Source organism: Burkholderia sp. AU33803 (assembly GCF_002223095.1).
GTDB lineage: Bacteria > Pseudomonadota > Gammaproteobacteria > Burkholderiales > Burkholderiaceae > Burkholderia.
In genome coordinates, this window is sequence record NZ_NKFJ01000006.1 from 2,454,788 (window position 1) to 2,685,473 (window position 230,686).

At 66.4% G+C, this 230,686-nt stretch carries 198 protein-coding genes and 4 pseudogenes; 95 read left to right on the forward strand and 107 right to left on the reverse strand.

Annotated features, from left to right (window positions below; genetic code table 11):
* Positions 1–30: 30 nt before the first annotated feature.
* A complete protein-coding gene (betC, locus tag CFB41_RS28355) occupies positions 31–1,566 on the reverse strand; it encodes a choline-sulfatase (RefSeq protein WP_089458743.1) in 1,536 nt (511 codons plus the stop codon).
* A 275-nt stretch (positions 1,567–1,841) separates the two neighbouring features.
* Here betC and CFB41_RS28365 point away from each other — a divergent pair, with 275 nt between their 5' ends.
* Positions 1,842–2,747 (forward strand): LysR family transcriptional regulator, encoded by a 906-nt coding sequence (locus CFB41_RS28365; RefSeq protein WP_089458744.1) that lies wholly within the window; start codon positions 1,842–1,844, stop codon positions 2,745–2,747.
* A 169-nt stretch (positions 2,748–2,916) separates the two neighbouring features.
* Positions 2,917–3,801 carry a formyltetrahydrofolate deformylase gene (purU, locus tag CFB41_RS28370; RefSeq protein WP_089441781.1) on the forward strand — a complete coding sequence of 295 codons (885 nt, stop codon included), beginning with the start codon at positions 2,917–2,919 and terminating at the stop codon, positions 3,799–3,801.
* A 161-nt stretch (positions 3,802–3,962) separates the two neighbouring features.
* Here the strand turns inward: purU and CFB41_RS28375 are convergent, their stop codons facing one another.
* The 11 genes from CFB41_RS28375 to CFB41_RS28425 form a co-directional block, all read right to left on the reverse strand.
* Complete coding sequence (locus tag CFB41_RS28375) at positions 3,963–5,618, reverse strand: APC family permease (RefSeq protein ID WP_089458745.1); 1,656 nt, start codon at positions 5,616–5,618, stop codon at positions 3,963–3,965.
* A 179-nt stretch (positions 5,619–5,797) separates the two neighbouring features.
* Positions 5,798–6,661 carry a glycine betaine ABC transporter substrate-binding protein gene (locus CFB41_RS28380; RefSeq protein WP_089426843.1) on the reverse strand — a complete coding sequence of 288 codons (864 nt, stop codon included), beginning with the start codon at positions 6,659–6,661 and terminating at the stop codon, positions 5,798–5,800.
* Positions 6,662–6,795: 134 nt separating this feature from the next.
* Positions 6,796–7,950, reverse strand: a complete 1,155-nt coding sequence (locus CFB41_RS28385) for a hybrid-cluster NAD(P)-dependent oxidoreductase (RefSeq protein ID WP_089458746.1) — start codon at positions 7,948–7,950, stop codon at positions 6,796–6,798.
* A 29-nt stretch (positions 7,951–7,979) separates the two neighbouring features.
* Entirely contained in the window at positions 7,980–9,221 is a 1,242-nt protein-coding gene (locus tag CFB41_RS28390) for an aromatic ring-hydroxylating dioxygenase subunit alpha (protein WP_089441772.1), read from the reverse strand.
* A gap of 52 nt (positions 9,222–9,273) precedes the next feature.
* On the reverse strand, positions 9,274–10,059 hold the full coding sequence (locus CFB41_RS28395) for an electron transfer flavoprotein subunit beta/FixA family protein (RefSeq protein WP_089458747.1): 786 nt from the start codon (positions 10,057–10,059) through the stop codon (positions 9,274–9,276).
* On the reverse strand, positions 10,056–11,225 hold the full coding sequence (locus CFB41_RS28400) for an electron transfer flavoprotein subunit alpha/FixB family protein (protein WP_089458748.1): 1,170 nt from the start codon (positions 11,223–11,225) through the stop codon (positions 10,056–10,058). Before CFB41_RS28400 ends, CFB41_RS28395 begins: the two co-directional genes overlap by 4 nt.
* 4 nt (positions 11,226–11,229) lie before the next feature.
* Positions 11,230–13,155: a (Fe-S)-binding protein gene (locus CFB41_RS28405; protein WP_089458749.1), complete on the reverse strand. Its 1,926-nt coding sequence runs from the start codon at positions 13,153–13,155 to the stop codon at positions 11,230–11,232.
* A gap of 3 nt (positions 13,156–13,158) precedes the next feature.
* A complete protein-coding gene (locus CFB41_RS28410) occupies positions 13,159–15,222 on the reverse strand; it encodes an NADH:flavin oxidoreductase (protein ID WP_089458750.1) in 2,064 nt (687 codons plus the stop codon).
* Positions 15,223–15,298: 76 nt separating this feature from the next.
* The gene (locus CFB41_RS28415; protein WP_006488993.1) at positions 15,299–15,832 is read right to left on the reverse strand and encodes a DUF5943 domain-containing protein; all 534 of its coding nucleotides are present in this window, start codon (positions 15,830–15,832) and stop codon (positions 15,299–15,301) included.
* A 140-nt stretch (positions 15,833–15,972) separates the two neighbouring features.
* Positions 15,973–16,944 carry a dipeptidase gene (locus CFB41_RS28420; protein ID WP_042588480.1) on the reverse strand — a complete coding sequence of 324 codons (972 nt, stop codon included), beginning with the start codon at positions 16,942–16,944 and terminating at the stop codon, positions 15,973–15,975.
* A gap of 31 nt (positions 16,945–16,975) precedes the next feature.
* Positions 16,976–18,250, reverse strand: a complete 1,275-nt coding sequence (locus CFB41_RS28425) for a serine hydroxymethyltransferase (RefSeq protein WP_069260596.1) — start codon at positions 18,248–18,250, stop codon at positions 16,976–16,978.
* A 447-nt stretch (positions 18,251–18,697) separates the two neighbouring features.
* Between CFB41_RS28425 and CFB41_RS28430 the strand changes: the two genes are divergently transcribed.
* Positions 18,698–19,735, forward strand: coding sequence for a GlxA family transcriptional regulator (locus tag CFB41_RS28430; protein ID WP_089458751.1), 1,038 nt, complete (start codon positions 18,698–18,700; stop codon positions 19,733–19,735).
* A gap of 44 nt (positions 19,736–19,779) precedes the next feature.
* On the opposite strand, the gene CFB41_RS28435 is transcribed toward CFB41_RS28430, so the two are convergent.
* Positions 19,780–21,900, reverse strand: a complete 2,121-nt coding sequence (locus CFB41_RS28435) for a M60 family metallopeptidase (protein WP_089458752.1) — start codon at positions 21,898–21,900, stop codon at positions 19,780–19,782.
* A 569-nt stretch (positions 21,901–22,469) separates the two neighbouring features.
* Here CFB41_RS28435 and CFB41_RS28440 point away from each other — a divergent pair.
* The 11 genes and pseudogenes from CFB41_RS28440 to CFB41_RS28485 all read left to right on the forward strand — a co-directional run bounded on the left by CFB41_RS28440 (position 22,470) and on the right by CFB41_RS28485 (position 34,507).
* A complete protein-coding gene (locus tag CFB41_RS28440) occupies positions 22,470–23,405 on the forward strand; it encodes a helix-turn-helix domain-containing protein (protein WP_089458753.1) in 936 nt (311 codons plus the stop codon).
* 199 nt (positions 23,406–23,604) lie between these two features.
* Positions 23,605–24,666 carry a sugar transferase gene (locus tag CFB41_RS28445; protein ID WP_256941236.1) on the forward strand — a complete coding sequence of 354 codons (1,062 nt, stop codon included), beginning with the start codon at positions 23,605–23,607 and terminating at the stop codon, positions 24,664–24,666.
* A 161-nt stretch (positions 24,667–24,827) separates the two neighbouring features.
* Positions 24,828–25,985 (forward strand): polysaccharide biosynthesis/export family protein, encoded by a 1,158-nt coding sequence (locus tag CFB41_RS28450; RefSeq protein WP_256941237.1) that lies wholly within the window; start codon positions 24,828–24,830, stop codon positions 25,983–25,985.
* Positions 25,986–26,070: 85 nt separating this feature from the next.
* A pseudogene (locus tag CFB41_RS39000) lies at positions 26,071–26,337 on the forward strand (Wzz/FepE/Etk N-terminal domain-containing protein); the annotation flags it as partial.
* Positions 26,338–26,727: 390 nt separating this feature from the next.
* Positions 26,728–28,257: a GNVR domain-containing protein gene (locus CFB41_RS28455; protein ID WP_256941239.1), complete on the forward strand. Its 1,530-nt coding sequence runs from the start codon at positions 26,728–26,730 to the stop codon at positions 28,255–28,257.
* An 80-nt stretch (positions 28,258–28,337) separates the two neighbouring features.
* Positions 28,338–29,543, forward strand: a complete 1,206-nt coding sequence (locus CFB41_RS28460) for a translocase (protein WP_256941240.1) — start codon at positions 28,338–28,340, stop codon at positions 29,541–29,543.
* Positions 29,540–30,733 (forward strand): capsular biosynthesis protein, encoded by a 1,194-nt coding sequence (locus CFB41_RS28465; RefSeq protein WP_089458757.1) that lies wholly within the window; start codon positions 29,540–29,542, stop codon positions 30,731–30,733. The genes CFB41_RS28460 and CFB41_RS28465 overlap by 4 nt, the downstream gene beginning before the upstream one ends.
* Positions 30,734–30,737: 4 nt before the next feature.
* Complete coding sequence (locus tag CFB41_RS28470) at positions 30,738–31,253, forward strand: serine O-acetyltransferase (protein WP_089458758.1); 516 nt, start codon at positions 30,738–30,740, stop codon at positions 31,251–31,253.
* Positions 31,254–31,263: 10 nt separating this feature from the next.
* Entirely contained in the window at positions 31,264–32,205 is a 942-nt protein-coding gene (locus tag CFB41_RS28475) for a glycosyltransferase (protein ID WP_089458759.1), read from the forward strand.
* A gap of 110 nt (positions 32,206–32,315) precedes the next feature.
* On the forward strand, positions 32,316–33,434 hold the full coding sequence (locus CFB41_RS28480; protein ID WP_144029969.1) for a hypothetical protein: 1,119 nt from the start codon (positions 32,316–32,318) through the stop codon (positions 33,432–33,434).
* Between the two features lie 44 nt (positions 33,435–33,478).
* Complete coding sequence (locus CFB41_RS28485; protein WP_373558632.1) at positions 33,479–34,507, forward strand: glycosyltransferase family 4 protein; 1,029 nt, start codon at positions 33,479–33,481, stop codon at positions 34,505–34,507.
* A gap of 107 nt (positions 34,508–34,614) precedes the next feature.
* On the opposite strand, the gene CFB41_RS28490 is transcribed toward CFB41_RS28485, so the two are convergent.
* Entirely contained in the window at positions 34,615–36,027 is a 1,413-nt protein-coding gene (locus CFB41_RS28490) for a discoidin domain-containing protein (protein ID WP_089441766.1), read from the reverse strand.
* Positions 36,028–36,299: 272 nt separating this feature from the next.
* Here CFB41_RS28490 and CFB41_RS28495 point away from each other — a divergent pair, with 272 nt between their 5' ends.
* From CFB41_RS28495 to CFB41_RS28510, 4 genes and pseudogenes are all read left to right on the forward strand, one after another.
* Positions 36,300–37,721 (forward strand): PLP-dependent aminotransferase family protein, encoded by a 1,422-nt coding sequence (locus CFB41_RS28495; protein WP_089441765.1) that lies wholly within the window; start codon positions 36,300–36,302, stop codon positions 37,719–37,721.
* A 262-nt stretch (positions 37,722–37,983) separates the two neighbouring features.
* On the forward strand, positions 37,984–38,742 hold the full coding sequence (locus CFB41_RS28500) for a hypothetical protein (RefSeq protein WP_089458762.1): 759 nt from the start codon (positions 37,984–37,986) through the stop codon (positions 38,740–38,742).
* A gap of 184 nt (positions 38,743–38,926) precedes the next feature.
* Positions 38,927–39,037: pseudogene (locus tag CFB41_RS37790) on the forward strand (EamA/RhaT family transporter); the annotation flags it as partial.
* Between the two features lie 184 nt (positions 39,038–39,221).
* Complete coding sequence (locus CFB41_RS28510; RefSeq protein WP_089458764.1) at positions 39,222–40,244, forward strand: class I fructose-bisphosphate aldolase; 1,023 nt, start codon at positions 39,222–39,224, stop codon at positions 40,242–40,244.
* Positions 40,245–40,396: 152 nt separating this feature from the next.
* Here the strand turns inward: CFB41_RS28510 and fdhA are convergent, their stop codons facing one another.
* Positions 40,397–41,593, reverse strand: coding sequence for a formaldehyde dehydrogenase, glutathione-independent (gene fdhA, locus CFB41_RS28515; RefSeq protein WP_027789739.1), 1,197 nt, complete (start codon positions 41,591–41,593; stop codon positions 40,397–40,399).
* Positions 41,594–41,717: 124 nt separating this feature from the next.
* Here fdhA and CFB41_RS38350 point away from each other — a divergent pair, with 124 nt between their 5' ends.
* On the forward strand, positions 41,718–42,005 hold the full coding sequence (locus tag CFB41_RS38350) for a hypothetical protein (protein WP_179250188.1): 288 nt from the start codon (positions 41,718–41,720) through the stop codon (positions 42,003–42,005).
* Here the strand turns inward: CFB41_RS38350 and CFB41_RS28525 are convergent.
* From CFB41_RS28525 to CFB41_RS28555, 7 genes are all read right to left on the reverse strand, one after another.
* Positions 41,993–43,183, reverse strand: a complete 1,191-nt coding sequence (locus CFB41_RS28525; protein WP_089458766.1) for an efflux RND transporter periplasmic adaptor subunit — start codon at positions 43,181–43,183, stop codon at positions 41,993–41,995. The two genes, CFB41_RS38350 and CFB41_RS28525, sit on opposite strands and share 13 nt — an antisense overlap.
* Positions 43,183–45,102 carry an efflux transporter outer membrane subunit gene (locus CFB41_RS28530; protein WP_089458767.1) on the reverse strand — a complete coding sequence of 640 codons (1,920 nt, stop codon included), beginning with the start codon at positions 45,100–45,102 and terminating at the stop codon, positions 43,183–43,185. The genes CFB41_RS28525 and CFB41_RS28530 overlap by 1 nt, the downstream gene beginning before the upstream one ends.
* Positions 45,103–45,110: 8 nt before the next feature.
* The gene (locus CFB41_RS28535; protein WP_089458768.1) at positions 45,111–46,049 is read right to left on the reverse strand and encodes a glycosyltransferase family 2 protein; all 939 of its coding nucleotides are present in this window, start codon (positions 46,047–46,049) and stop codon (positions 45,111–45,113) included.
* 10 nt (positions 46,050–46,059) lie between these two features.
* Positions 46,060–47,661: a DHA2 family efflux MFS transporter permease subunit gene (locus CFB41_RS28540; RefSeq protein ID WP_089458769.1), complete on the reverse strand. Its 1,602-nt coding sequence runs from the start codon at positions 47,659–47,661 to the stop codon at positions 46,060–46,062.
* A complete protein-coding gene (locus tag CFB41_RS28545; protein WP_089458770.1) occupies positions 47,658–48,941 on the reverse strand; it encodes a glycosyltransferase in 1,284 nt (427 codons plus the stop codon). Before CFB41_RS28545 ends, CFB41_RS28540 begins: the two co-directional genes overlap by 4 nt.
* A gap of 17 nt (positions 48,942–48,958) precedes the next feature.
* Positions 48,959–49,528 (reverse strand): isoprenylcysteine carboxylmethyltransferase family protein, encoded by a 570-nt coding sequence (locus CFB41_RS28550; RefSeq protein WP_046549619.1) that lies wholly within the window; start codon positions 49,526–49,528, stop codon positions 48,959–48,961.
* Positions 49,529–49,595: 67 nt separating this feature from the next.
* A complete protein-coding gene (locus tag CFB41_RS28555) occupies positions 49,596–50,498 on the reverse strand; it encodes an alpha/beta fold hydrolase (RefSeq protein ID WP_089441755.1) in 903 nt (300 codons plus the stop codon).
* Between the two features lie 732 nt (positions 50,499–51,230).
* Here CFB41_RS28555 and betI point away from each other — a divergent pair.
* From betI to betA, 3 genes are read left to right on the forward strand one after another with little or no spacing between them, the layout of a single operon-like run.
* On the forward strand, positions 51,231–51,815 hold the full coding sequence (betI, locus tag CFB41_RS28565) for a transcriptional regulator BetI (RefSeq protein WP_046549621.1): 585 nt from the start codon (positions 51,231–51,233) through the stop codon (positions 51,813–51,815).
* Between the two features lie 32 nt (positions 51,816–51,847).
* Entirely contained in the window at positions 51,848–53,317 is a 1,470-nt protein-coding gene (gene betB, locus CFB41_RS28570) for a betaine-aldehyde dehydrogenase (protein WP_089458771.1), read from the forward strand.
* A 25-nt stretch (positions 53,318–53,342) separates the two neighbouring features.
* Positions 53,343–55,043: a choline dehydrogenase gene (gene betA / locus CFB41_RS28575; protein ID WP_089458772.1), complete on the forward strand. Its 1,701-nt coding sequence runs from the start codon at positions 53,343–53,345 to the stop codon at positions 55,041–55,043.
* Between the two features lie 84 nt (positions 55,044–55,127).
* Here the strand turns inward: betA and CFB41_RS28580 are convergent, their stop codons facing one another.
* The 18 genes from CFB41_RS28580 to CFB41_RS28665 all read right to left on the reverse strand — a co-directional run bounded on the left by CFB41_RS28580 (position 55,128) and on the right by CFB41_RS28665 (position 74,415).
* Positions 55,128–55,712 (reverse strand): dual specificity protein phosphatase family protein, encoded by a 585-nt coding sequence (locus tag CFB41_RS28580; RefSeq protein WP_089458773.1) that lies wholly within the window; start codon positions 55,710–55,712, stop codon positions 55,128–55,130.
* Between the two features lie 13 nt (positions 55,713–55,725).
* Complete coding sequence (locus CFB41_RS28585; protein ID WP_089458774.1) at positions 55,726–56,220, reverse strand: hypothetical protein; 495 nt, start codon at positions 56,218–56,220, stop codon at positions 55,726–55,728.
* On the reverse strand, positions 56,217–57,359 hold the full coding sequence (locus CFB41_RS28590) for a glycosyltransferase (RefSeq protein WP_089458775.1): 1,143 nt from the start codon (positions 57,357–57,359) through the stop codon (positions 56,217–56,219). Before CFB41_RS28590 ends, CFB41_RS28585 begins: the two co-directional genes overlap by 4 nt.
* 282 nt (positions 57,360–57,641) lie before the next feature.
* On the reverse strand, positions 57,642–58,064 hold the full coding sequence (locus CFB41_RS28595) for a hypothetical protein (RefSeq protein ID WP_089458776.1): 423 nt from the start codon (positions 58,062–58,064) through the stop codon (positions 57,642–57,644).
* Positions 58,065–58,129: 65 nt separating this feature from the next.
* Positions 58,130–59,539: a hypothetical protein gene (locus tag CFB41_RS28600; RefSeq protein WP_089458777.1), complete on the reverse strand. Its 1,410-nt coding sequence runs from the start codon at positions 59,537–59,539 to the stop codon at positions 58,130–58,132.
* Positions 59,536–59,793 (reverse strand): PAAR domain-containing protein, encoded by a 258-nt coding sequence (locus CFB41_RS28605; protein WP_089458778.1) that lies wholly within the window; start codon positions 59,791–59,793, stop codon positions 59,536–59,538. Before CFB41_RS28605 ends, CFB41_RS28600 begins: the two co-directional genes overlap by 4 nt.
* A gap of 233 nt (positions 59,794–60,026) precedes the next feature.
* Positions 60,027–60,752: a hypothetical protein gene (locus tag CFB41_RS28610; protein WP_256941242.1), complete on the reverse strand. Its 726-nt coding sequence runs from the start codon at positions 60,750–60,752 to the stop codon at positions 60,027–60,029.
* A gap of 50 nt (positions 60,753–60,802) precedes the next feature.
* Positions 60,803–61,552: a hypothetical protein gene (locus tag CFB41_RS28615; RefSeq protein WP_256941244.1), complete on the reverse strand. Its 750-nt coding sequence runs from the start codon at positions 61,550–61,552 to the stop codon at positions 60,803–60,805.
* A 5-nt stretch (positions 61,553–61,557) separates the two neighbouring features.
* Positions 61,558–62,325: a hypothetical protein gene (locus tag CFB41_RS28620; protein WP_256941245.1), complete on the reverse strand. Its 768-nt coding sequence runs from the start codon at positions 62,323–62,325 to the stop codon at positions 61,558–61,560.
* 5 nt (positions 62,326–62,330) lie between these two features.
* Positions 62,331–63,065, reverse strand: coding sequence for a hypothetical protein (locus CFB41_RS28625; RefSeq protein WP_089458779.1), 735 nt, complete (start codon positions 63,063–63,065; stop codon positions 62,331–62,333).
* Positions 63,062–65,038, reverse strand: coding sequence for an alpha/beta hydrolase (locus tag CFB41_RS28630; protein WP_089458780.1), 1,977 nt, complete (start codon positions 65,036–65,038; stop codon positions 63,062–63,064). The genes CFB41_RS28625 and CFB41_RS28630 overlap by 4 nt, the downstream gene beginning before the upstream one ends.
* Complete coding sequence (locus tag CFB41_RS28635) at positions 65,035–67,551, reverse strand: type VI secretion system Vgr family protein (RefSeq protein ID WP_256941246.1); 2,517 nt, start codon at positions 67,549–67,551, stop codon at positions 65,035–65,037. The genes CFB41_RS28630 and CFB41_RS28635 overlap by 4 nt, the downstream gene beginning before the upstream one ends.
* 132 nt (positions 67,552–67,683) lie before the next feature.
* Positions 67,684–68,805: a hypothetical protein gene (locus CFB41_RS28640; protein WP_089458781.1), complete on the reverse strand. Its 1,122-nt coding sequence runs from the start codon at positions 68,803–68,805 to the stop codon at positions 67,684–67,686.
* A gap of 235 nt (positions 68,806–69,040) precedes the next feature.
* Entirely contained in the window at positions 69,041–69,544 is a 504-nt protein-coding gene (locus tag CFB41_RS28645) for a hypothetical protein (protein ID WP_039369510.1), read from the reverse strand.
* Positions 69,545–69,665: 121 nt separating this feature from the next.
* Positions 69,666–70,490 carry an OmpW family protein gene (locus tag CFB41_RS28650; protein ID WP_071332061.1) on the reverse strand — a complete coding sequence of 275 codons (825 nt, stop codon included), beginning with the start codon at positions 70,488–70,490 and terminating at the stop codon, positions 69,666–69,668.
* Positions 70,491–70,563: 73 nt separating this feature from the next.
* The gene (locus CFB41_RS28655) at positions 70,564–71,817 is read right to left on the reverse strand and encodes a DUF2957 domain-containing protein (protein ID WP_089458782.1); all 1,254 of its coding nucleotides are present in this window, start codon (positions 71,815–71,817) and stop codon (positions 70,564–70,566) included.
* 71 nt (positions 71,818–71,888) lie between these two features.
* Positions 71,889–73,502 (reverse strand): DUF2957 domain-containing protein, encoded by a 1,614-nt coding sequence (locus CFB41_RS28660; protein WP_089458783.1) that lies wholly within the window; start codon positions 73,500–73,502, stop codon positions 71,889–71,891.
* A gap of 616 nt (positions 73,503–74,118) precedes the next feature.
* Positions 74,119–74,415 carry a cupin domain-containing protein gene (locus tag CFB41_RS28665; RefSeq protein ID WP_089458784.1) on the reverse strand — a complete coding sequence of 99 codons (297 nt, stop codon included), beginning with the start codon at positions 74,413–74,415 and terminating at the stop codon, positions 74,119–74,121.
* Positions 74,416–74,849: 434 nt separating this feature from the next.
* Between CFB41_RS28665 and CFB41_RS28675 the strand changes: the two genes are divergently transcribed.
* The 4 genes from CFB41_RS28675 to CFB41_RS28690 all read left to right on the forward strand — a co-directional run bounded on the left by CFB41_RS28675 (position 74,850) and on the right by CFB41_RS28690 (position 78,654).
* A complete protein-coding gene (locus tag CFB41_RS28675; RefSeq protein WP_089441744.1) occupies positions 74,850–75,794 on the forward strand; it encodes an ABC transporter ATP-binding protein in 945 nt (314 codons plus the stop codon).
* Positions 75,795–75,797: 3 nt separating this feature from the next.
* Positions 75,798–76,559, forward strand: coding sequence for an ABC transporter permease (locus CFB41_RS28680; RefSeq protein ID WP_083266168.1), 762 nt, complete (start codon positions 75,798–75,800; stop codon positions 76,557–76,559).
* A gap of 173 nt (positions 76,560–76,732) precedes the next feature.
* Positions 76,733–78,145 (forward strand): MFS transporter, encoded by a 1,413-nt coding sequence (locus CFB41_RS28685; protein WP_089458785.1) that lies wholly within the window; start codon positions 76,733–76,735, stop codon positions 78,143–78,145.
* Positions 78,146–78,309: 164 nt separating this feature from the next.
* Positions 78,310–78,654, forward strand: coding sequence for a hypothetical protein (locus tag CFB41_RS28690; RefSeq protein WP_179250190.1), 345 nt, complete (start codon positions 78,310–78,312; stop codon positions 78,652–78,654).
* Positions 78,655–78,696: 42 nt separating this feature from the next.
* Here the strand turns inward: CFB41_RS28690 and CFB41_RS28695 are convergent, their stop codons facing one another.
* Entirely contained in the window at positions 78,697–78,927 is a 231-nt protein-coding gene (locus CFB41_RS28695) for a hypothetical protein (RefSeq protein WP_039369487.1), read from the reverse strand.
* Positions 78,928–79,088: 161 nt separating this feature from the next.
* Between CFB41_RS28695 and CFB41_RS28700 the strand changes: the two genes are divergently transcribed.
* Positions 79,089–80,852: an ATP-binding protein gene (locus tag CFB41_RS28700; RefSeq protein WP_089458786.1), complete on the forward strand. Its 1,764-nt coding sequence runs from the start codon at positions 79,089–79,091 to the stop codon at positions 80,850–80,852.
* A 159-nt stretch (positions 80,853–81,011) separates the two neighbouring features.
* Positions 81,012–81,443 carry a YciI family protein gene (locus CFB41_RS28705; protein ID WP_089458787.1) on the forward strand — a complete coding sequence of 144 codons (432 nt, stop codon included), beginning with the start codon at positions 81,012–81,014 and terminating at the stop codon, positions 81,441–81,443.
* A 69-nt stretch (positions 81,444–81,512) separates the two neighbouring features.
* Here CFB41_RS28705 and CFB41_RS28710 read toward each other — a convergent pair whose 3' ends face one another.
* Positions 81,513–82,109, reverse strand: coding sequence for a TetR/AcrR family transcriptional regulator (locus CFB41_RS28710; protein WP_089458788.1), 597 nt, complete (start codon positions 82,107–82,109; stop codon positions 81,513–81,515).
* 182 nt (positions 82,110–82,291) lie between these two features.
* Between CFB41_RS28710 and CFB41_RS28715 the strand changes: the two genes are divergently transcribed.
* The 7 genes from CFB41_RS28715 (at position 82,292) to CFB41_RS28745 (ending at position 88,175) form a co-directional block, all read left to right on the forward strand.
* A complete protein-coding gene (locus CFB41_RS28715) occupies positions 82,292–83,062 on the forward strand; it encodes an alpha/beta hydrolase (protein ID WP_089459026.1) in 771 nt (256 codons plus the stop codon).
* 88 nt (positions 83,063–83,150) lie between these two features.
* A complete protein-coding gene (locus CFB41_RS28720) occupies positions 83,151–83,957 on the forward strand; it encodes a DinB family protein (protein WP_089458789.1) in 807 nt (268 codons plus the stop codon).
* Complete coding sequence (locus CFB41_RS28725; RefSeq protein ID WP_089458790.1) at positions 83,954–84,694, forward strand: alpha/beta fold hydrolase; 741 nt, start codon at positions 83,954–83,956, stop codon at positions 84,692–84,694. Before CFB41_RS28720 ends, CFB41_RS28725 begins: the two co-directional genes overlap by 4 nt.
* A 110-nt stretch (positions 84,695–84,804) precedes the next feature.
* The gene (locus CFB41_RS28730) at positions 84,805–85,683 is read left to right on the forward strand and encodes an alpha/beta hydrolase family protein (protein ID WP_179243756.1); all 879 of its coding nucleotides are present in this window, start codon (positions 84,805–84,807) and stop codon (positions 85,681–85,683) included.
* Positions 85,684–85,765: 82 nt separating this feature from the next.
* Positions 85,766–86,659 carry a LysR family transcriptional regulator gene (locus CFB41_RS28735; protein WP_089458791.1) on the forward strand — a complete coding sequence of 298 codons (894 nt, stop codon included), beginning with the start codon at positions 85,766–85,768 and terminating at the stop codon, positions 86,657–86,659.
* A 131-nt stretch (positions 86,660–86,790) separates the two neighbouring features.
* Positions 86,791–87,117 (forward strand): carboxymuconolactone decarboxylase family protein, encoded by a 327-nt coding sequence (locus tag CFB41_RS28740; protein ID WP_039369463.1) that lies wholly within the window; start codon positions 86,791–86,793, stop codon positions 87,115–87,117.
* Between the two features lie 50 nt (positions 87,118–87,167).
* The gene (locus tag CFB41_RS28745) at positions 87,168–88,175 is read left to right on the forward strand and encodes an aldo/keto reductase (protein ID WP_089458792.1); all 1,008 of its coding nucleotides are present in this window, start codon (positions 87,168–87,170) and stop codon (positions 88,173–88,175) included.
* Between the two features lie 97 nt (positions 88,176–88,272).
* Here CFB41_RS28745 and CFB41_RS28750 read toward each other — a convergent pair whose 3' ends face one another.
* A complete protein-coding gene (locus CFB41_RS28750) occupies positions 88,273–88,503 on the reverse strand; it encodes a hypothetical protein (RefSeq protein WP_089441800.1) in 231 nt (76 codons plus the stop codon).
* 207 nt (positions 88,504–88,710) lie between these two features.
* Positions 88,711–89,610, reverse strand: a complete 900-nt coding sequence (locus CFB41_RS28755; protein WP_089441733.1) for a hypothetical protein — start codon at positions 89,608–89,610, stop codon at positions 88,711–88,713.
* Between the two features lie 79 nt (positions 89,611–89,689).
* On the opposite strand from CFB41_RS28755, the gene CFB41_RS28760 reads away from it, so the two are divergent.
* Both CFB41_RS28760 and CFB41_RS37800 read left to right on the forward strand, forming a co-directional pair.
* Positions 89,690–90,028: a helix-turn-helix transcriptional regulator gene (locus CFB41_RS28760; RefSeq protein ID WP_011354126.1), complete on the forward strand. Its 339-nt coding sequence runs from the start codon at positions 89,690–89,692 to the stop codon at positions 90,026–90,028.
* Positions 90,029–90,225: 197 nt separating this feature from the next.
* Positions 90,226–90,768, forward strand: coding sequence for a hypothetical protein (locus CFB41_RS37800; RefSeq protein ID WP_105749933.1), 543 nt, complete (start codon positions 90,226–90,228; stop codon positions 90,766–90,768).
* Here CFB41_RS37800 and CFB41_RS28765 read toward each other — a convergent pair.
* Positions 90,765–91,448, reverse strand: coding sequence for an alpha/beta fold hydrolase (locus CFB41_RS28765; RefSeq protein WP_256941248.1), 684 nt, complete (start codon positions 91,446–91,448; stop codon positions 90,765–90,767). The two genes, CFB41_RS37800 and CFB41_RS28765, sit on opposite strands and share 4 nt — an antisense overlap.
* Before the next feature lie 336 nt (positions 91,449–91,784).
* Here CFB41_RS28765 and CFB41_RS28770 point away from each other — a divergent pair, with 336 nt between their 5' ends.
* Entirely contained in the window at positions 91,785–92,999 is a 1,215-nt protein-coding gene (locus CFB41_RS28770) for an MFS transporter (RefSeq protein ID WP_089458794.1), read from the forward strand.
* A gap of 34 nt (positions 93,000–93,033) precedes the next feature.
* On the opposite strand, the gene pbpC is transcribed toward CFB41_RS28770, so the two are convergent.
* From pbpC to CFB41_RS37805, 3 genes are read right to left on the reverse strand one after another with little or no spacing between them, the layout of a single operon-like run.
* Positions 93,034–95,448, reverse strand: a complete 2,415-nt coding sequence (gene pbpC / locus CFB41_RS28775; RefSeq protein ID WP_089458795.1) for a penicillin-binding protein 1C — start codon at positions 95,446–95,448, stop codon at positions 93,034–93,036.
* Positions 95,449–95,502: 54 nt separating this feature from the next.
* Positions 95,503–101,502, reverse strand: a complete 6,000-nt coding sequence (locus CFB41_RS28780) for an MG2 domain-containing protein (protein WP_089458796.1) — start codon at positions 101,500–101,502, stop codon at positions 95,503–95,505.
* Positions 101,503–101,504: 2 nt separating this feature from the next.
* Complete coding sequence (locus CFB41_RS37805; RefSeq protein ID WP_144029970.1) at positions 101,505–101,720, reverse strand: hypothetical protein; 216 nt, start codon at positions 101,718–101,720, stop codon at positions 101,505–101,507.
* Positions 101,721–101,788: 68 nt separating this feature from the next.
* Between CFB41_RS37805 and CFB41_RS28785 the strand changes: the two genes are divergently transcribed.
* The gene (locus CFB41_RS28785) at positions 101,789–103,057 is read left to right on the forward strand and encodes a lipoprotein-releasing ABC transporter permease subunit (protein ID WP_089458797.1); all 1,269 of its coding nucleotides are present in this window, start codon (positions 101,789–101,791) and stop codon (positions 103,055–103,057) included.
* Between the two features lie 32 nt (positions 103,058–103,089).
* On the opposite strand, the gene CFB41_RS28790 is transcribed toward CFB41_RS28785, so the two are convergent.
* Positions 103,090–103,902, reverse strand: a complete 813-nt coding sequence (locus CFB41_RS28790; protein WP_089458798.1) for a hypothetical protein — start codon at positions 103,900–103,902, stop codon at positions 103,090–103,092.
* Between the two features lie 591 nt (positions 103,903–104,493).
* On the opposite strand from CFB41_RS28790, the gene CFB41_RS28795 reads away from it, so the two are divergent.
* The 4 genes and pseudogenes from CFB41_RS28795 to CFB41_RS28810 all read left to right on the forward strand — a co-directional run.
* Positions 104,494–106,446: a Xaa-Pro dipeptidyl-peptidase gene (locus CFB41_RS28795; RefSeq protein WP_089458799.1), complete on the forward strand. Its 1,953-nt coding sequence runs from the start codon at positions 104,494–104,496 to the stop codon at positions 106,444–106,446.
* Between the two features lie 267 nt (positions 106,447–106,713).
* A complete protein-coding gene (locus CFB41_RS28800) occupies positions 106,714–107,676 on the forward strand; it encodes a cyclopropane-fatty-acyl-phospholipid synthase family protein (protein WP_089459027.1) in 963 nt (320 codons plus the stop codon).
* A 45-nt stretch (positions 107,677–107,721) separates the two neighbouring features.
* Positions 107,722–108,825 (forward strand): methyltransferase type 12, encoded by a 1,104-nt coding sequence (locus CFB41_RS28805; protein ID WP_144029971.1) that lies wholly within the window; start codon positions 107,722–107,724, stop codon positions 108,823–108,825.
* 271 nt (positions 108,826–109,096) lie between these two features.
* Positions 109,097–109,234 (forward strand): annotated as a pseudogene (locus tag CFB41_RS28810) (CocE/NonD family hydrolase C-terminal non-catalytic domain-containing protein); the annotation flags it as partial.
* 136 nt (positions 109,235–109,370) lie between these two features.
* Here CFB41_RS28810 and CFB41_RS28815 read toward each other — a convergent pair.
* The gene (locus CFB41_RS28815; RefSeq protein WP_089458802.1) at positions 109,371–110,279 is read right to left on the reverse strand and encodes a LysR family transcriptional regulator; all 909 of its coding nucleotides are present in this window, start codon (positions 110,277–110,279) and stop codon (positions 109,371–109,373) included.
* 143 nt (positions 110,280–110,422) lie between these two features.
* On the opposite strand from CFB41_RS28815, the gene CFB41_RS28820 reads away from it, so the two are divergent.
* The 3 genes from CFB41_RS28820 (at position 110,423) to CFB41_RS28830 (ending at position 113,142) form a co-directional block, all read left to right on the forward strand.
* Positions 110,423–111,544, forward strand: a complete 1,122-nt coding sequence (locus tag CFB41_RS28820) for an alkene reductase (protein ID WP_089458803.1) — start codon at positions 110,423–110,425, stop codon at positions 111,542–111,544.
* Between the two features lie 74 nt (positions 111,545–111,618).
* A complete protein-coding gene (locus CFB41_RS28825; protein ID WP_089441722.1) occupies positions 111,619–112,059 on the forward strand; it encodes a DoxX family protein in 441 nt (146 codons plus the stop codon).
* Between the two features lie 75 nt (positions 112,060–112,134).
* Complete coding sequence (locus tag CFB41_RS28830) at positions 112,135–113,142, forward strand: zinc-binding dehydrogenase (RefSeq protein ID WP_089458804.1); 1,008 nt, start codon at positions 112,135–112,137, stop codon at positions 113,140–113,142.
* Positions 113,143–113,238: 96 nt separating this feature from the next.
* On the opposite strand, the gene CFB41_RS28835 is transcribed toward CFB41_RS28830, so the two are convergent.
* Positions 113,239–114,168, reverse strand: a complete 930-nt coding sequence (locus CFB41_RS28835) for a 2-hydroxyacid dehydrogenase (protein ID WP_089458805.1) — start codon at positions 114,166–114,168, stop codon at positions 113,239–113,241.
* Between the two features lie 167 nt (positions 114,169–114,335).
* Between CFB41_RS28835 and CFB41_RS28840 the strand changes: the two genes are divergently transcribed.
* The 6 genes from CFB41_RS28840 to CFB41_RS28865 all read left to right on the forward strand — a co-directional run bounded on the left by CFB41_RS28840 (position 114,336) and on the right by CFB41_RS28865 (position 119,403).
* Positions 114,336–115,259 (forward strand): ABC transporter substrate-binding protein, encoded by a 924-nt coding sequence (locus tag CFB41_RS28840; protein WP_089458806.1) that lies wholly within the window; start codon positions 114,336–114,338, stop codon positions 115,257–115,259.
* Positions 115,256–116,434, forward strand: a complete 1,179-nt coding sequence (locus CFB41_RS28845) for an ABC transporter permease (protein ID WP_089458807.1) — start codon at positions 115,256–115,258, stop codon at positions 116,432–116,434. Before CFB41_RS28840 ends, CFB41_RS28845 begins: the two co-directional genes overlap by 4 nt.
* Positions 116,431–117,369 carry an ABC transporter ATP-binding protein gene (locus tag CFB41_RS28850; protein WP_089458808.1) on the forward strand — a complete coding sequence of 313 codons (939 nt, stop codon included), beginning with the start codon at positions 116,431–116,433 and terminating at the stop codon, positions 117,367–117,369. Before CFB41_RS28845 ends, CFB41_RS28850 begins: the two co-directional genes overlap by 4 nt.
* Positions 117,366–118,133, forward strand: coding sequence for an ABC transporter permease (locus CFB41_RS28855; RefSeq protein WP_089458809.1), 768 nt, complete (start codon positions 117,366–117,368; stop codon positions 118,131–118,133). The genes CFB41_RS28850 and CFB41_RS28855 overlap by 4 nt, the downstream gene beginning before the upstream one ends.
* 32 nt (positions 118,134–118,165) lie before the next feature.
* Entirely contained in the window at positions 118,166–118,561 is a 396-nt protein-coding gene (gene arr / locus CFB41_RS28860) for an NAD(+)--rifampin ADP-ribosyltransferase (protein WP_089458810.1), read from the forward strand.
* A 158-nt stretch (positions 118,562–118,719) separates the two neighbouring features.
* Positions 118,720–119,403, forward strand: coding sequence for a lytic transglycosylase domain-containing protein (locus CFB41_RS28865; protein ID WP_089458811.1), 684 nt, complete (start codon positions 118,720–118,722; stop codon positions 119,401–119,403).
* A 27-nt stretch (positions 119,404–119,430) separates the two neighbouring features.
* On the opposite strand, the gene CFB41_RS28870 is transcribed toward CFB41_RS28865, so the two are convergent.
* Positions 119,431–120,306 (reverse strand): LysR family transcriptional regulator, encoded by an 876-nt coding sequence (locus CFB41_RS28870; RefSeq protein ID WP_089458812.1) that lies wholly within the window; start codon positions 120,304–120,306, stop codon positions 119,431–119,433.
* Between the two features lie 172 nt (positions 120,307–120,478).
* On the opposite strand from CFB41_RS28870, the gene CFB41_RS28875 reads away from it, so the two are divergent.
* Positions 120,479–121,552, forward strand: a complete 1,074-nt coding sequence (locus CFB41_RS28875; protein ID WP_089458813.1) for an alkene reductase — start codon at positions 120,479–120,481, stop codon at positions 121,550–121,552.
* A gap of 26 nt (positions 121,553–121,578) precedes the next feature.
* On the opposite strand, the gene CFB41_RS28880 is transcribed toward CFB41_RS28875, so the two are convergent.
* From CFB41_RS28880 to CFB41_RS28910, 7 genes are all read right to left on the reverse strand, one after another.
* Positions 121,579–121,755 (reverse strand): hypothetical protein, encoded by a 177-nt coding sequence (locus CFB41_RS28880; protein WP_373558630.1) that lies wholly within the window; start codon positions 121,753–121,755, stop codon positions 121,579–121,581.
* Between the two features lie 191 nt (positions 121,756–121,946).
* A complete protein-coding gene (locus CFB41_RS28885) occupies positions 121,947–122,387 on the reverse strand; it encodes a dihydroneopterin aldolase (RefSeq protein ID WP_011354099.1) in 441 nt (146 codons plus the stop codon).
* Positions 122,384–123,016 carry a sarcosine oxidase subunit gamma gene (locus CFB41_RS28890; protein ID WP_089458814.1) on the reverse strand — a complete coding sequence of 211 codons (633 nt, stop codon included), beginning with the start codon at positions 123,014–123,016 and terminating at the stop codon, positions 122,384–122,386. Before CFB41_RS28890 ends, CFB41_RS28885 begins: the two co-directional genes overlap by 4 nt.
* Entirely contained in the window at positions 123,006–126,017 is a 3,012-nt protein-coding gene (locus CFB41_RS28895) for a sarcosine oxidase subunit alpha family protein (RefSeq protein ID WP_089441708.1), read from the reverse strand. The genes CFB41_RS28890 and CFB41_RS28895 overlap by 11 nt, the downstream gene beginning before the upstream one ends.
* Positions 126,014–126,313, reverse strand: coding sequence for a sarcosine oxidase subunit delta (locus CFB41_RS28900; RefSeq protein ID WP_089458815.1), 300 nt, complete (start codon positions 126,311–126,313; stop codon positions 126,014–126,016). Before CFB41_RS28900 ends, CFB41_RS28895 begins: the two co-directional genes overlap by 4 nt.
* A 22-nt stretch (positions 126,314–126,335) precedes the next feature.
* Entirely contained in the window at positions 126,336–127,580 is a 1,245-nt protein-coding gene (locus tag CFB41_RS28905; RefSeq protein WP_006480591.1) for a sarcosine oxidase subunit beta family protein, read from the reverse strand.
* A 16-nt stretch (positions 127,581–127,596) separates the two neighbouring features.
* Positions 127,597–128,982 (reverse strand): L-serine ammonia-lyase, encoded by a 1,386-nt coding sequence (locus tag CFB41_RS28910; RefSeq protein WP_089426777.1) that lies wholly within the window; start codon positions 128,980–128,982, stop codon positions 127,597–127,599.
* A gap of 289 nt (positions 128,983–129,271) precedes the next feature.
* Here CFB41_RS28910 and CFB41_RS28915 point away from each other — a divergent pair, with 289 nt between their 5' ends.
* The 8 genes from CFB41_RS28915 (at position 129,272) to denD (ending at position 137,420) form a co-directional block, all read left to right on the forward strand.
* A complete protein-coding gene (locus CFB41_RS28915; protein WP_089459028.1) occupies positions 129,272–130,339 on the forward strand; it encodes a GlxA family transcriptional regulator in 1,068 nt (355 codons plus the stop codon).
* 189 nt (positions 130,340–130,528) lie between these two features.
* Positions 130,529–131,233: a FadR/GntR family transcriptional regulator gene (locus CFB41_RS28920; protein WP_011354089.1), complete on the forward strand. Its 705-nt coding sequence runs from the start codon at positions 130,529–130,531 to the stop codon at positions 131,231–131,233.
* A gap of 49 nt (positions 131,234–131,282) precedes the next feature.
* Positions 131,283–132,173 (forward strand): L-threonate dehydrogenase, encoded by an 891-nt coding sequence (gene ltnD, locus CFB41_RS28925; protein ID WP_089441705.1) that lies wholly within the window; start codon positions 131,283–131,285, stop codon positions 132,171–132,173.
* 19 nt (positions 132,174–132,192) lie between these two features.
* Positions 132,193–133,491 carry a 3-oxo-tetronate kinase gene (gene otnK, locus CFB41_RS28930; RefSeq protein WP_089458816.1) on the forward strand — a complete coding sequence of 433 codons (1,299 nt, stop codon included), beginning with the start codon at positions 132,193–132,195 and terminating at the stop codon, positions 133,489–133,491.
* The gene (locus CFB41_RS28935; protein ID WP_089458817.1) at positions 133,488–134,126 is read left to right on the forward strand and encodes an aldolase; all 639 of its coding nucleotides are present in this window, start codon (positions 133,488–133,490) and stop codon (positions 134,124–134,126) included. Before otnK ends, CFB41_RS28935 begins: the two co-directional genes overlap by 4 nt.
* A gap of 111 nt (positions 134,127–134,237) precedes the next feature.
* The gene (locus CFB41_RS28940; protein WP_089458818.1) at positions 134,238–135,563 is read left to right on the forward strand and encodes an MFS transporter; all 1,326 of its coding nucleotides are present in this window, start codon (positions 134,238–134,240) and stop codon (positions 135,561–135,563) included.
* 80 nt (positions 135,564–135,643) lie between these two features.
* Positions 135,644–136,420, forward strand: coding sequence for a 2-oxo-tetronate isomerase (gene otnI / locus CFB41_RS28945; RefSeq protein ID WP_089458819.1), 777 nt, complete (start codon positions 135,644–135,646; stop codon positions 136,418–136,420).
* A 28-nt stretch (positions 136,421–136,448) separates the two neighbouring features.
* Positions 136,449–137,420: a D-erythronate dehydrogenase gene (gene denD, locus CFB41_RS28950; protein WP_089458820.1), complete on the forward strand. Its 972-nt coding sequence runs from the start codon at positions 136,449–136,451 to the stop codon at positions 137,418–137,420.
* 48 nt (positions 137,421–137,468) lie between these two features.
* Here the strand turns inward: denD and CFB41_RS28955 are convergent, their stop codons facing one another.
* From CFB41_RS28955 to CFB41_RS28965, 3 genes are all read right to left on the reverse strand, one after another.
* A complete protein-coding gene (locus tag CFB41_RS28955) occupies positions 137,469–138,557 on the reverse strand; it encodes a lysylphosphatidylglycerol synthase domain-containing protein (RefSeq protein WP_089458821.1) in 1,089 nt (362 codons plus the stop codon).
* On the reverse strand, positions 138,554–139,723 hold the full coding sequence (gene hpnI / locus CFB41_RS28960) for a bacteriohopanetetrol glucosamine biosynthesis glycosyltransferase HpnI (RefSeq protein ID WP_089458822.1): 1,170 nt from the start codon (positions 139,721–139,723) through the stop codon (positions 138,554–138,556). The genes CFB41_RS28955 and hpnI overlap by 4 nt, the downstream gene beginning before the upstream one ends.
* 62 nt (positions 139,724–139,785) lie before the next feature.
* Positions 139,786–140,136, reverse strand: a complete 351-nt coding sequence (locus CFB41_RS28965) for a hypothetical protein (protein ID WP_089441697.1) — start codon at positions 140,134–140,136, stop codon at positions 139,786–139,788.
* Positions 140,137–140,323: 187 nt separating this feature from the next.
* On the opposite strand from CFB41_RS28965, the gene CFB41_RS28970 reads away from it, so the two are divergent.
* Positions 140,324–140,851: a cytochrome b gene (locus tag CFB41_RS28970; RefSeq protein ID WP_089458823.1), complete on the forward strand. Its 528-nt coding sequence runs from the start codon at positions 140,324–140,326 to the stop codon at positions 140,849–140,851.
* Here the strand turns inward: CFB41_RS28970 and CFB41_RS28975 are convergent.
* The 3 genes from CFB41_RS28975 to CFB41_RS28985 form a co-directional block, all read right to left on the reverse strand.
* Positions 140,821–141,051, reverse strand: a complete 231-nt coding sequence (locus CFB41_RS28975) for a hypothetical protein (protein WP_089458824.1) — start codon at positions 141,049–141,051, stop codon at positions 140,821–140,823. The two genes, CFB41_RS28970 and CFB41_RS28975, sit on opposite strands and share 31 nt — an antisense overlap.
* 66 nt (positions 141,052–141,117) lie before the next feature.
* Positions 141,118–141,393, reverse strand: coding sequence for a DUF4148 domain-containing protein (locus CFB41_RS28980; RefSeq protein ID WP_089459029.1), 276 nt, complete (start codon positions 141,391–141,393; stop codon positions 141,118–141,120).
* A gap of 80 nt (positions 141,394–141,473) precedes the next feature.
* Positions 141,474–141,818 (reverse strand): DUF4148 domain-containing protein, encoded by a 345-nt coding sequence (locus tag CFB41_RS28985; protein WP_089458825.1) that lies wholly within the window; start codon positions 141,816–141,818, stop codon positions 141,474–141,476.
* A gap of 243 nt (positions 141,819–142,061) precedes the next feature.
* Here CFB41_RS28985 and CFB41_RS28990 point away from each other — a divergent pair, with 243 nt between their 5' ends.
* The gene (locus CFB41_RS28990; RefSeq protein ID WP_089458826.1) at positions 142,062–142,751 is read left to right on the forward strand and encodes an aspartyl/asparaginyl beta-hydroxylase domain-containing protein; all 690 of its coding nucleotides are present in this window, start codon (positions 142,062–142,064) and stop codon (positions 142,749–142,751) included.
* 98 nt (positions 142,752–142,849) lie between these two features.
* Here CFB41_RS28990 and CFB41_RS28995 read toward each other — a convergent pair whose 3' ends face one another.
* Positions 142,850–143,152, reverse strand: coding sequence for an ASCH domain-containing protein (locus CFB41_RS28995; RefSeq protein ID WP_256941252.1), 303 nt, complete (start codon positions 143,150–143,152; stop codon positions 142,850–142,852).
* Between the two features lie 88 nt (positions 143,153–143,240).
* Between CFB41_RS28995 and CFB41_RS29000 the strand changes: the two genes are divergently transcribed.
* Complete coding sequence (locus tag CFB41_RS29000; protein ID WP_089441691.1) at positions 143,241–143,510, forward strand: MoaD/ThiS family protein; 270 nt, start codon at positions 143,241–143,243, stop codon at positions 143,508–143,510.
* 67 nt (positions 143,511–143,577) lie between these two features.
* Positions 143,578–144,726: a sialidase gene (locus CFB41_RS29005; RefSeq protein ID WP_089458827.1), complete on the forward strand. Its 1,149-nt coding sequence runs from the start codon at positions 143,578–143,580 to the stop codon at positions 144,724–144,726.
* Positions 144,727–144,771: 45 nt separating this feature from the next.
* Here the strand turns inward: CFB41_RS29005 and CFB41_RS29010 are convergent, their stop codons facing one another.
* Entirely contained in the window at positions 144,772–145,701 is a 930-nt protein-coding gene (locus CFB41_RS29010; protein WP_089458828.1) for a LysR substrate-binding domain-containing protein, read from the reverse strand.
* Between the two features lie 147 nt (positions 145,702–145,848).
* On the opposite strand from CFB41_RS29010, the gene CFB41_RS29015 reads away from it, so the two are divergent.
* Positions 145,849–146,274, forward strand: a complete 426-nt coding sequence (locus CFB41_RS29015; protein ID WP_089441796.1) for a PACE efflux transporter — start codon at positions 145,849–145,851, stop codon at positions 146,272–146,274.
* 38 nt (positions 146,275–146,312) lie between these two features.
* Here the strand turns inward: CFB41_RS29015 and CFB41_RS29020 are convergent, their stop codons facing one another.
* The 7 genes and pseudogenes from CFB41_RS29020 to CFB41_RS29050 form a co-directional block, all read right to left on the reverse strand.
* The gene (locus CFB41_RS29020; RefSeq protein WP_089458829.1) at positions 146,313–147,071 is read right to left on the reverse strand and encodes a hypothetical protein; all 759 of its coding nucleotides are present in this window, start codon (positions 147,069–147,071) and stop codon (positions 146,313–146,315) included.
* A gap of 132 nt (positions 147,072–147,203) precedes the next feature.
* On the reverse strand, positions 147,204–147,830 hold the full coding sequence (locus CFB41_RS29025) for a trimeric intracellular cation channel family protein (RefSeq protein ID WP_089459030.1): 627 nt from the start codon (positions 147,828–147,830) through the stop codon (positions 147,204–147,206).
* A gap of 302 nt (positions 147,831–148,132) precedes the next feature.
* On the reverse strand, positions 148,133–149,080 hold the full coding sequence (locus CFB41_RS29030) for a choline ABC transporter substrate-binding protein (protein WP_089441687.1): 948 nt from the start codon (positions 149,078–149,080) through the stop codon (positions 148,133–148,135).
* Positions 149,081–149,178: 98 nt separating this feature from the next.
* Positions 149,179–150,177, reverse strand: coding sequence for a GlxA family transcriptional regulator (locus CFB41_RS29035; protein WP_011354068.1), 999 nt, complete (start codon positions 150,175–150,177; stop codon positions 149,179–149,181).
* A 108-nt stretch (positions 150,178–150,285) separates the two neighbouring features.
* Complete coding sequence (choW, locus tag CFB41_RS29040) at positions 150,286–151,182, reverse strand: choline ABC transporter permease subunit (protein WP_089441685.1); 897 nt, start codon at positions 151,180–151,182, stop codon at positions 150,286–150,288.
* Positions 151,175–152,463, reverse strand: a pseudogene (locus CFB41_RS29045) (glycine betaine/L-proline ABC transporter ATP-binding protein); the annotation flags it as partial. The gene choW and the pseudogene CFB41_RS29045, both read right to left, overlap by 8 nt.
* Positions 152,432–152,653, reverse strand: coding sequence for a hypothetical protein (locus CFB41_RS29050; protein ID WP_179250192.1), 222 nt, complete (start codon positions 152,651–152,653; stop codon positions 152,432–152,434). The pseudogene CFB41_RS29045 and the gene CFB41_RS29050, both read right to left, overlap by 32 nt.
* Positions 152,654–152,949: 296 nt before the next feature.
* Between CFB41_RS29050 and CFB41_RS29055 the strand changes: the two genes are divergently transcribed.
* The 3 genes from CFB41_RS29055 (at position 152,950) to CFB41_RS29065 (ending at position 158,492) form a co-directional block, all read left to right on the forward strand.
* The gene (locus tag CFB41_RS29055) at positions 152,950–156,369 is read left to right on the forward strand and encodes a DUF2339 domain-containing protein (protein ID WP_089458831.1); all 3,420 of its coding nucleotides are present in this window, start codon (positions 152,950–152,952) and stop codon (positions 156,367–156,369) included.
* The gene (locus CFB41_RS29060) at positions 156,366–157,709 is read left to right on the forward strand and encodes a DUF3999 domain-containing protein (protein WP_089458832.1); all 1,344 of its coding nucleotides are present in this window, start codon (positions 156,366–156,368) and stop codon (positions 157,707–157,709) included. Before CFB41_RS29055 ends, CFB41_RS29060 begins: the two co-directional genes overlap by 4 nt.
* Positions 157,710–157,838: 129 nt before the next feature.
* The gene (locus tag CFB41_RS29065) at positions 157,839–158,492 is read left to right on the forward strand and encodes a lytic transglycosylase domain-containing protein (protein ID WP_089458833.1); all 654 of its coding nucleotides are present in this window, start codon (positions 157,839–157,841) and stop codon (positions 158,490–158,492) included.
* Positions 158,493–158,500: 8 nt separating this feature from the next.
* Here the strand turns inward: CFB41_RS29065 and CFB41_RS29070 are convergent, their stop codons facing one another.
* The 3 genes from CFB41_RS29070 to CFB41_RS29080 form a co-directional block, all read right to left on the reverse strand.
* The gene (locus tag CFB41_RS29070) at positions 158,501–159,199 is read right to left on the reverse strand and encodes a response regulator (RefSeq protein WP_089458834.1); all 699 of its coding nucleotides are present in this window, start codon (positions 159,197–159,199) and stop codon (positions 158,501–158,503) included.
* Positions 159,200–159,239: 40 nt separating this feature from the next.
* Positions 159,240–161,324, reverse strand: a complete 2,085-nt coding sequence (gene kdpB / locus CFB41_RS29075; RefSeq protein WP_089441794.1) for a potassium-transporting ATPase subunit KdpB — start codon at positions 161,322–161,324, stop codon at positions 159,240–159,242.
* Between the two features lie 359 nt (positions 161,325–161,683).
* The gene (locus tag CFB41_RS29080) at positions 161,684–162,472 is read right to left on the reverse strand and encodes a GNAT family N-acetyltransferase (protein WP_089458835.1); all 789 of its coding nucleotides are present in this window, start codon (positions 162,470–162,472) and stop codon (positions 161,684–161,686) included.
* A gap of 279 nt (positions 162,473–162,751) precedes the next feature.
* Between CFB41_RS29080 and CFB41_RS29085 the strand changes: the two genes are divergently transcribed.
* The 3 genes from CFB41_RS29085 to CFB41_RS29095 all read left to right on the forward strand — a co-directional run bounded on the left by CFB41_RS29085 (position 162,752) and on the right by CFB41_RS29095 (position 164,480).
* The gene (locus CFB41_RS29085; RefSeq protein ID WP_089458836.1) at positions 162,752–163,057 is read left to right on the forward strand and encodes an NIPSNAP family protein; all 306 of its coding nucleotides are present in this window, start codon (positions 162,752–162,754) and stop codon (positions 163,055–163,057) included.
* Between the two features lie 325 nt (positions 163,058–163,382).
* Positions 163,383–164,033 carry an NADPH-dependent FMN reductase gene (locus CFB41_RS29090; RefSeq protein ID WP_089458837.1) on the forward strand — a complete coding sequence of 217 codons (651 nt, stop codon included), beginning with the start codon at positions 163,383–163,385 and terminating at the stop codon, positions 164,031–164,033.
* A gap of 228 nt (positions 164,034–164,261) precedes the next feature.
* Positions 164,262–164,480, forward strand: a complete 219-nt coding sequence (locus tag CFB41_RS29095) for a hypothetical protein (protein ID WP_011354057.1) — start codon at positions 164,262–164,264, stop codon at positions 164,478–164,480.
* 96 nt (positions 164,481–164,576) lie between these two features.
* Here the strand turns inward: CFB41_RS29095 and CFB41_RS38795 are convergent, their stop codons facing one another.
* The 11 genes from CFB41_RS38795 to CFB41_RS29145 all read right to left on the reverse strand — a co-directional run bounded on the left by CFB41_RS38795 (position 164,577) and on the right by CFB41_RS29145 (position 173,984).
* Positions 164,577–164,711: a hypothetical protein gene (locus CFB41_RS38795; protein ID WP_256941257.1), complete on the reverse strand. Its 135-nt coding sequence runs from the start codon at positions 164,709–164,711 to the stop codon at positions 164,577–164,579.
* Positions 164,708–165,658, reverse strand: a complete 951-nt coding sequence (locus CFB41_RS29100) for an NAD-dependent epimerase/dehydratase family protein (RefSeq protein WP_089458838.1) — start codon at positions 165,656–165,658, stop codon at positions 164,708–164,710. The genes CFB41_RS38795 and CFB41_RS29100 overlap by 4 nt, the downstream gene beginning before the upstream one ends.
* Positions 165,655–166,662 carry a fumarylacetoacetate hydrolase family protein gene (locus tag CFB41_RS29105; RefSeq protein ID WP_089458839.1) on the reverse strand — a complete coding sequence of 336 codons (1,008 nt, stop codon included), beginning with the start codon at positions 166,660–166,662 and terminating at the stop codon, positions 165,655–165,657. Before CFB41_RS29105 ends, CFB41_RS29100 begins: the two co-directional genes overlap by 4 nt.
* Positions 166,659–167,255, reverse strand: coding sequence for a cupin domain-containing protein (locus tag CFB41_RS29110; RefSeq protein ID WP_089458840.1), 597 nt, complete (start codon positions 167,253–167,255; stop codon positions 166,659–166,661). The genes CFB41_RS29105 and CFB41_RS29110 overlap by 4 nt, the downstream gene beginning before the upstream one ends.
* Positions 167,252–168,067, reverse strand: coding sequence for a cyclase family protein (locus CFB41_RS29115; RefSeq protein WP_089458841.1), 816 nt, complete (start codon positions 168,065–168,067; stop codon positions 167,252–167,254). Before CFB41_RS29115 ends, CFB41_RS29110 begins: the two co-directional genes overlap by 4 nt.
* 2 nt (positions 168,068–168,069) lie before the next feature.
* Complete coding sequence (locus CFB41_RS29120) at positions 168,070–169,272, reverse strand: MFS transporter (protein WP_089458842.1); 1,203 nt, start codon at positions 169,270–169,272, stop codon at positions 168,070–168,072.
* 16 nt (positions 169,273–169,288) lie between these two features.
* Positions 169,289–170,419, reverse strand: coding sequence for an FAD-dependent oxidoreductase (locus CFB41_RS29125; protein ID WP_179250194.1), 1,131 nt, complete (start codon positions 170,417–170,419; stop codon positions 169,289–169,291).
* 35 nt (positions 170,420–170,454) lie between these two features.
* The gene (locus tag CFB41_RS29130) at positions 170,455–170,814 is read right to left on the reverse strand and encodes a Rieske 2Fe-2S domain-containing protein (RefSeq protein ID WP_089458844.1); all 360 of its coding nucleotides are present in this window, start codon (positions 170,812–170,814) and stop codon (positions 170,455–170,457) included.
* 19 nt (positions 170,815–170,833) lie between these two features.
* Positions 170,834–171,790 (reverse strand): VOC family protein, encoded by a 957-nt coding sequence (locus tag CFB41_RS29135; protein ID WP_089458845.1) that lies wholly within the window; start codon positions 171,788–171,790, stop codon positions 170,834–170,836.
* A gap of 31 nt (positions 171,791–171,821) precedes the next feature.
* The gene (locus CFB41_RS29140; RefSeq protein ID WP_089458846.1) at positions 171,822–172,982 is read right to left on the reverse strand and encodes a S9 family peptidase; all 1,161 of its coding nucleotides are present in this window, start codon (positions 172,980–172,982) and stop codon (positions 171,822–171,824) included.
* An 87-nt stretch (positions 172,983–173,069) separates the two neighbouring features.
* Complete coding sequence (locus CFB41_RS29145) at positions 173,070–173,984, reverse strand: transporter (protein WP_089458847.1); 915 nt, start codon at positions 173,982–173,984, stop codon at positions 173,070–173,072.
* Between the two features lie 305 nt (positions 173,985–174,289).
* Here CFB41_RS29145 and CFB41_RS29150 point away from each other — a divergent pair, with 305 nt between their 5' ends.
* From CFB41_RS29150 to CFB41_RS29210, 8 genes are all read left to right on the forward strand, one after another.
* Positions 174,290–175,216, forward strand: a complete 927-nt coding sequence (locus tag CFB41_RS29150; RefSeq protein ID WP_089441667.1) for a LysR family transcriptional regulator — start codon at positions 174,290–174,292, stop codon at positions 175,214–175,216.
* A gap of 316 nt (positions 175,217–175,532) precedes the next feature.
* Entirely contained in the window at positions 175,533–176,435 is a 903-nt protein-coding gene (locus CFB41_RS29155; RefSeq protein ID WP_089458848.1) for an aminomethyltransferase, read from the forward strand.
* A 1,062-nt stretch (positions 176,436–177,497) separates the two neighbouring features.
* The gene (locus tag CFB41_RS37810) at positions 177,498–185,933 is read left to right on the forward strand and encodes a YadA-like family protein (protein WP_144029972.1); all 8,436 of its coding nucleotides are present in this window, start codon (positions 177,498–177,500) and stop codon (positions 185,931–185,933) included.
* A 124-nt stretch (positions 185,934–186,057) separates the two neighbouring features.
* Complete coding sequence (locus CFB41_RS29190) at positions 186,058–186,726, forward strand: OmpA family protein (protein ID WP_089458850.1); 669 nt, start codon at positions 186,058–186,060, stop codon at positions 186,724–186,726.
* 402 nt (positions 186,727–187,128) lie between these two features.
* Entirely contained in the window at positions 187,129–188,274 is a 1,146-nt protein-coding gene (locus CFB41_RS29195; RefSeq protein ID WP_089458851.1) for a DUF2827 domain-containing protein, read from the forward strand.
* A gap of 14 nt (positions 188,275–188,288) precedes the next feature.
* Positions 188,289–189,443: a DUF2827 domain-containing protein gene (locus CFB41_RS29200; protein ID WP_089458852.1), complete on the forward strand. Its 1,155-nt coding sequence runs from the start codon at positions 188,289–188,291 to the stop codon at positions 189,441–189,443.
* Positions 189,444–189,468: 25 nt separating this feature from the next.
* Positions 189,469–189,936, forward strand: a complete 468-nt coding sequence (locus CFB41_RS29205; protein WP_089458853.1) for a DUF4019 domain-containing protein — start codon at positions 189,469–189,471, stop codon at positions 189,934–189,936.
* A 26-nt stretch (positions 189,937–189,962) separates the two neighbouring features.
* Positions 189,963–191,099, forward strand: a complete 1,137-nt coding sequence (locus CFB41_RS29210) for a DUF2827 family protein (RefSeq protein WP_089441661.1) — start codon at positions 189,963–189,965, stop codon at positions 191,097–191,099.
* A 282-nt stretch (positions 191,100–191,381) separates the two neighbouring features.
* Here the strand turns inward: CFB41_RS29210 and CFB41_RS29215 are convergent, their stop codons facing one another.
* From CFB41_RS29215 to CFB41_RS29225, 3 genes are all read right to left on the reverse strand, one after another.
* On the reverse strand, positions 191,382–191,798 hold the full coding sequence (locus tag CFB41_RS29215) for a hypothetical protein (protein ID WP_089459033.1): 417 nt from the start codon (positions 191,796–191,798) through the stop codon (positions 191,382–191,384).
* Between the two features lie 92 nt (positions 191,799–191,890).
* Positions 191,891–192,694 (reverse strand): EAL domain-containing protein, encoded by an 804-nt coding sequence (locus tag CFB41_RS29220; protein WP_089458854.1) that lies wholly within the window; start codon positions 192,692–192,694, stop codon positions 191,891–191,893.
* 773 nt (positions 192,695–193,467) lie between these two features.
* Entirely contained in the window at positions 193,468–194,610 is a 1,143-nt protein-coding gene (locus CFB41_RS29225) for a DUF2827 domain-containing protein (protein ID WP_089458855.1), read from the reverse strand.
* A 444-nt stretch (positions 194,611–195,054) separates the two neighbouring features.
* On the opposite strand from CFB41_RS29225, the gene CFB41_RS29230 reads away from it, so the two are divergent.
* Positions 195,055–196,377, forward strand: coding sequence for a galactosyl transferase GMA12/MNN10 domain protein (locus tag CFB41_RS29230; protein WP_089458856.1), 1,323 nt, complete (start codon positions 195,055–195,057; stop codon positions 196,375–196,377).
* Positions 196,378–196,481: 104 nt separating this feature from the next.
* On the opposite strand, the gene CFB41_RS29235 is transcribed toward CFB41_RS29230, so the two are convergent.
* The 6 genes from CFB41_RS29235 to CFB41_RS29260 all read right to left on the reverse strand — a co-directional run bounded on the left by CFB41_RS29235 (position 196,482) and on the right by CFB41_RS29260 (position 204,838).
* Positions 196,482–198,596, reverse strand: a complete 2,115-nt coding sequence (locus CFB41_RS29235; RefSeq protein ID WP_089441658.1) for a phosphocholine-specific phospholipase C — start codon at positions 198,594–198,596, stop codon at positions 196,482–196,484.
* Positions 198,597–198,638: 42 nt separating this feature from the next.
* A complete protein-coding gene (locus CFB41_RS29240) occupies positions 198,639–198,842 on the reverse strand; it encodes a hypothetical protein (RefSeq protein WP_039339629.1) in 204 nt (67 codons plus the stop codon).
* A gap of 327 nt (positions 198,843–199,169) precedes the next feature.
* On the reverse strand, positions 199,170–201,167 hold the full coding sequence (locus CFB41_RS29245) for an acetyl/propionyl/methylcrotonyl-CoA carboxylase subunit alpha (RefSeq protein WP_089458857.1): 1,998 nt from the start codon (positions 201,165–201,167) through the stop codon (positions 199,170–199,172).
* 45 nt (positions 201,168–201,212) lie between these two features.
* Entirely contained in the window at positions 201,213–201,998 is a 786-nt protein-coding gene (locus CFB41_RS29250) for an enoyl-CoA hydratase/isomerase family protein (protein ID WP_089441656.1), read from the reverse strand.
* Between the two features lie 19 nt (positions 201,999–202,017).
* Positions 202,018–203,625 carry a carboxyl transferase domain-containing protein gene (locus CFB41_RS29255; RefSeq protein WP_039339637.1) on the reverse strand — a complete coding sequence of 536 codons (1,608 nt, stop codon included), beginning with the start codon at positions 203,623–203,625 and terminating at the stop codon, positions 202,018–202,020.
* Between the two features lie 31 nt (positions 203,626–203,656).
* Positions 203,657–204,838, reverse strand: a complete 1,182-nt coding sequence (locus tag CFB41_RS29260) for an isovaleryl-CoA dehydrogenase (RefSeq protein ID WP_089458858.1) — start codon at positions 204,836–204,838, stop codon at positions 203,657–203,659.
* Positions 204,839–205,008: 170 nt separating this feature from the next.
* Here CFB41_RS29260 and CFB41_RS29265 point away from each other — a divergent pair, with 170 nt between their 5' ends.
* Positions 205,009–205,755 (forward strand): TetR/AcrR family transcriptional regulator, encoded by a 747-nt coding sequence (locus CFB41_RS29265; protein WP_089458859.1) that lies wholly within the window; start codon positions 205,009–205,011, stop codon positions 205,753–205,755.
* Between the two features lie 56 nt (positions 205,756–205,811).
* Here the strand turns inward: CFB41_RS29265 and CFB41_RS29270 are convergent, their stop codons facing one another.
* Positions 205,812–206,300 (reverse strand): MarR family winged helix-turn-helix transcriptional regulator, encoded by a 489-nt coding sequence (locus tag CFB41_RS29270; protein ID WP_089426730.1) that lies wholly within the window; start codon positions 206,298–206,300, stop codon positions 205,812–205,814.
* Between the two features lie 199 nt (positions 206,301–206,499).
* Between CFB41_RS29270 and CFB41_RS29275 the strand changes: the two genes are divergently transcribed.
* The 5 genes from CFB41_RS29275 to CFB41_RS29295 all read left to right on the forward strand — a co-directional run bounded on the left by CFB41_RS29275 (position 206,500) and on the right by CFB41_RS29295 (position 212,349).
* The gene (locus CFB41_RS29275) at positions 206,500–207,579 is read left to right on the forward strand and encodes an aromatic ring-hydroxylating dioxygenase subunit alpha (RefSeq protein WP_089459034.1); all 1,080 of its coding nucleotides are present in this window, start codon (positions 206,500–206,502) and stop codon (positions 207,577–207,579) included.
* Complete coding sequence (locus CFB41_RS29280; RefSeq protein WP_089458860.1) at positions 207,576–208,541, forward strand: PDR/VanB family oxidoreductase; 966 nt, start codon at positions 207,576–207,578, stop codon at positions 208,539–208,541. Before CFB41_RS29275 ends, CFB41_RS29280 begins: the two co-directional genes overlap by 4 nt.
* A 49-nt stretch (positions 208,542–208,590) precedes the next feature.
* A complete protein-coding gene (locus CFB41_RS29285; protein WP_089458861.1) occupies positions 208,591–209,652 on the forward strand; it encodes a Rieske 2Fe-2S domain-containing protein in 1,062 nt (353 codons plus the stop codon).
* A gap of 156 nt (positions 209,653–209,808) precedes the next feature.
* Complete coding sequence (locus tag CFB41_RS29290; protein WP_089458862.1) at positions 209,809–211,152, forward strand: MFS transporter; 1,344 nt, start codon at positions 209,809–209,811, stop codon at positions 211,150–211,152.
* A 102-nt stretch (positions 211,153–211,254) separates the two neighbouring features.
* Positions 211,255–212,349 (forward strand): porin, encoded by a 1,095-nt coding sequence (locus CFB41_RS29295; RefSeq protein WP_089458863.1) that lies wholly within the window; start codon positions 211,255–211,257, stop codon positions 212,347–212,349.
* A gap of 26 nt (positions 212,350–212,375) precedes the next feature.
* Here CFB41_RS29295 and CFB41_RS29300 read toward each other — a convergent pair whose 3' ends face one another.
* Positions 212,376–212,822 carry a hypothetical protein gene (locus tag CFB41_RS29300; protein ID WP_089458864.1) on the reverse strand — a complete coding sequence of 149 codons (447 nt, stop codon included), beginning with the start codon at positions 212,820–212,822 and terminating at the stop codon, positions 212,376–212,378.
* 398 nt (positions 212,823–213,220) lie between these two features.
* Between CFB41_RS29300 and CFB41_RS29305 the strand changes: the two genes are divergently transcribed.
* Positions 213,221–215,404, forward strand: a complete 2,184-nt coding sequence (locus CFB41_RS29305) for a TonB-dependent siderophore receptor (protein ID WP_089458865.1) — start codon at positions 213,221–213,223, stop codon at positions 215,402–215,404.
* A gap of 110 nt (positions 215,405–215,514) precedes the next feature.
* Here CFB41_RS29305 and CFB41_RS37815 read toward each other — a convergent pair whose 3' ends face one another.
* Positions 215,515–215,712 carry a hypothetical protein gene (locus CFB41_RS37815; RefSeq protein WP_143329482.1) on the reverse strand — a complete coding sequence of 66 codons (198 nt, stop codon included), beginning with the start codon at positions 215,710–215,712 and terminating at the stop codon, positions 215,515–215,517.
* Between the two features lie 183 nt (positions 215,713–215,895).
* Between CFB41_RS37815 and CFB41_RS29310 the strand changes: the two genes are divergently transcribed.
* Positions 215,896–217,098 carry a multidrug effflux MFS transporter gene (locus CFB41_RS29310; protein ID WP_089458866.1) on the forward strand — a complete coding sequence of 401 codons (1,203 nt, stop codon included), beginning with the start codon at positions 215,896–215,898 and terminating at the stop codon, positions 217,096–217,098.
* 32 nt (positions 217,099–217,130) lie between these two features.
* Here CFB41_RS29310 and CFB41_RS29315 read toward each other — a convergent pair whose 3' ends face one another.
* The 4 genes from CFB41_RS29315 to CFB41_RS29330 all read right to left on the reverse strand — a co-directional run bounded on the left by CFB41_RS29315 (position 217,131) and on the right by CFB41_RS29330 (position 222,277).
* Positions 217,131–218,006, reverse strand: coding sequence for a LysR family transcriptional regulator (locus CFB41_RS29315; RefSeq protein WP_089458867.1), 876 nt, complete (start codon positions 218,004–218,006; stop codon positions 217,131–217,133).
* A 167-nt stretch (positions 218,007–218,173) separates the two neighbouring features.
* Positions 218,174–220,096 carry an SMP-30/gluconolactonase/LRE family protein gene (locus CFB41_RS29320; protein ID WP_089458868.1) on the reverse strand — a complete coding sequence of 641 codons (1,923 nt, stop codon included), beginning with the start codon at positions 220,094–220,096 and terminating at the stop codon, positions 218,174–218,176.
* Between the two features lie 455 nt (positions 220,097–220,551).
* Positions 220,552–220,983 carry a GFA family protein gene (locus tag CFB41_RS29325; RefSeq protein WP_089458869.1) on the reverse strand — a complete coding sequence of 144 codons (432 nt, stop codon included), beginning with the start codon at positions 220,981–220,983 and terminating at the stop codon, positions 220,552–220,554.
* A gap of 100 nt (positions 220,984–221,083) precedes the next feature.
* Positions 221,084–222,277, reverse strand: a complete 1,194-nt coding sequence (locus tag CFB41_RS29330; RefSeq protein ID WP_089458870.1) for a porin — start codon at positions 222,275–222,277, stop codon at positions 221,084–221,086.
* 305 nt (positions 222,278–222,582) lie between these two features.
* On the opposite strand from CFB41_RS29330, the gene CFB41_RS29340 reads away from it, so the two are divergent.
* The 4 genes from CFB41_RS29340 to CFB41_RS29355 all read left to right on the forward strand — a co-directional run bounded on the left by CFB41_RS29340 (position 222,583) and on the right by CFB41_RS29355 (position 225,281).
* Positions 222,583–223,215 carry a LysE family translocator gene (locus CFB41_RS29340; protein WP_089458871.1) on the forward strand — a complete coding sequence of 211 codons (633 nt, stop codon included), beginning with the start codon at positions 222,583–222,585 and terminating at the stop codon, positions 223,213–223,215.
* Positions 223,216–223,227: 12 nt separating this feature from the next.
* The gene (locus CFB41_RS29345; RefSeq protein WP_089459035.1) at positions 223,228–223,761 is read left to right on the forward strand and encodes a GNAT family N-acetyltransferase; all 534 of its coding nucleotides are present in this window, start codon (positions 223,228–223,230) and stop codon (positions 223,759–223,761) included.
* Between the two features lie 111 nt (positions 223,762–223,872).
* Positions 223,873–224,607, forward strand: a complete 735-nt coding sequence (locus tag CFB41_RS29350; protein ID WP_089458872.1) for a metallophosphoesterase — start codon at positions 223,873–223,875, stop codon at positions 224,605–224,607.
* Between the two features lie 62 nt (positions 224,608–224,669).
* Positions 224,670–225,281 (forward strand): alpha/beta fold hydrolase, encoded by a 612-nt coding sequence (locus CFB41_RS29355; RefSeq protein ID WP_089458873.1) that lies wholly within the window; start codon positions 224,670–224,672, stop codon positions 225,279–225,281.
* A 60-nt stretch (positions 225,282–225,341) separates the two neighbouring features.
* On the opposite strand, the gene CFB41_RS29360 is transcribed toward CFB41_RS29355, so the two are convergent.
* On the reverse strand, positions 225,342–226,664 hold the full coding sequence (locus tag CFB41_RS29360; RefSeq protein WP_089458874.1) for an ATP-binding protein: 1,323 nt from the start codon (positions 226,662–226,664) through the stop codon (positions 225,342–225,344).
* Positions 226,661–227,401 (reverse strand): response regulator, encoded by a 741-nt coding sequence (locus CFB41_RS29365; protein ID WP_089458875.1) that lies wholly within the window; start codon positions 227,399–227,401, stop codon positions 226,661–226,663. Before CFB41_RS29365 ends, CFB41_RS29360 begins: the two co-directional genes overlap by 4 nt.
* Positions 227,402–227,628: 227 nt before the next feature.
* On the opposite strand from CFB41_RS29365, the gene CFB41_RS29375 reads away from it, so the two are divergent.
* A complete protein-coding gene (locus tag CFB41_RS29375; protein WP_089458876.1) occupies positions 227,629–228,210 on the forward strand; it encodes a thioredoxin family protein in 582 nt (193 codons plus the stop codon).
* A 55-nt stretch (positions 228,211–228,265) separates the two neighbouring features.
* On the opposite strand, the gene CFB41_RS29380 is transcribed toward CFB41_RS29375, so the two are convergent.
* Positions 228,266–228,904 (reverse strand): FMN-binding negative transcriptional regulator, encoded by a 639-nt coding sequence (locus CFB41_RS29380; RefSeq protein WP_089458877.1) that lies wholly within the window; start codon positions 228,902–228,904, stop codon positions 228,266–228,268.
* Between the two features lie 122 nt (positions 228,905–229,026).
* Between CFB41_RS29380 and CFB41_RS29385 the strand changes: the two genes are divergently transcribed.
* Positions 229,027–230,553, forward strand: a complete 1,527-nt coding sequence (locus CFB41_RS29385; protein WP_089458878.1) for a PLP-dependent aminotransferase family protein — start codon at positions 229,027–229,029, stop codon at positions 230,551–230,553.
* Positions 230,554–230,686 lie beyond the last annotated feature (133 nt).

The window sequence follows — 230,686 nt, forward strand, 5'->3', positions numbered from 1 at the left end:
TCGTTCTTCAATGATCGCGATGCGGTACGCTCAGCGCCCGACTCGCGGAAACCGCGCCATTGCCTCGAGCGTGTCGAGTTCGATGTGATTGCGCATGTAGCGCTGGCTCGCGTCGGTGAACGGCTGCCAGTCCCACGCCTGGATGCGGCCCTGCGTCGTGGCCGCGTAATGGAAGCGCCGGCGCCGCTGGCTCGCGCGCACCTGACGGTCCAGCTCCGGCAGGTTCCAGCGCCGCGCGGCTTGCGCGCGGAACGCGGCGAGCACGTCGGCCGCTTCCGGCGCGCCGGCCAGGTTCGTCAGCTCGCGCGGATCGTCCGACAGGTTGTATAGCTGGTCGGGATCGAGCGGGCAATGCACGTACTTCCAGTCGCCGCTGCGGATCATCACGACCGGTGCGACCGCGCCTTCCGCCAGGTATTCGCCGAGCGCGACGTCGTGCGTCGGCGTGCCGTGCAGGTGCGGCACGAGGCTCGCGCCGTCGACCGGATCGGGCCAGCCGCCGGCCGGCGCGACGCCGGCGAGGTCGACGAGCGTCGGCAGCAGGTCGACGTGCGACACGGGCCCGCGCACGCGCGCGGCGTCGAAACGGCCCGGCGCATGCACGATCAGCGGCACGCGGCAGCCGCCTTCGAAGAACGTCATCTTGTACCAGAGCCCGCGTTCGCCAAGCATGTCGCCGTGGTCGGACGTGACGATCACGATCGTATCGTCGGCGAATCCGCACTGTTCGAGCGCGGTCAGCACGCTGCCGAACTGCGTGTCGACATAGGATGTCGCGCCGTAGTAAGCGCGGCGCGCGGCGCGGATCTGCGCATCGGTGGGCGGCGTGCGGTCGTTCTCGCAGACGAAGCGCAGCCGCTGCGAATGCGGATCGCTTTCCGCTGCATCGAGCCGCACGGCCGGCATGTCGATTTCATCGTCGCTGTACAGATCCCAGTAGTCGCGCGTAATCGCATACGGGTCGTGCGGATGGGTCAGCGACACGACCATGCAGAACGGCCGCGCATCGTGCCCGGCCGCGCGCTCGCGCGCGACGTCGTACAGCTTCTGCTTCGCCGCGAACGTGACTTCGTCGTCGAAATCGAGCTGGTTCGTGCGCACGCACGGGCCGGCCTCCAGCACCGAACTCATGTTGTGATACCAGCTCGGCCGCTCGGTCGGGCTGTCCCAGTCGGGCACCCAGCCGAAATCGGCCGGATAGATGTCGGTCGTGAGGCGCTCCTCGAAGCCGTGCAGCTGGTCGGGCCCGCAGAAATGCATCTTGCCGGACAGCATCGTCCGGTAGCCGCCCGCGCGCAGGTAGTGCGCAAAGGTCAGCGTTTGCGCCGGCAATTCGGCGGCGTTATCGTAGGCGCCGATCCCCGACGGCAGCTTGCCCGTCAGCAGCGAGAAACGCGACGGCGCGCACAGCGGGCTCGCGCAGTACGCGGCGTCGAACACCACGCCTTGCGCGGCGAGTCGGTCCAGCGTCGGCGTGCGCGCGACGCGATTGCCGTAGGCCGGCAGCGCGAACGGCGTGAGCTGGTCGGCCATCAGGATCAGGATGTTGGGAGTCGGGTTCGTCATCGGCTGTCGTGGGGAAAACGGTGTTCGAATGGAGCGGCGCGCCGCTCGCGCAGCGGGACGTCCGGCATGACGGAAGCAGCTCGGCGAAAGTGCCGCACGGGCGGGCCGCGCTGGCTAGAATCGCGGAATGCGTGGCGCGGTGCCCGTGAAGCAGGCTTAGAAGCGGGCTTTGAAGCAGGCCGCGAAGCGCAGGTACCGCACCGTCCGAAGCACTATCCCCTACCCGAATTCGCGCGGGTAGGTGTCCGGCCCTTATGGGGCCATTAGAGAGACTTATGTCGAAATCCGAACCGTTACCGTCGATGCAGGCGCTGCGCGCGTTCGAATCGGCCGCCCGGCTCGCGAGCTTCACGGCCGCCGCGCGCGAGCTCGGCTCCACCCAGCCGGCCGTGAGCCAGCAGGTGTTCCAGCTCGAAGCCGAACTGGGCGTGCCGCTGTTCGAGCGCAGCCCGCGCGGCGTCACGCTGACGGCCGACGGCGAGTGCCTGTACGAAGCCGTGCGGATGAGCCTCGACACGCTGCGCGGCGCGACCGCGACCCTGCGTGCGCGCCGCGAGCACGGTGCGCTCACGATCGTTACCGACTTCGGCTTCGCGACCTACTGGCTGATGCCGCGCCTGGCCGGGCTGAAGCGCGTGATGCCGGATGTCGACGTGCGCGTCGTCACGTCACAGGATTACGACGCGCAGCGCGACCATGGCGACATCGCGATCCTGTTCGGCGACGGCCACTGGCCGTCGTGCACCGCCGCACGGCTCTTTCCGGAATCGGTCACGCCCGTCTGCTCGCCCGCGTTCCGCGACGCGCACCCGCACGTCGCGCGGGCCGAGCACTTGCTGGCCCTGCCGCTGCTGCACGTGCAGCCGACGCGCCCCGAGCGCTGGCTGTCGTGGTCCGGCTGGTTCGACGCGCACGGCCTCGATACGGCCGCCGCCGCGCGCGGCGTGACCTTCAACAGCTACGCGCTCGTGATCCATGCGGCGCTGCTCGGCGAAGGCGTCGCGCTCGGCTGGTCGCCGCTCGTCGACGAACTCGTCGCGTCGGGGCAGCTCGTGAAGCCCGTCGACACGCCGGTCGTCACGTCGCGCGGCTACTTCCTGGTGCGGCCGCCGCAACGGCCCGAGCCGGACGCGACCCACGTGTTCCGGCGCTGGCTGCTCGACGCGTGCGCGAGCGCGTGACGGGCGCAGCGCGCCCCCGCGCGCTGGCGCGCCGATACCAGCCACACGGCGCGTTGGTTCTATCCGCCCCGAAATCGTCCTGATTTACTTGAGCCTCCCGCTACCCGTGCGGCGCGGCGCCTTCGTGCGCCGCCGCACGGCCATGCGCCCATGCCATCCGAGGAGTCTCATGACCGCCGAGCACCGCCCCGATCAATTCGTCCTGACACTGTCGTGCCCGAGCGCGGCCGGCCAGGTCGCCGCCGTCGTCGGCTTTCTCGATCGCCATCGCTGTTATGTCGATGCGCTGAACGTGTTCGACGACGATCTCAGCAACCGCTTCTTCGTGCGCTGCGTCTTTCATCCGACGGATGAAACGCTGCAGATCGATGCGCTGCGCCACGAATTCGCACCGATCGCAGCCAGCCTCGGTGGCGAGCAGGGCGACATGCAGTGGGCGATCCACGACGTGAACGCGCGGCCCAAGGTGCTGATCATGGTGTCGAAGCTCGAGCACTGCCTCGCGGACCTGCTGTTCCGCTGGCGGATGGGCGAGCTGAAGATGGACATCGTCGGCATCGTGTCGAACCATCCCGACTTCGAGCCGCTCGCCGCGCAGCACGGGCTGCCGTTCCGCCACTTCCCGATCACGGCCGAGACGAAGGCGCAGCAGGAGGCGCAGTGGCTCGACTTCTTCGAATCGAGCGGCGCCGAACTCGTGATCCTCGCGCGCTACATGCAGGTGCTGTCGCAGGAGACGAGCGCGAAGCTCGCGAACCGCGCGATCAACATCCATCATTCGTTCCTGCCCGGCTTCAAGGGCGCTAAGCCGTATCACCAGGCGCATGCGCGCGGCGTGAAGCTGATCGGCGCGACCGCGCACTTTGTCACCGACGATCTCGACGAAGGCCCGATCATCGAGCAGGTCGTCGAGCGCGTCGATCATGCGCTGCGGCCGGAGCAGTTGCTTGCGGTGGGGCGTGATGTCGAATCGCTGACGCTTGCGCGCGCGGTGAAGGCGTTCATCGAGCGGCGCGTGTTCCTGAACGGGGATCGGACGGTGGTGTTTTCGTAAGCGAAAAGGCGTCGCGTTCGACACGCGGCAGAAACGAGAAAGGCTCGACGGGTAGGTACCGGCCGAGCCTTTTTTGTTCTCGCGTTGCGCGCGATGCGCCACGCGACGCTCCGTGTGCGGTTTTCGGAGCCGCCGCGCGCCGCAACGCGTGCGTTACCGCATCACTTCACCCAAGCAAAGTAATACGACAACCAGATCGTGAGCCCCGCGCCAATCAGCGCAACGTAAGGCATCAGATTCAGCCACATCGCACGCTTCGGCACTTCGAGTTCCATGTCGCGCTGCATCTGCGCGGGGAACCGGCCGCGATCCTGCCAGTAGTGGCGGAACAGGAACACCGGCACGATCAGCAGCATCGCGATCAGCCCATTGCGCAGCGTGCCCTCGCCCTGCAGGTTCGCGCCTGCACCGACATACACCAGGTTCGCGTAACCGCAGATCGCACCGCCGACGAGCAGCCACGTCGGACAGCGGAACGGCCGATCCCAGTTGCCGCGATCCATCCGGTGGATCCAGCCCGACTGAAGATTCAGGAATACGAACAGCATGTAGCAGACGTTCGAGATCGACAGCACCGTCATGTAGTCCGACATCATCAGCAACACGAGGTTGAAGCCGAGATCGGTCCACATCGCGCGCGTGGGCGAGCCGTGCTCGTTCACGTGCGACAGGTACTTCGGCAGCCAGCCGTCGACCGATGCCTGGTACAGCGTGCGCGACGAGCCCATCATCGACGTCATCACGATCAGCAGGATCGACAGCATCAGCATCACGACCACCGCATTCGCAACCCATGCACCGCCGCCGACGATCTTCGCCATCGCAGCCGCGACGCCGGTGCCGTCGCCGATCGACGGATCGAGCATCGCCTGCGTGCCGAGCGCGCCCTGGAACGCCATCGGCACGAGCGTCATCACGACGAGGCACAGTGCGCCCGACCAGAAGATCGCCTTGGCGGTATCGCGACGCGGGTCACGGAATTCACGCGTGTAGCAGACGGCCGTCTCGAAGCCGTACGACGCCCAGCCGGCCATGAACATCGCACCGAGCGCCATCGTGACCCCTTGCCCGTTCCACGAGCCGAACGTCGCGGCCGTGAGATTGCCGTGCGCGTCGTGACCGAGCGGCAGCAGCGGGAGCAGGTTCGACATCGGCACGTCGCCCGTGATGAACGGCACGATGCCGACGATCAACAGCGGCGTGAGCGATGCGATGCCGAGAATGCGCTGCGTACGCGCAGCCTTCGACGCACCGCTGTGTTGAAGCTTGAACGTGATGAGAAGCAGGATCGTCGCGATGATGAACGTCGCATTGATCCGCAGGGACAGACCGGGCTTGATGAACCCGAGATCCGCAACCTTGAGCTGCCAGTGCAGCACCGCCGCGTCGGCGGGAAAGAGACTCGTGAGCGCATAGCTCGCCGCGAGGCCGCAGCCGAGCGCAAGCATCGGCGACCACGCGAGCCAGTTGCACCACACGGAAACCGGGGCAATCAGCTTGCTGTAACGGACCCAGCCGATCGCGCCATACACGGACGCGCCGCCCGATTTATGGGGAAATAGCCCCGATATTTCCGCATAAGTCGCGCTTTGAACCAGCCCCATCGTGATCGCGGCGATCCAGATCGCCCACGCGGGCTGGCCGATCGTCGCGCATACGCCGCCGATCGTGAACAGCACGCCTGCCGGCACGCCGCTCGTTACCCAAAAAGCGTCTTTCCAAGTCAGGCCACGATGCAGCGTGTGGCCCGGCGAATCATGTGAGATGGTTGCCTCAACATCACTGGTGCGATTCGCACGCAGTCCTGCTTGACTCATCCAATTCCTCCTGTGATGACTCCGCACAAGGGCGCTAGTGTAACAACTTACGCTCTTTTCTGCAGAATCAAAAAAATAATTCCGGGATAAGGTCGCGTCGCAGTGCGATTATTTCGCATTACTACCGACCCTTCCCGGACTGTCTCTTCATCTATTTATCGAGGCGATTCACTGCCGGCTTACTGCACGCCTTCCGTCCACGCATTCACACGATCCGCGTGCGCGGCGATCCACGCATCGGCTGCCGCTTCCGGCTTCGAGCCGTTCTGGATCGCCAGCATCACGCTGTCGATTTCACCCGGCTTCCACTGGAATTTCTTCAGGAACGCGACCACCGGCTTCGCCTTCGTTTCGAGCCCCGGATTCACGACGCTGTCGACGTGCTCCGCGCCGCCGAACACCTTCTTCGGATCCTCGAGGAAGCGCAGCTTCCACTTCGCGAACATCCAGTGCGGCGCCCAGCCCGTCACGATGACCGGCTTGCTCGCATTGACCGAACGCGACAGCTCGGCCGTCATCGCGCTGCCCGAACTCGGCATCAGCGTGTAGTTCAGCCCGTAGCTCTTGATCGCGTCGTCGGTCTTGCGCATCACGCCGGCACCGGCATCGATGCCGACGATCCGGCCGCCGAAGCTGCCCTTCTCCGCGTTCAGGTCGTCGATGCTCTTCGCCTTCACGTACGCAGGCACGATCAGGCCGATCTTTGCATCCGGGAAATTCGCGCCGAGGTCGACGACCTTGGCCTTGTATTCATCCCAGTACGAGCCGTGCGTGACCGGCAGCCACGCGGACAGCGTCGCATCGAGATCGCCGCGCGCGACGCCCTGCCACATGATCCCGGCCGCGACCGGCACGAGCTTCACTTCGTAGCCGAGCTTCTTCTCGATCACGCGCGCCGCGACGTTCGACGTCGCCACGCTGTCGTCCCAGCCTTCGACGTAGCCGATCTTCAGCGTGGGCTTCGTATCGGCAAGTGCGGACGCGCTCAGCGCCACCATGGCCGACAGTGCGCCGGTCCACAACAGTTTTCCGAACAGCTTCATGGTCGATCTCCTTGATATGCGCACCGTGCGCGTTGCCTCTCTAGGTTCTTCAACCACAAATCCGCGGTATCGTTGTTTTCCGACGGATGCTTGTCCGGACGCGACGCGCCCGGACAGCCGATGGCGGGTTGCGACTACTTGTCGATCACGAGATCCGACAGCGGCTTGCTGCAGCACAGCAGCACCATCCCCTGGTCGATCTCGCGCTGGCGGATACCGCCGTTGTGCTTCATTTCGACCTGCCCCGACACGAGCTTCACCTTGCAGGTGCCGCACATGCCCTGCGTGCACGAGGCCGGCAGCCGCACACCCGACTGGCGCGCCGCATCCAGCACGTGCTGCTCCGAGCCGCACGAAATCTCGCGGTTGCTCTTCGCGAAGCTGACCGTGTACTGCTTCGTTTCGGTGCCGGTGTCGGCGCCGTCGGCCAGTGGCGCGAGATCGGCGAGCAGTTCGTCGCTTGCGGTTTCGGCAAGCGTTTCGAACGAGAAGCTTTCCTCGTGATACTGCTTGCGATCGAAGCCGGCTTCGTCGAGCAGGTCGCGCACGGCCTTCATGTACGGCGCGGGGCCGCACGTGAAGATTTCGCGCTCCATGAAATCCGGTGCGATCAGCTTCAGCAGCGGCAGCGTCAGGAAGCCCGTGACGCCCGGCCAGTTGGTGCGTGCACCGACGCGCTCGACGACGAACGACGTGCGGAAGTTCGTGTGGTTCGATGCGATCAGGTCGAGCTCGCGCGCGAAGATGATGTCGTCCGGCGTACGTGCGCTGTGCACGAACAGGATGTCGCGATCCTCGGCGAGATCATGGTGCGCGCGGCTCATCGACATCAGCGGCGTGACGCCCGAGCCGGCCGACAGGAACAGGTACTTGCGCGCCGGATGCCGGGCGCACGTGAATTCGCCGGCCGGGCCGAGCACGCGCACCGCGGCGCCCGGCTGCAGGTTGTCGTGCAGCCAGTTCGACACCTTGCCGCCCGGCACGCGCTTCACCGTGATCGACACCGTGTGCGGCCGCGCGGGCGACGACGAGATCGTGTAGCAGCGGTTGATCGTTTCGCCGTCGATCTCGAGCTCGAGCGTGAGGAACTGCCCGGGCTCGAACGAGAACGAGCGGCCCTGCGGCGAACGGAAGAAGAAACTCTTCACGTCGTGCGTTTCCTGCCGCACGTGGCAGCACACCAGCGTTTCCTCGACGTCGCTCGTCCAGCGCTCGGGAAGGGCGTTCCAGAACGCCGGGCGCGTGACCCGGCTGTCCGTCGGCTCGAAGTTGGCCGCATCTCGCATCATGTCTTGCTCCGCTTGTCCGCTTCTGGCTACTACGCGCCGGTTTTTTCGGCGAGCCGGCCGATGTACCAGGCCGAGAATTTTTCGACGAGACCTTCCGTGAACGGCGAATACGGACCCGGCTCGTACGCGCTGCTGGTCGCGCCGCGCTGCGAGAATTCGACGAGCGCGCGATCCTGGTCGTTGGTCGCGTTCCACACGGCCGTGAGGTTCTTCACGTCGTAGTCGATGCCTTCCTTCGCGTCCTTGTGCACGAGCCACTTCGTGCGCACCAGCGTCTTGCCGGCCGACAGCGGGATCACCGAGAACGTCACGATGTGATCGCTCATGAAGTGGTGCCACGAGTTCGGCTGCGTCCAGAACGACAGCCCGCCGAGGTCGGCCTTGTCGAAGCCGCCGAGCAGCTTCTTCGATGCGACCTTCGCATCGAGCGTCTGCGATTCGCCGTGGCGATCGAGCGGCAGGCGCTGCGTGCGGAAGCCCGTCACGTCGAGCAGCTTCTCGATCTCTTCGGACGGCAGGCCCATCTCGGCCCACTCCTTGCCGCGCCGCACGCAGGTTTCCGCGAACGCGTCCATGCCTTCGGCGTTCGCGTCGGAGCGCTGGTAGCCGAAGCCGTATTCGTACAGCGAGATGGTGAGCTCCGGATGGTTCGCGACGCAGTGATAGCACTCGCGGTTGTTCTCCATCGTGAGCTTCCAGTTACCTTCCTCGATGATGTCGACCTGCGCGGCGATCTTCGTGTTCGGCAGATCGTGCGGCAGCAGGTACGGCTCCATCTCGGCGCGCAGCTGCGCGAAGTCGGCGGGCGGCTCGTCGGCGAGGCAGACGAAGATCAGGCCCGCGAGGTTCTCGACGTGCACCGACTTCAGGCTGTGCTTGCAGCGGTCGAACTTCTCGCCCATGTGCTCGGCGAACATCAGCTGGCCCGTCAGGTTGTAGGTCCAGCTGTGGTACGGGCACACGATGTTGCCGACCGAGCCCTTGTCCTCGTTGCACAGGCGCGCACCGCGGTGACGGCACACGTTGTGGAACGCGCGGATCGCCATGTCGTCGTCGCGCACGATCAGGATCGAATCGCTCCCCAGTTCCACGGTCACGTAGTCGCCCGGCTCCGGAATGTCCGGCTCGACCGCCACCTGGATCCAGTGCTGGCGGAAAATCGCCTCCATGTCGAGCGCGAAGATGTCCTCGCTCGTGTAGAACGGTGCCTCGAGGCTGTAGCCTTCCTTGCGCCGCTCGATCAATGCACGAATGTCTGCCGATACTTTCATCGTTTGCTCCGGATTCCTTGCATCCCTGGGTTCTTGCCGACAGGCATCAAAATCAGTAGTCGATGAGCTGATGCTCGCGCAAATACGCGAGGATCACTTGTGCTTTTTCGACCGAACTCCCTTCATTTACGACGTTGCCGCCACGGCTTTCGGTCGTCGTCGCGGACAGCATCCGGGCATGCCCGGAGCGCTTTTCGGCGGCGACCAGCTTTACGGGTTTACGCTCGATCGGGCCGACCTTCCACGCGGCCGCGTCGGCGTCCGCGCCGGGCGCCGCGAGCGCCGGCCGGATCGCGCCGGCGCGCAGCCGCGCATACGCGTAGCGCGGCTCGGCATTGGCGAGCGGATGGACGGCGACGACGGCCGGCAGCGCCGCGTCGACGCGCCGCCGCAGCCCTTTCGGCAAAAATTGCCGGACGGCCACGCGGCCGCCGCCGACCGTCACGTCGACGGCCGAACCGACCAGCGGATAGCCGAGCGTCGCGGCGACGCGATACGGCAGCATGCCGGTGTCGTACGCGCCCTCGGCGCGCGTGCCGGTCAGCACGAGGTCGTAGTCCTCGACACGCGCGGCGAGCGCATGCACGGCGTCGTCGCCGACGCGGCAGGCCAGCACCTCGACCTCCCGTGCGCCGAGCGCGAGATATTCGGCAAGCGCCGCATTGGCGGGGTCGCCCGCATGGATCACGTCGAGCTTCGCGCGATGCCGCTCCGCGAGCTGGCGGCCGGTTTCGAGCGCGGCCGCGTCGTTGCGGCTGTAGCGCGCGACGCCGCTGACCGGATGACGGCCGACGGACACGAGCACCGCGATGCGTTGCAGCTGGCGGGGGGCGTTCATGCAGCGACTCCTTCCGGTTCACGGGTGCCGACCGCGGCCGGCGATTCGCCACGCGCGGCGCGCGCGGCCTGCACCTGTTCGATCAGCGCGGCGATCGTGCCCTGCGCGTCGCCGACCACCGTCAGGTTCGCGCGCTTCGCGATCGGCGCGCTGCCGTCGAGGTTCACCGCGATCACGTGGCGGCAGTCCTTGATCCCCTGCAGGTGCTGCACCGCGCCCGAGATGCCGAACGCGATGTACACGCTCGCCTCGACCGTCTTGCCGGTCGCACCGACCTGCTTGTCGCGCGTGAAGTGACCGTTGTCGACCGCGACGCGGCTTGCGCCGATCGCCGCGCCGAACGCACCGGCCAGCCGCTCGAACGCGCCGATGTCGGACACGCCGTTGCCGGCCGATACGATGAAGTCGGCTTCCTCGAGCGCGACCTGGGCCGCGTCGATTTCGTCGAGGCCGAGATCGCGGTACGGTTGCGCGGCGTCGTGTGCCGGGCGGATGAAGTCGGCAGCCACGCGTTCGCCCGCACCGACGAACGGCAACTTCGCGTCGACCGCGTTCTGCGCGAGCAGGATCACGTCGGGCAGCGCGCGGGTGGCAAACGCGCGCCCCGCGTGCGCATACGCGCCGACATGCTTCGCGTCGATCTCGACGACATGCGTCGCGACGCTCGCGCCGGCAGCCGCCGCGTAGCGCCGGCCGAGATCGCCGTCGCCCGTCGCGTTGTCGGGCACGAACACGTATTTCGGCGCAAGCGCCGCCACGCACGCCTGCAGCGCTTGCAATTCGCTTTCAGGGTCGAACGCGCGCCGATCGAAGCCGGCGAGTTCAAGCAGCTTGTCGACGCCCAGTTCGGCCACGTCGTCCTTCAGTTCGCCGAACGCCAGCAGCGCGACTTCGGTCTGCGCATCGGCGAGCAATGCGGCGGCGGCAATCGCCTGCCGCGAATGATCGTCGAGCGCGCCACGTTCGCCGTGCGCGACCACCAGCATCACGTGCTTCGGATCCTGCACCGCGCGGCGCGGCTTCGCAGCCGCCGCGCCATGACCGTGCGCGATCCCGTGCACGGCGTTCGCATCGGCGCTGCCTTCCTCGCCGAGCGTGATGCGCTTCAGGCCGGCGGCCGTGATGATGAACGGGCGGCGCGGATCGATTCGTTTGATCGTGTTCATCGATTCACTCCAGCGAGGCGGCAACGAGTTCGGCCACGTCGAGCACGTCGGGGCGCGGGCCCACGACGCCTTCGAGCATCGCCGTGCAGTTCGGGCAGGCAACCGCGACCACGTCCGCGCCGATCGTGCGGGCATCGGCGATGCGGATGTCGGGAATGCGCTGCTTGCCGGGGATGTCGGTCAGCGGCGCCCCGCCGCCACCGCCGCAGCAGCGGCCGCGCATGCCGTTGCGCTCCATCTCGACGACCTGGATGCCGATCGTCTTCAGCAGCTTGCGCGGCGCTTCCGTCTCGCCGTTGTAGCGGCCGAGGTAGCACGGATCGTGATACGTGGTGCGCTTGTCCTGCAGCGCTTCGACGGCCTTCGGCGCGATCTTGCCGCTGTCGGCCAGCTCCGCGAGGAAGGTCGTGTGATGCTTGACCGTCACGCGCAGCCCGAGCGCACGGTATTCGTTGTGCAGGCTGTGCATCACGTGCGGGTCGGCCGTCACGATCTGCTTGTACGACAGCGTGTCGAGCGTGCCGATCAGGCGCTTCGCCATCTGCTGGAACGTCGCTTCGTCGCCGAGCCGGCGGGCGACGTCGCCCGTGTCGGTCTCGGTCGCGCCGAGCACCGCATAGTCGACGCCCGCCTTGTTCAGCACCGTGACGAATGCACGCAGCGTGCGCTGGTAGCGCATGTCGAACGCGCCTTCACCCGCGACGAACAGCACGTCGACCGGCTTGCCCGGTTGCGCGACGGGTGCGTTCAGGTCGACCGACCAGTCGTAGCGCGCAGCCGTGTCGTAGCCGCCCATCGTGCCCGTCTCGCGCAGGTTCGCGAGCACTTCCTGGCCCTTGCCCGGCACCGTGCCGTGCACGAGCGTGCGGTTGCGGCGCATGTCGACGATCGCGTCGACGTGTTCGATCAGCATCGGGCATTCCTGCACGCATGCGCGGCAGGTGGTGCACGACCACAGCGTCTGCTCTTCGATCAGGCCAGACACGATCGGGCCGTTCGGCTCGCCGCGATGCTGGCCGACCGGAATGCCCGGCGACGGGCTGCCCGCGTAAGCCGCATCGGTGCCGCCCGCCATCCCGACCACGAGATCCTGGATCAGCTTCTTCGGATTCAGCGGCTGGCCCGACGCGAACGCGGGGCACGCGGCTTCGCACTTGCCGCACTGCACGCACGCGTCGAAGCTCAGCAACTGGTTCCAGCGGAATTCGACCGGCTTCGCGACGCCGTACTCCTGATGCTCGATGTCCGGCAGCTTCAGCGCGGTCGGCGGCGTGGCCGTGCCGTTGCCGGTGAACGAGTCGCGGGTGGCCGCGAAACGCTCCTGGCGCGGGTGGAAGGCCAGGTGCAGGAGACCTGCGATCGCATGCTTCATCGGGCCGCCCTTCGCGGCGCCGACCGTCATCGTGAAGGCGCCGACACCGATCAGCACCGCGCAGAGCACCGCGAACGCGCCCGACATCGCGCCGGTCGGCACCAGCATGAACAGCACGAGGCCGAGCGCGAACGAGCCGAGCAGCCATGGCAGCGTATTCCACGGGCCGCGCGACAGGCGCGCCGGCACGTCCTTGGCCGCGCGCCGGCGCCACACGAACACCGCGCCGACCAGCATCGCGAGCGCCGCGAGGAAGATCAGCTTGTCGAGCCACGGCGAGTAGATCGCGAGGCCGTAGTTGACGAACACCAGCGCGAGCGCACCGATCGCGCCGCCGGCCGTCGCGACGTGCGTCTTCGCGATGTACGGATCACGGGCGACCACATGGTGCAGGTCGACGAAGTAGCGCTTCGGGATCGCGAACAGGTTCGCGACGCCGAACGAACCGGGCGCGGTGGCCCGGCCCAGACGCCAGTAGGACGAGCGCTTCGCGACCGCGAACGCGAGCCCCGCCACCGACAGCCACAACAGGGCGGTAATGAGGAAGGACGGGTTCATCGTTTAGAAATCCTTCGCGAGACGCAGCGAGTCGTAGATCGCCCCGTGGACGTTGTGCATCGAGATGCAGTCACCGACACGGAACAGCAGGAAACGGCCGTTGCCGAGCTCTTCCGACAGGCACGGTTGCGGCTCGGCCGCGAACAGCGTGTGCGGATCGATCTGGCCACGGTTCACCGATTCCGGCTTGAGCTTCCAGTACAGCTCGTCGTTCGGCGACGAGCCGTTCTCGATCACCACCTGGTCGACCGCGCGCTCTTCCAGCTCTTCCGTGTACTCGTTGCGCAGCACGGCGATCAGCTTGCCGTCCTCTTCGTAGACGCGATCGAGCATCGTGTTCGGCGTCGGGATCACGCCGAATGCATACAGGCGGCGATAGAAGATCGGGAACGTCGTGCCGCCGCAATCGTCGGCGACCTTCACGTCCGGCGTGACGACCTCGACCTTCGAGCCGCGGCTCGCCATGAAGTCGGCCACGCCGGCGCCCGCATGCGTGCTCACGCCGTCGAACAGCAGCACGTTCTGCTTCGGCTCGACCTTGCCGGTCAGGATGTCCCACGAGCTGACGGCCAGCCCTTCGGCCACGCCCCAGCCCGGCACCTGCCACGTGAAGCTCGACCCGCCCGTCGCGAGCACGACGATGTCCGGCTTCTCGGCCATGATCATCTTCTCGTCGGCGGCCACGCCGAGGCGGCGATCGACGCCCAGGCGTTTCGTTTCCATGTCGAACCAGCGGATGATCCCCGACATCTGTTCGCGCTGCGGTGCCTTCGCGGCGATCATCACCTGGCCGCCCACTTCGGCATTCTTCTCGAACAGCACGACGTCGTGGCCGCGCAGCTTCGCGACACGTGCGGCCTCGAGCCCTGCGGGGCCCGCGCCGACCACCACGACCTTGCGCTTCGGGCCGCGCGACTTCTCGATGATGTGCGGCATCGTCGCTTCGCGCGAGGTCGCCGCGTTCTGGATGCACAGCACGTCGAGGCCGTTGTACTGGCGGTCGATACAGTAGTTCGCGCCGACGCACTGCTTGATTTCGTCCTCGCGGCCGTCGCGGATCTTGATCACCATGTGCGGATCGGCGATCTGCGCGCGCGTCATGCCGACCAGGTCGATCATGCCGGTCGCGAGCAGGCGCTCGGCCTGGCCCGCGTCGCGGATGCTCTGCGCGTGCATCACCGGAATCTTCACGACCGACTTGATGCCGGCCGCGAGGTGCACGAACGGCTCCGGCGGTAGCGCCATCGGCGGCATGCAGTTGGCGATCGTGTTGTGCGTGTCGCCGCCCGAGCCGACCACGCTCAGGTAGTCGATCAGGCCCGTCTCCGACATCGCCTGCGCGATTTCCTTCAGCGCTTCGTGATCGAGGCCGTCCTCGTGGAATTCGTCGCCGCACATGCGCAGGCCGACGCAGAAATCCTTGCCCACCGCCTCGCGCACGGCCGTCAGCACCTCGATGCCGAAGCGCAAGCGGTTTTCCAGGCTGCCGCCCCATTCGTCGGTGCGATGGTTCGAACGCCTGCTCCAGAACTGGTCGATCAGGTGCTGGTGGGCGGCCGAGATTTCGATGCCGTCCATGCCGGCCGCCTTCACGCGCTTCGCGGCGGCCGCGAAGTCGCCGATGATGCGGCGGATTTCCTCGATCTCGATGATCTTCGCGTTGCCGCGGTGCACGGGTTCGCGCACGCCCGACGGTGACATCAGGTGCGGCCAGTGCTCGCCGTGGAACGACGAGCGGCGGCCCATGTGCGTCGCCTGGATCATGATCTTCGCGCCGTGCTTGTGCATCGTGTCGGCGAGGCGCGTGAGCGGATCGATGATCTTGTCGGTCGATAGGTTCACCGATTTCCACCAGCCCTGCGGGCTGTCGATCGACACCGGGCTCGACCCGCCGCAGATCGCGAGGCCCACGCCGCCCTTCGCCTTTTCTTCGTAGTAGCGGATATAGCGGTCGCCCGGCAGGCCGCCCGGCTCGGCATACACCTCCGCATGCGCGGTGCTGACGATCCGGTTGCGCAGCGTCAGCTGGTTCAGCTGCATGGGTTTGAACAGGTGGGGATAACGCATCGCTGGCGACCTCTGGCGTTCGAATGTCTCGTGTTGCGGGTGTTGTTGTGTTTCGGTGAATCCGTGCGTCAGGGCTTCAGTGCGCGATCGGCGACACTTCGAAGACGCAGTGGTCGTGATGCTCGGCCGCGCACTGCACTTCCTTCGACTGCGCACGCGGCGCGCCCTTGCCTTCCGGCGTCGTGTCGTTGACCCAGTCCATCGCGCCGGCGAACCAGCCCGCGAACATGTAGCAAAGCTTGCCTTCCTTGCCCGGCTGCTGGAGTACGAACGACGAGTGGCGCAGCTCGATCTTCGCGCGCGCGCTCGCCGGGTCGGCTTCGATGATCGAGAACAGGCCCCAGCCGCGCTGCGACAGGCGCTTCAGGTAGTGCTCGAACACGGCCATGCCGGTCAGGCCGTGCAACTTCGCTTCCTTGTCGCACCAGTGGTAGGCGGACTTGTAGCCGGCCTTGTAGAGGATCTCGGCATACGCTTCGACACCGAGCGCTTCCTCGACGGCGACGTGGTTGTTCGTGAAGAAGTGGCGCGGCACGTACAGCATCGGCAGCGCGTCGGTGGTCCAGACGCCGGTATCGGGATCGACGTTGATCGGCAGTTGCGGTTGCATCGTGGTGACTCCGTGAGGAAAGTGGCCGCGCGGCTCAGTGCACCGGCGCGACATCGTCCGCGCGCCCGTGCGGCTTGCACGGGCACGTCCCGATTTCTTTTAATGTTGAATCGCTGAAAGGGGTTCGGCGTTCGCGGCGCTTATGCGCCCCACACGTCCTTGAACACGCGCACCCAGTTCTCGCCCATGATCTTGCGGATACGCGACTCCTTCCAGCCGTGGCGTTCCATCGCGGCCGTCAGGTTCGGGAATTCGCCGATCGTGCGGATGCCGTCCGGGTTGATCACCTTGCCGAAGTTCGTCAGCTGGCGATAGCGGCCCTTGTCATGCGTCAGCATGTCGAAGAATTCCTTCGCGTAATCCTGCGTGAAGTCCGTGCCGATGCCGACCGCATCCTCGCCGATCAGGTTCACGACGTAGTCGATCGCCTCGATGTAGTCGTCGATGTTCGCTTCGATCCCGCGCTTGAGGAACGGCGCGAACATCGTCACGCCGACGAAGCCGCCCGCATCGGCGATCTCCTTCAGCTGCTCGTCGCTCTTGTTGCGCGGATGCTCCTTCAGGCCCGACGGCAGGCAGTGCGAGTAGCACACCGGCTTCTTCGAGAACGCGATCGCTTCCGACGACGTATTGCCGCCCACGTGCGACAGGTCGACCATGATGCCGACGCGGTTCATCTCGGTGATCACTTCGCGGCCGAAGTCCGACAGGCCGCCGTCACGTTCATAGCAGCCGGTGCCCACCAGGTTCTGCGTGTTGTAGCAGAGCTGCACGACGCGCACGCCCATGTCGGCGAACGCTTCGATGTAGCCGATGTTGTCCTCGAACGCATGCGCGTTCTGGAACCCGAGGATCACGCCGGTCTTGTCTTCCTTCTTCGCGCGGAAGATGTCTTCCGTCGTGCGCACCAGCGTCAGCAGCTCGCTGTTGTCGCGGATCTTCTTCTTCATCACGCCGATGTTGTCGACGGTCTTGGTGAAGTTCTCCCATACCGACACCGTGCAGTTCGCGGCCGTGATGCCACCCTTGCGCATGTCTTCGAACACCGGCTTCTCGAACTTCGAGATGTTCAGCCCGTCGATGATGATGCTGTCTTGATGCAGCGTGCTCATGTGTTGCTCCAGTATTGTCGGGTCGGTGGGATCAATAGATCGGGAAGCGTTCGCACAACGCGAAGATCTCGCGGCGCACGCGCTGTTCGGTCGCGTGGTCGCCTTCCGGGTTCGCGCGCAGTGCATCGAACACTTCCAGGATCAGGCGGCCCACCTCGCGGAATTCCGCGACGCCGAAGCCGCGCGTCGTGCCGGCCGGCGTGCCGAGGCGGATGCCCGACGTGACGGTCGGCTTCTCGGTGTCGAACGGAATGCCGTTCTTGTTGCAGGTGATGCCCGCACGCTCCAGCGCCTGCTCGACCGGCGCGCCCTTCAGGCCCTTCGGACGCAGGTCGACCAGCAGCAGGTGGTTGTCGGTGCCGCCCGTGACGAGATCGACGCCGCCCGCCTTCAGCACTTCGCCGAGCGCCTGCGCGTTCGCGAGCACGTTGTCGATGTAGGTCTTGAAGTCCGCGTGCAGCACTTCGCCGAACGCGACGGCCTTGCCGGCGATCACGTGCATCAGCGGGCCGCCCTGCAGGCCGGGGAACACGGCCGAGTTGATCTTCTTCGCGATGTCTTCATCGTTGGTCAGCACGAAGCCGCCGCGCGGGCCGCGCAGCGTCTTGTGGGTGGTCGACGTGACGACGTGCGCATGCTCGACCGGGTTCGCGTGGCGGCCCGCGGCGATCACGCCGGCGATGTGCGCCATGTCGACCATCAGCTTCGCGCCGACGCTGTCGGCGATCGCACGGAAGCGCGCGAAGTCGAGCGCACGCGGGTAGGCCGAGAAGCCGGCGATGATCAGGTTCGGCTTGTGCTCGTGCGCGAGCGCCTCGACCTGGTCGTAGTCGATCCGCATCGTGTCGCGGTTCACGCCGTACTGCACGGCGTTGAACCACTTGCCCGACAGCGCCGGCTTCGCGCCGTGCGTCAGGTGGCCGCCGGCGTCGAGCGACATGCCGAGCACCGTGTCGCCCGGCTTGGCCAGCGCGAGCATCACCGAGCCGTTCGCCTGCGCGCCCGAGTGCGGCTGCACGTTCGCATAGCCGGCATTGAAGATCTGCTTGACGCGCTCGATTGCCAGCGCCTCGACTTCATCCGCGAATTCGCAGCCGCCGTAATAGCGCTTGCCCGGATAGCCTTCCGCGTACTTGTTGGTCAGCACCGAGCCCTGCGCCTCGAGCACGGCGCGAGACACGATGTTTTCCGACGCGATCAGCTCGACCTGCGACTGCTGACGCTCGAGTTCCTTCAGGATGGCGCTGCGCACCGGCGCGTCGCGCTCGGCGAGGGACTGCGAGAAGAAAGGCTGGGTGTTCGACATAGTGCGTCCGTGACGAAGAATAAGGGGCTGAAACCGAAGCTCAAGGCCCGCCCTGCCTGGGTTTCCCGCTCGTCCCGTACAAGGCTGCCGACGGCTCTATTCTTGTCGTTCGGATTTTCGGCGGATTGATGAATTTAGACGCGTTCTTTGCCTTTTCCGCCATCCGCGTCCGTTTTATACAAGTGACCGGTCGTGCTTTTTCGGATGACCAACAAAAGTGGTCGAGCCAGTTCACCTATGAACAGGCACGCCGGCGGTGCGATTGCCGCCCGGTCGGGGTGCAACCCGTCACGGATACGGTGCAGTGCAGCATGCCGCTTTCAGCCAGACAACGTATGGATCTAGGGTTTAGCCGTATGGCACGCTTGTTGCGCTGGCTCACACAATATCGCAGCCCGATCGGTGCCCCCGGGCGTAAAGCTATTAGAGATTCTAGGAACGCTCCCCATGTCGCCCGACCGCACAGCGTCGCTGTCCCACTTCGCGTTCATGCCGTTACCGAACTTCACGATGATCGCGTTCACCAATGCGATCGAGGTGCTTCGGATGGCGAACTACCTGAGCGGCCAGCCGCTCTACCGCTGGTCGGTCATCAGCCCGGATGGCGGCCCGGTCACCGCGAGCAACGGCCTGACGGTCGACACCGGCCCGGCCGAATGCGTGGGGCAGCCCGACATCGTGTTCGTGTGCGGCGGCGTCGACGTGCAGCGCGCGACCACGCCCGCCCATCTGTCGACGCTGCGCCGCTTCGCGCGCGCGGGCATCCCGCTCGGCAGCCTGTGCACGGGCACCTATGCACTCGCGAAGTCGGGGCTGCTCGCGGGCTATGCGTGCGCGATCCACTGGGAGAACATGTCGGCGCTGAAGGAAGAGTTTCCGGACACGCGCTTCCTGAAGGAACTGTTCGTGATCGACCGCGACCGCATCACGTGCACGGGCGGCGTCGCGCCGCTCGACATGATGCTGAACCTGATCGCCGCGCGCGTGGGCACCGCGCGCGTCACGCAGATCGCCGAGCAGTTCATCGTCGAACACGTGCGCGACACGAGCGCGCAGCAACGCATGCCGCTCGTCGCGCGCCTCGGCTCCGCGAACAAGTCGCTGTTCGAAGTGATCTCGTTGATGGAGAACAACATCGAGGAGCCGCTGTCACGCGAGGAACTCGCGCGGCTCGCGAACATGTCGCAGCGGCAACTGCAGCGCCTGTTCCGCGAACACCTCGGCATGACGCCGACGCACTACTACCTGACGCTACGGTTGCGCCGCGCACGCGAACTGCTGCTGCAGACCGACATGTCGATCATGCACATCACGATGGCGTGCGGCTTCCAGTCGGCGTGCCATTTCAGCAAGAGCTATCGCGACGCGTTCGGCGTCGCGCCGACCCGCGAGCGCCGCAAGCAGGTGGCGCCGCTTGCGCAGGGTGCGGAGCCAGCGTTTGCGGCGCGAGCGACGCCGATCGCCCCCGCCCATGCGCCGGCCTGAACGGTCGACTCACCCGGAACATCACACGCGCACTCGCATACGGCCTATCGGGCGAACTGCTCGCCGTCGTAGCTGCCCAGGTACTGCCAGTCAGCGTTGCTCGACCAGTCGGTCGGGAAGTAGCCGTAGTTTGCGTTGATCAACCTGAAGTAGTCGCGAGTACTGCGATACGGATTGTCGTAGCCGTAGATGTCGCCGCTCACGCCCACCTTCGCGCCGTCCCACGCGCGCATCGCCGGCTTGCGGTATTCCGCGAGCATCTTCAGATCGTACGCCTGCGACGCCGAGTAAGTCTCGCCGCCATAGCTTCCGAGATATCGCCAGGATGCATTGCTCGTGCCCGACGTGGGAAAGAAATCGTACTGTGCCGTGAGTAGCCGGAAATAGTCGCGGGACATTCGATAGGGATTCGAATAGACGTAAAGATCACCGACCGTACCGCGCCGCTCGCTGTTCCACTGCCGCAGCGTTCCGTTGCCGTACACGCGTTGCATCATCGCGTCGTGAAGCGCCGCGCCATCGCCGAGAAGCTGAATCGAACCGCCGAGCGTCGTCGCAACGCCGCCACCTGCCACGGTTACGGTTACGGTTACGCGAATCGGGGCGAATGCGCCAGGCAACGCCGTTGCGGGCGCGATCAGCGTAATGCTCGCCCCCTCTCGTCCTCCTGACGTATGGAAGCCGGCCGGTATCGTCCACGCGTATTGCGGCGAGCGGCCCGTCGCGTTCGCGACTTCCGCCTGCACGGTGAATCCTTGCCCCGGTATCACGGATTTCGGCATCACGATCCTGCCGGCCGGCGCCTGCTCGAGAGGGCCGTATGTATGGGTCACCGCATCGTCCGTGTTATCCCAGATCGGCTTGTCGAGCGCAGGCAGCCCCGACGCCGCGAGGATGGCGCGTGTCTGAGCGTTAGCTCGCAGCCCCCATTTATCGAAGAACGGCAGGAGGTTCCGCCCCGCAACCCGGCTGGTCTCGATAATGAAGGCTTGACGCTTGCGATCGTCGGCAACCGGCAGCTCCGCGACCGGCAACGTTCGATAACGCTGGCCGAGTCGTGCATGGAAGTCCCGTCCGAATGCAAGATCGAGTTGCCAGAGCATCGCCGCGCGAACGAGTGGATCGCCGAGCGTGTCGTAACTGCCGCCCGGCCGGTCCAGATGAGCACGGACTTTGTCCCAGACGCGATCGGTGACGAGCCGTGACGGTTGCGCGAGCGCGCGCTGCACGTACAGTGCGGTCAGATGGCTCATCGCGGCCTGCTGGGTATCCCATGTCATCGCCGGGATTCGGTAATGATGGCCCAGTTGCGTCCAGGCTACCCAGCCGTGGCTCACCAGTTCGGCCGCGTTCAGGACGGGCCTCGCCCGATCCACACGCGTGCCGAGCCAATAATCCGATGCCGACATATCGCCCGGCATCGCATCCGGCTGCGTCACGAAATGATGACGAAACGGTGTCGCCATGCTCGGATACGCGGCGTCACGACCCAACCCGTATTGCTGCTCCGCCAGCGTGACGATTTCGTCCCACCGACTCAGCACTTGCTCGGGATTGTCGACATGCTCGCGCACAACGGCAAGCGGCATCGTCAACATCATCCGGCGGCCGACCAGTTCCGCGTACGGCTCGCCCGAACCGCGGTTCAGTATCGCGCTCCAGTCGCTCGCGCGATCCTTTCCGAGCACGAAACGCGGGAATGCCCGGCCGCCGCTCACCAATCTCGCCGAAACCTGTCCGCGGCCGCGCTCGCTTCGCATGACGAAATAAATGACACCATCATTCTTGACCGGAACGACATTTTGCCCCTCGCGAAGAACATGCCGCTGTCGAGCGAACGCCGGATCGCCGGCGCGCGCGATCGATTCGATCCACACTTCCGTTGCGCGATTCGGCGGCGGACCGCAGTACGTCACGTTGATCGTCAGCGCCGTATCGCGCGCCGCCCAGAATCCGGTCGACTGCACCGGGCTGGCCAGAAGCGCGCGCCGATGCGCGCGCTTCACATCCAGCGGATCGCCGGCTTCCCGAAGCGACGAACCGCATACGTCCGGGACATGCGCCGGCACGGGTGCGGCGCCGCCGGTAGTCGCCGCCGACGACGTCGCTATGGCGACTATGACGATGTTCGCACGGAACTTGCGGTGGCTTCGATGCTGTTTCATGATCGTTTTTTCGTATCGAAATGGGAATCGCTTCCCAATAAATAGATTAAATAATCCTGAAACGGACTATTCCAAGTCGACACGCGCGTTCATACCATACCCGATCCACTCGTGCGTCGTCACGTGGTTTTTATGAAGAATCGCTGAAAATAATTTCAACATGCCGGAGCCGATCCGCTCCAGGCATTTCGAGAATCCGGCTCGGCTGCCCGTTTTTCGATCGACCGTAAGCGATCCGGAACAATACTCTCCGTCCATTCGACGATACGCCAGCCTGTTCTCCCCCGAGGTCGCCCCACCACGAAGCAGCCAGGATACGAATACTGTCCGCCCCCGCCCATTGAACCCGGTTCGGGTTTGATTTATTTCGAGATATTAATGTCTCGAATTTGCCGCCCCGGATCCCGAAACAAAGTACGCATTCTTAATTTATCTTTTTGCCCACCCCTGCCAATACTTCATCCGAAACTGCCAATACACCGAATTCGCCATTGCTTTCTGCAGTATTACAAATATTATCCTCAGAGACACGACGCAAACTACGTGATTGAGATCCGAGGCTTGGCGACATGAAAAACGATGCCGTTCCCGATTGCGGGAGCAGCCGCGATTTGTTTCGATGCGCAATGCAATTCCCGCGCCGCCGGCTCACGGTGGCTGCCGTGCTGTTCGACGGATTTTCTCTCAGGCAGGCAGAACGCTTTTCCAAAGCCCTCTGCCGCGTCAACGCACCCGGCGGTGCGGCGGCGGAAATCGCCGCGGAGTATGAACTGCTGCTGCTGTCGACTCAGGGCGGCATCGTGCGTTCGTCTTCCGGGATACCCGTGTGGACGCAGTCGCTCGCCGAGCACGAGACGACGCGCCTCGCATGCGTCGTCGCATTTCGTGCGGCGAGCAGCGCCGATACACCTCTGCCTCGACGCCACGTTCTCCAGCGACAGACGACGAAACACGACGGCCGCGCCACGAAGCTTTCCGGCCTGTCCGGGCACGCCGTCGAGGGCGCGAACGGCGCGTGCCGGTCAATGCGACCGGCCGACGCAGTGGGCCACGGCACGATGGACGCGTACATCGCACCGCTCGGCGAGACGAGTACTCGTTCGCATCACGTCAGAATCAGCGACCGCATCCGCGCGTCGGCCGACTGGCTGCGCGAGCACTACACCCAACGCATTTCCATCGCGGAAGTCGCGACCGTGGCGCGGATGAGCGAGCGCAACTTCCTGCGACGCTTCAAGCAGGAACTCGGCCAGCGCCCGTCGGAGTTCGTGCGGCGCATACGTCTCGAAGCGGCGGGCCGGTTGCTGGCCCACACCGATCTCCCCGCGGACAAGATAGCCCGACGCACGGGAATCGGCCGAGGGAACCAGTTGGCCAGGATGTTCAGACAGCATCTCGGCCTTTCGCCGACCGAGTACCGAACCGCCGTGCGTCTGAGCAGCGCATACGCGGACGCGGATCCGGTACCTCACCCGCCTCGCCAGGAACCGGACGGCACTGCATGACCGCGGTTTGATGGTGTCGCCATGCAGCCGTGCGGCGACACGATCATCCTCGCTTGACCTCGCCGACTCGATGCGGCATCGCAACCGTCGGCGCGGGCCCGGTATCCACGCGTGCTGCGACGTCCGGCTTCCCTTCATTGCACGGGTTGGCGGATTCGGCCCCGCCCTCGAGCCCGATCACAGTCCAGGAGCACACCCCATGGCCGATGCCAATTTCACGACTCCCGTCCTTCCGAGGGTCGTCGATCTCTCGATGATCGTATCGGGCGCCATCGCGCCGACCGTCGTCGGCATCGAAGGCGAGATCGCGCCGCTGGCCGGCGGCATGCCGATCGCATTCGCGACGGCGTTCTCGCTGTCGGTCTTTCCGGCATGCGGGCTGTACGTCACGCGCGCGCGCGATTCGGTCGGCAGCATCCTGAGCCGGACGATCCTGGCGTGGGGGGCGGTCCAGTCCTGCTGCGCCGCGCTGCTGTTCGCCATCGACGGCAACCTCCTGGCGTCGGCAACGTGGTTCCTGTGCTGGACGATGACGACATGCATCGGGCTGCTGGCGTTTCGGGCCGTGTTGCCTACCCTCTTCGGGTTCCGTGGGGCGGCATGGCCGGCGGACGCCGCGCCCGGCGCGATTCGCAGCGGCGCCGAGCGTGTCGCCCAAAGCAGGCTCAAGCGCGCGCTCGACGTGACGTTGGCGCTCGGCCTCATTGCCGTTTTTTCCCCGCTGCTTGCCCTGATCGCGGTGGCCGTCAAGCTCGATGGCGGCGCTTGCCTGTATGCGCAGACCCGCGTCGGCCGTGGCGGTCGTCCGTTCCGCTGCCTGAAGTTCCGTACGATGGAGCCAGATGCGGACCGCCGGCTGCAGACGCTGCTCGAAAGCAACCCGCAGGCACGCGCCGAATGGCAGCGCGAGTTCAAGCTGAAAGACGATGTCCGCATTACCCCGATGGGGCGCATCCTGCGCCGCACGAGCCTCGACGAACTGCCGCAATTGTTCAACGTCGTGCGCGCAGACATGAGCCTCGTGGGCCCACGCCCCATCGTCGAAGCGGAATTGCCGCGTTACGGCGCCGACCTCGCGTACTACCTCGCCGTTCGTCCCGGCATGACCGGACTTTGGCAAGTCAGCGGGCGCAACGACACGAGCTACGCGACGCGAGTCTCGCTCGACGTGCGCTATGTGCGTACCTGGTCGCTCGGCCAGGACTTGCGCATCCTCCTGAAAACCATTGGCGTGGTCGTGCGCGGCGCCGGAGCCTATTGATGCGCCGATGCGCGAACGCGACTCTCGCACGCCCCTTCACACCAACACCCCGAGACATGCATCGCCCGAATCCATCCCGCGTAGCCGGTCAGCCTGCATCGAATCCCCGCCCTGCTTCGAGCGATCGCACGACCACCCGCTCGAGCGTGCCGCCGGCTCGCGTGCCACGGCGCCGGAGCGACGGGCCGTGGCGCCGCCTGCTGACGCTGTCGATCGCGAGCTTCGCGCTGGCCGGATGCGCGAACGCGCCCGGCATGCGTATGCAGTTGCCGTCGCCCCCCGTGAGCGCGGCCGCGCCGTCGTCGGGTGTCGCAACGGAGTCGACGCCCGACGAATCGTCCGTGCGGGTCTACGATATCGGCACGGATGCCGTGCCGATGTCGGCGCGCGGCGCGCCCGCCACGGCCGATGCATCGCGCCTGTTGACCGCCGACGGCGACGGGTATCGCGTGGGAACCGGAGACGTGCTGCAAATCATCGTCTGGGATCATCCCGAGCTCGCGCAGGCGACCGGCACCCTCGTCCCGACCGTGGCGCGCCCCGCGGATGCGCCTGCCGGGTTCGTCGTCGATTCGGACGGCATGCTGCAGTTTCCGTATGCGGGCGTGCTGCCGGTCGCGGGCCTGACGGTGGGCGAAATCCGGACGCGGCTCACGGCACGGCTCGCGCGGACGTTTCGAGACCCGCAGCTCACCGTGCGCGTTGCCTCGTTCCGCTCGCAGCGCATCTACATTGAAGGCGAGGTACGCGAACCCGGCTCGTATGCGCTGAACGACACGCTCATGACCCTTCCCGACGCGATCGGCCACGCGGGCGGGTTTTCGGCCCACGCGGACCAAAGCCGTATCGGCTTTACGCGCGGCGACCTTGAAGTCCGACTCGACTTGTCAGGCGCGTCGTCTTCCGCCCTCGATCCCGCACGCATCGTTCTGCGCAACGGCGACAGGATCCGTATCGCGTCGCGCGAGGACAGCGGCGTATTCGTCATGGGCGAAGTCAACAAGCCCATTCGCGCGATTCCGTCCCGAAACGGCCGGCTCACGTTGAGCGACGCGCTCGCGCAGGCCGGCAGCGTCAACCAGGCGACGGCGGACGCGGCGCAGTTGTACGTCATCCGGGCCTCGCGCGGCGCGACGCCGGACGTCTACAGGCTGGATGCGACTTCACCGGTCGCGATGATCCTCGCGAATCAGTTCGAGCTCGAACCGCAGGACATCGTCTATATCGACGGCAGCGGGCTCGTCCGGCTTCATCGCTTGTTGAGCTTGCTGATGCCCGCCATGAATGCCGGCCTGACAGCGGCGATCGCGGCAAAATGAGCGAACGGCTCGACTCGCGCGGCTCGCCGGCGCTGCCCATCGTGGCGCCGGCCACCCGCACTGCAAAAGCACCGCGGAGCTTGCGATGAACGCGTCATACACGCACCGGGAAGCGCGGGCGCGGCGCGACGAGGATGCCAGTTTCCTTGCGCTGGTCGGCACGCTGCGCGACGGCAAATGGTCGATTGCGACCGCCACGTGCGGCGCGTTGCTGGCGGGAGTGATCTATAGCATCGTCGCGCCGCCGGTCTATCAGGCCGAGATTCTCGTACAAGTGATCGAAAGCGGCGACACGGCAACCGCGCGGAGTCTGCTGGGCGAAATTTACACGCTGTTCGACGCCAAATCGACCGCGGGCGCGGAAACGCAGATCCTGGCGTCCCGCCTCGTCGTGTCGCGCGCGGTTGACGCATTGCACCTGTTCATCGACGCGCGCCCCGATCGTTTCCCGATCGTCGGCGACTGGATCGCTCGCCGGTCGGACGGTTTGTCCCCACCGGCGGCGACACCCAAAGGCCGCTTCGCGTGGGGACAAGAGCGCATCGACGTCCCGACGTTCGACATCCCGGACACCTACCTCGACCAGCGCTTCACGTTGGCCAACCTCGGCTCAGGCCGTTACCGACTGACGGGGCCCGCACTGCACTTGCCGGTCGACGGCACGGTCGGCCGGCTCGAACGCATCGCGGTACCCGGCGGCGTCATCGCATTGCAGGTCGATTCGATCGACGCGCAGGCCGGCGTGCACTTCACGCTCGTTCGCCATTCGCGTGCGGCCACCATCGAACGCTTGCGCAAGAACCTGCGCGTGATGGAAAAGGTCAAGCAATCCGACGTCATCGTCGCGACTTTGCGCAACCCCGATCCCGACGTCGCGAGCCGCGTACTGAACGAGATCGGTCGGCAGTACCTCGCGCAAAACGTCGAACAGCGATCGCTCGAAGCCGCCCGCTCGCTCGCCTTTCTCGAGTTGCAGGAACCGCTTCTGAAAGCGCGATTGACCGAATCCGAAGCAAGGCTGACGGCCTTGCGCAACGAACAGGGAAGCATCGATCTCGTCGAGGAGGCAAAGCTCGCGCTCGCGCACTCGGCCAATGCAAGCACACATCTCGTCGAATTGCGGCAGCGGCGCGAAGCGTTGCTGGCCCGCTACACCCCATCGCATCCCGACGTGCTCGCAACGGAGCGGCAGATCGCGTTGTTCGAGCAAGAGCGCGCGCTTGCGGACAACAAGGTACGCGGCCTGCCCGATCTTCAGCAGCAGGTGTTGCGCCGCATGCTCGACGTCAAGGTCAATACCGATCTCTACACCGCGCTGCTCAACAACATGCAGCAGTTGCAGCTCATCCGTGCGGGGAGAATCGGCAATGTGCGCGTCGTCGACAGTGCAACGCCGCCGGAAGAGCCGGTCGGGCCGAGGAACACGCTGATCGTTATCGCGTCGCTGGTGTTCGGCGTCGTATTCGGGAGCGGATATGTGATGGTCCGCTCGATGCTGTCCCGCCGCATCGTCGATCCGCGCGAGATCGAGCGCCATCTCGGCATGCGCGTGCTGATCGGCATTCCGTTCGACCCGGTCACTCGAGACCGCCCTCGCCCGCGCGCCGAAAGCGCAGCCATTGGGCCATCGCCCGAAACCGACGACACGCCCGCGATCGAACAGCTGCGCACCCTGCGCATCCTGCTCGACCATGCCAGACGTGACGCGGCGAACGACATCGTCGTGATCACCTCGGCATCGGCGTCCGCCGGTACGTCGTTCGTCGCCGGCGAGCTCGCGCGCGTCTACGGCGCGGCGGGCAGCCGGGTCCTGCTCATCGACGGCGATACGCGCGAGGGTCGCTTGAGCCGCAAGTACGGACAGGCTCACGCGCCCGGCCTGATGGAGATCCTCGCCGCCGGCCGCGCGCCCGACGAAATCGCAATACGCGACATCACGCCCGGCGTCGACTTTCTCGCGGCCGGCACGACCCAGGGCTATGCGGCCGATCGCCTGACGAGCCCACCGGTGTGGGACGGCATCGGAACGTACGCAACACGCTACGACGCGGTATTCGTCGCGACGTGCCCGGTGCTCTCCGGGCCCGACGCCGCCGCCTTCGCACGCGTCGCGGGAACGACGCTGCTCGTCGTACGGGCTGCCCGGACGACGCTCGAGCAGGCCGGCGAGGCGCTCGATCGGCTGACGGCCAGCGGCGCACGCGTCGACGGCATCGTCGTCAACGGTGTCGGCCCGCGCGCCGCATCACGACGCGCCAGGAGACAGCCTTGACGCTCCCGTTTCGGCCTCGCGCGGGCCCCGCGGCACCCATGCATACGAACCCGGCCACACCGCGGCTTCGAGATTCGGCGATGACCGTCGCCGGGATCGCCGGCGCGCAGTGCGTGCTGTTTGCCTGCATCGCCTGTCTTGCCCGCGCCGCCGGTCCGGCCATTCTCGGTGCGTTCCACTATCAGGTCGCGATCGGCACGCTGGGCGGCACCCTGCTTGCCCTTCGCTACGAACTCGCCTGCACGAGCGATAACCCCCGCGCGGCGTTTTCGGCACTGGTCAACGTACTCGCGCTTGCCACGTGCATCGCCTGCGCCGGCCTCGTCCTCGCACCGGCCGTCGGCCTTCCCTCGGTCGGCCTGTTCGCCGCGTTCGCGTTCGCGACCATTGTCCAGCAGGCGGCCAACGGCTTCCTGACCAGCATGCGCCGCTATGCGTGGATATCCGCATCGAGAATCGCGACGAATGCAGGATTTCTTGCCATGCTGCTTGCAGCGACGGATTCCGTTTCCGGCGGATCGATCGACCCGTTCATGCTCTATACCGTCTCTTCCATCCTGGTCGCACTGGTCACGCTGATGGCCATCGTGCGATATGGCGTCACGCAAGGGTATGCGATCCGGATCGCACGCACGTTCTTCATCGAGCACGTCCGCTTTCCTGTCTACATACTGCCGGCGACGCTGTGTGGCGCCGTGCTCACCCATGCACTCACGCTCGCGATTCCGAACTGGTTCGGCGATCGCGACGCCGGGCAATTCGCCGCCGCTTATCGGCTCGGCTTCTTTCCGGTTGCATTGATCGGCCTCGGCGTCGGCGCCGTCTTCCGGCGCGACGCGCTCGCCGCAATCGCGGCGCCCGACGCGAGGCGCGCCCTTTCCGGCATGTACGCGAGTTACGCCCGCATGCTGCTGGCGCTCTCATTACTGTACGCGCTCGTGTCGGCGTGGGCGTTCCGCCCGCTTGTCATGCTGTTTTTCGGCGCCGTCTGGCAGCCTTCGGCGGATCTCCATCTTCGCCTCCTTCCGCTCTTCGCACTCCAGATGAGCTATATCCCGTTATCGCAAATCTTCCTTGCGCGACGCGCGCAACGCATCGATTTTCTGTTTCAGCTCGTGTCGGGAGCAGTGCTGCTTGCAGCACTGCTGATCGCCCGCCGACTCGGACTGTCCCTTCTGTCCAGCGTCACCGCGTTCTCCCTCGCCGGCTCCGCGATGATGACGGCCGGACTGGCGCTGACGTATCGATGCGCGCAACACACTCACCCCTGCGGAGAAGGAAAATGATGCTCATGGTCGTAGACTCGATGGAGCGCTACCGCTTCCTGGTCCGGCTAGCAAACGCGGTTCGCGGCGAATATTCGTTTCTGTTCGTCACGAGCGAGCCGCTCGCCCATCGGCTGCTGAAACGCGCCGGCTTCCGGTCCGTTTATTTGCGCGTCGATCGCGATGCGCCATACGACCCGTCGCGCAGTTCGGTCTTGACATGCCAGGATGCGATCGAGGTGCTGAACGGAACGATCTCGCCTGAGCGGGCCCATCGGGAGGGCGCGTCGATCGTACGCGCGGTCTCCCGCGTGATCGCGGCCGAACGCCTGTCGCGATGCGTGATGTGGAACGGTCATCAACTTGTCTGCCGCGCCGTCGCGCATGCGTGCGCGGCGCAGGAACTGCCGACGACCTTCGTCGAAATATCGAATCTTCCGGACAAGCTGTTCGTCGATCCGCTTGGCGTCAATGCACTGTCGTCCATCGCTCGAACGCCGTCGGTCATCGACCGGTTACCGTTGCCGGATGAACGCGTGCATCGCGCGTGGCTCGAGCGATATGAAGCCTACAAGGCACGCCCGTTGCCGCAAGCAACGACATCGCTGACGCACATGCTCTCGTCCGCCGTCAATTACGCGCTGAAGGTCGCGACCAGCGGCGTGGCGCGCAATGGCGTCCGGTTCATCGCGAAGCGCCCGGTTTCGATCGACGCGACGATCGCCACGTCGCTGTCCGCCGACGAGCTTGCCCGGCGGCGCTACGTCTTTCTCCCGTTACAGGTCTCCGACGATACGCAGTTGAGGCTGCATTCCGACGTCGGCAACCTCGAGGCACTCGAGATCGCGCTTCGCTACGCGAGCCACGAACAGGCGGACCTGATCGTCAAGATTCATCCGGCCGAGCGCGACGTGTCCCTGGTCGACGCGTTGCTGCGGCTGCAACGATGGCATCGCTTCGCGATCTCGACGTCGAACACCGTCGACCTGATCCGGCACGCCTGCCTGGTCGTCACGATCAATTCGACGGTCGGGCTCGAAGCGATGCTGTACGACAAACGGGTTGCGCCGCTCGGACGATGCTTCTACCGATCGTTCGACGCGAAACGGCTGCGCAAATATATCCATTCGTTCCTCGTCGATGGCGTCGACTACTTCGGCACGGGCGCCATTCCGGCCTGTGCCGCTCACCGGATCCTCTCTGCCGATTGATGCCATGCAGACGACGCTTCACGCGACCTTCGCCGCGATCGTCGACGAGTACCGTCGCAATCGCTTCATCAAGACCCGCTGCATCGTCCTGCTGTTCCGGGTGGCGAACTATCTCGCCTGCCGCAGCATCGCGACGCGCGTCGCCGGCGCGCCGCTCATCGTCCTCTACATCGTGCTCTGCGACTGGCTGATGGGCGTCGAAATACCCGTCAAGACACGCATCGGCAAAGGACTGACGCTCTTTCACGGCACCGGCCTCGTCGTCAACGGATTCTGCACGATCGGCGAACGCTGCATCCTCAGGCAAGGCGTCACGATCGGCAACACGATGCACGCGGACGGTTCGGCAAGCGGCGTGCCGAGCGTCGGAAACGACGTCGAGTTCGGCGCCAACAGCATCGCGCTCGGCGACATTCGCATTGGCAGCGGCGCGCGCATCGGCGCGGGCGCGGTCGTCCTGCGCGACGTACCCGACGGCGGCGTCGCCGTCGGCGTTCCGGCACGAATCATTCGACATTAGGAGCACGACGGTGAAAATCTTCATCATGCATCCCGGCAAGGCCCACTATCCGGAAATCGACGCGTATACGGCCTATTTCTCGGAACGAGGCTTCGAGGTCGCGTCCGGTGGCCCCGACGATCATGCGAGGCTGGCGGCGCCGCGCGAATGGATACTCTGGTGCATCATGGGCTTTTATCCGTCGCCGCGCCCGGCCCGCCGCGTCATCCACGACTATCGATCGCTGTCGATCGGCCGGCTTGCGCGCGTGAAGGACCGCATCAAACGAATATGCCAGCCGGTGCCCGACCTGCGCATTTTCCAGAACGAACGCATGCGCACGGAACTGGCCTTCCGCGACGCCGCACCGTCTCTGCTGTTGCCGATGGGTGTGCCCGACTGGATCTTCACGCTCGCGCGCGAACCGATCGATCCCGGGCCGGCGGATCGCTTCTGCTATATCGGCGAGATGAGCATCGAGCGTGGCTTCGACAAGGTACTGCACGCCTATCGCCGCTATCGCCGTACGGCCGGCGGTACGCTCGCCCTCGTGGGCGAGCCGGATCCGTGCATTCGCTCCCGCTTTGCGGGCGAGCCGGGCATGACGTTCGTCGGCCGCCTGCCGCAACGCGACGCGCTGCGCGTCGTTGCCCGGGCCGACTATGCGATCTGCTACTTTCCGACCCATCGGCCGCATTGCTATCAGACCCCGACCAAGCTGCTCGAGTACGCCGCGCTCGGCAAGCGCATTATTTGCAACGGCGCGGCAACCAGTCTCGCGCTGTCCCGCGCACTCGGCATCCACTGCCACGTTGGCGGCCGTGCGATTTTCGACGATTTGGCCACAGTGCCGGCCGATGCGCTCCCGAACGACCCCGAGCGGCTCAGGCACGTGCGCTGGAGTCACGTGATCGATGCGTCCGGCGTGACCGCGTGGCTCCTGTCGTCGGTCGCCCGATACCCGCGCCGGTGATGCTCGCCCAACCGTGCCGCGATCGCACGAAGCCGGCCGTCGCGCTTGTCTGCGCGGCCGGCATCGGTGTCGCCGTCTTGCGCTTTCCATTTGCCGCGTTCTACTGCTATTTGCTGACGCTGACGCTCGCCGGCTGCGACCGGCGCCCCGGCCCGGTCGCACTCGGCGCGCTGTGCGTCGCCGCGCTAATCGTGCTCGGACCGCTCGTCGCGCTCAAGCTGCCCATCCAGGACGGCGGCAACGACAAACCGCAGTATCTGGCCTTCATGGCCGAGATGCGCGCGTTCGGCATCACGCACTTCGTCCGTAAGCAACCCGAACTGATCTCGTTCGCGTCGCTCTACGCCGCCGCGGCGCTGTTCGGCACGAACGACGTCGCGTTCCTCGCGCTGTTCGATACCTACTTCGCGTTGCTGCTCGTGGGCGCCTGGCGCGCGCAACCTCAGGCGATTCCGCTGTTTCTCGTGTTGTTTCTTGCGGCTTCGTCGTTCTTCGGTACCTACGGCAACCTGCTGCGGCAATCGATGGCCTTCCCGTTCCTGTTCATGATGATCAACGCCCGCAGCCGCTTCGGCGCAGCATCGCATATGGCGCTGTCGGGTCTCGCGCACCTGCCGGCGCTCGTCATCGCATTGCCGTATGTGCTGCTGCGTTGCGCCGGCCGCTGGGCGACGCCCGTCGGCATCGGCATGGCGGCGCTGTCCATCGTCGCCTCCCGAACGGATTGGATATCGCTCGCGCCTTCCGGAAATCCCGAATCCTATTTGACTGGAAAGATCGATATTTATACGTCGTGGGACAACGCCAGTACCGCCGGCGTGACGTTGTTCGCCTTCGCGCTCTACGCGCTGTGCCTGGCGCTCTGGCGATACGGCAGCGCCTGGCGCACCGCGTGCGACCCACGCTCGCTCGAGCTGATCCGCAGGTACCTATTCGCACTGACGATTGCCGCCGTCGCGCTCGTCGGCACACAGAGCATGACGAAGGTCTATGAACGGATCTACATCAATTTCTTCGTGACGGCCCTGATGACGCTGGCACTCATGATCTCGCGGCTCCAGCGGGGGCTGTTCAAAGCCGTCGTTCTGCACGCGGCGGTCGGATACGGCATCTACGGTTTCGAAAAAAACCTCGGCCGCCATCCTCTGCTGTTCAACGGGGATGGATACGCCTATCTCGTCGCGAGCCTCGTCGAGATCTATCGCGAATTCCTGATGACAATCGAATGAGAATCGTCCAGGTCGTCGAGTCGAGCGCAACCGGCACCTTGTCGATGGTCCGGATGATCGCCAACCACTTTGCCGGGCAAGGGCATGACGTGCACGTCATCTACTCGATTCGTGCCGACACGCCGGCTGCGATTCAAACGCTGTTCGATCGGCAAGTCGTGCTGCATCACGTGCAGATGACGCTCGGTCGTGCCATCGTCTCGACCGTGACGCTGCGTCGCCTGCTCACACGCCTGCGCCCCGACGTCGTCCATCTTCATTCGTCGCTCGCGGGCTTTCTCGGCCGCATCGCGGCCGTCGCGGCGTTGCCGCATGCCACGTTCGTCTACAGTCCGCACTGCATCTCGTTCATGCGGCAGGATCTGTCGTTTGCGCGGCGCAATCTGTTCATCGCGCTGGAACGTCTCGCCAGCCTCAGGCGCTGCCGTTATCTGGCATGCTCGGAAAGCGAGCGCCGCGCGATCCACACGTGCCTGGGTCAACCCGTCGATATCATCGAGAACGCCATCGGCCCGGTAGCGGCTTTCGGTCCCCGAGGCCGACGCGGCACGACGGCGCGATGCGAAATCGTCACGGTCGGCGGCATACGGCCCCAGAAGGATCCCATGCTGTTCGCGGCCATTGCCCGCCGGGCCGCCCCCGCACGCCTGCGCTTCACCTGGGTCGGTGACGGCGACGCTGCGCTACGCCAGGTGCTGATCGAGGCCGGCGTGCGCGTGACCGGATGGATTGCGCCGGCCGCCGTCGCGATGCACCTCGCCGACGCGGACATCTACCTGTCGACTTCGGCGTGGGAAGGCATGCCCGTCTCGATTCTTGAAGCCATGTCGCACGCGCTGCCGGTCGTCGCGACACGCTGCGCGGGCAACGTCGACGTCGTTGACGCTCCATGCACGGGCGTGCTGTTCGACGACGCGGATGCGGCGACCGCCGCACTCGGGCAGCTCGCGAACGATCCGGCCGCGCGCGCCCGCCTGGGCGACGCCGCTCGCGTCGCGGTAAGGACCCGCTTCAACGACACGCGCTTCTTTCGGCAACTGCAACGGTTCTACGATTGCCGCGGCTCGTCTTAGGGACTGTTCACGCTGGCCGGCGTGCAGTTCCCGCGGCGGAAATGCACGCGTGAGGTCACGCCCGCCCGCACGGTACATGCGACGTGGCGGGCGGCCTTTGCCGGCGCTTACGATCCCCACACCTGCATTTCGTCGAGCGAATACCCCCACGGCGTCGCGCGCTTCGTGCCATACATCCGCACGTAGCGGCCATGCCCGTTCAGGTTCGGCAGCGTCACATGGCCATACGACACGCCGTTGTTCGTCGAGTAGATCGTCGTCCAGTTCGCATTGTCGTTCGACGTCTGGATCTGGTAGACGAGCGCGCCCGCATCCCAGTAGAGATCGATGCTGCTGATCGTCTTCGTCGCGCCGAGATCGACGGAGATCCATTGCGGATCGACGCCCGCGCCTTCCGGCGAATCCCAGCGCGTGCTCGTGGTGTTGCCGTCGAACGCCTTGTCGGGCGTGAGCGATGCGTTGTAGCTCGCCGAGGCGGCAGCCGGACGCCCCTGCGACAGCAGCGTCGGCTGCGCGGCGGCCGGGCCGCCGTAGTAGCTCGACCCGAGCTTGGCCTTCGTCGTGTCGGCGTTCACGCCGAACGGCGACAGGCTCCAGCGCTGGCCGGTCGTCACGTCACCGACGTAGAGCTGGTAGCCGCCCGCCGTCGTCGACGAGAAGAACACGTAGTTGGTGCCGCTCACCGGCGCCGGATCCGAGTTGTTGCTCACGCAGTCGTTGATCGGCAACGCGTTCGGCGTCGATGCCGGGTCCGCCGTCTTCGTATAGATCTGGTCGGCCTGGCCGCTGTCTTTCCAGCGCGCGTAGAACACCATGCCGTCCCCACGCACGATCGGGTAGTACGTCTGCAGTCCGGCCGGGGCGTCGAACACCGCAGTCGCGCCGGTCGCGAGCGTGCGCTTCATCAGCCCCATGTTCGCGCCCGTGCCGGTCGCGTAGTACACGGCGCTCGCGTCGGGCGCGAGGAACGGCATCGAGTATTCGGCGCCGGAGGGGGCGTTCGTCAGGCTCACCACCGACGTGAACACCGGGCCCGCGCTCGTGTACGACAGCGTCGCCTGCTTGACGTCGCCGTTCTGCTTGAACACGAGCGTCTTGCCGTCCGTGCTGAATTTCGGATCCTCGTTGCGCGTGGCGCCCGTGCTGTTGGTGAGGTTGACGGGCGGCGTGCCGGCGCCGAGCTGCAGCATGAACACGTTCCATGCGCCGTTGCTGATGCCCATGAACGCGAGCCACTTGCCGTCGGGGCTGAACACGCCGTTCATCGGATCGGTGATGCCCCATGCGCTCTTGCTCAGTTGCGTCAGCGTATGGGCCGAGAAGTCGTACAGGAACAGCTGGCTCGTGCCGTCGCCGTACTTGACGTAGCTGTGATAGACGAGCTTGCCGGTCAGAGCGGCGGGGAACGTCGCGTTGGATTGCGTCGGGGGATTGCTGATGCAGGCGGCCTGCGCGGCGCCGCCGAGGAGGTTGAGGGCAACGCCGGCCACGAGGCCCGCGACGAGAGTGTTCAATTTCACGCTGTAGGTTTCCGGTTAGGGTCATGACACCGCTGACTAGACCTCGCACGCACAGGCGCACGGGGCACGGATCAGCCGGCGGACAGCGTGAACTCCGTATCGGTCAATGTCGGGAACAAGGATTGCTCGAGGGGCGAAAGCATGCCAGCGCATCGCGCCGAAAAACAGGATCAGTGCGCGTGAAAAACGAGCGGATCACGGATAACGACCTGTGGCGCAGCGCGCGCCGTGCTACTCTTTTTCGGCACAAAGTTGCTCGACTTGAGGCAGGCATGAAGCGTTATGCGATGCTCGCCCGGACGATTTCCGAGTCGATCCGGCGGGGAGATCTGGCCCCCGGTACGCGCATCCCCACCGTGCGCGCCGCGTGCCGCGCATATGGCGTGAGTCCTTCCACCGTGTTTCGCGCGTACTACGCGCTCGAAAGCGAGGGCCTGATCGTCGCGCGTGCACGATCCGGCTATTTCGTTGCGAACCTCGAAGACAAGCACGTGCGGTTCGGCCACGAACCGCCGCGCAAGCCGGCCGCCCCGCCCGCGGGCAACGGCGATACGTTGTTCCGGCTGCTCGACTCGCTCAGATGCGAGGACATCGTCCCGCTCGGCTCGGCCTTCGCCAGCTATTCGCTGTTCCCGATGAGCAGCCTGTGGCGCGCGATGGCGTCGGCGGCCCGCAACATGGATCGCACGGCCCTGCTGTCCGGCGCGCCGCCCGGCCACGACGGGCTGCGCCGCCAGATCGCGCTGCGCTACCTGATTGCGGGCGCGGCGTTGCCGATGGACGAGATCGTCATCACGACCGGCGCGCTCGAAGCGCTGACGCTCAGCCTGCAGGCGCTGACACGCCCCGGCGATATCGTCGCGATCGAGCGACCGGCATTTCATGCGGTCCTGGAGGCCGTGCAGCGCCTGCACCTGAAGGCCGTCGAGATTCCGGTCGACCCGCGCACCGGCCTCGATCTCGACGCGCTCGCGAAAGCGCTCGACACGCATCCGGTGCGCGCGTGCTGGTTCATGACGTCGTTCCACAACCCGACCGGCGCGACGCTGACCGACGAGCGCAAGCGCGCACTGATCGACTTGCTCGCGGCACGCAACGTGCCGCTGATCGAGGACGACGTCTACGGCGAGCTGCATTTCGGCACCGCGCCCACGCGCCCCGCCAAGCTGTACGACGACAGCGGTCTCGTCCTGCATTGCGGCTCGTTCTCGAAATGCCTCGCGCCCGGGTTTCGGATCGGCTGGGTCGCGGCCGGGCGCTACGTGCGGCAAATTCGTCAGGCCAAGGGCGCCAGCGCGCCAGCAGCTGACGTGCCTGCGCAGATGGCGATTTCGAGCTACCTGCGCGACGGCGCGTACGACCGCTTCCTGCGCAAGCTGCGCCGCAATCTTGCCGCGCACCAGGCACAGATGCTGGCGGCCGTGCGCGCGTATTTTCCGGCCGGCACCGAAGTGTTCGCGCCGCGCGGCGGGTATTTCCTGTGGATCGAACTGCCGCCGCGCGTGGATGCGATGCACCTGTTCGGCGATGCGATGGAAAGCGGCGTCAGCATCGCGCCGGGGCCGATCTTTTCCGCGACCGGCGGATTTCGCCGCTTTCTTCGGCTCAACTACGGCCGGCCGTGGACGCCGGCCGTCGAACACGCGATGGAGACCATCGGGACGCTCGCGACCCGGCAGCGGCGGGACGGTTAGCGCGGAACCGACGCCTCACGACAGCCTGTTTGTGCCTTGCGTTTCACGCGCCAGCGACCAAAAATGAATCGGTAGGCCATCACGGACGAACGTGTTCCGCGCACCCGATGTCACGGAGAATCCATGAACACCGCATGCGAACGACAGTCGACGAGGTACGCTCCACTGCATTCCGGCACGGGCCGATCGGCCGCCGTGCCGGAACGGATCATGACGCCCGGCGCACGTTCGCGTCGTTGACGGCGCCCACCCGCTTCCCGCGATGCGAGTCCTGCTCAACCGTACAATTCGCTCACGCGACGACTGGCGCGCGATCCTGAACGCGCGAGCGCACGCGCGGCGCACCGCCAGCTTCCGCTGCAGGGCATGCGGCTTCATGGCCTTCCGTGCGCTCGAGCACTGCCCCGACTGCGGACGGCGGAACTGGCCGTTCGATTCGATCCCCCGCGCCCCGGACGCCACGCCTGCCCCGCACGCCGCTCACACGTGGTCGTCGCGCATCACGCGCGCGCTTCGCAACGCGGCGCTCCAGCAACCTCGCGCATCGACCGCGCCGATCCTGAGCATCCTGACACTCGTGCTGCTGGTCGGCGGCTATGTGGTGGTCGACCGGACCTGCAAGGCCGATCCGGCCTGTCGCGGTTCGAATGATTCGCGCGCGATGGCGAGCGATGCCGCCCCGTACGCATCGAACGACCCCGTGCTGCCGGTCTTGCCCGCCCCCGTCTATCCGTTTCATTCGACTGACGGAACACAGGCGGCGGTCGCCCGACCGGGCAGCCCGGGCCCGGAAGCCGCCCGTGCACCGGCGGGACGGACGGCAGTCGCGCGAGCGGCGCCGGCCATGCGCGCACCCGACCGGTCGCACTCCGCCGCCACGGTTCGCCTCGCGGGCTGGAACGGCAATCACGGTGCCGCGCATCGTCCACACACCATCCACCGCGTGAGCACGCACACCGCGCGCACGCGACGCGCCGCCAGCAATACGCAGCAAATCGCGCAGCTCTATCGCGGCCACTGAGCGCGCAAGCGTAGTGCACGCAGGCGCGTTCGTCGATTCATTTTTCTAAACCGCCCCTCACAAAACCTCGTTTGCGTCGCGACTCACGCGTGACGTTCAATGGGTCATTCGCCCGCGCCGGCGCATCTCGCATCTCGTGTATTGCGTTCCGGCCGGCCGCCTGATCCACCGAACGGAGTCGTCGATGAATGCACTACAGCTCGTGACCCTTGCCGCCATCTGGGGCGCGTCCTTCCTGTTCATGCGCATGGGCGCGCCGGAATTCGGCGTCGTCCCGCTGATCGCGCTGCGCGTCACACGTGTCGAACGCCGGCCCATCACGCACCAGCCCCCGGGCACGAACGATGCGCCCGAGCACGCGCCTTGCGTTCCGGCCGATGCGCGACAAAGAATGAAGTCGGAAGACGGCGTGACGACCGCGACGAAATGAACAGAGGGCGGTCGCCCCGGCCGCGTGGCGGTTTCAGCGGAGGAATTCCATGAGCACCGAGAGCACACTCCAGGCGACGATCCAGGCACTCGTTCAGGATGGCAAAGGCTTGCTGGCGGCCGACGAAAGCGGGCCGACCATCGCGAAGCGCTTCAAGACGATCGCGGTCGAATCGACCGAAGCGAACCGCCGCGCATGGCGCACCCTGTTGCTGTCGACGCCGGGCCTCGGTGAATTCATCAGTGGCGTGATCCTGTATGAAGAGACACTCGGGCAGTGTGCGGACGATGGCACGCCGTTGCCCGAACTCGCCGCTCGCCAGCAGATCGTGCCGGGCATCAAGGTCGACGCGGGCAAGATTCCGCTCGCGCTCGCGCCCGGCGACGAAATCACGCAAGGGCTCGACGGGCTTGCCGCGCGCCTCGACGGCTACCAGCGGCAAGGCGCGCGGTTCGCGAAATGGCGCGCGGTGTACAACGTGTCCGCCACGCTGCCGGGCCATGCGGCGATCGAAGCCAACGCCGAAGCGCTGGCGCGCTATGCGGCGATCTGCCAGGAGGCCGGCGTCGTGCCGATCGTCGAGCCGGAAGTGCTGATGGACGGCGATCATTCGATCGGCCGCTGCGCGCAAGTGACCGACGCCGTGCTGCACGCCGTGTTCAACGCGCTGCACCGGCACCGGGTCGCGCTGGCGTACATGTTGCTCAAACCGAGCATGGTCGTCGCGGGCAGCACGCACGCCGAACAGCCGGCCCCCGCCGAAGTCGCCGAAGCCACGGTGCGCCTGTTGCGCAGCATCGTGCCGGCCGAAGTGCCCGGCATCTTCTTCCTGTCCGGCGGACAGACGCCCGAGGAAGCGACCGCGCATCTCGACGCGATGAATCGCGTTGACGGGCGGCCGTGGGTGCTGAGCTTTTCCTATGGACGCGCGCTGCAGGAGCCGCCGCTGGCCGCTTGGAAGGGACAGGCGGCCAACGTACGCGCCGCGCAGGAGGCGCTGCTGCTGCGTGCACGCCTGAACAGTGCGGCCTGTTGCGGTCAGTACGATGCCGCGATGGAGCGCACCGCGTGAACGGCACCCGATCGATCGTTCACGCGTGAGCATCTCGCCCGGCGCCATCGCGGGCACTGAGCGGGCACTGAGCGCGCGAGGCCCGAACGGACAAAGGGCCGGGGCGCTTGCACGCCCCGGCCCCTTCTACTGCCGCGCGGTGTTCGGTCGCGTTACGCCGCCAGCAACCCGTGCGGGTCGATGACGAATTTACGCGGCGCGCCGCCGTCGAACTTCTTGTAGCCTTCCGGCGCCTGGTCGAGCGAAATCACTTCGACGTTGACGATCTTCGCGATCGGCAGCCGGTCGAACAGGATCGCCTGCATCAGGTTGCGGTTGTACTTCAGCACCGGCGTCTGACCCGTGAAGAACGAGTGCGACTTCGCCCAGCCGAGGCCGAAGCGGATGCTCAGGCTGCCGTGCTGCGCGGCCTTGTCCTTCGCGCCCGGATCGTCCGTCACGTACAGGCCCGGGATGCCGATCGCGCCGGCCGGGCGCGTGATTTCCATCAGCGAGTTCAGCACCGTCGCGGGCGCTTCCTCCGCATGGCCCGACGAACCGTGGCCGTGCGCCTCGAAGCCGACGCAGTCCACCGCACAGTCGATCTCGGGCACGCCGAGGATCTGCTCGATCTGCTCGCCGAGCGAGGCGTCCTTCGACAGGTCGACCGTCTCGAAGCCCATCGCCTTCGCGTGCGCGAGACGTTCCGCGTTCATGTCGCCGACGATCGTCACGGCCGCGCCGAGCAGGCGCGCCGAGGCGGCCGCCGCCATCCCGACCGGGCCCGCGCCCGCGATGTAGACCGTCGAACCCGGCTTCACGCCCGCGCTCACCGCACCGTGATAACCGGTGGGCAGAATGTCGGACAGGCAGGTCAGATCGCGGATCTTCGCCATCGCCTGATCGCGATCGGGGAATTTCAGCAGGTTGAAATCGGCATACGGCACGAGCACGTACTCGGCCTGGCCGCCGATCCAGCCGCCCATGTCGACGTAGCCGTAGGCGCCGCCGGCACGCGACGGGTTCACGTTCAGGCACACGCCCGTATGCGTGTCCTTGCACATCGCACAGCGGCCGCAAGCCACGTTGAACGGCACCGACACGAGATCGCCCAGTTTCAGCGTCTCGACGTCGCGGCCGATCTCGACCACCTCGCCCGTGATCTCGTGACCGAGCACGAGGCCTACCGGCGCGGTCGTGCGGCCGCGCACCATGTGCTGGTCGGAACCGCAGATGTTCGTGCTCACCACTTTCAGGATCACGCCGTGGCCGATCGCGCGGCCGCTCGGGTCGACCATCTTCGGATAATCGATTTTCTGGACTTCGACCTGGCCCGGTCCAAGATAGACGACACCTCGATTGCTGCTCATCGTATTGTCTCCATGTCTCGTTGGATGGCGCCGCGGCGCGCCGGCTCATGCGGCGCACGCGCAACGTGCTGTTCGAGAGTAGTCCCGGAGGCAGGGGCGCCGATGTCTCAAACGCGACACGCGTTTGAACGGCGCCGACATCGATGGCGGAAATGCGAAAGTCGGGTGGAAACGACGGGAAGGTTTGGCGCGCGGGGTGACGTGCTGGATGGTGATGGTGCTGGAGGTGCTGGAGGTGCTGGAGGTGCTGGAGGTGCTGGAGGTGCTGGAGGTGCTGGAGGTGCTGGAGGTCCTTGAGGTGCTGGAGGTCCTTGAGGTGCTGGACGCGCCGGCGAGCGCCGCAACGCGCCGGGCGGCGGGCCGTTCGCAGCGACCGGCCGCCCCACTGTCGAACTGGCGTTACCCGCCCTGATTTTCGCGGATGATCGCGGCGGCGGCGCTTTCCGCGTCGCTCGCGACGCCGTCATGCACGCGCGTGCTGACGGCCGGCGTCGGCGGCTCGCTGTCGAGCGCGTGGCCGTTGCGATCGTGCGTGTCGACCGTCGCGCGCATCGACAGCCCGACACGCAGCGGATGCGCGGCCAGATCGCGCGCATCGAGCGCGATCACGACCGGCACGCGCTGCACGACCTTGATCCAGTTGCCGGCCGCATTCTGCGACGGCAGCATCGAGAACGCGCTGCCCGTGCCCGCCGAGAAGCCCTGCACGCGGCCACGATAGGTCACGCGCGAGCCGTACAGGTCCGACACGACCTCGACCGGCTGCCCGATGCGCATGTGGCGAATCTGCCCTTCCTTGAAATTCGCCTCGATCCACAGCTGGTTGAGCTGCACGATCGACATCAGCGGCACGCCGGGCCCGACCTGCTGGCCGACCTGCACCGAACGCTGCCCGATCGTGCCGTCGACCGGTGCGACGATCGTCGCGCGCTTCAGGTTCCGGTACGCGAGCTTGAACTGCGCGGCCGCCTGCACGACCGCCGGGTTTTCTTCGACCGGCAACTTGGTGCCGAGCGCACGTGCCGCATCGAGCTGCGCCTGCGCGGCCGCGAGATTCGCCTGCGCACCGGCAACCGCCGCGCGCGCACGCGCGAGTTCCTCGGGCGCGACGATCTCGACCGACGCGCCCGAGCGTGCGGCGAACGCGCGCTGCGCGAGCGCCAGGTCGGCGCGCCGCGCATTCACGGCCTCGACGTACATCGTGTTCGAGATCTTCGCGTTCGCGACCTGCCGCACCGCCTGTGCAAGCTGCGCCTTCGCCTGCGCGAACGCGACGGACGCCTCGGTGTCGTCGAGCTTCACGAGGGTCTGGCCGGCGCGCACGGCCTGCGTATCGGCCACCACGACGTCGGTCACCGATCCGGGGATCTGCGCGGCGACCTGGACGATGCTGCCCGCGACGTACGCGTCGTCGGTGTCTTCGTAATAGCGATCGCTCAGCAGCCAGTACGCGATCCATGCGAGCGCGGCCACCAGCACGACCGCGAAGAACGCGATGAAGCGCTTGCGGCGCGTCGCGCGGCGCGCGTCGAGTGCCGGGTCGTTCAGTGCGGCCGGCGGCGCGGCGGTATGGAGGTTGTCGTGGTGCATCAGTCGCTTTGCGTAACGATCAGACGATCGTGCTGGAACAAGGGGATCGGCGGCATGACCGACGGGCTCGGCGCCGGATTCGCCGCGGCCGTGTGCGCGAGAACGGCGGTGCTGCGCGGTGTTGCGGCGTCGGCCGGCGTGCGTGCCGCGTCGTCGCGTCGTGTGGAACCCGCATTCGATGCAGCGACGATCGGCGGTACGGCCACGCTCGCCGCACGCACATCGGCGGACGGTGCCGCCGCCGGTCGGCTTGGGGTCGGTGTGGTCGACGCGGTCGATGACGTCGATGCGGTCGATGCAGTCGATGCGGTCGGTGACGTCGGTGACGTCGGTCCGGTCACGGCGGTCGCCGCGGGCGCAGCAGTCGAAGCGCCCCGCTTCGCCGCCCCGCCACGCGCCCGATGCGCGGCCGGCGCCTGCGCAACCGTCGCCCCCGCATCGAACCCGCCGCCCAGCGCGCCGATGAGCCCGATGCGCAGCGCCCGTTGCCGGCCGAGCAACGCGATCATCTGCGCGCGCTCGTCGATCAGCGTGAGATCCGCGACGTCCACGTCCTTCTGCATCAGCACGCCGCGCCGGTGCCGGTCGGTTGCGATCTCAACGATCTTCTGCGCGGCCGCGACCGCGTCCTGCTGCTGCGCGACGAGCGTCTGCGACGTCTGCAGCGACGTGACGAACTGCGCGACCTGCCCGAGCGCGTCGTCGACGGTCTTGTTGTACAGCCCGATCGCGACGTCGGCCTGCGCGACATCCGCACCGAGCTTCGCCTTCAGCCGGCCGCGATCGAAGATGGGCAGCGAGATCGCCGGGCCGACGGACCCGGCGAGCGCATCGCGCGAGAACAGCGACGCGGGCGTGAGCGCAAACACGCCGCCGAGCGCGACGAGGTTCACGTCCGGATAGAACTGGGCGCGCGTCGAATCGGCGTTCGCGAACGCGGCTTCGACACGCAAGCGCGCGGCGACGATGTCGGGCCGGCGCCCCAGCAGATCGGCCGGCAGCCGCGCGGGCAGCGCGCCGCCCGCCAATGCGCCGACCCGCGGCCGCTGCAGCGCGAGCCCGCGTTCCGGGCCACGGCCCGACAGCACGCCGAGCTGCAGCTGCGCGAGCTTGATCTGCTCGTCGTTCATCGCGATCTGCGCGAGCAGCTTGCTGCGCTTGATCGATGCGTCGCTCGCGTCGTACGCATTGTCGAGCCCGCGCGCGGTGCGCTCGCGCAGCACCGTCGTCACGCGCTGGCTGACCTTCAGTTTCTGCTGCAGCAGGTCCTGCGTCGCATACGCCTGGTCGAGCTGGCAGTAGACGGTGACGATCGCGACCGCCAGCGTGAGCCGCACCTGCTCGGCCTCGACCCGCGCCGCTTCGCGCAGCGACATCAGGCTCTTCGTCGCGGCGCGGTTCTTGCCCCACAGGTCGAGCTGGTAGGTCAGCCCGACGAACACCGACGACGGCGACGTGTTCGGATCGCCGAAGATCTCCACCGGCACGCGATAGCCGCTGACCGACACGTTGGCGACATCGTCGCCCGGCTTCGGCATCCGCGCGCGGCTGACCGTCGCGCCGGCCGTGCCCGTCAGCCCCGTCAACGCATCGAACTGCTGAAGCTGCGCCTGCGCGATCCGCAGCCGCGCCTGCGCGACCTGCAGGTCGGGGTTGTTTTGCGCAGCCTCGGCCACCAGCGCGTCGAGCTGCGGATCATTCAACTGCTTCACCCAGTCGGGCGCGGGCCATGCACCGTTCACGCCGGGGCCGGCCGTGTGCACGAGCGCATCGTCGGCCGGCGCGCGCAACGACAGCGACGGCAGGAAGCCTGACGGCACGCATCCGCTCAACGCCAGCGACGCGGCCGCGGCGACGATCATCATCGAGCCGCCCTTCACGCCACGCGCCACATTCGCCGCTTGATTCACACGCCGCATCGCGCCCCTCATCCCTGCTGCACGCGTTGCGCACGCGCGGCCAGACGCGGCCGCGTGCGTTCGAGCGGGCCGAGCCGGCCGAACAGGCCGTCCGCGACGCCGAACAGGATGCCGGCGAGCTTCGCGCGCTTGTCGCGTTCGACGAGCGCGATCTGCACGACCTGCCATAGCGTCAACAGGTTCGGCACGATCGCTACCGGAAAGCGCAACCCGTACTGCATCCCGAGCTGCACCGCATTGCGCGCGCTGTAGTAGCGCCGTTGCCACGAGTGATTCATCGACGTCATTTCAAAAGGGCCAAGCGCATGACGCTGCTTTGCGCCGATCCGGTGCGGCAGCACCAGCGACGGCACGACATAGAGCGGCACGTTGCGCGACAACGCGCGGAAACTGTATTCGGTATCGACGTGATCGATGAACAGCGTCTCGTCGAAGCGGCCGAGCACGTCGAACGCGTCGCGCGACACGACGCAGCCCGACGAAATCAGGAACGCGCAGCGCTGCAACGGCGCGCCCGGCTCGATGCGCAGGCGGCGCAGCCCGATCCCGTTGGTCGACAGTTCGGGCAGGAAGCTGCGCGCGTTTTCGTCGAAGATGCGCGGGCCGGCCAGGAACGCGCGCCTGCCAAGCCCCGCGCAGACTTCGCGCATCGCGGGAAAATATGCGGCCGGCACCGACGAATCCTGGTCGAACAGCGCGACGGCATCGACGCGATCGCGAAACAGCGCCGCGAGCCCCGCGTTGTACGCGCCCGCGATCCCGCCGCGATTGCCGTGATGCAGCAGCGCGATGCCTTCGCGCGCGCACAGCTCGCGGGCCCGCGTATCGGGCTGCGGCGTGTTGTCGACGACGAGCAGCGCGTCGCACGCGTGCCGCCATGCGCGGAGCGCGTCGAGCTGGGCATCGCTCGGGTGATACAGGATCACGAGTGCGCCGAGTGTCGTCATGTTCCTCTCCTCAATGCCCGAACGACGCCGCCGCGCCGCGCTTCGGCCGCGTCAGCCACATCATGGCCGCGAGGGCGAGACACGTCATGCTCGCCATCCAGAACATGTCGTTGGTCGCCATCATGTACGCCTGCTGCATCACGACCTGGTGCAGCGTGGACAGCTCGCGCACGCCGTCCACGCCCATCGCGTTCAGCGTGTGCACGAAGCGCTGCGTGTTCGCCGACGCGTGCGTGACGGATTGCGACACGACGTCGTAGTGATAGGTCGCGCGGTTGTCCCACAGCGTCACGCTCATTGCGGTGCCGAACGCGGCGGACAGCGTACGCAGGAAGTTCGACAGGCTCGACGCGGCCGCGAGCCGGTCGTCCGGGATGCGCGACAGCGTCGCGGCGGTCAGCGGAATGAAGAAGCACGGCAGCCCGATCCCCTGGATCAGCCCCGGCGCGGCGATCTGCGCGAACGTCATCTTCAGCGTGAAATGCGCGTCCCACGCGAGCACGGCCGCGAACACGAGGAAGCCGAAGGTCGCGAGCACGCGCGCGTCGAAGCGATGCGCATGCAGCCCGACGAGGATCGAGAACACCAGCGCGAGCACGCCGAGCGACGCCGTGGCGAGCCCCGCGTGAAACGCGTTGTAGCCCATCACGGCCTGCATCCACAGCGGAAACACGACGCCGACCACCGAGAAGCTCATCATCCCGAGCGAGATGATCAGCACACAGAACGAGAACGTGCGATCGCGGAACAGGCTGAGATCGACGACGGGATGCGCTTCGCCTGCCTCCCAGATCAGCAGCGACACGATCGAGAGCGCCGCGACCACTGCGAGCGTGACGATCAGCGGCGAGCCGAACCAGCCGCGATCGTGGCCGAGATCGAGCATCGCCTGCAGCGAGCCGACGCCGATCACGAGCAGCACGATGCCCGGCACGTCGATCGGGCCGGCCTCGCCACGTTGCGCGTCGGGGCGCAGCATCGCGGTGCAGACCGCGAACGAGAACAGCCCGATCGGCAAATTGATCAGGAAGATCCACGGCCACGAGAAGTTGTCGACGATCCAGCCGCCGACCACCGGCCCGAAGATCGGCGCGAGCAGCACCGTCATCGCCCACAGCGCGAGTGCGATCGTGCGCTTGTCCGGCGGGAACGTGCGCAGCAGGATCGTCTGCGACAGCGGCACCATCGGCCCGGAAAACAGCCCCTGCAGCGCGCGGCAGACCACCAGCACGTGCAGGTCGCGCGCGAGCCCGCACAGCAGCGACGTCAGCGTGAACAGCAGGATCGCGCCGACAAACAGCCGCAACTCGCCGACGCGGCGCGCGAGCCAGCCCGTCAGCGGCACCGCGATCGCGGCCGCGACCGAATACGAGCTGATCACCCACGTGCCCTGGCTGTTCGATACGCCGAGACTGCCGGAGATCGCCGGCACCGCGACGTTCGTCACGGTCGAGTCGAGCACCTCGATGAAGGTCGCGAGCGACAGCGCGAACGTCAGCAGCGCGAGCCGGATGCCGCGCACCGGCCGCGCGGCCGGCGCAGGCGCCGGCGCCGGCGCGTCGAACGCGGACGGCGCGACCGGCCCGTCGTGAAGCGGCGACGCGGTGCTCATGCGCCGGCCACCGCGACATCGGCCCGCGCGCGCGCCCGCCCGCGCTTCGGCACGAACCGTTCGATGAAATCGGCGGCCGCGTTGCAGCCGTCCGGCGCGGCCGCGAGCAGCGCACGCGTACGCGCCGCATGCACCGCGAACGCGGGTTCGTCGAGCACGCGCGCGAGCGCCGCGCCGAGCCGCGCGCCGTCGATCGGGCCGTCGACGCGCACGCCGCAGCCGTTCGCGACGACGCGTTGCGCGTTGTCGAACTGATCGTGCGCGAACGGCGTGACGACTTGCACGATGCCGGCTTCGCACGCGAGCGCCGCCGTGCCGATCCCGCCGTGATGCACGAGCGCGCGGCAGCGCGGCAGCAGCGTGCGCATCGGCACGAAGCGCCGCACGAGCAAGCGGTCACTGTCCGGCGCCGCATCGTGCGGCGTCAGCAGGATCCCGCGCGCGCCGGTCGTGCGCAGCGCGTCCGCCACCGCGCGCGCGTATGCCGCGTGATCGACGCGTGTCGAACCGGCCGTGAACACGACCGGGGGTTCACCGGCCGCGAGATACGCATCGAGTGCCACATCGTCTTCGGAGGTCGCAATATCGTTGAACAACGGGAAACCGCTTTGCAGATGATTCGACGGCCAGTCCGGCTGCGGTGGCGCGAACCAGCCGGGAAACAGGCACAGCACGCCGTCGGTCGAATGCAGCCAGCGGCCCAGCACGCGCTGCGCGGGCGCAAGCCCGAGCGCGCGGCGCACCGCGTTGAGCGCGGGGCCGCACGTGCGATCGAGCACCTGCCGCTCGATCAGCGTCATCAGCGCCGCCTTCACGGGCAGCGGCCAGCGCGCGGGAATCGTCAGGCGCGGGTGCGTCGGCGGCGCATGCGCGGACAGCAGCGTCGACGGCGACACCTGCACCGACACGTACGGCGTGCCGTGCAGCTCCTGCATGAAGCGCGCGGAGAACGCCCACAGCGTGCCGACGAGCACCGTATCGTCGTCGGTCAGCGCACGCAGCGCGTCGTAATGCGGGCGCAGCGTGGGCGCGATGACCGCCCACAGCGTGCGAAACGACGTGCGCGAATCCCACAGCGCGGGGTTCGCCATCGCGGCCTCGTAGTCGGCCGCGGTGCCGATCGGCACGAAGGCGAACCCGCAACGGCGCACGACCGCCTCGAACGGCACATGCGTGCAGAACACGACGTCGTGACCGCGCGCGGCGAGCGTGCGTGCGACGCCGAGCAGCGGATGCACGTCGCCCGCCGAGCCGATCGCGGTCACGATCATCTTCGCCATCGCGTGCCTCGCGGGGTTCAGTAGAAGCCGGGAATCAGCGCCGCGACTTCGCGACGGTACTGCGTGTACGCCGGCCCGAAATACCCGGTCAGCCAGCTTTCCTCGACGCGCACCTTGTACGCGAGCGACGCGAACACGAGCAGCACGCCGATCGCACCGCGCCATTCGCCGCCGATCAGCGCCGCGCCGACGAGCGCGATCAGGCAGCCCGTATAGATCGGGTGACGCACGAGCCCATACGGCCCCGTGCGGACGAGCTCATGGTCTTCCTTCAGTGTGACCGACACGCTCCAGTTCGTGCCGAGGTGCAGCCGCGCCCACACCGAGAACAGCAGGCCGGCCACCAGCACCGCGAGCCCGCACTGCGCCTGCAGGCCGAAGCGCTGCCAGTCCGGCACGAGCGCCTGCCACGACGGATCGGGCAGGATGATCAGCGCGCCGCCGACGATCAGCGGAATCGACTGCAACGTGCGCGAGCGCGACGCTTCCTTGCGCACGGTCGTCTTCACGCCTTGCGAAGTGGCGATCCAGTAGGCGAGCCACACGGCCCACGGAACGACGATGGCGATGGTCTGAACGATATTCACGGCGGGCCTGCCTCGTTGGGATGGGAATTCGGGAGCGCCGCGCGTACCGGACGCACGGCGTGCGGCGTCACGACGACAACGCGTGCATCGGTGCGGGCACGCACGACTGCGCGGCGGCGAGCGCCATGCCGGCGGCGAGCGACGCCCCGCCGCAGAAAAAGTCGAGCAACGCCGAACGCGTGTATTCGCGCTGCGCGCGGCCTTCGATGTCGAGGAAGTGGCCGGCGTCCGGCACCGTCGCGAACCGGGCGCGCGGCACGTGCGCGCCGAGCTGGCGCACGTCGGCGGGCGTCGTGTATTCGTCGCGCTCGCCGTTCAGGAACAGCAGCTCGCAGCCGATGTTCGAGAACTCGCTGAGGTAGCGCTCCGGCTGCAGCGACAGGATCTGGTCGACGTGGAACGCGACCTGGTCCTGCTCGTCGCGCGGCAGGCGCGTGAGATACCGGTAGTTGTACAGCTTCATGATGCGCGGCAGGTAGCGGCCGACGGTGTCGTTCAGCAGCTGCGCGGCCTTCAGGTTCTCGCCGGCCGCGATGTGGTCGCGGGCGCGCGTCACGTAGTCGACCATCGCGTCGTTCAGGAACGGCGAGAACGAGCAGATCGCCGCGCGCCGCACGCTCGGGCAGCCGCGTGCAAGCGCGAACAGCGACGCGACGCCGCCCCACGACACCGACACGAGGTACGCCGGCGCGAAGCGCTCGACCAGGTGCTGCAGGATCGCGGCTTCGTCGTCCTTCGTCAGGATGAAGCAGCCCGGGTTGTGCTGGCGCGACTGCCCCGCATACGGCAGGTCGAAGCAGATCGTGTTCATCCGCTCGCCGAGATACTGGACGGTCTGCCCGAACGACGCGGTCGTCGCGAGCGCGCCGTTGACGAGCATCGCCGTGTCGAACGCCGGGTCGAACACGTTCCGTTCGACATAGACCTTCAGACCATTCGGCAATGGGACCACGTGTTTTTCGGTCAGCATCGTCGTTCTCCGGTGGATGCGGCGTCTCGACGTCGCGGCATGCTGCAGGTGCGCAATGACTGCGCCGGTGTGTCACGCGCGATCCGAATCGCGCGATTGGCCAATGCACCGCGGCAATACCGGCGGCATCGATTCATTCCTCGTAGTGCGGCGCCATACTAATACGGACAATATTACTGACTCAAGTCATTCCAACGATAACCTCTACTCCGTTAGGAAATGCGGCAGATTCAAATTATTCCCACATTTTTTATGGTAAGCGGAATTCGGTCGAGGGCGGCCGCAATCGTTTGCGGAGCGGCAGTCGATCCCCGTTTATTTGACGAACTTTCATTTATAATCAATACGTTATTTCTTTTCATTCGCCCATTTCAAACGGACTTTCATGAATGAATCGTGACGCCGTCTCGCGCATCGACTTCCGCGTTTAAACAAATATCACACAGCTCATTACTCTTTCATTCCGTAATCGATTCGACACCTGCAACGATTAACCGGATTGAGTGCTCGCTTCAGGAAGCGTTTTAAACAAACTCCACCTTTTTTAAACATCTTTCAATTATTTTTCCGCACCTGCACAACGCGCGATCGGAGGTCCCATTCACCTGCCGCTCACCTGCCCGGTACCCGCCGTCGCCGTCAGACCCCGATTTTTTGTTGATTGAACGATCAATAAAAAACCGCTAAGCTCTCGACTTCCATGGACGGCCCGTCCGGGCGAAAGGAGTCGCGATGCCGAAAGTCGGAATGCGGGAGATTCGCCGCGCACAGTTGATCGACGCCACGCTGCGCTCGATCGACGAGGCGGGCCTGCCCGGCACGACGCTCGCATCGGTCGCGCAACGCGCGAACATCTCGACGGGCATCGTCAGCCACTACTTCGGCGACAAGGACGGCCTGCTCGAAGCGACGATGCGGCACGTGCTGCGCGACCTCTGGTCGGCCACCACGCGCCGCCGCGTGGCGGCACGCAAGGATCCGCGCGCCCGGCTGCGCGCGATCGTCGCCGCGAACTTCGACGACACGCAGGTCAGCGCGCCCGTGATGAAGACCTGGCTCGCGTTCTGGTCGCAGAGCATGCACGACCCGATGCTCAAGCGCCTGCAGCACGTCAACACGCGGCGCCTCCACTCGAACCTGTGCGCCGAATTCGCGAAGGCGTTGCCGCGCACGCAAGCGCGCGAAGCCGCCAGCGGCCTCGCCGCGCTGATCGACGGCCTGTGGCTGCGCGGTGCACTCGCCGGCGGCCCGATCGACACCCGGGCTGCATTGAAGCTCGCCCACGATTACATCGACCTGCTGCTCGCGTCCGACTGACGCGCGACGCAGTCGCCCTCAAGGAGATCCTCATGTCCGTATTCGGTTTGCAGCGCCTCTACATCGGCGGCGGTTACGTCGACGCCACGAGCGGCAAGACTTTCGACACCTTCGATCCCGCCACCGGCGAACTGCTCGCGCAGGTCCAGCAGGCCAGCGCGGCCGACGTCGACCGCGCGGTGGCGTCCGCGCAGGAAGGCCAGCGTGAATGGGCCGCGCTGACCGCGATGCAGCGCTCGCGCATCCTGCGCCGCGCGGTCGACCTGCTGCGCGAGCGCAACGACGAACTCGCGGCGCTGGAAACGCGCGACACGGGCAAGCCGATCGGCGAGACGCTCGCGGTCGACATCGTCACCGGCGCGGACGTGATCGAGTACTACGCGGGCCTCGCGACCGCGATCGAAGGGCTGCAGGTGCCGCTGCGCGCCGAGTCGTTCGTCTACACGCGCCGCGAGCCGCTCGGCGTGTGCGCGGGCATCGGCGCGTGGAACTACCCGATCCAGATCGCGTGCTGGAAGACGGCCCCCGCGCTCGCGGCCGGCAACGCGATGGTGTTCAAGCCGAGCGAAGTCACGCCGCTCACCGCGTTGAAGCTCGCGGAAATCTATACGGAAGCCGGCGTGCCGGCCGGCGTGTTCAACGTCGTGCAGGGCGACGGCTCGGTCGGCGCACTGCTGACGGGCCACCCGGACATCGCGAAGGTGTCGTTCACCGGCGGCGTCGAAACCGGCAAGAAGGTGATGTCGCTGGCCGGCGCATCGTCGCTGAAGGAAGTGACGATGGAGCTCGGCGGCAAGTCGCCGCTGATCGTGTTCGACGATGCGGACCTCGACCGAGCCGCCGACATCGCGGTGACCGCCAACTTCTTCAGCTCGGGCCAGGTCTGCACGAACGGCACGCGCGTGTTCGTGCACCGTTCGGTCAAGGACGCGTTCACGCAAAAGGTGCTCGAACGCGTGAAGCGCATCCGTGTCGGCAAGCCGACCGATGCCGAGACCAACTTCGGCCCGCTCGTGTCGGCCGCGCAGCTCGACAAGGTGCTCGGCTTCATCGAAAGCGGCAAGGCCGAAGGCGCGAAGCTGCTCGCGGGCGGCACGCGCCTGACCGACGGCCACTTCGGCAGCGGCCAGTACGTCGCGCCGACCGTGTTCGGCGATTGCCGCGACGACATGAAGATCGTCCGCGAGGAAATCTTCGGGCCGGTGATGAGCATCCTCGATTTCGAATCGGAGGACGAAGTGATCGCCCGCGCGAACGACACGCACTACGGGCTCGCGGCCGGCGTCGTGACCGAGAACCTGTCGCGCGCGCACCGCACGATCCATCGCCTCGAAGCCGGCATCTGCTGGATCAACACGTGGGGCGAATCGCCGGCGGAGATGCCGGTTGGCGGATACAAGCAATCCGGTGTCGGACGCGAGAACGGCATCACGACGCTCGAGCACTACACTCGAATCAAGTCGGTGCAGGTCGAGCTCGGCCGCTACAACCCGGTGTTTTAAGGATCACGAAAGGAGACTGACCGTCATGACGACACGCGAATACGACTACATCATCTGCGGCGCGGGTTCCGCGGGCAACGTGCTCGCAACGCGCCTGACGGAAGATCCGGACGTGACGGTGCTGCTGCTCGAAGCGGGTGGCCCCGACTACCGCTTCGACTTCCGCACGCAGATGCCGGCCGCCCTCGCCTATCCGCTGCAGGGCCGCCGCTACAACTGGGCCTACGAAACCGACCCCGAGCCGCACATGGACAACCGCCGGATGGAATGCGGCCGCGGCAAGGGGCTCGGCGGCTCGTCGCTGATCAACGGCATGTGCTACATCCGCGGCAACGCGCTCGACTACGACAACTGGTCGACGCACAAGGGCCTCGAGAACTGGACGTATCTCGACTGCCTGCCGTACTTCAAGAAAGCCGAAACGCGCGACGTCGGCCCGAACGACTATCACGGCGGCAGCGGCCCCGTGTCGGTCACGACCAGCAAGCCGGGCGTGAACCCGCTGTTCGAGGCGATGGTCGATGCAGGCGTGCAGGCCGGCTATCCGCGCACCGACGACCTGAACGGCTATCAGCAGGAAGGTTTCGGCCCGATGGATCGCACCGTCACGCCGAAGGGCCGCCGCGCCAGCACCGCGCGCGGCTACCTCGACCAGGCGAAGGTGCGCTCGAACCTCGAGATCGTCACGCACGCGCTCGCCGATCGCATCCTGTTCGACGGCAAGCGCGCGTCGGGCGTCACGTACCTGCGCGGCAGCGAACGCGCGACCGCGCATGCGCGCCGCGAAGTGCTCGTGTGCAGCGGCGCGATCGCGTCGCCGCAGCTGCTGCAACGCTCGGGCGTCGGCCCCGGTGCATGGCTGAAGGAACTCGACATTCCCGTCGTGCTCGACCTGCCCGGCGTCGGCCAGAACCTGCAGGATCACCTGGAGATGTACATCCAGTACGAGTGCAAGGAGCCGGTCTCGCTGTACCCGGCGCTCAAGTGGTGGAACCAGCCGAAGATCGGCCTCGAATGGATGCTGAACGGCACCGGCCTCGGCGCGAGCAACCACTTCGAGGCGGGCGGTTTCATCCGCACGCGCGACGACGATCTGTGGCCGAACATCCAGTATCACTTCCTGCCTGTCGCGATCAACTACAACGGCTCGAACGCGATCGAGATGCACGGCTTCCAGGCGCACGTCGGCTCGATGCGCTCGCCGAGCCGCGGCCGCGTGAAGCTGCGCTCGCGCGATCCGAACGACCATCCGAGCATCCTGTTCAACTACATGGCCGAAGCGCTCGACTGGCGCGAGTTCCGCGACGCGATCCGTGCGACACGCGAGATCATGCGGCAGCCCGCGCTCGATCGATATCGCGGCCGCGAACTGAATCCGGGTGCGGACTGCAAGTCCGACAAGGAACTCGACGCGTTCGTGCGGGCTCGCGCGGAGACCGCGTTCCATCCGTCGTGCTCGTGCAAGATGGGTTACGACGACATGGCCGTGGTCGATGAAGAAGGCCGCGTGCACGGGCTCGAAGGGCTGCGCGTCGTCGATGCGTCGATCATGCCGATCATCACGACCGGCAACCTCAATGCGCCGACGATCATGATCGCCGAGAAAATCGCGGACAAGATTCGCGGGCGCAAGCCGCTTGCGCGCGTGGACGTGCCTTACTTCGTCGCGAATGGCGCAATGGCCCGCAATATCGCGAAGGCGGTGCGGCAGCCGGAGACGGTCTGACGGCGGCGGGCGTGGTGCCCGCGTATCGACGTACTGACGAAACGCCGCCGACAGCCATTGTCGGCGGCGTTTTGCATGGGATCGTCAGCCGCTGTTCACTTCCCGCTTCAAGCGCTCGACGTCGACGTTTTTCAAGTAGTTCGTAATGTTCTGCCAGATCGGATGGAACCCGTAGCCGCCGTGCTGCAGTTCATCGAGCGCCTGCTCGCGCGTCCAGCCCTGATACACCATCCGGTACAACGCCGACACGAGGCCGGTGCGATCGGCGCCGTGCTGGCAGTGGATCAGCACCGGGCCGTCCTGGTCGGCCGTGCGCAGCGCCTTCAGCGCGGTCACCATGTCCTCGTCGCGGATGTCCCACGTGTTGATCCGGATGCGCTGCATCCTGATCTGCGTGCCGGCCAGGATGGCGTCGTCCGCGTGAAACGAACGGAAGCTGATGACCTTGCGGATGCCGAGCTTCTGCAGTTCCGGCACGTCCGAGCGCGACAGCTGGGCGCTGCGATACAGCGTCGGCGTGATGCGGTGCAGGTTGTTCACATGCGCATCGGTCACGCTCTGTGCCCATTTGATCGGCCGGGCGGACACCTCGGAGGCCGGGTCCGCGTGGGCCGGCTGTACGCGCCCGGCAAACGCGACGGCGATCGCGGCAATGATGGCGATTTTCATGTCGGGTCGGAGATCAATAGAAGGCGCGCTTGCGCTCGCGGGAAACGACGAACAGCACGATCGCGGCGGCGCTCATCGTCCAGTAGTCGGTCGGGGCCACGCCCAGCCAGTGGATATGCCACGGCACGTTCGCCGGATTGAAGCGGGCCAGGCCATACGCCGGATTCAGCACGAACCACAGGAAATCCTCGGTCAGCCAGAACACCATGATGCACGCGATGATCCGCGCTTCGATGCGCCACGACCACCGTCCGTTGAATACGGCCGGCAGGTGAAAGAACAGCGCGACGAACGGGAACACCCATGCGTGGTAGCCGGTCATCGGCCGCCCGCCCCAGAAGAGGTCGAGCAGCCAGTGATGCTCGATGCGCCACGTCGGCAGGTTGGCGGCCCAGCCCGCGCTGCCTTCGATCTGGATCTCGACGTGCGCGAAGAAGTACGCGAGCAGCACGACCCATGCAACGACGAACACCGTATGACGCGTCGGCACAAAGCGTGCGCCGCTCATGCGGCCGGCTCCAGGCCCAGCACGCGATCGAGCACGAAGCGGCCGGCGAGCGGCCGCCCGAGCGGCGCGAGACGGCGGCGCATGTCGGCGAGACGCTCGGGCGTCTGCAGTAACGCGCGGATCCGGTAGACGAGCGCATCGTCGTCGATCGCCTTCAGCGCGACGCCCTGTTCGAGCAGGAAATCCGCGTTGCGCTCTTCCTGGCCCGGAATCGGCGAGTTGACGATCATCGGCAGTTGCATCGCCAGACACTCGGACGTCGTCAGGCCGCCCGGCTTCGTGATCACGAGATCGGCGCAGGCCATCAGGCGCTCGACCTGCTGCGTGAAGCCCTGCGGAAACAGCCGGCCCGGGTGTTGCGCGGCGAGTTCCTGCAACGACGCCAGCATCGCCTTGTTCTTGCCGGCCAGCGCGATCAGCTGGAAGTCGGCCTCCATCTCCAGCAGGCGTGCGGCCAGCACGTCGAGCCCGCCGAGACCCGCGCCGCCGGACATCATCAGGAAAGTCCGGCGCGCGGGATCGAGGCCGAATTCGGCCGCGCAGGCCGCGCGATCGAGCGGCTGGCCGAACGCCGGCATGATCGGGATGCCGCTGACGTGTACCGTGTCGGGCGCCATGCCGCGCGCATGCATGCGCCACGCGATCTCGTCGTTGGCCGCGAAATAGCCGCGCATGTTCGGCACGACCCACATGCTGTGCAGGTCGAAATCGGTGACCTGCACCCACACCGGCGTGTCGACGCGCCCCTTGCGGATCTCACGCGACAGCAGCTCGGCGGGCAGGAAATGCGTGCAGATGATCGCGTCCGGGCGCTGTCGTTCGATCTCCGCGAGCAGTGCCCGGCAATTGAGCCGCTCGATCGCGCGCCGGATCTTCTGCGACGGCGCGGCGGGATCGACTTCGTCGGTCTTCTGGTACAGGTAGCCCCACAGCGCGGGCTGGCTGCTGACGAGCTTGATGTAGAGATCGGTGTACAGCTTGCGGAAACCGGTGGATACGAAATCCATCACGTCCAGGTGGGTGGCTTCGATGCCGGCGGGATGATGCTCGGCAAACGCGCGGATCGCTTCGGCCGCCCGGGTATGGCCGGCGCCGGCGCTGACGCTCAGGAGGAGGATCTTCTTGTTTTGCTTTGACATCTGACTGACCGTTTCGAAAGGTTTGATCCGGATGCTGAGTCTGCGTGAGCGATTGCGAGGTTCAGCGACATCGAATGACGTGAATCGCCATTGCCGACCGCTTCCGGATCATACTTCGTCCGGATTCCGGCGTGCGGTCCCGCTCGGTCGTCCGAGTTTAGACGGTCGTCAGTCTGACATGTCCGCGTGCGAGTGAAGACGCCGATCGAACGATTCGGGACGGCAGACGAATCGCCACGAAACCCGTGCGGAGCCGACACGATCTCTGCCGACAATCCTTCGTCAGCGGAGATCGCACTTGTCCCTCTGCGCGTTGCGAGGAGGCGGGTTGCGGCCCTCCAGGCGCGCGATCGCGTCGGCCGGATGCGTGTCAGGCCGCGCGCGCTTCGAACTGATCCACCACGGCGAGCGTTGCCGCCGATACCATTTCCAGGCATTCGCAGACGTCATTTGCATCCCGCGATCGGGGCACACGCCGTCGGCGATGTCTTCGCAGTAGAGCCGCGCGGCAAGATGAAGCTGCCACTCGTGGAAAGCTTCCGCGACGATCCAGCCGACCGTGGCGCCCCACAGCATGAGCGCCCATTGAAGCGGGACGGAACTGCCGAGATCCAATGCGGCAAGCCATCCGACGACGGTCGTATAGAGCGCGCATGCCACGATTCCGCTCCAGCAGGAGACGAGCAGCAGATACGGCTTGAGCATGGGTCGGCGTCGAGCGTTGCCGTTGTATGCTGGGCCTGCATCGTCGTTGCGTGATCGGCGCCTGCTCACGCCTGCTCCGTCGAACATCGCAACCTGTCGTCAAAGTCGTCTTCCACCACACGGCGCCGTACCCAGCACCCGACGATCGTCAGCAAAGCGCTCAGTCCATACACCACACTGGCCCCCAGGAACCAGGTGTCGGAGGCACCCGCCGCATAGAACAGAAACAGGGACATGGCCAGGCCGCAGGTCAGGCCGATGAAAACGGACACATCGAGGACACGAACGCTTGCCTCGCTAACGCGTGGAACAGGCGTGCTCCGGGTCCCGACCAGATTCAGCGTCACGTCCTGACCTTGCGGCGACGCGACCAGTTGAGCGCCCTGCCCGTGTTCCACCATTTGCGCCGCGAGCGCCAGGAGTAGCCATGCACTCACCGGGCCGGGTTCACCGATCGCACCGTCCAGATCGTGTTCGGCCAGGTTGAGACCGGCGTCCTTGATCGCACCGCTCGTCGCGTGGCGGCTCTGTCGCGACAACCCGCTGGACCAGCCGTGCCGGATGCGTGCACGGGCTGTCTGTTCGACCGACAGCAGTCTTTCCAGCGCGTCCGCGACGGAGTCGGATGGTGTCGAAATCGGGCGAAACACGCGAGCCTGCGGCTTGAGTTTCCCCTTGAACGCCGCGACGACCTTAGGAGGAGCAAGCAGCATCGCAGTGGCTATCTCCGAGCAGGACGGCTCCTTTCCCTCGATGTGCAACTGGCAACCGAGTACCAACCGGACACTCGACCCCAGGCCCGGATCGAACCACTGCTCCGGCTGATCGACCTTTCCGTCGAACGGCGCCCATCGGAGATCGGCGAGATCGGACAAACCCAGTTTCCGCCACACTGCCTGAAGTTCGGCCGCATGTTGCGGATCATCGGAATGCAGGATCACATCGAAGACGCAGGTATCCGCGAGGTTCGAAATGTGCGCGGTGAGCGGCTTGATCAACTGCTCGATCACCTGCGCCATGCGCGATACGCCCGCCGAAACAACCAGCTCGGGCAAGGCCATGATCTTGCCCGGATTCATCGGTGCCCTCCCTTCGAGCCCGAGCAGACGTTCCGCCAGATCGGGTTCGGGTGTCAGCACCACGCTGCCCAGTATCGCCACGTGGGCACACGTCCATTCTCGCCGTCGGGCATGGTGTAGCCGGCACAGATGGTTCCACCAGTCGACCCGTGCGACCCAGTCCTCGTAACGGCTATAGATCCACGCGCTGATGCCACCCCAGAAGAGCAGCGGAATCAACACGGCGCGCCCGAAGAACGCGCCGGAGATCATCGACTTACCCTGCTCCCAGTTGAGGACTGTTATGACGATGCCCGCAACCTGGATGACGACGAACGCGATCACGTACCACCAGATCGACGGCGGCTTGCCGTACTGGTATTCGGCGACATCGGAAACAGTCCATTTCATTTTCATAAGAGTCTCACCCCGGTACCGCTGGCGATGACTTCGCTGCCACAGGCTGTACGGCAACGGTTGAGCGCCCACCCTCGGCCGCCTTCGTTATAGCCTTCGCCGGATTCAACGATGCGGTTGTCGCCGTGCTCGGGGCACGACACGATGTCGTGATGCAGGGCAATCTTGCTGCCGTCGAGGATGAAGGTCGAGGAAGCGGTTTTGACGACGCCTCCGTGTGTGGTGGAGTCGCCGAGGCGAACGGGGATTTTCATCGGTAGTGGATCCGTTGGGTAAATGCATGCTTGGATGCGGTTGCAGGCACTCCACGGCGAGACCAGAGTTTCCGGTGGCGATTCGGCCTGCGGCTCTCGCGCAGCGGTCAAGGGTAGAAGCCAAGTGGAACAGAACATCCCGTCATCAGCGTCAAGACAATCATCGAATACAAGATCTGCAGTCCTCTATTTCTCATTTAGTTTCCTTCTCCGAGTAAAGGTAGTCATACGCGTCACGGTGTCAGCGGCGCGTCAGGATTTGTGGGTTTGAGCGATGAATCGCATGTGATTCGATCTTGGCCGGAGGGTGTATGAAGACCGTCGGGCATCAATTTCTTCCTGGATTGCCACGCGCCATCCGCCTGAAAACCTGGTGGATAGGGTCCGCCAACGTTGATACCCGGGATGAGCGGATACTGTTTGACTTGAAGATCATAGTCCGGCAGATCCCTCCGAAATTGATACTTTCTCGCCACGAATAACTTGTCTTTGGTCGTCGCGAATGTGTATTTTTTAGAATCCGTGAATGAATCGAAATTGTGATCTGCATAAGACCGAGCTCGGAACGTTCTCCCGCCATCTGCCGAATACCAGAAGGGAACCACGCAGCCCTTTTCACCATTTCCGCAGATCAGATGAGGAGGATACGCCAGCGGGAGGACAATATTCATACCGGTCGGGTCTGCGTTGATAATGCGTCCCTGAAAATTCTCGAAAAGACCTCGACCCAGATATTTTCGGATCCCTGCACGCGTATCGTTGTAGTAGCTTTCTCCGTGATTGCAGTCGCGATAACGCTCCAGCGTCACAAACCGGTGATCATCGATCCGATAGATCACCTGCGGCGGTGAGTCGTATGGCAGCGTCTCCAGCTTCGAACTCATGAAATCGCCCAATCCAAAGACGGGGCGCGCCGGCGGTTGGGCCGCACAACCCTGCAGCAGAGCAAGCACTGCCACTCTATTTCTCATCTTGACTGGCTTCGCGGCTGTCTTCATATCCAATCGTCTTATTGCACCAATGGTGCATCGGGATTCGTTGGTTTGAGCGATGAATCGCACGCGATTCGATCTTGGCCGGAGGGTGTCGAAATGCCTCGTAGAAACTGAGGGTGTTTCGACGCAGCAAAGCTGCCCCCCGTAACACCAGGAGGGTATGGACGACTCAAATTAATTCCGGCAATCATTGGATATTCCACGACATACGCGTCACCTCCAGCAGACTTTTCTGCAATATATAGCTTTGTTTTTGTCACGGCGAACGTATAGTTTTTTGAATCGTCGAACGGTCTAAAGCTATGATCCGCGTAATCCTCGATGAGGAATGTTCGCCCACCGTCGGTTGAGTACCAGAAAGGCACCACGCAACCTTTCTCGCCATTACCGCAAAATGCTCGCGGCGGGTACGCCAGCGGCAAGACAATGTTCATCCCGGTTGGATCCGCATTGATGATGCGGCCTTGAAAATTCTCGAAGCGACCTCGGCCCAGGTACTTTCGAATACCTGTCCGTGTATCGTTGTAGTAGCTTTCTCCGTGATTGCAGTCCCGGTAGCGTTCAAGTGTGACAAACCGGTGATCGTCGATCCGGTAGATCGTCTGCGGCGGTGAATCGTATGGCAATTCCTTGAGCGTCGAACTCCTGAAGTCGCTCAGCCTGAAGGCCGAGCGCTGTGGCTGCTGCGTTGCGCAACCCTGCATCAGCACAATCGAGACAATCACCGTCACTCGGCATATCATCGAAACTATTTTCTTATCCATTCTTCTTATTGCACCAATGGTGCATCGGGATTCGTTGGTTTGAGCGATGAATCGCAAATGATTCGATCTTGGCCGGATGGTGTCGAGGCTCCCTGAAGGTAGTTCGGGCGCTTGGATGCCGCAAAACTGGATCCTCTGATTCCGGGTGGATAAGGCTTGCTGAGATCGATTCCATAAACCATTGGATACTCGCGCACATATGCTTCAGACTCGTCTGCGTAGTCGCTCTTGGCTACAAATAGTCTTCCACCCACGACCGCGAATGTGTATCTCTTGGAATTTTCGAACGACTCAAAGCTATTCGTCGCGTAAGACCTCGCCTGAAATGTCACTCCTCCATCTGTCGAGTACCAGAAGGGAACCACGCAGCCCTTTTCACCATTTCCGCAGATCAGATGCGGTGGATACGCCAGCGGGAGGACAATATTCATACCGGTCGGGTCTGCGTTGATAATGCGTCCCTGAAAATTCTCGAAAAGACCTCGACCCAGATATTTTCGGATCCCTGCACGCGTATCGTTGTAATAGCTTTCCCCATGATTGCAGTCTCGGTAACGTTCCAGCGTCACAAACCGGTGATCATCGATCCGATAGATCACCTGCGACGGTGAGTCGTATGGCAGCGTCTCCAGCTTCGAACTCATGAAATCGCCCAATCCAAAGACGGGTCGCGCCGGCGGTTGGGCCACACAACCCTGCAGCAGAGCAAGCACTGCAATCACTGCCACTCTATTTCTCATCTTGACTGGCTTCGAGGTGGTTTTCTTATCCATTCGCCTTATTGCACCAACGGTGCATCCGGATTCGTTGGTTTGAGCGATGAATCGCAAATGATTCGATCTTGGCCGGAGGGTGTCGAGGCTCCCTGAAGGTAGTTCGGGCGCTTGGATGCCGCAAAACTGGATCCTCTGATTCCGGGAGGATAAGGCTTACTGAGATCGATGCCATAAACCATCGGATACTCGCGCACATATGCTTCCGATTCGTCTGTATAGTCGCTTTTCGCAACGAAAAGCCGTCCATTCGCGACTGCGAATGTATACCGCTTCGAATCATCAAATGGTTTGAAACTATGGTCTTCATAGTCTTTGACTTGAAATGTCTGCCCGCCATCTGTCGAGTACCAGAAAGGAACGACGCAACCTTTCTCGCCATTACCGCAAAATGCTCGCGGCGGGTACGCCAGCGGCAAGACTATGTTCATCCCCGTCGGATCTGCATTGATGATGCGGCCTTGGAAATTCTCGAAGCGACCTCGGCCCAGGTACTTTCGGATACCTGTACGTGTATCGTTGTAGTAGCTCTCGCCGTGATTGCAGTCCCGGTAGCGTTCAAGTGTGACAAATCGGTGATCGTCGATCCGGTAGATCGTCTGCGGCGGTGAATCGTATGGCAATTCCTTGAGCGTCGAACTCCTGAAGTCGCTCAGCCTGAAGGTCGAGCGCTGTGGCTGCTGCGTTGCGCAGCCCGATGTCAATACGACCAGCGTTAGTACAACCGCGAGAGACTTCATGCCGATCCGCCATACTGCTGCCGAGCGAGACGCTCACCGTCCGTCCTGCTTTGCTCCTCGGCCACCGTGTCCCAATCAATATGGCCGGGCTTGACGACCGCTTCAGGCATACCGCTCTCGAGATACGGATCCGTACCCTGCGTCCAGTCAGCCAGTTTCATCAAGGACGTCCAGAAGGATGGCATCTCATAGGAGTCACAGAATCCAACGGGAAGATCGTAGGCCGCGACGCGCGCCATGAATGCTTGATGCTGAGGCAGCGTGCTGTGGTTCGTTGGCTCGGCCCTGTAGGTGTCGAGGCGCTCGAGCATTTCATCCTGACTTTCAAGGCGTGCCCCACGCCTGGACGTGTAAATATCCTCCGTCGGCACGGTCAGCTTGGGTTCATAGAGTGATCGATTGAAGCGGTAGTCCTTGTCGGCATAGCTACCAGTGTCGGGATTATTCTCGTCCGGAACCCACTTGCCCATTGCGTCAGCGTTTCGGCGAGAATTATCGAACGGTGCCATCTCCTCGGCCGTGACCGGCTGCGGCACCCGCTCGGCGTTGATCGTGACCGTCTTGTCGGGATGCGGAACCGCCCAAAGCGTCAAGAGAGGGGGAATGATGTTCCGGTTGCCATTCCAGAAGTCGGTCGGCTTTGCACCGGGAACCAGCTTATCCTCTGGTGTCGGCGGCAGCGTGCCGAACTTCTTTACGCCCGGCTCATCGCCAACCGGTGTGCCGCGCGCCAGCATGCGCTGCTTGACGGTATCTCCAAGCTCCTTGAGCAGTTCGTCATCTACACCCTGCCAGCCGATGCTTTTCAGCGGTGCGGCGCCCATCACCCGATCATGCGGCGTGAAGTACACGTACAGTCGGCCATGATTGTCGCGCTCGTGTGTGCCGGACCGACGCTTGTTGTCAGGCCGCCAGAAGTCCATGTCTTCGGATGCACCACATTGAAGCTGCTGCAACTGCGCTTCAGTCATGACACGTTTGTCCTGCTTGATTCGCAATGCAACATTCCGGAACGTATTGACGCGTGCCGCCTCAGTCGGACGATCAGGGCCGCATGCAAGGGCATCGGTGATCTTGTCGTCGAGTGCGTATGGCGAGTTCATCACGAACAGCGCATCGGGTGCACGTGTCGTGCATAGGGCAGTGGCTGCCATCGCGATCATGGTGCCCTGGCTGTGCGACATGACCGTCACGGTATCGCGCGGGCATTTGTTTCTGATCGTGTCGATCAGTTTCGCTAGCCGTTGTGCCGCGTGCGCATAGTAGTTGCGCGGTGGTGCGTCCTGAAGCTGACGATCCGCTTCAGTATTCAGCCTCTCCATATCAAAACCGAACACATGGCGGTTGAAGCCGGTTTTGCTCCACAATTGCTGGATGTTGTTGGTACCGTTCTGAAACGGACCACCGCCCCAGAACCACGGCCCGGACGGAGTATCGCTGCCCAGCCACTCGCCGTTTTCATTCGTACAATGATGAGCCCAAAAATCGGCATCGTTCAGATTGCGTAGCGGTACACGCCAATTTCTCTCCTTGCCGGAGACTGCGCTGTAGCCCCAATAGAAACGGATCACTGAAGAATTTCCCGGTTTGGTTGGATCAATCTGGCGCGGAACAGAACGTCCGGTGTTGGGATCTTCTGTCAAGTATGCATTTGGTCTCAGTTTGGTTTCTTCCGTTCGACGCAAGCGTTCACTCAAACCGTGACACAACGCTTCTTCCGCCGCGTCATACCACTCCCCCGTCGAATTGACGCCATGCACGAAAATGATCACTCCCGGCATGTGCGGCGGAATCCGGCACTCCGCCCGCACTTCGAAGCTGCTAGGCGTGTGATAGGACTCCCAAAAAGGTTGCCCAAGATGATCACGCTGCATCGGCACGACCCGAGTGGCGGTATGAAGCCGAAATGCCTCCGGAGCAGCGGCATCGTGGGCCACCCCGTCTTCGGCCAACGAATTGTCCTGATCGGTCATGTATCAAGCCCCTCGCTTTTCTTCAACAGGAGCTTGAGACCTTGCGCGACATCCTGCCGGCTCAGCGAAGTCTCGCCTTTCTCGTCGGTCACGCCCTCGACGATCTGCCCATCCGCAAGCCGGATCCTGTATGCCCGGTGCGCCACCGGCCGTCCGGTGATGTGATCCGTCAGAATGAAGCGTTCGTCATTCGGAGCGCTGACCTGACCGAATTTCGGCAGCGGTAGCGAAAGCGCACCCGGCCCCTCCTTCTGAATCTCGATGATCTTCAGGATCAGGCAACCGGCTCCGCCAATCTCCACATCGTCTCCCTGCACCTTGACGTAAGCCGACCCACCTCCACTCAGGACGACGCCATTGGCGGCATTCACGGTCGCGGCGCCATCGGCGCTCGTGATTCGCATGTCCTTCTGAGCGACCAGTTCCATCGCGTCCGATTGCGCCTGAATCTGCACCTTCCCCCGCGCCGCATGGAGCTTCGCTCCCATCTTGTGAGCAAACAGCGACAGTACGCCCCCTGCCGCGATCGCGACATTCCCGATCGCGCTCACGCTGAACCTGGCCGACGTCGCCACGCTCACATCCTTGCCCGCCGACACCATCACGCGATCCGGTGTCGCCATGCCGATGCCGTCCGGCGCCGACAGAGCGATGACCGCCTTCTTCAATCCCGTCAGCTCATCTTTCAACCATGCGTTTTCGGCCCGCAGGTCCGCGATTTCCGCCTTGGCCATCGCGGCGGCCTCGGCCAGCCCGCCGACCTGTGCCTGCGTGAACTGAAACTGGTTTGCCACGGGCCGCATGTCCGTCTGTTCGCCACGCGCCCGCTCCTGCATGTCGGCCGATACAAGTACGCCTCCACCTGCGCGCACATGACCACGCATGTCCGTACGAAGCTCGAATCCTTCGCCCCGATTCTCGTTGTCTCGATCGACTGCGTGGCCTAGATTCAACTGCGTCTTGCCGCGCTCGGTTGCGAGCTTGATATGCTCCTTGCCCTCCCGGTCTTCCATTTGCAGCGTGTTGTTCGACCGGGTCCGGATCGTATTGCGCGTCCCCCACGGATAGCCGCCGACGATCGGATCGGTATCCTCCGCCGTATGCAGCACCTGACTGATGTACGGCAGATCTGGGTTTCCCCACAGGAACCCGACAGTCACGACCGTCCCCTCGACCAGACCGAAATGAAAACCGGCTTGCCCCGCTCCCGCGAACGGCTTTGCCAGACGCATCGGGCAACTTTCGAGCCCTGGCGTGCGCTTGTCCTTGTCGGCGTGAATATGGACGATGTAGCGTCCCTGGGCGTCGAGATAAGGATTTTTCCAGCCACCGGACGAAGCCACGGTTCCGGTGATGACGCCTTCGATACGTGGCCACGCCTCTTCCTTGAGCGGAAGCCGGTAGAGCCGATCGGAAGGAGTCGCATCGAACTCGACCTGATACCCCGTCTTGCGCGATGCCCGGCATGTCACACGCACCGCGAGCAACCCATGCTTCGCATCCGGCAGTGTGCGATTCGTCAACTTCAGCACGGCCCCCGGCACAAGGTCCAGCATGTCGCAGACGCCGCGATACGTGACCTGCTCCGCCAGCGCGGCTTCGTGCCGCAACAGCGCCTCCCGCTTTGCTTCGTCCTCGGTCAAGAAAGGCGCGCCCCATACATAGTCCTCGCCGTACGCGGTCCGATCTTCTTGAATGTCGTTTGAAGCCTCGATGGGCTGGGCCGGCTGCCGTTCGATGTGATAGCTGCGTACGATGTGGCGCTTCGGCACCGTTGTCGCATGCATTTCTAGCGAATGAACCGATTCGCACCCGTCGGTCATCAAGCCGCTATGCTCGCGGTATGGAACCACTAGTGCATTATTGCGGCGGTAATGCGTGAAATCGTCGCCGAACCTCACGTGCTCGCGCTTCTCGCCCGCATCACAAACGAACCAGATTCCCGTGCGCCGACAAAGCCGTGTAATGAACGTCAGGTCGTCTTCCCCCCACTGCATCACGAACGCATGCTTGCGGTATTCCCGATACAGCAAGATTTCGACGCTCGCGAATATCTGGTTGAACTCGTGCTCCTTCAGAATCTGCCTGATGATCTCAGGCTCGCTCATGTCCAGAAAGAAGCGGCAACGGCGCGAGCCGCGCAACAGCGCAAGGCGCGACTCCAGCACTATCTCGTAGGTGGATTGATCCCGATTGCTATTCAGATGTGCGAAGCCCGTCACGATGCCGTGGACGCGCCGGGCTGGCTCGGGTCGACTCCAGCGGTCGCGAGGAGGAGGCTGGATCGCGAACGTGCACGGCCTGTTCAGGAATTCGATTCGAGACAGATCGTGTTCGGGATGCGTAAACTGGATCGTGAATTTCGTCGGCTCGCCCATGCCGGACGTACCCTCGAACGCGAAGATATCCGCGAGCGCGGCACGCTTCGCCTGAGGCATATCGAGACGATAGAACTGGTGAATTTCGATACCGGCGCGCGCATCGGCATCGACAAGGACATTGCTCGGGGCCAAGGATTTTCTCCTGGTCAAACATTATCGAATTGATCCCGGCAAGACCTTAATCTGCAAAACTGAAAAATCAAATAGAACGAGTTCGAAAATTCAATTAAACGAATAACTGACCGTCTGACACCAATTTGCGCGTCACTCGGGCTTCGTTTCACCCCTACCAAACTGCGCCGTCCCAACACCCCGCTTCCGCATCCGCTTCCCGCGGACGATCGGATTCCATCGCGACGTCAGGCTCATTGCACCGCGCAGGCCTTCGAACGCGTCGTCCTCCTTCGGCCCGAATCGACTGACCGCCGGCCACGCGAGCACGTGATCGAGCCACGCCTGCCATTCATCACCATGAAAGCGGCGACCGACTTCCCGAACGGCGTCCGGCGCTGCAATCACGATGCCCGCCAGCAAGTAGTAGGCCCAAACGCTGCCCGCGCCGACGAGCTGATCGAGTCGGCACACGGACAACGCCGCGAGCAGCCCGTCCACCGACGCGAGATCGGCACGATGCGTGTGAATCGCCCGCGCAACGAGGTTGTGCTGACCGCCATACGCGGCAACAGAGATCCCGTCGCCAGCGGCGAGTGCGGCCGAGAAGGTCACGAGCGCAGCCATCTCGTCGATGCGCGACGCGTCATTGCGCGGCCCGCACACACGCAGCACGATCGCGTCGACGATGGCGCCCGGCATGGCCGACGTTTCCCCACTCGCCGCCGCGACCACGGCCAGTCTTTCTCTCAGGTTCTTCGCAGGCGGCATGTCGTCCTGCGCGCCCTTTTCATGTTCGGTACATTCACGGCCATCGCCCCCGTTGCATTCGACACCGCCGGCAATCCGCCCGAGTGCGGCCCAGCCGACATCGGGGTCGTCGAACGCGCACGCATCGATCACACCGTGCGCGGTGTCGAACACGGCGCGCGAGCCGGGGCAGCTACGTTCGGCTTCGGCGAGTTGCTGCATCGACGGCACATGCGAGCATGCACCGCGCGGGTCCGTCAGATCGCACGCGCAGGCGTCGCCGTCCGACGCGATCCACGGCGCGAGCCGGCCAAGAATCGCTGCCGCTTCTCGAGACAGGTTCGCGCCCACTCGCATGCGTATCGCGTGCGACGCGATGACGGTCGTGCCGCCGGCGTCACCCGTGTCCGCCGCGCACGCGGCGGCGTCGAGTCGTTCGATCAGGTACTGCAGCCACGCGGCCGTGCGCAGCCGGTCAGGCGTCGCGCCGCGGGCATCTCCATACTTTGCTGGATCGGTAAGCATGGGTCTTCCGGGGGTGTTCTGGCCAATTGGAATAGTGGTTAATTCAGTCGAATCGGGCAGCGCGGCACGCCGCGCCGGCCCTGCCTGTCCACCCGGATCGGATCGCGACACGGGTGGTCAGCCGGCCGCCGCGCCGATACACGCGACGGCACGAACCCATCGAAACGGCGGAAACCCGCCGCACATACCGCACGGCCCTCGCACGCGGCGGGCACCCGCTTCGATCCGCGATCGCTTATTGCACGTGGAACTTCGGCGACGTCGCGACCGTGCCGCCCACCGTGCAATCCGGCGTCAGCGTGGCGTTGTTGAACGTCAGCGACGAGTTCGGATCGCTCCACGTCGTCACGACCTTGCTCGGCCCGCAGGTACCGAGCAGCGTGACGTTCACCTTGACGTTATTGATCGTCAACTGCGTCGTGCTGTCGGCCTGCCCCGTCCACGGCGACGCGCTGCTCGCGCTGCCGTTGATCAGCCCGCACGTCGCACCGCCCGAGAACGTCGTCGACGTGATGTTGACGATGCCGGTCGACGTGATCGTGCCGTTGAAGGTCGCGTTACAGGCCGCGGTGATCTGCCCCTTGCTGAGGTTCGTGAGCCCGGTCGCGGAAAAAGGCTCGCCGTTCGGGTTCATCGGCTGACCGTCGGCCCGCGTAACGGTAACTGCGAAAGCAGGCGCGGCCGAAACCGCGGTGAAAGCCACTGCAGCAACAAGCGATACGATTTTGCGAATGCTCATTTGAACTGCCCCCTCTCTTCACAAATGGCGGCACGCCGCCAGGAACGCGACCTCCCGGCCGAAAAGGTCCGGCCAGCCGGTCGCAGGAAGCCGCCGACGCGCGTCATGCGCACCGGTCGGCTCAGAACTTGTAGGAAATCCCGACGAACGTGATCAGCGGGTCAGCCTTCAGCCGCGTGCGCGTGGTGGCAAGCGTCGAGCCGTCGGCCGCCTTGATCACGAGCGACGAGTAGGTCTTCAGCGGCATGTAGGTCAGCGTCGCCGTGAGCCCCCAGTGCTTGTCGATCGCATAGCTCGCGCCGACGTTGTAGACCGGCGTGAACGACGACGACGCCTTGCCCTCCACCGAGGTCGGCCCCGGCTTGCCGGCACCGGCCGCAAGCACGCTGCCGAGGTTCTCGTTGATGTCCTTGGCGAAGTTGCCATTCAGCTCGATGTTGCTGAACCAGCTGTAGGCCACGCCGATCCCGACGAACGGCCGGAACCGCGCGGTCGACGAGTTGAAGTAGTACTGCAGAATGATCGTCGGGCTCCACTGCCGCGCGTTCTTCACCGCCGGCTGGTTCGCCGGGTTGTCCATGTTGACGCTGCCGAGCGCACCGGCCGGGCCGGGCGGCCGGATCGAGCCGTGCCCGGTCAGCGTGAACTCGGGCGGCACGCCGAGCACCGACGTCACCGCGATATGGTCGGTGAAGAAGTGCGTGAGCGTGAGGCCGACGGTATCGGCGTTGTTGACCGTCAGGCTCGTGCCCGGCGACGTGAACGACCCGGGCAGGCGCAACGGCCCATTGATCGGCATGCCGGCAAGATTCGTCGTCAGCCCGTTGGTCGAATCCTGCGGCATGATGTGCAGCCAGCCCAGCGTCGCGACGTTGTCGCCCGCCTGCTGGGCCGATGCGAGCGTCGACACGCCTGCGACGACACCCGCGACAATCAGCTTCTTCATGAAGTCTCCCCTCATTCTGTCCGGGCGCCGCGCATCCGCGCGCGGCGCCACCGTGTCTCCATCCAGGCGTGCGTCACTGCACGAATGCGCCGACCGTGAAGTACGGGTTGCTCGTATCGTTCATGTCGAGGAACCCGAATACGCCGCCGGTGAACACGAACTTGCCGGTCGCCGGCCCCGACGCCGCGTCCGCATGCACGGTCGTGACGACACCGGGCACCTTCTGCGTGTAGTCGAGATTCAGCGCACGCGTGAGCGCGGCCTGCGACGCATTGAACGGATCGAGCAGCGTGGCCTGCGCGCCGACGAGCGCAGTCGCGCGGTAGTTGAACGCGCTGTCGACACCCGTGTACTCGCCGTTCTGCGAGCCTTGCGCGATCGCCGTCTGCGGGCTCAGGAACGAGATGCCCGATTCGTCGTCCGCGCTCGGCGGGCCTTGCGTGAGGTCCGCGTTGGCTGCACCCGTGCGGATGAAGATCGGCACGAGCTGGTTGCGCAGCTTGCCGACGATCAGGATCCCCTTGCCGGCCTTCGCCGGATCGACCGCCGCGAGCGTCGGCTGAATCTGCGGCAGGTAGTTGAGCGACTGGAACGCCGGCGCATCGGGCCGCAGCGTGAACGGCTGGTTCACGGTCGCGCTCGATGCAAGCGGCTGCCCGCCGTTCTTCTTGCCGAAGTTGTCGGTCTCGACGTAGCTGCCGTCCGCGTTGATCGTCACCTGCTGGTCGAGCGCCACCGGCTGGAAGCTCTGCGACGGCACCTGGCGATAGCCGAGCTGGTTGTACTTGCCGGCGATCTTCGTCAGGTCGGTTTCCAGCGACGAGAAACTGATGAACGGGTAGTACGGGAACGTCGTCTTCGTGATCTTGCCGACGCCGATCACGCCGTCGAACTGAATCGTCGCGCCGGGAATCGCGCCGCCCAGCACACCTTCGCCGAGGAACAGCCGCGCGGGCCGGTTCGGGTCGAGGCTCGCGTTCTGCATCCGGAACGTGCACTGGTTCAGCTTCACGGTCGGCAGCCCCGTTTCGTCCGCGAGCGTGCCGTCGACCACGTTGGCCGGCGCCGTGTCGCGGGTCGGCTGCACGGTGCCCGTGGTGGTCGGCACCGGCGATGCGAGATACGTCATCCGGTACGTCATTTTCGTCGTGTCGAGCTGCACCTTCACGAGCTCGCCCGATCCCGACCCGCCGACGAACACCGTGTTGTAGTCGATCGTCTGCGGGCACAGCCGAACTACCGGTGCGGGCGGCGGGTCGCCGTCGCCGCCGCAGGCGGCCAGCACGGGTGCGAGCGACGCCGCTGCCATCCATTGCTTCAAATTCATAGGAATCCTCTTGAAATTCGATTCGCCGGCGGCGACGCATGCGCCGCCGGTTTTACGTGTTCAATGCAGGGTTACTGGACGAACGCGCCGACCGTGAAGAACGGGTTGACCTGGCTGTTGTTGACGACCATCGCGTAGACGTTGCCGGCCGTCACGATCCAGCCCGTATCGCCCTTCTTGAAGATCGCCACGTTGCCGCTCGCACCCTTCGCGTTGAAGTCCTGCGAGGCCGTGACCTTGATCTTGCCGGGCGTGGCCTGCGTATAGTCGAGCGCGAACTGCGAGGTCACCGACGACGTCTGCGGATCAATGAACGCCGCGGTATTGCCCTGGAACAGCGTCGACGTATAGTTCGCGGCCATCGTCGACACGGCAGTGCCGTCGTTACAGGTTCCGGCTTCCGTCAGGAAGGTGCCATTGACGAACTTGCCAGGCAGATCCGGGTGCGGCACGTTTGGATTGAAGCTCGGGCCTGCCGACGGGAAGAAGCTCGTCGTGCCGGGAGACGTCACGACGCCGCATGCGGATGCGCTGGTCGCGCCGATGTAACCGCCCTTCAGCGAATTGGCGGCAATCGCGGTGGCTGACGACAGCATCGAGATCCCGACTTCGGCATCGGCGACCGACGCGAGCGGATTGGCCGGATCGACATACGTATAGCCGACACGAATCACGACCGGTATCCGTACGCCGTTCAGCTTGCCGACGATCATGATGCCTTTGGCCTGACTCGACGCAAGGAGGATGAGCGACGACCCCTGCCCCGCGATCGGATACGAGGCCACGCCAAACGCATTCGGCAGCCCGTTGCTCACGAACACGTTGTCGGCCGACCCGTCCGCATTCTTGCGAAGCGTCCAGGGGGTCCCGGTCGTCTGACACGAGTAGTCGCTGCCTTGCGTGATCGTGCACGAACCGTCCGCATTGAGCGTCTGGTTCCAGTTGACGACGTCCGGCTCCCAGCCGATTGGCCCCGGCGCGCTCTGCCCACCCCCGCCGATCGGCGACAGATGGATGCCTACCTCGTTGTAATTGCCCGCGACCTTCGAAAAGTCGGTTTCCGTTTCGATGAAGCCGATGAACGGGTAGAAATCGAACGTCCGCGACGGCACGTAGCCGATGGGCGTGGGGGCCCCGAGGTCGATACCCTTGTACGCAATCGTCGCCCCCGGAATCCCGCCACCCACCACGCCATTGCCGACGAACAGCATCGGCGGATCGGTGCGCTTGATCGTCACCGCATACTTGCCGTCACTCGTCGCGCCGCTGTCGAGCACGAACGCGCAGCGGTTCTGCTCGGCGGTCGGCAGCGTGGCCGGATGATGGAACGCGCCGCTGATCGTCAGGCCCGCGCGCGTGTCGTTGACTTGCCCGGCCGACGTCGGCACCGACGATTCGATGAACTGCATCTGATAGGTGAGCTTCGTGGTATCGAACTTCACCTTCACATACTCGCCGCTGCCTGCGCCGCCCGTATAAGTCGTCGTGTAATCGAGCGCGTCCGGACACAGCTTCGTCACGACCGGCGGCGTCGTTTCAGCCCCGCTAGGCCCGCATGCGCTGCCCGAGCACTGCGGCACGTTGATCGGCCCCGGATCGTCGCCGCCGCCGCAACCGGCAACGAACGGCAGCGCCAGCACCGCGCACGACAGAACCGCTTTCCGCCATTCAGGAATGCAAATCATCAACCCCTCCTTTTCAGGTACGACAAGTCTCGTCCGGACAGGCTGCATGGCCCGCCGGTTGGTATCGCGCCGCGGCACGAACGCGCGGCGCATGACGGTGCGCGCAAACGGCCGCGATGCCGGTCAGGCACATGCGGCACACGCCGCGGCGGCAGACAAGCGCTCTCCCGCGGCGCCGTCATGCGGCACGGCGCCGTGAGAACGATCGAAACGGGAAGTGGTTCGCCGCTACACGGCGAGAGGACAACGCAGGCACGCGCTCTGCATCGCGCCTGCATTCAGCGAAAAAACGGGAAACGGCAGTCCGACTGGCCCCGCGGATAGGCGTCTCATGAATTGGTCTCCATCCGTACGCTTGATTCGTTATCGTGATGCGTCGTTGGTGGAGACTATGATCGGACGATACCCACAAGTAAATGGATGCAGAGTTCCAAACGACGGAAACCACGCAATCCTAGCGTTTACACGGTATTTGACAGATTTTCAAACAGCCTTCATTTTATTTGCTCAGACAAATACCCAGGCGGTATAACACGCGTTTGAATGGCGACCGCCAATTCGCGCCTGGCCAAGCCAGCCGGGCCTCGGCCGCCCGGCCGCATGTTGCGGCGCAACCTTACACATCGATGATCGCGAGCGTGCCGTGGCTGCCCGGCAGCACCGCATGAGGCACACCGGCAAGCGCGAGGTACATCTGCCCGGCCTCGACGATGATCGTCTCGCCTGCGACCTCGAGCATCATCCGGCCGTCGAGCACCAGCAGCCCTTCGTTGTAGTCGTGCACTTCCGCTTCGTAAGGCTGCGCATCCATGCGCAGCACCTTGATCCTGGCCGGCCCGACCTCGCCGACGATCGTGGATTTCCACGCGACCGGCTGCGCGGCCGCCACGGATTTGAAGTCGACCAAAGACATGCGCCCCGCTCCGAGAACGATGAAAGGAATGCATTATCGCGAGCACCGCGCACGCCGTCCCGGTACGGCGCGACGGCCTTCGGGCGGCACAGTCGGCCGGCCGGCCGCACTGCGGTCGCGCCGAAACGCGATCGCAGCGCGGCTCGCCGAAACCGGCACCCATTGTTCACGCACCACAAATAAATCGCCGCGTTATTCGGCGATGCGCGGTCAATTCGCGCAAATCCGGCACCGGCACCCCACGCCCTTTCCACGAGAATGCATTTCCATCTACCGATTGCTAATATGGCGGTCCTGCGATCCCGCACCACAACGCCGTTCGACATGACGCCCGTTCGCCATGCCGTCCCCGATCCCGGCCGCTTCGCAGCGGCGGCGACGCCGGGCACGTGCGGCGCACGCCATCGCGCCGGCCGGCCGTGCCCTCCGTGAGCATGCAACCGATCCTTTCCGTCTCCGACCTCTCCAAGACTTACGCGTCCGGCTTCCAGGCGCTGAAGCACGTGACCCTCGACATCCGCCCCGGCGAGATCTTCGCGTTGCTCGGGCCGAACGGCGCCGGCAAGACGACGCTGATCGGCTCGATCTGCGGCATCGTCACGCCGACCGAAGGCCGCGTGACGGTCGGCGGCCACGACATCCGCGATCACTACCGCGCGGCCCGCGAAATGATCGGCCTCGTGCCGCAGGAACTGACCACCGACGCGTTCGAGACCGTCTGGGCGACCGTGTCGTTCAGCCGCGGCCTGTTCGGCAAGGCGCCCGATCCCGCGTATATCGAGAAGACGCTGAAGGCGCTGTCGTTGTGGGACAAGCGCGACAACAAGCTGATGACGCTGTCGGGCGGCATGAAGCGCCGCGTGATGATCGCGAAGGCGCTGTCGCACGAGCCGCGCATCCTGTTCCTCGACGAGCCGACGGCCGGCGTCGACGTCGAGCTGCGCCGCGACATGTGGAAGCTCGTCGATTCGCTGCGCGAGAGCGGCGTGACGATCCTGCTGACCACGCACTACATCGAGGAAGCCGAGGAAATGGCCGACCGGATCGGCATCATCCTCGGCGGCGAGCTCGTGCTCGTCGAGGAAAAGCACGAGCTGATGCGCAAGCTCGGCAAGAAGCAGCTCACCGTGCAGCTCGAGCACCCGCTCGCGGACGTGCCGCCCGCGCTCGCGCCGTTCGGGCTCGAACGCGCGGCCGACGGCGCCGCGCTCGTCTACACGTACGACTCGCAGCGCGACGACGCGAGCATCGCGAAGCTGATCAACGCGCTCGGCTCGGCCGGCATCGGCTTCCGCGACCTGCACACGACGCAGAGCTCGCTCGAGGATATTTTCGTCAGCCTGATCGACAACCGCCGCAACGGCAAGCAAGGAGCCTGACACGTGAACCTGCATGGCATCCGCGCGATCTACCGCGCAGAAATGGCCCGCACGCGCCGCACGCTGATGCAGAGCATCATCGCGCCGGTGATCTCCACATCGCTGTACTTCGTGGTGTTCGGCTCCGCGATCGGCTCGCGTATCAGCGACGTGAACGGCATCGGCTACGGTTCGTTCATCGTGCCGGGGCTCGTGATGCTGTCGCTGCTGTCGCAGAGCATCTCGAACGCGTCGTTCGGCATCTACTTCCCGCGCTTCACGGGCACGATCTACGAGATTCTGTCCGCGCCCGTGTCGTACTGGGAGATCGTGATCGCGTACGTGGGCGCGGCCGCGTCGAAGTCGATCCTGCTCGGCGTGATCATCCTCGCCACGGCCGGCCTGTTCGTGCCGCTGCACATCCTGCATCCGTTCTGGATGGTGCTGTTCCTCGTGCTGACGGCGGTCACGTTCAGCCTGTTCGGCTTCGTGATCGGCATCTGGGCCGACAGCTTCGAGAAGCTGCAGCTCGTGCCGCTCCTGATCATCACGCCGCTCACGTTCCTCGGCGGCAGCTTCTACTCGGTCGACATGCTGCCGCCCGCGTGGCGCGTCGTCACGCTGTTCAACCCGATCGTCTACCTGGTCAGCGGCTTCCGCTGGTCGTTCTACGGGATCGCGGACGTGCATGTGGGCGTGAGCCTCGGCGCGACGTCGCTGTTCCTCGTGATCCTGCTGGCGATCGTCGCGTGGATGTTCCGTACCGGCTACAAGCTGAAGAATTAATTGATGCAATTGATGCGCGATGGCCGCCCCCCGCGCCGCCGCCGATGACGCATTTGAGCAAGCAGGCGGCGCTTTTCCTCTGATGCGGCATTTTGTGGTCGCGTCTACTGAAGACGAAGCATCGGGGCCGCGAAGCACGCGCTTCGCGGCCCCTTTTCATTTCAGAGGACGCCATGCCCGCCGCCACCGCTCCCGCCTCCGCCGCCGCCCGGCTCGAACGCCTGCCGTTCTCCGGCTATCACAAGCGGATCTTCTTCATCATCGCGATCGCGTTCTTCTTCGACTCGGTCGACCTCGGCACGATGACGTTCGTGCTCGGCTCGATCCGCAAGGAGTTCGGGCTGTCGACCGCGGCCGCCGGCCTCGTCGCGAGCGCGAGCTTCTTCGGAATGGTGCTCGGCGCGGCCGTCGCCGGCCTGCTCGCCGACCGCTTCGGCCGCCGGCCCGTGTTCCAGTGGAGCATGGTGCTGTGGGGCGCGGCCTCTTATCTGTGCTCGACCGCGCAGAGCGTCGACGCGCTGATCGTCTACCGCGTGCTGCTCGGGATCGGGATGGGCATGGAATTCCCGGTCGCGCAGACCTTGCTGTCGGAATTCGTGCCGACCGAGAAGCGCGGCCGCCTGATCGCGCTGATGGACGGCTTCTGGCCGCTCGGCTTCATCACGGCCGGCATCGTCGCGTACTTCGTGCTGCCGCAGTTCGGCTGGCGCACCGTGTTCGCGCTGCTCGCAATTCCCGCCGTGTTCGTGCTCGTCGTGCGCCGCATCGTGCCGGAATCGCCGCGCTGGCTCGAGCATGCGGGCCGGCACGCGGAAGCCGACACGGTGATGCACACGATCGAGGCGAAGGTGATGCGCTCGGCCGGCGTCACGACGCTGCCGCCGCCGTCGCGGCTCGCCGAGCCGGTCGTCGCGCGTGGCCACGGCGCGCTGCGCGAAATCTGGAGCGGCGTGTACCGCCGCCGCACGGTGATGGTGTGGCTGCTGTGGTTCTTCGCGCTGCTCGGGTTCTACGGCCTCACGTCGTGGCTCGGCGCGCTGCTGCAGCAGGCCGGCTTCGAGGTCACGAAATCGGTGTTCTACACGGTGCTGATCTCGCTCGGCGGCGTGCCGGGCTTCCTGTGCGCCGCGTGGCTCGTCGAACGCTGGGGACGCAAGCCGACCTGTATCGCGTCGCTGATCGGCGGCGGCGTGATGGCGTACGCGTACGGCCAGAGCGCGCTGTACGGCGGCAGCATGGCGCTGCTCATCGGCACCGGCCTCGCGATGCAGTTCTTCCTGTTCGGGATGTGGGCCGCGCTGTACACGTACACGCCGGAACTGTACGGCACCGGCGCGCGCGCGACCGGCTCGGGCTTCGCGTCGGCGATCGGGCGCGTCGGCTCGTTGATCGGGCCTTACGTGGTCGGCGTCGTGCTGCCGGTGTTCGGCCAGGGCGGCGTGTTCACGCTCGGCGCGCTGTCGTTCATCGCGGCCGCGCTGGCCGTGTGGACGCTCGGGATCGAAACGAAGGGCCTCGCGCTGGAACAGCTGGCGGCGGGCGATGAAGCGGGTGGGAGTGGCAGGTACGCGGCGGCGGCGGACTAGGTGCCCTGAGCGCCCGGTCGACCCGGATGTTCACGATAGCCGGGACGGTGCGCAGCGCCGCGCCCGGCTGCTGCGAGAAACGGCCGGATTCGCGGCCGGATCCGCGGCCGGACCGACGCTGCCGGACCGAGCCGAGGCACCGTGTCGCGCGCCTGCCCGGCACGGTGCCGACGCCCCGCACCGGCGTCGAACTCGTGCCGATCTTCACGAAACACGTACATCCGTGGAATGGGTCAGTCGGGTACCTGCCGGCGTACAAGGCGCTGCTGTCGTCGGGCATCCTGATGCGCTTCGGCCGTGAAGCGACGGACGGCCCGCTGCCGGCGACCGTCGATTCGAGCCGACGCCCGGACTACCTGCCCTCGCTCGCCTGCGTGGCCGGTGCGCTGTGCCCGATCCAGCCGCTCGATCTCGACCTCATCCTGCCGAGGCACGGCCCGGCCCGCATGCACGACATCCTGCGCGTGCACGCCGATGCGCTCGCCCATTGCGAGACCGCCACCGCATAGGCGGCGGAGGCGGCAATCCAGCAGCGGTACAGCAGGTGCCGGTCAGGCCCCGGCGACGATGAACTCTTCGGCCGCCTTGCGCTGCACCGCGGCCATCACCGCCAGTTCGCGCTTGCTGCGCGAGTCGCCGGACACGACACCTGTCGCGTGCTTCGCCTTCGCACCCAGCGGGAAAAACACGAACGACGCGCCGGCCGGCGCCGCCGGCTCGGCGCGCAGGCGTTTGTTCAGGATTTTCAGGTACTTCTTCTTCGAGACTTCCTTAGCAGCCATGGCGTCCTCCGCGTGAACGTGGTGAGGATCAGCATACCAGTTTTGACGACGGGCTCCGGAACGGCGCAGCGTCGCCGCACGAATCGATCTGCCCTAGAATGGAGCACGCTTTCGCGACTTGTCCCCCGCCCGAGACCACATGTCCTCATCGGAGCGCCCCCATGCATGTCGAGTTGTTCGCGCAGCATCACGCTTGTACCGGCTGGCAGGGCGACATGGCCCGGCGCATCGCCGCATTCGACTGGGCCGCCACCGGGCTGGGCCCGCTCGACGGGTGGCCGGCCAGCCTCGTCACGGCCGTGCGCACGGTGCTCGCGTCGCCACTGCCGCTGGTGATGCTGTGGGGCCGCCCCGGCTACATGATCTACAACGACGCGTATGCCGGGTTCGCCGGCGGGCGCCATCCGTATCTGCTCGGCCAGCCGGTCGAACTCGGCTGGCCCGAAGTCGCCGATTTCAACCGCAACGTGATGGACACCTGCCTCGCCGGCGGCACGCTGTCCTATCGCGACAAGGCCCTCGTGCTGCTGCGCAGCGGCCGCCCCGAAGACGTCTGGATGGATCTGCACTACAGCCCGATCCCCAACGACGACGGTGCACCGGGCGGCGTGCTCGCCGTCGTCGTCGAAACCACCGAACGCGTGCTCGCCACGCGCCACCGCGATCGCGCGGAAGCGGCGCTGCAGGCGTCCAATGCCCGGCTGCGCGACCTGACCGAGACGCTCGAGCAGCGCGTGACCGACGCGATCGCGGAGCGCGCGGCGATCGAGGAACAGTTGCGTCATGCACAGAAGATGGAAGCGATCGGCAACCTGACCGGCGGCATCGCGCACGACTTCAACAACGTGCTGCAGGTGATCAGCGGCAACCTGCAGATCCTCTCCGTCGAACTCGGCGCCCATGCGGGCGCGCAACCGCGGATCGAGAACGCGAACAACGCCGTGCGGCGCGGTGCGAAACTGGCGTCGCACCTGCTCGCCTTCGCGCGCCGCCAGCCACTCGCGCCGACGACGCTGAATCCGCGGCAACTGATCACGGACATGAGCGAGATGCTGCGCCGCGCGCTCGGCGAAACGGTCCGGATCGTCCCCGCACTGTCACCCGATGTCGGCAACGTGCTCGCCGACCGGCACCAGCTCGAAAACGCACTCCTGAACCTTGCGCTCAATGCGCGTGACGCGATGCGCGGCGACGGCACGCTGACGATCGCCGCCTACAACGTGCAGCCAGGCGATGCGTCGGACGCCGGCCGCGCGCCGACGCCACCCGGCGAATACGTGACGCTCGAGCTCGCCGACACGGGCACCGGCATGACGGCCGACGTGCTCGAGCGCGCGTTCGAACCGTTCTTCACGACCAAGCCGGATGGCGAAGGCACGGGGCTCGGGCTCAGCATGGTGTTCGGCTTCGTCAAGCAGAGCGGCGGCCATGTGTCGATCGACAGCACGCCGGGCCAGGGCACCACCGTGCGCCTCACGTTTCCGCGCTGCCACGGCGCGGCCGAGGAGCAGGCCCGCCCACCGCAGCACGACGCGGTGCGCGGCCACGAGACCATCCTCGTCGTCGAGGACGATGCGGACGTCCGCCTGACCGTGGTCGACATGCTCGCGCAGCTCGGCTACAAGGTCATCACGGCGTCCAGCGGCGAAGCCGCATTGCGCGTGCTCGACAGCGAGACGCCAATCGACCTGCTGTTTACCGACGTGATCATGCCCGGCCGCGTGAAGGGCGGCGAACTCGGACGCCGTGCCGCGCTGCGCAAGCCGCCGTTGCCCGTGCTGTTCACGTCCGGCTACACGCGAGACGAGATCTTCCATGCGGGACGGCTGGACCCCGGCGTGATGCTGCTCGGCAAGCCATACCGGCGCGACGAACTCGCCGCCCGGATCCGCAGCGCGCTCGATGCGGGCGTCGGCACGACATGACGGATTGCCGGCGCAACGCCGCACACGCCGTTCACCCCTGAGATTTTTTCCCTGCGATGTCGATTCGCGCCGCCGTCGCGCGTCGTGTTGTCGTAACCGCTCGTTTTGCCGTCGGCACGACCGGCGGCGCCCCCTCATTCCACTCAAGGAGAGTTCACCATGCGCGTCCTCGTCATCGTCAAGGCCACCACCGATTCCGAATCCGGCCGGATGCCCGACCCTGAAATGATCGCCGCGATGGGCCGGTTCAACGAAGAACTGGCGCAAGCCGGCATCCTGCTCGCCGCCGACGGGCTGCACCCGAGCATGCGAGGCAAGCGCGTGCATTTTGCCGGCAAGAACCGCACCGTCGTCGACGGCCCGTTCGCCGAAACGAAGGAACTCGTCGCCGGTTTCTGGCTGTGGCAGGTGAAATCGATGGAAGAGGCAGTCGAATGGGTGAAGCGCTGCCCGAACCCGATGCCCGGCGACTCCGACATCGAGATCCGCCCGCTGTTCGAGGCGGAAGACTTCAGCCCGGCGTTCACGGATGCGTTGCAGGAGCAGAAAGCGCGGCTGAGCGCGCAGGCCGAGGCCGGAAAACACGCGTAAATCGCGGCGGCGCCGGACGGTTTCGCGTCACCGCCGGACGCCGCCGCTACCCGCTGATGCGTGCGCGGCTCACCCGCGTTTGCGCGGCACCGCGAGCCGCTCGACCGCGCCGCCGGTCACGTCCCGGAACATCGCGGCATTGCCGTACGCCCGCGCGGCAAGCATCGCGCCATAGACCAGCGACACGAATGTCGCGGCCTCGGTCTGCACCGACACGCCCGGCTGCACGACGCCCTCTTTCACCCCCGCCTCGAGCACGCGCACCAGCCACGCGGCGAGGTCGTCGAAATGCGCCCTCACCGCCCGCGCGACGTCGTCGGGCAGCGCCGGCAGTTCCGCGCCGAGCATGCCGGCGACGCAGAACGGCGCGCTGTCGTCCGCGATGCAGCGTTCCCAGTAGCCGATGTACGCGCGCATCTGCACCAGCGCGTCGGCGCCGCTCGCGTCGAGCAGCGACATGTCGGCATCGAATTTCGCCTGCGACTCCTGCAACACCGCGACCGCCAGATCGGCCTTCGTCGGGAAATGGTGATGGATGCTCGCCTTCCGGATGTCGATCGCGTCGGCGATGTCGGCATAGCTGAACCCGCTATAGCCGCGCCGCATGATCAGTTGCCGCCCGGCCTCGAGAATGCGGCCCGCCGTACTGTCCCCCGATACCGTCATATCTACCTACCATCTAGTCGGATGAAAAACAGCGATAGTTTACTGCCCTGAGATAGTCTTTTCCAGCCGCAAATTCTCCTTGTCGATACACCTACCTACTAGTAGGATGACTGCATCGACAGAACAAGACGCCTGTCGATATCCGACGGTTTCCCACCCTGTCTTCCATCTGGAGAATGAAAATGAAGCGCTTTTCCCAACTTCGCCACATCGCCGCCGCACTCGCCGTTTCCGCCGCCGCATTCGGTTCGCACGCGGCCGTCGCCGCCCCCGTCAAGAACGTCGTGCTGGTTCACGGTTACTTCGCCGACGGCTCGGGCTGGCAAGCCGTCTCGAATATCCTGACGCGCGACGGCTACAAGGTTTCCGTCGTTCAGCAACCGGAAACGTCGTTCGACGACGACGTGAAGGCAACCCGGCGTGTCGTCGACGCGCAGGACGGCCCGAGCATCCTCGTCGGCCACAGCTACGGCGGCGCGGTGATCACCGAAGCCGGCAACGACGACAAGGTCGCGGGCCTCGTCTACGTGGCCGCGTTTCAGCCCGACACCGGCGAAAGCCCGCTCGACCTGACCAAGAAGACGCCGCCCGCGACGAAGGCGATCAAGGCCACCGAAGACGGCCATCTGTATTTCGACGAAGCCTCGTTCCATGCCGACTTCGCGGCCGACGTGCCGGCCGCCGAAGCGAAATTCATGGCGATCTCGCAGGTCACGCCGGCCGCGCAGTCCTTCGGCGTGCCGATCACGCATGCCGCATGGCGGACGAAGCCGAGCTGGGCAGTGGTCGCCACGGCCGACCGCGCGATCAACCCCGAGCTCGAACGCTTCATGACGCAACGCGCCGGCAGCAAGACGATCGAGCTCAAGTCGAGCCATGTCGCGTACATCTCGCACCCGGCCGAAGTCGCGAAGCTGATCGAACAGGCAGCCAAGGGCGCCGGCAAGGAGTGAGCCCAGGTCTTGCCCGATTCCACCTGTTGACGTCTCCCCGGCGAGTAACGTATCGTTTTGATACGTTACTCGCCGAGATGCTTTCGTCATGCATTCCCGCTTCGACCGTTTCCGCCTCACCGCGCTCGGCGCCCAGCTCGAAGCGCTGATCGCGCAACCCAAGCGTTACGTCGAATTCGCGGCGCTGTCGCGCGTAGGCGTCGCCGCGATCGGTGCGATCCAGCACGAGATCGCGCACAAATTCCCCGAAATCGAAACCGACACGACAGCCCGCCAGTTCTGCGGCGCGATGGTCGCGGAAATCATGCGCCGTCACGGCCACGACGTCGTGCAGGCACGCGGGCGGCTCGGCGGCACGCTGTTCAGCTATGGCGCGGTGTTCAGCGCGTATCCGCAGGTGCTGCCGTTCGCCGACGTCGTCGCCGCGCTGGCCCGCCTGCCCGATCGGCTCGCCGCGTATGCGGCGCACGTGCCGGCCGCACTATGGCCACGCCGCCCCGACGGCACGGGCTTCTCGCTCATCGAGCATGCGTGCCACCTGCGCGATCTCGATGCGATCTTCGCCGAGCGCATCGACGCCGTACGCACGCTCGACCTGCCCGTGATTGCATCCGTCGACGGCACTGCACTCGCCGCGCAACGCGACTATCTCGCGCAGCCGCTCGACGCCGCGGTCACGGCATTCCGCACGGGCCGCGCCGCGCTGTGTGCAACGGCGGCCGCGCTCGATTCCGCGCAACTCGCACGCTGCGGGCTGCGCGACGGCATCCGCCGCATGTCGCTCGACGAACTCGTGCGCGAATTGCTCGACCACGACCGTACCCACGTGCTCGAACTCGACGAACTGCTCGCCGAACTCGAATTACCGCCCCTTCCTGCCGCGCCCGCGCCATGACCCAGCCCACGCCCATCGTCTTCATCCACGGTTTCATCGGCACGCTCGACGTGCGCGGGTGGAACGGCCCCCATCTCGCGCCTGACCTCCTCGGCTACGGCGCGCACCGCACAGTACCGTCCGACACGATCACGCTCGCCGCGCAGGTCGAGCACCTTCGGCATACCGTCGCTACGCACTTCGGCGCGCAGCCGGTCGATGTCGTCGGCCACTCGGTCGGCGGCGCGATCGCGATGCTGTTCGCGCATGCGCACCCGGAACGCGTGCGGCGGATCGTCAACGTCGAGGGCAACTTCACGCTCGACGATGCGTTCTGGTCGGCGTCGGTCGGCCGCATGACGCCTGCCGAAGCCGACGCGATGCTGGACGGCCTGCGCGCCGATCCGCACGGCTGGCTGCGTGGCGCGATCGACGCGCCGTCGCCGGGCCTCGTCGACGACGCCCGCCGCTGGCTCGCGCATCAGCCCGCATCGACGCTGCGCGCGATGGGCCGCTCGGTGGTCGCGACGACGGGCGAACCGGGCTATCTGCAGGCACTCGCGCACGTGTTCGCGCGTCATCCGGTCTGGCTGATGGCCGGCGAACGCTCGCGCGCGGGCTGGCACCTGCCCGACTGGGCGCTCGCGCGCTGCGCCGGCTTCGACACGATCGCGCGCTGCGGGCACCTGATCCCGGTCGAGCAACCCGATGCGTTTCGCGCGGCGCTCGAGCGCATCGTGTCCGCGCCGCCCGCCTGACAACCCGTAGGATTCGCCGAAATATGGTTGAAAGGCGCGGTTGCTAGAGTCGTCCGAACAGGGTTTTCCCGGCGCCCGGCGCCGGATGGGGTCGACACATGCGAGGATCGATGTACCTGGCACGCGCCTTCTGGCTACTTCTGCTGGTCGCCATTTCAGGCCCTGCTCTCGCCTTCCACGCGCGGGTCGTCGCGATTCCCAGCGCCGCGATGAACGAGACGCTCAAGGCCACCGTCGTGCTGCCCGACGCCTATGCGCGCGGCACCCGCGACGGCGACCGCTATCCGGTCGTCTATCTGTTGCACGGCTCGGGCGGCGATCACACCGACTGGACGTCGAACACGCGCATTGCCGCGCTGGCCGACCGCTACCACGTGATCCTCGTGATGCCCGACGGCGGGCACGAGAGCTGGTACATCGACAGCCCGTTCGACTCGGGCAGCCGCTTCGAAACCTTCATCGGCGACGAAGTCGTGTCGTACATCGACTTGCACTTCCGCACGATCGCCACGCAACGCGCCCGCGCGATCACCGGGCTCAGCATGGGCGGCTTCGGCGCGCTGCGCATCGCGCTCGACCGGCCCGACACGTTCGGCGCGGTCGGCAGCATCAGCGGCGCGGTCGATCCGCGCTGTTGCGCGGACGAGCCGGGCATCGACCACGTATTCGGCGACCCCGGCCGCCATCCGTCGTTCTGGGATCGCAACGTGATCGTCGCCAGCGCCAGCGCGTTCGTGCGTGCGCATCTCGACCTGACGATCGATTGCGGCCGCGACGACGCGTTCGTCGGCTCGAACCGCACGCTGCACGAACGGCTCGTCGCGCTCGGCGTGCCGCACGACTATGCGGAACGGCCGGGCGGCCATACGTGGGATTACTGGGCGAATGCGATCCGCTACCAGATGCGGTTCTTCGCGACGTCGTTCCAGCAGCGCGGCTATGCGTACCATCCCGCGCCCCGTGCGCCGGGCATGACGCGGGCGGGCTGACGCGCGCCGCATCGCGGCGCCGCGACGCGGCCCGGCGAGCCCGGTGGTACGATGCGCGGGCCTCGACCACCCGACACCCGCCATGCCGCGCGACAACTTTGCGGACCTCCTCGCCTTCATCGCCGTCGCGCGCGAACGCAGTTTCACGCGGGCGGCCGCTCAGCTCGGCGTCTCGCAATCCGCGCTCAGCCATACGATCCGCTCGCTCGAAACGCGCCTCGGCGTGCGGCTGCTCACGCGCACGACACGCAGCGTCGCGCCGACCGAAGCGGGCGAGCGTCTGCTGCGCAACCTCGCGCCGCGCTTCGACGAAATCGAGGCCGAACTGACCGCGCTCGCGGAACTGCGCGACCAACCCGCGGGCACCGTGCGCATCAACGCGACCGACTTCGTGATCCGCACGCTGCTGTGGCCGAAGCTCGCGCCGGTCCTGCGCAACTATCGCGACCTGAAGGTCGAGTTCGTGAACGACTACGGGCTGTCCGACATCGTCGCGGAACGCTTCGACGTCGGCGTGCGGCTCGGCGACCAGGTGGCGAAGGACATGATCGCCGTACGCATCTCGGCCGACATGAAGATGGCGATCGTCGGCGCGCCCGCGTATTTCGCGGAACGCGCGCGCCCCGTGTCGCCGCAGGATCTCATCGCGCACGACTGCATCAACCTGCGCCTGCCGACGCACGGCGCGCTGTACGCATGGGAGCTCGCGCGCGGGGACGACATACTGCAGGTGCGCGTCGACGGGCAGGTCACCTTCAACGGCACCTACGAAACACTCGATGCGGCGCTCGCGGGCTACGGCCTCGCCTACGTGCCCGCCGAACTCGCGGCGCCGCATGTCGCCGCCGGCCGCCTCGACAGCGTGCTCGCCGACTGCTGCCCGACGTTCCCCGGTCATCACCTGTACTACGCGAGCCGGCGGCAGTCGTCGCGCGCGCTCGCGGTGATCGTCGAGGCGCTGCGCTATCGTGCATGAGCCGACCATGCGCCGCCCATGCGCCGCGATTCATGAATCGGGTCGATAAGTGCATGCGGATTGGCGGGGATTATCGATAGACGCATCGGTGGCTACCATCGACGGTGTTCCCCACCTTCCCGGAGCCCTCGATGTCCGAACCGACTTCCGCCGCACGCAAAGCGTTCGGCGCCATCGCCCCCGCCCTCGCCGACTACACCGACAACGTGCTGTTCGGCGACGTGTGGCAGCGCCCCGGCCTGTCGCCGCGCGATCGCAGCCTCGTCACGGTCGCGAGCCTCGTGTCGCTGTATCGCGTCAACGAGCTGCCGTTCCACCTGAAGAAAGCGCTCGACAATGGCCTCACGCGAGACGAACTGGTCGAAGCGATCACGCACCTCGCGTTCTACTCGGGCTGGCCGACCGCCAGCTCGGCGCTGACGATCGCGCAGCGCGTGTTCGACGAAGCCGGCGTGTAAGCGCCGCGCCCTTCATTCAACCGGCGGGCACGCGCCCGCATGGAGCCTTCATGGATTACCGCTATCTCGGGCGCAGCGCGCTCAAGGTGTCGCCGCTGTGCCTCGGTGCAATGATGTTCGGCGGCGAGACCGACGAAGCGACATCGGCGCGCATCATCGACAAGGCGTTCGACCAGGGCATCAACTTCATCGACACGGCCGACGTCTATCACGCCGGCCGCTCGGAAGAAGTCGTCGGCCGCGCGATTGCATCGCGTCGCGACAGCTGGGTCGTCGCGACGAAGTTCGGCTATCCGGCCGGGCCGGACGCAGGGCCGAACCGGCAGGGCCAGTCGCGCAAATGGATCGTCGAATCGGTCGACGCGAGCCTGAAGCGGCTCGGTACCGATTACATCGACATCCTCTATTTCCATCGCGCGCTGACCGATGCGCCGCTCGACGAAGGCATGCGCACGATCGCCGACCTGATCCGGCAAGGAAAGGTGCGCTACTTCGGGCTGTCGAACTTCAAGGGCTGGCGCATCGCCGAAATCGTGCGGCTCGCGGACCAGCTCGGCATCGATCGCCCGGTCGCGAGCGAACCGCTGTACAACCTCGTCGATCGCACGGCCGAGGTCGAACAACTGCCGGCCGCCGCGCATTACGGGATCGGCGTCGTGCCGTACAGCCCGCTCGCGCGCGGTGTATTGACCGGCAAATACGCAGTCGATGCGCAGCCGCCCGCCGATTCACGCGCGGGCCGCGGCGACCGTCGCATCCAGCAAACGGAATGGCGACCCGAATCGTTGCACATCGCACAGCAGGTGGCCGCGCATGCCGCCGCGCGCGGCACGACGTCGGTTGCGTTCGCGCTCGCGTGGGTCATGAAGAACCGCATCGTCAGCTCGACGATCGCGGGGCCGCGCACCGAAGCGCATTGGGACAGCTACATCGATGCACTGACACTCGAACTCGGCCCGGACGACGAACGGTTCGTCGATGCGCTCGTGCCGCCCGGGCATGCCTCGACGCACGGTTATACCGATCCCGGCTATCCGGTCGAAGGCCGCAAAGTTTGAAGTCGGAACGGGATGACTGAATGACATGCCGGGCGCGATGCCCGGTATGAAGATGAATGCGCGTCGCCCGACGCGCTTTCACGTATATGCCGCGCGATCAGTTGTCGTGCGCTGTGTCGGCACTGACGACGCGATCGAAAAATTCCTGCGCACGCGCCAGCTCGTCGAGCGCGCGATCGAGGCGCGACATCGCGCGTGCGTATTCGGCCGACGAAACGTCGTCGTCGCTTTCGCCGCGCACGGCGCGAAACGCCTGATCGACGTTGCGCGTGGCTTCGACGAAGCGCTGCGCGGCCCGGGCTTCCCGCGAACAGATGTGGGTCGACATCGACACTTCTCCCTCAGGGTTGCAGTGTGAAGCACGCCGACGCTCAGTGTGCGTGGTGCGCATGTCGGCGGCGTGAACCACGACCCATCGAGTATCGACGCATCGGCCGCCGCGCAGCGCGCTTCGTGCCGATTGTCTCTCTGCGCTCGCCGCTCCGCTATGGCGAGATTGCAACAAATTCTTGCGCGATCCGCTGCGCGCGTTTCGTCACGCGCGCCCGATACGCGGATGCGCAAGGCCCGCGAACGCGGCGGCTTCACCCGGCGACAGGTCGAACAGGTCGCCGGTGAGATCACGCGGATGCTCGGCCGCCGGCCGGTTGCGCAATCGCGCCACGTGTGTGGGCGCAACATACGCGGCAGCCGTTTCGATCGGCGGCACGTCGAACAGATCGCGCGTGACGCCGCGCACGGCGTCCGTCGGCGAACGGCCGCGCAAGCGCGCGACGAGCTCGACGAAGCGATCGAAATCGCCCGCACGGGTGGCCTTGTTCACTTCCGCGAGATCGCGTGCCTTCAGCACGCAAGGTTGCGCGAGCCGCACGAAATACGGTGCTTCGAGTTCGACCGACAGCGCGAGCGGATAGCTCTTGCCCGTCTGCTCCTTCGCACGCCCGACGCAATCGACCACGGCCGCGCCCTGGGCGGCACCAAGCGGCTGGCCGGTGCTCACGCTGCGCAGGTGATCGGGAAACACGCGCAATTGCGTGCCGACCGTCAGCGCGGTGGACGACGCGCACACGAGCGCGTAGTGCTGTTCGCGGCGCCGGCCCGACGGCAAGGTCGAGCGGCTGGCGATGAACGTGTGCGGCGGCAACGGCCGCACCTGCCCGCTTGCGTCGACCCATGCGTTCCACAGCAGCATGTCTTTGCGCTCGCCCGCGCGCGGGCGCGATGCGACCGGCGAAAACAGTGCGAGCAGCGAGCCCGTGCGATGCGCGGCGACTTGCGCGCTGCTGCCGAGCGGCTGGTTGATGCCCCACAGAAAACGCCCGCCCCCGAGCCGGCGCTCCCATTCCTTGCGGAGCACGACGGTCGGCAAATCCTCGCCGGACTCGGTACCGATCTTGGTCCAGCAGAACGTGGGTGGGAGGTGTTTCAGTGTCATCAACTTTCTCGGGGATACAGCCTCGCTGGTGACAGCAAGCCCATTCAACAGCCGTAACTGTATAGGTATAATGCATCGCATGGAAGCCCCGGACCAAGATTTTCCCGTTCAAGACCTGTTGCGCCGCCTGATGGCAGATACACGCTCGTCCAGCGAAATCGCGCGACTCTCCGGGGTCAGCCAGCCGACCGTATCGCGCCTGAGGCTGTCGAACGGGCATCGGCTGCGCCGCAGCGCGCCATTCAATAAGCTATGCAGTTTCTATGGTGTCGATACCGGGCCGTCGCGCCGCCAGTACAACGACCTGCTGCGCGACGCGATCGTCGACGCGTGGGACGGGTCGGATGAGCACGGGCGCGCGCTGCTGGTCGTGATTCAGGGGTTGAAGGGGCTGCAGGCGAAGGCGGATGATGGGTGATGGGGGTGGTGCGCTGCTTATGCACTGCAGCGGCTGGCACCGGAACGAAGAGAAGGCACATCGGAGATTGCGGTGGATGTCGCTTGACGCCCCGAAGCGGCCAGCCCGCACCCCCGAAAGAGCATGGGTTCAGTTTCGCCGATCAACGCCTCGCGCAAGATACTATCGACTGTCAACCCGCATACCCTACCCACCAAATGGGCACATCGTATCGATTTATCTCCGCCCCAAGCGACAGCGATGCTGTTCTGACATGGTTCCGTGAACTGCCGGAACCACCGCGAGAAATCGCGGCAGCACAACACATCGTTCTGTATTTTGCGCACCTTGGAGGGCTGCAATATGGGGAGGAGGGTGAAGTCGACGCGGAGAAGTCGCCAATCGTTACGATCGTCCCCCCTCGAACGGCTCGTGGCGCACTATGGACGGTCGGCGAAGTTCATTTTCTTACCAGCGCGCTCGGAAAACTCTACCCTGCGCTTTACCGCGTTAGCCGGTCGTTCGGCAAATGGCTTGGCGGTTACCAATGCGTCTATTCATCCGCGGACCGCGATAACGGGTATAGCTACTATCTGGAAGGATCCGTCAAAAATCAGGTCACTCCGATTTTCGCCCTTCAGTCCGGCATGGACGCGCTCGGCAACGAGCGCTATTTCGTCGGAGCGCGGGATAACGACGCGGTGTTAGACACGGTGTGCAAGACACTGCGGTTACGCGGCCTTTCTGTTGATGCAGGTTAGCCATCACTCGCGGGTTTCGTCTGGTCTCTGATCGACAAGATGTGAAGCACCGATTCCAACAACCACTCACGCGCAATCGCCGTGCATCGCGACGGCCGCTCCAGCGTCGGGAAATGACCACACCCTTCTATCGCTTCGAATCGCGCATGTGGCATCACGCCGGCGATACACCGGCCAACGTCGACGGGAACAAAACGGTCGGCGGCCCCCCAGACGAGCAACGTAGGCACTTTGCTCGCCGCAAGCGTCGACCAATGATCCGAGCGCGTCAGCGTGGCATCAGATTGACGTGCAAACTGATCCGCCCCGGCATCGCGGGCCATCTGCATGAATGCAGCCCGTGACGTGCCGTCGTGCCCCGGGATTGCCTGCTCGGCGAACTCCGCCATGACCCGCTCGTGCTCTCCGGTACAAATGCGCCGGCTGGTGGCACGACCGGCGTCCGGATCCGGATGAACGCCCGGCTGACAATTCATCAGCCAGAGCCCACGAACGCGGTCCGGCGCTCTCGCGAGCACTTCCATCGCGAGACATCCGCCGTATGCCGTGCCCGCAAGAATGAACGCACTGCTTGTCGATGCAAGGAGTTGCTCGGCACTCTCGGCGAATGTCGGTTGCGCCAGTATCTTCACTGTCGGTGAAACAAGATCCTTCAGCGCGTCGACCTGATCGGCATACATGCGAGCGTCGCACGGCATCGCGGGTAGAAATATGAGCGGTAGCAACATCGGAATGACTCAGGCAGGTAGTGGATCGCGTTTCGAAACCATCCAACGTAATCTTGGTCGACTTCAAGTTCCTGAGCCCAGGCTCATGAGCAACGACATGTACTGTGCAGAAGAAAATCGGCTTCACTGTACATTTCATCGTGCTTCTACCTAAAACACAATGCCCGTCAGGCTCGGGATCAGACAATCCGGAGGGCCTTGCGCACGCCGTAGGTGGGTACAAGACGATCAACGAAATCCGGCCCGCTCGAGGCATCACGGCGGCGATAAAAACGGGACGCCAATTCCATGAACACATCCGCTGACCCGCTTCCGTCTTCACTCGCCGCTGCCACGTTCGTTCCATTCCTCATCGCCAGCATCGCACTGGCCGCCGCCTACGGCGCCAGCTTCCTCCTTTCCGAGCATTTGCGTCAGAGCGGCCTGGATTCGTCGATGGCAGGCGCGGTGATCTCGACCGGCATCCTCACCATGATCGTCAGCTCCCTCGTCGCGGGATGGGTAGCACAACGAATCGGCTTGATGTCGACGATCGTCGCGGCCGCTCCCGTCATGGCGCTTTCCATGCTCGCATTCAGCCTCGCAGCGCGCGATTTGAGGATCGCATTCATCGGCGGCCTGCTTCTGGGAATGGGATGGTCGACCTTCTACATACTCGCACCGCTTCAGATCATTCATCACGTCAGCCCCTCAGCACGGATCAAGTACCTGACCTTGCTCTCGGGTGGTCAAATGGTCGGGCTGGGTCTCGCGTCACCGATGGGCCATTTCATCGCCAGCCGCTTCGGGTCGTATGCCATCGTCTATGCCGGTCTCGCGTGTCTCTGCGTGGTTGCAGCCGTCGTATTTTCGATTGTCCGAAAACAGACGGAACGCCTACCGCACCCGCCCGCAGATGCAACCGGCCTGACGGCCGCGCGCGTGGCTGAAATCCTGCGCAACGTCACCCGCCTGCCGATCATCATGATCGGACTTGCCGCCTGCGTCTTTTCCGCGTTATCGAATTTTCAGGCGATCTATGCGGAGTCGCGCCACCTGTCGCCTGATCTCTTCTTCGTGACCTTCACGTTGACGACCGTCTTCTGCCGGTTCACGCTGGCGCAGACGATCAGCCGATTGCCGGTCCGAAAGCTCGCCTTCACGCTGTTCGCCACGACGCTCCTGGCGCTGGTTCTCTTCGTGTCCAATCCGGGCAGTGAAATCCTGTACGTGACCGGCTCGTTCGTTTTCGCGATCGGCTACGGACTCAGCTATTCCACCTTGAACGGCATGGCGGTCAATCTCGCCAGTGAAAAGGGCTTGTCCGCATCAGCAAGCTCGCAGGTCTTCACGATCGCCTACTTCACGGGCCTGTTTGGATTTCCGTACGTAGCGGGCGTACTGGTGACCCACGTCGGCGTGAACGGGATGATCGTCGCGACAATCGCCGTCGTCGTCATCAACTTGCTGATGCTCACTCACACGAGTCTGCGCCGCGACAACGCACCGGTCACGGCACGCTGACCACGAACGCGCGATACGGATACGGATACAGCACCTACTGCTCCAACCCCACCGCCAGCGGCCGCTGATCGCTGCGCCCGTGATCGTCGACCACCCGCACCGTATAGCTCCCAGCCGTCCGCGGCTGCCAGAACAGCGCATCGCCCGGCGCACTACGCCCGACAAACGCATCGTTGACGAACCAGTACAGCGCATGCGCGCTCGCATCGGCCGTCGCGTTGAACGCGATGCGCGTCTCCTCCGTACTCTTCACGCGCATCGCATACGTACTGCCGCGCAGCGGCGACGTGATGCGCGGCGGATCGCCCTCGATCTGCCCCGCGTCGCGACAGTCCGCGTTCTGCGGCGGCCGCCGGCGCGGAATGCCGGCCTGCGCGAACACCTGCTGCAAATCCGACGGCCAGAACTCGAAGATCTCCGCATGCGTACGCTTGCCGTCATACGGCGGGCACGCGGCCTTCCCCGTCGCATCGTCGATCACGACCGGCCGGTGCACGGTACTCACGCGGATCGGCGACGTGCCCGGAATAAACCACGTCCAGCCCTGCTGCGGGCACCACTCGTTCGGCAAGTCGCCGCTCGCGAGGCAGATCCGCACGCGCTTCAGCTTCGGCGGCACCGCGCGCGGCGGCTCGACGAGCGTGCGCTCGGCATTCAGCGCGTCGACGACCTGGAAGAACAGCGGCGCGGCCGCATCGACGCCGACGAACGCCGTGTTGGTCGAGTTGTCGAAGTTGCCGACCCACACGACCAGCACATACGGGCCGAACACGCCGGCCGTCCACGCATCGCGGAACGACCATGACGTGCCGGTCTTCCAGTAGACGGGCACGCTCGAGGGCTGCGCGCCGCTCGTCTCGTCGGGGCGCAGATGCTGGCGCAGCATGTCCATCGTCATGTAGCTCGCCTCGGCGCTCAACAGGCGCTTGCCAGGCAGCGCCGGTTCGTCCGCGCGCAGCCGCAGCGGCCGGAACTCACCGCGATTCGCGAGCATCGCATAGAGCGCCGCGAGATCCTGCATCGTCACTTCGCCGCCGCCGAGCACCAGCGCAAGCCCATAGTGCTGCGCGCTTGCGAGCCGGCGCACGCCGGCCTCCTGCAGGAACCGGTACAAGTCAGGCGACTTGAGCTGCGACGCGACCCACACGGCCGGCACGTTGCGGCTGCGGTTCAGCGCATCGGTCGCGGTGATCGGCCCGAGGAAATGGCCGTCGAAATTCTCCGGCGCATACGGGCCGAACGCGGTCGGCACGTCACGCAGCACGGTCTGCGGATGCAGCACGCCCTGGTCGAAGCCGAGCGCATAGATGAACGGCTTGAGCGTCGATCCCGGCGAGCGCCGCGCAAGCGTGCCGTTCACCTGCCCGTCGATCGTGCGGTCGAAGAAGTTCGCGGAGCCGACGAGCGCCTTCACGCCCATGTCGCGCGTATCGACGAGGATCGCCGCCGCGTTGCGCACGCCGCGCGTGTCGTTGCGCGCGACATAGCGTGCGATCTGCCGTTCGAGTGCGCGTTGAAGGTCGAGATCGAGCGTCGTCACGAGCCGCGCGTCGGTGTCGCTGTCGTTCGTCGCGGCACTCGAGTTCGTACGCCATGCGTTGCGCGCGGCGAGCGCCTGGTCGACCGCATGCGGCGCATCGAACGGCAGTGCGGACAATGACCGCATCGCAAGCGGCAACGCAAACAGCGGCTTGAGCGACGCATCGCCCGGATGCTTCGTCAGCCAGCGCGCATACAGCCGGTTGCGCGACGCGGTCAGCGCGCGGTTGATCTCGTCCTGCCCGCCGCGCACCCGCCGCGCCGGGTCCTGCGGAATCACCGCAAGCGCGAGCGCCTCGGGCAGCGTCAGCGCGTCGGGCATCCGGTCGAAATAGACGACGCTCGCGGTGCCCGCGCCTTCGACGTTGCGGCCGTACGGCGCATCGTTCAGATACGCTTCGAGGATCTGGCGCTTCGAATAGAACAGTTCGAGCTGCACCGCGCGCACCACCTGCTCGAGCTTGCCGCCCGGCGTGCGCGTGTTCAGCCGCCACAGCGAGCGCGCGAGCTGCATCGTCAGTGTCGAGCCGCCCTGCGGATTGCCGCCGCGCACGTACGTGATCCACGCGCCGCGTGCGAGCCCGTACGGGTTGAAGCCGGGATGCCACCAGAACCAGCGGTCCTCGTGCAGCATCACGGCTTCGACGAGCTGCGGCGACATCCGGTCCAGCGGCACCCACAGCCGGTAGCGATCGTCCTTCGCGAGCGTGAGCCGCAGCAAGCGGCCCTGTGCGTCGGTTACCGCAACCGATGACGGCTTCCAGTCGCGCAGCGGCGGATGCGGCCACAGCCGGCACGCGGCCAGCACGCCGAACACGAGCAGCACGCCGGCGATCCAGTTCTGCCAGCGATGCAGCCAGCGGCCGGCGCCGTGCAGCACGCGCCGACGCACCGAAACGTCGTCAGCCACGCGCGGGCGCTCCTCGCACCCGGCGCGGCCGGCAACGACGTTGCAACCTCATCGTCATCGCACGCGCTCCACCGTCAGGGTCGACCCGCCGGGCGCCTGGGCCTGCAAGCGGCGGTCGTACATCGACTCGCCGTAGGCCGGCGGCGCGATGAAGCGGCCCGCATTGCTCGCCTTGATCCGGTAGACGAACTCGCGCACGTCGGTCGTCGCCGTGCCGTAGATCACCACGCGATCCTCGCGAACGTCAGCGAACTGCGGCTGCCACGTGGAACCCTTCACGCCGATCGGCGAACGCCACGGTGCATCGGCCACCGGCGCCGACGCGCCGCCGTCGCCGTTGCTGTCGCCCTCCTGCGTGTCGGTGACGGGCGGCGGCGCGATGACCGGATCGAAGCCGCCCGGCAACAGATCGACGATCGCGATGTTGCCGACGCTCGCCGAACCCGTCGCACGGATCTTCAGGTGCACGTCGATCTCCTGGCCGACCGTGATCTTGTCGAGCGGCTTGCCGTCCGTACCGGTGTAGTCGCGCACGATCTCCAGCCCGTTCTTGATCGCCTTCGTCGACGTGCCGCGGTCGTAGCCCGACTGGCTCGTGATCCACCACGCAGGCAGCGTGCTGCCGTTCACGAAGTCGACGCGCGACGCACCGGCCGACCACGTGCCCGAACGCACGAGATTCGCCTGGATCGACGACACGTCCTTCGGCGCGGCGCCCGCGCGCACTTCGTCGATCGCGAGCTGGTCGAGCTGGCCCGCGCTCGACGCCGCGTACGCATCGAGCGCGAGGATCGTCATCGCCGACGACAGCGTGTTGTAGCGATTGTCGACGAGCGGCGCGGCGAGGTTGTCCATCGCGCGCGGCGACAGCTTGCGTACGCGCTCGGGGAAGTGCTTCGCGATCAGGTACAGCACGCTCGCGTCGCGCGTCAACGGATCCAGGTAGTAGCCCGTCACGTCGCCGCCGTCGGACGCGCGCTTGCGCTCGAGCAGCGCCTGCGGGCCCGCGATCAGCGCCGCGGCCTCCTTGTCCTGCTTCAGCAGCTGGTACGACGCGGCAAGCCATGCGGCCGCGAGATCGTTCTTCCAGTCGTTCGGATATGCATCCTGCAGCCGCTTCTGCACGGCCGCGAGGCTGTTGGTCGTCACGTTGCCCTGGCGCGTCAGCAGATACACCGCGTACGCGCGCTGCCGCAGCAGGTCGAGCGAGCCGAGCGAATCGTTCGCCGCGAGCTTCTGCAGATACTGATTGGCCGCGTCGAGCGTGTCCTTCGGCACTGCGATGCCGCGCTCGCGTGCATCGAGCAGCACGTGCATCGCGTACGCGGACACGAACGGATCGGCGTCCGGCGTCGCGCTCCACAGGCCAAAGCCGCCCTGCGCGTTCTGCCGGCTGCGCAGCACCCCAAGGAACTGCGTGATCGCCGCCGCGTTCGTCGCGTCGGCACCGGCGTCGGTCGCATGCATCGCGCTCGTCAGCGCCCGCACCGACAGCCACTTCGCCGCGAACACGCGCGGCACGGCCGCACTCACCAGCTGCTCGCTGCAGGTGTGCTCGAAGTTGACGAGATACGACGACAACCCTTCGGACAGCACGAGCGGCGCGGTGGAAATGCTCGCGTCGCGCGATGCATACGCGTCGTACATCGACCGCAGGTTCGGCACACTCGCCTTCTTGCCCGGATCGAGGCGTGCGATGTCGAGCTGCGTGCGGAACGCGGCGGCCGGCCGCACCGACACGTCGACGCGCTGCTGCGCGCCCTTCGCGCCATAACGCGCGCCGAACGACAGCGAACCCGAGCCGAGCGTGTCGGTCGCCTTCACGCGGAACATCGCGACACCCTCGTGCTGCGGCGCGAGCGCGACGTTCTGCGTGGCCGGCCCGATCACCTGCAACTGCGGCCCCGTCTTCAGCGTGACCGCGACCGGCACCGGCTGGTTGCCGACGCCCGTCAGGTTGTTCGCGACACCGACGCTGACGTCGGCCTCGTCACCCGGCGCAAGCGTCGTCGGCACGTTCGGCGACAGCACGAAATCGCCGCGCACGGTCGTCGCGCCTTCGTACGTACCGACCAGGTCCGGCGACACCGACACGGCCATCACGCGCAGCTTGCCGTTGAAATAGTCGGGCACGGTGTAGCTCAGCCGCGTGTCGCCGTTCACGTCGACGATCCCCGACCAGTAGACGACCGGCTTGTCGCGCTTGCGCTTGAACGGGTTCAACTGGCGGCCGATTGCATCGTCGGCGTCGCCGCCCGGCGCGGCCATCGCCATCAGCTTCTCGAAGTCCGGCAGGATCAGGTCGAGGATCTGCGACGTGCCGACTTCGAGCATCCGCTTGCGGAAGAAGAACTTCAGCGGATCGCCGAGCTTGTAGCGCGCGACCTGCAGGATGCCCTCGTCGACCGCGAACACGACGACCTTCGCGGGCTTCGCCGAATGCACGGTGAAATTCACCGTGTCGCCTGGCTTCACGAGCGCCGGCGCATCGACCGATACCGCGTTGCGGCGCGCGTCGAGGTTCACCGAGAACGGCACGACGCCGTAGCTCAGCGGGCTCATGAAGATTTCATCGGACGACGGATCGCGGATGTACTGCACGTTGATGTAGCCGTTGCCTTCGAAACCGGCCGGCACCGTGATGTGCTGGATCGAGCTCGTCGTGTCCGCATGGAACCACGCGTGCGCATACACCTTGTCGCGCTCGATCGTGATCAGGCCGCTGCCCGCGTAAGGCGCGCGGATCGCGATCTCGACCTGCTCGCCCGGCTTGTAGTCGTGCTTCGCGAGCGTCACCTGCAACTCCGCGTTGCGGTCGAGCGAGCGCGTGACGTTCGCGTCGCCGGTGACCGAATACTCGATCCGGTTCACCGCGGCGCCGGCCGCGTTGCGGATCACGAGCGCATAGCTGCCCGGCTTGTCGGTGCGCAGCGTGAAGTCGAGCCCGGCCGCCGGAATCGCCAGCGGCTTGTCGTCGACCGGCACTTCCTTCAGCCGCGAATCGTATTTATACGCGCCGGAATCCTGCTTGGTCAGCACCGACACGTAGCGCTCCTCGACGAGCTGCGCGCGCAGGTCCTTCACGTCGATCGCCTTCGCGTTCGGATCGATCGCGACGAGCCGCACCGTGCGCGGGCTGCCGCGCTTCACGTAGCCGAGATCGTCGACCGACTTGTAGCCGACGAGCCAGTCGTTGTTAGACACGAGCGTCTGCGCGTTCGCGGCGACGTTGCGCCCGCCTTCCGCTTCATAGGCCTTCGCCTGGAAGTAGAGCTGGTAGGTCGCGTCCGCGTACTTGTCGAGATCGAGGTCGAACTCCGCATGGCCCTTGTCGTCGGTCGTGCCGTCCTGCAGCGTCGTCGTATAGCCCTCCTTCGCGCGGCGGGCATCGAAGAAGTGATAGCCCTGCCAGCTGCGGAACGACGGCCACACCGGGCGCAGCGTCAGCGTCGCCGCGACGCGGCGCTTCTCCGCCGGCGTGCCGAACAGGTTCTGCGCATCGACGATGCCCTTCAGGCCCTTCGGCTTCACCCATCCTTCGACGACCTGCTGCGACAGCTTCGCGTCGACCTTCATCCGGTCGGGCAGGAACTCCTTCACCTGCACCGTCGTGCTGCCGATCGGCTCCGCACCGGGCTGGCCGTCCTTGACGATGTAAAGGTTGACCGTCCACGTGCCGGTCGGCGCGGTTTCGGCCGTCGTATAGCCGAGCTCGGTGAAGCCGGTCGCATCGACCGTCACCGGCTTGCGCTCGACGGTGATCCCGCGCGGGTCGACGATCTCCGCCTGCAGCGGCACGCCGGCCGGGCTGCGCGCCCAGCTCGCCGCGCGCACGATCAGGCCGATGTGGAACGGATCGCCGGGCCGATACAGCCCGCGATCCGAAAACAGGTACGCGGACAGTTGCCCCTGGCCCGTCGCGTTGCGCTCGCCGTCGACGTCGAAACGCGAGAAGTCGAGCTGGCGGTCGCGCCCGGCCACCGGCAGGAACGACAGGTCGGCGTCCTTCTTCACGACATACAGCTGCGGCCGCTTCTCGCGGTCGAGCCCCTTGAACGCGGGGAAATGCACGATGCCGTCGGCGCTCGTGGTCTGCGTGAACAGCGCCTGGCCGTTCACCGCGAGCACCGACACCGTTGCGCCCGCAACCGGCTTGCCCGTGCGGATCGACTGGATGAATACGTCCTGGCTGCCGTCCAGTGCCTTCTTGACCAGCATCCCGAGATCGGTCACGACGATCAGGCGGGTGTCGCCGAGCGCGCTGTCGTTGTCGTCGCCATTGCCGCTGCTGTCGCCCGAATCGGCGTTGTCCGACTGATCCTGGCTGCCGTCGCCGGACGACGCATCGCTGTCCTTCGCATCGTCGGCCTTCTTCTCGGCCGCCGGGTCGTACTTCGTCAGGTGCAGCAGGAACACGCCGCGCTTGCCGCCCTTCAGGTACTGGCCGAGATCGATGCCTTCGTAGTGCGCCTTGCCGGGGTCGCCGGCCGGGAACGCGCGCGTCTGCACGAAGCGCTCGACGATGTGATCCTCGCTGAACGAATACGACAGCTCGGGCCGAGCGTACGTGCCGTTGTTGAAGCTCACGAGATGCTGAAGCTGGTCGGGCAGCACGCGGCCGATCTCGACCTTCATCCCCGGCAGGTTGCGCGACACGACCGACAGCCGCTTGCTACCGCTCATCGACAGCAGCGAGCCGTCGGCCATGAAGCGCAGCAGCTTCGGATAGTCGGGTACCGTGAACGCGGTCGTCACCGGCTCGGCGAGCAGGTAGCCGCCGGCCGATTTCAGGTTTTCGGCGAACCGCACGAAGATGCGATCGCCCGGCGTCGCGTGATATTTGAAACTTTGCAGCGTCGCGTAGTCGTTCTCGGTCGGTACCGCGTCGAGCGGCAGCGGCTTCGACTGCTTCAGCACCGCGTCGCTGATGTCGGCCACGTTCCATTCGTACGGCGGATCGTCGTCCGACTGGTCGACGCCCGGCTTGCGCTTCGGCAGCACCCACGCCTTGGCGCGCGCGGCGAGGTCGGCGCTGCGCACGCCGTCGGAAGCCTCCGCGACGAGCACCTGCTCGGGCTCGTAGCGCTCGTTGTCGACGAGCGTCGGCGCAATGTTGTCGATCGACAGGCTGTAGAGCCCCGGCACGTCGACCATTGCATGCAGCACGTCCGGCGTGCCGTTGCCGCCGCGCGCACTCTTCACGCCCTTGTCGACGTCGAGCCGTGCCGCCATCGAGTTGAGCGGGATCTCGAGCGACTGCGAGCGGACCCAAGCGCTCGTCTTCATCTTGTCGTAACTGACGGTGTAGCGCAGCGGCGTCGTCTTCTTGCCGTCGCGGCCGACCAGCACGAGGCCGATGCGCTTCTCGAACTCGGCGGGATCGACCGGGTAGTTGAAGCGCAACTGCAGCAGTGCCTGCTTCTCCGCCGGATTGTCGGGGTTCTGGTAGAACTCGTTGTTGCCGACCGTCGCGGCGAACGCCGGCACGTCGAAAGCAAAACGGTCGTCGTGCATCAGCACCTGCGGCGCGAACACCCGGTGCACCGCGAAACGCACCTCGACGTGCGCGCCGACCGGCCAGTCGGCCGCCGGCGTGAAGCGCAGCGTCTTGTCGTCGGCCCACTCCCATGCGCCCTTCAGCGCAGGCGTCATCTCGATGCCGTCGCCGGCCGGCTTGCCGACCTGTTCGATCGGCGCCGCCGATTGCGCGAACATGACTTCGAGCGGATGCACGGTGATCTTCGGCTTGTCGGTGTCGTCCACCTCGTAGGTGGTGATCGCCGGCGCCTTCACGGTGAAGCTGACGGTCGCGGGCTCGGGCGGCTTCGGGCGATGCTTGAACCAGTAGCCGCCGTAGCCGAGCGCGGCCGCGAGCAGCACGAGGCCGCCGGCGTGCCACGGGCGGCGGCGCACGGCCGCGGCGGTCACGCCCATCCATGCGGGCGCCGTCCACGACACGTCGCCCACCAGCGGCCGCAGCGCGCAGCCGAGCAGCCACCACACGAAGCCCGCCACGCGAATCGGCAGGAGCAGCAGGAAACGCAGCAAATCCATTGTTATTTCCTTGTCAAGGACATGCTGCCGGGTGCGGCAACCTTCCCCGAATTGTTATGGGTCTGTGACGGCGCGGCCCGGTTGCGCCGTAATTGCTTGGTATGTTCGACCGGATGCTCGGCGCCATTATCGATCAGACCCGAAACGATGGAAATATCGGTGTGCCGGCGCGCAACGCCGCCCGATGACCGGCCGGTCGGGCGGATCTCGGTCGTCAACGGCGCAACCTCTGCACACGGCGGCGCCGCGTTCGCTAGAATGCGCGGCTCGGCAGGATCGAATCGAAATGAAAGGAAACCGCTTGAAACTCCCGTTCGAATGGCAGATCGGGCTGCGCTATGCGCGCGGCGGCCGGCGCTCGGCCGGCGACGGCTTCGTGTCGTTCATTGCCGGCGCCGCGATGGCCGGCATCGCGCTCGGCGTCGCCGCGCTGATCGTCGTGCTGTCGGTGATGAACGGATTCCGGACCGAAGTGCGCGACCGGATGCTGTCGGTGCTCGCCCACGTGGAAATCTTCTCGCCGACGGGCGCGATGCCCGACTGGCGGCTCACCGCGCACGAATCGCTGCAGAATCCGGCGGTGCGCGCCGTCGCGCCCTATGTCGACGCACAGGCGCTGCTGACGAACGCGGGCAGCGTGACGGGCGTCGCGCTGCGCGGCATCGATCCCGTGCTGGAGCCGCGGGTGTCCGAGATCGCGCGCAAGCTGAAGACCGGGCGGCTCGACGCGCTCGTGCCGGGCGAGATGGGCATCGTGCTCGGCTCGGCGCTGGCCGACGCGCTGCACGTGAAGATCGGCGACCGCATCACGTTCTTCGCGCCCGGCAACACCGCGCGCATCGGCGACGCGCTGCCGCGGTTCCGGCAGTTCAACGTCGTCGGCACGTTCGAGTCGGGCCACTATCAGTACGACAGCGCGCTCGCCTACATCCACCTCCGTGACGCGCAGACGCTGTTCAACGTGCGTGCGCCGACCGGCATCCGACTGCGCCTCGACGATCTGCAGCGCGCGCCGGACGTCGCACTGGAACTGTCGCGCACGCTGTCGGGCAACCTCTATCTCCGCGACTGGACGCGGCAGAACCGCACGTGGTTCGAGGCCGAACGGCTGCAAAAACGCATGCTGTCGCTGATCCTGATGCTGATCGTCGCGGTCGCCGCGTTCAACCTCGTGTCGTCGCTCGTGATGACCGTCACCCAGAAGCAGGGCGACATCGCGATCCTGCGCACGCTCGGCGCGCCGCCCGGGTCGATCATGAAGATCTTCGCGATCCAGGGGATGACGATCGGCCTCGCCGGCACGCTCGCGGGCGTCGTGCTCGGCTGCGCGATCGCGGTGAGCATCCCGTGGGTGCTGCCCGCGATCGAGCAGGTGCTCGGCATCCGCTTCCTGACACCGTCCGTGTACTTCCTCAGCTCGCTGCCGTCGAAGCTCGCGGCGACCGACGTGATCGAGATCGCCGCGGCCGCATTCCTGATGTCGTGCGTCGCGACGCTCTACCCGAGCTGGCGCGCCGCGCGGGTGCGGCCGGCCGAGGCGCTGCGCGACGAATAGGCGCGCGGCGTCGGGCTCCGTGACGCGCGTGGCTACGCGATCTCGTGAAAGCCGATGCTGTTGCGGCCGTTCAGGATGTTCTCGAACGCCTCCCCGAAGCCGACGTCGATCAGGCCGGCACGCCGGCCGTAGGTCTTCTGCCCGGAATCGTCGACGAAGATCGCCGTACCCGACGACAACTGGCGGTCGGTATCCAGCAGCGCCAGCGTGCCGCGCGCGGTGCCGGCCGACTGATCGAACGCCAGCCGCGTGCCGTCCTGCGTGGTGAAATGCCCGCCGGCCTCGTCGAACTTCCGGTTGCGCGCGACGGACGCATTCATCTCCTTCATGAAGCGGAAATCCGCGTCGGCGCGCTGGCTGGCCACCTTGCGATCATCGTCCGTGAACGTCTCGCCGACGGCGGCCGCGCCCTGCTCCGCGAAGTCGATGGCCTGCTGGTGAAACGCGCGCGTCGCGAGCACGAGGCCCGCGTTCGCGTTCAGCGTCGACTCCACCCACGCGCGATCGCTTTCCGTCATCGTCTTCGACACGACCTTGATCTGGCCGTTGTCGGTCATGAAGTCGAACTGCGCGTCGGCCAGCTCCGGCCGCTTCGCGATGATCTCGTGCAGGCTCGTCGCGAGCTGGCTGGTGACGTCGCGCAGCTTCGTCGACAGGTTGCCCAGGATCGACATCTGCTTCATGCGCGCCGCGTGCATCGCGTCCTGGTCCAGCGCCCGGATGGTGATCGGCGTGTCCTGCGCTTGCCCGGCCGCCGCGGCCGTCTGCCGGCCTCCGTCGAGCGCAGCCTGCTGCGCCATCTGCACGAGCGAAAGGCCGCTCGCTGCCGTGACTGAAGTCGTCATGCCCTCTCTCTCCTTTCAATCCGCTTTTTACCGTTTACGGACGGATTGCCCGGAAATTTAGACCGATCGCCGGTCCGTCTCCTCGCACGCTTTAAAACTTTGTTTGACTCAAACTAAAAAAGTTTGACACCGAGATTTCACTGAGATAAGTTTTGCGCAAGCTTCCGGAAAGCATTCCGGCCGGCCCCGCCGACTCGCGTCGCGCTTTCCTGCCGTTGCAGCACCGCCGTTCGTACCATCCCCGCCTCATCGCATCGTGCCGTTCCGTTTCATCTGAAACCTGAAGGAAGATCGGGCATGCCCGCATTTGATTCGCACTCCTGTATTCATGTCGTGCCGCCGGCCTCGCTTCGACCGGGCGGCCCGAATCAGCCGCCGCGCTGACGCTTTCCGGTCGAGGCGATGCAATCGCTCCGACGCTCGCCGGGTTGCGCGATGCGTGACGCGCGTCGACACCGGCCGTGACACCCGGGCATCGCGCCCGGCGCTTTCGAAGGTGCAGTTCCGTTTCATCCGAGGCAGCACCCGGCCGGCCGCAGGGGGCATATCGCGGGCCGTCCGGTTCCAGACAATCACAAGAAGAGGTCGACAATGGACATTCATCGAACCGGATTGTGTCGCGCGTGGCTTCCCGCGCTCGTTGCGGCCGCAACGCTCGCCGCGTGCGGCGGCGACGACGGCGGCAGCGTGGCGGGCGCCTCCGCGCTCGCGCAGGGCCAACAGGAGGGGGCCGCCGCGTCGGCGGCCGACAAGCAGTCGCTCGCGTCACGCATTTCGCCGTCGGGCGTGCCGTACGCCAACCCGGCCAGCGGCGGCCGCTATCGGCCCGTGATCACGAACGGCCAGGTGCAGCCGTCGCTGTCGGGCGGCACGATCGAGGAGAACGCGTGGGTCGACACGCCGGTCGATTCCGACGGCGACGGCAAACGCGACCGCATCCACGTGCGCATCGTGCGCCCGACCGAAACCGCGAACGGCGCGCGCACGCCTGTCATCGTGCTCGCGAGCCCGTACTACGCGGGCCTCGCCGACAGCCCCGACCACAACGTCGACGTCGAACTCGACGGCACGCCGCATCCGGCCGCCACGGCGGCCACGGCAGCGACCGGCGCCTCCGCGCGCATCATGGCCGCCGCGCCGCAGGTGCGGATGCTGCAGCAGGTCGAGGCGGCCGCCGCCGGGCGCTCGTGGATCGAGGGCTACTTCATTCCGCGCGGCTTCACGATCGTCTACGCGGATTCGCTCGGCACGGCCGGCTCGGACGGCTGCCCGACGATCCTCACCCGCGACGAATCGGTCGCGATGGCCTCGGTGATCCGCTGGCTCGGCCGCGACGCGACCGCGAAGGACGCGAACGGCAAGACGGTCGTCGCGAACTGGTCGACGGGCCACGTCGGCATGTACGGCGTGTCGTACGACGGCACGCTGCCGAAGATGGTCGCGAGCCTGCGCACGCGCGGGCTCGACGCGATCGTGCCGGTCGCCGGGCTGACGAACATGTACGGCTACTACCGCTCGGGCGGGCTCGTGCGTGCGCCGGAAGGCTATCAGGGCGAGGACGTCGACGTGTACATCAAGGCGCTGCTGACGAACGCGCATCCGGAGCGCTGCACGCACCTGATCGACGAAGCGCTGCAGCAGGAAGACCGCAAGACCGGCGACTATTCGCCGTTCTGGGCCGCGCGCGATATCCCCACCGCGTACGCGGTCGCGCCGGCGCTCGTCGCGCAGGGGCTCACCGACGACAACGTGCGGGTCGACCAGTCGACGCTGTGGCATCTCGCGATGCGGCGCCAGGGCGTGCCGACGCAGCTGTGGCTGCATCGCCTGAAGCACACCGACCCGACCCGCGTGCCGGCGATGGCCGATGCGTGGACCGCGGAAGTGAACCGCTGGTTTACGCGCTACCTGATCGGTTTCGACAACGGCGTCGAACGCGATCCGCGCGCGGTGATCGAGCAGGCGGACGGCACGCTGCTGAAGGAAGCGGACTGGGCCGCGCGCCACGCCACGCCGGTCACGTATTTCGCGGGTGGCGACGGCGCAGGCACCGGCACGCTGCTGCGACTGCCGACCGGCGGCCCGCTCGCGCGTTTCACCGACGATGCGCGCATCACCGCGCTCACGCTGGCGAACGCGCCGACGGGCGAGAACCGCAGCCGCTTCGAAACCGCGCCGCTCACGGCCGCGACACGCCTGTCCGGTTCCGCGACCGCGCGCGTCAGGCTGACCTTCACGGCCGTGGCCAACGTGACGGCCCTGCTGGTCGACCGCGCGCCGGACGGCACGGCGACGATCGTCACGCGTGCGTGGACCGATCCGCGCAACCGCGTGTCGGAGTGGGTCTCGCAGCCGGTTCTGCCCGGCATGCCGTACGACCTGAAGCTGACGTTCATGCCGCGTGACTACAAGCTGGAAGCCGGCCACCGGCTGGGGCTGGTCGTGCTGTCGAGCGACAACGAGGCGACGCTGCGGCCGACGCCGGGCACCGGGCTGACGCTCGATCCGGCCGGTACGTCGGTGACGGTGCCGCTGGCTTCCTGAACGGCAGCATGCCCGTCCTGAAGCGATCCCGGGACGCCAGTGCACCGGCGTCCCGGGATCGCTTCATTCATTCGGTTCCATTTCCCGATTCTTATGGAAACGGAGGCAATGGCTCTTTAAAACAAGAATTCCACGCTTCATAAATCAATTACATTATTGAATCGAAATCCGAAACAATCTTGTATCGCTTGACATCGATTCCCCACCGGCTAGATTTAAAAATCAATAATCCGGACATTTTTATCCGGTCGCTGCGGGGAAATGGCAATGAACAACCTGGTTACCGGCACAACCGCCGCATCCGCTTCGCGATTGAACGATCGGCGTAACCCGCCATTCGCGGCAATTCGCGGCCGAGAGCGAAACGATTACGAATCCCGGGTCGTAGAGGCCTACCAGGACGACCCGGTGAACTGGAGCAAGGCCATCGGCGATCGCCTCTGGTTCCAGTTCGGCGTCTTTGACCATCCCCAATCGCCGACGCCGGTCGATCTCGACGAATCCGGCCGCAGGTATTTCGAACGGCAATTGAAGATCGCCGGTCTGGAGACGCCCGCGCGCCAGCCGATCAACCGGGTACTCGATATCGGATGCGGATGGGGAACCGTGCTGCGCGATCTGTCCGAGCGGTTTCCCGACTGCCATCGCCTGGACGGCATCAACATCAGCAGCCGCCAGCTCGAATATTGCGCCGAGGTCAACGCCGCGCGGCGATTGTCCGACAGGATCAACCTGTTCCAGTGCAATGCGCTGGACATCGACCTGCTGCCGGATGTCGACCAGCCCTACGACCTCGTGATCATGCGTGGAGTGATCTCCCATTTCCCCTACGATCTCTTCGAAATCGTGATGGCCAAATTGCGACAGCGGCTGGGCGCAAACGGGACGGTCATCGTTTCGGATAACTTATATAACGTCGATCTCTTCGAATACCGTTCCGATACGCCCGACCTGGTCGACAGGCTGGCGTGCAAGTATCGCAAGACGCCCGCGTACCTGCGCCAGGTATTCGAGCAAAGCGGCTTCCGCGTCCAGGACATGCAGGTCCTGCCGAACCGGACAGACGCGACGCGGTGGCTGTTGAACGTTCAGGACAACATCGAGTGCCATTTCCCGACGGGTGCGGTCGGCGCGCTGGAGGAACTCCGCGTGATGTGCGAAAGCCTGGCCGTCGCCATCGTGAAGCATCAGGTTTCCATCTATAGCTTCGTGCTCAAGCAAGGTCGATGAAGGCCGCCCGTTCGCGCCGCCGGACATCAAGCCCGAGAACCCGCCATGACAGATATTCCCAACTTCGTCCGCAACCTGCCTGGCCTGCCGAAGCCCGGGGAGACAATCTTCCATCCGGACTTCCATCTGCAATTGAAACCCATGTGGCATCCGCTCCACGACGAGGCGGAACGGCGGATCGCGCTCACGGACAGCCCGTACATCCTCGCCTACTACGGCAGCCAGAAGGCCGTCGAACATTATCTGGCGCAAAGCATGCCGTCATTCGGTGGCCTGTGCTATCCGCACACGCTGAACGACAGGATCTACGATCTGGAACGGATGATGAGCATCACCACGCTGATCGACGACACCATCACCAACCCCGCGATGCTGGAGCAGGCACACAAGCGCTCGACATTGCGCCAGCACTACTTCGATGCAATCGCCGGCATTCGCCCGCCCGACACCGCGCCCATCGCGCAATTGCTGTACGAGGGGCTCTTGCCCGTCAAGGCACATCTGGCGTCGAAACCGCGTGTCTGGAAACGCATGGAGGACGCGCTGCATACGCTGATCATCAGGCAGACGGATCCGCTGGCCCTGAAGATGGACGAACTCACGTTCGACGCCTACCTGGAGATGCGGCGCATCGACAACTATGGGGAATGGGCAGCCATCATGACGGAGTACGCCATCGACGTCGACATGACCGAGCACCTGGTGGCCGACCGCTCGTTGGCGGAAATGAGAACGGCCGCCATCGATTCGATTACGCTGGTCAACGACCCGTACTCATTCCGAAAGGAAATTCATATCGCCGATTCGGTCAACTCCGTCTGGCTGCTGATGTACCGGGAGGGCCTGAAACTCCAGGACGCGCTGAACAAGCTGGCAACGCTGGTTGCGCAGAACGAGCGCAATCTGATGGCCGCACGCGACCGCGTCCTTGCCGGACCGCTCGGGAATCGGGCGGACGTGCGCGCCTACGTGACGGAGCTCGAGCATCTGGCGTCGGGTAATGCGGAATTTCACGCGATCAGCACGCGCTACCATGGCCGCGATGCCAAGGGGAAACGGTTCATTTCCGGCGAGGTGACCATTCGGCCGCTTCCTTCCACGGATGAAATCGCGGCGGCCGATCTGGCCGGTGTCCGTCCCGCGAATTGAGGCAACCGGATCGGCCACGCAAACGCGTCGATACGGTCGAAACAACGGCAACGGACATGCTTCGCGCTGTCGCGAACACCCGCGCGCGCAATTGCGAGCCGCATGCCACGCGCCGTTGGTCTGCCTGTATGACCACATCCTCCCGGGCCGATCATCTCCATCTGCGGCCCGTATCCGGCCAATCGCCGGACGTTATGGAGTGAAATGCCGTTTCACGCAGATCGCTATTTCGGCGCTTGATTGGCTGCCGCGACGCAATCTTTTTTTATTCTTGCTGGAAGCCGGCCATCGGCTGGGGCTCGTCGTGCTGTCGCGCGACAACGAGGCGACGCTGCGGCCGACGCCGGGCACCGGGCTGACGCTCGATCCGGCCGGTACGTCGGTGACGGTGCCGCTGGCTTCGTCCTGAGCGGGCGTGCGCCGCGCGGAACGCGCTTCCGCCGGCGCGCGTCGCTCACACGGCCGAACGTCCAGCCAGCCTTCAATCGTCGCGTATTGCAAGGCTGGCCGGGCGGCCTGCCCGGCCGCTCACCGCCGGGCATGGGTCAGGCCCGCCGGCCATTCGGATCGCCCTGACGACTCAAATAATCGATCAGCCACTGCGCGGCCGGACCGCTCGCGCGATCGGCACGCCGGATCAGCGACAGTCCGTAGCGGAACGTGCGCCGGTCGGCCAGTTGCACCGGCACGAGACGGCCCGACTGCAGATCGTCCTCGATCAGATGCATCGGCATCGATCCCCAGCCCAGCCCGGCGAGCAGCAACCGATGTTTCGCGCCGAGGTCGGCCACCTTCCAGGTGCGGGTCGCATGGATTCCGAACGATTGCCCGTCGGTGACCTTGCTGCGGTCGGTGAGCACGATCTGCGTATGTTCGCGCGCCTCCGAGAGCGGAATCGGCAGGTCGCGCAACCCGAGTGGATGCACGGGCGCCGCAACGGTCAGCAACTCGATCGCCCCCATCGAGGTCGCGTCGATCGCATCCGGCCAGTTCGGAATCGGGCCGCTGATGCCGAGCGCACAGCCGCCGTCGAGCACCAGCTTCATGACGCCGCCGAGCGCTTCGATCGCCAGGTTGAGTGCGACGGTCGGGAACGCCTCGGCAAACGCCTGCATCCCTTCGACCAGTTTCGGCAACGGAAACATCACGTCGACGGCCAGCGACAGCTCGGCTTCCACGCCGCCCCGCAAACCGGCCGTCTTCGCCTGCAACTGCCCCATCAGCATGTCGAGCCGACGCGCATCGGCGAGCACGACCTCGCCGGCCGCCGTCAGCTGCGGACGGCGCCTGCCGCGTTCGAACAACGGCATGCCCAGCTGTGCCTCAAGGCTGGCGACCGCATAACTCACCACCGATTGCGCCCTGCCGAGCCGACGCGCCGCCCCTGAAAAACTGCCGGCCTCGACGACGGCGACGAACGCACGAAGCTGATCCAGATTGGGGCTGCGATCCACGATCTATCCAGAAAATTGATTTTAACGATCCATTCTAGCCAATTGTTTCGATCGAAACGATCCCCTACATTCCTGTCACGCCATGTCGATCGCGGCGCCCCCGCGTCGACAGTCTCCCCTCAATGTCACAGGAACATGGAACCATGACGACCGACCGCTTTCTCTCGCCGCCCCGGGCGCCTGCGCGTCCTACGCTGTTCGACCCGATCGAGCTCGGGCGCATCACGCTCAGGAATCGCATCGTGATGGCGCCGATGACGCGCAGCCGTGCCGGTGCCGGCGACGCGCCCGGCCCGATGAACGCGACCTACTATGCGCAACGGGCCTCGGCCGGCCTGATCGTCACCGAGGGCGCGCAGATCTCGCCGCAGGGCAAGGGCTATCCGTTCACGCCGGGCATCTACAGCGATGCGCAGATCGCGGGCTGGAAACAGGTGACCGACGCGGTACACCGTGAAGGCGGCCGCATTTTCGTGCAACTGGCCCACGTCGGCCGCATCGGTCACCCGGACCTGCAGCCGGACGGTGCACGACCGGTCGCGCCGTCTCCGATCCGGCCCGACGGCGACGCCTATACGCCGACGGGCCCGCAGCCGTACCCGGTACCGCGCGCGCTCGAAACCGCCGAATTGCCCGCCATCGTCGACCAATACGTGCTGGCCGCTCGTGCCGCATTGCAGGCCGGGTTCGACGGCGTGGAGATTCACGCCGGCAACGGCTACCTGCTCGACCAGTTCCTGCGCGACGGCACGAACCACCGGACCGACGACTACGGCGGCACGATCGACAACCGGCTTCGGCTGCCACTCGAGGTCGTGCGCGCAGTCGGCCTCGTTTCAGGCCCCGATCGATTAGGTATCCGTATCTCTCCGGTCACGCCGCATTTCGGTGGAATCGCGGATAGCGATCCGCAAACGCTGTTCGAGCGATTCGCCAACCGGCTGAGCGGCCTCGCGGTCTATCTCCATGTCGTCGAAGGCGTCCCCCAGGCCGCACCGGACGCGGTGCCCGCATTCGACTACGGCGCGCTCAAGCGCGCGTTCGGCGGGCATTACATCGCGAACAACGGCTATACGAAAGCACGCGCGGAAACGGCGCTTTCCACGGGCCACGCCGATCTCGTGTCGTTCGGCTACCCGTTCATCGCGAACCCGGATCTTGCCGAACGCTTCCGGCACGATCGGCCGCTCGCGCATGCGGACATGTCCATGGCCTATGGCGGCGGCGAAGCCGGCTATACCGACTACCCGCCGTTCCGCGCATGAGCGCGGCCCCGAACCCGAACCGCTGAACACGGCGGCGGATCGCCGATCCGCCGCCTCACGAACAAGGACTCACCATGATTCGATCGATCAACCGCACCCTGTACCGAACCGCTACGCAGACGCCCGCCGTCAACGCCATCCTGTCCGTCCTGGTGCGCACCCTCATCGCCGGCGTCTACGTCGGCGCGGGCATCAGCAAGATCTTCAACTACGCAGGCACCGAGCAATACATGGCGCACATGGGCGTACCGGGGGCACTGCTGCCGCTCGTGATCTTCGTCGAGGTCGCCGGCGGCCTCGCGTTGATCGCGGGCTTCATGACGCGACTCGCCGCGCTCGGGCTCGCGATCTTTTCGGTCATCGCCGCGGTGATCTTCCATAGCGGCGGCGACCAGACGCAGCAGACCTTCTTCATGATGAACCTGTCGATGACGGGCGGCCTGCTCGCGCTCGTGCTGAATGGCGCGGGCCGCGCGTCGTTCGATCGCGGCGATCGAACGTCCCTGCCGGAGTGATCCGGCCGACGCCGCGTCCTGCCCGACACCTCACACACCCGGGGGGCAATGCCCCGCATCCAGCGAGATTTTCCCGTGAATACCATGAATGCCATTCAGATCGATCGTTTCGGCGCGCCGTCCGTACTCCTGCCGGTCGTGATCGCGCGCCCGACGCCGGCTCCCGATGAAGTCCTCGTGCGCGTGACGCGCATCGGACTGAATTTCGCGGAAACGCTGCAACGCGCCGGTACCTATCCGGGCCCGGCGCCGACGTTGCCGGCGATATTGGGATCGGAAACGGTCGGCACCGTCGAAGCCGTCGGCGCGAACGTGCGGGACTTCCGGGCCGGCGATCGCGTGGCCGCGGCGCTGTTCGGCGCAACGAGCGGAACCGGCGGCTATGCCGAATATGTGACGGTACGCGCTCCGCTGGTCGTCGCGATTCCCGACGCCGTTTCGGACGACGACGCCGTCGCGGTCATGCTGCAGGGGCTGGTCGCCCGCATGCTGCTGCGCGAGACGCCGGTGGCCGCACGATCCGTCGCCATCACCGCCGCGGCCGGCGGCGTCGGTTCGATGCTCATCCAGCTGGCGAGACTCGACGGTGCCAGGACGATCGTCGGCCTGGCCGGTTCCACGGAGAAGCTATCGACGGTGCGGGCGCTCGGTGCCGATCAGGCCGTGAGTTATCGCGACGACGCGTGGGTCGATCGACTCGGCGCCGCAACCGGCGGCACGGGCCCCGACGTCGTGTTCGATTCGATCGGTGGCGCCGTGGCCCGCACGCTGGCGTCCAGCCTTGCGCCGCACGGTCGTTTCATCGCCTATGGCGCGGCAAGCGGCCAGTTGCTCGCGGTCGATGACAGCCTGATGAACGCGCTCATCTTCGGCTGCCGCTCGCTATCGGGTTTCGCGTTGCATGCGTTCCTCACCGATCGCGTCGTCCAGCAAACGCTCGGCGAGTTGTTCGGCTTGCTGGCCACCGGTGCGCTGAAGCCGCTGATCGGGGGCAGCTATGCGCTCGACGCGATCGTCGACGGGCATGTGGCGCTCGAGTCGGGCGGCACGACCGGAAAGCTCGTGCTGCGTATCGATCGATAGCACTTCGCCTCCGCCCTCGACCGTCGCGTGGCGCCTCTCACGCGACCATCGATCCTAGACGAAACGGTGGGCGACGAATCATCGTCCCGGCGCCGCTCACACCGGCGTCAACACCGGCCGCCCTGAAAAGTGCCGCTCGGCATTGTCGATGAACTGCCGCACCGACCGATCGAGCGCCTCGGGCGACCAGCCGCCCATGTGCGGGGTCAGCACGACGCTGTCGAGATCCGTCAGCGCGCGCGGCGGCTCGGGTTCGCCTTCGTACACGTCGAGCCCCGCGCCCGCGATACGCCCTTCGCGCAACGCCTCCGCCAAAGCAGCGGTATCGACAACGCTGCCGCGTGACACGTTGACGACGAATCCGCCAGGGCCGAGCGCGTCGAGCACTGCGCGATCGATCAGGTGCCGCGTGCCCGCGCCGCCGGGTGTCGCGACGATCAGGAAATCGGCCCATTGCGCGAGCGCGTCGACGCGGTCGAAATAGCGGTAAGGGACGTTCTTCTGCGACCGGTTGTGATAACCGATCTCGATATCGAAGCCGGCCGCGCGGCGCGCGCACTTCTCGCCGATCTTGCCGAGCCCGACGATGCCGAGCTTCTTGCCCGACACGTTCGGCGGCATCGCCAGGCCGTCGCGCCACACGCCCGCGCGGGTTTTCGCATCGAGCTGCACGACGTTGCGCACGGCCGCGAGCAGCAGCGCGAACGCATGATCGGCGACGCAATCGTCGTTGGTGCCGGCGCCCGTGACCACGGTCACGCCGCGCGCTTTGGCATGCGCGACATCGATGTGCTCGTAGCCGGCGCCGAGCGCGCTGACGAACGTGAGCTGCGGAAGGCGATCGATTTCGGCGGCGGTGAGCCCCGTGCTGCCGTTGGTCAGCACCGCGCGTATCGTGCCGCCGTGTTCGGCGATCGCACGTTCGCGTTCATCGGATGTCGGGGCGTAGCGCACGTCGAACGACGCGGCGATCTCGCGATGCGCGTCACCGCGCAATGCGATGAGAACCAGCAACTCGGGCTTCATGTCAGGAAGTGTCGGCAAGGCGGGAACGGATTCAGTGTAACAAGCCTGCCACACGGATGCGGGTAATCCCCACACGGGCTGTGGGCACGCCGCCGCACGCGGTTTGCCAAAGCCGGCTCAGTCAAGTAACTTTCGGCGTACGCCCCCGTCCTGGAGATTGGCCCCGTATGAAGCTCGCCCTGCCCGCCCGGATCCTGGGCCTCGCGCTCGCCGCTACCCTCGTCGCGCCCGCCGCACATGCCGACACGCCCGTCGTGGTGTCGTCGAAGATCGACACCGAAGGCAACCTGCTCGGCAACCTCATCGCGCAGGTGCTGAAGGCCCACGGCATTCCCGTCACCGAAAAGATCGCGCTCGGCACCACGCCGATCGTGCGCAAGGCGCTCACGAGCGGCGAGATCGACGTCTACCCCGAATACACCGGCAATGCCGCGTTCTTCTTCAACAAGGCGGACGATCCGCTGTGGAAGAACGCGAGCCAAGGCTACGACACCGCGAAGCAACTCGACTACGCGGCGAACCATCTCGTCTGGCTCACCCCGGCGCCCGCGAACAACACGTGGGGCGTCGCCGTGCTCGCACCGGTCGCGCAGTCGCAGCACCTGAAGACCTTCTCCGATTTCGGCAAGTGGGTGGCCGGCGGCGGCAAGGTGAAGCTCGCGGCGTCGGCCGAATTCGTGAACAGCGCGTCGGCGCTGCCGTCGTTCGAGAAGGCGTACGGCTTCAAGCTGAAGCCCGACCAGCTCGTCGTGCTGTCCGGCGGCGACACGGCCGCAACCATCAAGGCCGCCGCGAACCAGACCGACGGCGTGAATGCGGCGATGGTCTACGGCACCGACGGCGGCATCGCGTCGAGCGGCCTCGCGGTGCTCGACGACGACAAGCACGTGCAGCCCGTCTACGCGCCCGCACCGGTGATCCGCGAAGCCGTGCTGAAAGCGCATCCGCAGATCGCCGACTACCTGAAGCCCGTGTTCGCGAGCCTCGACCTGAAGACGCTGCAGACGCTGAACGCGCGCATCCAGATCAACGGCGAACCGGCCGCCGGCGTCGCGAAAAGCTACCTGAAAGCGAAGGGCTTCGTTAAATGACGGGTCGCGCGGCGGCGTCCGCGCGGCGCATCACGGCGGACAAGGTCGGCATCCTGATCGGGGTCCTGACGATCGTCGCCGTGCTCGGCCTGCCGTTCGCGGTGCTGCGGCCGAACCGCATCGCGGCCGGCGCCGACCTGTCGGTGTTCGCCGCGCTGCCGGCCCTGCAGGGCGCCGGGCTCGCCGCGTTGTGGATCGTCGGCGCGCTGTGGGCAATGACGGCGAGCCGCCCCGCGTGGCGCCTGATGGCCGGCTGCGCGTGGCTCGCCACGCTCGCGTACGCGGTCGGCGCGGCCGCGACGCACCTCGTCGCACCTGACGACACGCTCGCCCGCGTATCGCCCTCCTCCGGCGTCTGGCTGCTGCTGTTCGCGTGGGCCGTGCTCGTCGCGGATGCGCTCGCACGGCTCGCGTTCGGCCCCTGGCGGCGCCTCGCCGCGCTCGTCGTCGCGATAGCAGCGATTTCGGTGCCGCTCGCGAGCGGCTGGTGGGACGGCCTCTCGGTGATGCGCGAATACGCGGTGCGCAGCGACGACTTCTGGATCGAGGCGATCCGGCACGTGTCGCTCACCGGTGGCTCGGTGGCCGCCGCGCTCGTCGCGGGCGTGCCGCTCGGCATCGCCTGCGCGCGCATCGCGGCGGTGCGCACCGTCGCGATGCCCGTGCTCAATATCGTGCAGACGATCCCCAGCATCGCGATGTACGGGCTGATGATGGCGCCGCTCGGCTTGCTCGCCGCACACGTGCCGCTCGCGGCCGCGCTCGGCATCCGCGGCATCGGCGTCGCACCGGCCGTGCTCGCACTGTTCCTGTATTCGCTGCTGCCGATCGCGTCGAGCGTCGTGGTCGGGCTCGGCCAGGTGCCGCCGCACGTCACCGAAGCGGCGCGCGCGATGGGCATGACGCGTGCGCAGCGGTTGCTGCGCGTCGATCTCGTGCTCGCGCTGCCGGTGATCCTGAGCGGCGTGCGCATCGTGCTCGTGCAGAACATCGGGCTGACCGCGGTCGCCGCGCTGATCGGCGGCGGCGGCTTCGGCACCTTCATCTTCCAGGGGATCGGGCAATCGGCCGCCGATCTCGTGCTGCTCGGCGCGATCCCGACGATCGTGCTCGCGCTGGTGGCGGCCGTCATATTCGAAGCCGCGACCACGCTCGCGAAGGGGCGTGCAGGATGATCGAGATCGAACGTGCGGGCAAACGCTTCGGCGATATCGTCGCCGTCGACGACGTGTCGCTGACGATGAAGCGCGGCACGATCACCGCGCTCGTCGGTGCGTCGGGCAGCGGCAAGTCGACGCTGCTGCGCATGATCAACCGGCTGATCGCGCCCACCAGCGGCACGATCCGTATCGACGGCGTCGATACGGCCACCGTTGCGCCCGAGCAGCTTCGTCGCGGCATCGGCTATGCGATCCAGGGGCACGGGCTGTTTCCGCACTGGAGCGTCGCGCGCAACATCGCGACCGTGCCGCGCCTGCTCGGCTGGCCGGCCGATCGCATCGACGCGCGCGTGAACGAATTGCTCGACCTGTTCCATCTCCCGCCGGCCGAGTTCGCGGACAAGCTGCCGCATGAACTGTCGGGCGGCCAGCAACAACGCGTCGGCGTGGCGCGCGCGCTCGCGGCCGAGCCCGCGATGCTGCTGATGGACGAGCCGTTCGGCGCGCTCGATCCGATCATCCGCAACAAGGCGCAGGACGACCTGTTTGCGTTGCAGCGCCGCCTCGGCATCACCGTCGTGATCGTCACGCACGACATCGAGGAAGCGCTGAAGCTCGGCGACACGATCGCGGTGATGGACGGCGGCCGGCTGCTGCAGGTCGCCACGCCTGCCGAGATTCTCGGCAAGCCGGCAGCCGGCGTCGTCGAACAGTTGGTCGCCGGCGTCGACCGGCCGCTGCGCCTGCTCGCGCTGACGCCGATCGATGCCGTGGCCGAACCCGGTCATGCCGATGGCGAACCGATCGCCGCGACGCGCACGCTGCGCGATGCAGTGTCGGAGCTGCTGTGGCGCGGTGTCGATGTGCTTCCGGTGGAAGATGACGACGGCCGCAACACGCGCCGCATCACGCTCGATGCGATCCGCGCGCACGCAAGGAAGCCCGCATGACGACGCGCGGCAGCACGCGGCCCGGGCGGTCGGCACTTCCCGCTTACATCGCACGCGCGGCCGCGCTCGCGCTGCTGCTCGTGCTGCTGTTGCGACCCGCCTGGCTCCAGGGCTTGTTCGCGCCGTTCGCGGACAACGGCGCGCCGGTGATCTACGATCGCGCGAGCCTGCTCGACCTCACGCTCGCGCATCTCGGCACGGTCGCGTTGTCGAGCGTGATCGGCACGATCGTCGCGGTCGCGGCCGGCATCGCGGTCACGCGGCCGTGGGGCGCGGATTTCCTGCCGGTCGCGCGCAGCGTCGTCGACATCGGCCAGACCTTCCCGCCCGTCGCGGTGCTCGCGCTCGCGGTGCCGGCCGTCGGCTTCGGCTTGAAGCCCGTGCTGATCGCGCTCGTGTTGTACGGCCTGCTGCCCGTGTTCGAAAGCACGATCGCGGGGCTCGAGGACGTGCCGCGCGACGTCGTCGACGCCGCGCGCGGGATGGGGATGAGCGGCTGGCAGCAACTGGTGTCGGTCGAGCTGCCGCTCGCGTTTCCGGTGATCATCAACGGCGTGCGGCTCGCGGTCGTGATCAATCTCGGCACCGCGACGATCGGCTCGACGGTCGCCGCGCGCGGGCTCGGCGACGTGATCATCGCGGGGCTGCAGACGTCGAACACCGCGTTCGTGCTGCAGGGCGGCGTGATCGTCGGGCTGCTCGCGGTGCTCGTCAGCGATGCGATCGGCGCGATTGCACGGGTGGCGGCCGCACGGCGCGCGTAGAAGCCGTTGCGCGATTCTTGGAAGGAGAAACCATGACCATTTCGGACACCGGCCCGTTTTTTCATGGCACGAAAGCGGATTTGCGGATCGGCGACTTGCTGACGGCAGGCTTCCGATCGAATTATCGCGATGACGTCGTGATGAATCACATCTACTTCACGGCGTTGCCCAAAGGCGCCGGCCTGGCGGCGGAAATGGCCAAAGGCGACGGCCGGCCGCGCGTCTACATCGTCGAACCCACCGGCGAATTCGAAAACGACCCGAACGTCACGGACAAGAAATTCCCGGGCAATCCGACGCGATCGTATCGAAGCACATCGCCTTTGAAGATCGTCGGCGAACTCGATAGCTGGGAACCCTACGATCCGGCGTTCATCCAGCAGCTCAGAATCCGCATCGAAACCGGCACCGGCGAGATCATCAACTAGCGTTCGTCCGGACTCCGATGCGTGTCCGTGCAACGATCGGCGCCTCGATCGGCTCGCCATGACACAAGCCTACATGCCGCTTTCATTCGAACCGGCACTCGACCACCGGCCGCGATTGGCCGATATACTAGGCGCCTTCCCATTCCCCGCACTCCACCATGCGACGGTTTCTCTGGCTGATCGTGCTTTCGCTCGGCATCGCGCAACAGGCGTCGGCGCAGCAAGCGCCCGCACTGCCTGCGTCCGCGCCGGAAGCAGCCGCATCGGCGCCGTCCGTCGCATCCGCACCGCTCGCCGACGCCAACGATCAGCCGAACGAAGCAAACCGCCGCATCACGTCCTACCTGACGAAGAAATTCGGCGTCGCGAAGGAACGGGCCGCGAAGCTCGCCGATATCGTGAGCGTCACTGCGACGAAATATTCGCTGCCTCCCGCACTCGTTTACGCCATTATTTCGATCGAATCGCGCTTCCAGGAAAAGGCGCGCGGCCAGCATGGCGCGACCGGGCTGATGCAGGTCGTGCCGACCGCGCACCGTGGCCTGGTGCGCAACGTGAAGGACCTGACCGACCCGAACGCGAACGTCGAAGTCGGCTCCGCGATCCTGTCGGGTTACGTGAGGGCGGCCGGTGGCGACGTGCGGGCCGGACTGAGAAGCTACAGCGGCGGTTCGAACGCGTATGCGGCGAAGGTGATGCAGCGCGTCGATTCGTTCCGCTTCGTGCTCGAACCTGACAACGACGCGAAAGCCGTGAATCCCTCGAATCCCGCGAACGATGCGAAGGCCCGCATGGTGCCGGTCAGCGAAAAGACGAGCCCGACGTCGGCTCGCGGCAACTAAGCTGAACGACGAACGGCTACCCGCCCGTCACGCCTGCGCGAAACGCTCCCGCAAGAACTCGATGAAATGCTGCGTCTTCGCGGGCAGCAGCCGCGTTTCCGTCATCGCGTAGACCGGAATCGGCTCGCCCTCCCATGCGGGCATCACGCGGCGCAGCCGGCCGGCGGCCAGGTCATCCGCGACGATCGCTTCGGACAGCACGATGATGCCCGCATCGAGCGTGGCCAGGCGCCGCAGCATGCCGACGCTGTTTCCCGCGAAACGGCTGCTCACCGGTACCGCGACGGTGTGCGTGCCGTCGTGCAGCGTCCACGTGCCGGCCCTCGCCAGGCTGAGGCACGCGTGCCGCGCCAGGTCGTCCGGCGTGCGCGGCTCGCCCTCGCGCGCGAGATAGCCGGGCGACGCATATAGGTAGTTCCCGAGCGTGGCCAGCCGCCGCGCGATCAGTTGAGAATCTTCGGATTCGCCCAAGCGGATCGCCACGTCGAACGGTTCGCTCACCAGATCGACCCGCCGCGACGTCAGCTCGAAATCGAATGTCAGCTTCGGGTAACGCGTCGAGAACTCGACGATCAGCGGCGCCAGGTAGGTCACCGCGAAATCGACCGGAAACGACGCGCGCAACACGCCGGTCGGCTCCGCCAGCAACCCGCCGAGTTGCTCGTGCGCGAGCCGCGCCTCGTCGACGATGCGCTTGCAGCGCTCGAAGTAGAGCTGGCCGGCCTCGGTTAGTTCGATCCGGCGCGTCGTGCGATGCAGCAGCCGCAGCCCGATCGCCTTCTCCAGCGCGCTGATGCGCCGCGACAGCGTCGAGTTCGGCATCCCTAGCGTCTCGGCCGCGCTGCGAAAACCCTTCGCTTTCACGACTTCGACGAACAGCGCCATGTCGTTCAGCAGTTCCATGCCCACTGCTCCATCAATGGATCAATGCTATCCAGATTACCCGATTTATCCCGTAAAGAAAGCAATGGATGATGGACGTGTGGAGGCGAGGTCGGCACACCCGTGCGCGGCCGGCGCCAGAGGCGGCACCGACCTGGTGCCGCCGTCCCGACTCTCGAGGAGCTGACGCATCATGAGCCAACTGTTCACCCCGGTCCGCGTGGGCCGATATACGCTGAAAAACCGCCTGGTCATGGCGCCGATGACCCGCAGCCGCGCCGCCGCCGACGGCACGCCCGGCGAATGGGCCGCCGAGTATTACGCGCAGCGATCGAGCCTCGGCCTGATCGTCAGCGAAGGCACGCAGCCGTCTGACGACGGGCAAGGCTACCTGACGACGCCCGGCATCCATACCGACGCGCACGTCGCCGGCTGGAAGGCGATCAGCGACGGCGTGCATGCACGCGGCGGCCGGTTGTTCATCCAGCTGATGCACGTCGGGCGCATGTCGCATCCCGACAATACGCCGCATCACCGGCAAGGCGTGGCACCGTCGGCAATCGCGCCGAATGCGCCGATGTTCACGATGAAAGGCATGCAGGACATCCCCGTGCCGCGTGCGTTGACGACCGAGGAAGTGCGCGCGACCGTGAACGACTTCCGCCTCGCCGCGCGCCGCGCGATCGAGGCGGGCGCGGATGGCGTCGAGATCCACGGCGCGAACGGCTACCTGATCCAGCAGTTCTTCGCGCCGAATGCCAACACGCGCACCGACGCGTACGGCGGCTCGATCGAGAACCGCGCGCGCTTCGCGATCGAGGTCGCCACGGCGATCGCCGACGAGATCGGCGCGGATCGCACGGCCATCCGCGTATCGCCCGGCAATACGCTGGGCGGCCTCGACGAAGGAGCGGAAGGGCCGGACCTGTATCGCCATCTCGCGACGGAGCTCGACCGTCTCGGCCTCGCCTACCTGCACGTGATGCATCAGGGCAACGAAGCGCTGCTGGCCGACCTGCGCGCGCGCTGGAGCGGCACGCTGATCCTGAATCGTCCGGGCCGCACGCGCGACGCGATCGGCACGGACGTGACATCCGGGCTGGCCGATCTCGAAGCGTACGGGCAGATGGTGCTGGCGAATCCGGATTTCGTGATGCGGGTGAGGACCGGCGCACCGATGAACGATGCGCGGCGCGAAACGTTCTTCGGCGGCGATGCGCGCGGGTATGTCGACTATCCTGCGCTGGATGGGGCGGCTGCGGCTTGATGTATCGGCTCAGGGTGATCGCAACATCACGCGCCCTCCCGCGACTCCGCCGGAACGGTCGGCTCGGCAAGTTCATGCAATGCCTTGCGTGCGACGGGCACTTCGCGCTTCGGTACGACGAGCAAATTGAGTCCCAGACCGTCGAGCACCTTGAACAACTTGTCGAGGCCCACCGCCCGGCCGTTTTCGAGCCGCGACAGCACGTCCTCGGAGACGCCGCAAAACGCCGACGAACGGCATCGACGGCATTGTTACGAGAATATCGGAATTAAAGGCTTGAACGTCAGCGACGGTGAATTGTTCGCATATTTCAGGAACTATAAAGACCAACAAGTGCCACGGCCGGCGGCCGACCGGCATCGTTTCGACGCACTCGTCGGCCGCCTCTCCTGCCTCAAAACTGCCCCGCCGCCCCCGTCCACCGCAAATAATCCCCGCGCGTCCAGTCGAGCGACACGCCAACCCGCTTCGTGCCGGGCCGGATCTTCGGCTTGTACACCGACAGCGTCAGCGACTCCAGCGCCGGCCACTCACGGAACGACAGCACCGCGATATCGGCGACGAGCGTCTCGAGCAGCCGCGTATGCGGCTTGTGCGACAGGAACGCCGCAAGGCGCGCGCAATAGCCGTCGTAATCGATCCACTCGCCCTGCTCGCTCGGCTCGCACCGGTAGCCGAGCCGCGCATCGATCACGATCGGCTGCGGCGCTTCATGCTCGTGCGCATGAATGCCGATCCGCGCGGGCACCTTCAGTTCGTCGACGAACACGCTCCAGCCGCGCCCGCGCAGGCGCGGCGCGTCGATCGCCACGAACGGTTCGTCGAACGGCTTCATGATGCGAGCGGCGCGGCCGCGTCGAGCATGATGCGCACGAAGTAGTCGGCGAAGCTGCGGCGCACGACGATCTCGAACGCATCGTCACCGGTCGGGATCAGCACGATCGACGACTTGAAGTAATGCGACTGCGCGCACTGGCCCGGCTTGAACGCACGCGGATGGAGATCGAGCGGGCAGCCGCGCGCGAGCACGTCGCGCACGCGTTCGCCGCTGAGCTCGACGACCGTATAGCCGCTGCCGACATCGACGGCCGCCGCATACGTGCCCTGCACGGCTTCCGCGAGCTTCGCTTCGAGCACGCCGGCCGGCACCGGCCCGTTCGAGCGCACGAGCCACTCGTCGGGGCCGAGCCACAGCACGTCGTACTCGACACCGCGCGCGACCGTGTTCGGCGCCGCGGGCGGCCGGCAGCCGACCACGCGCTCGAACGCGCTCACGAACGCCGGATCGCTCAATTCGCCGCGCACGTTGACGAGATCGAGGAACGGCCGCTCGCGCAGCGTGAACTTCTTCGAGGCGCGCGCCTGGTGCGGCTTCAGCACGTCGGCCGCGCCGACGAACGGCGATTCAAGCGTCACGCCGCCCGCGCCCGCCACCTGCGTCTGGTTTCTGGTTTCATTCCACATGCTGGCGCACCCCTTCGGTATCGTAGAAAACCGGGCTCGAGATCTTCGCGGTGATGCGGCGGCCGTTGGCCAGCGGAATCACGACGCTCTCGCCCATCTTGTTCAGGCCGCCCTTCACCACCGCGAGCGCGATCGAGCGCTTCAGGATCGGGCTGTAGTAACTCGACGTCACGTGGCCGAGCATCGGCGTCGGATCGACCGCCGACACCTGCGTGTCCTTCGCGATGATCTGCGCGCCTTCCGGCAGCACGAACTGCTCGTCCTCGGTCAGCAGGCCGACGAACTGCTTGCGGCCTTCCTTCGCGGTGTCCGAGCGCGCAAGCGAACGCTTGCCGAGGAAGTCCTTCGACTTCGCGACGAGCCCGCCCATCCCGAGGTCGTACGGCGTGATCGAGCCGTCGGTATCCTGGCCGACGATGATGTAGCCCTTCTCCGCACGCAGCACGTGCATCGTCTCGGTGCCGTACGGCGTGATGTCGAACTCGGCACCGGCGGCCATCAGCGCTTCCCACACCGCGCGGCCCGCATTCGCCGGCACGTTCACTTCATACGCGAGCTCGCCCGAGAAGCTGATCCGCATCACGCGCGCCTTCGCGCCTGCAACCGTGCCGTTCCGGTAGCTCATGAACGGGAACGCCTCGTTGCCGAAGTCGATGTCCTGGCACACCTTCTGCACGACCTTGCGGCTCTTCGGGCCGACCACCGCGAACGTCGCCCAGTGATCGGTGACCGACGACAGCCGCACCTTCATGTCGGGCCATTCGGTCTGCAGCCAGCGCTCGAGCCACGTGAGCACGCGCGCCGCGCCGCCCGTCGTGGTCGTCATCATGAAATGCTGGTCGGCGAGGCGCACCGTCACGCCGTCGTCGAACACCATCCCGTTCTCGTCGAGCATCAGCCCGTAGCGGCACTTGCCCACTTCGAGCTTGTTCCACGGGTTCGTGTACATCCAGTTCAGCAGCTTCACCGCGTCCGGGCCCTGGATGTCGATCTTGCCGAGCGTCGACGCGTCGAGGATGCCGACGCTGTTGCGCACCGCCAGGCATTCACGCTTCACGGCCGCATGGAGATCCTCGCCGTTCTTCGGGAAGTACCACGGCCGCTTCCAGTTGCCGACGTCCTCGAACAGCGCGCCGTGCTCGACGTGCCACTCGTGCACGCAGGTCTTGCGGATCGGGTCGAGGAAATCGCCGAGCTCACGGCCCGCGAACGTGCCGAACGACACCGGCGTGTAGTTCGGGCGGAACGTCGTCGTGCCCGTTTCCGGAATCGTCTTGCCGAGCGCGCCCGCGAGGATCGCCATCCCGTTGATGTTGCCGAGCTTGCCCTGGTCGGTGCCGAAACCCATCGCCGTGTAGCGCTTCACGTGCTCGACCGACTCGAAGCCTTCGCGTGCGGCCAGCAGGATGTCCGCGGCCGACACGTCGTTCTGGAAGTCGACGAACTGCTTCGGCCCGCGTGCCGCGGCTTCGCGGCTGCCGACCAGCCACAGCGGCTGCAGTGCGCCTTCGACGGTTTCCGCGACCTGCGGCGCGACCGCGCGCTGCTCGGCGGTGAAACCCGCTGCCTTCGCGGCTTCCACGCCCGCATCGACCGCGAGTCGCAGCGCACGCGCCAGGCCGAATTCGCCGGCCGCGGCACCGATGCTCGCTTCCGCCTGCACGGGCTTGCCCGGCAGGAAGCACGCCTTCTCGTCGTTCCAGCAGGCCTTGCCGCCCGACTGCGCGAACAGGTGCAGCACCGGGCTGAAGCCACCCGACATCGCGACGAGGTCGCACGGCAGCGTCTGCAGCTTGCCGCCGGTCTGGCCGTTCGAGTAGGACGCGACGTCGACCGACGATACGCGCCACTTGCCCGATGCGCCGGTCACGACTGCGCCGCTCATCACCGTCACGCCCTGCCGCTTCGCGGCGGCCGGCAGCGCGCCGTTCGACGATGCGCGCGAATCGACGACCGTCACCTTCGCGCCGCACGCCTTCAGGTCGAGCGCGGTCTGGTACGCGCGATCGTTGTTCGTGAACACGACCGCGTTGCGGCCCGGCAGCACGCCGAAGCGATGCACGTAGGTGGACACCGCACCGGCGAGCATCACGCCCGGCAGGTCGTTGTTGCCGAACACGATCGGCCGCTCGTGTGCCCCGGTCGCGAGGATCACGCGCTTCGCGCGGACCTTCCACAGCAGTTCGCGCGTGCCCTTGCGCATCGACACCGGCAGGTGATCGGTCAGACGCTGCGTGACCGTCACGAGGTTGTGGTCCTGGTAGCCGAACGCGGTGCTGCGCGACAGGATCGTCACGTCGGGCAGCTTGCGCAGCTCGGCCTCGATCTTCTCGACCCATTGCAGCGCGGGCTTCGCGTCGATCTCGGCGCGGCACGACAGCAGGCTGCCGCCGAGCTCGCGCTGGTCGTCGACGAGGATCACGCGCGCGCCGGCCGTCGCCGCCGCATGCGCGGCCGCGAGGCCCGACGGGCCACCGCCGACCACGAGCACGTCGCAGTGCGCGTAGCACTTGTCGTAGCGATCGGCGTCGAGCGCTTCCGGCGCCTTGCCGAGGCCGGCCGCTTCACGGATCTTCTCTTCGTACTTCGGCCACATGTTGCGCGGCCACATGAACGTCTTGTAATAGAAGCCGGCCGGCAGGAAGCGCGACAGCTTCTGGTTGATCGCGTACTTGTCGTTCTCGAGCGACGGCTCCGCGTTCACGCTCGTTGCGACGAGCCCTTGGTACAGCTCGATCTCGGTCGCGCGTGCGTTCGGCACCGTGTACGGGCCCGATTCGAGCTGCACGACGGCATTCGGTTCCGCGACGTCGGCCGTCACGATCCCGCGCGGACGGTGGTACTTGAAGCTGCGCGCGACGAAGTGCACGCCGTTCGCGAGCAGCGCGGACGCGAGCGTGTCGCCCTGGAAGCCCTGATACGTGCGGCCGTTGAACGTGAAGGTCAACGGAATCGCGCGATTGATGCGGCCACCGGTGCCGAGGCGGTCTTTCTGGCTCATTTGCTCGTGCCCTCTTCGTGTGCGTTGCCGGCAGCTTCGCCACCGAACTTTTCGTAGCCCTTGATATCGTAGGTCACCGTGTCGCGCGTGGCCTTGAACCAGCGGCGGCAGCCCTGCGTGTGCAGCCACTGCTCCTTGTGCAGCCCGCGCTTGTTCTCGCGCATGAACACGTAATCGCCCCATTCGCGGTCGGTCATGTTCTCGTTGTTCACGGGGCGCACGATGTCGGCTTCACCGCCGCACGAGAACTCGGATTCGGCGCGCGGCCCGCACCACGGACATTCGATCAGCAACATGTTTTTCTCCTCGTATGCGTGGTCAGTGCGCGACGGCGGCGGCGCCGTGCTCGTCGATCAGGTGGCCCGTGTAGAAACGGTCGAGCGCGAACGGCGCGTTCAGCGGATGCGGTTCGTCGCGGGCGATCGTGTGCGCGAACACCCAGCCCGAGCCGGGCGTCGCCTTGAAGCCGCCGGTACCCCAGCCGCAGTTGAAATAGAGGCCCTTCACGTCGGTCTTGGTGATGATCGGGCACGCGTCCGGCGACACGTCGACGATGCCACCCCACTGGCGGTTCATCCGTACGCGCGAGAACACCGGGAACATCTCGACGATCGCCTGCAGCGTGCTTTCGATGATGTGGAAGCTGCCGCGCTGGCCAAAGCCCGTGTACTGGTCGATGCCGGCGCCGATCACGAGGTCGCCCTTGTCGGACTGGCTGATGTACGCGTGCACCGCGTTCGACATGATCACCGAGTTGACGACCGGCTTGATCGGCTCGGACACCAGCGCCTGCAGCGGGTGGCTCTCGATCGGCAGGCGCACGCCGGCCATGTCGGCGAGCGTCGTCGTGTTGCCGGCCGCGACCACCGCGACCTTCTTCGCCTTGATGAAACCCTTCACCGTGTCGACGCCGACCACCGCACCGCCTTCGCGGCGAATGCCCGTCACCTGGCAGTTCTGGATGATGTCGACACCGGCGCGATCCGCGCCGCGTGCGAAGCCCCAGGCCACCGCGTCGTGACGCGCCACGCCCGCGCGGCGCTGGATCGATGCGCCGAGCACCGGGTAGCGGCTGTTCAGGTTGATGGTCGGCTCGATTTCCTTGATCTGCGCGGGCGTCAGGAATTCGGCGTCGACGCCGTTCAGCCGGTTCGCGTTCACGCGGCGCTCGGTGTCACGCACGTCCTGCAGCGTGTGCGCCAGGTTCATCACGCCGCGCTGGCTGAACATCACGTTGTAGTTCAGGTCCTGCGACAGCCCTTCCCACAGCTTCATCGCCTTCTCGTACAGCGCAGCCGATTCGTCCCACAGATAATTCGAGCGGACGATCGTCGTGTTGCGCGCGGTGTTGCCGCCGCCGATCCAGCCCTTCTCGAGGATCGCGACGTTCGTGATCCCGTGCTCCTTCGCGAGGTAATACGCGGTCGCGAGGCCGTGGCCGCCGCCGCCGACGATCACGACGTCGTATTCCTTCTTCGGTTCCGGGCTCTTCCACTGCTTTTCCCAGTTCTCGTGATACGAGAGGCCGTTGCGGAACAGGCTGAATATCGAGTAGCGGCTCATGTGAGTGATCCTTCGTTTAGCATTCGATGACGTTCACGGCCAGACCGCCGCGCGACGTTTCCTTGTATTTCGTCTTCATGTCCGCGCCCGTCTCGCGCATCGTCTTGATGACCGAATCGAGCGACACGTAGTGCTGGCCGTTACCCTTGAGCGCCATGCGCGACGCGTTCAGCGCCTTGATCGCGCCCATCGCGTTGCGCTCGATGCACGGGATCTGCACGAGCCCGCCCACCGGGTCGCAGGTCATCCCGAGGTTGTGCTCCATGCCGATCTCGGCGGCGTTCTCGACCTGATCGGGCGTGCCGCCCATCACCGCGGCGAGCGCGGCGGCGGCCATCGAGCACGCGACGCCCACTTCGCCCTGGCAGCCGACTTCCGCGCCGGAAATCGACGCGGTTTCCTTGTAGATGATCCCGATCGCCGCGGCCGTCATCAGGAACTCGACGATGCCGGCTTCGTTCGAGCCCGGCACGAACTTCACGTAGTAGTGCAGCACCGCGGGAATCACGCCGGCCGCGCCGTTGGTCGGCGCGGTGACGACCCGGCCGCCCGCCGCGTTCTCCTCGTTGACGGCCATCGCATACAGGTTGACCCAGTCGAGCATCGACAGCGGGTCGCGCAGTGACTCTTCCGAACGCGCGCGCAGGCGATTGTTCAGCTCGGCCGCGCGGCGCTTCACGCGCATCGGGCCCGGCAGGTCGCCCTCGACCTTGCAGCCGCGCTCGACGCAGGCGGCCATCGTGCGCCAGATCGCGAGCAGCCCGGCGCGCACTTCGTCGGCGGGACGCAGCGCGCATTCGTTGCGCATCATCAGCTCGGCGATCGACAGCCCGTGTTCGCGGCACTGGCGCATCAGGTCGTCGCCGGTGCGAAACGGATACGGCACCTCGACCGCCGCGCGCACGCCGTTCACGCGATCGCCGTCGCGGTTCACGACGAAGCCGCCGCCGACCGAGTAATACTCTTTCTCGACGAGCAGCTGGCCGTGCTCGTCGAAGGCCTGGAAGCGCATCCCGTTCGGGTGCACGATGCTCGTGCCGCTCATCAGCTTGCGATAGAAGCCGATGTGCTCCTTTTCCTCGAAACGGACGGTCTGCTTGCCGAGCAGCGACAGCGATTTCTCCGCGCGGATCGCGGCGAGCCGCGGCTCGATCAGGTCCGGATCGATCGTGTCGGGCAGGTGGCCCTCGAGACCGAGCAGCACGGCCTTGTCGGTGCCGTGGCCCTTGCCGGTCGCGCCGAGCGAGCCGTATAGTTCGACCCGCACGCGGCGCACGAAACCGAGCAGGTTCGCGTCCTCCACGTGCGACGCGAAGCGGCACGCGGCGATCATCGGGCCGACCGTATGCGAACTGGACGGGCCGATGCCGATCTTGAACAGGTCGAAGACGCTGACGTTCATTGGCTTCCTCTGGGTGGCACACACGTGAAATGACGTTGGCGCCAGTACATCAAAGCGTAAAATCGGCCGATAGAACAAAAACGGCATCGGCGTGGGATACCGCCGCCAAGCGCCCCGCCGGCAGGCCCGAAAGTGCGTTTTGGCGATGGTTCGCGACGGAAAACCACAAGTCGTGCCGGAACCGATCAGCGACGCTGACTGCATCCGCCCCGCCCGGCCGCCGTACCCGCATGCCCCGTATCAACAGACTGAGTGAGACCGCCCGCCCGGCGTGAAGAGATTGGCCGCGATGACAACCGACGTACCCGCTTCCCCCCTCGCAGAACCCGCGCCGCGGCGTATCCGCTTCGGCATCGTGCTGCTGCCGAACTTCACGCTGACGGCCTTCTCCGGTTTCGTCGACATGCTGAGGCTGTCGGCGGACGACGGCGACTACAGCAAGCCCGTGCGCTGCGCGTGGAGCGTGATCGGCGAGACCCTCGCGCCGGTGCGCGCGAGCTGCGGGATCCAGATCACGCCGTGGGAAACGTTCGACGCGGCCGAGCCGTTCGACTATGTGGTGGTGGTCGGCGGGCTGCTGCATTCGGGGCCGCAGGCCGGCCCCGAGACACTCGAGTTCATCCGCCGCGCGGCGGCCGGCGGCGCCACGGTCGTCGGCATCTGCACCGGCGTGTTCACGCTGATGCGGGCCGGCGTGCTCGACGGCTACCGCACCTGCGTGAGCTGGTTCCACTACTGGGATTTCATCGAGCGCTTTCCGGCTGCCGATCCCGACCTGCTGATCGCCGACCGGCTGTTCGTGATCGACCGGCGCCGCATCACCTGTTCGGGCGGCCGCGCGTCGATCGACGTCGCCGCCGCGATCCTGCTGCGCCACTTCGATCACGCGACCGTGCAGAAGGCGCTGCGCATCCTGCTGGTCGGCGAGATGCAGAAAGGCAATGCGCCGCAGCCGCATCCGCCGGGCCTCGAGCCGGCCACGCACCCGAAGGTCAAGCGCGCGATTCTCCTGATGGAACAGCATGTCGGGCGTGCGCTGTCGCTCGACGAGCTCGCGAGCAAGCTCGATTTGTCGACGCGGCAGCTCGAGCGGCTCTTCAAGGCGGAGACGGGCAAGAGCCCGCAGGCGTTCGCGAAGCAGGTGCGGCTGCGCACGGCCGCGTGGCTGCTGACGAGCTCGGACCGCACGGTGGCCGATATCGCGTCGAGCTGCGGATTCGCCGATGCGTCGCACCTCGGGCGCGAATTCCGCAAGCAGTTCGGCGTGCCGCCGGCGACGTATCGGGAGCGTGGCGGGGAAGTGGCGGAAGCCGGCGCGGCCATCGCGGCGGACGCCGTCGAGGACATCGCCGACTGACGGCGACGGGCCCCCGCTCCTTTTCCAATCGATCGCGACACGACACTCGAACGCATCGATTTCAGCTCAATTGGAACCGGTTTCAATCAATTTAACCGACGTTGCACTCCGTTAACCAAGGGTTATCCCGGATGCTGTCGCTCATTCAAATTTGTATGATGACCACATAACCTGATAATCTAGAGCACCATGTTCGAGAAAATTCCCGCCCGCGCGATGAGCGACCATGTCGCGCAGCAACTGCTCAAGCAGATCGAAGTCGGCAGTTTCTCCGCCACCGGCAAGCTGCCCACGGAGGCCGTGCTCGCGCAGGAATTCGGCGTGAGCCGCACCGTGATCCGCGAGGCGATCTCGCGGCTGAAGAACGAAGGCGTGGTCGAGCCGCGCCAGGGCAGCGGCGTGTACGTGAACCAGCACGGCGCGATCCGGCCGCTGCGGATCGACTATGCGGAAGCGGTCGAAGCCACGTCGCTGCCGCACCTGCTCGCGGTGCGCCGCGCGATCGAGGCCGAGGTCGCGGCCGAGGCCGCGCTGAACCACACCGATGAAGACATGGCCGACATCGACGATGCGCTGCGCAAGATCGACGACGCGGTGGCCGAAGGGCGCGATGGTGTCGCGGAAGACGTCGCGTTCCACCGCACGATCGCGGCCGTCACCGGCAACCCGTATTTCCTGAAGACGCTGCAGTTCCTGAACCAGTACCTCGAAGCCGGCGTGAAGGTCACGCGGCGCAACGAAGCGACGCGCGAGGACTTCTCGCGCCAGGTGCGCGAGGAACACGCGGCGATCGCCGACGCGATCCGCGCGCGCGACCCGATGGCCGCCCGCAACGCGGCGCGCACGCACATGTACAACGCCGCCCGCCGCCTCGCGGAAGCCGGCATCTGCTGAACCCGGCGGCCGCCGCGCCGCCCCTTTCCCGAATCGATCAAGGTTGACCATGTCACGAAATGTTGGAGTCATCGGCCTCGGCGCGATGGGCCTCGGCGTCGCCCGCTCGCTGCTGCGCGCCGGCCTGCGCGTGCACGCATGCGACGTGCGCGACACGGTGCTGCAGGCGTTCGCCGCCGAAGGCGGCATCGCCTGCGCGACGCCGGCCGAACTCGGCGCACAGTGCGACGTCGTCGTCACGCTCGTCGTCAATGCCGCGCAGACCGAAACGGTGCTGTTCGGCGCGCACGGCGCGGTCGCGGCGATGAAGCCGGGCGGCGTCGTGATCGCCAGCGCGACCGTCGCGCCCGAATTCGCGGTCGCGCTCGGCGCGCGGATCGAGGCGGCCGGCCTGCAGATGCTCGATGCGCCGGTATCCGGCGGCGCCGCGCGCGCGGCCTCCGGCGAGATGACGATGATGACGTCGGGGCCGGCGGCCGCCTATGCGGGCTGCGAGGATGTGCTCGCCGCGATCGCCGGCAAGGTCTATCGCCTCGGCGACGCGCACGGCATCGGCTCGAAAGTGAAGATCATCAACCAGCTGCTGGCCGGCGTGCACATCGCGGCAGCGGCCGAGGCGATGGCGCTCGGCCTGCGCGAAGGCGTCGATGCCGATGCGCTGTACGACGTGATCACGCACAGCGCCGGCAACTCGTGGATGTTCGAGAACCGCGTGCCCCATATCCTGAACGGCGACTACACGCCGCTGTCGGCCGTCGACATCTTCGTGAAGGATCTCGGCCTCGTGCTCGATACCGCGCGCCGCAGCAAGTTCCCGCTGCCGCTGTCGGCCACCGCGCACCAGATGTTCATGAGCGCGTCGAGCGCCGGCCACGGCGGCGAGGACGATTCCGCCGTGATCAAGACTTTCCCCGGCATCACGCTGCCTCCCGCTCGCTGATTCGACCGACGCTTCCGCCATGACCGCTTCCGCTTCCCGCCCCCTGCTCGGCTGCATCGCCGACGATTTCACCGGCGCGACCGATCTCGCGAACATGCTCGTGAAGAGCGGCATGCGCACCGTGCAGACGATCGGCGTGCCCGCCGACGGCGCCGCAGACGCCCCGCTCGACGCCGACGCGATCGTCGTCGCGCTGAAGTCGCGCACGATCCCCGCGGCCGACGCCGTCGCGCAATCGCTCACCGCCTACGAATGGCTGCGCGCGCAAGGCTGCCGGCAGTTCTTCTTCAAGTACTGCTCGACGTTCGATTCGACCGATGCGGGCAACATCGGTCCCGTCGCCGATGCGCTGCTCGATGCGGCCGGCGGCGGCTTCACGATCGCGTGCCCGGCGTTCCCAGAGAACGGCCGCACGATCTATCGCGGCCACCTGTTCGTCGGCGACGTGCTGCTGAACGAATCGGGAATGGAGAACCATCCGCTCACGCCGATGCAGGATGCGAACCTCGTACGCGTGCTGCAACGGCAGACGAAGTCGCCGGTCGGCCTGATCCGCTACGACACGATCGCGCTGGGCGCGGCCGCCGTGCGCACGCGGATCGAGCAACTGCGCGCGGAAGGCGCGCGCTTCGCGATCGCCGACGCGCTGTCGGATCGCGACCTCTACGTGCTCGGCGAAGCGTGCGCGGGCCTGCCGCTCGTCACCGGCGGCTCGGGCATCGCGCTCGGCCTGCCGGCGAATTTCCGTCGCGCGGAGCAACTGCCCGAGCGCGACAACGCGGCGTCGTTGCCGCGCATCGAAGGACTCTCGACGGTGCTCGCCGGCAGCGCGTCGAAGGCCACCAACGCGCAGGTCGCCGCATGGCGCGCCACGCGGCCGAGCTTCCGCATCGATCCGCTCGCGGCCTCGCGCGGCGAGCCCGTCGTCGACCAGGCGCTCGCGTTCGCGCGCGCGCACCTGCCGCAGCCCGTGCTGATCTACGCGACCGCGACGCCCGACGAAGTGAAGGCCGTGCAGCAGGCGCTCGGCGTCGACGCGGCCGGCCATCTCGTCGAAGCCACGCTCGCGGCGATCGCGCGCGGCCTGCGCGATCTCGGCGTGCGCAAGTTCGTCGTCGCCGGCGGCGAAACGTCCGGCGCGGTCGTGCAGGCGCTCGACGTGAAATCGCTGCAGATCGGCGCGCAGATCGATCCGGGCGTGCCGGCGACGGCCACCATCGACGCGCAGCCGCTCGGCCTCGCGCTGAAGTCCGGCAACTTCGGCGCCACGGACTTTTTCGACAAGGCGCTGCGCGCGCTGGACGGAGCCGCACGATGAGCGTCGAAGCAAAACTGCGCGAAGAAATCTGCGTCGTCGGTGCAAGCCTGTATGCGCGCGGCCACGCGGTCGGCAGCGCCGGCAACATCAGCGCACGCCTGCCCGACGGCTGGCTGATCACGCCGACCGATGCGTGCCTCGGCCGGCTCGACCCGAACGACATCGCAAAGGTCGGCCTCGACGGCCAGCCCGTATCGGGCGGCAAGCCGTCGAAGACGCTCGCGCTGCATCGCGGCATCTACGCGCGCAACGCCGAAGCGAACGGCGTCGTCCACACGCATTCGACGCATCTCGTCGCACTGACGCTCGCGGGCGTGTGGCGCGACACCGACGTGCTGCCGCCGATCACGCCGTACTACGTGATGAAGGTCGGCCACATTCCGCTGATCCGCTACCGCCGCCCCGGCGATCCGGGCGTTGCCGCCGAAGTCGCGGCGCTCGCCGGCCAGGTGCGCGGCGTGCTGCTCGAGCGCCTCGGCCCGGTGATGTGGGGACCGTCGGTGTCGCACGCGTCGTACGCGCTCGAGGAGCTCGAGGAGACGGCGCGGCTGTGGCTGATGACGCACCCGAAACCCGAGCCGCTCGACGACGCCGCGCTCGACGAGCTGCGCGCCAGCTTCGGCGCGCGCTGGTAGCGGCCGCCACGCAACGATTCCCATGCCCGCCGTGTGCGCGGGCCCTTCCGTCAGCACACACACGACCGGCGACGTACGCGCCGCCGGCACACGACATCATTGGAGACGACGATGACTGCTCTCGACGCGGCCGCTGGCCGCTCGCCCGCCGCGCCCGCCCATGCCGCGGAACTCGACCGCACCTACAAGAAAGTGTTCTGGCGCATCGTGCCGTTCCTGATGCTCTGCTACGTGGTCGCGTATCTCGACCGCGTGAACGTCGGCTTCGCGAAGCTGCAGATGTCGCAGGATCTCGCGTTCAGCGAAACGGTGTTCGGGCTCGGCGCCGGCATTTTCTTTCTGGGTTATTTTCTGTTCGAACTGCCAAGCAACTTGCTGATGCACCGCATCGGCGCACGCATCTGGATTGCGCGGATCATGATCACGTGGGGCCTGCTGTCCGCGCTGTTCGCGTTCGTGCAGACGCCGACGCAGTTCTACGTGCTGCGCTTCCTGCTCGGCCTCGCGGAAGCCGGCTTCTATCCCGGCGTGATCCTGTACCTCACGTACTGGTTCCCGTCGCATCGCCGCGCGAAGATCATCGCGGTGTTCATGTCCGCGATTCCCGTGTCGGGCATCTTCGGCAACCCGCTGTCGGGCTGGATCATGGAGCGCTTCCACGGCGGCTCGGGCTTCCACGGCTGGCAATGGATGTTCATGATCGAAGCCGTGCCGGCCGTGCTCGTCGGCATCGCGACGATCCTGTATCTCGACAACAGCATCCGCGGCGCGAAGTGGCTCGACGAGCGTGAAAAGCAGCTGCTGGAGGACGAAATCGCCGCGCAGCCGCAGGAACAGCAGCAGCACGGCCATTCGCTGAAGGCCGTGTTCGCGGACCCGCGCATGTGGTGGATGTCGCTGATCTACTTCGCGTTCGTCACGGGCCAGTACGGCCTCACGTTCTGGATGCCGACGCTCGTCAAGTCGACCGGCATCACCGATACGCTGCAGATCGGCCTGCTGTCGGCCATTCCGTTCCTCGTCGCGATCGTCGTGATGAACCTGTTCGGCCACAGCGCGGACAAGCGCCGCGAACGCCGCTGGCACCTGATCGTGCCGGCGCTGATGGGTGCAATCGGGTTTGCGGTCGCCGCGTCGTACTCGCACAATACGGCGGTGTCGATCGTGTTCCTGTCGCTCGCGGCGGGCGGCGTGCTGACCTGCGCGCCGCTGTTCTGGTCGCTGCCGACCGCGTTCCTCGCGGGCTCCGCGGCCGCGGCCGGGATCGCGATCATCAACTCGGTCGGCAACCTCGCCGGGTTCGCGAGCCCGTACGTGATCGGTTACCTGAAGGACGTCACGCACAGCACGGCGTCCGGCATGTACGTGCTCGCCGCGATGCTCGTGATCGGCGCGATCGCCGTGTGGCTCACGCCGGCGAAACTCGTGAACCGCTGATTCGCCGAGTCGCCGATCCGGCCGCCATTCGACGCGGGGCGCCGCGCGCCCCGCCCCATTCATTCACAGGACCCGCTGCCATGCCACGCTTCGCCGCCAACCTCTCGATGATGTACACCGAGCATGCGTTCCTCGAACGCTTCGCCGCTGCCGCCTACGACGGCTTCAAGGCCGTCGAGTACCTGTTCCCGTACGACTTCGCCGCCGAGGACATCCGCGCGCGCCTCGATGCGCACCACCTCGAACAGGCGCTGTTCAATGCGCCGCCCGGCGACTGGGCCGCGGGCGAACGCGGCACCGCGTCGCTGCCGGGCCGCGAGGACGAGTTCCGGCGCGGCATCGACCAGGCGCTCGACTATGCGCGCGTGCTCGGCAACGAGAAGCTGCACGTGATGGCCGGCATGGTGCCGCCGGACGCCGACCGTGCCCGCCATCGCGACACCTACCTCGCGAACCTGCGCCATGCGACGCAGGCGGCCGCCGCGCACGACATCACGATCCTGATCGAGCCGATCAACCAACGCGACATGCCTGGTTATTTCCTGAGCCGCCAGGACGACGCGCAGGCGATCTGCGCGGAAGTCGGCGCGCCGAACCTGAAGGTGCAGTTCGACTGCTACCACTGCCAGATCGTCGAAGGCGATCTCGCGATGAAGCTCAAGCGCGATTTCGCGGGCATCGGCCATATCCAGATCGCGGGCGTGCCCGAGCGCCACGAGCCGGATGTCGGCGAACTCAACTATCCGTACCTGTTCGCGCTGATCGATGCGCTCGGCTACGACGGCTGGATCGGCTGCGAGTACCGCCCGAAGGCCGGCACGTCCGAAGGGCTCGGCTGGCTCAAGCCGTACCTGTAATTCCCGCATTCTTCCGAGGGTAAAGAACATGAAAGTACTGATCACCGGCGGCGCCGGCTTTCTCGGCCAGCGTCTCGCGCGCAAGCTGCTCGAGCGCGGCGAACTCACCGGCCCCGACGGCCGCAGCGAGAAGATCGACGAGCTGGTGCTGCTCGACGTCGTCGCGGGCAGCGATTTCGGCGATGCGCGCGTGACGTCGATCGTCGGCGACATCGCCGAGCGCGCGGTGCTCGACCGCGCGATCGACACGCAGACGGGCGCGATCTTCCACCTCGCGGCGATCGTCAGCGGGCAGGCCGAAGCCGATTTCGACCTCGGCATGCGGATCAACCTCGACGCGTCGCGCACGCTGCTCGAAGTATGCCGCGCGCGTGGCCATCGGCCGCGCGTCGTGTTCACGAGCTCCGTCGCGGTCTATGGCGGCACGCTGCCCGACGTCGTGCAGGACGACACCGCGCTGAACCCGCAATCGTCGTACGGCGCCGAGAAGGCGATCGCCGAGCTGCTGCTGTGCGACTACGCGCGGCGCGGCTTCGTCGACGGCCGTGTGCTGCGGCTGCCGACGATCAGCGTGCGGCCGGGCCGTCCGAATGCGGCGGCGTCGTCGTTCGCGAGCGGCATCATCCGCGAGCCGCTGAACGGCGAGGAAAGCGTGTGCCCGGTGCCGGGTTCGACGCGGCTGTGGCTGCTGTCGCCGCGCGGCGCGATCGAAGCGCTCGTCGCGGGCTGCGAGATCGACAACGCGAAGCTCGGCAACAAACGGGTGATCAATCTGCCCGGCCTGTCGGTGTCGGTCGACGAAATGATCGCGGCGCTGCGCGCAGTCGCGGGCGACGAAGTCGTGAAGCGGATCCGCCATGTGCCGGACGAGCGTGTCGAGAAGATCGTCGGCAGCTGGCCGGGCCGTTGGGATACGTCGCGCGCGGAAGCGCTCGGGTTGAAGGGCGACACGTCGTTCGCGGACGTGATCCGCAGCCATCTCGCCGACGAACGGCGCTGAGTCCCGCGCCGCCCGCCGCGCGTGGCGGGCAGGGGTTGCCCGGTCACGTCAACGCGACCGGGCCGATTCCCCGATGGGCAACGGCGCGTTTTTCGTTCCGCCCGGCCGGTTCGCCGAACCGGCCGCCCACTGCCATGCCAGCAGGCCCGGCAGATAGAACAGCAGGTCGCGCACGCGGCGGGCGCCGGCCAGCGCGAGACAGGTCGGCGGGTCGAACCCGAGCAGCCCGCCGATCAGCACGAACCCGCCCTCCTGCACGCCGAGCCCGCCCGGCATCAGGAACGCGATGCTGCTCACGAGCTGGATCAGCGCCTCGATCGCGAGCGCCTGTGCGAACGTCGGCTCCGCGCCGAGAAAATACAGCGCGAGCCAGATTTCCAGCGCATAGCCGACGAACTGCAGCGTCTGCCAGATCACGAGATAGCGCACGACGATGCCGGTCCTTCTCCAGATCATCCGGATCGACTGATCGGTGCGCGCCGATTCGCCGACCAGCGCCACCACCTTGCCGCTCGTGACGCGGTTGAGCACGCGCATCGCGCGTTCGAATGGCCGCGCATGCTGCACCAGCGCGAACAGCAGCAGCACCGGCACCAGCGCTGCCATGCCGATCGCGAGGTTGCCGGCCACGCGCGCGGCGTCGGACGACACGTGCTCGAGCACGTAGCCGATCGCGACCAGCGCGAACACCAGCTGGCTGATCAGCGTCAGCTGCATGTCGGCGACGAGGCTGGCGACGACGGTCGCCGGCCGCACGCCCGCCTGCCGCAGCAGGCCGAACGACACGATCTCGCCGCCGATCCGCGCGACCGGCAACAACCCGTTGATCGATTCGCGGATCCACACGAGCTTCAGCATCGTCGCGAACGACGGCCGGCGCGGGCCGCGGATCAGCATCCGCCAGTCCCACGCATTCGCGAGCATCGGCAGGATGTGCGCCAGCGCCGCGAGCAACAGCCCCGCGCCGGCGATCTGCAGGCGATGCAGGATGTCGAGCGGATGCTCGCGCCAGATCAGCCACACGGCGAGCGCGAGCCCGCCCAGCGCCGCCACCTGCCCCACGTGGCGCAGCCGTGCGTCGCCACGCACGGCGTTGCGCTCCGCGGCATCGGCAGCGGGGTTCGTTCGGCTCGTCATGATTCGCTCGCGGGCGACAGCAGGCCTTCCCGGTCGACGCGAAAACGCGTGCCGCGCCACACGACATGCGACGAGAAGAAGCTCGACACGAACACGAAGAACTGCAGGAGATCGACGAACGGCAGCCACAGCGCGCCGCGCAGGCCCGCGCCGGTGGCCCGGCTCGTTTTGAGCATCAGCAGCGAGCGCGCGGCCAGCGCCGCGACCGCCAGCCCGCACGCGACGGCCGTGCCGCCGGAGAACAGCAGCGCCAGCAACGCGAGCGGCACCGGATGCATCAGCACCGAGCCGGCGTGACCGAGCCGGTCCGCCGCGCGGATCGTGCAGCTCCAGCGCAATTCGTGTGCGTACAGCTTCGCGAACGTCTCCTCGACGCACGCATGCCCGACGACGAACGGCGGAATGACGACCTGCGCGCCCACCTGCCGCACCGCCTCGCCCAGCGCATGATCCTCGGCCAGGTGATGCGCGAAACGCGTGAGCCCGCCGATGCGTTCGAGCGTCGCGCGCGTGATCGCGATCGTCTGGCCGAAGCAGGGCCGTGCGCGCCCGATGAAGAGCCCGGTGATCACGCCCGGCAGGAAATGGTAGTTCGTCATCGCGACGGCGACACCGGGCCAGAAGCCCGGCGACGCGATGCCGCGATACACGCTCGTCACGATGCCGACCTCCGGCTGCTGCAGCGCGCCGACGACGGCGCGCAAATAATCGGGCTCGACCAGCACGTCGCTGTCGGCGAGACAGAGCACCGAATGCTCCGCGTGTTCGAGCATGTTCACGAGATTGGCGATCTTGCGGTTCGGCCCGTAGAGCCGCGCATCGGCGACGACCTTGATGTTCGCGTCGGGGTAGCGCGCCCGCAGCGTCTCGACGGCCACGAGCGCCTCGTCATTCGCGTCGTGCACGCCGAACAGGTGCTGGACCGGCCCCGGATAATTCTGCACGAAGAAGCTTTCGAGATGCTGTACGAGTTGCCACTCGTCGCCGTGCAGCGGCTTCGCGACGGTGACGCCCGGATAATCGCGCGGCTCGGCCGCCGCCCGGGAAAAGAACCGGCCGACCAGCACGCTGGCCGTGATCGTGTAGGCAATGCCCAGTAACACGCCCAGCCCGCAGACGATCGACATTGCTCCGGCCAGCCCGCGCAGCACATGCAGCAAAACCATGCTTCTCCCCAGTGGTGACCCGTGCGACCACGACACCCGGGAGCCGCCGCGCGCACGCAGGGTCACCCGTGCACGCCGCCGTATCGATTCCCGTGGAGCCGGATGTGAAGGACGACCAAGCGACGATACGCGCAATTGGATGACACAACTACCGTGCGGTGATCGATTCCTGTCACGCGCACGTAGCCGCAGGCGAGCGCGGCGCGGAACGCGACGTCGGCAAGCTTGCGGGCCGAAAGGATCGCGGTGGCCAACGCGATGGCGACCCATATACGAAACGTCATCGTGGTGAAAAATGCTTCGGGTACGTGCCATGCAAGCAACGACACCAGCACGAAACACTGGATGAACACGCCGGCCAGCGCGGCGATCAGCAGGTGGGCACGCCATCGCTCGATCGTCGAAGACGCCATGGTGAAAGAATCTCCCGTGCGGACGACCGCTATCGATCTGAAAGATTCGAAAGGTCGCGTGGGTCAGGATCAGGAACAGCGAGTCCAGCGAAGAGCGATTGTGGCGACGCCTGCTTAACGTTTCGTTAAGAAAGCGAACGTAGAATCCACCCGACCGATATCGTCCCCGTCGTCCGCAGGAGTCTCCATGTCCACGCCCGCCCGATATGACACCGTTGCGCGCTTGCTTCACTGGCTGATCGTCGCGCTGGTCGTCGCGCAATATGCGATCGGCTGGACGATGCCCGACGTGCATCGCGACACGCAGCCCATCGGCCTGATCGCCGCGCACCTCCTGGTGGGAACCGCGCTGCTCGCGGCGATGGCTTGCCGCGTGCTGTGGCGCGTGACGCATCGCCCGCCCGCGAGTGACCTGCCGCCCGCGATGCGCGCACTGTCGGGCGCGACGCATTGCGCGCTCTACGCGCTGCTGATCGCGGTACCGCTGCTCGGCTGGATCAACGCGTCGTCGCGCGCCTGGAGCGTGACGTTGCTCGGGATCGTGCCGTTGCCCGCGCTGTCGGCGGCCGGCTCCGCATTCGGCCACGCGATGGGCGACGTGCACGGCATCCTCGCGTGGGCACTGTTCGTCGGCATCTGCCTGCACGTGGCAGCCGCGCTCGCGCACCGCTTCGTGCTGCGCGATCAGGTCGTGCAGCGCATGATGCCCTGGTGATCGTCACGTTGGCGGCACGGCATGCCATCGCGCGCATGTGCTGGATTGCCGCCGATATCGATACCGTCTTCGTTCCGGTTCATCGCATGCGCGGCCGGCCACTCATCGCACGCGGCCGATGAGATGATCGCGCCGCCGCGCAAAGCGGCGCGCGATGACGGGCAGCGCGGCCGGCGCCCTTCTGCCGCGTCGAGCGGCACGAAGGGCTGCGGTACTGCCGTGTCGCGAACACGCCGGCCTGAAGTCGCACAAGACCATGTCGACACCTAGTTGCTGGTCTGCGCCGGCACACCGGAGGCCGGTGCGTGCGCGGCGGCAGCCGCCATCCGGGCGCGGTCCTGCTCGGCAAGCCTTGCTTCCGCCGCCTGGATGTCCGCCGGATACTCGCCGTCGTCTCCCTTCGCCGGGTCGTACCCGGCCGCTTCCAGGCGCATCAATTCGTCGCGAACCTGTGCACGCGTCAACGGCGCGGCCGATTGCGCGAAGGCCGACTGAGCGACGATCGCGACGATCATCGTCAGGACTGCGATATATGTTTTCATCATGAACTCCTTCAATGTTCCGTATCGATCAACCGTGTCGAATCCCTCGAATGCCTGACCTGCAAACGCAGGCGGTTGCGTCAGCTTCCGAAATAGACCGTGCAGAAGCTCGCGGGGCCGACGCAGGCGGCAGAACCCTGGCGCGGCGACATCGTCGCCGGCCTCCCCGCTTCGGATGACGCGGCCGGATCGCGTCCGACCGCCGTACTGGCCTGATGCGCCGGCATCTGTTCGGCCTGCCGCTGGAACAGCGGGCTCACGTCCGGATACGACGTATCGGTCACGAAGCGCAGCCCGTTGTGTTCGGCGTCGATCAGTTCCTGCCTGACCTGCGCGCGCGTCAGTTCCTGTGCCGACGCTTGCGTCGCGATACCCGCGAGAGAAATCGCCGCCACCGCGGCGGCCACCAGCCCATGCGTGTTCATGTTCCACTCCTTGAGAAGTCAACGAGACGACGTGCTACACCCGTATGACGACGGAGCGCATGCGTTTATTCCCGCGCGTCGCGCAACCCGGATCACGCGGCGTCTCCCGCGCCGGGAGCGGCCGGTATGGACGTTCATGCAACTGTCATTCTTTCGTCAGCCGGCGTAACCTGACGTAACGCAGCGCCCGCCGCGCTTCGGGCAGACTGACGTCACCCCTTACGGATCGCCCTTCGATCGATCATGTCCGTCGCTTACGACTATGCAGCCGGCCTGCTGCGCACGCTGTTCGACCGCCATCTCGACGGCGGCGCGGTGCTCGACACGGCCGTGTTTCCCGACGCCGAGCGTTTCGTCCGTGCATGGACCGACATCCAGGCAGAGGCATTCGCCGTGGCGCGCGACATGGCGCGCATCCCGCGCTTTCACGAGATCATGCGCGAGCAGTACGACATCTCGGCCAACGATGCACGCGACTGGCGGATGTTCATCATGCAGGCGTACGGCCAGCCGTTTCCGCGCAACCTGTCGCGCTGCCCGACCGTCGCATCGATCGTCGCGGCATCGCCGGACGTGTTGTCCGCATCGCTGTCGTTCCTCGCACCCGGCAAGCACATTCCACCGCATCGCGGGCCGTTTCGCGGCATCCTGCGCGGCTATCTGGTGCTGTCGATGCCCAAGCGCGCGGACGGCACGCCGGCCGCCGTGCTGAAGGTCGACGGCCGCGAATACCGGCTCGAGGAAGGACGCTTCCTGCTGTGGGACGACACCTTCATGCACGAGGTGTGGAACGACAGCGACGCTGTGCGGATCGTGCTGCTGCTCGATATCCGCCGGCGCGGGATGCCGCGCCTGCTCACGTGGCTGTCGAATGCGGTGATCGGCGTCGTGCGGATCGGGATCAGGATGCGCGGGCGGTCGATTCCGGTTTAGCGCACGTAACCGGCATGCGCCGGGTGACCCATCGTTTCGCGACTGCCCTCGCTTGTGTCGGGAAGGCGCTCAGCGCATGCCGGATGCAGGCGCAATCATCAGGACACCTTTCCGGCATCTTCATCCAACGCGTAGATGCCGCGCCTGGCGACACACGGGAACGGCGGATCGAGCGCCCGCACGTTCGTCAATTCCCAGCTCACGTACCCGGCACACCACTGCTTGCCTTGCGCGCGGGCTTCATCCGGCGTCCAGTCGTGTACGCCCACGACGTCGACCAGCGCGAGCGCGATACCGTCAGGGTCCTCGTGCCCGTCCTGTCGCAGGAAGATCGTGTTCTGCACCAGCACGAGATCGCGCAGCGACGTGTCGACCGGGACGAATCGGACACGCCGGCGCACCGCGACTACGCGATGCCGGCTTTCCGCCCCCGCTGGATCGCCTAAACTACAGACCGTCCCTACAGCGCGGCTCCTGCCAGCCACCGCCATGGCACACCTCTTCTTCGCCGCCTCGATCCAGCGGCATATCGAAACGCCCGAGCGCGAAGTCGACGCCCACTCGGTCGGCGAAGCATTCGACACCGTTTTCGGCGAGCAGCCGCGACTGCGCGGCTACATCCTCGACGACCAGGGTGCGCTGCGCAAACACCTGTCGGTATTCATCGACGGCCAACCGATCCGCGACCGGCAACACCTGTCCGATGTGCTCGGCGACGCCAGCCGGGTCTATGTCGTGCAAGCATTGACCGGCGGATAAGGGGACGTATGCACCAGCACCGACCGCGGCCCCCAACGTCAGGCCGGGCCATCAGGAGATTTCTCACATGAACGATCGACTGCTCGTCGCCACCCGCAAGGGCCTGTTCGTCCTGCAGGCCGACGGCCACGGCGGCTGGACGCTCGGTGAACCGCACTTCGCCGGCGAGCCGGTCAGCATGGCGCTCGCCGACCCGCGCGACGGCACGCTGTATGCCGCGCTGAACCTCGGCCATTTCGGCGTCAAGCTGCACCGCCGGTGCGCAGGTGCCGCCGACTGGGAGGAATGCGCGGTTCCCGTCTATCCGCCGCAGCCCGTCGACGAGCCACCCGCCAGCGCCCGCGCGAATGCCGGCACCGGCGACGACGACGACGCGCCGCCCGGCACGCCGCAACCGCCGTGGACGCTCCAGCAAATCTGGTCGCTCGAAACCGGCGGCGCGGACGAACCCGGCGTGCTGTGGGCCGGCACGATTCCCGGCGGCCTGTTTCGCTCCGACGACGGTGGCGATTCGTGGGAGCTCAACCGCCCGCTATGGGATCGCCCGGAGCGCGCCGAATGGGGCGGCGGCGGATACGATGCGCCGGGTATCCATTCGGTGATGGTCGACCCGCGCGACAGCCGGCACGTGATGGTCGGCATCTCGTGCGGCGGCGTCTGGCAGACCGCCGACGGCGGCGCGACGTGGCGCGTGACCGCGGACGGCATGGAAGCCGACTACATGCCGCCCGAACGACGCGGCGAGCCCAACGCGCAGGACCCGCATCGCGTCGTGCAGTGCGCGGCCAACCCGGACGTGCTGTGGACGCAGCATCACTGCGCGATCTTCCGCTCGACCGACGGTGCCGAACACTGGCGGCGCATCGAGGCGAAGCCTTCGAGCTTCGGCTTCGCGGTAGCCGTGCACCCGCATGAACCGGACACCGCGTGGTTCGTGCCGGCCGTGAAAGACGCGTGCCGGATTCCGGTGAACGGCCGGTTCGTCGTCACACGCACACGCGACGGCGGGCGCAGTTTCGAGCAATTCTCGAACGGGCTGCCGAGTGCACCGGCGTACGACCTTGTGTATCGGCATGGGCTCGCGATCGATGACACGGGCTCGCGCCTCGCGATGGGATCGACGACTGGCGGGTTATGGACGTCCGGCGACGGCGGTGAAAACTGGCGGCTGGTGTCTGCGCATTTGCCGCCGGTTTATTGCGTCAGGTTCGGGTGATGGTGAGTGAGCGGGTCGGTTCGCATCCGGCCTGCACGGCCCGCTTTACCGCTCAATGCCCACCCCCATCCGCCCCACCGCCTCCCGCGTCTGCGCAATCTCCGCCTCGAGCCAGTCGAGAAACGACCTGACCTGCGGCTCGCGCTCCCGCCCGGGCCGGCACAGCGCGACGAAACGCGCGCCGTCGATCCGCACCGCCGGCTCGATCGGCATCAGCGCCCCGTGCTCGACATGCTCGGCAGCGAGCACCGAACTAAGCAGCGCGATGCCCTGCCCGTGCAGCACCGCTTGCAACGCGTAATGCTCGTCGTCGTAATGACGAAACACCGCGCGCTCGAGCCACGCTTCGCGGCCGGCCGCGCGACACCACGACACCCAGTCGACCGACACCGGCAGCGGCGTATCCCACACCGTCTCGATCAGGTCGAGCGGCTCGTCCGTGCGATGCGCGTCGAACCCGCCGGCCGCATACGCGCCGAAATACTCGTCGATCAGCGCAATCTCGTGCAGCGCCGGAAACGTGCGCGACGTCGCGCGAATCGCAAGATCGATCCGCGCATCGCGTTCGAGATCCGCCAGCGTGTTGCCGGTTTCGACCTTGATGTGCAGTTGCGGATCGACCCGACGAAACCGCCCGAGGCGCGGAATCAGCCACATCGCGGCGAATGCGGGCGTGGTGGTCAGCACGAGCGTGCGCTCGCCGGCCGCCTCGGGCCGCACCGCGTCGAGCCCACGGCTCAATGCGAGCAGGGCATCGTGACTCGCGCGAAACAGGCGCTCGCCCTCGTCCGTGAGCCGCACGCCGCTCGCGCCGCGTTCGAACAGCAGCACGCCGAGCCGGCTTTCGAGCGACTTGATCTGATGCGACACGGCGGCCGGCGTCACGGACAGTTCGTCCGCGGCAGCCTTGAACGCGCCGAGCCGCGCCGACGACTCGAATACACGCAATGCGGTCAGGGGGATTTTCGAGAACACGGGGCCTCGCGGGCCGGATCGGGCCGGGTTGAATTCAATTGAATCCGGGTGAGATTAGGTGAATTGAAGCGCGCATGCAACGCGGATAGCCTTGCGGAACGTCGCGGCACGGTGCCGTGGCGCGTCGTGTCGAACCGGAGCAACAACGTGCAAGGCCTACCGCGCAGGATCACGCAGGCGGTGCTCTACGAAGCGATCGCGATTTCCTGCATCTCGCCGGTGATCGCGGCGATCTTCAAGCAGGACCTCGTCTATTCGGGCGCGCTGTCGGCGACGATGTCGGCGATCGCGATGCTGTGGAACATGATCTTCAACGCGCTGTTCGAGCGCTGGGAAGCGTCGCGTCGTCAACCGACACGCACGCTCGGGCGGCGGATCCTCCACGCGACCGGATTCGAAGGCGGGCTGATCTTCATCCTGGTGCCGGTCGTGGCGGGGTGGCTCGACATCTCGTGGCTCGACGCGTTCGTCGTCGACATCGGGCTGTTCGCGTTCTTCTTCTGCTACGCGTTCGTGTTCCAGTGGGCGTTCGATCGGGTGTTCGACGTGCCGGCGGCGACGAAGGGGTCGTGAGGCGGGTGCGAGATACTCACCCCGCGACGCGGGCAAAGTCAGATCCGGTCGAAGTTGAACGGCGTCACGCCAGGCAAACCATCGACCCGCTGCACGGCGACACCGCACCAGGCGCCGATCATGCCGGCCATGCGGCGCGCCTGCTCGCCGTCGTTGATCCGCCCCATCAGGTCGATCGGCTGACGGCTACGAAACACGAGCACGAGCTGCGCCAGGTCGCTCTGGATCTTCACCCGCGAACCGCCCACGACCGCGCCGTCGATACTTTTCCGGCCACCGACCAGCAGGTGCTCCAGATCGCGGCACGCGTAGCTACTCAGCACCGGCTTGCGCAGCAGCCGCGTGGTGCGAATATCGATCCAGCGTTCGTCGTCGCGCCAGCAAAAATGCGCTTCGCGCAGCGGACCGGCAAACCAGCGCGCGCGCATCAGCTTACGGCCGATCCAGATCAGCAGCACGCCCGCGCCGGCGACGAACACACCGAAAACGCCAAGCCCGAGCCATGCGTACCACGCATGCAATTCGTCACGGGTGACGCTCCCGGCAAGCAGCGGTACGACCATCATGCAGGCCAGTCCCGACGCACTCAGCCCGAAGCCGAACGACCACCACACGAAGTGACCCATGCGCATGCGCCGCGGCGACAGGATCAGGTCCCGGCCGTCGGGCACGCACGCATAGCCGGCCTCGAACACCCACCGGTCCGGCGTCAGCGGCCAGATCATCATGCAGATCAAGCCCAGTGCGCCCAGCGCGACTGTGGCCCAACCCAGGATTGCTTCGACGAGAGGCGGCATAGGCATACCCGATTGCGATCCATTGCGCTGCGCGAAACGAACGTCCGGTCCGGATCAGTCGGCGCGATTCTGTCCTATCCTTTTTCGCGCGGCAAGCGGCTGCGGCTCCGTGAAGTGTGCTGGAAGTGCCGTTTACGCCCCGCCCGCGATCTTCGGCAACTGCCAGCCGAAGCGCACGGCCGCCATCCGCAGCGCAAAGCAGGCGATGCCGCCGAGCACGGCTGCGACGACCGGCGGACAACCGAGCCGCCGGCACGACACGACGACGACCGCGCCAAGCAGCGCCGCGCTCGCATAAATGTCCGTGACCAGCACGACCGGTATCCGCGCGAGCAGCACGTCGCGCACGACACCGCCGCCGCAACCGGTCACGGCGCCCATCAGCGTCGCAATGAACGGATGAACCCGGAATTCGAGCGCCTTCACCGCGCCCGCGACCGCGAACAACGCAAGGCCTGCTGCATCGAGCGTCGTGACCAGCGATGGAGAAAACGCGGCGACCCGCTCATGAAACACGAACGCGAACAGCCCTGACGCGAATGCGAGCGCCGGATAGCGCCAGTCGCTCACGGCGCTCGGCGGCCGTGCGCCGATCAGCAGATCGCGGATCACGCCGCCGCCGAGCGCGACGACGAGCGACAACACCATGACCCCGAACAGGTCGAGTCCGGCACCGATCGCCGCATTGGCGCCCTCGATTGCGAATACCGCCGTGCCTGCGAGATCGGCGGCCAGCACCACGTGCTCGATGCGCTTCATGCGCGTGAATGGCCGTAGTGCGGCATCGTCCGGCTGCAGCCTGCGTCGCGACAAGCCGACGCGCCGTTCGGCCTCGGCCGCCTGCCGGCCACCTGCCGCCATCCGGATACCTCAAGCGCACTGCGTATCATGACCGCCTCCTCGATCGGAATCGGGCAGTCTAGCGCATCGACCGCTCACGGTCGGGCCGCGTATGAAGCCGAATGCAAAAAGCCGGCGGCAGCAGGATGTGTACCCTGCTTCCGCCGGCTCGACCGCACGCCGGGCCTCCGGTCAGGAGCGCGAGGCCCCGCGCACCTCGCTCAATGCACGCCGAGATAGGCCTTCACCGCCGGCAGGCCCGGCTTGCCGTCGAGCGTCGTCACGCCCGCGAGCCACTTGTCGAGCGCCTGCGGATTCGCCTTCAGCCACTCGGCCGCCGCCTTGTTCGGGTCTTCCTTGTTCATGATCGGCACCATCACGTGGTTCTCGATCGTCGTCGTGAACTGCAGGTTCGACACGAACTTCGCGACGTTCGGGCAGCGCTGCGCGTAGTCGGGCGGCGTCGCCGTCAGCACCTTCGCTTCGCCGTAGTTCGGGCCGAACACGTCGTCGCCGCCGCTCAGGTAGTCGATCTTCATCTGCACGTTCATTGGATGCGGCTCCCACCCGAGGAACACGATCCACTGCTTGTCGCGGATCGCGCGATTCACCTCGACCAGCATCCCGGCCTCGCTCGACTCGACCATCTTGAACTTGCCGAGGCCGAACTGGTTGCCGTCGATCATCTTCTTGATCAGCAGGTTGCCGTCGTTGCCCGGTTCGATCCCGTAGATCTTGCCGTTCAGCTTGTCCGCGTACTTTTGAATGTCCGCGAACGACTTCAGGCCGCCCTGGTACACGTAGTCGGGCACCGCGAGCGTGTATTTCGCGCCGGTCAGGTTCGGCGTCGACAGCACCTTGATCTGGCCGGCCTTCGTGAACGGCTGGATGATCGGGTCCATCGTCGGCGACCAGTAGCCGAGGAACACGTCGATCTGCTTGCTCTTGATGCCGGCGAACGTGATCGGCACCGACGCGATCGTCTTCGTCGGGCTGTAGCCGAGCCCCTGCAGCATCGTCGACGCGAGGCCCGTGGTCGCCGCGATGTCGGACCAGCCGACGTCCGCGAAGCGCACGTTCTTGCACACGGGCGGATCGGCCGCATACACGGCCGACATCGGCGCGGTTATCCCGATCCCGCACACCGCTGCGATCAATAGGCGCTTCATCTTGCTTCTCCTCAAAGTGATGTCGTTTGCTTGAATGCGGGATCGTTTATTGAAGCCGCGCGCCGCGATCCCGGCGGCGTCGCGGACCATGGGTTCGGTCAGCGCCCCGGCAACCGGCGCTCGTAGCTCGGCGCGTGGCCGAACTGCGCACGGTAGGCCTTGCTGAAATGGCACGGCGAATGAAAGCCGCAGACCGTCGTCACGCGTGCGATCGACGCGTCGGTCGTACGCAGCAGGTCGCGTGCGCGCTTCAGGCGCAGCGTCAGGTAATAGTGGGTCGGCGACACGTTCAGGTACACCTTGAACATGCGCTGCAGGTGCCGCTGCGACAGCCGCACGAGCCGCGCGAGCTCCTCGAGCGACAGCGGCTCCTCGATATTCGCCTCCATCAGCCGAACGACCTCGATCAGCTCCGCGCGCGAGAAGCCGACGCGTGCATCGACCGGAATCGGCTGCGTGTCGGTCGAGCTGCGGATGCGCTCCAGGATGAACTGTTCGGATACCTGCGCGGCCAGCTGCTGGCCGAAGCGCATCCCCACGAGGTTCAGCATCAGGTCGAGCGGCGCGGTGCCGCCGGTGCAGGTCAGCCGGTCGCGATCGACGACGAACAGTTCGTCGGCGAAACCCACTTGCGGAAACTCGGCATGCAGCGCGGACAGGTTCTCCCAGTGGACGGTGCAGCGATACCCGTCGAGCAGCCCGCTCGACATCAGCGCATACGCGCCCGTGCAGATGCCGCCGAGCGGCAGGCCACGTTCGGCGAGCGCCGCGAGCGTATCGCGCGCGCCTTCGTCGACCACGTCGCGGATGCGGATGCCGCCGCACACGATCATCACGTCGGGCAGGTTCGTGTAGTCGAGCGCCTGCGTGGGCCGTACCGCGATGCCGTTGCTGGCGTGAACCGGGCTGCCGTCGAGCGAATAGATCGACCACTGGTAGTGATCGGCGCGCCCGACGTAGTTCGCCATCCGAAGCACTTCGACGGCGCTCGAGAACGCGATCATCGAAAAGTTCGGCAGCGTCAGGAAGCCGAAATGGGCGAGCGATGAAACCGGTGAAACGCAGGCTGCGGGCGCGACAGCGACGGCGGACGTCACATCGGTCTCCTGTCGAGGAGGTTGCAGGGGGCCAGCCCCGCGGCCGAAACCGCGGAGGCCATCATCTATGTTCAGGATGAGCGGCCGGAGGGTTCCGGCCGCCGGAGGTCAAGCCTGCGCGGGCGAGGCCTTCACGCGAAACAGCTGCTTGAGACCCGAGAACAGCGGCGCCTTCACGGTGCCCGGCGCACGGCCGAAGCTTTCGGTGATGCGGTCGAGAATGATCGCGAGCAGCACGACCGACAGACCGCTTTCGAAACCGAGGCCGATGTCGAGGCGCTGGATACTGGCGAGCACGTCGTTGCCCAGGCCGCCCGCACCCACCATCGACGCGATGATCACCATCGACAGCGCCATCATGATCGTCTGGTTCACGCCCTGCATGATCGACGGCAGCGCATTCGGGAACTGCACCTTGTACAGCAGCTGCCACGGCGTGCAGCCGAAGGCCTGGCCGGCTTCGACGATCTCGCGGTTCACGTGGCGGATCCCGAGGCTCGTCAGGCGCACCGCCGGCGGCATCGCGAAGATCACCGTCGACAGGATCCCCGGCACGCGGCCGAGACCGAACAGCATCGCGGCCGGAATCAGGTAGACGAAGGCCGGCATCGTCTGCATCAGGTCGAGGATCGGGCGCACGATCGCGGCGACCCACTTGCTCTTCGCGGCCCAGATGCCGAGCGGGATCCCGAGCACGAGGCTGATGATCGTCGACGACAGCGTGAGGCCGAGCGTGATGACCGTCTGGTCCCAGAAGCCCGTCGCGAAGATCAGCAGCAGCGATAGCGTCGTGAACAGCGCGAAGCGCCAGCCCACCCGCCACAGCCCGACGCCGATGAAGATGGCCATCATCAGCCACATCGGGATCGCCTGCAGGCCGTGCTCGACGAATGCCGCGAGCCCTTCGATCGCCTGGCCGATCGTGTCGAACGTCTTGGCGTCGTGGTCGAGCAGGTAGTGAACGGACTGGTCGACCCAGGTACCGAGCGGAATCATTTCAGACATGGGAACCTCGCGAACGCGTGATGGCTTTCAGGATGAGCGCACGATCGACCGAGCCGCAGTAGCAGCCGTCGTCGTCGACGACCGGCAGCGCATTCGGGCTCGCGACCACACGCGCGACGACATGTTCGAGCGACGCGTCGCGCCGGATGGATTCGATCGGGCTCACGAACGGCGTCGCCTGACCGATCGCTTCGCGCGTGACGAAGCCGCGGATCTTGCGTTGCGCATCGAGCACGAACGCATAGTCGGCACTGCCGTTCAGCGTCGCCGCGACGTTCGCGGCATCGCACTTCGACACGATCGGCACGGCGCCCGTCTGCATCAGGTCGCCGGCGGTCAGGTAGCGGCTGGTGTCGATGCCGTCGAAGAACGCGCGCACGTAATCGTCGGCCGGGTTCGCGATGATGTCCTGCGGCGTGCCGACCTGCACGAGCCGGCCACCCTCCATGATCGCGATGCGGTTGCCGATGCGCAGCGCTTCTTCCAGATCGTGCGACACGAACATGATCGTGCGGCGTTGTTCCTTCTGCAGTTGCAGCAGCACATCCTGCATTTCCCGGCGCTTGAGTGGATCGAGCGCGGAGAACGCCTCGTCCATGATCATCAGCGACGGGTTCACGGCCAGCGCGCGGGCAAGGCCGACGCGCTGCTGCATGCCGCCCGACAGCTCGGACGGCAGCTTGTGCGAGAACGGGGCGAGGCCGACCTGCTCGAGCACTTCCATCGCGCGGCGCTCGCGCTCCTTCTTGCCCATCCCCCCGACTTCGAGTCCGAACGCGGCATTCGACACGACGGTGCGGTGCGGCATCAGCGCGAACGACTGGAACACCATGCTCATGTCCTTGCGGCGCAGCGCGGTCAGCGCCGAGCGGCGCGCCGACGCGACGTCGAGCCCGTCGATCATCACCTTGCCGGCGCTGGGATCGACCAGCCGGTTCACGAGGCGGATCAGCGTGGACTTGCCGGAGCCCGACAGGCCCATCAGCACGAAAATTTCGCCTTCCTGCACATCGAAGGAGACGTTGTGCACGCCGACGACCTGGCCGGTGCGCTTGAGCACCTCGTCCTTCGTCGCGCCGGCGGCGAGCATGTCGAGCGCCTGCTGCGGGTTGCTTCCAAACACCTTGCACAGACCTTCGACCACGACCTTGGGGGCATCCATCGAAACCTTCTCCTCGTGTAGCGGGGACTCGCGCTTGTCTTAGCGTGCCTACATAGTTGCCAGAAAAAACCCCGACCTGCCGACGAATTACGACAAACGCTTGCGCAAATACGACACGGCTGCCAGCCCCGCCGGGCGGGCCGCGGCACGCGGAGGCACCCGATTGCGGCGGCGCAATACGCGCACGGCCAGCAACGACGGGCATCGCGCGTCGGACTTGTGCGCAGCAGCGCGGCGCATATCGCGTCGCGCCTTGCGCCAATTCGCATCCGGCACGCGTCGCTTTACGACAATTTCACGTCCGATCATGCGTCGATCTGCTCAGACGAAAGCGCATCGTCTCCCCCAATAAAAAGCATGACCGTGCAAAAAAGGCGCGCGGCGACACCGGACGGTGCACGCCGCGATACCGCGCCAACCCGGAAAATCCCCAACGGCCGCTGTGATACATTGCCCGCCAATACGCTGATCGCGACGCAGGCCGCCACGCGGCCACCGTGGTCAGCAGCGCATGCCGGTTCGCCTGCCGGCCATGCCGACACCGCCTCGACGGGCAAACATCCGATCGCAGGCCGATAACGATACGAGAGAGGGAGCAAGGCGAGATGAACTGGGCTTTTACCGCAATCGGCTTCATCGTGGGCGGGATTGCCGCATTGATCGGGGATTTCTCCGCCATCACCGGCGCAGTGCTCGGCGCCGCGATCGGATTCTGCCTCGACAACACGCTGCAACAGCGCAAACGCAAGAACAAGGGCACGGCCCCCGGCGCGTCAGCGATGCAGGCACCGCCCGCCCAGCCGCCGGTGCCACTGGCCGAGCGCGTCGCGCGCCTCGAGGCGACCGTCGAGACGCTGACGCGCGAAGTCGCATCGCTGCGCGGCCAGCTGGCCGGCGCGAAGGCCGGCTCGGCCGCGACTGACGCGACCGCGTACACGTCCACGGGGGCCGCCTCTGCCTCTGCCTCGGCAACCCCATCCGCATCCTTCCCGCCTTCGGCCGCCCTGCCGCCGCGCGCGCCTGCCCAGCCGGCCGCCGCACGCGCGGACGCACCGGCGTCCGCCTCGGCACCGGCTCCCAGCCCCGTGCGCGCCGTCACGCCGGCACCGGCACCGACACCGGCCGCCGCGATCCGCGCGAGCGCAACACCTGCCGCCCCGGCGCCCGCACCGTCGGCGCCCCCCGCGCCGCCCAAACCGCGCGAACCCGACCTCGTCGAGCGTGCATTGCGCGCCGCGCGCGACTGGCTGCTCGGCGGCAACACGGTCGTGCGCGTCGGGATCATCGTGCTGTTCTTCGGCGTCGCGTTCCTGCTCAAGTACGCGGCCGACAACAACATGCTGCCGATCGAATTCCGCCTCGCCGGCACCGCGCTGGCCGCGGCCGCGCTGCTCGCGATCGGCTGGCGCGTGCGCGCGCGCCGTGCGGCGTACGGGCTCGTGCTGCAGGGCGGCGGCGTCGGCATCCTGTACCTGACGATCTTCGCCGCGACCAAGCTTTACGCGTTGCTGCCCGTCGGCGCCGCGTTCCCGCTGATGGTGGCCGTGTGCGCGCTGAGCGCGTTCCTCGCGGTGCGGCAGAACGCGCTGCCGCTCGCGTTCATGGGCACCGCGGGCGGCTTTCTCGCGCCGGTGCTGCTGTCGACCGGCCAGGGCAACCATGTCGCGCTGTTCAGCTACTACGCGCTGCTGAACGCGGGCATCTTCGCGATCGCCTGGTTCAAGGCCTGGCGTCCGCTGAACCTGCTCGGCTTCGTCTTCACGTTCACGATCGGCTCGGCATGGGGCGTGACGGCCTACCGCCCCGCGCTGTTCGCGAGCACCGAGCCGTTCCTCGTCCTGTTCTTCCTGATGTACGTCGGCATCGCGCTGCTGTACGCGGTGAAGCGCGAGCTCGCGCTGCGGCACTACGTGGACGGCACGCTCGTGTTCGGCACGCCGATCGTCGCGACCGCGCTGCAGGCGTCGCTCGTGAAGGACATGCCGTTCGGGCTCGCGTGGAGCGCCGTCGCGCTGTCGGCGTTCTACGTCGTGGTCACCGCGTGGCTCGCGCGGCGCCGCGACCGCCTCGCGCTGCTGTTCGAATCCACGCTCGCGCTCGCGGTGATCTTCGCGACGCTGGCCGTGCCGCTCGCGTTCTCCGGTCCGACGACCAGCGCCGCATGGGCGATCGAAGGCGCGGCCGTCGTCTGGCTCGGCGTGCGCGAGAAACGCATGCTGCGCTTCGGTTTCGGGCTGCTGATGCAGGTCGCCGCGGCCGGCGCGTTCTTCACGAGCCTGCTCGGGCCGGCCGACGCCACCGCGCTGCCGGTGCTCAACAGCCCCTACATCGCGATGCTGCTGATCGCGCTCGCGGGCCTGTTCACCGGCTGGTGGCTGCACGGGCGCAGCGAAGCGCGCACGTGGCATGCTTGGATGCCCGAGATCGGCGCCGCGGCCGCCGCATGGGGGCTGCTGTGGTGGGTGAGCGGCGGCCTGCACGAGATCCTCGTCTACGCGAGCCGTCACGTCGACCTGCATGCCGACCGCTTCGTCGTCGATACGACCGCACTGTTCGCGGCCGGCACCGCGTGGCTCGCGCACGTCGCGCGCCGCCGGCTGGCGTGGCCGCTCGCCGAATGGCCGGCGCTCGCGCTGACGCCGGTGCTGGCGCTGCTCGCGCTGCGTGCGTTCGATGTGCACGAAGCGCCGCTGTCGGGGATGGGCGCATTCGCGTGGCCCATCGCCGTCGGCGCAGGCCTTGCGCTGCTGTGGCGTCAGTCGCGCGGCACCGCAGGCGTCGATTCCGCACCGGGCTCGGCGCGCGGCGTCGCGCCATCTCTCTCCGCAGGCATCATCGCGCCGCTGCATACGCTGATGTTCTGGACCGTATGCGGGCTGCTGTCGCTCGAAGGCTTCTGGCGCCTGCGTGCGTACGTGCCCGAAGGCGCGTGGAGCTGGAGCGCGTGGGCCTATGGCCTCGGTGCGCTGCTCCTGCTGGTGTCCGGCCCCGGCTCGCGGCTGCGCTGGCCCGTCGCGGCGTTTCCGCGCGCGTACCAGGTGTGGGGCGCGGCGCCGCTCGCGGCGTTGCTGTGGCTGTGGAGCATCGCCAGCGTGATCAGCGACGGCAACGCGGCGCCGCTCTTCTGGCTGCCGCTGCTCAACCCGCTCGACATCGCGCAGTTCCTCGTGTTCGTCGCGTTCGCCGTGTGGCTGCGCCGCCTGCGGACGCTCGGTATCGCGTGGCATCCGCGCGTCGTCGACTATGCGGCCATCGCGACCGTGTTCCTGTGGTTCAACGCACTGATGCTGCGCACGCTGCATCAGCGCTTCCACCTGGCCTACGACATCGACACCGTGCTGTCGTCGTTCGGCATCCAGCAGGTGTTCATGGTCGGCTGGAGCCTGTTCGCGTTCGCCGGGATGTGGCTGACGCGTCGCGACGGCATCGCCCGCATGTGCGCGCTCGCGTCGCTGCCGCTGATCGTCGTGATGTGGGTGTGGACCTTCTACGCGAACTTCACGCAGGACGGCGAAAGCTGGGCGCGCGTGCCGCTCTTCAACCCGCTCGACCTCGTGCTCGCGGTGGTCTATGCGCTCGCCGCGTCGTGGTTCGTGCGCGCCCGCAAGCTCGGCTGGTCGTTCGACAAGTATCGCGTCGAGCTGCTGAGCGCGGCCGGCGCGACCGCGTTCCTGTGGCTGAACGCGATCCTGCTGCGCACGCTGCATCATTGGGCCGGCGTGCCGTACGAACTCGGCGCGATGGCGGAATCGACACTGGTGCAGGCGTCGGTGTCCGTGTACTGGACGCTCTGCGCGCTCGCCATCACGATCTGGGCCACGCGCCGCGGGCTGCGTCCGCTGTGGTTCGTCGGCGCCGCGCTGCTCGCGCTCACGGTCGTCAAGCTGTTCCTGTTCGACCTGTCGCACGTGTCCGGCATCGAGCGCATCGTGTCGTTCATCGGCATCGGCGTGCTGCTGCTGTTGATCGGGTATTTCTCGCCGCTGCCGCCGAAGGCCGCCGCGCAACAGGACGACCACGCATGAAGCGACTCGCCGCCCTGCTCGGACTGAGCGTGCTCGCATCGTTCGCGGCGGCCGACGGGCGCGTCGCGCAGCGCTTCTCGCTCGACCTCGACGGCGCCGCCGCGTATTACCAGCTCACCGTGCCGCAGCCCGTCTATGCGGCGAGCCGGCGCGACGACCTCGGTGACGTGCGCATCTTCAACGGCGCAGGCGAGCCGGTGCCGTATTCGCTCGATGCCCCCGCGGCGGCCGCGCCCACCGTCCCGCCGAAGCGCACACCCGTGCACTGGTTTGCACTGCCGCCCGCCCGCGCCGACAAGGGCAACGCGCCGCTCGGCGTGACGGTCGGCCCCGACGGCGCGCTGCGCGCGGGCGTCGCCGCACCGGTGCGCGCGGAGCACGGCGCGGATCTCGTCGACCTGTCGCATGCGGACGGCGAGATCGACGCGCTGCTCGTGCACGTGCGCGACGACAGCTACCAGGGGCGTGTCACCGTCGAAGCCAGCGACGACCTGCGCAGCTGGCGATCGCTCGGCAGCACGCAACTGCTGAAGGTGGGCCACGGCGACGCGATGCTGGTGCAGGAACGGATCGCACTCGAAGGCGCGGCGCCGCGCTACCTGCGGCTCGACTGGCTCGACGGTGCGCCCGCGATCGCGTCGATCGACGTCGAGACGCACCCGCGCGATGCACGCGGGACCGACACCGCGTCCGTGCCGCGCCAATGGCGCGACGCGGTGCGCGTGCGGGCCGGCGGTGCCCCCGGCGAATACCTGTTCGACACCGACGGCGCCTATCCGGTCGACCGCGTGCGCATCGACCTGCCGCAGCCGAACACCGTCGCGCGCGCGACGCTGCAGAGCCGCGCCGACGCGCAGGCGCCGTGGCGTGACGTCGCGGGCGCCGTGCTGTTCCGGCTGCAGGGCAAGGCCGGCGAACAGCGCAATCCGCCGCTCGAATTCGCGGCGAATACGGATCGCGCGTGGCGGATCGTCGTCGACATGCGCAACGGCGGATTCGGCGGCGGCCAGCCGGCCGTCGCGATCGGCTGGCATCCGGCCGCGCTGACGTTCGTCGCGCGCGGCGCGCCGCCGTTTACGCTCGGCGTCGGCGACGCGTCGCTTGTATCGTCGGCCGTGAGCCGCGACGCATTGCTGGTGGGCATGGCGCCCGAAGTGCGGCCCGCGCGGGTCGGCGCGGCGTTGCCGGTGTCGGCGGTCGCGCCGGCGCCGGCCGCCGATCCGGATGCCCCGCGCCGCTACGTGCTGTGGGGCGCGCTGGTCGTCGCGGTCAGCGTGCTCGGCACGATTGCGTGGCGCCTCGCGAGAGGCGGCGGCGACACGCACGGCCGCGACGGTTGACGCCGCGCAGCCATGCGCACCGCCCGTCCGCCCGTCTTTACGCGCCGTTTATCTCGCGTGCCGGTTTCTTTCGACGGTCGCAATGCATAACTGCGTACAGTCGTCGCATCGGAACCACGATGCGACGACATGCAGGAAACCTATCCATCGTATGACCGGCCGGCGCCGCGCACGCGCGTGCGCCCGGCCCTGCGGCTGAAGCGGCTTTTGCTGCTCTTCCCGCTCGTGCTGCCGCTGTCGATCGCATGGCCCGCGCATGCCGACGACACGCCCGCAGCGCCGATCAGCGCCGCCAGCACGCCCGAACCCTCGCTTCCCCCGACGCTCGACACGATCGTCACCGCGCTGCGCAACCGCTTTCACGTCGCATACGCCGACGCGCGCACGATCGCGCGCGCGGTGCAGACCGAATCGGATCGCTATGGGCTCGCACCGGCGCTGCTGCTCGCGATCATCGCGGTCGAGTCGGGCTTCGATCGCCACGCGGTCAGTGTCGCCGGCGCGCGCGGGTCGATGCAGGTGATGCCCACCGCCCATCGCGATCTCGTCGCGCATGTGAAGGATCTCTCCGATCCGGCCACCAACGTGCGGATCGGCGCGGCGATCTTCCGCGGCTATCTCGACGATGCGGACGGCGACGTCGAAACCGCGCTCGTGCGCTACAACGGCGGTACGAGGCGCTATGCGCAGCGGGTCGCGCTGCGCGTGCAGCAATTCGATGCGCAGCTGCGCCGTTCGAACGGCGCGGCAAGCGACGCGCTGCGGACGGCCGCGAACCCCTGAGCGCGGCGCTACCGCGCACCGTCGAGCCGGTAGCCGGCGCCCGTCTCCGTGACGATGTACGCGGGCCGCCGCGGGTCGCATTCCAGCTTGCGCCGCAGATGGCCGACATACACGCGCAGGTCGTGCTCATCCTTGCCGTGCGCCGCGCCCCACACCTCGCTCAGCAGGCGGTCGTGCGTCAGTAGCCGGCCCGCGTGATGCGCGAGCGCGGCCAGCAGCCGGAATTCGATCGGGCTCAGATGCACGCGCGCCCCGCCGCGCAGCACCTGGCGATCGCCGAGATCGACGGTCACGTCGCCGAAGCGCACGCACACCGCATCGATGCGCCCGCCGCCCGCTTGCCGCCGCAGGTGCGCACGCATCCGCGCGATCAGCTCGGCGGCGCCGAACGGCTTGGTCACGTAATCGTCCGCGCCCGCATCGAGCGCGGCCACCTTGTCGCGTTCCGCGCTCAGCGCCGACAGCACGATCAGCGGTGCGGCCGAGCACGCGCGCAGTGCACGGATCAGGTCGGTGCCGCCGAGATCGCGCAGGTTCGTGTCCGCGACGATCAGGTCGGGACGTCGCACGCCGACGGCCGCCACGCCCGCCGCACCGGTCGCGGCCTCGAAGACATGCATGTGTTCGGCCTTCAGCGCGACACGGACGAAACGCCGGATGAGCCTGTCTTCGTCGACGATCACGATGACGATGCCCGGTTCGCTCATCCGGCAGCGCCTTCGTCCGGTGCGTGATGCGCGCCCATGCTCAGGCCCATCCGCATGCCACCAGCACCATGTCGATCAGCTTGATGAACGGGAACGGCAACAGTACGCCGCCGAGCCCATACAGCAGCAGGTTCCGGCGCAGCAGCGGCGCGGCGCCGAGCGGGCGATAGCGCACGCCCTTCAGCGCGAGCGGGATCAGCGCGACGATGATCAGCGCGTTGAAGATCACCGCCGACAGGATCGCCGACGCCGGCGACGCGAGGTGCATCACGTCGAACACGCGCAGTTGCGGATACGTTGTCGCGAACGCGGCCGGGATGATCGCGAAATACTTCGCGACGTCGTTCGCGATCGAGAACGTCGTCAGCGAACCGCGCGTCATCAGCATCTGCTTGCCGATCTCGACGATCTCGATCAGCTTCGTCGGGTTCGAGTCGAGGTCGACCATGTTGCCGGCTTCCTTCGCCGCCTGCGTGCCGGTGTTCATCGCCACGGCCACGTCGGCCTGCGCGAGCGCCGGCGCGTCGTTGGTGCCGTCGCCCGTCATTGCAACCAGACGGCCCGCCGCCTGATGCTCGCGGATCGTCGCGAGCTTGGTTTCCGGCGTCGCTTCCGCGAGGAAGTCGTCGACGCCCGCTTCCGCCGCGATCGCCGCGGCCGTCAGCCGGTTGTCGCCCGTCACCATCACGGTCTTGATGCCCATCTTGCGCAGTTCCGCGAAGCGCTCCTTGATGCCGCCCTTCACGATGTCCTTCAGCTCGATCACGCCGAGCACGCGGACAAGGCCGTCGACGCGCTCCGCCACCGCGAGCGGCGTGCTGCCGCGACGCGCGATGTCGGTCACGACCGCGTCGACTTCGCGCGTGACATGACCGCCGTGGGACTCGACGTAATGCTTGATCGCGTCCGCCGCGCCTTTGCGGATCTCGCGCCCCGGCGCCCCGGAGGACGTCCCCGTGGGGAACAGGTCGACGCCGCTCATCCGCGTCTGTGCGCTGAACGACAGGAACACCGGATGCAGCGCCTGCATGTCGCGCTCGCGCAGGTTGAAGCGCTGTTTCGCGAGCACGACGATGCTGCGGCCTTCCGGCGTTTCGTCGGCGAGCGACGACAGTTGCGCGGCATCGGCCAGCGCTTCCTCGGTCACGAACGGCGCGGGTACGAACGCCGACGCCTGGCGGTTGCCGAGCGTGATCGTGCCGGTCTTGTCGAGCAGCAGCACGTCGACGTCTCCGGCGGCTTCCACCGCGCGGCCCGACGTCGCGATCACGTTGGCCTGCATCATCCGGCTCATCCCGGCCACGCCGATCGCGGACAACAGGCCGCCGATCGTCGTCGGGATCAGGCACACGAGCAGCGCCACCAGGGCAGTGATCGTCACCACGTGGCCGGCCTTCATCGCTTCGACCGCGAACGTCGAGAACGGCAGCAACGTGGCGGTGGCGAGCAGCATCACGATCGTCAAGGCAACGAGCAGGATCGTCAGCGCGATCTCGTTCGGCGTCTTCTTGCGCTTCGCCCCTTCGACCATCGCGATCATCCGGTCGAGGAACGCCTCGCCCGGATTGACGGCGACGCGCACGACGATCCAGTCGGACAGCACGCGCGTGCCGCCCGTCACCGACGAGAAGTCGCCGCCCGCCTCGCGGATCACCGGCGCGGATTCGCCGGTGATCGCCGATTCATCGACCGACGCGACGCCTTCGATCACGTCGCCGTCGGCCGGGATCGTGTCGCCGGTTTCGACGAGCACGACGTCGCCCTTGCGCAGGTCGGTCGACGCCATCACTTCGACGACCGACTTCGCACGCGGCGCCGCGAGCTTTTTCGCGACCACGTTGTGTTTCGCACTGCGCAGCGACGCGGCCTGCGCTTTCGAGCGCCCTTCGGCGAGCGCTTCGGCGAAGTTCGCGAACAGCACGGTGAACCACAGCCACAGCGCGATCGCGACGATGAAGCCGGCGGGGGCTTCGGCCTGGCCGAACAGCGCGGCGATCCACAGGATCGTCGTCAGGATGCTGCCGACGTACACGCAGAACATCACGGGGTTGCGGAACTGCGTGCGCGGCGTGAGTTTGCGGAACGAATCGGCGATCGCCGGGCGCACGAGCGCGGGGTCGAACATCGAGCGTACGGCCGTGCGCGGATGGCCCGGCTGCGCGGGGCGCGGGCCTGTCATGGGTGAGAGAGACATGGCGGTTTCCTTTTGCCGGCGCGCCCGCGCATCGGCAGCCGGCATCGGTCAGGCGAGCCGGCTACCGACGCGGGTTGTCGCGTACGGCTTCCGTTTCCACGCAACCATCTTATGAAGGTTCGCGTGAAGATCGCGGCAAAGGATCGCGTCAGGGTATAAAAAGCGCGTAAACGTCCGTTTCGCCGCGGCGCGGCGGGGGTGTCTCGAGGGCCGTACACGAGCGGGAGCGCCACACTCCGCTCATGCGACGCTTACGCGGCAAAGCAGGAAAACGAACCGGGGCGCGGCGTTCAGCCGAACGTGTAGCGCCCGTGCTGACGCGGGCGCCACGGCGACGAGCGGCAACTCGCGGCACCGGCCGCGCGTCGTGCCGCCCAGCCTGCGCCACGGCGCACGTGCTGGCCGCGCCGGGCCACGGCGACCATGCGCGACGGCAACGCATACGCAAGACGCCGCACGGCCGCCACGCGCGCGGCCATGCGCGACGCCGGCGACACGCGGCGCGCCATCTGCGCGACGGGCCGCTTGCAGAGGATCGCGCTGTCGTAGCGCTTGCCGTCGAAGCGCATTACGTCGACGACGTCGAAACCCTGTGCGCCGTAGAACGCAAGCAGGTGCGAAGCGGGATGCGGCGTGTCGAGGGCGAGCAGCGTATAGCCGCGCAACGCAGCCCACTGTTCGGCGAACGCGAGCAGCAACGCGCCGATCCCGCGGCTCTGGCAATCGGGATCGACTGCAACCTGCCGCACGCTCGCGACGCCTTCGCGCCGGTACAGCGAGCACGCCGACGACGGATCGGTCGCATACAGCGTGGCCGTGCCGATCACGCGCCCGCCGCACACGGCGACGTAGCACTCGCCCGCTTCCGCGCGGCGGCGCGTGACGTCCTCGCTCTGGTCGACGCACGTGCAGTTCAGTCCCATCGCGCCGAGCCGCGCGAACGCGCGATGCAGCATCGGCGTGAGTTGGGCATAGCTGTCGAAGGCCGGATCGAAACGCCGCACGATCACCCGATCGGCGCACACGGAAGGCGGCGCGGCGGGAGTGTGTTCGGCGATCGCGTTCCAGGGTATCGACATTGCCTTGCTCCGTGGTTGGGATGCCCGAAGTCTATGAGCGCGCCAGCCGCCCTCGCAAGAAAAAATGTCGTAAAAGTTTGGAGAAATGCGTGCGGGAGAGAGGGTTGCGACAGTGCGCGCCGTGGCTTCGCGTGCGTCGTGGCGATCGCATGACGGAACGCCGATCGTTGTTTGCGCAAGCAATGCATCCGGTGGCCGGATCACGCGTTGGCATGTGCCGTTGACACATGCGGCGACGCCCTCCAGACTCGCGGGTTCCATCCCTCCCCGAGCGCGCTCATGATCACCTGCCACCTTCGCTACGTCATCGATCCGTACAAGCTCGATCAGTTCGAAACCTACGGCAAGATGTGGATCCCGCTCGTCGAAAAATTCGGCGGCACGCATCACGGCTACTTCCTGCCGTCCGAAGGGGCGAACAACATCGCGCTCGCGATGTTCTCGTTCCCGAGCCTCGCCGAATACGAGCGTTACCGCGAACGCTCGATGGCCGACCCGGCCTGCCAGGCCGCGTTCCGCTACGCGGAGGAAACACGCTGCATCGTCAGCTACGAGCGCAGCTTCTTCCGGCCGGTGTTCGAGTAATAGGTAAGAGGCGACGGGCAACGGCCCGACGCATCGCGCCCCTTTTTTCTGACCGGGACGAAAAAAAGCCCCGCCTGCATCCGCGCGGCGGGGCCAACCCATGTCAGTAGAGACATCATGGAGGAGACGGATCCATCTTATCGACCACGGCGCGCCGTCCCAACCAAGCATTTCTGCTATCGATCTGGGCGGCCTCGCACACGATTGCCCCTGCCGCGCGGCATATCGATAGAACGAAAAGTCGTTTTCAGAGTGGCGGCGGGGTCGTTACCATCTGGTTTTAAGCCTGTGCTTAGCCGGGCAAGCCATCCCCAAGGAGCGCCCCTTGACTGCATTCGATCAACACCGCCGCCCGTTCGTCGTCGGCATTGGCGGTACCACCCGCGCAGCGTCGTCGACCGAACGCGCACTGTCGTTCGCGTTGCGCGGCGCGCAAGCGGCCGGCGCGCGCACGCGGCTGTTCGACGGCCCGTTCCTGCATACGCTGCCGCACTACGCGCCCGAACACAAAACGCTGACCGACGCGCAGCGCGAACTGATCGACGCCGTGCGCCAGGCCGACGCGATCATCATCGCGACGCCCGGCTATCACGGCGGCGTTTCCGGCCTCGTGAAGAACGCACTCGACACGCTCGAGGAACTGCGCGCGGACGATCGCCCGTATCTCGACGGTCGTGCGGTCGGCCTGATCGTCACGGCCTACGGCTGGCAGGCGGCCGGCACCGTGCTGACGTCGCTGCGTTCGATCGTGCACGCGCTGCGCGGCTGGCCGACGCCGTTCGGCGCCACCGTGAACACGCTCGAAACGCGCTTCGACAGCGCCGACAGCTGCTCGGATCCGAAGGTGGTCACGCAGCTCGAGACGGTCGGCACGCAGGCGGCCGAGTTCGCGCTCGCGTTCGCCTCGCATCGCGCGGCCTCGCATGCGGCATCGGTCGATGCGCTCGCACCCGTGCTGAAGATCGCCAACCAGTAATTTTCCTGCCTTCCGCCGCCCGCGCCCGGACGATTCCATTCGTCGGCGCGGGCGGCGCGCATTCGGACGCGCGGCCACGCGCCGTGTCCGTCGACGCCGCTCCCTGCCGCCCTTTCCCCGCACCGATAAGAATTCGGCCCGCCGCGTGATTTGCATTGGCCGAAAGATTGGTTCACGCCGCGGGCGGGTTTTCGTACGCTGAACCTCCGAACTTTCTCCGCGCACGCCATGAACCGTACGATCCGCTACAAGGGCTACGAAGTCGCCCCCGCTGCCGCCCGGTTGCCGAACGGGCTGTTCGCCGCCAACCTGACGATCGAGAAAGCGAGCGGCGGCCCGTCGCCGCGCGCCGTTTCGTTCGACGCGATCGATTTCTTCTTCGAGGAAGAGCACGCGCTGGCCTACGCGTCCCGCTGGGGCCGCCTCTGGGTCGACACGAACGCGTGACGCACGCGTGGCCGGCTATCGTTCGTCAATGAAGACGAGCGGCATACCATGAATGAAATCAATGGCTTGCAGATTATTCCGCCATGATTGCCCGCTTCATTTTTCCATACGAACAAATTCCGCCGCCCCTTTCAGGCCGCGCACGCTGTCCGGCGGCCAGGTGTCCGCGCCGGAGGCTGCGATGGCTGAAACTGAACGGATCACGATCACGAGATTCGTGCCGGAATTCACGTGCGCTCGAACGCATGGGTGACGAGCGCGTCGATCGTGCCGTCGTGCCGAAATCCCGCCTCGACGGCACGGCGGTCAGTCAGCAGCGGTTGTCGTCCGAATAGCCGCTCGATCCGCTCCACCGGCGCGTAGTCGATGTCGAACGAGCCGAACCGCCGGACCAACGCATCGACGATCTCTTGAACCGACAGATGCAGCACCGGGGGCGTCCAGACTCGGCCGACGTGCAACCCCTCTGCGGACATGCGTCCGGCGTGCAGCAGGTTGTCGATACAGCATCTGCGGGACATCCACCACACGGTGGCCGAGGGCGAAACGGGACATGTATATGACTGGCCGCTCTGCGCCGCGCGGAAGATCTGGCTCATGAACGCGGACCCATGTCCCGCAGCAAGCGCCGGACGAGCCACGATGCCCGGCAGACGCAACGCACGGCCATCCAGCTTGCCGCGTCGGGTCCAGTCGGCAAGGATCAGCTCGCCAACCAGCTTATGCACGCCGTAGCTCATCGTCGGGCGCGGCAGGGTGTGCTCGTCCACGGACGGGGGTAACGACTCGCCCAACACGGCAACGCTGCTGGCATAGACGACGCGCGCCGCACGCCCCTGCTCCGTCGCTTGCTTCGCCAGGCGCTCGAACAGCGCCAGCATCCCCGACAGATTCACCCGGTCGCCCTCGGCCGGTTCGGCTTCCGCCTGCGAGCCGGGCATGCTCGCCAGATGAAAGACGACGTCGACAGGTTTCGACAGCTGCGGCTCGAGAATCTCCGGGCTGCTGAAATCGCCGACCCGTGCCGTGATTCGCGCATCGTCGTACGGCCACTCCGCTTGCCGGTCGACCAACAACAGTTCCGACACATCGCCGGGCTCCGCGATACCGTCGCGCAGCAGCCGTTCGACCAACGCCGTTCCGACAAATCCGCCCGCCCCGGTCACCAGCACTCTCATGGCCGAGCCTCCTCGTCGTCGGCGCGCGGCGCGCGCACAACCCGTTGATCGATCGTGCCGAACGGTGCGTTGCCGGCGTCATCGCGCGCCGTCATCCTGACCCGGTCGCCAAAGCGCATGAACCGCGTGCGCGCGGCCCCTTCGTCGATCATTTCGATCACGCGGCGCTCGGCGACGCACGCCGAGCCCGCGTTGCGATCGGCATTCGACACCGTGCCGGACCCGACGATCGTCCCCGCCGACAGGCGGCGCGTACGGGCCGCATGCGCGACGAGTTCACCGAAGCCGAAGTTCATCTCGCGTCCATGCGGATGACCGAACCAGCGGTCGTTCCATTCGACGTGCAGGCTCAGATGCACGCGGCCGTCGCGCCAGTGCTCGCCGAGTTCGTCGGGTGTGACGGCAACCGGTGCAAAGCTCGTAGAGGGCTTGGCCTGCAGGAAACCAAAGCCCGTCTTCATTTCGCGCGGGCCGAACGCCCGCAGGCTCCAGTCGTTGAGCTGTACGATCAGCCGGATGCAGCGCAGCGCACCGGCGGCCGATACGCCCATCGGCACGCGCCCCACTACCACGCCGAATTCGCCTTCGAAGTCGATGCAGTCGGCCTCGTCAGGCAAGGGCACGTCGCTGGCCGGACCGAGGAAGTCGTCGCTGGCGCCCTGGTACATGACGGGCACCGTATCGAACTCGTGAATCGGCGGAGTATTGAACGCCTGCTCCATCAGGCGGCCGTGATTCAGAAACGCCGAGCCGTCGCACCACTGCGGACTGCGCGGCAAGGGCGCAGCGCATGCAGCAGTATGGAATGGGCGCGCCTCGGGCACGCTGCCGGCGTTCAACGCGTCGTAACGCGCCTGCAAGCCAGGCGCGAGCGCGTCCCAACGATCAAGCACATCAGCCAGTGTCGTTGCGATCGGTGCAGCTTCGACGGCATGGTGCAGGTCGCGCGACACGAGCAGCAAGCGGCCATCGGCGCTGCCATCGGGCAAGGTGGCGAATTTCATCGTGCGCCTCCGTGTGCGGGCGTGTCGAGCGCAACGGCAATCGCCGGATCGTAGGCACCGTCGATCAGAACGAACAGCATTCGGCATGGACGGCCCGAGCGATTCGCCCAAGCATGGTTGGTTCCCCGCTGAATCACCACGCTGCCCGGCGCCAGTGCGACTTCGGCATCGTCGAGGATCAGGGTCATTTCGCCTTCGATCACCACGCCGTAGTCGATCGACTCGGTGCGATGCATCAGCGGATGCGGCGAGCCGGCCTTCACCGTCGACGCTGCTGCGTCGCCGATCTGGCTGAACGCATCGTGCATTTTCACCGCACCGTGCGCGAGAAATTCCGGCGTGTCGGGTGGAATGTCGACGAAGCGCATACGGGTGCCCTGTTTTGGCGGCGGTAGCATGAGCGCGCCAACCGTGGGATCGGCGCCATTGTCGACCAGGGCGGGGCTCGACGATGTGCTCCACACTTCGTGGAATACGGTGCCGGGAATCGCGGCGATTTCCACCACGGTCGGCAGGGGACCGTCGGATGCGACGATTGCCCGACCGTCGGCATCGTGACCGGTCACCACGCGACGAATCTCTGGAAAGCTCATGCTGCTGCCTCCACGTCGGTGTCGTCGAAAATCGCGACGGCGCGCGTCCACCCTGCCGACGCACCGCGAATCTTGTGCGGGAAGCAACTGATCGTGAAGCCGGTCGGCGGCAAGGCCGTGAGGTTGTACAGCTTCTCCAGATGGCAATAGCCGATATCGCGCCCCGCCTTGTGCCCTTCCCAAATCAGCGACGTATCGCCCGTTTCCGCGATCTTTTTCGCGGTGTAGGAGAACGGGGCATCCCAGCTCCATGCATCGGTGCCGGTCAAGCGCACGCCACGCTGCAACAGGTACATGGTCGCTTCGTAGCCCATGCCGCAGCCCGCATTGACGTAGTCGTCGTGCCCGTAGCGCGATCCGGCCCGCGTGTTCACGACGACGATATCGAGCGGCTGCAGTTCATGGCCGATGCGCGCGAGTTCGGCCTCGACGTCGGCCGCCGTCGCGACGTAGCCGTCCGGAAAGTGCCGGAAATCGAGCTTCACGCCCGGCTGGAAGCACCATTCCAGCGGCACCTGATCGATCGTGATGGACGGTCGGGCCTCACCCAGGCTCGCATCCATCGTCGAGTGGAAATGCCAGGGCGCGTCGAGATGCGTGCCACTGTGGGTCGTCAACGTGACCCACTCCGCGGCGGCAGCTTCACCGTCGGGATAGTCCTCGGGTTTTGTACCCGGCAGCATCGCCATGAATTCGGGCAGCGTGTCGCCGTGCTTCTGATAGCTGATCCTCGGCGCGAGCGGCGGCGGATCGGAGAGAACGTCGTTCTCGAGATAGATGGACAGATCGACGAACCGTCGAACGGGTTTCATGTTCAGACTCCTTGGGATGGGGAACGGCGATCGAGCCGCGAGAAGCAGACTGCCGCAGCGGCGGCGATCAGCACTGCCGCGAACCCGAGGCTGCCGTAGCCGGACTGCTTGACGAGCGTGCCGCCGAGCACCGGGCCAATGGCGGCGCCCGTCATCAGCATCGCCGGCGTCGCGGCCACGGCGCGGCCGGTGCGGTCGATGCGCGCCAGCATGCCGAACGCGAAGGTGTGGGTGAAGATCATCACGGCAGCAAAGACCGAGGTGGCCGCCGCGTACGGCACGAACGCCGCGCTTTGCGTGATGACCAGCGCCAGCGCGGCCTGCACAACGGGGCCCGCCTGCACGACCTTGCGGCCCGGCACGCGCGTTTCGAGCAGTCCCGCGACGGGAGCGGGAAACAGGTTGACGAAGCCGAGCGCGATCAGCGTCGCGATCACGGCACTCAAACCGAATCCGCGATCGAGGCCGATACGCTGGACAAAACTGAACAGCATCGACTGCGTCAGCGCCATGCAGCCGACACCTGCCATGCCGAACCAGACGACACGCTCGAAGCGAGGCTCGTCGCCGGCTGCCGCGCTGCCGCGCGCTTTAAGCGACGGAAACGCGAGCGCGCATGCGATCGCGGCAACGCCCATCACGCTCGCAAAAACGTGAAACAGCATCGGGCCGCCATGCGTTGCTATCAGCCCCGGCACGGTGCCGAGAAACGCGATCGCGAAGATGCCGAGCGCGAGGCCTGAGATCGCGAACAGGCGATGCGGATTGCGGCTTCGTCCAACCGTGCCGTGCGTGAAGCTCAGGCCGCATCCGACAGCGACGCCCGCGACGGCATGCAGAGTCGCCAACGTCAGATAGCGATCAACCGGCACGGACGTGATGCCGACGAACGCACCCGCCGCGATGCCGAAGCCGACGGTCGACATCGCGCGCGCCGGCAGGCGATTCAAGCGCGGCGAGAAAAAGACGCTGCTCAGTACGGCACCCGCCAGGAACAGCGTGGCAAGCAGGCCCGCCTTCTGGGGATCGAGCCGATACGCACCGATCAACGTGCCGACCCAAACCGGCAAGGCCACCAGATCGACCATGCCGGCGCAATGCGCGAGCATCAACGCAACGGTGCCGAACGCGCCAAGCCGCGTCGTGTCGGTCGATATCGACAGGTCGGCACTTGCCGGCGTCGTGGGGGAAAGGTTCGTCTCCATCGTGCCTCCGCTTGCGTCAGATAGGCCGCGCGAGACTCATATGCGTCTCGTGCATGATGCGCCGGTGTTCCTCTTTGTCGCCGCCGCCAATCTCGATCTCGCCAAGACGCCCGGAGTTTTCCACCACCATGCGGCAGCGCTCCCAGCGGCGCGCCTGGAATGCCTGCAACGCAGCTTCCACCGTCACACCGCGCCCCAGCTCTTCTGCGAGCACGATCGCATCCTCGATGCCGATGCCCGCGCCCGCTGCCATATGCGGCGTGGTCGCGTGCACCGCATCGCCGACGAGCACCACCCGTGAGCTGAACCAGGGCGCCGGCAGCAGCAGGCTTTCCAGCGGACGGTAGTTGACGCGCGATTCGGCGCCGATCTGCGCGCGGATGGACCGGATCAGCGGCACGTCGAACATGGCCAGCAACTCGGACAGCATGCGCGGCCATTCGGCGGGATCGATGTAGTCGTTGGTCGGCCTGTCCTCGGTGACGAAGACGTACATTTCCTCCCGGGAAACCGGATTGACACCCGCCTTGATCCGGTGCCCCAGCCACATCGTCGCGCAAGCGATCTCCGCCGGTCGCGGCACCACGGCGCGCCACACGCCCTGGCCCGTATAGCGCGGCTTCGGCGCATCGGGAAACGCCGCAGCGCGCACTTTCGAGTAGAGGCCGTCCGCGCCCACCACGAGGTCGTACGTACCGTGTGTGCCGTCCGTGAACGCCACGTCCACCTGTTCGCCGCGAGGCTCGATCCGCGAGAAGGTACAGCCGAGCTTCACGTGCACGCCTGCGGCGCGTGTCGCCCTGGCGAGAATATCGGCCAGCACCGGGCGCATGATCGCGCCGCCGCCAGGAACGTCCTCGCCGGCCACTCGCGGCGTCGGCAGCGTGCCGATCGACTGGCCGCCGGCCGTGTACAGATTCACGCCGTCGCCGCCGTGGCCGCGTTCGAAGAAGGCGTCGAGCACGCCGATCGTGCGCAGCGCGCGCAACGTCGGGCCGCCAATGCTGATGCCGGCACCGTACGAGCGCCAGCCCGGGTCGATCTCGACGAGGTCGACCGTGAGGCCGAGCTTCGCGCACTGGATCGCCGTCGCCATACCGGAAAAACCGCCGCCTATGACGAGGACGTGTTGAAGAGGGGCTGCCATCTGGGTGTCTCCTTGTTGTGTCTGGTGTGGGTGTGTCATGTCGCGATCAGCACGATGGTGCCGTCGTGCGTCACGTCGATCTCGACGGGTGTCAGCCGCTGACCGAGGCACGGGCCGAGTACGCACTCACCGCTTGCGATATCGAACTGCGCACCGTGCGCGTGGCAGACGATGCGGGTGCCGTCGCCGTTCAGGTAGGCGTCCTTGCGCCAGGCCATCTGCGTTTCGCCGAAAAAGTGCGGGCATGCATCGCGATACGCACGAACCTGCACGCCGTACCGCACGACAAAAAGCGTGTCGTGCCCCTGCCCATCGGGATCGAAGCCGCGCGCGCCGGGATCGGGCAGATCGTCGACGCTTGCGAGACGAATGCGATCGGGATATGTCTCGGACATGACGAAGCGATGCTCGCCGTCAATCCGACTTCGCCGCCGCCGCCCCCGGCGGAGGACCGCCCGGCGCCCACTTGTCGCGATGCTGGAACAGGAACAGTTGCGACGCGTCGGCGCCCATGGGCGCCTCGCGCGCGTTCCATGCATCGTCATGCAGATCCATGTCGGCGTCGTACTCGACGTGACAGCCGAGCGGGCTGTTGAAATACCAGAACCAGTTCGAGCCGAACCGATGACGCCCCGGCCCCCAAAACGACTGGTAACCCTTCGCGACGAAACGCGTGCCCGCCTGCAGCACTTCGGTCGGTCCGCCCATATGGAACGTGAAATGCTCGCAACCCTTCATGAAAGGCGGCGTCTGAATCATGAACAGCGTGTGATGGTCGAGCGTGCCGGCCGGCTGCAGAAACGGCCCGACGCCCGTGAATCGGTCGGTGCAGCGAAAGCCGAGACGCTCCACATAGAAGGCTTCGGCCTTCGCCGCATCCGGCACGAAGTAGACGACGTGCGAGAGCGTGCGCGGAGTCAGCACCGCATCGTCGCTCACGGCCACGATATTCGGCGCGCGCTGCGCAGGCGCGCCTGGCGCATTCACGGGCTCGGCGGCCAAGGCAAGCGAACGGCGCCTGGTCACCTGGAAGCCGATCGCGAAGCCCATGTCGTCGAGCGATTCGATCGATCCGTCGGCGAGCGTGCTCACTTCTCGGTCGCGGCGCAGCTCCGCCGCGATCGCGTCGATCGTCGCGGCATCGGCGACGCCGTAAATCGTCTTGCGCAGCATGCTTGCCGTGCCGAGCGCAGGCGGCAACGCCGGATCGTCGCGGCGCGCGATGTCGATGCCCGTTCCGTCGAGTGCCTCGAAACGGCCGCCGGTGTCGTCGCTGCGCACCGGTAGCAGCCCGTAGTCAAGCAGATATTGGCGGCAGGCGGCGACGTCGTCCACGCCGAAGACCAGCGTATCGGGTCCGATGATATTCATGAGATGTGCGTGCTTGAGATGGGTGAATGAGTCAGAGCGAGGTGCGTCCGCCGAGCGTTTCGGCGATCCAGTCGGCGATGAAGTGCCCCGCGTTGATCGAGTTGTCGAAGCTCGAATGCTGGACGCCGCCTTCGCGCTCGGTGAAGATCTTGAGCTCGCGCTTGGGGCTGTTCACGAGTTGCTCGTAAGTGCGGTGAGCCCAGGCGACCGGGATCTGCGAATCCTGCGAACCATGCGTGACGAGGAACGGCACCTTGATACGATCGAGCACACCGTCGAGATGCACGTTTTCGGCGATGCGCATGAAGTCGTCGATATCCTTCGCGCCCCAGACCCAGCAGACGTGCCTCCAGTAGTGCGGCACCGGGAAGTTGCCTTCGCGCTGCAGGCGTTTTTTCTGGACGTCGCGCCAGTCGTGGTTGGCGCCCCACACCACACCGCAGGCGAAACGCGGCTCGAACGCGACTGCGCGTGGGCAGTAGTAGCCGCCGAGCGACACGCCCTCCATGCCGATCCGCTTCGGATCGACGTCGTCCCGGCCTTCGAGCCAGTCGACGATCCTGCTCGCCCAGACTTCCGAGTTGTATACCGCATTCAGGCCGTGCAGCCGCAACGCTTCGCCGGTACCGGGCTGGTCGACAATCAACGACGACACGCCGCGCGCGGCCAGCCAGGCCGGCAAGCCCACGAAGTACTTCATTTCCTTGGTCGAATCCAGCCCGTTGACCTGCACGAGCAGCGGACTGCGCGCGTCGGCGTTCTTCGCTTTCACAAGGAGTCCGGATAGATGCGTGTCGCCGTACGGAATGGCGACGCGCTCGCAGTTGTCGCCGGAGCGTGCGATGCCGTCGTCGAACGTATCGAGCGAGCGTTGGTAAAGCTCGATACGCCCCGGGGCATCGTGCGCGAGCATGCGCTCGGCCGTGATCAGATAGATCGCGGCACGCTTGTACTTCTCGCCCGCCGACAACCGCCGCCCCCGGGCCTCGTCGTCCTGCGCGAGATCGCAAAGGCGATCGGCCTTCTCGACCCATGCTTCGCGAAACGCACGCGTGCCGTCGGCGTCCGGTTGCCTGGCCGCTTCCTGGAGCGGCCCGCACATGTCCTCGATTTCACCGATGCGCGCGCCCATTTCGATGGCGAGATTGACGGACAGATTCCAGACGTAGTTGGTAGGAAAGTATCGGAACATGCTGATTGCCTTGATTGAAATTGCGTGTTGCTCGATGACGGCGCCGATGACCGGTTCTCGCGCGCAGTCCGGCGCGCGACACGATGCTCAGCCCTTGTGCCCGAAGCCGGCCCACAACGGGATGGCGATGTTCAGCCACACACTGCTGCTCTTGGCCGTGTTCGCGGCATAGATGCCTTGCTGATAATTGAGGTTGACGTTCCAGCTTCTCGCGTCGTACACGATCGACGGGCCGATACCGAAGGTCCGCATGCGATTGCCCACGCTCACGCCGCCGGCCTTGTCGTCGCTGAACTGGTTCAGGTACGCGCCGACCACGCCGAGTTTCCACGGGCCGAAGTTCCAGCCGGCGTTGAACTCGGCGACGTAACCGTCACCCGAGCTGTAGTCCGTCGTGCCGTTCTTCAGATTGAGCAGGAAGCGATTTGCGAGCGCGACGTCGATTCCGTTGGGAACGTTGTAGCGAATCGAGATCACCGGCTGCACCGAGGTGTAGCCCACCGCGACACTCGACTTGACCGGGCTATAGGACCCCGTCTCGAATGCAACGTCGATGCCCGACGCAATCGCCAGGTTCGGCGCGAGATTCCATTGCAGCAACACGGGCGTCAGCGTGATGTTGGAGAGGCCGTTCTGCGTGCTCGACTGCCCGAACACGGTGCTGTGCAATGACACAACGGGAATGACCAGTTGCGTATAGACGTTTGCGCCGAGCAGATGGAACGGATACGCCGCCAGCAGACGCGTGGTTTCCGAAAACACCGACGTATGGAACGGAATCGGCAGTTTCTTGCCGTCGTTGCCATAGAGGCCGTTCGCAAAGCTGTAGTTGAACTGCTCCAGTGCGAACAGGCCGGGGATCGGCGGCAGGTTGGCGATGTTCGTCCCCACCGCGCCGGCCGGATACGGTGAAACGCCGCCTTCGAATGCCTGTGCGTCTTTCATCGAACCCGTCGCCAACACAGCGCAACCGACAACGGCTGCGATCAGTTTCGTGGACATGCTGTCTCCTCTTCCGGGAGGCGCGTTTGCGCCGCCTGGCATCTCTTTTAATAGTGGAAAGCGCGGTGCAGACGGCCGAGGTACAGCGGTACGTTCGACCCGAAAATGACCTGACGCTGGTCTCCCGATACGATGCGTGGGCTGCCGTCGCGTCGAGATGTGGCTAGGTTAGGACAGGCTGATGTATGCTAAAAATGGATTCGATCCATTGCCGCTATCGACGGCATCAATACTTTCAGGTGAAACCCTGATATCGCATACGGCACGGTCACGCGGTAGCGAAGAGGAGAACGGAGACAGCGCGCATGCGGTTCAACAAGCTCGACCTCAACTTGCTCGTGGCGCTCGATGCGCTCCTGAGCGAACAGAACATCAGCCGGGCGGCCGAGAAGATCCACCTGAGCCAGTCGGCGATGAGCAACGCGCTTTCGCGGTTGCGCGAATACTTCAACGATGAACTACTCGTGCAGGTCGGTCGCAAGATGGAGCCGACGCCGCGCGCCGATGCGCTCAAAGACGCCGTGCGCGACATCCTTGTGCGCGTCGACGCGACGGTGTCGGCTCAACCCGAATTCGTGCCGGCGCACGCGAACCGGCTGTTCCGCCTGTTCGTTTCGGACTACACGATGACGACGCTCATGCCGCACCTGTTCGCACTCGCTTACAAGGCAGCACCCGGCATCCGCTTCGAGCTGCGCCCGCAAATCGCGTATCCCCACCGCTTGCTGGAACGCGGTGAAGCGGATCTTCTGATCATCCCCAAGGAGTATTGCTCGACCGAGCATCCGGCCGAGGTATTGCTCGAGGAAACCTACTGCTGTGTGATGTGGAGCGACAGCCCCCTCGCGAAAGGCGAGATGACGAACGAGCGCTACATGGCGGCCGGGCACGTCGTCGTGCAGGTCGGCGACGCACAGGCGGCGATCGAAGACTGGTTCATGCAGCGGCTCGGCGTTGTGAGGCGGGTCGAGGCGAGCACGTACAGCTTCGTGTCGCCGGCGCACCTGCTGGCCGGCACGAACCGGATCGCCACCATGCACCGGCGGCTCGCCGAAGAAGCCGCGCGCAGCCTGCCTATCGTGCTGCGCGAGGTACCGGTGCCGGTCCCGACGATGGAGCAGGCGATGCAATGGCACAAGCACCGGACCTCGGACCCCGGGCTCACCTGGTTGCGCGGGCTGCTGAAAGAGGCTGTCGCGAAGATGGACGAAGGGCGCCATGACGCTCGCTGAGCCGGCTCATGCCGGCCTGGCTTCGGCGAGCGCGAATGGATCCCCGTGGTTGGCCGCGTATCGACGCGGCGCAGATGCCTGCAACCGCCCTTGTTCACGCTCGACAGCGGTTGGTGTCCGGAATTGATGCTGGCTGCGTGCACCGAGAGGTCGGGCACAACAACCACTACCGCATGGGAGCCCTCTCGCTCGCCTTGGATGCCGATCCGCGCTGCCTTAGCGACAAACGACACCGGCGTGCCGATGGCCGCTCGAAAATACGCGTTTACGGAAGCTATGCAAGAATCTTTCGGCCCGTAATCGCATAACAACAGCCATGAGTGACACGCTACAGGAAGAGCATGCAGCCGCAGATCACGCAATGCGCAACTGGACCTTCGAGAGGCAAGGTCCGGTCCGGATCGGTTCCGATGCGCACCTGCAGATGTTCTGCCGCATGCTGCTCGACACACACAATCCGTACAAGCCGGCCGTGATCGACTGGCCGGCCCTCACACCCGCCGAGCTCAAGCGGCTCACGTCGCTGCCGATCTGGGACATCGCGGTGCAGACCGAAGGCCGCGCATCGATCCGCGTGGCCACCTACGCCGCGACGATCGGCGATCCGCTGCTGCGCCGCGCACTCGAGATGGACGGCGGCGAGGAAGCGCGGCACAAGGTCGTGCTGTCGAAGCTCGTCGAGGCATACGGCATCCGGCTCGCGCCCGAGCCGGCCTACCCCGCGCCGAAAGATCCCGAGTGGTGGTGGATCGTCACGGGTTTCAGCGAATGCATCGACAGCTTCTTCGCGTTCGGCCTGTTCCGTTCCGCCCAGCGCTCCGGCTATTTCCCGCCCGAGCTCGTCGACACCTTCGAGCCAGTGATCCAGGAAGAAGGCCGCCACATCCTGTTCTTCGTGAACTGGTACGCGTGGTACTGGCGCTCGCTCCCGTGGTGGCGCCGGCCGTGGTTCTTCGCGCGGGTCGCGGCCGTGTGGGTGCATTTGATCCGGGAGCGCATCGGCATCGCGCGCGGCATCGATTCCGACGGCGTCGCACGTGACGCGAACTTCCCGGCAACCGGCACCGCCGATATCGGCGATGCACTGAATCCGCGCGAGCTGATCGAACTGTGTCTCGCCGAGAACGACCGGCGGATGGCCGGCTACGACAAGCGCCTGCTGCGCCCGACGTTCGTGCCGCGCATGGCGCGGTTTGCGCTGCGGTTTCTCAAGAAGTAGGGTTGCCGCACCGGGCAGCCGTCCGGTTGCCCGGGTTGCGCATTCGAACTTCGCTACGCGGTCGTTGCACTTCCATGGCGAGCCGCCTCACTGAGGCTACTGCCCGCCACCCACTCAAGGCCGCCCCATCGTATGCGGCGTGGAACCTCGCAGACCTGCATCGACCTGCCGGACGTGGCGCGCCTGACACATTCACTCCCGCCCTTTTTTCTTCGGTGCTTCGGCACGCGCGGACAAATTGTCACACCCGGGATTTAACAATCCGGGGACGTCGCTACCGCTGCCGGACAGCCTCTTTAACAACCTGTCGCCGCCGCGCGCACCTTCGACGCAGGTCACGCTTGCCAGACGGATTCGCCCCGTCGCCGAATCCCATCCGATCGTCACAACCGCCGAAATAGTCAATAGGACAAGTTCGAAAGATGAATGGTGACAATTCGGTTCACCGCCCTGTAGCACTTTTTTACAAATTCGACGGGCCGACCGGCCCGAAACGCCCGTCTCGCGGGCCATCGCAGCGAACCAGATGCGCAAATCAGCACAACCAGACGCTCTCCATTTGAAATTAATTTGATTTAAAGATAATCCGCCAAATCAATAATAAATTGAATCATAAATTCCAAATTAACAGATTAACAAGATAGTAATCATATTATCAACCGACACCCCCACAAATATTACATGGATGAAAGTATCACCCATTCCGCAAACGTTTGCTATTTCATTTGTCTTACAGTTGATCATCTTCACTGTGTAATCCAACGCACAAAACTACAGTAAGTCATTGATTTTTATCGGATAAACCAAGAGGCACCAGGAAGTTTCAAACCCTGCGCTAAACATTCTTACATCTTACAAATACATTCTGACTCAATGCATCAAAAACCGATCTATTAACCATCCTTTAACTTTCCAAACACTCTATTTATCACTTTTTATCAATCTGAAAAATCCACCTCCAATAAACTCCGCCCATCAATTTTGAGATTCGCGCGAGCGCACGGAGCATTCCTCTAACAAAAGAGACCGGTGTGTGGCGTGCATATTTGGAGGTAGCAGGACATGAACCGCACATACCGCTCGATCTGGAACGAAGCCCTTGGCGCGTGGGTCGCTGCATCGGAACACGACTCGGCACGGGGCAAGCCGAACAAGTCGGCTGTTGCCGTCATCGCAGCAGCTGTACTGGCGATCGGCCTTCCCGGGCTGGCCCAGGCAAACACAATCACCACAAGTAGCTCGTGTCTGACAGGTAGCAGCGGCGCAGTCGGCCGCGTCAATCCGGGCGGCACTCAAAACCAGGCCAGCGACGGTTCCGGCACGTATTCGGTCGTGGCCGGCTGTAACGCCAACGGCAACGGCTGGACCGGTGTCACGGTATATGGCTCATTCGCACAGGCAAACGGCAACGGCGCGGTTGCCACCGGCATGCAGTCGTCGGCGGGCCTGTGGGGCGTCGCCGCCGGCCTCGAAACCACCGCCAGCGGCACCGGCGCAACAGCCCTCGGCTTCGGCTCGACGGCGAGCGCACTGAACTCGGTCGCGATCGGCGGCGCGGGCGGCAATGGCTCGACGCCGCTGTCTCAGGCAAACTCGACCCTCGCATCGGGAGCGGGTTCGATTGCAATCGGCAGCAACGCGACGAAGGGCGCACAGTCGGCAGCGTCGGATGGCATCGCCATCGGCGGGCAGTCGTCCGTCGCATCGAGCGCCACGTCAGGGATCGCAGTCGGCCGTGGCGCGACCGTCAATGGCGCGTACGGCATCGCTCAAGGCGACGGTGTCACCTCCGGCGCAACGGGCCAGAACGTGGCAATCGGTTCGTCGGGAACGACGGCGAACAGCGGCACGACCGCCGGCGGAGCCGTGGCGATCGGCCGCGGCCAAACGGCAAACGGCAACGGTGCAGTCGCAATCGGCGATCCGAACATTTCGAACGGCACGGGTGCCGTGACGATGGGTGCCAACAATACGGCAGCCGGCAGCGCGGGCGGCACCACGGCCGCGAACGGGGCCGTTGCCATCGGCAATACCAACAGTGCAATCGGTCAGGGTGCGGTCAGCCTTGGCAACAATTCCACGGCAATCGGTCAAGGAACTGTCGCCCTCGGCGACAGCTCCAGCGCAACCGCGCTGGGCGCGACGGCGATCGGCGTCTCCGCAAGCGCCGCCCAGGATTCGACGGCAATCGGCAGAGGCGCGAGCGGCACGGCAGTTGCGTCAGTCGCAATTGGTACAAATGGCCTCGCTGGGCAGCAAGCTGTCGCCGTCGGGAACAACACCAAAGCGACGGGGCAATCCTCCGTGGCGCTCGGTGATACCGCGAACGCTTCAAATCAGCAGGCGCTGGCAATCGGCGCCGGCGCGAACGCATCAGGCGACCGGAGTGTTGCGCTGAGCACGCTCTCCTCGGCAACCGGCAGTCACTCTGTGGCGATCGGCTACCAATCGACCGCGCAGTACACCGACGCGGTCGCGATCGGCAAGGGCAGCGTGACGGGCTCGGCAGCACCGACCACCACCGGCTACATTACGAACCAGGCAGCGCCGACCTCCGAAGTTTCGGTGGGTGGCGGCACAGCTGCGACCAACCGGCGCATCACGAACGTCGCGGACGGCTCCGCCCTGACCGACGCCGTAACGGTTGCGCAGCTCAGCACGAGCAACACCAGTCTTTCCACTGGGATCGCTTCGCTGTCCACTTCCGCCTCGACCGGCCTGTCGTCGGCTAACAGCGCGATCTCGTCGTTGTCCACGTCGACCTCGACCGGCATCAACTCGCTGTCCACCGGCATCAGTTCGGTCAACAGCTCGGTCACTTCGCTGTCGACCTCCACGTCGACCGGCCTGTCGTCGGCCAATAGCTCGATCACGTCGTTGTCCACGTCGACCTCGACCGGCATCAACTCGCTGTCCACCGGCATCAGCTCGGTCAATAGCTCCGTGACTTCGCTGTCGACCTCCACATCGACGGGCCTGTCGTCGGCTAACAGCTCGATCGGCTCGCTGTCCACGGGCCTCAGCTCGACGAAAAGCTCGGTGACGTCGCTGTCGAGCTCGACCTCGACCGGTCTCTCGTCGGCGAACAGCTCGATCACCTCGCTGTCGACATCCACGTCGACTGGCCTGTCGTCGGCAAACAGCTCGATCGGTTCGCTGTCCACGGGCCTCAGCTCGACGAATAGCTCGGTGACGTCGCTGTCGACCTCCACGTCGACCGGTCTGTCGTCGGCCAACAGCTCCATCGGTTCGCTGTCCACCGGCCTCAGCTCGACCAATAGCTCGGTGACGTCGCTGTCGAGCTCGACCTCGACCGGTCTCTCGTCGGCCAACAGCTCGATCGGTTCGCTGTCCACCGGCCTCAGCTCGACGAATAGCTCGGTGACGTCGCTGTCGACTTCGACTTCGACCGGTCTCTCGTCGGCCAACAGCTCGATCGGTTCGCTGTCCACCGGCCTCAGCTCGACGAATAGCTCGGTGACGTCGCTGTCGACTTCGACTTCGACCGGCCTGTCGTCGGCTAACAGCTCGATCGGTTCGCTGTCCACCGGCCTCAGCTCGACGAATAGCTCGGTGACGTCGCTGTCGAGCTCGACTTCGACGGGTCTGTCCTCGGCCAACAGCTCGATTACTTCGCTGTCCACCTCGACCTCGACCGGTCTTTCGTCGGCTAACAGCTCGATCACGTCGCTGTCCACCTCCACGTCGACGGGTCTCTCGTCGGCCAACAGCTCGATCGGTTCGCTGTCCACGGGCCTCAGCTCGACAAATAGTTCGGTGACCTCGCTGTCGACTTCCACGTCGACGGGTCTGTCGTCAGCCAATAGCTCGATTACTTCACTGTCCACGTCCACGTCGACGGGCATCAACTCGCTGTCCACGTCCACGTCGACCGGTCTGTCGTCGGCCACCAGCTCGATTACCTCGCTGTCCACCTCGACCTCGACCGCGATCAATGACGCTAAGACGCACTACTACAGCGTCAACGACGGCGGTGTGCAGCAAGCCAACTACGACAACAAGGGCGCAACGGGCATCAACTCGCTCGCCGCCGGTGTAGCCGCCACGGCCGCGGGCGCCAGCAGTGTCGCCGTCGGCAATGCTGCAAACGCAGGCGGTGCAAGCGGCGTCGCCGTCGGCAATGCTGCGAACGCGAGCGCAAGCAACGCGGTCGCGATCGGCCCGAATGCCGTCGCGAGCAACGTCGGCAGCGTCGCGCTGGGAAGCGGCTCCTCCACCGCCCCGGCCAACCCGACGCCTACCGGTACCGTCGGCGGCGTAACCAGCACGTTCGCGGGCGGCAATCCGACGAGCGTGGTCAGTGTTGGCAGCTCGACCAACCAGCGCCAGGTCACGAACGTTGCGGCCGGCGAGATCACCCAGGCCAGTACCGACGCAATCAACGGCTCGCAGCTCTTTGCAACCAATGCGGCCGTGAATTCGCTGTCGACGACGGTGTCGTCGTCCAGCAGCGCAATCTCGTCGCTGTCGACTGGCCTGTCGTCGGCCAATAGCTCGATCACGTCGCTCTCGACTTCCACGTCGACCGGCCTCTCGTCGGCCAACAGTTCGATCGGTTCACTGTCCACGGGCCTCAGCTCGACGAATAGTTCGGTGACGTCGCTATCGACCTCGACCTCGACCGGTCTGTCGTCGGCCAATAGCTCGATCACGTCGCTGTCGACTTCGACCTCGACCGGCTTGTCGTCGGCCAACAGCTCGATCACGTCGCTGTCCACCTCGACCTCGACCGGCCTCTCGTCGGCCAATAGCTCGATCACGTCGCTGTCCACCTCGACCTCGACCGGCCTGTCGTCGGCCAACAGCTCGATCACGTCGTTGTCGACCTCCACGTCGACGGGTCTCTCGTCGGCCAACAGCTCGATCACGTCGCTCTCGACCTCGACCTCGACCGGCCTCTCGTCGGCTAATAGCTCGATCACGTCGCTCTCAACGTCGACCTCGACCGGCTTGTCCTCGGCTAACAGCTCGATCACGTCGCTTTCGACCTCGACTTCGACCGGCCTCTCGTCGGCGAACAGCTCGATCACGTCGCTTTCGACCTCGACTTCGACCGGCCTCTCGTCGGCCAACAGCTCGATCACGTCGCTGTCCACGTCGACCTCGACCGGCCTGTCCTCGGCTAATAGCTCGATCACCTCGCTCTCGACCTCGACCTCGACCGGCCTCTCGTCGGCTAACAGCTCGATCACGTCGCTGTCGACCTCGACCTCGACCGGCCTCTCGTCGGCTAATAGCTCGATCACCTCGCTGTCGACTTCGACCTCGACCGGCCTGTCCTCGGCCAACAGCTCGATCACGTCGCTGTCGACTTCGACCTCGACCGGCCTGTCCTCGGCCAACAGCTCGATCGGCTCGCTCTCGACCGGCCTTTCGTCGACCAATAGCGCGGTCACCTCGCTGTCGACCTCGACGTCGACCGGCCTGTCCTCGGCTAACAGCTCGATCACCTCACTCTCGACGTCGACCTCGACTGGCCTGTCGTCGGCCAACAGCTCGATCACGTCGTTGTCGACCTCCACGTCGACGGGTCTCTCGTCGGCCAACAGCTCGATCACGTCGCTCTCGACCTCGACCTCGACCGGCCTCTCGTCGGCTAACAGCTCGATCACCTCGCTGTCGACTTCGACCTCGACGGGTCTGTCCTCGGCCAACAGCTCGATCACGTCGCTGTCCACGTCGACCTCGACCGGCCTGTCGTCGGCCAACAGTTCGATCGGTTCACTGTCCACGGGCCTCAGCTCGACGAATAGTTCGGTGACATCGCTGTCGACCTCGACTTCGACCGGTCTGTCGTCGGCCAATAGCTCGATCACGTCGCTGTCGACCTCGACCTCGACCGGCCTCTCGTCGGCCAACAGCTCGATCGGCTCGCTCTCGACCGGCCTGTCGTCGACCAATAGCTCGGTCACCTCGCTGTCGACCTCCACGTCGACCGGCCTGTCCTCGGCTAACAGCTCGATCACCTCGCTGTCGACCTCCACGTCGACCGGCCTGTCGTCGGCCAACAGCTCGATCACGTCGCTGTCGACCTCGACGTCGACCGGCCTGTCCTCGGCTAACAGCTCGATCACCTCGCTCTCGACCTCGACCTCGACCGGCCTGTCGTCTGCCAACAGCTCGATCACGTCGCTGTCGACCTCCACGTCGACGGGTCTCTCGTCGGCCAATAGCTCGATCACGTCGCTGTCGACCTCGACGTCGACCGGCCTGTCCTCGGCTAACAGCTCGATCACGTCGCTCTCGACTTCGACCTCGACCGGCCTGTCGTCGGCCAATAGCTCGATCGGCTCGCTCTCGACCGGCCTCTCGTCGACCAATAGCTCGGTCACCTCGCTGTCGACTTCCACGTCGACCGGCCTCTCGTCGGCTAACAGCTCGATCACTTCGCTGTCCACCTCCACATCGACGGGTCTGTCGTCGGCTAACAGTTCCATCGGTTCGCTGTCCACCGGCCTCAGCTCGACGAATAGTTCGGTGACCTCGCTGTCGACCTCGACCTCGACCGGTCTCTCGTCGGCAAACAGCTCGATCGGTTCGCTGTCCACCGGCCTCAGCTCGACGGATAGTTCGGTTGCGTCGCTGTCGACTTCGACCTCGACGGGTCTGTCGTCGGCTAACAGCTCGATCGGTTCGCTGTCCACCGGCCTCAGCTCGACGAATAGCTCGGTGACCTCGCTCTCGACCTCGACCTCGACGGGTCTGTCGTCGGCAAACAGCTCAATCGGCTCGCTGTCCACCGGCCTCAGCTCGACGAATAGTTCGGTGACCTCGTTGTCGACTTCGACCTCGACGGGTCTGTCGTCGGCTAACAGCTCGATCGGTTCGCTGTCCACCGGTCTCAGCTCGACGGATAGTTCGGTTGCGTCGCTGTCGACCTCGACCTCGACGGGCCTGTCGTCGGCTAACAGCTCGATCGGTTCGCTGTCCACTGGCCTCAGCTCGACGAATAGTTCGGTGACCTCGCTCTCGACCTCGACTTCGACGGGCCTGTCGTCGGCCAACAGCTCGATCGGTTCGCTGTCCACTGGCCTCAGCTCGACGAATAGTTCGGTGACGTCGCTCTCGACCTCGACCTCGACGGGCCTGTCGTCGGCAAACAGCTCGATCGGTTCGCTGTCCACCGGTCTCAGCTCGACGGATAGTTCGGTTGCGTCGCTGTCGACCTCGACTTCGACGGGCCTGTCGTCGGCCAACAGCTCGATCGGTTCGCTGTCCACCGGCCTCAGCTCGACGAATAGCTCGGTGACGTCGCTGTCGACTTCGACCTCGACGGGTCTGTCGTCGGCCAACAGCTCGATCACTTCGCTGTCGACCTCAACCTCGACCGGCCTCTCGTCGGCCACCAGCTCGATCGGTTCGCTGTCCACCGGCCTCAGCTCGACGAATAGTTCGGTGACATCGCTGTCGACTTCGACCTCGACGGGTCTGTCGTCGGCCAACAGCTCGATCACCTCGCTGTCGACTTCCACGTCGACCGGCCTCTCGTCGGCCACCAGCTCGATCGGTTCGTTGTCCACGGGCCTCAGCTCGACGAATAGTTCGGTGACCTCGTTGTCGACCTCGACCTCGACGGGCCTCTCGTCGGCCAACAGCTCGATCGCCTCGCTGTCGACCTCGACCTCGACCGGCCTGTCGTCGGCCAACAGCTCGATCACGTCGCTGTCCACGTCGACCTCGACCGGCATCAACTCGCTGTCCACCGGCCTGAGCAGCACGAACAGCACGATCCTGTCGCTGTCCACGTCGACGTCGACGGGCATCGGCTCGCTGTCCACCGGCCTGAGCAGCACGAACAGCTCGGTGACGTCGCTGTCGACCTCGACCTCGACCGCGATCAACGCCGCGAAGACGCACTACTACAGCGTCAACGACAACGGCACGACGCAAGGCAACTACGAGAACACGGGCGCAACGGGCACCAACGCCCTGGCAGCCGGCGTGAACGCCAGCGCGGCAGGCGCCAGCAGCGTCGCGGTCGGCGACGGCTCGAACGCGCAGACGGCGGGCGCGGTCGCCATCGGCCAGAACGCATCGGCAACGGGCGGCAAGGCCGTGTCGATCGGCTCCGGCAACACGGCAACCGGCGACGGCGCGGTCGCGATCGGCGACCCGAGCATCGCAACGGGTACCGGCGCGGTGGCGATGGGCGCGAACGACACGGCGACCGGCAACGGCGCAGTGGCGCTCGGCAACGCGAACACGGCCAACGGCGCGAGCGCACTTGCACTCGGCAGCTCGAACCAGGCCACCGCGGACAACACGATCGCGCTGGGCAACCAGGCCACGGCAAGCGCCACCGGCGCGCAAGCGTACGGCTCGGCAGCGCAGGCAACCGCCGCCGACGCACTCGCCTTCGGCACGAACGCACAGGCCAACGTCGCCAACTCGATCGCACTCGGCGCGAACTCGGTCACGAGCGCCGCGAACCCGACGTCGAGCGCCACGATCGGCGGCGTCACGTACCCGTTCGCAGGCGGCTCGCCGGTCGGCGTGGTGAGCGTCGGCGCACCGGGCCAGGAACGCCAGATCACGAACGTCGCCGCGGGCCGGATCTCGGCCAGCAGCACGGACGCGATCAACGGCAGCCAGCTCAACGCGACGAACAACGCGATCAACACGCTGTCGACGTCGACCGCGTCGAACGTCGCGTCGCTGTCGACGGGCATCAACTCGCTGTCCACCGGCCTGAGCGCGACGAACAGCAACGTGGCCTCGCTGTCCACGTCGACCTCGACCGCGATCAACTCGCTGTCGACGGGCCTGAGCGCGACGAACAGCAACGTCAACTCGCTGTCGACGTCGACCTCGACGGGCATCGGTTCGCTGTCCACCGGCCTGAGCACGACGAACAGCAACGTGGCCTCGCTGTCGACCGGCGTGACCAACATCAACAACACGTTGAACTCGCTGTCGACGACGATCAACAACAACACGATTCGTTCCAACAACAACAACGGTGTCGCCGCCGACCTGAACGGCAAGGGCAACGACCTTCCGGTCGTCACCGCCGGCTCGAACTCGGTCGCGATCGGCGCGGGCTCCAACGACGGCGGCCGCTCGAACGTGGTGTCGGTCGGCAGCGACCAGCAGCAGCGTCAGATCACGAACGTCGCGCCGGGTACGCAAGGCACCGACGCGGTGAACGTGAACCAGCTGACGCAAGTGCAGACGACGCTGTCGACGGCACTGTCGGGCCAGCAGGCGCAGATCAACTCGCTGGGTTCGCAACTGCAGCAGACCGACCAGATGGCGAAGCAGGGTATCGCGGCCGTCGGCGCGATGGCATCGATCCCGCAGCTCGATCGCGATGCCAACTTCGGGATGGGCGTGGGTACGTCGACCTTCCTCGGCCAGAAGGCGATGGCGGTCAACATGCAGGCTCGCATCACGGAGAACCTGAAGGCGTCGATCAACGGCGGCTTCAGCGGCGGTCAGAAGGTGATCGGCGCCGGCATGCTGTACCAGTGGAAGTAACGCGTCGCGCCGCCAGGCCGCCCGGCTCGCCAGCCGGACGGCCCGCGGCGGCCCCGACGGCCGGACGAGCCCGCCGCGCCACCCGTGGCGGGCTTCAGTCAACCCAAGCATTGAGGATGTAACCGTGAACAAACTCGCTCTTGCGCTCGCACTTTCCGCAACGGCCCTCGCCGCGTGCTCGACCGCATCCGGCCCGACCTTCAGCGCTTCCGAACTGCAGCCGCGCGACGGCGTGCGGACCTTCCAGGTGGACTGCCACGGCCTGCTGTCGGGCCCGCAGACCTGCATGAAGGCTGCCCGCAAGATTTGCGGCGAAGAGCCGGTGCGCGCCGTCGATTCGGCCCGCGCGCTGCGCGACAACTCCGATCCCGCGACGCTCGTGTTCCAGTGCGGCGCGGCGCCGGCCGAAGCGGCTTCGGCCCCGGCCGCCGCGCCGGCGGCTGCCGTCGTCGAACAGGTGAACCTGTCGGGCGACGCGCTGTTCGCGACCGACCACGCGACGCTCGCCCCGACCGCGCGCGAATCGCTCGACCGGTTGCTGAGCGAGCGCGCCGACCACACGTACTCGCAGGTGAGCGTCACCGGCTTTACGGATTCGGTGGGCAGCGACGACTACAACCTCGCGCTGTCGAAGCGCCGCGCCGAATCGGTCGCAGCGTACCTGAAGGCGCACGGCCTGAAGACCGACGCGCTGACGGTCACGGGTCGCGGCAAGGCCGATCCGGTCGCGTCGAACGCGACGCCGGAGGGCCGCGCCAGCAACCGCCGCGTCGAAATCCGCCTGCAGCACTGAGCGGGCCGCCGCCGCGCGCGGCATCCCGATCCGGCCGGCCGCCCGCGCCGCGCCGGGCGCGCACCCGACCGCCGCCGGACCGCCCGGGCGCCGCTTCGCCGGCGCCCGTTTCCGTTGGCCGGCGGCTATGTCAAAGTTCGTCACGTCCCGCCAAAACCGGTGGTTTCCGTGCCACAATCGCCGCAGACAGTCGCCGGGGCAGCCTGCCCGACTCGCACGCCGTGCCAGGCGTGCCCGACGACACGCCGGAAACCGGCTGCCGCCCTCGCGAACCAGGTCGCCCGATTCGCCCGCCGCGGCGCACCGGCGCACAAGCAACCATGACAATCCACGGCGCGCCGCTTCCAGGCCAGACGCTCGACGCAATGCCTGGACGCACGACGCCGCAGAGGAAACCAACCGGTGACGGACATCAATGAAGCCGCCTCGGGCGGCACCCGCAAGCAACGGCCGGCGGTCGGCATCTCGCTGTTTGCGCGCGACGGCCAGGCGATCTGGGAAAACGGCATCCACCAGAACATCGCGTTCCTCGCGATGATGCTCAAGCGCTCGGATCGCGTCGGCCCCGTCTACTTCCTGAACGGCGGCGACGCCAGCGCGCTGCCGGCCGGCCTCGAACTCGACGGCCTCGACATCCCGCTCGTGAAACCCGCCGACGTCACGCACGAACTCGACGTGGTGATCGAAATGGGCGCGCAGTTGCCGGTGGAATGGCTCAGGCACATGAAGGCGCTCGGCAAGAAAATCGCCGCGTTCTTCTGCGGGCACGTATATGCCGGCCTGTGCGAAACCCCGATCTTCGGCAAACCGTCGGGGCACATATTCAACGGCGCGCCGTTCGACGAAGTGTGGCTGCTGCCGCAATACGACAAGACGGCCGCGCCGATGCTGCAGACCATCCTGCGCGCGCCGGTCCACCTGATGCCGCACATCTGGTCGCCGTACTTCCTCGATCGCCGCGTCGCCGCGCTCGCCACGGAAGGCGCGACGTTCGGCTACCGGCCGGGCCGCCGCCCGTGGCACCTGGCGATGCTCGAACCAAACATCTCGGTCGCCAAGTCCTGCCATTACCCGATGCTCGCATGCGACGAGTTTTACCGTGCGCGACCGGACGCGGTCCAGCACATGTTCGTCGTGAACTCGTTGCACATGAAGGAGCATCCGACCTTCGTGCACTTCGCGAACAGCCTCGACCTCGTGCGCCAGCACAAGGCGACCTTCGAGCCGCGCCTCGACCTGCCGGGCTTCATGGCGCGCCATGCGGACGCGGTCGTGTCGCACCACTGGGAAAACGGGCAAAACTACCTGTATTACGACGTGCTGTACGGCGGCTACCCGCTGATCCACAACTCGACGCTGATCGGCGATGCCGGCTACTACTACCCGGACTTCGATTCCGCCGCGGGCGGCCGGGCGCTGCTCGAGGCGTGGCTGCATCACGACGAACGCCTCGACGACTACCGCGCGAAGGCCGGCCGGCTGCTGCAGTCGGTCTCGATCGACAACCCCGCGAACCTCGACGCGTTCGTCTCGCGTCTGGTCGCCTGAACCGGAGCATACGCATGTCGGACTCCAATGCCCGTCAAGCGCCCGGCGAGGGCAAGCGTCTCGTCGTCGGCGTGTCGCTGTTCGTGCGCGGCGCCGGCCAGTCGCTGTGGGAAAACGGCATCTTCCAGAACTGCCTGCTGCTGATCCTGCTGCTGCGCCAGTCGCCGCTCGTCGCGGACGCCGTGATGGTGAACGGCGGCGAACAGGTCGCCGATCCGCAGATGATGCTCGGCGAATGGGACGTGCCGCTGCTGTCGATGGACGAAGCGCTGCAGCGCTGCGACGTCCTGATCGAAATGAGCGCGCAGTTCGGCGCCGACTACCTGCGCGCGTTCCGCGAGCGCGGCGGCAAGGTCGTCACGATGCGGGTCGGCAACGACTACGTGATCGACATCGAACGCGCGATGTTCGACAAGCCGTCGGGTTTCCTGTTCTCGGGCGCGCCGTACGACGCCGTATGGACGATCCCCGAATTCGAGCGCACGTGCCTGCACTATTACCAGACGGGCCTGCGCGCGCCCGTCACGATCGTCCCGCACATCTGGCATCCGATGCTGTTCGACAAGGCGCGCGCGACGCTCGGCGCCGGGCTGTCGTTCGGCTATGAGCCCGGCAAGCCGCGCTGGCGCGTGACGATGTTCGAGCCGAACATCTGCATGGTGAAGACGAGCGTCATTCCGATGCTGGTGGCCGAGGAAGCGTATCGCGCGAAACCGGATTTCCTCGAGTTCGTGCGCGTGTGCAACACGCTGCACCTGAAGGAACATGCGACGTTCGTCCACTTCGCGAAGAGCCTCGACATCGTGAACCACGGGATCACGACGTTCGAAAGCCGCTACGCGGTGTACGAGTTCATGGCTGCCTACGGCGATGCGGTGGTGTCGCACACGTGGGAAAACGCGCAGAACTACCTGTACTACGAGCTGCTGTACGGCGACTACCCGCTGATCCACAACTCGCCGTTCCTCGGCAAGGCCGGGTATTTCTATCCGGACTTCGACTGCCAGGCCGGCGGCCGCGCGCTGCTGAAGGCGTTCGCCGAGCACGACGCGAACCTCGAGGCGTACCGCGAGCAGTCGCGGCACGTGCTCAGTTCCGTCAGCATCTACAACCCCGAGAACGTCGCCGCCTATACGGACGCGATCGCCACCCTCTATCGCGACGCGTGACGCGCCGCCCTTCCCGGACGCCGACATGAATGCACGCACGCCCCTCACCCGCGCCAAATGGCTGATCGGCTGCGCCGTCGCTTCGATCGCGATCGGCGCGCACGCGCAATCCGCCGGCGAATCGGCCGACGCGCTGCTCCGCGACTCGGATGCGGTGTTCAAGCAGCTCGATGCCGGCCAGTACGGCGCGGTATGGACCGACGCGGCCCCGTTCGTGAAGGCGCGCATCAAGCAGGACCAGTTCGCGGCCGACATGCAGCATGCACGCCAGTCGGTCGGCACGGTCAGCCGTCGCGGCTGGGCGCAGGTCACGCGCATCCGCTACACGAATGCGGCGACGACGCCCGACGGGCTGTACGCGAACGTCGACTTCACGACCACGCTGACGAGCGGCGCGACGGTCTACGAGAAGCTGAGCTTCCGCCTCGAAGATGACGGCCGCTGGCACCTGACGGGCTACGTGCCGCGTCAGTCGCAGAATTTCGCGCAATAACCCGCGCGCCCCACGGAGCCGATCCGATGAAACTCAATGTCGCGATAACGATGAACGTGCAGCGCGACGCGACGCAGTCGATCTGGTACAACGGCGCGAATCAGCACTGCGTGTTCCTGTACATGCTGCTGAAACAGTCGCCGCTGATCGGCGAGGTCTGGCTCGCGCACGACGACGGCATCACCGACTATCCGCAAGCGCTGATGATGGACGCGTTCGGCGACGCGCTGCGGCCGCTGTCGGCCGTCGTCCACCAGACCGACCTGCTGATCGAAATGAATGCGTTCATCGATCAGACCCACACGGATGCGGTACGCCGGCGCGGCGGCAAATGCGTGTCGTACCGCTTCGGCAACGACTACGTGATCGCGGTCGAGACGATCAACTTCGAGAAGAATCAGTGGCGGCCGAACCCGAACCGCGTGCAGTTCGACGAGATCTGGACCAACCCGCAGCACATGCACACGTGCGCGGCGTATTTCCAGGCCGTCTATCGCGCGCCGGTGATCGAGCTGCCGCACATCTGGTCGCCGTATTTCATCGAACGCAGCCTCGACGCCGATCCTGAACTGAAGGCGCGTTTCGGCTATCGCAACCACGGCACCGCGAAGCGCATCGCGTTCTTCGAACCGAACCTGAACGTCGTGAAGAGCTCGATCGTGCCGATGCTCGCCGCGAATGCGTGCTACGTCGATCATCCGGAGCTCGTCGAGCACGTGTTCATGACCAACACGTTCGACAAGAAGGAAAACGTCGCCTTCAAGCATCTCGCGCTCGGGCTCGAGATGGTGCGCGACGGCAAGGCGACCGCCGACGTGCGCGCGCCGTTCGTCGCCTGGGCCGCGCATCACACCGACATCGTCGTGTCCCATCACTGGGAAAACGGCCTCAACTACCTGCTGTACGACGCGCTGTACGGCAACTACCCGCTCGTGCACAACTCGCCATTCCTGCGCGACGTCGGCTACTACTACCCGGACTTCGAGATCTTCGATGCGGCGCGTGCGATCGCGACCGCCGCGCAGACGCACGACGCGCGGCTCGACGACTATGCGGCCGCGGCCCGCCGCTGCCTGCACCAGGTCGACACGCTCGCCGAGCACAACGTCCACGCGTATTCCGCGCAGATCCGGCAGCTGTTCGACGGCCGCGCGCTCGGCTGACCTCCTTCGCACAGCTCCCGCTCCCGGATCAGACCGTCCGCAATTTCGTCGTGACCGATTAGATCCACGGCCCGTTCGTCATCAACCGGCACTGCGCGTTTCAGGCCGAAGCGCTGATCAATGCGGCTGCCGCGTGTATGCGTTCGAGCCGCAGCGCACGCTGTTGCATGCGCTCGGTGGATTGATCGACAGGATACGGATCGGGGCCGCGGCGCGCGGATGATGTCGATGCGGGCCGAGCGTCTCGCGCTGCGCAGCGCCCGCGACTTGCGTGAACAGGCGCTAGACCAGCACCCGATCGCCGCACTGCGCGGCGAACATACGGCCATGCCGCCGCCCCATCCGCGCGAGCACCGCGAAGCAATGCGCCACCGGCCGGCTGGCGCCGCCGGATGACTTGACGAGGCTGTCGGACACGCCACGCGCGATGGCCGAATCGTCGCCGCACGCGCCCGCGATGACGGCCGCGTAATAGTGCCGCGCCGCCAGCTCGCGGCCGCCGGCGTCGAGCAGCGTCATCCGCTGGATGCGGCGCGCAATGGCTTTCAGGCCGTCGAGATACGGCGCGACGTCGATCGGCACCTCGGTCGATTCGGCGCCGAGTTGCCACAGCATGTCGGCCAGCTCGGTGATCGCGACGAGGTCGCGCGCACCGGCCGCCTGCGTGCCCGTTCCGCCTCCGGCCTTCGTCCCTGCCATGCTCAGCCCCTTTGCGATTCGTCCCGGCCACGCGCCGATCACGCCCGACATCGGCGTGCATCGCGCACGCCACCTCGCCTGTTCCCGCGCCGTCACGCGGCGGCCGGCGGCCGCCACGAAAAACGGATGCCCTGCGCCCACGCGACGCCGGCATCCAGGATGATCTGCCGGTCGACCTCGCTCTCCACGCCTTCGACGACCACGTGTCGCGCCCCTTCATGCGCGAACGCGATCAGCCGGCGGAGCTGGTAACGCCCGATCGCGTTGCGCTTGATCATCGACAGGATCGACCGGTCGAGCTTCACGATGTCGGGATTGCCGACCACCAGGTTGTTCAATGCGCTGAAACCGACCCCGAAATCGTCGATCGCGATGCGGCACCCGGCCTGCCGGAAGCGGTTCACGAACGATCGCCCCGCGACGGGATTCAGCGGCCCCGTCTCCGTGATCTCGACCACCAGCCGCGCCGCGACCGACGGCTCGCGCTCGAGCCGCCTGAAGAGGGCCAGCCACGCGTCGTCGACCACCGCGCTCGCCGCCGCCACATTGCAGCCGTAGACGGCAGCCGGATCGGCACGCAGCGCGTCGATCGTCCGGCCGACCACGAGCCGGTCGAACCACCGCATCAGCCCGAGCGCCTCGAGGCGCGGCAGGAACGCGAGCGGCGGCAGCGCATCGCGCTCGCCCCACCGCAATCGCGCCAGGCATTCCTGGTACAACACACCACCCGACAGGTCGGCCCGGCACACGGGCTCTTGCGCGAACCCGAGCCGGCTTTCCACGAAACTGCGTACCGACGCAAGGTCGGGATGATCGTCGGGGGCGCCGAACACGAGATCGATTTCGTCACGATTCGCTTCCCGATTCGCCTCCAGGCGAGCTTCGACCGCATTCATCCGGCGCTCCGGCAAATGGCGAGCCGCCGATCGCGGCTCGACCTCAAGAAACATGCGGAGCAAGCCGACCATGACGCGCTCCGCCGCCTACCCGGCCCATCCTGTTATGTCGATCTTTTCCGGGAGCGTACTGTTCGCTTCGGCGCGCCGTCAAAATTCGATATTTTTCAACGATATTCAATTACTGGAAATACACCATGCGCGCACGATATCGAATGTGCGACAGGTCACACTAACGCAAATTACGGAACCCGATTCGGATACTGTTTATTGCCCCCACCTAAACAACCCGATCTGATTCAGATCCCCACAATTTACGGATCTCGAAATCAGGAAATCCTGAATTGATCAGATAAATACCAACCCGTGAAGCATCGTGTCTCGCCCGCTGTCTGGCCCGCCGCTGAGGCCGGCACCGACGTCGAAAATCGGCTGCCGCACGTCATTCGATCATCGCAGCACTCAATTTTATTGTTTCAAACGAATTATTGAATTTTCAACGGGAATCGGACACCCTTGAATCGATAATATCAATTTAATTCATATGACGATTATCGATTGAACCATTTTTAACAATTTTAAATACTTGTTAACCTCTAAAATGATTTCCGACGGACTTCCCTCGGAGCCGTCAAATTCGTGCCTTCAAAACCGTCGAACCGATCGGGTTCGGCGGTTTCTTTTTTAACGGCACGATTTCGTCAGACATTAGGGCGGGACTATCCCGATGGCGGAATTCGGCGCGACGGTGTGCGTCGCGCGAAACATCGGCCTTATGCGGCCGATGCGCCGATCAGGTTCGCGAGCAGCGCGTCGTATTCGGCGACGAGTGCCGGATTGGCCGACGTATAGCGGCCGAGGATCTCGCGCTGGCGCCGCGTGTACGCTTCCCAGTCGTCATCGTGCGTATGCAGCGCGCGCAGCAGCGCGTCGGCGCCCTGCTGCACGTCGTTGTCCGGATAGTAGTAGCCGAGATCGGGCGCAAGGCTCGCGTTGTGCACGAGCGGATAGCCCTGCCAGCACACGTCGAAATAGAAATAGTTGAGCGGGTTCGACCATTGGTGCGACACGACGATATCGGTCAGGTCGGCCAGGAACAGCGGCGTATCGAAGCGCCCGACGAAGCTCGCCTTGCCCGCGCGCACGATGTCGAGGTAGTTCATCAGCATCACGAACTCGGGGCTGTCGTGTGCGAGATGGAGGGCATTCGTCACGTGCGCGAAGCAGATCGCATCGGGGTCTCGCCGATACGCTTCGTCGATGATCAGCATCGGATACACGCAGAACTTCACCACGTCGTGGTTCGGTTCCATCACCGTCAGCCGCTTGCCGGGCTCGCTGCGCGGCCGGTATTCACCGTGCTCGGGCAGCGGCGCGGCGCGCGCACTCAGGAACATCGGATCCCACACGAACGGCACGACGCGCCCCGGGCAGCGGCGCAGCGACTGCAGGAACGGCAGCGACGAGGGCGCGATCTGCGGAATCGCCCACACCTCGTCGTAGCCGCGGTTGATGAACAGCGAATCCCATAGCCGGCGGCCGAACAGCATCGACTCCATCACGTTGATGTACTCGACGCCGCAGCAGTAGCTGACGAGCTTCGCGCCGCGCGCCTTCAGGTAGGCCGTCTGCTCCGCGTTGACCTGGCCGCCGAGCTCGATCACCACGTCGAGCGAATCCTTCATGTCGTCGAACGTGCGCGTGTCGAATACGTGGCGATCCCACGGCAGCGCATCGGTGAGCGGCACATCGGTGGTGTTGACCAGCGTCACGCGGTAGCCGTGCGGCGACGCCATCAGCAGCTTCGCGAGAAACAGCGCGTTCTGCTTGATGCCGTTGATCCACAGGCTTTCGTCGGGGGCACGCAGTCCGATCGTGATACCGATGCGCAGGCCGTTCAGGACAGGAGACGTCATCGTCGGCAGGATGGAAGGTTGGATGGGGATGGAATGGTCGCAGTGTAGCGCGCGATGCGCCGCCCGCGTCAAGCGGCGCTCGCCGGCGGCAAGCCGGCATTCTAGCCGAGCGCCGGCCGCATACTGTCAGGGATGGTCAGCGCGCGGCCGGCGCATGCCAATCGGCGAGACGGCTGTGCGATACTCCGGCGACCCGCCGCGCGACCGGGATCCCGGGGGATGACCGGACGGTACCGGCATCCGGCGCGGGCAGAAAACGACCTCGCAGCCCCGCTGCGGAAAAATGGCTGACAGAATGGAACGCGACGCCGTGCAAGTCTTCCGGGCAATCCATCACGAACAGGGGTGGCACGCGCCGAAACGCGTGCCCGGCCGCGCTGCCGGGCCGACATACCCCGCGCCCGGCGCCCGCCGTTGCCCGCTTCGCGGCCTTCGGAGCGCGCGATGATCGTCCTCAGCCATTTCAGTCACGACGCGCCCGCCAGCCTCGAGAATCACCGGCAATACGCGCAGGCGCACGGCTATCGCCACGCCATCGTCGACGCCTCCGCGATGCCGCACGCGCTGCCGCTGCGGCCGCTCCATCGCTACGAATCGCTGCTCCATGTGCTGCGCGGCGCGCAGCCCGACGAACTCGTGCTGCTGCTCAGCGAGGATGCGGCGATCATCGAGCCCGTCGCGCTCGATCGCCTGATGTGCGGCCGCGACATGCTGCTCGTCGACGCGTTCGCGCCCCCGTTGCCGCAGGTCGACGTGCAGATCTGGCGCAATACGGCGGCCGTGCGGGCGATCGTGATGCAGCTGGTGCAACGCTGCAAGCTCGGCAGCGAACCGCGGCTGACCTCGGAGGCCGCGCTGTTCGCGGCGCTCGACACGCATCACTACATGACCCCGATCGACGGGCTGTACCCGGTCATGCCGAGCAGCCCCGACCTCGATCCGATGTGGAGCCGCGAACCGACGTTCGCGATCAGCATCGACGACACGCCGCACGATCCCGAACGGAAAGGCGCGACGCCCCGTTTCCGCGACACGCTCGTCGCGTACGTCAATCGATGCCGTGCCGCCGGCCGGCCGATGTTCTCGTTCGATCACGATGCCGCCCATACGCCGGACGAAGCCGCCGAGCGCAGCACCTACAATCCGGGCCGCCCGATTGCGTTGATGACGCTCTACACGCCGAACATCGGCAGCTATGCGCGCGTCGCCGAACGGAATTTCCGGCGCTACTGCGAGACGCACGGCTACACGCTCTACGTGCATCGCGACATTCCGGCCGAGATCGGCCTGAACGCGACCGGCAACTGGTTCAAGCCGTGGCTGCTGCATGCGTACCTGCAGCATCACGAATGGGTCGTGTGGCTCGATGCCGACGTGCTGATCGCGGACCAGCAGAAAGCGCTGGCGCCGCTGCTCGAAGGGCGCGACTGGCTGCTCGCGCACGATCTCGGCCAGTGGGCGTTCAACTCGGGTGTGATGGCGTTCCGGCGCACCGCGCGCAACGACGCGATGCTGCGCGACATGATGACGACGATCGCCGCGCTGCACGACCGGTCGAGCGTCTATGCGAGCGACGGCGACCAGCTGCATTTCATTCGCGCGATGGAGCGCGACGGGCAATTGCACGGCGAAGGCGTGGCCGATCTCGTCAGCTTCAACACGCCCTGGCTGTTTCGCCGCGCGGACAGCTACATCGTCCACTACTACGGGATGTGGTCCGCGATGCGCGCGCTGATGATGGCGCACGACGACGGGGTGCTGCGCTGACACCGATGTTCGGAGCGGCACAACCCGCTGGATGACGACGATCCATTTCCCGAGCGACGGCGCTCATCGCGTGCCGGCGAGCCGCCGGCACGCCCGGGCCGCGGTCAGATCGCCGTAATCGTCGGCGCGACGGCGGCCGGATCGGTAAGGCTGGGCTTGCCGGTTTCGACGTGCCCCGCAATGCGTCGCGTCCACCCGGCATTCCCCGCCACCGCGAACTGCAGGTCGTACCAGTGGCTGCTGCACGACAGATCCCAGCGCGCCTCGATGCGCTGCCCCGCCGGCACCGTCAGCGTGCGCGGGGCGCTACCGTATGCGACATCGGTGGCCGTGACCGTGAGCGCGCCCGTACCCGCGTTGGCGATCGTCACGTACACGTCGCCGTTGGCCGTGTCGTAGCAAGGCGTGATTTCAGGCTTCGCGCCGGCATCCGCCGCGGCCGAACCCGCGAAGCGCCGGAAATAACCGTTCGGCCCCCACACGCTCACCAGGTAGTTGCCGTTCGCGTCGAGCGCCCAAGTATCGGTCAGCTGCTTGCCCGCTTCGACCGTATAGCGGCGCGGCATCGCGGTCGCGTCACCCGTATAGACCCAGAAGTGCGCGCCTTGCGTGCCGGTATTCGCGAACGTCAGCGCGTACCCTTGCGCCTGGAGCTGGCCGGTCACATGCAACTCGTACGGCAGCGCGCGCGCCGGCCGCGTGCCGGGCTCCTGCGCGGTCACGACCTGCTGCGCGGTGCTGGCCGGCGCGGTCTGCGACGACGCGCGCGAGCACTGCAGGTCCGCCTGCGCGACGTACGCCTGCGTGCTCGGCAGGGTCGGCAGCGTGGCATCCGATTTCGAGAAATCGAGCGCCGACGTCAGGTCGCCGCAGATCGCGCGCCGCCACGGCGAGATATTCGTTTCCATCACGCCGAAGCGCTTCTCGATGAATTGCAGCACCGACGTGTGATCGAACACCTGCGAGCAGACGAAGCCGCCCTTCGACCACGGCGAGACCACGAACATCGGCACGCGCGGGCCGAGGCCGTACGGCAGGTTGTCGGCGGTGTACGTGCCGGTCTGCGTCGACGTCACGACGTTGTGCCGCTCGAGCGACACGTCCACGGTGCTCATGCCCGAGCCCGGCAGCGTCGGCGCCGACGGCGGCACGACGTGATCGAAGAAGCCGTCGTTCTCGTCGTACATGACGAGCAGGACGGTCTTGCTCCACACATCCGGATTCGACGTCAGCGCATCGAGAATCGTCGACAGGTAGTACGCGCCGTACAGCGGCGTGAACTTCGGATGCTCCGAATACGCGGCGGGCGGCAGCAGCCACGACACCTGCGGCAGCGCGTTCGCCTGCACGTCGGCCTTCAGCTGCGTGATCGGACGCGTGCTCATCCCGCGCGTCTGCAGCGACGAACCGGCCGGCGCGTTCACGAAGTTGTTGAAGCACGCGAGCATGTTCGTGCCGTAGTTGCCGGTGAAGTTGTCGAACCCGGTGCCCTGCTGGTAGATCTGCCACGAGATGCCTGCTTTCTCGAGGCGCTCCGGGTAGGTCGTCCAGCTGAAGGGCGGCAACTGGACCTTGTCGAACTGGTTGTCGATGTAGTCGGTGTTGTCGAGCAGCGGGCCGCCGCCCGTGCCGAGCGGGTCGACCATGCCCGTCATCAGGTACATGCGGTTCGGGTGCGTGTTGCCGGGGATCGAGCAGAAGTAGTTGTCGCACACCGTGAACGCATCCGCGAGCGCGTAATGGAACGGGATGTCGTCGCGAACGTGATAGCCCATCGTCATGTTCGACTTCTGCACCGCCCATTGATCCGCGCGACCGTTGTCGATCGCGCCGTGCGTCGTCGCCCACGTATGCGGCAGGCCGCCGATGCACTGCGCGTTCACGCCCGGGTTGGTCGTGTCGTAGCGGAACGGCGCGATCACGCTCGTCTTGTCCTCCTGGCGCGGCTGGAACCACACCGGCTTGCCGTTCGGCAGCGTGACCGGGAAGCGGTCGTTGTAGCCGCGCACGCCGCTCAGGTGGCCGAGGTAGTGGTCGAACGAACGGTTCTCCTGCATGAACACGACGATGTGCTGGACATCCTGGATCGTGCCCGTGACGGTATTCGGCTCGATCGCCAGCGCCTTGCGGATCGATTCCGGCAGCAGTGCGGTGGCGGCGGTCGCGCCGGCGAGGCCGGCGGAGAACTTCAGAAAGTCGCGTCGCGAATGGGTGGCCATGCTGGTTGCTCTTGATTGGATTTCTGGTGGAAACGGCCGGGATCAGGAAGCGGGCGAGGAAGCAGGTGCGGTGAAACCGGGCGGGCAGTGCATCTGCGCGGTGGCGACCACGCCGCCGCCGCAGGCGGCCTTCTGCTGCGCGACGGGTGCGGCGGGTGCGGTCACGTCGTCGTTGCAGGCGCCGAGGAGTGCGGTCAGCGCGATCAGGCCAGCGACCGCGAAGGGCCGTAGGGCCGAGTTTCGCATAACGTCTCTCCGTGGATGTGATGACGTGACCCAGGCGCGGATGCGCTCCGGTCATATCGACGGCGAGATGCTAATTTCGACGTGTTACACGATGGTGTCGTGCGGCGGCAGAATCGGTGTGCGGCGGGTGAAAACACCCCTGGTGCGGAATGTGCGGCACGACATGGCATCAGCGCCGGCGAATTCGTAATTCAATCGAAAGCTTCGTACTACTGCCGCTTGTCGAGGCGATCGAAGCGGCGCTGTCGCAACCACCGGCGCGCGGTGAATCGCGACGCGCTTTGAGCGGGCCGGCAGCCGCCGGCCCGTGTACGACGAAAGCGCTGCTCAGCCTTCCGCCATCATCAGCAACTGCGCGCCATCCGACACCTGGTCGCCGACGCCGTACAGCACTTCCGCGACCACGCCCGCGCTCGGCGCGCCGATCGTGTGCTCCATCTTCATCGCTTCCATCACGATCAGCGGCGTACCGGCTTCGACCTTCTGGCCGGGCTCGACCAGCACCGCGATCACCTTGCCCGGCATCGGCGCGGTCAGGCGGCCACCGCCCTGCTCCGCGTCACCCGCATGCGCGAGCAGGTTGCGCCATTCGAACGTCTCGGCCGCGCCCTGCGTGAACACGTGGAAGTGGTCGCCGTCCGCATACACGCGGCCGCTGCTGCGCACGCCGCCGAGCGTCACGTCGAAATCGAGCGGCGTGGCGCCACGCGTCCACGCGAACGGTTGCGCGGCGGCGCCGCCAATCGCGACGCGCGTACCCGCGCCGTCGTCCTCGTACGTCACCGTCATGTCCGCGTCGCGCTCGGCCGCGTTCCATTCGAGCGTGCGGCGATAGCCGCCGTTCAGCCGCCAGTCCGGCAGCGCGCCCCACGGCGATGAACCCTGTGCACCCGCGCCGCGTTCGCGGGCGAGCAGCGCAGCACACGCGAGCGCCAGCATCGCGCGCGGCGGCTCCTGCGGCGCGAACAGCGCGTCGTGGTTGCGCTCGATCAGGCCCGTGTCGAGATCGGCGGTCGCGAACGGTGCGCACGCAACGATTCGCTGCAGGAACGCGGCGTTCGTATGCAGGCCGACCACTTCACAGGCACGCAGTGCGCGCAGCATCAGGCCCAGCGCTTCCGCACGGTCCGCGCCATGAACGATCAGCTTCGCGATCATCGGATCGTAGAACGGCGTGATCGCATCGCCTTCGCGCACGCCGCTGTCGACGCGCACCGATGCACCGATGGCGAACTCGACGCCGGCCGGCAGCCGCAGGTGCTTCAGCGTGCCCGTCGACGGCAGGAAGCCGCGCGCCGGGTTCTCCGCATAGAGGCGCGCCTCGAGCGCGTGGCCCTGCACGCGCAGTTCGTCCTGCTTCAGCGGCAGCGGCTCGCCGGAGGCGACGCGCAGTTGCCATTCGACGAGATCGAGCCCCGTGACCATCTCGGTGACCGGGTGCTCGACCTGCAGGCGCGTGTTCATTTCCATGAAGTAGAACGCTTCGCCCGTCATGATGAATTCGACGGTGCCCGCGCCGACGTAATTCACCGCGCGCGCAGCCGCGACGGCCGCCTCGCCCATCGCCTGGCGCACGTCGTCGTGCAAACCGGGCGCCGGCGCTTCCTCGAGCACCTTCTGGTGACGGCGCTGCACCGAGCAGTCGCGGTCGAACAGGTACACGGTGTTGCCGTGCGTGTCGCCGAACACCTGCACCTCGACGTGGCGCGGGCGCGTCAGGTACTTCTCGATCAGCACGCGATCGTTGCCGAAGCTGCTCGCGGCTTCGCGCTGGCACGATGCGAGCGCCGCCGGGAAATCGTCGGAGCGCTCGACCACGCGCATCCCCTTGCCGCCGCCGCCCGCGCTGGCCTTCAGCAGCACCGGATAGCCGATCGCGTCGGCTTCGCGATGCAGGTTGGCCGCGTCCTGGTCGTCGCCGTGATAGCCGGGCACGAGCGGCACGGCCGCCGCGTGCATCAGCGCCTTGGCGGCCGCCTTCGACCCCATCGCCGCGATCGCGTCGACCGGCGGCCCGATGAAGACGATGCCGGCCGCTTCGCACGCATGCGCGAAATCTTCGTTCTCCGACAGAAAGCCGTAGCCGGGGTGGATCGCCTGCGCGCCGGTGGCGCGCGCGGCATCGATGATGCGCTCGATGCGCAGGTAGCTGTCTGCCGCGGCCGAGCCGCCGATGTGCACGGCCTCGTCGCACGCGGCCACGTGTTTCGCGTTCGCGTCCGCGTCGGAATAGACGGCGACGCTCGCGATCCCGAGACGTTTGCACGTCGCGGCGACGCGGCACGCGATTTCGCCGCGGTTGGCGATCAGAATCTTGTCGAACATGGCTTCGGTGTCGTCCGGAAAGAGGGGGTCACGCGCGCTGCGCGATCATTCACGCCACGACGGCGTGCGCTTTTCGAGGAAGGACGCAATCCCTTCGCGCGCTTCCGCGCCGGCGCGGGTGCGCGCGATCCAGTCGGCGGTCTGCTCGATCAGCGTCGCGTCGAGCGGCCGGCCGGCCACGTCGGCGACGAGCCGCTTGCACGCCTTCACCGCGTCGGGGCCGTTCGCGACCAACGTCGCGGCCAGCTTCGCGACGGTGTCGTCGAGCGCGTCGGCCGGCACCGCGTCGTGAATGAAACCGAGCGACGCCGCGCGCGCGCTGTCGAACACCTCGGCCGTCGTGAAGTAGCGGCGCGCCGCGCGCTCGCCCATCGCGCGTACCACGTACGGCGCGATCGTCGCGGGGATCAGCCCGAGCCGCGCTTCCGACAGGCAGAATTTCACGCCGTCGGCGGCGATCGCGATGTCGGCCGCCGCCACCAGGCCCACGCCGCCCGCATACGCATCGCCATGCACGCGTGCGATCACCGGCTTGCCGCAGCGATGGATCGCCTCGAGCATCCGCGCGAGCTTGCGCGCATCGGCACGGTTCTCGTCGTCCGAGTAACCGGCCATCTTCTTCATCCAGTTCAGGTCCGCGCCCGCGCAGAACGCCGCGCCTTCCGCGGCAAGCACGATCGCGCGGACGCCTTCGTGCGCGTCGAGCCATTCGAACGCAGTGGTCAGCTCGGCGATCGTCGTCTCGTTGAACGCATTGCGCACGTCGGGACGTGCGAGCGTGACGGTCGCCACGCGGCCGGCTTCGCTTACCTTGATCGTTTCGTATCGCATCGTTCAGCCCTCCCGGCCGTTACATGCGGAACACGCCGAAGCGCGTGTCTTCGATCGGCGCGTTCATAGACGCGGCGAGGCCGAGGCCCAGCACGTCGCGCGTCTGCGCGGGGTCGATCACGCCGTCGTCCCACAGCCGCGCGCTCGCGTAATACGGATGGCCCTGGCGTTCATACTGGTCGCGGATCGGCTGCTTGAACGCATCCTCTTCCTCGGCCGACCACGAACCGCCCTTCGCCTCGATGCCGTCGCGGCGCACCGTCGCGAGCACCGACGCGGCCTGCTCGCCGCCCATCACCGAGATGCGCGCGTTCGGCCACATCCACAGGAAGCGCGGGCCGAATGCGCGGCCGCACATCCCGTAGTTGCCGGCGCCGAACGAGCCGCCGATGATCACCGTGAACTTCGGCACCTTCGCGTTCGACACGGCCGTCACCATCTTCGCGCCGTGCCGTGCGATGCCTTCGTTCTCGTACTTGCGCCCGACCATGAAGCCCGTGATGTTCTGCAGGAACACGAGCGGAATCTTGCGCTGGCAGCACAGCTCGATGAAGTGCGCGCCCTTTACGGCCGATTCGGAGAACAGGATGCCGTTGTTCGCGACGATCCCGACCGGGTGGCCCCAGATGTGCGCGAAGCCCGTGACGAGCGTCGTGCCGTAGCGCGCCTTGAATTCGTCGAATTCCGAATCGTCGACGATGCGCGCGATCACCTCGCGCACGTCGAACGGCTTGCGCGTATCGACCGGAATCACGCCGTACAGGCTCTTCGCGTCGTAGCGCGGCGGCTTCGGCTCGCGCAGCGCGACCGGCGGCGCGATCTTCGGTGCGAGGTGGCTGACGATGTTGCGCGCGATCGACAGCGCATGCGCGTCGTTCTGCGCGAGATGGTCGGCCACGCCCGACAGGCGCGTATGCACGTCGCCGCCGCCGAGATCCTCGGCGCTCACTTCCTCGCCGGTCGCGGCCTTCACGAGCGGCGGCCCGCCGAGGAAAATCGTGCCCTGCTCCTTCACGATGATCGACTCGTCGCTCATCGCCGGCACGTACGCGCCGCCCGCCGTGCACGAGCCCATCACGACGGCGATCTGCGCGATCCCCGCCGCCGACATCGTCGCCTGGTTGAAGAAGATGCGGCCGAAGTGGTCGCGATCGGGAAACACGTCGTCCTGGTTCGGCAGGTTCGCGCCGCCGGAATCGACGAGATACACGCACGGCAGCCGGTTTTCGGCGGCGATTTCCTGCGCGCGCACGTGCTTCTTCACGGTGACCGGGTAATACGTGCCGCCCTTGACCGTCGCGTCGTTGCACACGATCACGCATTCGCGGCCCGCGATGCGGCCGATCCCGGTGATGACGCCCGCGCCCGGCGCGTCGTCGTTGTACATGCCGTTCGCCGCGAGCTGCGAGAACTCGAGGAACGGCGCGCCCGGATCGAGCAGTTGCGCGATGCGGTCGCGCGGCAGCAGCTTGCCGCGCGACAGGTGCTTGTCGCGCGCGGCCTGGCCGCCACCCTGCGCGAGCTGTTCGATCTTCGCGCGCAGGTCGGCGACGACCGCCTCGAGCGCGGCGGCATTCGCGCGGAAGTCTTCCGAGCGCGGGTTCAGTTTCGATTCGATGATCGGCATCGACGGGGCTCCGTTCGCGTGACGTGGGGCGTTACAGCGTTTCCGCGAACAGCTCGCGGCCGATCAGCATCCGGCGGATCTCGCTCGTGCCGGCGCCGATCTCGTACAGCTTCGCGTCGCGCCACAGGCGCCCGACCGGGTATTCGTTGATGTAGCCGTTGCCGCCGAGGATCTGGATCGCCTCGCCGGCCATCCACGTCGCCTTCTCGGCCGTGTAGAGGATCACGCCCGCGCAGTCCTTGCGCACCTGGCGGATGTGGTCGCTGCCGGCCGAGTCGAGGTGGCGGCCGACCGCGTACAGGTACGCGCGGCAGGCCTGGAACGTGGTGTACATGTCGGCGACCTTGCCCTGGATCAGCTGGAATTCGCCGATCGCCTGGCCGAACTGCTTGCGGTCGTGGATATACGGCACCACCGCGTCGAGGCACGCGGCCATGATGCCCGTCGGGCCGCCCGACAGCACCGCGCGCTCGTAGTCGAGGCCGCTCATCAGCACCTTCACGCCGCCGTTGAGCTGGCCGAGGATGTTCTCCTCCGGCACTTCGACGTCCTGGAACACCAGCTCGCCGGTGTGCGAGCCGCGCATGCCGAGCTTGTCGAGCTTCTGCGCGACCGAGAAGCCCTTCATCCCCTTCTCGACGATGAATGCGGTGATGCCGCGCGGGCCGGCTTCGAGGTCGGTCTTCGCGTAGACCACCAGCGTGTCGCAATCGGGGCCGTTGGTGATCCACATCTTCGTGCCGTTCAGCACGTAGCGGTCGCCGCGCTTGTCGGCGCGCAGCTTCATGCTGACGACGTCGGAGCCCGCGTTCGGCTCGCTCATCGCGAGCGCGCCGATGTGTTCGCCCGACACGAGCTTCGGCAGGTATTTCTGCTTTTGCGCTTCCGTGCCGTTGCGGTGGATCTGGTTCACGCACAGGTTCGAGTGCGCGCCGTACGACAGGCCGATCGACGCCGATGCGCGCGAGATCTCTTCCATCGCGACCATGTGCGCGGTGTAGCCCATGTTCGCGCCGCCGTATTCCTCGGCCACCGTCATGCCGAGCACGCCGAGATCGCCAAACTTCTTCCACAGATCCATCGGAAACTGGTCGGTGCGGTCGACCTCCGCCGCGCGCGGGGTGATTTCCTTCGCCGCGAACGTCGCGACGGCGTCGCGCAGCATCTCGATGTCTTCACCGAGCATGAATTGCACACCGGGCAGGTTGATCATGTCTCCTCCGTCTCCAGAAAGTGTGTGGCACTCACCGATTTCTGAGTTTCGCTCAAATCGAATGAATACCCATATTCATTGACCGATACAGCATTAATTTGGCACAGTTTCGCGCCTCGCCGGGTTCGGCGTCAATAGTTTTTTGAGTGATACTCAGATATCATGCCGAGATGACAGCCGCTACCGCCGACCCCATGACCGCCACCGTCAAAGCCGACCGCGCCGATCCCTCGCGCGCGCCCGCCGGGCGCAAATCCCAGCAACGCGTGCAGGACATCCTGCGCGCCGGCCGGGAAGTGTTCGCCGAAAAAGGTTACGAGCATGCGACGGCCGCCGAGATCGCGCAGCGCGTGGGCGTGTCGGAGGCGACGGTGTTCAGCTATTTCCGCGGCAAGCGCGAGCTGTGCGCGCGCGTCATCGCGGATTGGTACGACGAAAACATCGCCGCATTCGAGGCAGGGATGCCGCAGGACGCGTCCGTGCAGCAGCAGTTCGCGTTCATCGTGCGCACCCACCTGCGGCTGATGCTGGTGAACGGCACGGGCCTGTGCGCGCTGGTGCTGTCGGAAGGCCGCGCGAAGCAGCATGCGCTGAGCGACGAGCTCACCGCGCTGCAGCGCCGCTACACCGCGCCGCTGATGGATGTGCTCGCGCGCGGCCAGGCGGCCGGGCAGGTGCGCACCGACCTGCCGCTGAGCCTGCTGCGCTCGATGGTGTTCGGGCCGATCGAGCACGTGCTGTGGGATGCGATCCTCGGGCACCGCAAGCTCGATACGGAAACGACGGCCACGCAGCTCGTCGACATGCTGTGGGCGGCCGTGCAGCCGCCGGCGCCGGAACAGGCGGCGCTCGTGCGCTTCAGGAACGAAGTGGCGGAAGCCGTGCGGCGGCTGGAAGGCGACAGCCCGCGCGGGTGACGCGCGGCGGGCAGCGCGCCCGCCGCTTCCCCGCCGCTGCCGGGGGTCGAGGGTGTTTACGACTCGTCGCCGACGCGCAGCGGCGCGCGGCTCTGCTCGTTGTTCAAATGGACGAACTTGCGCAACAGGCGCACCAGTTCCTGCGAATCGTCCTCCCCCATCCCGTCGAACAGGCCGGCACGCAATTCCTTCACCGACGGAATCAGATGCGTGAGCAGTTCGACGCCCGCCGGCGTCAGCAGCAAGCGGCGCTGACGCCGCGGCAGCACTTCGCGCACGATCAATCCTTTCGCTTCGAGCCGGACCGCGAGATCGGCGGTGGTCGACGTGTCGAGCGCGACCCGCTGCGCGAGCGTCACCTGATCGAGCCCCGGGCACTCGTACAGCATCCGCAGGACCGCGTACTGCACCGGCGTCACGTCCCGGCCCAGCTTCTCGTAGAACATTGCAACCGCGATCTGGTGCGCGCGCCGGATCAGGTGCCCGGGTTCGTCGTACAGATCGAGCGGGAAAACCGGCAGGTCGGCGGGATTCGTTTTTTCCATGAATGAGTCGATGACATAAACGGCGCATGCCGGTTGCACGCGCCGACGGCATGGCGCTGCCTCGCGCCATTTCCCGGGAAAACCAGTATACCGCCCGCCTTGCTCCCGCCAATCTCGATGAATACACTGAATCTCATTCAGTACACGGAATGAAGAGATGCCGCGTACCGGCGGCATCGACCTGAAGGAGACGACGAACGTGTTTCTCAAGAATGCTTGGTACGTGGCGTGCACGCCCGATGAAATCGACGGCAAGCCGCTGGGCCGCCAGATCTGCAACGAGTCGATGGTGTTTTACCGCGCGGCGGACGGCCAGGTCGCGGCGCTCGAGGACTTCTGCCCGCACCGCGGCGCGCCGCTGTCGCTGGGATTCGTGCGCGACGGCGTGCTCGTGTGCGGCTATCACGGGCTGGAAATGGGCTGCAACGGCAAGGCGGCCGGCATGCCGGGCCAGCGCGTCGGCGGCTTCCCGCCGATTCGCAGCTTCCCGGTGGTGGAGCGATACGGATTCATCTGGGTCTGGCCGGGCGATGCGTCGGCAGCCGATCCCGCCAAATTGCCCGTGCTGGCGTGGGCGGAAGACCCGGCCTGGGCCCACGGCGGCGGCCTGTATCACATCCGCTGCGACTACCGGCTGATGATCGACAACCTGATGGACCTCACGCACGAAACCTACGTGCATGCGTCGAGTATCGGTCAGAAGGAAATCGACGAAGCACCGCCGAAGACCACCAGCCACGGTGACGAAATCGTCACGAGCCGCTTCATGGAGAACGTGATGCCGCCGCCGTTCTGGCAGATGGCGCTGCGCGGCAACGGGCTGGCCGACGACGTGCCGGTCGACCGCTGGCAGATCTGCCGCTTCGCGCCGCCGAGCCACGTGATGATCGAAGTCGGTGTCGCGCATGCGGGCCACGGCGGCTACGACGCGCCGGCCGACCTGAAGGCGTCGTCGATCGTCGTCGATTTCATCACGCCCGAGACGGACACCTCGATCTGGTACTTCTGGGGGATGGCGCGCAACTTCCGGCCCGACGATCACGCACTGACCGCCGAGATCCGCGAAGGCCAGGGCAAGATCTTCGCCGAGGATCTCGAGATGCTCGAGCGCCAGCAGCTCAACCTGGAGAAGTGGCCCGATCGCAAGCTGCTCAAGCTCAACATCGACGCCGGCGGCGTGCTGTCGCGCAAGGTGATCGAGCGGCTGCTCGCCGACGAGCTCGCGTCGAGCCCGTCGCGGCCCGTGATTCCGGTCGCGCAGATCAAGGAGGCGTCATGAGCACCGCGACGCTGACGGTCCGCGTGGCCCGCAAGTGGCAGGAAGCACGCGACATCTGCGGCTTCGAATTCGTCAGCGATGACGGCTCGCCGCTGCCGCGCTTCGACGCCGGCGCCCATATCGACGTGCATCTGCCGGGCGGCCTCGTGCGCCAGTATTCGCTGTGCAACCACCCGGAGCAAGGCGATCGCTATCAGATCGCCGTGCTGCGCGATGTCGACGGCCGCGGCGGGTCGCGCGCCATTCACGACGCCGTCCGGCAAGGCGATACCGTGCGGATCGGCGTGCCGCGCAATCAGTTTGCGCTCGCCCCCGACGCGCCGCACCACCTGCTGCTCGCAGGCGGGATCGGCGTCACGCCGATCCTCAGCATGGCGGAGCGGTTGTTCTCGTCCGGCGGCGCATTCGACATGCATTACTGCGCACGCTCGACCGACCGCATGGCCTTCGTCGAGCGGATCAACGCGGCCGGGTTCCGTGATCGTGCCCGCTTCCACGTCGACGACGGCACGCCCGAGCAACGCTTCGACCTGGCCGCCGTGCTCGCCGCGGCGCCCGAAGGCACGCACCTGTACGTATGCGGGCCGCGCGGCTTCATGGATGCGGTGTTGAGCGGAGCGCGCGAGCGCGGCTGGGCGGAAGCGCGACTGCACTATGAGTTCTTCGGTGGCGCGGTGGCGGCGTCCGCCGCGGATCGCGCGTTCCAGGTACGGATCGCGAGCAGCGGCCAGGTCATCGACGTGCCGGCCGAATGCACGGTCATCGCCGCACTGGCGGCCAACGGCGTCGACGTGCTGACGTCGTGCGAGCAAGGCGTGTGCGGCACATGCGTGACACGCGTGCTGCAAGGCGAGCCCGATCACCGCGATGCGTATCTGACCGACGAGGAAAAAGCCGCCGGCGACCAGTTCATGCCCTGCTGCTCGCGCGCACGAACCGACCTGCTGGTACTCGACCTGTAGACGGACACGCCCGACCCGAGGCGGCCCACCCCCACAATGGAGACGATCAATGGCGCAATCTGCCCGGCCATCAATCAATACTGCTAAATTCCCGGTCGACCGATGGTGGGTCGCCTCGCTGTCGTCCGAACTGACGGACAAACCCGTCGCCCGCACGCTGCTCGGCCATCCGGTCGTCCTGTTCCGGTTGCCGTCCGGGGAAGTCGGTGCGCTGGAGGATCGCTGCTGTCACAAGTCGCTGCCGCTGTCGTGCGGCTCGCTCGAAGCACGCGGGCTGCGCTGCGGCTATCACGGCTTGCTGTTCGACCGCGGCGGTGCATGCGTGGAGATTCCCGGGCAGGACCGGATTCCGGCCAAGGCGTGCGTGTCGTCGTATCCGGTGCAGGAGCAGGACGCGATCGTGTGGATCTGGATCGGCGCCGACGCGCACGCTCGACCGACCTGCGCGCCGCCCCGCTACGCGTTCCATACGGATCCGCAATACCGGTTCGGCGGCGGCCAGTACCATTACGACGCGCCGTATCAACTGATTCACGACAACCTGATGGACCTGAGCCACCTCGGCTATGTCCACCTGAAAACGATCGGCGGCAACGCGCCGCTGCACATGGGCGCGGAAACGCGCGTCAGCAGCGACGGCGACACGGTGACGCTGGTGCGACGAATGCCGGATTCCGTCCCGCCGCCGACCTACACCGCCGCATGGCCGTTCGCGGCCCGCGTCGATCGCTGGCAGGAAATCGAGTTCCACGTGTCGCACATCCGCATCTGGACCGGCGCGATCGACGCCGGCACCGGCGACCTGCACGATCCGGCGCGCGGCGGCCTTCACATGCGCGGCTTCCACGGCATCACGCCCGAAACGGAAACGACAACGCACTACTTCTGGACCGTCGCGACCAATCCGCAGCACGACGTCGAGCGCATCGCGCAAACGGTCATCGAGCAATCCGCGGCGACGTTCGACGAGGACAAGGCCGTGATCGAAGCGCAATACCGGAATCAGCTGCGCTTTCCGAACGGTCGCCAGCTCGACATTCACGTCGACGCGGGCCCCAATCGTGCGCGGCGCGTGATCGAGCGGCTGCTGCTGCAACCCGAGCCCGCTTAAGCATCTTGCCGGCGCACTGGCGGTGCCTGCCGGCCGCAGCGGGTGGTCGCCGAGGATGCCCGTCAGCCCACGCATTCGCTTTTGTCCCATTCGCTACCGCCGGCTTCGATGCCATCCCATTTGATTAGTCATACTATTTGATGAAGGGTCTTTGACGTGAGCGCAAATATCCGCAATACGATCGACGAATCCCCGATGAGCGCGTTCCAGACGATGGCCGTCACGGCCTGCGTCGTGCTGAACATGCTCGATGGCTTCGATGTGCTGGCCGTCGCGTTTGCCGCGCCACACCTGGCGGCCGAATGGAAACTGAGCGGCAAGGAAATCGGCCTGCTGCTGAGTGCCGGGCTGGCCGGCATGGGCATCGGCTCGGTGCTGATCGCGCCGCTGGCCGACCGCGTCGGCCGCCGCCGCATCATCCTGCTCTGCCTCGCCGTGATCTCGACCGGGATGCTCGCCTGCGCGGCCACCCACAGCACGCTGCAACTCGCCGTTGCGCGTGCGTACACGGGGCTCGGCATCGGCGGCATGCTGGCGAGCCTGACCGTGATCAGCGGCGAGTACGCATCGAGCCGATGGCGCAGCGCCGCGATCGGCATGCAGTCGGCCGGCTACGCGATCGGCGCCACCGCTGGCGGCGTCATCGCCGGCTATCTGCTGTCGACGTGGGGATGGCGCAGCGTGTTCGCGTTCGGCGGCATCCTGACCTTGCTGTCGATCCCGATGGTGCTCGCGCTGCTGCCGGAATCGCTCGATTTCCTGCTGGCGAGGCGTCCGGACCACGCGCTGCAGAAAATCAATCGCATCCTCTCAAGGATGAAGCGCGCACCGATCGACGCGCTGCCGCCCGCGGCCTCGTCGATCGACACCGCAAGCCCCACGTCGAGCTGGACGGCCGTGCTGCGCGCACCGCTCGCGCGCCGCACGATCGCGTTGTGGATCGCGTTCTTCCTCGTGATGGGCAGCTTCTACTTCGTCGTGAGCTGGACGCCGAAGCTGCTGGTCCAGGCCGGGCTGTCGCCATCGCAGGGCGTCACCGGCGGCGTCCTGCTCAACCTTGGCGGCATTGCGGGCGCCTCGCTCTTCAGCCTGCTGTCGACGCGCGTCGGCCTGCGCAACCTGCTGGGCGCGACCCTGCTGCTCGGCGGCGCGCTGATGGTCGTGTTCGGCGCGAACACCGGCTCGCTCGGCATCGGGATGGCCGTCGCGGTGTTCCTCGGCGCGGTGATCAATGCGTGCGTGGCCGGCATGTATGCGCTGTCGCCGACGCCGTACCCCGCCGAAATCCGCACGACCGGCATCGGCCTCGCGGTCGGCATCGGCCGCCTCGGCGCGATCCTGTCGCCGATGACGGTCGGTGCGTTGCTGGACGACGGCTGGTCCGTGTCCCATCTCTATCTCGCGTTCCTCGTGCCGATGGCCGGCGCGGCAATCGCCGTCGCCGTAGTGGGCGCGCATACCGCGGCACCGCGCCCGCAACGCGACCCGGCGATGTCGTAACACGCGACGCCAGCCGTCTCGCCGATACCTGTCGGCACCCCGGATTCGTCCGGGTCACCATAAAAATCGATAAGCATAACTACATACTGTTTGGAGACAGCCATGAAAAAGAAACTGGGCGTCGCGCTCGCGGCGGCAATGGCACTGGCCGGACCGGCCTGCGCGCAAAGCAGCGTCACGCTGTACGGGATCATCGATACCGGCGTGTCCTACTACAACAACGCCGCGCACGGCGGATCGTTCACGGGCATGCCGACGCTGACCGGCGAGGTGCCGTCACGGTGGGGGCTGAGAGGCACGGAGGATCTCGGCGGCGGCTACCAGGCCTTCTTCGTGCTCGAAAACGGTTTCCAGCCCGGCACCGGCGCACTGAACTACGGCGGGCGCCTGTTCGGACGACAGGCAAACGTCGGCGTGAATAGTCCGTTCGGCGCGCTGACCCTCGGGCGCCAGATGAACATGTCGATGATCGTGCTGACCAATGCCGACGTGATCGGCCCGTCGATTCACTCGATGGCGGATTTCGATTCCTATCTGCCGAACGCGCGCAGCGACAATGCGATCGGCTACAAGGGCACGTTCCACGGCGTGACGCTCGGCGCCACCTACAGCTTCGGCCGCGACGCGGCCGGGCCGGCGGGTCCGTCGGCGACGGGCTGTGCCGGGCAGGTGCCCGGCGACATCGTCGCCTGCCGCCAGTACACGGCGATGCTCGCGTATGACGCGAGCAACTTCGGGCTCGCCGCATCGCACGACGTGATGCGCGGCGGCGGCGGCGCGCTCGCGCCGCTGAACAATCCCGCGTACACCGACACGCGGGACATCGTCGCCGGCTACGTGAAGATCGGCCCGGCGAAACTGGGCGCCGGGTGGATCCGCCGCAATCTCGCGGCGGCCGAACACCTGCAAGCCGATATCGTGTTCGCGGGCGGCACGTACTACGCGACGCCCTACCTCGCGCTCGACCTGCAAGGCGTACGCTACCTGCAGCGCCGCGAAAACAGCGAAGGCGGCACGAACGCCACGCTGCTTGTCGGCCGCGCAAACTATTTCCTGTCGAAGCGGACGACCGTCTACACGTCGGTGGGCTACATGTTCAACAGCACGCTGGCGGCGAACGCGGTCGCCGCCGGCGGAACGGTCGGGACCGGGATGAACCAGCTCGGCGTGATGGCCGGCATCCAGCAGAAGTTCTGAACGCCGGCCCCCGCGCCGGCCCGGGGTCAGTTGGCGAGGCGGCAGTGCGAGAGCTTCAACCCCGGCAGCACCGGTGCATCGATATAGCCTTCGTTCACGCAGCTGAAGCGGAACGCCGCCGACGTGACGAACGGCTTGATCTCGCCGCCGGGGAATTTGGGCTTCAGCGCATCCTGGTCAGCCACATCGAAATGCGTGTCGAACTGTTCGCCGTCGGCCGTCAGCGCGCCGAAATAGGTGCCGCCCGGGTCGCCGCCCATCCGGATCACGGCGCCGACGAACAGGAGGCGCTTGCCGTCGTACTTCGTCTTCGCGGCGGCCATGTCCTGCGTATAAGCCTCGATCACGGCGCCGTAATGCGCGTCGATCGCGGGCTCGGAGTCCGACGCGGCGCAGGCGCTCTGGCAAACGCCCGCCAGCATCGTGCATGCCGCAAGCGCGGCCGCCGCGAACGGCGCGGAAATCTTTTTCATGGGTGGTCTCTCGTCTAGCGTGGTGGTTGAAGTGATTGAAGCCCGGCACTTGCGCCGGACGAATTCGCTTCCGTTGGTTTAATCGTTCGAATGGCGGAACACGGCTGCGATCACTTCTCCACCCGCATGGTCGTGTGCGGTGCGCAGCGTCGCGCTGAACGCGACGTGACAGGAAGGTGACATGGTGCGGCCCCCGGCTCTCTCATTGAATTTCACTGCGTCTGATTTTGGTCGCTACGGTAGCAGACGGCCAACGGCCCGGCAACCAAGGTCTCCGTGGCGCAGACCCCCTCATTACAATTGCAAATGATTCTCATTACATATATTATTCGCGTCCTGGTCATGGCAAACGCCGCGGCCCGCGCCCCGATCCTTAGCACTCCGTCCTGTATCGATTCATGCCATCCCGCCGAACACCCCGCCGCGCCCGGACCCTGCGTCCGTGGCGCACGAGCCTGCCTGCCCTGATCACCCTGTGCGTCGCGAGCGGCACGCATGCGTCCGCCGCCGAACGCGCTGACGACGAACGCGTCGCTGCCGCTCCCACACCCGCGCCGCCGGCCGCGCACGAACTCCCGGCGATCAGCGTCAGCGCGTCGGCAACCGCCGATCCGACGGTCGGCTATCAGCCGCGCACCACGAGCATCGCGGGCGGCGACACCCGTTCGATCAAGGAGATTCCTCAATCGGTCGCGGTGGTCAGCAGCAGCGTGATGCAGGACCAGCAGGCGCGCACGCTCGACGACGTGCTCGGCAACATCAGCGGCGTCACGCAAACGAACACGCTCGGCGGCACGCGCGATGCGTTCATCAAACGCGGCTTCGGGTCGAACAACGACGGCTCCGTGCTCGTCGACGGCGTGCGCACGCCGGTGCTGCACAGCTATCTGGCGACGATCGACCGCGTCGAAGTGCTGAAGGGCCCGGCGTCGCTGCTCTACGGGATGCAGGATCCCGGCGGCGTGATCAACCTCGTCACGCGCAAGCCGGAAGACGCCTTCGGCGGCTCGATCTCGGCCTCGCGCACGAGCCACGGCGGCAGCAGCGCGACGTTCGATCTCACGGGCCCGCTCGGCAAGCCGGGCCAGGTCGCGGGCGGCACGCTCGCGTTCCGGCTGACCGGCCAGTACGACACGAGCCGCTACTGGCGCAGCTTCGGCCGCCAGCGCGACGCGCTGATCGCGCCCGCGCTGTCGTGGCACGACGCGAACACGTCGATCGACGTCAGCTACCAGTACGTCGACTATACGACGCCGTTCGATCGCGGCACCGTGCTCGTGAACGGCCAGCTCGACGATGCGCTCCGCTATCGCCGCTACGAGGAAGCGTGGTCGCAGAGCACCGGCATCCAGGAAACGCTGCGTGCGCGCGTCGAGCACCGCTTCTCCGATGCGTGGCGCGTGCGTGCAACCTACGGCTGGGGCCGCGATCGCTACGATCAGCACATTACCCGCGCCACCGCATTCAACAGCACCACCGGCGCACTGATGCGCTCGTCCGATGCGAATCTCGGGCGCAACGACTCCGACCAGATCGCGACGCTCGGGCTGCTCGGCAACGTGACGCTCGCCGGGATGCACCACGCGATCTACATCGGCGGCGAATACGAGCGGCAGCGCAGCTTCCGCGGCGACACGATCCGCGGCAAGGCGACGAAGGGCTTCAATCTTTACGATCCCGTGTACGACCTGCTCGCGCCGGGCGGCATACCCAACCCGAAGCAAAGCGATTCGCGCTCGGTGGTGCATGCGTATTCGACGATCGTGCAGGACTCGGTGAAGCTCACCGACCGGCTCACCGCGGTGGGCGGGCTGCGCTGGGAAAACTGGCAGCAGGAATCGGGGATGGGGCGGCCGTTCGTGTTCGCCGACCGCTCGCGCGGCACCGTGTGGCTGCCGCAGTTCGGGCTCGCCTATGCGCTCACGCCGGCGTTGACCGCCTACGCGAACGTGAGCCGCTCGTTCAAGCCGAACGTCGCCACGAACGTCGCGGCGCCGCTCGCACCGGAATACGGCCGCGTGCTCGAGGCCGGGCTGAAGTTCAGCCTGAAGCCGGCGATCACCGGCACGCTCGCGGTCTACCAGATCGACAAGCGCAACGTCGCGGTCACGGTCGGCGATCTGACGTCGACGATCGGCACTGCGCGCTCGCGCGGGATCGAGCTCGACGTCGCGGGGCAGATCACGCGCCACCTGAGCGTGATCGGCAGCTACGCGTACACGAATGCGACCGATCGCGACAGCAACACGCCGCTAACCAACGTTGCGCGCCATACGGGCAGCCTCTTCGCGGTATACGATACGGCGATCGCGAACCTGCCCGGCCGCTGGCGCTTCGGCGGCGGCGCACGTCTGGTCGGCACCCGCTCCGGCGACACCGCGAACAGCTTCACACTGCCCGGCTATGTGACCGTCGACGCGTTCGCGGCGTACGAAACGACGATCGGCAAGTTCCCGACGCGCTTCCAGCTCAACGTGAAGAACCTGCTCGACAAGACCTACTACCCGTCGAGCAACAACAACCTGATCATCGCGGTCGGCGAGCCGCGGCTCGTCACGCTGACGACGACGGTGTCGTTTTGATGGGCTGATGCCCCGATGCGGGCATGGGCTGGCCGGCAAGCGGCGGCTCACCCGCAAACCCGCATCGGCGGCAGCGTTCCACGCTCGCTCAGCCATTCCCCCTCTCCCTCTCAGCGCAGCACCCCGGCCACTTCACGACCGATCGATTGCTGCAAGCCCGTGCGCATCGCGTCGAACAACAACGCGGCGACGAAACACCGCTCTATCATCCGGCGCAACAGGAACGACGGCGAAGCGCCTCGTTGCTCTTCGCCAACACCCGCGCCAGATTCTTCTTGACCCGCATCCTGCGCAACACCCGACGCCATCCTCCACACGCGTCCCCGGCCCCCGCTTCGCCGCCCGCAGAAATGCATCCGAGCAATGCAATTCCGCCGGCTCCAGAACCGCATCGCACGCCGTAATATCGCCTCCGGCCTTTTCCCAGGGCCGCTCAACGCGCGTCGTCACTTCGATCCGCTCGCGCGTCCCGCCCCAACCACCCAGCGACCATGTCCCACTTCTCACTCATCCTCGTCGTCTCCCTGTTGAGCGCCTTTGGCCTGATCGCGTCCGACGTCTACCTGCCCGCGATGCCGTCGATGGCCCACGCGTTCTCGATCGGCGCATGGCAGATGCCGCAGACGGTATCGGTCTACCTGATCGCGCTCGCCTGTGCGCAACTGTTCTACGGCCCGCTCTCCGATCGATGGGGACGCAAACCGATGCTGACGGCCGGCATCCTCCTGTACATAGTGGGCTCGATCGGCTGCGCAAGCGCCGGCGGCTTCGCGAGCTTTCTCGGCTGGCGCGTGCTCGAAGCGATCGGCGCGGCGTCCGGTCTCGTCATCGGTCGCGCAATCATTGCCGACACCTGCGACAAGAACGCATCCGCGAAGGTATACAGCATCGTGTATCCGCTCGTGTCGCTGTCTCCGGCAATCGCGCCCGCGATCGGCGGATATCTGGCGGCATGGTTCGGGTGGCGCAGCGACTTCATGTTCGTCGCCGTGTTTGGCGCAGTGGCGCTCGCGCTCGTCCAGCTTCTCCTGAGAGAAACGCGGCCGGCCGTCACGCCGGGGCAACATCGCGCCATGCCGCTGGCCGGCTTCGCCGACGTGCTCGGGGATCGGGCCTTCATCCGGTACACGCTCGTCGTCTGTGCGATCTATTGCGCGTGGTTCGTCTACCTGACGCAGTCGCCATTCATCTTCTCCGGCCTGGGCCTGTCTGAACAGCAAAGCGGCTGGCTCTATCTGCCGCTGACCGCCGGCATCATTGCCGCCAACATACTCTCGCGCCGCATGCTCGACCGGATCTCCTACGATGCGATCGTCGTAGCCGGCGTCGGCTGCTTCGTGGCCGGCGGCATCGCGTTCGCGCTTTGCGAGTCGTCGCACATCAAGGGCATCATCGCGATCGTGTTGCCGATGTTCGTCGTCAGCCTGTCGAACGGATCGTCGCTGTCGCTCGCCGTGTCGGGCGCCATCGCGAGCGAACACGGACGTGCGGCCACGGCGTCCGGGCTCGTCGGCTTCTTCCAGATCGGCAGTGCGTCGCTCGCGGCCACCGTGTCCAGCGGCCTGCTCGGTACCGGCAGCCATGTGCTCGCGACGGCCATCCCGTTCTTTGCGATCGTCGCGGCGGTCGCGATCGTGCCTCGCTGGTATGCCATGCGACGCACGCTCTCGATGCGAAAAAACCTGCCGCGTTAAGCACCGGCACCGCGCCGCCGAGAGCACGACCGCTATCGATAGCGGTCGAATGAAGCAGCAATCTCGGCGGTAACGGCCCGAACGCGCGCCGTCCGGTTCAGGTCCGTATTCGACACGAGCCAGACCTGATACGGCGCGGCTCGCGTCCTGTCGGGCCAGATTCGCACGAGCGAATCATCCTCCTGCGCCATATACACCGGCAGTTCACCGATGCCGATGCCCGACCGGATCGACGTGGCCAGCATCAGGCTCGAACTCACTTGCGCAACGATGCGCCCGCGTTCCATCGACTCGCCGCACAGCGTGTCGCCCTGGTTGGACGTGATGGAAGGTTGATAGACGACCAGGTCATGCCCGTCGAAAGCCGATCCGATCGTGGGCGCGCCATGTGCATCCAGATACTCGCGGCTCGCGAACAGCCCGACCTCCCACTCGGCCAGCTTCCGGCGGACGAGATCGGGGTTTTCCGGCATCACGGTTCGAATCGCGAGATCGGCATCGCGCCGGGTCAGGTTGAGCACCTGCACCGACGTCGTCAGGATCACGTGTATCGCAGGGCATTTCTGTCGCAACGACCGTATCGCGGGCACGACGAAATCCATCGCGAGGGAGTCGGTCGTCGTCACCCGGACCTCGCCTTCGAGCCGATCGTCCGAGCCGTGGACGCGACGCTCGAAGTCGCTCGCCGCCTGTTCCATTGCTTCCGCGGCCTGCAGCGAATGCCCGCCGACCTGCGTCACGACATAACCGGACGACGTCTTGAGAAACAGCTTGGCGCCCAGCACCTTTTCCAGTGCCGTCAGCCGTCGCCCCACGGTGGCCTGATCGACATCCAGCACGGCCGCGGCTTCGCGCAGCGTCCCGGTGCGATGAACGGCCAGAAAAACGCGGGCATCGTCCCAGTTCATGAATGACGCTCTCTCTCGGTAAGGCAGGGTTGTGTTGGTTGGCCGCAATTATACAAGTCGCCTTACTCACCCGATTTCAATAATCAGGTTTCCATATCAATAGGTTGAAATCGTTCGACAAGCGCAAAATCCAGGCCGTGCCGTACGCGACCGCACGGCCTGCACATTCACGGATGCCAGCGATACACGATCATGCTCGTGCCGTTGTAGTTGTCCTTCGTGATCACGTATTCGCCGGTCGAGCGCAGGTACGCGCGGATCCCGTACATCGAATCGACGTCGTTGCCGACGTCCATCGCCGACGTGTTCGAGTTGGTCAGCGTCGTCACGAGCGCGCCGGTGTTGAGATCGAACACGTCGACATTCGGCACCGTGTGCACGTAGCCGACGAACAGGTAGTGGCCGGCCGCCGCGATCGATTTCGGGTTCGCGCTCGTCAGGTTGATCACCGGGTTCGGTGCGGTCGTATTGCCGTTCTTCCAGCCGTGATACACCTCGATGTGCCCGTTCATCGCGGTCCAGTCCCAGTTGTTCGCGAGACCCTGCGCGAGGATCATCGTGTCGCTGTCCGCCTGGTAGATGATCCGCGTCGTCGGCGCCACGGTGCTCGGCACCGGCGTCGTCACCGGCTTGCCCCACGACGGCTTGCCGGTCGCATCGAAGCCCGTCATCGGGTAGCGGGTAATCGCGTTGGAGCCGTTCAGCCCGGCCCACACGTCGCCGTTGCCGTCGATGTCGAAACCGGTCGTGACCTGCAGCGTCGTGTTGAACGGCTTGCCCGGCAGCGAGCCGGCCGGGTTCGCGATGTAGCCGGTCGCCGGCGTGAAGTAATAGAAATTGAAGTTGCCGGGGTTCTGGCCCGACGCGACGAGAATCCGGTTGCCGCCCACCATCACGAGCTGGCCGAAATGCTGGCCGCGCTGGTAGTCGTTCATGTCGAGGCGCGGGTCCTTCGGATAGGTGAACGGGTCGACCGTGTTCGCGACGAACGTGCCGCCCGCCGAGCCCGTATACACGTTGTTGCCGCTGTAGAAGAACGCGCCGTCGGTCGCCGGGTCGGGCGCGGCGATCGCCTCGAAGTTCAGCGCCTGCAACTTCCATTGCAGCGCGCCCGTCGGGCTGTACGCATGAAGATCGGTGCTGCCGTTGCGCCCGAGATCCCAGCCGCCGCCCCACGCGTTGTTCAGCACGTACAGGTTGCCGCCCGAATCCTTGCCGATGCCGACCACGCGCGTGAAGCGCTTGTCGCCGACCTGCCCCTTGATGCCCGAGGTCGTGTCGAGATAGCCGCCCTGCACGCCGAACGTGCCGATCTGCTGCGGCAATCCGGCGAGGCTGTAGAGCTTGATGTTCATGTCCGGGCCCTGGTCGCCCACCAGCAATTGCCCCGTCGACGCGTCGAAATACAGCGCCGACGGCCGCGCGCCGGCCGCCATCTGGATCGTGTTCAGTAGCGTGCCGGTCGCGCTGTACTGCACGACCACGCCCGCGCTCATGCGCGCGACCCACAGGTTGCCCGCCGCATCGAGCGCCAGCGCGCCGGGCCCGGTCACGCCGATGTCGCGCTGCCAGACGCCGTCGGTCGTATAGACGCGCACGCGGTTGCCGTAGAAGTCGCTCGCGTACAGCAGGTTGCCGGCCGTCGCGAGGCCGGTGATCACGTCCGGGTTCTGGAGGCCCGTCCACGTGCTGACCGGGATACGCAGGTCGCGTTTGTTCGTACTGCGATCGTAGCGGCCGACGGAGCCACTGCCAAAGGTGCGGTTGTAGCCGAGCGCGACGAAGATCGACGTCGCGTTGCCGGTAATCGCGCCGCCCTGGAATTCGTCGTGGATACCGATCGTGCCCATTGTCTGGCCGTTCTGGTAGAGCGCGACGCCGCCCGCGTTCTCGTCCCAGCGCGACGACGTGTAGATCACGCCCTCGGGCGCAACCCACATCGAGCGCGCGGCGTTGCCGACGTGCTGGGCCAGCGTGCCGTACGTGTTCGCGAGCCAGTCGGTCGAGTATTGCACCTGCGCGTGGCTCGCCGGCGCCAGCATTGCCATGCACATTCCCAGCAACGCCGCCCGAATTTGTTTCATTGACATGAATAATGCTCCCGAACGTTCAATGGTCGACACTGTAAATCGCGGCACGTGAAATATTGGTGATTCCGGCTAAAGCACATTCGCCGCCATACCGAATTATTCACTCCGTTCTTTTTGCCGTCCGGCGCTTTTCCGTCAACGATGGTCAAACCCGCTCACCGCGCCGCAGCAGCTTGCCGGGCGCATGGTTTCGGCGCCTTTTTCCCCGGCATTTTCTTCCGGCTCACTCAATGCGAATGCGTCATTTTTCCTGAAACGCCCGCATGGTCTTTTTCATTCCCCGGAAATGGGCCAAATGATTACAAATCGAAATTGAAATGAAAGAGAAAAAATAATATCCGGTGCGATCGCGTTGTCGCGATTCGGCACGGCGGCATGCGGTGAGAAGAAAGGGAGAACAGGGAAAAGACAGGGAACACCGCGCGCCGGCCATGCCGGCACGCGGTCGCGATCGTTCAGTTCGCTTCGTCGAGCGTCGGACCGTCCCACCCGTCGAGGAATTTCGGCAGCATATCGACGACGTCGATCACGCGGTGCCGGTAGAACAAGTGCATCGTCGGCTGCAGGTCGCCGGGCAGTTGCCCGCCGTGCGCACGCGCGGCCAGGCTGTTCGGCACGACGCGCATGCCGAGCCGGTTGGTGCCGAACACGATCTCGCCACACGACGCGCAGTACGTGCGCGACATCGACTTCGCGGGATGCGGGAACGTCGCGCTTTCGCCTTCGACGTCAACCTGCTCGGGCGGCCACGCGGTCGCCGACAGCACCGGCGTGCCGTAGAAATCGCGACAGGTCGCGCAATGGCAGTTCGCGCGCGCCGCCGGCTCGCCGCGCAGCGTCACGGTGACGGTTCCGCACAGGCAACTCGCGGAATGCGTTCGGGTCATGTCGTCTCCTCCAGGAAAGGAGGCGACAGTATAGAAGCCTGCATGCAACGTTGCCGGCATCGACTGCGGGCAACGTTGCGGTCGCAACGATCGCTTTACGTCAGAACTTCTGGCGCAGGCCGAGGCTGACGATGGCCTGCGAGCGGGAATCGGACGAGTGGCCGTTCGCCTTGTCCGACACCGACGCGGTCGCGGCTACCGGCCGGCCGAGCGCGTCGAGCGTCATGCCCGATGCATGCTGGTACGCGCCGAGCAGGTACACGCTGGTGCGCTTCGACAGGTCATACACGGCGCCGAGCGTGACGTTGTGATACTGCGCGCGGTCGTCCACGCCGTCGACATCGCTGCCGCGCGTGTAGCTGTAGCCCGCGAACAGTTGCGTCTGCGGGCGCACGTTCCAGCGCGTGAACACGCCCGCGACGTTGAACGTCGCGTGGCCCGTGAACAGCGACTGGCCGCCGCTGCGGTACTGCACGTTGCTGTAGTTCACGCCGACGACGGCCGGCCCGAAGTCGTACGTCGCGCCGGTCGCGATGACCTGCTGCGATTGCGCGCTCGCGTAGCCTTCGTTGATCGACGAATTGAACAGCCCGTCGTCGGTGCTCTGCCACTTGCCGGCCGTCGGGTCGGTCGCGCCCGTCTTACTGTTGTCCGACCGCTCGTAACCGACGCCGACGCGCAGCGGGCCCGCCGCATATGCCGCGCCGACGCTCCACGTGTTGCGCTGCTTCATGCTGCCCGGCTGGCTGCCGAAGCCGTACAGCGCGCCGAACGTGAAGCCCGAGTAGCTGGCGCTCGTGTACTTGATCGAGCTGTCGACCCGCGCGGTCTGGTCGAGGTCGTCGATGTCGCCCGGGTGCGCGCCGAAGCCGCCGATGAACGACGACGGGCCGACCGGGCTCACGAAATCGTCGAGCGACGTGTACTGGCGGCCGAGCGTGACCGTGCCGTAGCGGTCGCTGCCGAGGCCGACGAACGCCTGGCGGCCGAACTGTCGGCCACCCTGCCCCGACGTGCCGTTCGTGATGTCGAAGCCGTTCTCGAGGACGAACAGCGCGCGCATCCCGCCGCCGAGATCCTCGGAACCCTTGATCCCCCAGCGGCTGCCGGACAGATTGCCGGTCGTGAGTCCGACACTCGAATGGCCGGTGTACGCGCCCGCGGAGCCGACTCGCTCGTTGCTGCGATAGGTCACCCCCGCATCGACGATGCCGTACAGCGTGACGGAGCTTTGCGCGGCGGCGATGCCCGCGAGCGAGAGCAGCAGCGGGGCTGCGATCAGTTGCTTGTTCATGATTGTCGTGTCTCCGGGCGTTGAACCCGTTGTTCTGGCTGTCAGTTGCGAGCAGCGCGCGGGCGGCGAGATGTGCCGGCGGTGCGAGGCCGGCCGCGTCCGCGCGCGACGACGCGGCGGGCGTGCCCACTGCGGCCGCCATGGTAGATGGAACCGGTTCCCGTCGAAAGCACAATAATGAAAACAGTTTCTTGCCAAAATCGAGATAGTCGCGCAGCCGGCCGTGTGCGCAGCGCGTCGCACCTGTACAGCCCGGGCGGGCGCAACCGATAATCGAACGCGCGCCATCCACCGGGAGTGCCTTCATGCATGAGACGACCTTGCTTATCTTCGCCGCTGTCGCGTTCGTCGGTATCGCGACACCCGGCCCGACCGTGCTACTCGCGCTGACCAACGGCTCGCGCTACGGTGTGCGCCGCGCGGCCTACGGCTTCGCGGGCGCGATGCTGTCCGACTTCGTGCTGATCGTCGCGGTCGCGCTCGGCCTCGGCGCGCTGCTGATGGCGTCGGCATTCTGGTTCTCGGTGGTGAAGTGGCTCGGCGCCGCGTATCTCGCGTACGTCGGCATCCGGCTGCTGATGTCGAAGGGCTCGCTCGACGTCGCCGCCGCGCACGGCGGCGACACATCCGGGCACAACGCGTCGATCTTCGCGAAGAGTTTCCTCACGGCGGTGACCAACCCGAAGGGCTATCTGTTCTTCTCCGCCTTCCTGCCGCAGTTCCTGGATCCGTCCGCGCCGCTCGCGCCGCAATACGTCGCGCTCGCGGTCACGTTCGCGCTGCTCGACGGGGTCGTGATGTTCGGCTACGCGCTGCTCGGCGCACGCGCGGTGCGGTTGCTGAAGCGCGCGGGAGCGCTGTGGCTAGAACGCACGTGCGGCGCGATGCTGCTCGCGCTCGCCGGGTCGCTGGCGCTGTATCGGCGTCATGCGGCATAGGCGCGGATGCGGATGCGAGTCGCTGCGCCGCCCCGCTCCGGCTTTCCCGGCCTGTCGCTCCGCCAGATCGAACGCGCCGACCTCGGCGCGTGGCACGCATACCTGACGAACCCCGACGTCTACCGCCATACGAGCTGGAACCTGCGCTCGCCCGACGATCTGCTGCCGCTGTTCGACGCCATCGAATCGACGGACCCCGATTCGATCCGGCGTCTCGCCGTGATCGACGACGCATCGGGCGCGCTCGCCGGGACGATCGGCCTGCATACCGTCTCGACCACGAACCGCTCGGCGGAAATCGCTTACGATCTCGCGCCGTCGCACTGGGGGCGCGGGATCGCGAGCGCGCTGTGTACGTCCGTCACCGAGTGGGCATTCGCCGAGGGCTTCATGCGCATGCAGGCCGTCGTGCTGACCAGCAACGCAGGCTCCGCGCGCGTGCTGCAGAAATGCGGCTACCGCTACGAAGGGCTGTTGCGCGCGTACAAGATGGTGCGCGGCACGCCGGGCGATTTCGCGATGTACGCGCGCCTCGCGACCGACTGACACACCAATCGCGGCGTCACGTCAAACCGATCACCGCGTCGCATGCGCGCGCCATTGGACGGCCTGCGCCGAATTGGCGACAATCGCCGTTCCCTTCCTCGCCGATCCGCCATGAAAATCGCCGCGCTGTCCGACATCCACGGCAACCTCGCCGCACTCGACGCAGTGCTCGACGACATCCGCCGCCGCGGCGCCGACGTCATCGTCAATCTCGGCGACATCCTGTCCGGCGCGCTCCATCCGCCCGAAACGGCCGACCGCCTGATCGCGCTCGACCTGCCGACCATCAAGGGCAATCACGAACGGCAACTGCTCACCGGCGATCGCGAGTCGATGCGGCTGTCGGATCGCTGGGCGCACGACACGCTGCGCGCCGATCATCTGGAATGGATCGCCGCGCTGCCCGAACGCATGACGCTCGGCGACGATGTGCTGATGGTGCACGGCACGCCCGACAGCGACCTCGTCTATTTCCTCGAAACGGTCACGCCCGACGGCTGCCGCGCGGCCACGCCCGATGAAATCGCGCAGCGCGCGGGCGACGAACCGGCATCGCTGATCCTGTGCGGCCACACGCATATCCCGCGGACGGCGAAGCTCGACGACGGCCGGCTGATCGTCAACCCGGGCAGCGTCGGGCTGCAGGCCTACACGGACGACCTGCCGCATCCGCACCGCATCGAGACAGGCTCGCCGCATGCGCGCTACGCGATGGTGTCGCGCACGGCCGCCGGCTGGAACGTCGAATTCCATGCGGTCGAATACGACTGGCACACGGCGGCCGCCACCGCGGCAACGCGCGGACGCGACGACTGGACCGTCGCGCTGCGCACCGGCCGGTGCTGATGCGCCCGGCTCACGTCGCGCGCCCTTCCGCTTCACTTCACTCACCGGGAAACCGCACCGCCATGCCCGTTCCGTCGCAACTGCTCTTCCTGCCCGGCGCATCGGGCAGCACCGCTTTCTGGCAACCGCTCGCCGGCCTTCTCACGCATCCGGCCGAGCGCCGCATCGTCGGCTACCCGGGCTTCGGCGACACGCCGCACGATCCGGCCGTCGACGATTTCGACAGCCTCGTGCGTCATGTGCTGGAAACGATCGACCGGCCGACCGCCGTGATCGCGCAGTCGATGGGCGGCGTGATCGCGATGCGCGCGGCGCTCGACAAGCCCGCACTGATCACGCACCTCGTGCTGACGGTCACGTCCGGCGGCCTCGACATGGCCGGGCTCGGCGCGCAGGACTGGCGCACCGGTTTCGCGGAAGCGAACCCGCAGCTTCCCAACTGGTTCCTGACGTTCCGTGCCGACCTGTCGCAGGAGATCGGGCGCATCGCACAGCCGACGCTGCTGCTGTGGGGCGACGACGATTCGATCAGCCCCGTCGCGGCCGGCCGGCGCCTGCTCGAACGGCTGCCCGACGCGCAGCTGCATGTCGTGCCGGGCGGCCGGCACGATCTCGCGGCCGTGCATGCAACGACGCTCGCGCCGCTCGTCGATGCGCATCTGCAGCGCGGGTGACGTCGCGCGCGTCGGCTTCAGCACCAACCTGAACCCGCGGCGCTCACACGCCGCACGCTGTCACCCCGCATTCCTCAACGTCAGCCGCGCCTCGAGCCCGCCACCGTCCGCCCGGTTGCTGAGCGTGAGCGTGCCGCCCATCGCCAGCGCGAGCTGCCGCGCGATCGCGAGGCCGAGCCCCGTGCCGCCCGTCTCGCGGTTGCGCGACGTCTCCACGCGCCGGAATGGCTCGAACACCGCGTCGAGCTGATCGTCCGGAATGCCGGGCCCGCGGTCGAGCACGGCGATCACCGCGCCGCCGTCCGGCGCGGCGTGCACGTCGATCTCGGCCGCGCCCGCGAACTTCAGCGCGTTGTCGACGAGGTTGCCGACGATGCGGCGCAGCGCCTTCGGCCGCGTGACGAGCGCGAGCGGCGCGCGGCTGTGCAGCGCGACGTCCTGCCCCGCATCCGTGTAGTCGCACACGATGCTGTCGAGCAGCGCATCGAGATCGATCCGGCGCGCGGCTTCCTCGTTGCCGTGCAGCGTCCGCGCGTACGCGACGCCCTCCTTTACCAGATGCTCCATCTCGAGCAGGTCCTGGCGCAGCTTCGCGCCCTGCGCGTCGTCCTCCATCAGGTCGGCGCGCAAGCGCATCCGCGTGATCGGCGTCTGCAGGTCATGCGAGATCGACGCGAGGATCTGCATGCGCTCGGCCATGTACTGCGCGATGCGATCCTGCATCGCGTTGAACGCCCGGGCGGCGCGCGCGACTTCCGACGGCCCGCCCTCGTTCAGCCGCTCGCCCTTCAGGTCGGGGCCGAGCGCATCGGCGGCCTGCGCGAGCTGCTTGAGCGGCCGCGTCGCGAGGCGCACCGCGAGCCAGCAGCACGCGGCCAGCACCGCGAGCTGCAGCACGAGCACGACCGGCAGCCAGCCCGACAGCGGCACCGTCGACATCGGATGGATGTCGATCGTCAGCGGCGACCCGTCGGTCAGGCGCAGATGCACCTGCAGATGTTCGCGGTCGCCGGGAATCGCGTTCGCGGTGAGCGGATAGTCGCCGCCGATGCCGTCGGAGATCGAGCGCTCGACGCGTGCCGACAGCCGCGCTTCCGGCGGCGTGCCGGTCTCGCCGGGCCCGAGGATGAACGTATAGCTGCGCCGTGCGAGACGCGGCAGCCACGCGGCGCGCTCGGCGGGCGGCAGGTGGTCGAGCAACGCGACCGAGCTCGCGACCTCGCGCTCGATGTAGCCCATCATCAGGTTGGTGGTCGCCTGGTCGCGCTCGGTCACGGTGAGCCAGAACGACAGCGTCTGCGCGAGCGCGAGGCCCACGCACAGGATCAGCGCGAGCCGCGCGAACAGCGAGCGCGGCCAGTGCCACGGGGTGCGCGCGCTCATGACGTACCGTCGACGGCAGTCACGGCCGACGAGAACACATAGCCCTCGTTGCGCAGCGTCTTGATGTAGCGCGGTTCGCGCGCGCCGTCGCGCAGGCGCTGGCGCAGCCGGCTCACGAGCAGGTCGATCGACCGGTCGAACGGATCGGACTGCCGACCCTGCGTGAGATTGAGCAACTGGTCGCGCGTCAGCACGCGTTGCGGGTTATCGAGAAATACGCGCAGCAGCCGGTATTCGGCGCCGCTCAGCGCGACCAGCGTGCCTTCCGCATCGAGCAGGTGGCGCCCGGTCGTGTCGAGCCGCCATTCTCCGAACGCGAGCATCTCAGCCGTTTCCGTCACTTGCATGCCGGGCGGCAGCATGCGCGCGCGGCGCAGCACCGAGCGGATCCGCGCGAGCAGTTCGCGCACCGCGAACGGCTTGGCCAGGTAATCGTCGGCGCCCATCTCGAGACCGATGATGCGGTCGGTTTCCTCGCCGCGCGCGGTCAGCATCAGCACGGGCACCGTGCGGAACTTGCCGGCGCGCAGGTCGCGGCACAGCGTGAGGCCATCCTCGCCCGGCATCATCAGGTCGAGCACGATCAGGTCGGGCGCGCCGTCGTCCAGCACGTTGCGCATCTCGCGGCCGTTCGCGGCCAGCGACACGCGCATGCCGTTCTTCTCCAGGTAATCCGCGATCAGTTCGCGGATCGCGCGGTCGTCGTCGACGATCAGCACGTGGTCGATCTTGTCCATGAGTCGTGGTCGGTGTCGAGGTAGTCGGGCAGGTGATGTCCGCTTTTATACCGCACGGCGGGCATCCGTTTGTATCCCAATGTATCGCGCCGCCGCGACGACACACAACATTGCACACGCGTGGCTCGCCGGACACATCGCAGATACGTCGGCGCCGCTTAATGGGGCCTGTCGAAACCCGTCCGGCCGCCGCCACCGCGCGGCGGCCTCCCGCTCAGGAGAACGCCATGCTGCCCCGACTCAAGATCGCCGCCCTCGTCTTCGCCCTTGCCGCCACGGCCGGGCTCGCCGCCTTCGCGGGCACCCGCGACGACGCCGGCATGCCGACTTCGCAGGCCGGCATGTCCGCGCCCGATTTCACCGGCATCGACCGCTGGCACAACAGCGCGCCGCTGACGCTCGGCCAGTTGCGCGGCAAGGTCGTGCTCGTCGACTTCTGGACGTACTCGTGCATCAACTGCATTCATACGATTCCGTACGTGAAGGAGTGGGACCGGAAGTATCGCGACCAGGGGCTCGTCGTGGTCGGCGTGCATACACCCGAGTATCCGTTCGAGCGCGACGCGGGCAACGTCGCCGATGCGATCAAGCGCTTCGGCATCCAGTATCCGGTCGCGCAGGACAACCGCTACGACACGTGGCGCGCGTACGGCAACCAGTACTGGCCCGCGCTGTACCTGATCGACGCGAGCGGAAAGGTCGTCTATACGCGCTATGGCGAGGGCGAGTACGACAAGACCGACGCCGCGATTCGCGGCGCGCTCGCGCAGGCCGGTGAAGGCGCGAAGGGCGCGACCCGCACGCAGTGACGGGCCGGCGCGCGGGCGCGGCGCTTGCCCGCGCTTGCCTGCCCGTCGCGAGCGCTCACCCGCGCTTCGCGTCGGCCGCCTCGATCATCGCTTCCCCGATCGCGAGGTTGCCGTTCGCGACCAGCGCGTCGCCGGCGCCGCGGATATCGGCCTCGTCCTTGTTCTGCCCGAGCTTGCGCTTGCCGACGAGCCGCGTGATCTCGATCTGCAGCCCGACGATCGCCTGCAGCATCGCGTCGAGATAATCCGCCGGCGCGTCGCCCATCTTCCACGGCACCGGCTGCGACGCCTCGTGCGTGCGCGTCAGCCGGGCGACCACGCCACGCACGAACTTCGCGTCGTCGCGCACCGTGATGCGGCCGTGCGCATGCACGACCACGTAGTTCCACGTCGGCACCTGCCGGTGCGCGACATGCTTGCTCGGATACCAGGTCGGCGAGATATACGCGTCGCCCGCACGGAAGATCACGAGCACCTCGTCGCCGTTCGCGACGTCCTGCCAGACCGGATTCGCGCGCGAGACGTGCGCGTGCAGTTCGCCGAGCCCGCCGTCGCCGGGCAGCAGCTCGAACGGGATGTGATTCGCGTCGAGCCCGCTCTTGCCGTGCGTGATCAGGCTGCCGAACGGATGCTGCACGATCAGCTCGCGCAGCGCGTCGGGGTTGGGCTCGTTGAAATCGGCGGGGACGTACATGGCGGCTCCACGGTCATGCGGGGTGGGAATGGATCGGGCGCTGGCCCGTTATGCGCCGATTGTGGCGCCAAACTGGTTTATGCTGTAGAGCCGGTTTGAAACAATTTCAGTAGACCAGAATCATGGCAAGAACGGCCCGGAACGTCGACATCCCGTCGCTCGGCGCGCTCGATCGTGCGGCCGGCGACCTGAGCCGCCAGCTCGCGCAGGCGCTGCGCGACGCCGTGCGGCGCGGCGACGTCCGCCCGGGTGACGCGCTGCCGTCCACACGGCTGCTCGCCGCGTCGCTGCAGGTGGCGCGCGGCACCGTCGTCGATGCTTATGCGCAGCTCATCGCCGAAGGCTTTCTCGAATCGCGCGGCGGCGCGGGCACGCGGGTCGCGAGCGCGCTCGCGCTCGCCGAGCCGCCGCCCGTCAACGCGCCCGTCAACGCGCCCGAGCCGCCTGCCCGGCGCCGACCGCCGGCGCATACCGGCCTCCCCGAGCCGGCCGCCACCTTCGCGCGAATCGCCGGCGAATTCCGTCCGCTGCCGGCCATGCCGTTCGCGATCTCGGTGCCGATCGGCCTCACCGCGCCCGACGACATCTGGCGCAGGCTCGGCAACCGCCTGCGCGCACGCGGCGCCGGCGCACCGTCCGGCTATGCCGATCCGCAAGGCGCGCTGCCGCTGCGCGAAGCGATCGCCGACTACGTGCGCCGCTCGCGCTCGGTGCGCTGCCATGCCGACCAGGTCGTGATCACGAGCGGCACGCAGCAGGGGCTGCATCTCGCGAGCCAGGTGCTGCTCGGCGCGGGCGATCAGGCGTGGGTCGAGAATCCGGCCTATCGCGGCATCACCGCGCTGCTCGACAGCACCGGGCGGCGCGACGCGATGGTGCGGGTGCCGGTCGACGCCGACGGAATCGACGTCGACGCCGGCATCCGTCTCGCGCCGCATGCGCGGGTCGCGTTCGTCACGCCGTCGCACCAGTATCCGCTCGGCATGCCGCTCAACATGGCGCGGCGCAATGCGCTGCTCGCCTGGGCGCGTGCGCAACGCGCATGGGTGGTCGAGGACGATTACGACAGCGAGCTGCGCTACGAAGGCCATCCGTTCCCGTCGCTGCAAGGGCTCGACCCCGACCTCGTGATCTATCTCGGCACGTTCAGCAAGATCCTGTTTCCATCGCTGCGGCTCGGCTACGTGATCGCGCCCGACGATCTCGTGCCCGCGTTCTGCGGCGCCCGCGTGCTGATGGATCGTCATGTGCCGACCGCCGACCAGCACGTGCTGGCCGCGTTCATCGCGGAAGGCCACCTCGACCGCCACATCCGCCGCGTGCGCGGCGTGTATGCGGAACAGCGCGCGCTGCTGATCGACACGCTCGGTGCGCGGCTGCCGCGCGAACGCGCGTGGGTGCAGCCGGGCGATCAGGGCATGCACGTCGTGTTGTGGCTCGCGGAAGGGATCGACGATCTCGACGTGGTCGAGCGCGCCGCGCAAGCCGGCGTCGCGGTGCGCGCGGTGTCGCCGATGTTCGCGCCGGGCACGGCCCGCCCGGGGCTCGTGCTCGGCTTCGGCGGGTTCGGCCGCGCGCAGATGGAAGCGGCCGCGCAGCGGCTCGCGGAGGTGGTCGCCATGGCCGCCGACGGGGCCGTGCCACGCTGACCAGACGGCTTCGGGCGCGGGCGGCGCCGGCCGCGATTCGTCGGGAGAATCGCGCCACGCCGCGCCGTAAAAGGTTGTCGGCGGGCAACAAACGTAATCGTCTGTAAATCCTGCAAGCAAACGGCCGTTTTGG

Coding starts and splice junctions, on each gene's coding strand:
- CFB41_RS28845 (WP_089458807.1), top strand. CDS start 115,256: ATGACGGGTCGCGCGGCGGCGTCCGCGCGGCGCATCACGGCGGACAAG.
- CFB41_RS28890 (WP_089458814.1), bottom strand. CDS start 123,016: ATGTGGAATGAAACCAGAAACCAGACGCAGGTGGCGGGCGCGGGCGGC.
- CFB41_RS29100 (WP_089458838.1), bottom strand. CDS start 165,658: ATGAGAGTGCTGGTGACCGGGGCGGGCGGATTTGTCGGAACGGCGTTG.
- CFB41_RS28640 (WP_089458781.1), bottom strand. CDS start 68,805: ATGCTTACCGATCCAGCAAAGTATGGAGATGCCCGCGGCGCGACGCCT.
- CFB41_RS28695 (WP_039369487.1), bottom strand. CDS start 78,927: ATGGCTGCTAAGGAAGTCTCGAAGAAGAAGTACCTGAAAATCCTGAAC.
- CFB41_RS29065 (WP_089458833.1), top strand. CDS start 157,839: ATGCAGGAAACCTATCCATCGTATGACCGGCCGGCGCCGCGCACGCGC.
- CFB41_RS29345 (WP_089459035.1), top strand. CDS start 223,228: ATGCGAGTCGCTGCGCCGCCCCGCTCCGGCTTTCCCGGCCTGTCGCTC.
- CFB41_RS28460 (WP_256941240.1), top strand. CDS start 28,338: ATGACCGTCGCCGGGATCGCCGGCGCGCAGTGCGTGCTGTTTGCCTGC.
- CFB41_RS29365 (WP_089458875.1), bottom strand. CDS start 227,401: ATGGACAAGATCGACCACGTGCTGATCGTCGACGACGACCGCGCGATC.
- CFB41_RS28585 (WP_089458774.1), bottom strand. CDS start 56,220: ATGAGCGGCGCACGCTTTGTGCCGACGCGTCATACGGTGTTCGTCGTT.
- CFB41_RS29240 (WP_039339629.1), bottom strand. CDS start 198,842: ATGCGAAACTCGGCCCTACGGCCCTTCGCGGTCGCTGGCCTGATCGCG.
- CFB41_RS28705 (WP_089458787.1), top strand. CDS start 81,012: ATGCGCGTCCTCGTCATCGTCAAGGCCACCACCGATTCCGAATCCGGC.
- CFB41_RS29225 (WP_089458855.1), bottom strand. CDS start 194,610: ATGACGTCTCCTGTCCTGAACGGCCTGCGCATCGGTATCACGATCGGA.
- CFB41_RS28855 (WP_089458809.1), top strand. CDS start 117,366: ATGACGACGCGCGGCAGCACGCGGCCCGGGCGGTCGGCACTTCCCGCT.
- CFB41_RS28595 (WP_089458776.1), bottom strand. CDS start 58,064: ATGCTCAAGCCGTATCTGCTGCTCGTCTCCTGCTGGAGCGGAATCGTG.
- CFB41_RS28435 (WP_089458752.1), bottom strand. CDS start 21,900: ATGAAACAGCATCGAAGCCACCGCAAGTTCCGTGCGAACATCGTCATA.
- CFB41_RS28750 (WP_089441800.1), bottom strand. CDS start 88,503: ATGTCGACCCACATCTGTTCGCGGGAAGCCCGGGCCGCGCAGCGCTTC.
- CFB41_RS29060 (WP_089458832.1), top strand. CDS start 156,366: ATGAAGCGACTCGCCGCCCTGCTCGGACTGAGCGTGCTCGCATCGTTC.
- CFB41_RS28445 (WP_256941236.1), top strand. CDS start 23,605: ATGGCCGATGCCAATTTCACGACTCCCGTCCTTCCGAGGGTCGTCGAT.
- CFB41_RS28765 (WP_256941248.1), bottom strand. CDS start 91,448: ATGTATGCCGATCAGGTCGACGCGCTGAAGGATCTTGTTTCACCGACA.
- CFB41_RS28980 (WP_089459029.1), bottom strand. CDS start 141,393: ATGAAAACATATATCGCAGTCCTGACGATGATCGTCGCGATCGTCGCT.
- CFB41_RS29150 (WP_089441667.1), top strand. CDS start 174,290: ATGCGGTTCAACAAGCTCGACCTCAACTTGCTCGTGGCGCTCGATGCG.
- CFB41_RS28545 (WP_089458770.1), bottom strand. CDS start 48,941: ATGGCGAAGATGATCGTGACCGCGATCGGCTCGGCGGGCGACGTGCAT.
- CFB41_RS28720 (WP_089458789.1), top strand. CDS start 83,151: ATGCATTCCCGCTTCGACCGTTTCCGCCTCACCGCGCTCGGCGCCCAG.
- CFB41_RS28885 (WP_011354099.1), bottom strand. CDS start 122,387: ATGAAGCCGTTCGACGAACCGTTCGTGGCGATCGACGCGCCGCGCCTG.
- CFB41_RS29200 (WP_089458852.1), top strand. CDS start 188,289: ATGTCGGACTCCAATGCCCGTCAAGCGCCCGGCGAGGGCAAGCGTCTC.
- fdhA (WP_027789739.1), bottom strand. CDS start 41,593: ATGAGCAGCAATCGAGGTGTCGTCTATCTTGGACCGGGCCAGGTCGAA.
- CFB41_RS28785 (WP_089458797.1), top strand. CDS start 101,789: ATGAAAGGAAACCGCTTGAAACTCCCGTTCGAATGGCAGATCGGGCTG.
- CFB41_RS29280 (WP_089458860.1), top strand. CDS start 207,576: ATGAGCACCGCGACGCTGACGGTCCGCGTGGCCCGCAAGTGGCAGGAA.
- betB (WP_089458771.1), top strand. CDS start 51,848: ATGTCCGTATTCGGTTTGCAGCGCCTCTACATCGGCGGCGGTTACGTC.
- CFB41_RS29020 (WP_089458829.1), bottom strand. CDS start 147,071: ATGCCGCCTCTCGTCGAAGCAATCCTGGGTTGGGCCACAGTCGCGCTG.
- purU (WP_089441781.1), top strand. CDS start 2,917: ATGACCGCCGAGCACCGCCCCGATCAATTCGTCCTGACACTGTCGTGC.
- CFB41_RS28805 (WP_144029971.1), top strand. CDS start 107,722: ATGACAGATATTCCCAACTTCGTCCGCAACCTGCCTGGCCTGCCGAAG.
- CFB41_RS28525 (WP_089458766.1), bottom strand. CDS start 43,183: ATGCACCACGACAACCTCCATACCGCCGCGCCGCCGGCCGCACTGAAC.
- CFB41_RS28465 (WP_089458757.1), top strand. CDS start 29,540: ATGATGCTCATGGTCGTAGACTCGATGGAGCGCTACCGCTTCCTGGTC.
- CFB41_RS28955 (WP_089458821.1), bottom strand. CDS start 138,557: ATGACGAGCCGAACGAACCCCGCTGCCGATGCCGCGGAGCGCAACGCC.
- CFB41_RS29315 (WP_089458867.1), bottom strand. CDS start 218,006: ATGAACTGGGACGATGCCCGCGTTTTTCTGGCCGTTCATCGCACCGGG.
- CFB41_RS28620 (WP_256941245.1), bottom strand. CDS start 62,325: ATGGATAAGAAAACCACCTCGAAGCCAGTCAAGATGAGAAATAGAGTG.
- CFB41_RS28825 (WP_089441722.1), top strand. CDS start 111,619: ATGATTCGATCGATCAACCGCACCCTGTACCGAACCGCTACGCAGACG.
- CFB41_RS28850 (WP_089458808.1), top strand. CDS start 116,431: ATGATCGAGATCGAACGTGCGGGCAAACGCTTCGGCGATATCGTCGCC.
- CFB41_RS29255 (WP_039339637.1), bottom strand. CDS start 203,625: ATGCCGATCATCGAATCGAAACTGAACCCGCGCTCGGAAGACTTCCGC.
- CFB41_RS28485 (WP_373558632.1), top strand. CDS start 33,479: ATGGTCCGGATGATCGCCAACCACTTTGCCGGGCAAGGGCATGACGTG.
- CFB41_RS29250 (WP_089441656.1), bottom strand. CDS start 201,998: ATGCGATACGAAACGATCAAGGTAAGCGAAGCCGGCCGCGTGGCGACC.
- CFB41_RS28625 (WP_089458779.1), bottom strand. CDS start 63,065: ATGAAGTCTCTCGCGGTTGTACTAACGCTGGTCGTATTGACATCGGGC.
- CFB41_RS28400 (WP_089458748.1), bottom strand. CDS start 11,225: ATGAACACGATCAAACGAATCGATCCGCGCCGCCCGTTCATCATCACG.
- betI (WP_046549621.1), top strand. CDS start 51,231: ATGCCGAAAGTCGGAATGCGGGAGATTCGCCGCGCACAGTTGATCGAC.
- CFB41_RS28965 (WP_089441697.1), bottom strand. CDS start 140,136: ATGGCGTCTTCGACGATCGAGCGATGGCGTGCCCACCTGCTGATCGCC.
- CFB41_RS28905 (WP_006480591.1), bottom strand. CDS start 127,580: ATGAGCCGCTACTCGATATTCAGCCTGTTCCGCAACGGCCTCTCGTAT.
- CFB41_RS28935 (WP_089458817.1), top strand. CDS start 133,488: ATGAGCGTCGAAGCAAAACTGCGCGAAGAAATCTGCGTCGTCGGTGCA.
- CFB41_RS29120 (WP_089458842.1), bottom strand. CDS start 169,272: ATGGAGACGAACCTTTCCCCCACGACGCCGGCAAGTGCCGACCTGTCG.
- CFB41_RS29340 (WP_089458871.1), top strand. CDS start 222,583: ATGCATGAGACGACCTTGCTTATCTTCGCCGCTGTCGCGTTCGTCGGT.
- CFB41_RS28395 (WP_089458747.1), bottom strand. CDS start 10,059: ATGAACGCCCCCCGCCAGCTGCAACGCATCGCGGTGCTCGTGTCCGTC.
- CFB41_RS28780 (WP_089458796.1), bottom strand. CDS start 101,502: ATGGATTTGCTGCGTTTCCTGCTGCTCCTGCCGATTCGCGTGGCGGGC.
- CFB41_RS29030 (WP_089441687.1), bottom strand. CDS start 149,080: ATGAAGCGCCTATTGATCGCAGCGGTGTGCGGGATCGGGATAACCGCG.
- CFB41_RS29115 (WP_089458841.1), bottom strand. CDS start 168,067: ATGAAACCCGTTCGACGGTTCGTCGATCTGTCCATCTATCTCGAGAAC.
- CFB41_RS28870 (WP_089458812.1), bottom strand. CDS start 120,306: ATGGAACTGCTGAACGACATGGCGCTGTTCGTCGAAGTCGTGAAAGCG.
- CFB41_RS28650 (WP_071332061.1), bottom strand. CDS start 70,490: ATGAAGAAGCTGATTGTCGCGGGTGTCGTCGCAGGCGTGTCGACGCTC.
- CFB41_RS37800 (WP_105749933.1), top strand. CDS start 90,226: ATGGGCACATCGTATCGATTTATCTCCGCCCCAAGCGACAGCGATGCT.
- CFB41_RS28755 (WP_089441733.1), bottom strand. CDS start 89,610: ATGACACTGAAACACCTCCCACCCACGTTCTGCTGGACCAAGATCGGT.
- CFB41_RS28495 (WP_089441765.1), top strand. CDS start 36,300: ATGAAGCGTTATGCGATGCTCGCCCGGACGATTTCCGAGTCGATCCGG.
- CFB41_RS29205 (WP_089458853.1), top strand. CDS start 189,469: ATGAATGCACGCACGCCCCTCACCCGCGCCAAATGGCTGATCGGCTGC.
- CFB41_RS29070 (WP_089458834.1), bottom strand. CDS start 159,199: ATGAGCGAACCGGGCATCGTCATCGTGATCGTCGACGAAGACAGGCTC.
- CFB41_RS28385 (WP_089458746.1), bottom strand. CDS start 7,950: ATGATGCGAGATGCGGCCAACTTCGAGCCGACGGACAGCCGGGTCACG.
- CFB41_RS28895 (WP_089441708.1), bottom strand. CDS start 126,017: ATGAGCCAGAAAGACCGCCTCGGCACCGGTGGCCGCATCAATCGCGCG.
- CFB41_RS28790 (WP_089458798.1), bottom strand. CDS start 103,902: ATGACGACTTCAGTCACGGCAGCGAGCGGCCTTTCGCTCGTGCAGATG.
- CFB41_RS29300 (WP_089458864.1), bottom strand. CDS start 212,822: ATGAAAAAGATTTCCGCGCCGTTCGCGGCGGCCGCGCTTGCGGCATGC.
- CFB41_RS29125 (WP_179250194.1), bottom strand. CDS start 170,419: ATGGCAGCCCCTCTTCAACACGTCCTCGTCATAGGCGGCGGTTTTTCC.
- CFB41_RS29385 (WP_089458878.1), top strand. CDS start 229,027: ATGGCAAGAACGGCCCGGAACGTCGACATCCCGTCGCTCGGCGCGCTC.
- CFB41_RS28375 (WP_089458745.1), bottom strand. CDS start 5,618: ATGAGTCAAGCAGGACTGCGTGCGAATCGCACCAGTGATGTTGAGGCA.
- CFB41_RS28380 (WP_089426843.1), bottom strand. CDS start 6,661: ATGAAGCTGTTCGGAAAACTGTTGTGGACCGGCGCACTGTCGGCCATG.
- CFB41_RS28875 (WP_089458813.1), top strand. CDS start 120,479: ATGAGCCAACTGTTCACCCCGGTCCGCGTGGGCCGATATACGCTGAAA.
- betC (WP_089458743.1), bottom strand. CDS start 1,566: ATGACGAACCCGACTCCCAACATCCTGATCCTGATGGCCGACCAGCTC.
- CFB41_RS29025 (WP_089459030.1), bottom strand. CDS start 147,830: ATGAAGCGCATCGAGCACGTGGTGCTGGCCGCCGATCTCGCAGGCACG.
- CFB41_RS28820 (WP_089458803.1), top strand. CDS start 110,423: ATGACGACCGACCGCTTTCTCTCGCCGCCCCGGGCGCCTGCGCGTCCT.
- arr (WP_089458810.1), top strand. CDS start 118,166: ATGACCATTTCGGACACCGGCCCGTTTTTTCATGGCACGAAAGCGGAT.
- CFB41_RS28530 (WP_089458767.1), bottom strand. CDS start 45,102: ATGCGGCGTGTGAATCAAGCGGCGAATGTGGCGCGTGGCGTGAAGGGC.
- CFB41_RS28500 (WP_089458762.1), top strand. CDS start 37,984: ATGCGAGTCCTGCTCAACCGTACAATTCGCTCACGCGACGACTGGCGC.
- CFB41_RS28800 (WP_089459027.1), top strand. CDS start 106,714: ATGAACAACCTGGTTACCGGCACAACCGCCGCATCCGCTTCGCGATTG.
- CFB41_RS29155 (WP_089458848.1), top strand. CDS start 175,533: ATGAGTGACACGCTACAGGAAGAGCATGCAGCCGCAGATCACGCAATG.
- CFB41_RS28615 (WP_256941244.1), bottom strand. CDS start 61,552: ATGGATAAGAAAATAGTTTCGATGATATGCCGAGTGACGGTGATTGTC.
- CFB41_RS28425 (WP_069260596.1), bottom strand. CDS start 18,250: ATGTCGAACACCCAGCCTTTCTTCTCGCAGTCCCTCGCCGAGCGCGAC.
- CFB41_RS28840 (WP_089458806.1), top strand. CDS start 114,336: ATGAAGCTCGCCCTGCCCGCCCGGATCCTGGGCCTCGCGCTCGCCGCT.
- CFB41_RS29080 (WP_089458835.1), bottom strand. CDS start 162,472: ATGTCGATACCCTGGAACGCGATCGCCGAACACACTCCCGCCGCGCCG.
- CFB41_RS29270 (WP_089426730.1), bottom strand. CDS start 206,300: ATGGAAAAAACGAATCCCGCCGACCTGCCGGTTTTCCCGCTCGATCTG.
- CFB41_RS28580 (WP_089458773.1), bottom strand. CDS start 55,712: ATGAAAATCGCCATCATTGCCGCGATCGCCGTCGCGTTTGCCGGGCGC.
- kdpB (WP_089441794.1), bottom strand. CDS start 161,324: ATGTTCGACCCCGCGCTCGTGCGCCCGGCGATCGCCGATTCGTTCCGC.
- CFB41_RS37810 (WP_144029972.1), top strand. CDS start 177,498: ATGAACCGCACATACCGCTCGATCTGGAACGAAGCCCTTGGCGCGTGG.
- hpnI (WP_089458822.1), bottom strand. CDS start 139,723: ATGGTTTTGCTGCATGTGCTGCGCGGGCTGGCCGGAGCAATGTCGATC.
- CFB41_RS29320 (WP_089458868.1), bottom strand. CDS start 220,096: ATGTCAATGAAACAAATTCGGGCGGCGTTGCTGGGAATGTGCATGGCA.
- CFB41_RS28740 (WP_039369463.1), top strand. CDS start 86,791: ATGTCCGAACCGACTTCCGCCGCACGCAAAGCGTTCGGCGCCATCGCC.
- CFB41_RS28535 (WP_089458768.1), bottom strand. CDS start 46,049: ATGACGACACTCGGCGCACTCGTGATCCTGTATCACCCGAGCGATGCC.
- CFB41_RS28715 (WP_089459026.1), top strand. CDS start 82,292: ATGAAGCGCTTTTCCCAACTTCGCCACATCGCCGCCGCACTCGCCGTT.
- CFB41_RS28600 (WP_089458777.1), bottom strand. CDS start 59,539: ATGAAAATGAAATGGACTGTTTCCGATGTCGCCGAATACCAGTACGGC.
- CFB41_RS29285 (WP_089458861.1), top strand. CDS start 208,591: ATGGCGCAATCTGCCCGGCCATCAATCAATACTGCTAAATTCCCGGTC.
- CFB41_RS29235 (WP_089441658.1), bottom strand. CDS start 198,596: ATGGCCACCCATTCGCGACGCGACTTTCTGAAGTTCTCCGCCGGCCTC.
- CFB41_RS29310 (WP_089458866.1), top strand. CDS start 215,896: ATGTCCCACTTCTCACTCATCCTCGTCGTCTCCCTGTTGAGCGCCTTT.
- CFB41_RS28725 (WP_089458790.1), top strand. CDS start 83,954: ATGACCCAGCCCACGCCCATCGTCTTCATCCACGGTTTCATCGGCACG.
- CFB41_RS28970 (WP_089458823.1), top strand. CDS start 140,324: ATGTCCACGCCCGCCCGATATGACACCGTTGCGCGCTTGCTTCACTGG.
- CFB41_RS28770 (WP_089458794.1), top strand. CDS start 91,785: ATGAACACATCCGCTGACCCGCTTCCGTCTTCACTCGCCGCTGCCACG.
- CFB41_RS28540 (WP_089458769.1), bottom strand. CDS start 47,661: ATGAGCACCGCGTCGCCGCTTCACGACGGGCCGGTCGCGCCGTCCGCG.
- CFB41_RS28605 (WP_089458778.1), bottom strand. CDS start 59,793: ATGAAAATCCCCGTTCGCCTCGGCGACTCCACCACACACGGAGGCGTC.
- CFB41_RS29210 (WP_089441661.1), top strand. CDS start 189,963: ATGAAACTCAATGTCGCGATAACGATGAACGTGCAGCGCGACGCGACG.
- ltnD (WP_089441705.1), top strand. CDS start 131,283: ATGTCACGAAATGTTGGAGTCATCGGCCTCGGCGCGATGGGCCTCGGC.
- CFB41_RS28665 (WP_089458784.1), bottom strand. CDS start 74,415: ATGTCTTTGGTCGACTTCAAATCCGTGGCGGCCGCGCAGCCGGTCGCG.
- CFB41_RS28745 (WP_089458792.1), top strand. CDS start 87,168: ATGGATTACCGCTATCTCGGGCGCAGCGCGCTCAAGGTGTCGCCGCTG.
- CFB41_RS28900 (WP_089458815.1), bottom strand. CDS start 126,313: ATGTTGCTGATCGAATGTCCGTGGTGCGGGCCGCGCGCCGAATCCGAG.
- CFB41_RS29005 (WP_089458827.1), top strand. CDS start 143,578: ATGAACGATCGACTGCTCGTCGCCACCCGCAAGGGCCTGTTCGTCCTG.
- CFB41_RS28655 (WP_089458782.1), bottom strand. CDS start 71,817: ATGAATTTGAAGCAATGGATGGCAGCGGCGTCGCTCGCACCCGTGCTG.
- denD (WP_089458820.1), top strand. CDS start 136,449: ATGAAAGTACTGATCACCGGCGGCGCCGGCTTTCTCGGCCAGCGTCTC.
- betA (WP_089458772.1), top strand. CDS start 53,343: ATGACGACACGCGAATACGACTACATCATCTGCGGCGCGGGTTCCGCG.
- CFB41_RS28645 (WP_039369510.1), bottom strand. CDS start 69,544: ATGAGCATTCGCAAAATCGTATCGCTTGTTGCTGCAGTGGCTTTCACC.
- CFB41_RS28990 (WP_089458826.1), top strand. CDS start 142,062: ATGTCCGTCGCTTACGACTATGCAGCCGGCCTGCTGCGCACGCTGTTC.
- CFB41_RS29110 (WP_089458840.1), bottom strand. CDS start 167,255: ATGAGCTTTCCAGAGATTCGTCGCGTGGTGACCGGTCACGATGCCGAC.
- CFB41_RS29130 (WP_089458844.1), bottom strand. CDS start 170,814: ATGTCCGAGACATATCCCGATCGCATTCGTCTCGCAAGCGTCGACGAT.
- CFB41_RS28760 (WP_011354126.1), top strand. CDS start 89,690: ATGGAAGCCCCGGACCAAGATTTTCCCGTTCAAGACCTGTTGCGCCGC.
- CFB41_RS29245 (WP_089458857.1), bottom strand. CDS start 201,167: ATGTTCGACAAGATTCTGATCGCCAACCGCGGCGAAATCGCGTGCCGC.
- CFB41_RS28420 (WP_042588480.1), bottom strand. CDS start 16,944: ATGAGCACGCTGCATCAAGACAGCATCATCATCGACGGGCTGAACATC.
- CFB41_RS29145 (WP_089458847.1), bottom strand. CDS start 173,984: ATGTCCACGAAACTGATCGCAGCCGTTGTCGGTTGCGCTGTGTTGGCG.
- CFB41_RS28675 (WP_089441744.1), top strand. CDS start 74,850: ATGCAACCGATCCTTTCCGTCTCCGACCTCTCCAAGACTTACGCGTCC.
- CFB41_RS29055 (WP_089458831.1), top strand. CDS start 152,950: ATGAACTGGGCTTTTACCGCAATCGGCTTCATCGTGGGCGGGATTGCC.
- CFB41_RS29140 (WP_089458846.1), bottom strand. CDS start 172,982: ATGTTCCGATACTTTCCTACCAACTACGTCTGGAATCTGTCCGTCAAT.
- CFB41_RS28410 (WP_089458750.1), bottom strand. CDS start 15,222: ATGCGTTATCCCCACCTGTTCAAACCCATGCAGCTGAACCAGCTGACG.
- CFB41_RS28555 (WP_089441755.1), bottom strand. CDS start 50,498: ATGCTGACCGAAAAACACGTGGTCCCATTGCCGAATGGTCTGAAGGTC.
- CFB41_RS29230 (WP_089458856.1), top strand. CDS start 195,055: ATGATCGTCCTCAGCCATTTCAGTCACGACGCGCCCGCCAGCCTCGAG.
- CFB41_RS28630 (WP_089458780.1), bottom strand. CDS start 65,038: ATGACCGATCAGGACAATTCGTTGGCCGAAGACGGGGTGGCCCACGAT.
- CFB41_RS28365 (WP_089458744.1), top strand. CDS start 1,842: ATGTCGAAATCCGAACCGTTACCGTCGATGCAGGCGCTGCGCGCGTTC.
- CFB41_RS29295 (WP_089458863.1), top strand. CDS start 211,255: ATGAAAAAGAAACTGGGCGTCGCGCTCGCGGCGGCAATGGCACTGGCC.
- CFB41_RS28910 (WP_089426777.1), bottom strand. CDS start 128,982: ATGAACGTCAGCGTCTTCGACCTGTTCAAGATCGGCATCGGCCCGTCC.
- otnK (WP_089458816.1), top strand. CDS start 132,193: ATGACCGCTTCCGCTTCCCGCCCCCTGCTCGGCTGCATCGCCGACGAT.
- CFB41_RS28710 (WP_089458788.1), bottom strand. CDS start 82,109: ATGACGGTATCGGGGGACAGTACGGCGGGCCGCATTCTCGAGGCCGGG.
- CFB41_RS28735 (WP_089458791.1), top strand. CDS start 85,766: ATGCCGCGCGACAACTTTGCGGACCTCCTCGCCTTCATCGCCGTCGCG.
- CFB41_RS29265 (WP_089458859.1), top strand. CDS start 205,009: ATGACAGCCGCTACCGCCGACCCCATGACCGCCACCGTCAAAGCCGAC.
- CFB41_RS29000 (WP_089441691.1), top strand. CDS start 143,241: ATGGCACACCTCTTCTTCGCCGCCTCGATCCAGCGGCATATCGAAACG.
- CFB41_RS28470 (WP_089458758.1), top strand. CDS start 30,738: ATGCAGACGACGCTTCACGCGACCTTCGCCGCGATCGTCGACGAGTAC.
- CFB41_RS28920 (WP_011354089.1), top strand. CDS start 130,529: ATGTTCGAGAAAATTCCCGCCCGCGCGATGAGCGACCATGTCGCGCAG.
- CFB41_RS28405 (WP_089458749.1), bottom strand. CDS start 13,155: ATGAACCCGTCCTTCCTCATTACCGCCCTGTTGTGGCTGTCGGTGGCG.
- CFB41_RS28730 (WP_179243756.1), top strand. CDS start 84,805: ATGTACCTGGCACGCGCCTTCTGGCTACTTCTGCTGGTCGCCATTTCA.
- CFB41_RS29380 (WP_089458877.1), bottom strand. CDS start 228,904: ATGTACGTCCCCGCCGATTTCAACGAGCCCAACCCCGACGCGCTGCGC.
- CFB41_RS29095 (WP_011354057.1), top strand. CDS start 164,262: ATGAACCGTACGATCCGCTACAAGGGCTACGAAGTCGCCCCCGCTGCC.
- CFB41_RS28985 (WP_089458825.1), bottom strand. CDS start 141,818: ATGAACACGCATGGGCTGGTGGCCGCCGCGGTGGCGGCGATTTCTCTC.
- CFB41_RS28795 (WP_089458799.1), top strand. CDS start 104,494: ATGGACATTCATCGAACCGGATTGTGTCGCGCGTGGCTTCCCGCGCTC.
- CFB41_RS29330 (WP_089458870.1), bottom strand. CDS start 222,277: ATGAACAAGCAACTGATCGCAGCCCCGCTGCTGCTCTCGCTCGCGGGC.
- CFB41_RS29350 (WP_089458872.1), top strand. CDS start 223,873: ATGAAAATCGCCGCGCTGTCCGACATCCACGGCAACCTCGCCGCACTC.
- CFB41_RS28440 (WP_089458753.1), top strand. CDS start 22,470: ATGAAAAACGATGCCGTTCCCGATTGCGGGAGCAGCCGCGATTTGTTT.
- CFB41_RS28415 (WP_006488993.1), bottom strand. CDS start 15,832: ATGCAACCGCAACTGCCGATCAACGTCGATCCCGATACCGGCGTCTGG.
- CFB41_RS29105 (WP_089458839.1), bottom strand. CDS start 166,662: ATGAAATTCGCCACCTTGCCCGATGGCAGCGCCGATGGCCGCTTGCTG.
- CFB41_RS29260 (WP_089458858.1), bottom strand. CDS start 204,838: ATGATCAACCTGCCCGGTGTGCAATTCATGCTCGGTGAAGACATCGAG.
- CFB41_RS28865 (WP_089458811.1), top strand. CDS start 118,720: ATGCGACGGTTTCTCTGGCTGATCGTGCTTTCGCTCGGCATCGCGCAA.
- otnI (WP_089458819.1), top strand. CDS start 135,644: ATGCCACGCTTCGCCGCCAACCTCTCGATGATGTACACCGAGCATGCG.
- CFB41_RS28940 (WP_089458818.1), top strand. CDS start 134,238: ATGACTGCTCTCGACGCGGCCGCTGGCCGCTCGCCCGCCGCGCCCGCC.
- choW (WP_089441685.1), bottom strand. CDS start 151,182: ATGTCTGAAATGATTCCGCTCGGTACCTGGGTCGACCAGTCCGTTCAC.
- CFB41_RS29135 (WP_089458845.1), bottom strand. CDS start 171,790: ATGAATATCATCGGACCCGATACGCTGGTCTTCGGCGTGGACGACGTC.
- CFB41_RS28915 (WP_089459028.1), top strand. CDS start 129,272: ATGACAACCGACGTACCCGCTTCCCCCCTCGCAGAACCCGCGCCGCGG.
- CFB41_RS28700 (WP_089458786.1), top strand. CDS start 79,089: ATGCATGTCGAGTTGTTCGCGCAGCATCACGCTTGTACCGGCTGGCAG.
- CFB41_RS37815 (WP_143329482.1), bottom strand. CDS start 215,712: ATGGCGTCGGGTGTTGCGCAGGATGCGGGTCAAGAAGAATCTGGCGCG.
- CFB41_RS28835 (WP_089458805.1), bottom strand. CDS start 114,168: ATGAAGCCCGAGTTGCTGGTTCTCATCGCATTGCGCGGTGACGCGCAT.
- CFB41_RS28685 (WP_089458785.1), top strand. CDS start 76,733: ATGCCCGCCGCCACCGCTCCCGCCTCCGCCGCCGCCCGGCTCGAACGC.
- CFB41_RS28430 (WP_089458751.1), top strand. CDS start 18,698: ATGTCGCCCGACCGCACAGCGTCGCTGTCCCACTTCGCGTTCATGCCG.
- CFB41_RS29220 (WP_089458854.1), bottom strand. CDS start 192,694: ATGAATGCGGTCGAAGCTCGCCTGGAGGCGAATCGGGAAGCGAATCGT.
- CFB41_RS29325 (WP_089458869.1), bottom strand. CDS start 220,983: ATGACCCGAACGCATTCCGCGAGTTGCCTGTGCGGAACCGTCACCGTG.
- CFB41_RS29375 (WP_089458876.1), top strand. CDS start 227,629: ATGCTGCCCCGACTCAAGATCGCCGCCCTCGTCTTCGCCCTTGCCGCC.
- CFB41_RS28660 (WP_089458783.1), bottom strand. CDS start 73,502: ATGATTTGCATTCCTGAATGGCGGAAAGCGGTTCTGTCGTGCGCGGTG.
- CFB41_RS29050 (WP_179250192.1), bottom strand. CDS start 152,653: ATGATCGGACGTGAAATTGTCGTAAAGCGACGCGTGCCGGATGCGAAT.
- CFB41_RS29215 (WP_089459033.1), bottom strand. CDS start 191,798: ATGGCAGGGACGAAGGCCGGAGGCGGAACGGGCACGCAGGCGGCCGGT.
- CFB41_RS28590 (WP_089458775.1), bottom strand. CDS start 57,359: ATGTCAAAGCAAAACAAGAAGATCCTCCTCCTGAGCGTCAGCGCCGGC.
- CFB41_RS28510 (WP_089458764.1), top strand. CDS start 39,222: ATGAGCACCGAGAGCACACTCCAGGCGACGATCCAGGCACTCGTTCAG.
- CFB41_RS29305 (WP_089458865.1), top strand. CDS start 213,221: ATGCCATCCCGCCGAACACCCCGCCGCGCCCGGACCCTGCGTCCGTGG.
- CFB41_RS29355 (WP_089458873.1), top strand. CDS start 224,670: ATGCCCGTTCCGTCGCAACTGCTCTTCCTGCCCGGCGCATCGGGCAGC.
- CFB41_RS29085 (WP_089458836.1), top strand. CDS start 162,752: ATGATCACCTGCCACCTTCGCTACGTCATCGATCCGTACAAGCTCGAT.
- CFB41_RS29360 (WP_089458874.1), bottom strand. CDS start 226,664: ATGAGCGCGCGCACCCCGTGGCACTGGCCGCGCTCGCTGTTCGCGCGG.
- CFB41_RS28390 (WP_089441772.1), bottom strand. CDS start 9,221: ATGAAAGTATCGGCAGACATTCGTGCATTGATCGAGCGGCGCAAGGAA.